The following is a 170,211-nucleotide window of genomic DNA, read 5'->3' as shown; positions in this document are numbered from 1 at the left end:
TCCCAACGGGACATTTTTTTTAATCTGAACTTGAATCAGATTCTTTATGAGTTTATTGCAGTAAACTCCTTCTGAAATCCTTCGCGTTAGTGGGTGAAGTGGCATCCTTTTTTTTGTTGTTGTCCTATTTTACCTATCTAAACACCAAACGCCTTCAACAAAATAAAAGATAGAACGTAACATACGACCTCGTTGTAAAATTAACGTGTGGTATAATGAATACTTCTCTAACGAGGAACGCTCAATTAAGTCTAGATGTTAAATAATTTTTTTACTTATAAATATTTTAATTCAGACACTATTTATGTTTTTGGATCTATTTTTATTGTTTTTTAGGAAATTAATTGGTGTTTTGAATTGTTTTTGTTAAGTAATTTTATTTCCTAAAATGAAAAAAGGTTATTTGAAATTGTTTTGATTTGTTTTGGGTGATTTGGTTTTGGTAATATTTAATTTGATTCTGAATTTATTTTTGTGTTTTTTTAAAGTTTTACAATTGTATAATTTTATTAGTTTTATTTTTTGAATTTTTAAATAAAGAAATTATGTTTTGAGTATTATTTTTTGATTTGAAAATTGTATATGAATTAAATGTATTTTGTAGAAAAGGATATGATTGGATCATTAAGTACTTAAAATACTGTGTAGAAATAAAAATTTGCGCGTATTAAATCTTAAAGATTAGATGAAGTAAGGAATTATTTTATTTTCAGAGTATAAAATAAGTTATTAAAGAATGAATTTCGCATCTGTTTTTAGTGATAAGAAAAATATATTTTTTAAAATAAAGAAAAAAAAGAGTCTCATTTGAGACTCTTAATGTATTAAATTCTTTTCAATTGCTGCTTCATCATTACGATTTGATCTTTCAACATATTGTGTTTATCTAATTTTTTTGCTTCACCTAATAATTTTTCAGCTTCAATTTTTCTTCTTTTTGAAGCGGCAATTCCTGCTAATTGTAATTTGGCTAGGGCTAAATCTTGATCCATGCTCAAACCTAATTCAATGGCTTTTCTGAAATACTTCTCAGCCTGATTTAAATTGGTTTGAGACACCATTAATCCGTTTAAGTAGTTAAAATAACCTTGTTGTTTTTTTACTAATGCTGATTCCGGATTAGTAATTTTGTCTAAATATTTTTTAGCTCCTTCAAAATTTTGCTTTCTTAATTGTAAAAAAGCTAAAATAATCAACTCATTTTTAAAGTAAAAAAAGATAAAAATAGCAGCTATTAATAGCAAGAATATACCATTTCCGATATTTCCTTCTGTAAATTGATAAATGGCAAATGCAACAATACTTGCAGCGACAATTAGTTTTATGTTTTTATTGAACATGATTAATAGTTTAGTTTGCAAAGGTAATAAAATCTATTAAAAATATTTTTAAAAAAGTATTTGTATTTGAAAAAAGTCTTTGTATATTTGCACTCGGTTTAAAGAAAGCCATTTTATTAAAGAATTATATAGAATTTAAAAATACTAGCAATGAGTAAGAGAACGTTTCAACCATCAAAGAGAAAAAGAAGAAATAAGCACGGTTTCATGGACAGAATGTCATCTCCTAACGGAAGAAAAGTGCTTGCTCGTCGTAGAGCTAAAGGAAGACATAAATTGACTGTATCTTGCGAACCAAGACATAAAAAATAATGTTTTTATTTAAACAAAATATCAGGGTGTTACTATTTATATAGTAGCACCTTTTTTTATATATTTGAAAAAACTACAACCCACAACAACTCAACAAGATGCCTAAAGACAACTCAATTAAATCGGTATTAATCATTGGTTCAGGACCAATTGTAATCGGACAAGCCTGTGAATTTGATTATGCTGGATCTCAATCCGCTCGATCTCTAAAAGAAGAAGGAATTGAAGTAATTCTTATCAATTCTAACCCTGCAACTATTATGACAGATCCAACTATGGCGGATCATGTATATTTGAAACCACTTACTACAAAATCTATTATAGAAATTCTTAAAGCTCATCCTCAAATTGACGCTGTTTTACCAACAATGGGTGGGCAAACAGCCTTAAACTTGTGTATTGAAGCTGATGAAAAAGGAATTTGGAAAGATTTTAATGTAAGATTAATTGGTGTAGATATTAATGCGATTAATATCACTGAAGATAGAGAACAATTTAAAAACTTACTAAATAAAATAGGAATTCCTCAAGCGCCCGCTAAAACGGCAAATTCTTTCTTAAAAGGAAAAGAAATTGAACAAGAATTTGGTTTTCCTCTAGTAATTCGACCTTCGTTTACTTTGGGTGGAACTGGAGCAGCAATTATTTATAAAAAAGAAGATTTTGATGCCGCTTTAACTTATGGTTTAGAAGCTTCTCCAATACATGAAGTTTTAATTGACAAAGCCTTAATGGGTTGGAAAGAATACGAATTAGAATTATTACGTGACAGTAATGATAACGTTGTAATTATTTGTACGATTGAAAATATGGATCCAATGGGAATTCATACTGGAGATTCGATAACAGTTGCCCCAGCAATGACTTTATCGGACACCACATTCCAAAAAATGCGTGATATGGCCATTTTAATGATGCGTTCTATCGGAAATTTTGCAGGAGGTTGTAACGTACAATTCGCAGTTTCACCTGATGAAAAAGAAGATATTGTAGCGATAGAAATCAACCCTCGTGTGTCTCGTTCATCGGCTTTAGCTTCGAAAGCAACTGGTTATCCGATTGCTAAAATCGCTTCGAAATTAGCTTTAGGGTATAACTTAGATGAATTACAAAATCAAATTACAAAATCGACTTCTGCTTTATTTGAGCCAACTTTAGATTATGTAATTGTAAAAATACCTCGTTGGAATTTCGATAAATTTGAAGGTGCAGACAGAACTTTGGGGCTTCAAATGAAATCTGTTGGTGAAGTTATGGGAATAGGACGTTCATTCCAAGAAGCTTTACACAAAGCCACTCAATCTTTAGAAATCAAAAGAAATGGGTTAGGAGCTGACGGAAAAGGTTATACCAATTATGAGCAAATTATTGATAAATTAACTCATGCAAGTTGGGATAGAGTTTTTGTTATTTATGACGCTATTGCAATGGGAATTCCATTAAGCAGAATTCATGAAATTACAAAAATCGACATGTGGTTTTTAAAACAATATGAAGAATTATTCCACTTAGAGAAAGAAATTTCGAAATATAAAATTGATTCTTTACCAAAAGAATTATTGTTAGAGGCCAAACAAAAAGGGTATGGAGACCGTCAAATTGCTCATATGATGGGTTGTTTAGAAAGTCAAGTTCATCAATTAAGAGATGAAATGAATATTCAACGTGTGTACAAGTTAGTAGATACTTGTGCGGCAGAATTTAAAGCACAAACGCCATATTATTATTCGACTTTTGAAGCCGAGATTGAAAAAGCAGATGGTACCAGATATGTTCATAATGAAAGTATTGTTACAGATAAGAAAAAAGTTGTAGTTTTAGGTTCTGGACCGAATAGAATTGGACAAGGAATTGAGTTTGATTATTCTTGTGTTCACGGTGTTTTAGCAGCAAAAGAATGTGGCTATGAAACCATTATGATTAACTGTAATCCAGAAACGGTTTCTACAGATTTCGATACAGCTGATAAATTGTATTTCGAACCTGTATTTTGGGAACATATTTATGACATCATTCAACATGAAAAACCAGAAGGTGTCATCGTGCAGTTGGGTGGACAAACGGCTTTAAAATTAGCGGAGAAATTATCTAAATATGGCATAAAAATCTTAGGAACTTCTTTTGATGCATTAGATTTAGCAGAAGATAGAGGTAGATTTTCAGAATTATTAACCGATTTAAATATCCCTTTTCCTAAATTTGGAATTGCAGAAAGTGCTGAAGAAGCATCACAATTAGCAGATTCATTAGATTTTCCATTATTAGTGCGTCCTTCTTATGTTTTGGGTGGACAAGGAATGAAAATCGTAATTAATAAACAAGAATTAGAAGAACATGTAATTGATTTGTTAAAATCGATTCCAGGAAATAAATTATTGCTAGATCATTATTTAGATGGTGCGATTGAAGCCGAAGCAGATGCAATTTGTGACGCCGACGGAAATGTTTACATTATCGGAATTATGGAGCATATTGAGCCTTGTGGGGTGCATTCTGGAGATAGTAATGCAACTTTACCACCGTTTAATTTAGGTGAATTTGTAATGCAACAAATTAAAGATCATACTCAAAAAATTGCTATTGCTTTAAAAACAGTTGGATTGATTAACATTCAATTTGCCATAAAAGACGATATTGTTTATATTATTGAGGCGAATCCGAGAGCTTCTCGTACAGTGCCATTTATTGCAAAAGCCTATGGTGAACCTTATGTAAACTATGCTACGAAAGTTATGTTAGGTCACAATAAAGTTACTGATTTTACTTTTGAACCAAAATTAAATGGGTATGCAATTAAACAACCTGTTTTCTCTTTTAGTAAATTTCCAAATGTGAATAAAGCATTAGGGCCAGAAATGAAGAGTACTGGAGAAAGTATTTTGTTTATAGACGATTTAAAAGACGATCAGTTTTATGATTTATATTCAAGAAGAAAGATGTATTTAACCAAGTAACCATTAAAAAGATAAAAAGATGAAAATATTGAAAAAAATTGTGCTGAGTATATTGTTTATTAGTGTTTTAGCTAGCTGTGAAAAGGATGATCCGATTGAAATTCCACCAATTAGAGACATACAAACACAATACAATTCTGAAATTGTTTTAATTGAAAATTATCTAAAAACACATGCTTTAGTAGTAGTCAATAATCCTGGCGGTGTTGATCATCAAAATGTTGACTATATAACGGTTCCAAGTTTAGATCCAACTTCTATTTGGGGAACAAATGAAACGACTCCGAATGCCAATGTATTGTCAAAAATTGTAAATGTTGGTGGTGTACCACATAAAATATACTACATTAAGTTGCAAGATGGAGTAGGAGTTTCGCCAACCTTAACAAGTCAAATAAAAGCATATTACAAATTATCACTTTTAAATACGCAATCTACTGCAGTAACTACAAGTGCTACATCAGGTGTGAATTTACCTATGAATAATTTAATTTTAGGTTGGCAAAACATTCTTCCAGAATTCAAAATGGGTACTATAACTGGTGTGGATCAGTATAATGATTTTGGAGCTGGTGTAATGTTTTTACCTTCTGCAGTGGCTTATTATGATAGAAGTTTAACTGGAATTCCTGCTTATTCACCGCTAATATACAATTTTAAACTTTTTAATGTTTTTTAAGCATACTCTTAGATAAAAGTAAAATGCCTCAATTGTAGTAATTACTTTTGAGGCATTTTTTAACTAACAAATTATCTTTTTACAACAATAGTGCGTTAATGATCCAGCAGAAAACTTTCAGGATTAAAATTGTCATGATATTAAAATTTACGCGCTAATGTATTTTTTCATATCAATAGCATAACAACCCGCAGTTTTTAATTCTTTTGCAAGTGAATAACACCATAAATCGGATTCATCTATTGCTATGTAAGAAATACCTGAAATATCTTTAGGCTTTTCTATTTCTTCTTTAACTAGAGCGCATACTTTATTTCTTCCAATTTTCCCAATTAAAAAACCATGTTCGAAAAAAATATTTTGTTGTGTAACAGTTGGATGTGATGTATGCAAAATAATAGCAAATCCTACATTTGAATTTTCTTCTATGATTTCAAATACAGTTTTATTTGAAGAGTTTTTTTCATGTAAAACAATTGCTTTTAGTCCTAAACTTTGCACAAAACTCAACGTTTTATTTAGTACGATTTCATCATTTCCAGGAACGATAAAAATTTCAGTTTTGTACGATTCAACTTCATTTTTTCTAAAAACAGCACTTTTTAATACGCCAGTTCTCATCTCATCAATTTTCGAACGTATTTTTTTTAAATTGTTTATTTTATTGTTTATTTTATCTTTAAAGTCTTTCTGGTCTTGAACAGGAGAGTTTCGAATCGTAAATGAACTAAAAAAAGATGAAATAGATTCGTCATAACATTTCTTATACTCATTATGCTCTCTGTTAAATGCTTTGCCTAAATAATCAGAATTAAAGGCATTCCATGTAAAAAATTCTTCTTTATTCTTTTTTAATCCAGCTAGTGTATGAATGGGTCTGTTATAAAGTTCTTCACCTAAAATTATTCTTTGGTTTAATACTTTATTAAATTCCGCTTTGAAATACAATAATTCAGTAGGAATATTTTCTGAAATAATAGTTGAAATTCTTCTTGCCATAATCTTTCAAATTTGAGTTCAAACAAAATTAAGAAAGAAATAGGATACGATTTTACGGTTTTTTGAACTAATACTTACGGTCGGAAAAAAAGTTTACTTTTTTTTTGTAATTTAATTTTAAAACACTGTAAAACAGTGATTTATGATATTAATAAAATTAATTTTTAAATGTAAAATGTATGTTTTGAAAAATTCAACTTAAAGTACTTTTTCTAATATCGAAAATTCTAATGGCTCGGAATGAAGGACTACATCGTTGTAAATACTTGGGAAAGGTTCACGTTTTCCCGTGTCTAAATAGCCATTACGTTGGTACCAAGCAATAAGTTCTTCACGAATAGAAATTACTGTCATTACAATTTTTGGTAATGGTATGGCATTCGCTAAATCTTCTGCAGCAATCAGTAATTTTTTTCCTAAACCTGAATTTTGTAATTCTGGAGAAACGGTTAACATTCCTAAATATAATTCTGTTTTTTTATTGGTTAATAAAACAGTTCCTATAATTTTATTGTTTTCGCGATAGATTAAAAAAGTGTTTTCAGTATTTAAAAGTATTTCGGTAAGTTCCGATTCTGAAATGCGTTCACCCTCTAAAATATTCGCTTCTGTGGTCCATCCTTTTTTTGAAGTTTCACCGCGATAAGCTGAATTTACTAGTTTAGTAATTTCTGTAACGTCTTTTAAAGTAGCTTTTGTAATCATTTATTTCCGTGTTTTTTCCAATATGATTTTCCGTAACTGCAAAAAATTTCTTCTCCAGATTTGATGTTTTTAAGTGCAATTAAACAGACATTGTTTGCTTCGTCTAATGCAATTTTTGCATTATTTTTGAATTCTGAATTGCTATATCCAGTAGCGTCATTGGCATATTTTGCAAAACAAGCCACTAAATTTGAATCTAAAATAGAACCATCCAATAACTTGATAAAGTATTGATCGTTTCCTGATTTGGCAATACTTTCTGCTTCTAAATTTGATACTATATTCCCTTTGAATGTCGAAATCACTTCGTCTTTGTATATTTTTATTGCCGTAAATAATCCTTTTCCCGAATTCGGAATTTGTGATTGATGGATGTATAAGTAATCTTCTTCTGAAGCGTTGATATGATTATCCAAAATAGTTTTTTTTAACAAATAGACACCTAGTTTTCTTTTGAAATAAAAGCGCATCACTTACAAAGTTCATAAATCAAAATTATGAAAGCGTTTTGCTACGAAGTTGTTAAGATGCATCATAGTTTTGTTGGGTTGGATAATTAGTAGTTTGCCACGAATTATGGAATTTTTTAACTTGTTGGAATTCGTAAAAATTCGAATTTTCATATTAGAAAAACTATTTTCACAAGTAACAAATTTTATAATTCGAGAATTCGCAGCAAAAAAATAAAAGGTGTTTTATAAAAACTTGTTTGACTGAACTATTTCTATTTAAACATATCCATTCCTGGAATACTTGGCATTCCAGATTGCGCTACTGCCGCCATTTCTGCTTCATTAACGTTAGTTGCTTTTGTAATGGCTTTGTTTAAAACAGTCACCAGATAATCTTCTAACATTTCTTTGTCTTGTAACAATTCATCAGCTATTTTAAAGTTTTTAATTTCTCTGTTCGCTGTTAAAGTTACTTGTAATAAACCGTCATTGCTTTGTTCGTCTACTAAAACGCTATTTAATCTGTTTTTAGTTTCTTCCATTTTTTGCTGGGTTTCTTTTAGTTTACCCATCATTCCCATTAAGTCCATTTTTTTTGTTTTAAGTTATAACCATTTTTTTTCACTTTCAGTTGCATCTAAAATATCAATATCTAAAGCTAATTTTAAATGTTCTGCAACTTCGAAAGCATCTTTTTTGTCAGTTGTTTTATAAACTGTAAAATATTTATTTCCCTTATAAAATAAATTTAGTAAAATAATATCACTTGTTATTGAAGTAGTTGCCGTAACAACATTTATTCTTTGACTTTCTTTGGTTTTGAATATAGAAACATATTCAAATTCAGGATAAACACTCCATTTTCCGAAATTTTTGCCAAATATTGATTTGACATTTCTGTATGTTTTACTCTCTAAATCTATTTCTATTCCTTCTGTTAAAATGAAATTTATTCCAAGCATAAAAAATATTGCCCCAAAAATTATTTGACCTGATAACAATGAAATAAATCCAAATATTCCTAAAGTAATTCCGAAAAATTTCTTAAAGAATGGTACTTCTTTTAAGTATATAATTGTTTTCATTTATTTCAACTTTTTAATAAAAGTACATCGTTTCTTGTGATATACAGGACCAAAATGTTTCCATAAATTATGAACGGCGTGGTTGTCTGCTAGTTCTGGTGTTCGCATACAATTTTCTACCCCAATTTTTTTAAAACTTATATAGTTTTCATTAAAAATAATTGAAGTGACACCTTTACTTTGGTATTCTGGTAAAACTCCAATTAAATAAAATACCGCAGTTTTACATTTGTTTTTTGCTTTTAATAAATGTAAAAATCCTGTTGGAAATAATTTTCCTTTGGCTTTTTGTAAGGCTTCAGCAAAATCAGGCATTACAATACTAAAAGCTACCATTCTTCCTTCTTTATCCATTACGAATTTTATAAATTCTGGATTGATAAATGAGATGTATTTCTTTTTAAAGTATTCAATTTGAATGTCGTTAATTGGTACAAATGACTGCAATGAGGCATAACTATTATTAAATAATGCAAACATTTTGTCTACATAAGGCATAATTTCTTTAGTTTTTGTAAAGTTCAAATGGGTTAATTCGTATCTTTTTTCAATCATATCAGCAATTCGCTGAAAGTTTGTGGGGTCAATGTTTGAAAATGGAAATTTACTTTCTAAATATATTTTTTCCTTAACAAAACCTAATTGTTCGAAATGTGTTGCATAATAAGGATAATTGTACCAAGTAATCATTAATCCTCGTTGATCAAAACCATCAATTAAACATCCCACTTTATCTAAATTTGAAAAGCCCATCGGACCTTCAATATTATCTAATTTATGTTCTTTTCCGAAAGCGATTACTTTATTTAAAAGCGCTTTAGTCACTTCAATATCGTCAATGACATCAAACCAGCCAAATCTGACCTTCTTTTTACCTAAAATATTCACCTCGTCCCAATTGATTATCGCTACAACACGACCTACAATTTTATTGTTTTTATAGGCTAAATAAAAATGCGTATCAGCGGTTTGAAAAACTGGATTTTTGTTTTTATCAAAGCTTTCTAATTCTTCCTGAATTAATGGTGGAACCCAATTTTTGTTATCTTTATATAATTCAAAAGGAAATTTTACAAAATCCTTTAGTTCTTTTTTCGAGAAAACTTCTTTTATTTCTATCATTACTCTACGCCGTCTTTTCTTTTATTTTTTTCTGCTTTTTTGTCCATTTTCTTATCCATTTTACTTTGAGTTCCTGGCTTAGCCATTTTAACTTCTTTGTAATTTTTTATAAAACGCCAAGTAAACCCAATTCCTGCCGAAAAAATACTAGGTGTGCTTTTTATGTTTGTACCAATAGAAGCATCAAATTGCATGTCTTTTCTGTGTAAAAAAGCTGCTCCTAATCTTATAATTCCATCGCTGTAGTATTTACCATTATATCCCTGATTTTCAATAAAAGCCGACCAGTTCTGGTTTATACCACGAGTTAATGTTAAAATATAGTCGATACTTGCAAATTCAGTACCTATTTTGTTGTAAATTAAGTTAGTAACTAAAACGGTTCTTGTTCCAAAATGATTTTGAGCAATGGCCATTACTTTTGGACTAAAATTTGGCTCAAGTATAGGAGCATTTGAAAATAAGTTATTTTCAGAAAAATTAAAATTTACTCCAGCATATCCAGAAAAAGCAGGAATAAATTGTTTCCATTTAAAGCGGTGATTGGCTTTCCAACTGTATAAATTGGGTTTTTCTGGTCCTTTTTTGAAAGGATCATAAAATAAAAATTTGGCTCCAAATACTGTTTGTCGAAGTGCACTTCTGTCGCTAGTTACTCCAAATCGATTATAACTGTCTTTTTGATATTGAATTTCAGCAATAACTTCTAATTCTTCTTTAAATACACCCCAACGCATTACAAAATCTGCATTATAGCCTTTTGCATTATATTTTAATCCTTCATGATCTTCAGTAATGTAATTCACACCAGATTCTGTTTGAAATACACTTTTCCCAACAGAAAAAGCCATCATAGATTTTCCTGGTCGGTTTGAATTTACTTCATCTGTAAATTGAGCGTGACTCAAAAAAGACAACAGTAGTGTAGCCAACAGAAATATATTAGTAGTTTGTTTCATACAACTTAGTTTTAAAAATCCAAATGTAAATATTTTATCATAATTTTAAGTATTAGATTTGATATATTCCTTATTTTTGAAGAAAAATTTATAATTATGGATACTGCAAGTGTGCCGAGTTTTATTAGAACGTTAGCCATTATCATTTTGTGTTATTATTTATTTAAGTTCGCAATGAGGTTGTTAGCACCTTATTTGATGCAAAAAGTTGCGAAAAAAGCAGAAGAACACATTAAAAGACAATTTGAACAACAGCAACAACAATATCAATCACCAACAGAAAACAAACAAGAAGTGCCCAAAAAGGAAAAGAAGATTGTAGGTGATTACATCGATTACGAAGAAGTTGAATAAAAATTTCCCCCTTACGGGGAATTTTTTATTTTTGTAAGATATTAATTCAAGAAGTATAATGAAGAAATTAGAAAAATTCGCGCCACATTTTTATGCCATTTTTGGTTTTATTGTAATCGCTATAATTTATTTTTATCCAGTTTTATCTGGAAAACAAATCTTACAGTCAGATATAGCTCAATATACTGGTATGTCTAAAGAACAGAAAGACTTTAGAAACGAGTTTCACGAAGAGCCTTATTGGACAAATAGTGCTTTTGGAGGTATGCCAACTTATCAATTAGGAGCAAAATATCCTCATAATTATATAAAAAGTTTAGATAGCACTTTACGATTTTTACCTCGTCCTGCAGATTACTTATTTTTATATTTCTTAGGTTTTTATCTCTTGTTGATGAGTTTGAAAATTAAACCTTTACAAGCCTTTTTTGGTGCGTTGGCTTTTGGTTTTTCAACTTATTTGATTGTTATATTGGGTGTAGGACATAATGCTAAAGCGCATGCTATTGCTTACATTCCTATGGTTTTAGCTGGAATTATTTTTATTTTTAACAAACGCTATATAGTAGGTGGAATTGTTACAATGCTTGCCGCTGGATTAGAAATTCAGGCGAATCACTTCCAAATGACGTATTATTTCTTGTTTTTATTTGCTTTCGTAATCGGATTTTACATTTACGAAATCATTAAAGAAAAAGATTTCCAACATTTGTATAAATCATTTGCGATTTTAAGCATAGGTGCAGTTTTAGCTATCGGTGCAAATGCTACTAACTTACTAGCCACTGCCGAATATGCTAAATATTCAACCAGAAGTAATAGTGAGTTAACTTTTGATGAAAACGGAAAAAAGAAAACCGATACCAACGCGATGAGTTATGACTATATCACTCAATATAGCTATGGAATTTCAGAAAGTTTAAATTTAATTGCGCCAAAATTATTTGGAGGTTCAAATAATGAAGATTTAGGAAGCGAATCCTCTATGTACCAGTTTATTGTTGGACAAAATGTACCAGAAAATGAAGCTAGAGATTTAGTGAAACACATGCCTACATATTGGGGTGAACAACCAATTGTTGCCGCTCCAGCTTATATCGGAATCATTGTGTTTTTCTTAGCAGTTTTAGCTATGTTTTTAGAAAAAAGAAAAATTAAATTTGCTTTAGCTGCAGCTGTAATATTTTCCTTACTAATGTCTTACGGAAAAAACTTGTCTTTTTTAACCGATTTTTTCATCAACTATGTACCAATGTATAACAAGTTTAGAGCGGTTTCTTCTATACAAGTTATACTGGAATTATGTTTACCCGTTTTAGCCATATTAGGATTATCAGCTTTTTTCAATGCAGATGAAGCTCCAAGAAAAAAAGCTTTACTCTATTCTGCTGCTATTGTTGGTGGACTTTTAGTTATATTAATTTTAGCCAATGGTGCTTTCGATTTTACAGGTGAAACGGATAAAATGTATGCACAGCAATATGGTCCAGAGTTTATGAAAGTTTTAAAAGAAGATCGTGAAAGCATGTATTTTTCTACTATTTCTCGTTCTTTAGGATTTTTAACTGTAGCTTTCGGAATCTTATTTTTATACACTAAAAAAACTTTTTCACAATTAACAACTGTGATTTTAGTTGGTTTGGTAATGGTTTTAGATTTATTTATTGTTGCTAAAAATTATATAAAAGCAGATGATTTTGTTTCTAAAAGTCAAATTGAAAGACCTTTTGGAGAACCAACAGAAGCGGATGCTCGTATTTTAGAAGATACTACCCATTTTAGAGTTTTTGATGTAGATGGACAAATGAATAGCGCTAGAGCTTCTTTTTATCACCAATCTATTGGAGGATATCACGCAGCAAAACCTAAGAAAATGCAAGAATTATTCGACTATCAAATTGCTAAAAACAATATTGAAATGCTGAATATGTTAAATGCCAAATATATCATTCAAACGAATCAAGAAGGTATTCAACAAGCTTTAGAAAATCCAAATGCTAACGGAAATTCTTGGTTTGTTTCAAAAATTAAGTTAGTTAAATCTGGCGATGAAGAAATGAAAGCTTTAGATAAATTAAAAACTAAAGATGAAGCTGTAATTAATTCAAAAGTGAATGCTATTAAGGAAAATACTTTTGAAAAAGATTCAACTGCAACAATTGAATTAACTTCTTACAAACCAAATCATTTAAAATATATTTCTAACAACTCAAAAAATGGTTTTGGAGTGTTTTCTGAAATGTATTATGAAAAAGGTTGGGTCGCTACAATTGATGGTAAAGAAGCCAAAATATTAAACGTAAATTATGTTTTAAGAGGTTTACAAATTCCAGCAGGAAAACATACTATTGAATTCAAATTTGAACCACAAGTAGTTAAAACAGGTAGTACAATAGCTTTGATTTCCACACTTTTAATGCTTATAACTATTGGTTTGGGTATTTTTTACTGGAGAAAACAGCAAAAGAATCTAGTAGAGATAAAATAATTTATTTTATAAGCTACGAATTTTCGAATTAAAATATTTTTAAAACTTATTTGAATCGACGAAGTAGAGTATTTTTCGAATTAACCACAATTCAATAATCGTCTAGATTGTCAAAATTCGAAAATTCGTGGCAAAAAAACAAAGAATAAATATAAAGGAAAATTAATTTTGAGTTCAAACAAAGTTTTAATCATTACCTATTATTGGCCGCCAGCTGGTGGACCAGGCGTGCAACGTTGGTTAAAGTTTGTAAAATATTTACCTGATTTTGGAATAGAACCTATTGTTTATATTCCAGAAAATCCGAGTTACCCTTTACTTGATGAGAAATTGCTTTCAGAAGTTAAGAATTCAACCGTAATTTTAAAAAATAAAATTTTTGAACCTTATGCTTTAGCTTCTTTCTTATCGAAAAATAAGACGAAAAAGTTAGGTGCAGGAATCATTACTCAAAAGAAAAAGCAATCGTTTATTGAAAAAACAATGCTTTGGATTCGTGGCAACGTTTTTATTCCAGATGCTAGAGTTTTTTGGGTGAAACCTTCTGTAAAATATCTTAAAAAATACATTCAAGAAAATCACATTGAAACCATTATTACAACTGGTCCGCCTCATAGTTTGCACTTAATTGGTTTAGATTTAAAAAAGCAACTCAATGTAAATTGGATTGCCGATTTTCGTGATCCTTGGACAACTATTGGCTATCATAAAGAACTTAAATTATCGAAGTGGGCGAGTGCGAAACATAAATCTTTGGAAAAAGAAGTGATGAATACTTGTGATACGATTTTAGTGACATCACCAACCACAAAAACTGAATTTGAGAGTATTACGAAACAACCAATAGAAGTCATTACAAATGGTTATGATGTAGAGAAAATCGAAAAGAAACCTTTAGATGAAAACTTTACTTTAGCACATATTGGTTCGTTTTTATCGGAAAGAAATCCGCAAATTTTATGGGCATCTTTAGCAGAATTAATTCAAGAAAATGAAGATTTTGCCAACTATTTCAAACTGAAATTAATTGGAGCCGTTAGTAAAGAAGTGTTGCAATCGATTTCTGATTTTCGCCTAGAAACTTTTGTGCAAAATTTAGGTTATGTTTCGCATGAAGAAGCTTTAGTACATCAAAGAAGTTCGCAAGTTTTGTTGTTAATTGAAATTGATTCTAAAGATACCAAATGCATCATACCCGGAAAATTATTTGAATACATGGTGTCCGAAAGACCAATAGTAGCCATCGGACCTAAAAACTCCGATTTTGAAAGTATTATCAAACAAACAAATACAGGTGTTTTTTATCAATATCACGAGAAAAATGAATTAAAAAATCAAATTTTGACTTATTTTAATCAATATTTAGATAAAAATCTAAAAGTTCATGCTGTCGGTTTACAACAATTTAGCAGAAAAAGTTTAACTGAAAAGTTGGCGAATATTTTAAGTAAAAAGTAAAAAGAGCCAAGTAAAAAGTTGTAAAAACAAATATGTCAACACAGATTTAAGAAATTATAAAAATTAATAAAATCTGTTGAATCTGTTTGAAATAATTCAATATCAAATACAAACAAATAATTCAATATCAAATAAAAACTGAACACTCAAAACTGAATACTGAACACTGAAAAATATGGGCATCGTAATCAAACAATCTATTAAAAACACCATTATCACTTTTATAGGTTTTTCTATTGGTGCGATTAATGTTTTGTATATGTATCCCGTTTTTTTAGGTAAAGACTATTTGGGATTAACCAATTATGTCTTATCAGCTGCTAATATTTTATATCCAATCTTATCTTTCGGAATTCAAAATACTTTAATTAAGTTTTTTAATGAGAATAATAAAACGGAAGAGGATTTAAGTAGCTATTTCAGTTATATGCTTTTGTTGCCTTTGCTTATTATTATTCCGTTTTTTGCTTTGTTTTATACGTTTTATGAAAATATTGCGGTATATGAATCTGCCAAAAATGCAATTGTTTACGATTTTGTATGGGAAATTCCTTTAATTGCTTTGTTTATTGGATATTTTGAAATTTTTTATGCTTGGTTACGAGCGCATATGAAATCAGTTTTTGGTTCGTTTGTTAAAGAAGTTTTTGTTAGAATTTTAGTTACAATTTCTCTTTTTGCCGTTTATTTTGAATTTATAACGTTACCTCAATTCATACATTCATTAGTTTTGGTTTATGGAATTAGTTTGTTAGTGATCATTTATTATGCTAATAAAACTAAGAACATTCAATTGAGTAAAAAGTTTCCAAAGAAAACGAAGTCTATTTTTGTCTTTACGATTTTTATTATTTTATCGGCAAGTGTGGCGAATATGTTGTTAGACATTGATAAATATATGATTAACCAATTCTTGAAAATTGAAAACATCGCGTTTTATTCCTTAGCAGTTTATTTGGCGATGGTCATATCGGTTCCACAACGAGCGATGCATCAAATTACGTATCCAATTACAGCCAAATTAATGAGTGAAAACAAGTGGCAAGAATTAAATGAATTGTATAAAAAATCGTCAGTTACACTTCAAGTCATTGGTGGTTTAATTTATATAGGAATTTTAGTCAACATTAAGCAATTGTATGAAATTCTTCCCGATGAAGGTTACGATCAGGGTTTATTCGTAGTTTTCACCATAGGTTTGTCTAAATATTTTGATGTGATTTTAGGAAATAATAATTCTATCATTTTTAATTCTAAATATTATAAAGCGGTTTTAGTTTTAGGGGTTTTGTTGGTATTTGTCATCGTTGGATTAAATTTGATTTTCATACCAAGATACGGAATCAATGGCGCAGCATTAGCCACTTTAATAGCTATTGGAATGTACAGTTTAGCCAAATTATTATTTGTAGTTTTCAAAATGAAATTATTTCCTTTTACAAAAAACACAATTGTTTCATTAGTCATTACTTTAGTTTTATTTTTAGCGTTTTACTTTTGGGAATTTCCTTTTCATCCGATTGTAAATATGGGTTTAAAATCGGCTTTAATTTCTGTTTTATATTTGTCTTTACATTATTATTTCAAGGTTTCTAGCGATATTAATTTCGTGATTAGAAATGTACTTGGAAAGGTTTTTAAATAGATTTTACTATAGATTCGCAAATTTTTTTATGAAATAAGAGTGATTTGTGATACTAAATTTAAGTAACCTTTTTTCAAACTTAGACTTAAGAATTTTTTATAATCTGCGAATCTGTGGTTAATAAAAAAATCCGCCTAATCTGACTACCTAACAAAAAAAATCCCGCTTCGCTTTCACGATACGGGATTCTTCAATCAATCAATCAACTATAAACTATTTTTTTCTTTCTACAGCATCTCTTTTAATGCCTTCAATGTCTTCTTTTTTCATTTTTTCTTTGCTACCATCTTTTTTGTAGTAGTAAAAATCATCATCGTTTCCGTATTCATCATCTTGATAACTTCCGCCGTTATAACCTGTTGGACAAGGATTGTATTGGTAGCCGTAGTGCATTCCGTTTATGTATCCCGTTACACCTACAATTTCTCCGTGATAGTTGTAAAACAATCTCATTCCACCAATTCTTGTTAAGGCGAAGCTGTTATACGTCATGTATACACTTCCAATTTTTCTAACTCTACCATAATAATCATAGTTGATAAACACATTTCCAACTCTTCTCACTCTACCATAGTAGTCGTGTTCAATTTTTATACCTCTAATTCCTCTTTCTTCTAAGTTAGTTGTAGGAACACCACCTCGTCTTGCTATAAAACTTCCATTTCCAGTGTTAAAATCAAAATCTCCACTTGGAAAAACATAAAACGTAATACCTCTTTCTCTAAAAACTATCGGTTCTGCATCTCTGTAATCAATAGCATAATAATTGTTATGTCCGTTGTGGTGTCCATGTCCGTTTGAATGTCCGTTTCCGTTTCCACGTCTATCTGTTCTTATTTCTTGTGCAAAAGTTGCGTTTAACATTACTAAAAAACTGGCAACTAAAAATGTAATTTTTCTCATGATTTCTAAATTTTAATTGTTAAACATTTTACGAATTGTTATCGTTATTTAGGAAGTTTCAATTGCTGTGCCAAAGCCAAGATTAGGGGTGATAACGAAATGATAATGACTTGTTAATGATTTCTAACGTATTGATTTTTAGGTTTTTATTTTAAGATATTGACAAATTAGGATTGAGTTTGCCATTTTATTTTTTCATCTAAGATTTTAATAACTTCTAAAACTTCTAAAATCTGCATTTCAAAAAAGCAACAAATGGGATTGAAATCGAAATTTATTTTTGTCATTGCATTTGAATTTAGTATTTTAGCACAATTCATAAACCATAAATTACAAATCAATAACCACAATGAAGAAGTTAAGCGCCATTTTATTTTTATTCGCCAGTCAATTAATTTTTGCACAGTATCCAAAGGATTATTTCCGATCACCCTTAGACATTCCAATTAACCTATCAGGAACTTTTGGCGAACTTCGTCCTAATCATTTTCACTCAGGTTTAGATATTCGAACCAATAATGTAGAAGGTTTACCCGTTTATGCAGCAGCAGATGGAATTATTATCAGAATAAAAGTTTCTGCTTTCGGATACGGAAAAGCTTTATATATAGCACATCCAAACGGTTATACTACGGTTTACGGACATCTTCAAAAGTTCAGTGATAAAATTGAAGCTTATGTGAAGGAACAGCAGTACAAACAAAAAAGTTTTGAAGTAGAATTATATCCAAGTACCTTAAAAGTTACAAAGTCTGAAATTATTGCTTTATCTGGAAATTCTGGTGGAAGTGGTGGTCCACATTTGCATTTCGAATTTAGAGATACTGCTACCGAAAAAATCATCAATCCAATGGCATTTGGAATGAATAAATTGATTAAAGATGAGATGAATCCTGTGATTTCTAGCTTAATGGTGTATCCAGCCAATGATTCAATTTCAGTAAATAAAAGTAAAAATCCAGTTAGTTTGTCCTTACAAAAGCAAGTAGACGGTACTTTTTTAGCCACAAAAGTGGTTGCTAGTGGAAAAATTGGTTTTGCCCTAAATTCTTATGACTTATCAACTAACAATTACAACAAAAACGGAATTTATAAAGTCGTTACATATTTAAATGGTTCGCCAATTTTTAAATATGAGTTTGATACTTTTGCTTTTGACGAATCGAAACACATCAATTATTTTATAGATTTCAACCGATATAAAAAGCTCAAACAACGCTTTCAAAAGTTATTTTTTAAAGAAAGTTATCCATTATCTTTAATAAGTGGCAATTTGAAAAATGGCTTTATCGATATAAAACCTAAAATAAATTATACATACAAAATTGAAGTTTCAGATTTTCATGGTAATAAAACGATTGTAAACGTGCCAATTACCTACGAAAAAGAAACAAATACAGTCGCTGTGTCTTCAAAAGGAAATTATTACATCAAAACAAAATCCGATTATAATTTTGAGTTTGAAAAAACATCGCTCTATATTCCTGCTAATGCTTTTTATGAAAACGCTTCTTTAAACATCATTGAAAAAGAAGGTGTTTTAGATATAGAAAATAATTACGAGGCAATACAAAATGGACTAACAGTTGCTTTAGATATGTCGCATTTATCTGAAGAAGAACAGAAAAAGGCTTTTGTTGGAACTGTTTTAGGATTAAAATTAGACTATAATTCGTCTTTTCGAAAAGGGAGTAAAGTATCCGCAAAAGTAAAAAGTTTTGGTAAATATAAAGTCGGATTTGATGCTGTAGCGCCACGAGTTTATAATCCAAACTTTATTGAAGGTAGCAATATTTCTAAATTATCTACGTTAAGTGTTTCTATCAGCGATGCCATTTCTGGAATTGATACTTATAATGCTTATTTAAATGGCGAATGGATTTTAATGGAATACGATTACAAAACGAAAAAACTAGTTCATGATCTTAAAGACGGAAAAGTGATTTCAGGAAAAAACGATATAAAAATTGTGGTTACAGATAAATTAGACAATTCAACCACTTTTACATCCAATTTTATATATTAATTTATGAGTTTGAACAGTAAGTCAATGCGATATCTTTTATTTTTTATTTTATTTTCTACATTTTCTATTGCACAAAAAGCAAGAATAAAAGGAATTGTATTAGATGAAAATAAACAACCTGTTCAAAAGGTAACAGTAAGTTCTCAAACCTCTAATACAGTTACTAATACCAACGGTTTTTACGAATTAGAAATTGAAGCCAATAAAGAAGTAACTATTATTTATTCACATGCTACATTAAAAAAATCGACGTACAAAGTAAAATTAAAACCTAATGAAGATTTTGAATGGAATCCGATTTTAAATGAAATAAATGAAGTAATTGAAACCGTTGTAATTTCTGGGAAAAACAGAAAAATTGATGGAGGAACAGCTATTTCTCCTGCTGTTATCAGAAGAATTCCTGGTGCAAATCCTGGAGTTGAAAATTTAGTTAAAACTTTAATCGGTGCATCTGGAAGTAACGAAATGAGTACTTCTTACACTGTACGTGGAGGAAATTTCGATGAAAATTTAGTTTATGTTAATGAAATTGAAGTCTATCGTCCGTTTTTAATTCGTTCTGGGCAACAAGAAGGTTTGAGTTTTACCAACACCGATTTAGTTCAGAACATCGATTTTTATGCAGGTGGATTTCAAGCTAAATATGGTGATAAATTAGCTTCTGTTTTAGATATCGCTTACAGAAATCCGAAAACGTTTCATGCTGGTTTAGAAGCTAGTTTATTAGGAGGAAGTATTTTTGCAGAAGGCGTTTCTAAAAACCAAAAGTGGAGTAATATTACCGGAGTTCGTTACAGAAACAACTCACTCTTAGTTAAAAGTCAGGAAACTGAAACTAATTTTAGACCATCCTTTTTAGACATACAATCGTTGTTAAATTTCAACTTAAACACTAAATGGAATTTTAGTTTTTTAGGTAACATCGCGCAAAATACTTACGATTATACGCCCATAACTCGTCAGACGAATTTTGGAACCATAAGTGATCCAATTGCTTTAGTAATTGATTATGAAGGACAAGAAAAAGATAAATACACAACTGTTTTTGGAGCATTTAAAGCAATATATGAACCAAACAAAAACAATAAATATAAATTGATTTCATCAGCCTATCACACAGTAGAGCAAGAGTATTATGATATTTTAGCACAATATAGATTAGGTGAAGTAGATGCCAATATTGGTTCGGAAACTTTTGGAGATGTAGTTTTCTCTCGTGGAATTGGTTCACAATTAAACCACGCCAGAAATAATTTAGACGCTTTAATCGTTACCAACGAAATCAAAGGAAATCATAAATTAAATGAGGACAATGCGATAGAGTGGAGTTTCAAACATAATTTTGAAAACATTAGAGATAGAGTGGTGGAATGGGAAGTTGTTGATTCTGCTGGATTTTCATTGCCTAATCCGTTGCTAGGATATGTAAACGACCAACCGTATAATCCCTATTACGGACCTTTAGCGCCTTACCAAAATGTTAGAGCTAAAAACAACACAACAATTAATCGTTTTAGTACCTATTTAAATTGGAACCATGAAGGAAAAATTGGGGTACACACTTATTATGTAAATGCTGGTGTGCGTGGACAAAGTTGGTTAGTTTCTAATAATGGATTTTCCGGAGACAATCAATTTACTTTTTCTCCAAGAGCGCAATTTATTTTAAAACCTTTGTGGGAAAAGGAAATGATTTTTCGTTTTTCTGTAGGAATTTACAATCAGCCACCATTTTATAGAGAATTACGTGGAAATGATGGAAGTGTAAATCCAAATGTAAAAGATCAAAAATCAATTCATTTTGTTTTAGGTCACGATTATAGTTTTAAAATGTGGCAAAGACCGTTTAAATTTGTAAGTGAAGCTTATTACAAAACAATTAGCGATGTAAATACGTATACTATTGATAATGTTCGTATTCGTTATCGAGCAAATAACGATGCAACTGCCTATGTTTATGGTGTTGACGGACGTTTGAATGGAGAATTTGTTCCGGGTGTAGAATCTTGGTTTACTTTCGGTTATTTAAAAACAGAAGAAAATCAAAATGGAAGAGGAAATATTGCGCGTCCAACCGATCAACGTTTAAAATTTGCTATCTTGTTTCAAGATTATATGCCTAACATTCCAAGTTTGAAAATGTATTTGAATTTAGTTTACAATACAGGTTTGCCAGGTGGTTCACCAGCTTATGCAGATGCCTACGAATATCAAATACGTTTGAATGATTATCGTAGAGCAGATGCCGGATTTTCGTATATTTTTAAAGATGCAAAATTAGGCGCTCACAGAAAATGGTTGGCTAATTTTACTGAAATGTCTTTAGGTTTTGAAATTTTTAATATGTTTAATAATCAAAATTCAATTACAAATACTTGGGTGCGTGATGTATATACTAAAACGCAATATGGTGTGCCAAACTATTTGACAACGAGAACGTTTAATTTAAAATTGAGCATGAGAATTTAATTTCTAATTGCTATATTTGAGACTTATTCTACTGTCTATGAAAAATTATATATATATTCTTCTTTTTTTAAGTGTGATGTTTTTTTCTTGTCAAGATGAAAAAGCCAAACCAAAAGTTAAATACACAGAAAAACAAGCTAAATCGCCACAAAAAGATACCACAAAATTAGAAGTTGCAGATTTGCCTATTCAATTTGATGGTTCAAGTGTTTTGGTGTATACGATTGGTAATTTAACACTAGGCGACATCAATAAAAAAGGAAGTTATGAAACAACATCATATGAAGGTGTGGCTGGGTTTAGCGTTTCCAATTCTATGGAAAATGAAATTACAGGTTATTTACAAAATCTAAAGTTTCAAGCAGTAGGCTCAGATTCTTTACACGTTTTAACTGAAAAAGTGATGCTCATTGAACGCGTTTCGTTCATAAAGAGTAATAAAATGTTAGTGTATATTTTGGCTGACTCCGATACCAATCAGGATGGCTTAATTGATTCTAATGATATTAAATCGTTATACATAAGTTCAGAATTAGGAAAAAATTTCACTAAAATTTCTACAGATTTGCAAGAATTAGTTGATTGGAAACATATGGAGTCTGCGAATAAAATTTATTTCAGAACTATTGAAGATGCTAATAAAAATGGTGAATTCGATAAAAAAGATAAAATTCATTATCATTTCTTAAACTTAAAAGATAGTAAGGTTTCGGAATACTTCCCTTTATAGAAGTGTTTTTGTCATTCTGAACTCGATTCAGAATCTATCTATTTTAGTTTGGTTGGTTGATAAAGGTTTAGCATGACAAACTTTGTGTGCTTTGTGCTTTGTGCTTAACTTTGCGGTAAATAAAACTAAATTAAAATATCACTTTCTAAATCCGATTTTTCAATTTCGATGGTATAATCTAATTTTGAAACCAGTTCAATCACTAACTTTTTATACCAGTTTTCTGATTTCGGATGAATGTATATTTTTTCAATTAATTGATTCACATCGATGTCAATTTTTAAACCATCGTTAATTTTAATGTTATTTTCAGATAAATCGGAAATAATTCTGACTTCTCTTTCATACTGAAAACTTTTTCTTTTAAACATAAAAGGGAAAAACATATTGTCAAATGGAATGTATTCCTTTTTGTAGTCAATATAATTGACTTCACCAATAAACTGACTATAATTGATTTCGGATTTCAGTGCCTTTTGTAGTCTTCCAATAGTAGATTGAATGGCTAATCCTTCATTGTTTTGGGTAAATATTTGCCACATTGCAAAGGATTCATATTCGTTAATGTGCCAACTACTCACTACCACTTTTTCGCGATGCGATTTGTAATAATCTAAAAATTCGGGCTTGTTTTGAGATAGTCTTTTGATTTCTTCGAAAGTAGGCTCAGAAAAGGTGCCTTCGTATTGGTCTTCAAATTTATCGGAACGCGACATAAATAGTTTTCGCGACATCAGTAAATCTAAAAATTTTGACAAGTCTAAGTACTTCCAAACAATAGTGTCTGGATCATCAGGTAACTTAATGTTGTCATTTTTTTTATACATTTTAAGTTAATTTCGAAAAAATATAAAAAATTACTCCAAAGATTGTAGTGCCACTAGTCTAGCATAAGTTCCATTTTTTGCAATCAATTCAGCGTGTTTACCTTGTTCTACAATTTCTCCTTTTTGCATTACAATAATGTTATCTGCTTTTTGAATGGTCGATAAACGGTGTGCAATTACGATTGAAGTTCTATTTTGCATCATTTTTTCTAACGCATCTTGAACCAATTTTTCACTTTCCGTATCTAAAGCTGAGGTTGCTTCATCTAAAATCATAATTGGTGGATTTTTCAATACGGCTCTAGCAATAGACAAACGTTGTTTTTGTCCACCCGATAATTTTCCACCTGCATCACCAATGTTGGTATTAATTCCCTCAGGAAGAGAAGATACAAATTCGTAGGCATTTGCAATTTTTAAAGCATCTATGATTTCTTCATCGGTTGCATCAGGTTTTCCAACTAATAAGTTGTTTTTAATTGATTCGTTAAATAAGATAGAATCTTGTGTCACCAAACCAATTAAATTTCTTAGAGCATGCATGTTCCAATCTCTAACTTCCACACCATCTACTTCAATAGAACCCTCGTTGATATCGTAAAAACGGGTTAGTAAATTTGCAATAGTACTTTTTCCTGAACCGGATTGCCCAACTAAGGCAACGGTTTTCCCTTTTTCTACTTCAAAAGAAAAATGCTTCAATACATTTTCCTCTTGATACGCAAAATTGATATTTTTAACAGAAATTGATTGATCAAAAGTGTTTTTCTCAAATGCATTAGGTTTATTCATCACAACATTTTCTTGTTCTAATAAGGTAAAAACACGTTCTGCTGCAGCTAAACCACTTTTAACTTGATAGGAAGCTTTCGAAATTGCTTTTGCAGGAGTTAAAATCGTATAAGCTAAGGCGATGTAACCAATAAAATTTTCAGCATCTAAACTTTTTTCTATTAAAGTTAAATAACCTCCAAAAATTAATAATGTAGCAATTGTTATGATTCCTAAAAATTCACTCATTGGTGAAGCTAAATTGTTTTTTCTGGCTATACTAGTCGACAATTTTAGCATTCTATAAATTGAATCATTGAATTTTTTTATGAAAATAGGTTCAGCATTGTAGCTTTTAACGACTTTTAAGCCTGTTAATGTTTCATCTAAAGTTGAAATAAAAAAACCTTGTTCAGCTTGTGCCTTTTCAGATTTAGCTTTTAAACTTTTTCCTATCCTAGAAATAATGAAGCCAGAAATTGGAATAAAACCAAAAACAAAAAGGGTTAGTTTTACACTTATAATTAACATAGAAATCAATGAAAACAATATGGTAACAGGATCTCTAACAATTAATTCAAAAATTTGAAAAAATGAATTTTGGACTTCACCTAAATCACCTAACATTTTGGTCATTACATCTCCTTTTCTTTGATCTGAATAGTACGAAACGGGTAAGTGTATAATTTTATGATAAAGTTTTTCTCTCAAATCAGTTAAAACACCATTTCTCAGTATAGTGGATTGATTGGCAGCTAAGTAATTGAAAAAATTCTTTAATAAGGCAGTAATAATTACGATACTAACCACAAAATATAACGTATATTGAATACCATAATCTATCGATAAACTAGTCAATTTAAAGTTAAAATAATCACTTAAATAACTTCCTAATTTAGTTATGTCTTCATATTTTGGTTCTACTGCTACTTGTTTTGTTTTATCAAATAATACTTTTAAAGTAGGAATTAATGTTACCATTAATAGGGTAGAAAATAGCGCATAAAAAATATTATATACGATATTTAAAATGGCGTTTCTTTTATACTTTTTTACAAAAGGAATTATTTTTTTTAAATTATCATCCATTAGTTTAATTTCATTTCAGTGATAATATTCTGTATTTTAGTATCTAAGAAGTTGTTGGCTTCTTCGAAATCGCTTGCTTGTTCTAAAATAGCATTCACACTAAAATAGAATTTAATTTTTGGTTCAGTTCCACTTGGTCGGGCACAAATTTTACTTCCATCTTCTAAATAATAAATTAATACATTTGATTTTGGAATGTCTAAATCAAACGTTTCATTATTAATTAAATCACGAGCTGTTGTGTTTTGGTAATCTTCAATACAAACCACACGTTGACCGTTAATAGATTCCATTGGATTTTCACGTAAGTCAATCATCATTTGATTGATTTCTGCTAAACCTTCTTTTCCTTTTTTAGTTAAAGATATTAAATGTTCTTTATAAAAAGAAAAATCTAAGTATAAGTTAATCAATTCTTTATATAAGCTACTTCCTGAAGCTTTTGCCTGAGCTGCTATTTCGCAAACTAATAAACAAGCTGCAACGGCATCTTTATCTCTAACCGCATCACCCACCATAAATCCGAAACTTTCTTCACCACCTCCAATAAATTTCTGATCTGGGAAGTCTTTAATAAATTTTGCAATCCATTTAAAACCTGTTAATCCCACTTTACATTCAATTCCATACGCTTCAGCTAAATCTAGCATCATTGGTGTAGACACGATTGTTGAACCAATAAATTCTGTACCTGTAATTTTATCTGCACGTTTCCATTGTTCTAATAAAAAGGCTGTCATGATTACCATGGTTTGGTTTCCATTTAGTAACATCATTTTTCCATCGTTATCTCTTACGGCCACACCTAATCTGTCAGAATCTGGATCAGTTCCAATTACAATATCTGCATTTACTTTATCTGCTAATGCTAAAGCCATTGTTAAAGCTTCTGGTTCTTCTGGATTTGGAGATTTTACTGTCGGAAAATTTCCATCTGGAGTTTCTTGTTCTTTTACGATATTCACATTCGAATAACCTGCTTTTGCTAAAACGGCAGGAATTGATTTTACTGAAGTTCCGTGTAATGGTGTAAAAACAATATTTAAATTTTCTTTAGCTTCTTTTGAAGTATTAAAACTAGCATTTTCAACAGTTGAATTGACAAAAGCCTCATCAATTGCTGCATCTATGTATTCAATTAAATCTTCGTTGGCTGAGAATTGAATATCACTATATTTTAATGCTTCAATTTCTGTAATAATTTCACCATCTTGAGGTGGCACAATTTGTCCGCCATCTTGCCAATATACTTTGTATCCGTTATATTCAGGAGGATTGTGTGAAGCGGTTAAAACAATTCCAGCATGACAATTTAAATGTTTTAAAGCGAAAGATAATTCTGGAGTAGGGCGCATTTCTGAAAATAAATACACTTTGATTCCATTTGCTGAGAAAATATCCGCTACAACTTTAGCTAAAGTATCGCTGTTTTTTCTGCAATCGTAGGCAATAGCGACTTTTAAATCTTCATTTGGAAAACATACTTTCAAATAATTAGACAAGCCTTGTGTGTTTTTTCCTAAAGTATATTTGTTGATACGATTGGTTCCTACACCCATAACTCCTCGCATTCCACCCGTACCAAACTCCAAGTTTTTGTAAAACGCATCTTCTAAACCTTTTGGGTCTGAAGTCATTAGTTTTTTTATTTCATCTTGTGTGTTTTGGTCGAAAATAGGCGTTAGCCATTCATTCACTTGGTCTAAAATATTTTGTTCTATGTGCATAATCTTATTTTTTATAACCAATTTTAGTTCGGTCTTCTTGTTCTGTTTTTATATCTTCCTTATTCATTAAATGGTTCAAAATCTTGTAAATCTCAGGAAACTGATTCTCAATTTCTTTTACTTTTGAAGTTATTTCTTCTAAATTTAGTAGCGAATTACGTAAAATTACGAAAGTTCGCATAATGGCAATATTTATTTTTATTGCTTTTTCTGATTTTAAAACACCGGAAAGCATTGCGACTCCTTGTTCTGTGAAAGCGAAAGGTTTTGCACCTCCTAAGAAACTTTTAGATGGTATCACAAATTGTGATACCACGATATTAATTTCATCTTCCGTCAATTCAAACATAAAATCTTCTGGAAATCTTTCGATGTTTCTTTTCACTGATTGTTTTAAAACTCTTGTTTATTTCATAAAGTGCTGCTAAATCATAATCTAACATCACTTTTTGATTACGAATAATGTGAATCTTATTCGTGATAATCTCTAAATTGTTCATTTTGGCGTGTAATTAAGTTATTCTTTAATCTTGAGGTAACAATTTGTGGCTACAAGATTTATTATTTACTAAGGTATCAATTTGTGATCTAATAATTATAACGTTTCCGCAATTTTGTAACGTTCTTCGTTGTTTTTCGTGCGTAAAATAATTTCGCCTAAAAATCCAGCTAAGAATAATTGCGTTCCAATTATCATAGTGGTTAAAGCGATATAAAATTCTGGTCTATTGGTAATTAAACGAGATGTTTTATGTATAAAAAGTTTATCAATTCCTAAGTAAATGGCTAAACAAAAACCTATAAAAAACATTAAGCTTCCTAATAATCCGAAAAAGTGCATCGGGCGTTTCCCAAATTTTGAAATGAACCAAATTGTGATTAAATCTAAAAATCCATTTACGAATCTGTCGATTCCAAATTTAGAACTTCCATATTTTCTAGCTTGGTGGATTACTACTTTTTCGCCAATTTTAGCAAAACCTGCATTCTTGGCTAAAACTGGAATGTATCTATGCATTTCACCAGACACTTCAATGTTTTTAATAACAATATTTTTGTAAGCTTTTAAACCACAATTGAAATCGTTCAATTTAACTCCAGAAATTCTTCTAGCGGCCCAGTTAAATAATTTGGAAGGAATATTTTTAAACACTACAGAATCGTAACGTTTTTTCTTCCAACCAGAAATTAAATCAAAACCTTGATTTTGAACTAAATCGTATAATTCTGGAATCTCGTCTGGACTATCTTGTAAGTCAGCGTCCATAGTAATTACAACATCTCCCGAAGCTTTTGCAAATCCAGCATGTAAAGCTTGACTTTTACCATAATTACGTAAAAATTTAATACCTTTGATATTGGAATTGTCTTTTTGCAAGTCTAAAATAGTTTGCCAAGAGCCATCAGTACTGCCATCATCTATAAACAATACTTCATAAGAAAAGTTATGACTAGTCATAACTTTCTCAATCCATTTAGATAATTCGGGTAACGATTCTTGTTCGTTTAACAAGGGAATTACTAGTGATATATTCATTTATTCGTTTAATACGTTTGTTTTTGATTTAAAAATTGCAGCAAGAATCAAATTCATGATTGATGATATTAAAAATGCCATAGCTGAACCTTGTAGTGTTTTAAGGATAGAAAAATTATCAGTTTCTGCGGCAGCCTTTAAGTCTTCACTTGATACATCAGTAATGCTTTTCATCGCATTTAAAGCTACAACTTGTTGTTCATTCATAAATTCGTTCATAGCTTTTCCGTACTCCACATCAATAAAATTATTTAATGTATAGTTGAAAAGTTGTGCAATTAAAATACCGATTGCGATACAGATCGTTAAAGTGGTAAATAATTCTTTAAATGTTACAACATTATTCAGTTGTTTTTTTGTAGTGCTACATTGTATTATTCTAGTGACTAAATATCCAACCCAAAAGATACAATTAATAACTGTGCCAGTTATTGCGTTTTCTTTAGTGATTCCACCCAATAAGTATATTGTTAAATGCATTAATATACCTAAACATCCTAGAATAACTCCGTATTTAATACCATTGTTTTTTAAAATTTCGTTCATTTTGTAAATTTTTAGTTAGTTTGAAATATTAGTATACGTTTTCTTAAAAACGTTACACTGATTTTTGAACCACTTCAAATACTTTTCCATCTTCAAATTTTAATGTTTTAGAAGGATATTTTAATAGTAATGCATAATCGTGAGTAGCCATGATTATAGTTTTACCATTTGCATTTATTTTCTTCAAAACTTCCATAATTTCTATGCTAGTTTGTGGGTCTAAATTTCCTGAAGGTTCGTCTGCTAAAATAATTTCTGGATCATTTAATAGAGCTCTGGCAATTGCAACACGTTGTTGTTCTCCACCAGAGAGTTGATGTGGCATTTTAGAGGCAAAATTTCCCATTCCAACTTTGTCTAAAACTTCTTGAATTTGTTTGTCCATTTCAACAGTATCTACCCAACCTGTTGCTTTTAAAACAAACACTAAATTTTCTTTAATATTTCGATCAGATAATAATTTGAAATCTTGAAAAACAATACCAATTTTTCTTCTCAAATAGGGAATGTCTTTTTCTTTAAGTGTAGTTAAATCATAATCTACTATTGTTCCTTCACCTTCATTTAAAGGTAAATCTGCATAAAGTAATTTCATAATACTACTTTTTCCAGAACCTGTTTTTCCAATAAAATATAAAAATTCTCCTTTTTGAACTTCTAAATTTATATCAGATAGTATTAGATTATTTTCTTGATATATAGAAACGTTTTTTAAAGCTAAAATCGTATGGCTCATAATTACTTAATTAATGTGTAAAAATATAAACATTTGAACGTTAAACAAAATTATTGAACTAAATAATTTCAATTACAATATTTAAGATTATTTTTACGTTTATAGTCATATCGTTTTGATATATTTGAAATCTAAATAGAATACTACTATGAACATTTTAACAAAGATAACCTTATTATTGCTTCTTGTTTCGCAAAGTATTATTGCTCAGCAGTCTGCAATTTACACGAATCAAAATCAAGATTACAACAAAGCAATTCAATTGTATAAAGAAAAACAATTTCAAGCTTCACAAATTTTATTTGACAAGGTAAAAAGTACGTCAACTTCTGAAGAAATAATAGCTGATTGTGAATATTATATTGCAAATTGTGCCATAAAAACCAATCAACAAGGTGCAGATGCTTTGATGGAAGCTTTCATAGAAAATCATCCCACAAGTACGAAAAGAAATGCGGCTTATTTAGAAGTGGCACAGTTTTATTTTTCAGAAGGAAATTATACTCAGTCGTTAAAATGGTACGAAAATATTCATGAACCAGATTTAAATGTTTCCGACTTAGAAAAAGCTAATTTTCAACGAGGTTACGCAAGTTTTTCAACTAAAAATAATAAAGATGCTTCAAAATATTTAAATAAAGTTGCCAATTCGAAAGAATATGGGAATCAAGCAAAGTATTATTTAGGGTATTTGGCCTATGAAGGTGACAATTACCAGGAAGCCAATGAGCTTTTTGGGCAAGTTTCCGATCAGGATAAGTACAAAGAGAAAATGGGTTACTTTCAAGCGGATATGAATTTTAAATTGGGAAATTTTCAAAAAGCTATCGATTTAGGAGAACCACAACTAAAAAAATCAAATGCTTTAGAAAAAAGTGAATTGTCAAAAATAATTGGCGAAAGTTATTTCAATTTAAAAAAATACGACAAAGCATTACCTTATTTACAAGCTTACAGAGGTAAAAATGGAAAATGGACCAATACCGATTATTATCAACTTGGTTATGCCTTTTATCAACAAAAAGAGTACGAAAAAGCGATAACGCAATTCAATAAAATTATTGAAGGAAACGATTTTGTAGCACAAAATGCTTATTATCATTTGGCAGAAAGTTATTTGAATACAGATAAAAAACAACAAGCTTTAAACGCCTTTAAAACAGCTTCTGAAATGACTTTCGATACCAAAATTCAGGAAGATGCGGCTTTGAATTACACGAAGTTGAGTTACGAAATTGGAAATCCCTATGTATCTACACCGGAAATTCTTAAAACATTTATGGATAAATATCCAACAAATCCAAACCATTCAGAATTAAAGGCTTTATTGATTAATTCATTTATTTCTTCAAAAAATTATGCAGAAGCATTGGTGTTGTTAGAAAAAAACAAAACACCAGAAAATAAAGCTGCCTATCAAAAAGTTGCTTTTTACAGAGGTTTAGAAGTGTACACAGATGGAAAATATCAAGAAGCTTATGTTTTATTCAAAAAATCATTAACCGAAAATAAAGATGCTAAAATTTTAGCGCGTGCTACTTTCTGGAAAGCAGAATGTGAATACAGTTTAGATCAATTTTCTGAAGCGGTTTTGACTTATAAACAGTTTTTAAATAGTGTCGCTGCAACACAAACACCTGAAAACAATACCGTGAATTATAATCTAGGTTATGCGTATTTTAAGATTAAAGAATATGAAAATGCGATTCCTTATTTCAATACCTACATTACAAATGCTAAAGATGACAAAAACCGATTAACAGATGCTTATTTAAGATTGGCTGATTGCAATTATATTTCATCAAAGTATTGGCCAGCAATGGATGCTTATAATAAAGCTATTGAATTGAAATGTGTAGATGCTGATTACGCTGCTTTTCAAAAAGGTATGAGTTACGGATTTGTAAATAAAAACGACAAGAAAATTGATGACTTAAACAAATTCGTAGTCACTTATAAATCGTCTCAATATTTAGATGATGCCTTATATGAGTTAGCAAATACGTATACGAATGAAGAAATTAATGATAAAGCGATTGCAACTTTTGACAACTTAATTAACAATTATAAAAATAGTGCATATGTTGCTAAATCAATCTTAAAACAAGGTTTAATTTATTATAACACAGATAGAGATGATGCTGCGTTAGCAAAGTTTAAAAAAGTAGTAGCAGAATTTCCAAATTCTCCAGAATCTTTAGAAGCTGTTGAAACGGCTAAAAGTATCTATAAAGCCAATGGAAATGTAGCAGAATATGCAGCTTGGGTAAAAACACTTTCTTTTGTAGAAGTAACGGATGCGGAATTAGATAACGACATGTACGAATCTGCTGAAAAACAATATTTAGCAAATAATCCGAAGAAAGCAATTGAAGGTTTTACTAGTTATTTAGGTCAATTTCCTAAAGGTTTACATGCCTTGAAAGTGCATTTTTATTTGGCACAATTATATTTTGCAGATAAATTAGAAAAAAATGCTATTCCGCATTACGATTATGTAATTGGTCAAGCCAGAAACGAGTTTACAGAGCAAGCTTTAGTTCGTTTGTCTGAAATTCATTTAAAAGACAAAAATTGTGATTTAGCAATTCCGGTTCTAAAACAATTGGAAACAATTGCAGAATATCCTCAAAATACTACTTTCGCTCAAGCTAATTTGATGAAGTGTTATTATGAAAAACAAGATTTTGTAAATTCTGAAAGCTATTCTGATAAAGTTTTGAAAAATCCGAAAATGGATGATAAAATTAAAAGTGATGCGCAAATTATAGTAGCACGTTCGGCAATTAAAACTAATAACGACGCCAAAGCCAAAGAAGCGTATGCAAAATTACAGAAAATTGCTAAAGGGGAATTAGCTGCAGAAGCATTATATTACGATGCTTATTTTAAAAATAAAGAAGGAAAATTTGAGGCTTCAAATAAAGTAGTTGAAAAATATTCTTCTTTATATTCAAGTTATAGTTATTTCGCATCAAAATCGTTACTTGTCATGGCGAAAAATTATTATGAATTGAAAGATAGTTTTCAAGCCACAGAAATTTTACAAAGTATTATAGATAATTTCGAGGAATTTCCAGATGTAGTTAAAGAATGTCAAACGGAATTAGATAGAATTAAAGCAGAAGAGGCGAAGACGAATTCTTCGGTAACGAAGTAAGAGCCAAGTAAAAAGTAAAAAGTAAAAAGTAAAAAGAGCCAAGTAATTATTCTAAATATATAGCGAACCTAGCGAAAACCTTAGTGTCCTTGCGGTTAATAAAACAAAATATGAAAAAGTTAATTTTTAGTATCATCGCCATTACCACTATTCAAGTTGGTTTTTCTCAAAAGAAAGACGAAAACATTGGTAGTGAAGTGGTTAATATTGTAAAGCCTTATACGCCAACCATTTCTGATGCTTTTAAAGTAAAGGAAACTCCAGCTGTAGAAGAGGAAGTAGTAGAACCCAAAATTCCAATCAAATATCAAATCTTTTCCTTTCCTGTAGCGTCAACTTTCGTACCTTCTAAAGGAAAAGCGGCTGATGTTGATAAAGAAACTCAAGAAAAAGGTTTTTCTAATTACGCTTCACTTGGAGCTGGAAATTACGGAACTGTTAACGCGGAAGTATTCTTAGCGCATCAATTGAGTAAAACGGATTATATCGGTGGTTTGTTGCGCCATCTGTCTTCTCAAGGTGGTATAAAAGGTTTGGTTTTAGATGACAAATTTTACACAACTGGTTTAGATTTTACCTACGGTAGTAGAACAAAAGACATGAATTGGAACGTCGATTTAGGTGTGAAAAATCAGGTTGTAAATTGGTATGGATTGCCAACAGAAAATATCAATTTTGATGAAGCAACAATAAGTTCAATTGCAGAAATGCAAAGTTATAATACCATTTCATTTGGTGGCAGAATGGAATTTAATGCCGGATTATTTAATGATGCTTCAATGCAATTCAAACGTTTTTCGGATAAATTTGGATCTGGAGAGAATAGATTTTTTATAAAACCATCATTTGATTTTGAAGTAATGGACAGTAAAATCAGTGCTTCATTCGTAGTAGATTATGTTGGTGGAAATTTCAAAAAAGACTATTATAACAGTAACGAAATGAAATATAGCAATGTGATTTTCGGAACAAAACCAAGCTTTTTATACCAACAAGATGATTTTTCTGTACATTTAGGTGCAGGATTATTTTATACAACAAATAGATTCAACGGAACTTCTGACGGCAAATTTTTTGTGTATCCAAATGTAAAAGCGTCTTATCGTTTAGTGGGCGATTTAATGATTGCCTATGCCGGTGCTGAAGGAAATTTACAACAAAATTCTTATGCTGATTTTGTAGATGGAAATCCTTTTGTATCGCCAACTTTGAATGTTTCACCAACTGATAATTCATTTGATTTATATGTTGGAATGAAAGGGAAATTAGCTAATGCCGTTTCTTTTAATATTCGTGGTGGAATCAATAATGAAAAAAACAAAGCGTTTTTTGTTTCTAATATTTATGATGCATCAATTACTAACAAACAAGGTTATCATTTCGGTAATTCGTTTAATGTTGTGTATGATAATTTGAATACTTTCAATATTTTCGGAGAAATTAAAGCTGATTTTTCAAAGAAAACGGCATTCACTCTTAGTGGTACATATAACAGCTTTAAAGTTTCTACCTTACAAGAAGCGTGGAATTTACCACAATTAAAAGTAGAAGCTAACTTAAATATTGATTTTACAGAAAAATGGTATGGTGGCATGCAATTGTTTTTTGTAGGGGAAAGAATGGATTTGGTTTCAAAACAAGAATTAATTTTCCCATTGCCTTCATTTGTGCAAGAAAAGGTAACTTTAGATAGTTATTTCGATTTGAATGCAAATGTGGGTTACAAATACAGTAAAAAAATGACATTCTTTCTAAAAGGAAATAACCTAGCCAACCAACAATATCAACGTTGGGCAAATTTTCCAGTACAAGGCATTCAAGTGTTAGGTGGTGCGAGTTATAAGTTTGATTTCTAAAACTTCCATCTTCTACATTATATTTGTTGTTCCAAGATTATAAAGGCTGAATATTCAATATGGAATGACAAATTTTAAAGTTAAATACGTTTGACAAATAATTTGTTAAGTTGTTAGCATTTCTGAAATTCAATAAAAAAATAAGTTATTGAAAAACAAATAATTAAGTGAATAAAATTATAATATTTTTAGTGTTTCCAATATTCGTTTTATCTCAAAGCATTAAAGGAAAAGTAACCAATGCTAATAACGAACCTATTGAAGGCGCTTCTGTGTATTTGGATGGAACCACAATTGGAACCACAACCGATGCCAATGGTAATTTTGAAATAGTAGAAAAAAACAAGTTCAACACCTTATTAATTGTCAGGTATTTAGGTTTTGAAGATATCATTATATCCAATCCATATGAAAAAGATTATTTTGTTTTCATTCTGGTACCAAAACAAAATGAAATAGAAACTGTTTTAATTATAAAGGATGGGTATACCAGAAAACAAAAATTAAAATTGTTTAAAGAACAATTTCTTGGTCTAACAAAATATGGAAAAGCTTGTAAAATTTTAAACGAAGATGCAATTGATTTCAATTACGATTTAAAAACTTTAACTTTTACAGCAACAAGTGTAGAACCAATTAAAATTAATAATCCTTATTTAGGGTATACAATTGATTTTGATTTGCATACTTTTTACGTACGATTTAAATATAAAAGTATTCATTCACGTGCGGTTGGCGAAAACATGTACTTAGGAACTGCAAAATATACAGATAACAATTCGGAAGCGAAAATCTTAAAAAACAGAAAAGATGTCTATTTAGGTTCTTCCATGCATTTTTTTAAAAATATTGTAACAAATGCTTGGTCGAATAATGGCTTTATTTTGTTTAAAGACAGATACAGTGTTCAAGCTAATGAGTATTTCATTGTTTCAAAATATAATGATGATTTAAACAAAGTAGAAGTAAAACAAACCATTAAACCTTTGGAAGGATTAGTTGCCAAAAATGAAATTCCTGTTCATGCAGATTTTAATCTTTTGTATAAAAAAAACAGGCAATCAAGAGTGATTTTTAAAACTGATGTTTTTTATGTAGATAATTTTGGAAATAATTCTCATAGGGATAGAATTGTTTTTGGAGGTGATATCGGTCAACAAAAAGTTGGTAATATTTTGCCGCTGAATTTTGAACTGGAAAATCTTGAAAAAGAAGTCGAAACGAACAATTAAAATTTGAACCTACTTTTAACTCAGAAAATTTAAAAATGCCAAACTTCAAACAAAAAATATTTTCTCAATACCAAACCTTACTTCAAGATAAAATAGATATTTATCAGGATTTAATTCATTCTTTAACAAATGATGCGCAAAATGACGCCAAATCCTCTGCAGGAGACAAACACGAAACCACTTTGTCTAAGTTGCACATTGAACAAGAAAAAATCGCTAATAAATTAAAAGAAGCTCTTGAACAGCAAGCTATTTTAACCAAATTAGATATCGACAAAGTTTCAGATCAGGTCATACTTGGAAGTTTAGTAAAAACCAATCATTTAACGGTTTTTGTTGGCACAGCTTTACCAAAAATTACTGTTGATAATCAGGTGGTTTTTGCAATTTCTCCTCAATCTCCTTTGGGGATGCAATTGATGCATAAAACTATAAATTCAGAATTTCCTGTAAACAATGTGACTTATAAAATTTTAGAGATATTATAAGATTTTATACAAAATAAGCTAAAACAAACAATTACGCAGCTACTTTTTATTCTTCGTGTCTTCGTGACAATTTTTTAAAATTGTAAGTAAACCTTCAATATTGTAATCTTTTATTTTATTATTTATTTAAAAAACATAAATTTAGTTTAAAAATTAAATCAAATAGACTTATTTGGTTTTATTCGTAAGCTTTATTTTTCAATTTTGCTTCAAGAAATAAATAATAAAATATAAAATTATGTGCGGAATATTAGCCATTATCGGAAAAGGAAAAGATGAAGAATTAGTAAAACAACTTTCAAAACGCATGAGTCATCGTGGCCCAGATGAAAGTGATATTCATATGACAGAAAATGGACATTTTTTAGCACATGAACGTTTGTCAATTGTCGATTTGCATACAGGAAAACAACCTATTCAGGGAACATCTTCTGCTTGGATGATTCATAATGGTGAAATATATAATCATCAGGAATTAAGAGATACGATTTTAAGAAATCATACTTTTAGAACCACTTCCGATTCTGAAGTTATTGTACATTTATATGAAGAATTTGGTTATGATTTTTGTAACTTTTTAGACGGAATGTTTGCTTTTGTTGTAATTGATGGAGACGATTATATTGCAGCTCGTGATCCACTTGGAATCAAACCTTTATATTACGGAATTGATGAGCGTGGTAGAAAATACTTTGCTTCAGAAATGAAAGCTATTGCCGATCAATGTACTACTTTTTCTACCTTTCCTCCTGGACATATTTATACTGAAAAAACAGGTTTTGTGAAATACTATCAACCAGAATGGGAAGATGCTTCGAAAGCTATTGAAGAAATTGACTACGAGTCAATTAGAAAAATATTAACTCAAGCAGTTCAAAAGCGCTTGATGGCAGATGTTCCTTTTGGGGTTTTACTTTCTGGAGGATTAGATTCATCCTTAACCTCTTCAATTGCTTGTCGTTTATTAGAGGGAACTGGACAAAAAATACATTCGTTTTCAATCGGTTTAGATGCCAATTCACCAGATACTAAAGCAGCAAGAAAAGTGGCCAAGTTTATTGGAACAGAACACCATGAAATTCATTTCACCATCGAACAAGGAATTGAAATTTTAGAAAAATTAATTTGGCATTTGGAAACGTATGATGTTACCTCAATTAGAGCAAGTACGCCTATGTATTTCTTATCTAAAGCTATTACAGAAAAAGGTATTAAAATGGTACTGTCAGGTGAAGGTGCTGATGAGGTTTTTGGCGGTTATTTGTACTTTAGAAATGCTCCAAGCGCTGCTGATTTTCAGCAAGAAACTATAGATAGAGTACAAAAATTATTTACAGCCGATTTATTACGCGCCGATAAATCGACCATGGCTCACGGATTAGAAGCCCGTGTACCATTTTTAGATAAAGCATTTTTAGAATTAGCTATCAAAATAAAACCAGAAGAAAAACAGCCAAAAACCTATGAAGGCATCGAAAAATATATTTTAAGAAAAGCATTTGATACACCAGAAAAACCATACTTGCCAGAAGAAGTGTTATGGCGACAAAAAGAACAATTTTCAGATGGTGTGGGATACAATTGGATCGATACGCTAATAGCATATTGCACCTCACAAGTTTCTGATGCTGACTTTGAAAGGGCGTCTAAGTTATTTCCATATAATACACCTACAACTAAAGAAGCGTTTTTTTACAGAAGAATTTTCCATAAGTTTTATCCACAAACTAGCGCAGCAGAAACCGTTAGAAAATGGATTCCGAAATGGCAAGAAAATCAAGATCCTAGCGGAAGAGCGAATGCTGCACATGTAAAAGCAGATGTTCTGATTGCTTCGGAAATTGAAAAAGTTTAAAATAGTTATATATTGTGTTTGTTTGAAAAGAGTATTAAAATTTATTTTTTAATGCTCTTTTTTTTGAGATAAACTGTTTTCGTAAAATTTTAGTATGGCATTTATGTTCGATTTAAGAAGTTATTTTATTTTCTTGATTTTTGGGTTGGATTATAATAGTGTAATTTTAATTTTAAGCTACTTTTTAGCCGTTTTAAGCGCTTATTTTAGAAATTAACAAATGTTGATAACTTAGGTAGTTTGAGGTGTTTTTTGCTTCTTGTTTTTTGTTGAATTTGTTATATTTGTTTTTATAAAATAGAATATTTAGAATAAGTATTATGAGCGAAGAAAATAAAAAAGCCAGTTATTCTGCCGATAGTATTCAGGCATTAGAAGGAATGGAGCATGTTAGAATGCGTCCTTCCATGTATATTGGAGATACTGGAGTTCGTGGATTACACCATTTAGTTTATGAAGTTGTAGATAACTCTATCGATGAGGCTTTAGCCGGACATTGTGATACGATTTACGTAGCCATAAACGAAGATAACTCGATTACTGTTGAAGATAATGGTCGTGGTATTCCTGTTGACATTCATAAAAAAGAAGGGATTTCTGCTTTAGAAGTTGTTATGACTAAAATTGGAGCAGGAGGAAAGTTTGATAAAGATTCTTATAAGGTTTCTGGAGGACTTCACGGAGTAGGGGTTTCGTGTGTAAATGCGCTTTCAGATCATTTAAGAGCAACCGTTCATAGAGATGGAAAAGTTTATGAACAAGAATATGAAAAAGGAAAAAGTTTATACCCTGTTAAACAAATTGGAACAACGGATAAAAGAGGAACAATAGTTACTTTTAAACCAGATGCAACAATTTTTACTCAAACTCTCGAATATTCTTACGATACATTAGCTGCTCGTTTGCGTGAATTGTCTTTCTTAAATAAAGGAATTACCATTACTTTAACAGATAAAAGACATTTAGCTGATGACGGAAGTCAACCTGTAGAAACGTTTCATTCTAAAGAAGGTTTAAAAGAATTCATTAAATTTTTAGATGGAAACAGAGAACCAATTATTTCTCATGTAATTAGCATGGAAAATGATAAAGGAGATATTCCAGTTGAGGTGGCTTTAATATACAACACTTCTTACACTGAAAATATTTTTTCTTATGTAAACAATATTAATACGCATGAAGGTGGTACGCATTTGCAAGGTTTCCGTATGGGACTTACACGTACCTTAAAAAAATATGCAGACGCCTCAGGTTTACTAGATAAGTTAAAATTCGAAATTGCTGGTGATGATTTTCGTGAAGGCTTAACTGCAATTATTTCGGTTAAAATTCAAGAACCACAATTCGAAGGTCAAACTAAAACAAAATTAGGAAATAGAGAAGTAGTTTCACCAGTTTCGCAAGCAGTTGCTGAAATGCTAGAAAATTATTTAGAAGAAAATCCAAATGATGCTAAAACGATCGTTCAAAAAGTAATTTTAGCGGCGCAGGCCCGTCATGCAGCCAAAAAAGCGCGTGAAATGGTACAACGTAAAACCGTTATGGGCGGTGGTGGTTTACCAGGAAAATTATCTGATTGTTCGGAACAAGATCCTGCTAAATGCGAAATTTTCCTTGTTGAGGGAGATTCTGCAGGTGGTACAGCAAAACAAGGTCGTGACCGATTTTTCCAAGCTATTTTACCATTAAGAGGTAAGATTTTAAATGTGGAAAAAGCGATGCAACATAAAGTTTTTGAAAACGAAGAGATTAGAAATATTTTTACAGCTTTAGGAGTTACCGTTGGTACTGAAGAAGATAGTAAAGCCTTAAACTTATCTAAGTTGCGTTACCATAAAGTAGTTATTATGTGTGATGCCGATGTAGATGGTTCTCACATTTCAACTTTAATTTTAACTTTCTTCTTCCGATTTATGAAGGAATTGATTGAAGGTGGACACGTGTATATCGCTCAACCGCCATTGTACCAAGTTAAAAAAGGAAATAAAAAACAATATGCTTGGAATGATGATCAACGTGATAGAATTTCTCTAGAACTTGGTGGTGGAACAAGTATTCAACGTTATAAAGGTTTAGGAGAAATGAATGCGGAACAATTATGGGAAACTACTTTAAATCCAGAATTCAGAACGTTCCGTCAAGTTACAATTGATAATTTAGGTGAAGCAGATAGAGTTTTCTCGATGTTAATGGGTGATGAGGTTCCGCCTCGTAGAGAGTTTATTGAAAAAAATGCAGCTTATGCAAATATAGATGTGTAAAAATGAAAAATAAAATTGTTCTTTTTACGGTTTTTATGTTGTTTATGTCGACACTAAAAGCGCAAACATCTACACAATTTGAACAAATAGGGTATCTTTTAGAAGATGCCCTTTTGTATTCCAAGCAATATTTAATTCCTGCAACTGATGGAGCTGTATATCAAGCTTCTTCTGCTTGGATAGATTCTGCAAAAAGAAAAAAAGATTGGCAAATTAGTGTTGGAATTCATGCCAATACTTTCAAAGTTCCTAATTCTGATAGAAGTTTTACGATATCGAATTCCGATTTTAAGTTTTTTGAAATTCAAGGCGCCAATTCACTTGAAGTTCCAACTGCTCTGGGAAATGACACTTCTGTAAGTTTAGTAGGCGATTTAGGAGGGCAACAAGTTCGATTGAAAACTCCAAAAGGTGTCAATCAAGAATTTATAATTTATCCTTATTTAGATTTTTCATTTGCTTTACCAAGTGGTTCAGAAATTATTGGACGTTTTTCAAACAAAACAGATTTAAAAAGAGGTGATTATCAAGTATACGGTTTTGGTGTTAAGCACAACCTGAGTCAGTATTTCCCTAAGTTAGAAAGCAAAAAAATCTATGTATCAGCCTTGTCATTTTATTCAAATGAAGATATAAGTTTCGATTTTTTAGATGTAAACACCAGTTTTGGAAATTTAGGGATTAATAATTTAAATGGTATTGTAGATACCTATCATTATCAATTGTCTGTTTCAAAAGAAATTAAAAAACTTGAAATATTAGGAAGTTTTATCGTAAATATAAGTGATTTTAATTACATAGTTAGTGGGGAAAAAGGCGACATTGAAAATCTTATTCCTGCGCAACAAATTATAAATGGTTTATTAGATACAATACAAAAACGAAAAACAAATTATATAGGCGAAATTGCTCTAAATTATAGTATTGAAAAATTAAATTTAATGAGTGCTTTTGCCTTTGGAAAGTTTATGAATTTTAATATGGGAATTTCCTATAAAGTAAATTAATAAATTTTATTAAAAAAAAACACCTCAAAAGTTATATTTTGAGGTGTTTTTTTTATTGTATTTGTAAGATTATCTTAAGACAGCTTCTAATTGTGCTTCAAAATTATTTTGCAACTTGCTCATGATTTTATCTATCTGAACGTCTGTTAAAGTTTTTGAAGTATCTTGAAGAATGAAACTTAGTGCATAAGATTTTTTTCCTTCTGGAAGATTTTTACCTTCATAAACATCAAACAAATTAATATCTTTTAATAAAGCTTTTTCAGTTTGTTTCGCAACTAAAAATAATTGCTCGAAAGTTACTGAGTCATTTACTAAAAGCGCTAAATCTCTTCTTACTTCAGGGAATTTCGGAATATCAACTAATTTGATTTTATTCGAAACATATTTCTGAATTGCATCCCAATTTAAATCGGCAAAAAACACATCTTGTTTTACATCAAAATGTTTTAATAATGATTTTTTGATGGTACCAAATTCGGCAATAATTTCATTTCCAATAGCCAAACCAATTCCTTCCGCAAACACATCATGAGTTACAGGAACAGTTTTAACTTTTGAATCGATATTTAATTTTGATAAAATAGCATTTACATATCCTTTAAATAAAAAGAAATCACTTGGTTTTTGAGCTACATTCCAGTTTTCAGAAGTAGCATTTCCAGTCATTGTTATAGTTAAATGCTTTTTTTCTGTATATTTTCCTTCGATTGTGTGGTATGTTTTCCCGAATTCAAATAATTTTAAATCAGAATTTCTTCTATTAACGTTATACGAAACCGCTTCTAATGCAGAAAATAACATAGATTGACGCATTACAGATAAATCACTACTTAATGGATTTAACATTGTAACCGTTTCTTCCGCTTTAACTTGTTCAGAATAAGCGACATAATTTGAAGTGGTTAACGAGTTGGCCATCATTTCATTAAATCCTAATGAACACAACTGATTAGCAATAATATTTTGTACTTTAAATTCCTCAGTTCTTGATGAATTCGATACAGAAGCATTAATTTTACTTGGAATTTTAATATTATTATATCCGTAAACTCTTAAAATTTCTTCAATAACATCAACTTCTCTTTGCACATCTACTCGGTAAGAAGGAATATTTAAACCTAAACCAGCATCGGAAATACTATTTATTTTAATATCTAAAGAAGCTAAAATATTTTTAATGGTTTCTTTTTTAAGTTCTTCACCAATTACTTTATTTACTTTTTCGAAGTTTAAAACCACTTTAAAATCTTCTATCTTTTTCGGATAAATGTCAATTAAATCTGAAGTAATTTCTCCACCGGCTACTTCTTGAATCAATAAAGCAGCACGTTTTAAAGCATAAGCAGTAATTTCAGGATCAATTCCTCTTTCAAATCGGAACGAAGCATCGGTTGATAACGAATGACGTTTAGCTGTTTTTCTGATGGAAACTGGATTAAAATAAGCACTTTCTAAGAAAATATTTGTTGTAGAATCTGTCACTCCAGAATTGGCTCCACCAAAAACTCCAGCAATACACATCGGACCATTTTCATCACAAATCATTAAATCTTCTTCGTGAAGGGTTCGTTCAACAGAATCTAAAGTTGTAAATTTTGTACCAGCTGGTACAGTTTTTACTATAATTTTATTTCCTTTAATTTTATTCGCATCAAAAGCATGTAGAGGTTGCCCCAATTCATGTAATACATAATTGGTTACGTCAACAACATTGTTTTTCGGAGTTAAACCAATAGCTTTTAAACGATTTTGTAACCAACTTGGAGAAGGTTTTACAGTAATTCCAGAAATAGTTAAACCTGCATAACGTGGTGCTAATTTAGAATCAACAACATTAACATCAATTTTTAAGGTTCTTTTATCGACTTTAAATTTACTTACAGACGGAGTAATAAATTCTGTGGTTACATTAGATTGTAACAATCCCGCTTTTAAATCACGAGCTACTCCCATATGACTCATAGCATCAGCACGATTTGGTGTTAAACCAATTTCGAAAACTTCATCTACTTCTATATTGAAGACTTTGCTTGCTGGAGTACCAGGAACTAAATCTTCAGCTAAAACCATAATTCCGTCATGACTTTCTCCTAAACCGATTTCGTCTTCAGCGCAAATCATACCATGACTTTCTTGTCCTCTGATTTTTCCTTTTTTTATTTCAAAAGCGTTTCCTTCTTTATCGTATAATTTAGTACCAATTGTTGCAACTGGAACTTTTTGGCCAGCAGCAACATTACTAGCACCACAAACAATTTGTACAGGCGCATTTCCATCACCTAAATCTACAGTTGTAATTTTTAATTTATCTGCATCAGGATGTTTTTCACACGTTAAAACATGTCCAACAACAATACCTTTTAGTCCGCCTGTAACACTTTCAAATGCTTCTACAACTTCTACTTCTAAACCTAAGTCTGTAAGTAAAGCAGCTGTTTCATCTGATTTCCAGTCTATTTTAATAAATTGTTTTAACCAATTGTAAGAAATACGCATTTTTATGAATTTTAATAAGGATACAAAGATAAGTAATTGATTAGAATTTGAAAGTATTATTGTAGGCTAGTTATTAAAATTTTGTTAAAATATTTTTATGTAAATTCAATTTAGAATGATATAGTTTTGTAATTTTGTAATTCGTTTATAAATTTCAAAATGGAAAAAGGTCATCATGGCTTGCATAAACTATCTGCAGCCGGTTTACTAGTAACACTAGGTATTATTTATGGAGATATCGGAACTTCTCCATTGTATGTTTTAAAAGCAATTATTGGATCAAAGCCAATTGATTCAGAAATAATAAAAGGAGCCATTTCCTGTATATTTTGGACCTTAACACTACAAACTACTATAAAGTATGTAGTTATTACCCTTCGAGCGGATAATAATGGAGAAGGAGGAATTTTTTCTTTGTATGCTTTAATTAGAAAAACTAAAATTAAGTGGCTTTTATTTCCTGCAATTATAGGAGGATGTACACTTTTAGCAGATGGAATTATTACACCACCAATTTCTGTAGCTTCTGCTATTGAAGGTTTGTTAGTGATTAATAAAGACATTCAAACGCTGCCTATTATTTTAATTATTCTAACTTTATTGTTTGCCATACAACAATTCGGAACCAAATTTATTGGTAAATTTTTTGGGCCTGTAATGTTGCTTTGGTTTGGAATGTTAGGTGGTTTAGGTTTGGTACAATTGTTTTCTAATTTAGATATTCTTTCGGCTTTAAATCCTTATTATGCATATAAATTACTTTCAGTTCATGGTGGTTATTTGTATTTAGGAGCTGTTTTTTTATGTACAACTGGAGCAGAAGCGTTGTATTCAGATTTAGGACATTGTGGTAAAGAAAACATCAGAATAAGTTGGATTTTTGTAAAAACAACTCTGATTTTGAATTACTTAGGTCAAGGTGCTTGGTTGATTCAACATAACGGACAAACATTAGCAGAAGCTGGTATTACTAACCCATTTTATGGTGTAATGCCGGAGTGGTTTTTACCAGTTGGTATTGCAATTGCTACTTTAGCAGCTATTGTAGCTTCTCAAGCTTTAATTAGTGGTTCATTTACTTTAATTAATGAGGCAATTCGTTTGAATTTTTGGCCTAAAGTTAAAATCAAATATCCTACCGAATTAAAAGGGCAATTATATATTCCTTCTTTAAACTGGATACTTTGGGCAGGTTGTATTTTTATAGTTTTACATTTTAAAGAATCAGCTGCCATGGAAGGTGCGTATGGTTTAGCAATTGTGCTAACGATGTTAATGACTACCACTTTATTGAATTTTTACATGATATTAAAACGATACAATAAGTACTTTATTTTTACTATTATATCTGTTTATATTATTATTGAATTGGCTTTCTTATATGCATGTATGCACAAGTTTTTTGAAGGAGGTTACATCACTTTAATCATTGCTTTTGTCTTATTTGCGGTAATGACTTGTTGGTATTTCGCTAGAAAAATTAGAAACAGATTTGTTGAATTTGTAAAATTAGATAAATATTTACCTGTTTTAGAAGATTTAAGTAGAGATGAATCTGTAGCGAAATATGCCACTAATTTAGTGTATTTAACTAGTGCTGATAACAGATATGAAATAGAGTCTAAAATTATTTATTCTATTATAAATAATAGCCCAAAACGTGCCGATATTTATTGGTTTGCCCACGTACATGTTGTAGATGAGCCGTATACGATGGAATACAGAGTTTGTGAATTTATTCATGATGATGTCATTCGAGTAGATTTTAGATTAGGATTTAGAGTAGCTCCAAAGTTCAATAAAATGTTTGCACAAGTTGTAAAAGACATGCAAAAAAGAGGAGAAGTAGATTTAACAAGTAGATATACTTCATTAAACAAACATAAAGTTATAAGTGATTTTAGATTTGTTTTGATTGAGAAATTCATGTCTTATGATAATGCATTACCGTTCTATGAAAAACTAATTTTAGACGGTTATAATATTTTGAAAAAAATGGGCTTATCTGAAGAAAAAGCATTTGGTTTAGATCCAGGATCTGTTACTATTGAGAAGTTTCCTTTAAAGATTTCTGAAACGAAAGCTATAAAGTTAACGAGAATAGATTGAGAATAAAACTAAAAAAGCCAGAATTCATATTCTGGCTTTTTTAGTTTTATATAATTCCGAGAAATGAATGCAATTTGTTTCGATTTAAATTTGAAATAACTTAAAATAGATTAACTTTATAAAAAGTCATCATGGAGAGTTTTCTACTACTGATTGTGGTTGTTGTGCTAGTGTTTTTATTAATTCTATATTTTATTAGAGTAAATAAAAAAGAGAAAAAGAAGTTGGAAAAAATGTTGAATAATGATTTTCAAAAAACAAGTATTTCTGATGAGAAATAAATTTCTTTGAATTAATAAAAAAAATAAAACATAAAAAAGCCAGAACTTCTTAGATATTCTGGCTTTTTAATTTTGATTTATATCACTTTTTTGATTACTCTCAATTTGTGTGTATGTCTTCCGGTATCAACATTATATATTCCCAAATGATCAATTCTATCAATTCTAACTTTTCCTGAAGCGTGAATGATATAATTGTTATCCATCATAATTCCTACATGAATGATATTTCCTTCGTCATTATCGAAAAACGCTAAATCGCCAGGTTCACTTTCTTCAATAAAACTTAACGCATCACCTTGAATCGCTTGTTGCGAAGCGTCTCTTAAAAGTTTATAACCGTTTAGTTTATAAACCATTTGTGTGAATCCAGAACAATCAATCCCAAACGGTGTTTTTCCACCCCACAAGTAAGGAGCATTTAAATATAAAAAAGCTGTCTTAAGAAGATTGTCTTTTGGTTTAATACCACATTCTTTTTTACCTTCAAACTGAAAATTTGTAATGTTAATTTCATTTACATCTAAGAAGTTTAACGAACTTCCTAAAGGAATAGGCATAAGTTGATTGGTTTCATAAGAAATAAAATCAATCAATTCTCCATTTAAAATATTTTCAGAGTTTTCTAAAAGTTGGTGTTGATTTTCAGTAATATTTTGAAATTGTTTGTTGTCAATCCAACCTTCATAAGTATCGAAAGTGGTTACTATTTTAGTCCATTTAGGAGTTGTTTCTATGATTTTAAAAGTATCTCCAAATAACAATTGAGAAACCATTTCGCTTTTATCGCTGGCTTCACTTCTTATGGGTACAATTCCTAAATTACAAATTCCAAACATTCAGTTATAATTGATAATTAACAATTGATAATTAAAAGTCAATTATCAATTGTTAATTTTAAAATTATTAATTAGTTATGCTCTTTCAATAACAATTGCAGAAGCACCACCGCCACCATTACAGATCGCTGCAGCACCTAATTTTGCATTGTTTTGTTGTAAAACATTAATTAAAGTTACTATAATTCTAGCTCCTGAACAACCCAGAGGATGTCCTAAAGAAACTGCACCACCATTTACGTTAACTTTATTATTATCCAATCCTAAGATTTTCGCATTAGCCAAACCAACAACTGAAAAGGCTTCGTTAAATTCGAAGAAGTCTACATCAGCAACTGAAAGACCAGCTTTATCTAATGCTTTTGGTAAAGCTTTTGCAGGAGCAGTTGTAAACCATTTTGGTTCTTGAGCAGCATCTGCGTAAGATTTGATATATGCCAATGGCGTTAAACCTAATTCATTTGCTTTTTCTTCGCTCATTAATACTAATGCAGCAGCACCATCATTAATTGTTGAAGCGTTTGCGGCAGTTACAGTACCTTCTTTTGTAAAAACTGCAGCTAGAGTAGGAATACGGTCTAATTTCACATTAGTGTATTCCTCGTCTTTAGAAACGATGATTGGGTCACCTTTTCTTTGAGGAACTTCTACAGGAACAACTTCTGCATCAAATTTTCCAGCATCCCAAGCAGCAGCTGAACGTGAATAAGATTGAATAGCAAAATTATCTTGTTCTTCACGAGAAATATTATGTTCTGTAGCACATAAGTCGGCAGAAACTCCCATGGCATTGCCATCATAAGCATCTGTAAGTCCGTCTTTTTGCATGCCGTCTACAAAAGTAGTTGGTCCGAATTTTACACCATTTCTTAAATGTGCGTAATGAGGAATTAAACTCATATTTTCCATTCCACCAGCAACCACAATTTCAGCGTCACCAGCCATGATAGCTTGTGCGCCTTGCATAACTGCTTTCATTCCAGAAGCACAAACTTTATTAACTGTAGTACAAACTACATCATTAGATAAACCTGCAAATAAAGCAGCCTGACGAGCTGGAGCCTGACCGTTTCCAGCCTGAACAACATTCCCCATTAACACTTCATCTACTAAAGAAGGATTTAAATTTATTTTATTTAAAGCGCCTTTTATAGCTGCTGCTCCTAACTTAGTGGCTGGTACACTTGATAATGCGCCCATAAAACTACCAATAGGAGTTCTAACAGCTGATACGATAACTACTTTTTTGCTCATTGTGATTTGTTTTATTTTTGGCGAAAGTAACGAATTTTTAGTAAATTTTAAAGGAATTCTTGCTTTTTTAAATGCAAGTTTATTGAAATTATATCCAAAATTTAATTATTGTTATATTTATTAATTAGTGTATTTGGTTGATATTTAGTAAGTTTGTTTTTTATTTAAAAATAATGCTAAATTTTTATTGGAAATAAAATAATGTTGTCATATATTTGCAACCGCAAAAAAGGATAGTTCTTTGCATAATGAATAGGAGAGGTGCCAGAGTGGTAATGGAGCAGATTGCTAATCTGTCGACGGGTAACTGTCGCCTGGGTTCGAATCCCTGTCTCTCCGCTTTTTTCGGGGTGTAGCGTAGCCCGGTTATCGCGCCTGCTTTGGGAGCAGGAGGCCGCAGGTTCGAATCCTGCCACCCCGACAGAAATTCTTTGTCATCCAGAATAAAAATTTAAGGTTGCGTAGCTCAGCTGGATAGAGCAACTCACTTCTAATGAGTAGGTCTCAGGTTCGAATCCTGACGCGATCACAAAAAGTCTCGATAGTTTTATCGGGACTTTTTTGTTTATACTAATTAGTCATCTTTTTGCAAAAAAAAAGCACTTATTTTTATCCACATGGATAAATATAAGTGCTTTTAGTTTTGTTTTATTTTTTATAATTCTTCTGCAAAAGTATTATGCTGTCTGAAATCTCCTGTTTGATAGCCTTTTGTAAACCACTTTTTTCGTTGTGCTGAAGTCCCATGTGTAAATTTTTCAGGTTGTACATGTCCTTGCATTTTAGATTGAATGGCATCATCACCAACAGCATGGGCAGCATCAATTGCTTCTTCTAAATCGCCTACTTCAATTCTTTCTTGGTTGTATTTAGCCCATAATCCTGCATAAAAGTCAGCTTGTAATTCTTGACAAACGGATAACTTATTAGCGTCTTCTTCGCTTAAACTTTGTTGCTTTTTTCTAACTTGAGCTGAAGTTCCTAAAACGGTTTGAACGTGATGGCCTACTTCATGTGCGATTACATAAGCAATGGCAAAATCACCACCTTTTGCTCCAAAACGGGTTTTTAATTCTTCAAAGAAGTCTAAATCCATATACACTTTATTATCTGCTGGACAATAAAAGGGGCCAGATGCAGAAGTAGCGCTTCCACAAGCGGTTTCTACACCACCAGTAAATAATACCATTTGTGGTTTTGGATACTCACCTAAATTTTCTTCTTGAAATATTTTTGTCCAAGTATCTTCTGTCATTGCAAAAACTGCGTTGGCAAAATCTCCAATTTCTTGTTGTTCAGGAGTAAGGTCTTTAGCGCCTTGAACTTGAGTTTCTTGTTGTACAGGTTGCATTTGTTGAATGGCACTACCAATTTTTTGAGCATCTTCGCCACCAAAAGTCATCAATAAGAAAGCTATAATTCCGATTAATCCACCTCCGCCAACAACTGCTTTCCCAGTTCCGCTCATGCCACGTCTGTCATCAACGTTGTCACTTTTTCTATAATCTCTCCATTTCATACCTTAAATTTTAAATTGTTAATTAATTGTCTTTCGCACAAGTTTTCGTGCTTTTAGACTCAAGAATAGGTGAAATATTTTTATTCTTTACCAATTTCGTCGAATGAACTACTATTTTCAACAGGAATAATTGCATTGTAAATGGAGTAATTCATGGTATAAATATATCCAACAGTAAAAAATATACCTAAGCACAAAGCAAATAATCCTAGTAAAGAAATTATTACAGCCAAAATGATGCATACAATTATAGTAAATGGATGTTTGATTGTTATTTTAGAACTGTTAGACATTGCTGTTAATGCATTCTGATTTTCAAAAATAATTAATGGAATAGCAAGCATAAATAAAAAAGAAACAAGTAATTGTATGTTGGTAGCAACAAATGTTAACTTTAAATAAATTAAACCTAATCCTAAGACATTACTATATAACCCTATAAGAAATGTACAACTTGCAATGTTGAAAAAATATTTACCATTATAATAATCAAATAAATTAGAAAAACTAAATTCTTTATTTTGTTTGGCTAAATGGTTTATTTTGTAGATACCAGCTGTTAAAGGCGCTACTAAGGCACTCAGAGGAATTGAAACAGCTGCATTGGTTAGAATATAATTAAAGTCTTCCGCTAATGTAGGACTCATTTTTGCAAATTCTTGTAAGGAGTCGATTTCAAAAACACTAGCTAGTATAAAAAACGAAATTGGTAAGATGAAAAGAACCATTAAAATGGTTCCTACTCCTGAAATCCATACTGTTTTCTTAAATGTATTAAAACTTTCGTCTAATAGTGTACCAATATCTGGTGTGTGGTTTTGATTAAATTTTGTTTGAAAATTTGACATATATTTTAAAAAAATGTTAAAGTCAAATTTAGTTTTTTAAAATTAAATTCCAAACCTAAATCCTAAATATATGTCAGCTTGTTTAGAATTGTTTAATGCTGCGGTAACTATTGAACTTGAACCTAAGTAAAAGCCATAAATTTTCATTCCGAAACCACTAGTAAATCCTGAAATTTCATTTGAAGTTTGAGGTGCAAACATTTCGAACTGACCAAAAATTAATCGTGGAATAATTGAATAGGTATTTTGAGTTGTAGTAACATCACTTTCAGAATCATCTGTAACTTTCTGATTTATTGACGCTGTAGCATAAAATTTAGAAGTTACTTTAAAGTCAGCATAAGCGTTAATTGTAGTTGGTAATTTTACTTTAAAAGCTTCATTAGTTTTTGTTTTTTGGAAGAACTGTGCATTTTGTGGTTGTGCTAAAATAGTTTCAATTTCAGTTAAACTATTTGCTGATTCAAATTGATTTAAATCTAAAGTAGGAGAGTTGCCAACACTTAAATTGTAGTCAATTGAAGTATTCGTATCGTCTTTGTATGACATTCCACCAATATTTTTAACCGCTAATCCGGCAGAGATTATGTATTTGTTTGAATTGGCTTCTTTAAATCGGTAAGTTCCTCCAATATCGAAAGCTACACCATTTATGCCTTGTTTAAAAAAGTTTGCATAATTTGAAGTGTCATTAAAATCGTTACCTAAAAAACCAGAATATGCTAAATTTACTTGTGCAGAAGCATTTGCTAACTGAATATCGCCTAAATTATTTTGAATAGTTCCTTGTAAATTAGAAGCAGAAAAATTGGCATATGCACTTGGAAATAATAATTTAACAGTTGCACCAGCGTTAACTTGATGACGTGCGATATCTATTAATTTTCTTGATAATGAAAAATCGATTTCTCCCCAAGTTGCTGCATTTAATCTTTGATTTTCTAGCGATGACAGTGTGGTTTGAGAAATTAAATTGCTTAAAGCTCCATTTTGAATGGCATCTCCTAATTTTGTATCAACATTTATTATATTAGCTTTTATATTAGCTAAAGTGCTAATGGCGTATGTCCAGTTTCCATTTTTGAATGCGATTCCTGGCCCGATTACTAATGCATCAACTCTAACATTGGCTGCTTCGGTTCCACTAAAAAATTTATCTTCTAAATTTGTACCATCAAGCAAATCATTAAAAGAAAGTTTATTATTTGAGAAATTCACACTTGTATTAAACAAATTCACGTCAAATTTCATGTTCATATTTGATAGCTCAGCAGGATTGTTAAACCCATTTAATAAACCGCCTCTGCTTGAAGTTGTAATTCCTAAAAGGTGTTCCTGTGAAAAAATTTCAGAGGTACTAAATAGGAAGATAAGACTTAATAAAATATACTTTTTCATGTTGAACAATTTAGAGTTGATGAATTGATTAACGCAAACAAGATGCGATTTATTTTGCAAAAATATTTATTATTTTCGAAGTTAGATATTTATTACACTAAAAATAAATATTATTTGTGAAAAATAAATTTATGAATTATCTTTGAACAGAATTCACAAATAAAATTCCGGAAAACATGTTTGAATTTCAACAGTATTTAGGCTTTTTACTTTTCTTAACCATTTTAACTATAGGTTTTTGGTTGATGTTTTTTCTTGTAGGTTTTGTTCAATATTGGATTGGCGGATCTTTAATAGAATTATACAAAGAAAAGAAAGCAAAAAAATTAGCCGAACAAGAAAAGTAATTTTCTTAGGTTAATAAAAAATCCCGATTCATTTGAATCGGGATTTTTTTATTTGTTTAGAATTCTCCGCCACCTTCTTGCTGGTCTTGCATTTTTGGTTTCTGATCTCTATCTGTTTTTAATTTGTTAAATCGGTAAGTGAATGAAACTGTAATGGCTCTAACACGCCATTGCATCTCGCTATATGAATTTACTGTTGGTAATTGTAAATCTTGAATTCTTTTTCTTGAGTTAAAAACATCATTTACGTTTACTGCAACTGTTCCTTTATCTTTTAGAACATCTTTGCTAAAAGCTAAATTCATAGCAGCAATTCCTTTAGTTTTTCCTTGTGCTGTTCTTTGACCTGCATTGTAATTCGCATTGGTTTGCCAATCAATTTTATAAGGTAAAGTAATTTTTGAAGTTAACCTTGCAGACCAAGTACTAGATTTGAAATCGAAGTTTTGATTTACTAGGTTGTTGTTAGAATCTGTAAACTGATAATCTCCTTTAGTTTCATTGTAGAAGTAATTAACATTTGAGTTTAATCGCCACCATTTTTTTAGTGTATAGTTTGCAGTAACTTCAACTCCATAACGATTATCTTCACCTAAGTTAAACGGTGTATTTATAATTACAGGAATACCGTTTATTAAATCACCACGTTCTTTTCTTACAATTTGGAAAGAGTCTGAAGTCAAGTTAAGATACGCTGATGTGCTTAATGTTAATTTATCCCATTTTTTTAAGTAACCAATGTCAAAAGCATCTGTAAAAGCAGGATTTAAAGTTGGATTTCCTTCAAATAAATTTATGTTACTTGTATACGATGAAAATGGATTTATAAAACGATCTCTAGGTCTTGTGATTCTTTTGCTGTAGTTTAATGAAAAACTTGTATCGTCGTTAAATTCATATGTTATAAACATACTAGGGAACAAGTTGTTGTAGTTTCTAGTATTAAAATCATTGGTTAATAATTGATTTATTTCCAGATTCGTATTTTCTAAACGTAAACCTGCTAATACAGATAGTTTTTCAAAAAATTTTGTTCCTAATTGCGTGTAAACAGCACTAACATTTTCAATATATTCAAAGTTGTTAGTAAACCCAGGAATATTGGTGTAAGGATCATTTTGGGTTATTTTTTCTAAAACTTCATAATCACTGGTAGAATTAGTATAACTTCCTCTGTAGCCAGCTTCAAATTGCATATTTTTTCCAAATGGTAAAACATAATCTAATTGGAATAAATTTCTATTTTGTCTGTCTATTTTAGTAGTTTTCTCATCAGATACAAACATTCCAGTTTCTAAAATACTTCCAAAGATATTAGAAAATTCATCATCTTTATTTAATGAAATCGAAGCATCAAAAGTTAGTTTGTGACCGTCTTTTTTAAATTTTTTAATAAAATTTGAAGTAAATTCTATGGCTTCACTATTGTTATCTGTTATGTTATCACGGAAACGAGTATTTATAAAATTACGGTTTAATGTAAAATTTCTAAACACTACATCTTCATCTGTATTTCCACCATTGTTTCTGTAATTGATACTATTGGTCCAAGTAGCCGATTTATCTTTGTTTAGGTAAATTTCCATTCCAAAGTTTGCATTTGTTCCTTTTCTGTAACGATCTACATTTCTTCTTTCTTCAATATATGTGTTTGCTAACAAATTTTCCTGATCAATTTTAGTGATTCCTGGATTATTTCGGTCGTTATAAGAAATGGTTGTGAATAAATTATAATTTTCAGTTTTAGAATTGATATTTGCGGAAATTCCGTTATTTCTTGGATCTCCAGCAGTTGCAATTATTGTTCCGTTTAAACCTTTGTTTTTTCCTTTTTTTAGAATGATGTTTATAATTCCACCACCACCTTCAGCATCATATCTTGCAGACGGATTGGTAATAACTTCCACTTTATCGATTGCATCGGCAGGTAACATTCTTAAGGCATCTGCAACATTAATGGCAGTTGATGGTTTTCCGTCAATTAAAATTCTAACACTTTCATTTCCTCGAAGACTAACGTTTCCTTCTACATCTACAGCGACACTCGGAATATTATCTAAAACATCACTAACTGTACCGCCTTTTACCATTAAATCTTGACCAACATTATAAACTTTTTTATCTAGTTTAATATCTACTGTAGTTTTTTCACCACGAATCACAACAGTTTCGATTTGATTAGACTCTGTTTCAAGTAGGATATTACCCAAATTAGTATCTTCTGCAATGGTTTGATTTAGTTTTTCTTGAGTTTTGTATCCTGGAAATTCAAATTTTATGTCATAATTTCCAGATGTTTTAAGCTCAATGGAAAAATTACCATCGGCATCGGCAGTTCCACCGTTAACAATTTGCTTGGTATCAGATTTAGTGATAGTTATAATAGAAAATTCTACAGGAACTGTAGTTTCTTTATCAATAATTTTACCAGTTAGAATCACTTTTTTTAATGAAGCTTGTGAAAAAGCTGATGTAGTAGCTACTAAAAATAGTAGTAAGAAAGTAGTTTTTTTGAATAACATAGTATTAACATTTTACAGTACAAATGTAGTGTTACACTTTTCAATTAAATATTAAAACTATGTTAAATGATTTTATAAAACTTTGTTAATTAATTCTGTGGGTCTTGCAATTATCGCCTTATTTCCATTGATAACTATAGGACGTTCTATTAATTTTGGAAATTGAATCATTGCTTCGATAATTTCTTTATCAGATAAATTTTTACCTTTAAAGTTTTGAATCCAATCTTTTTCTTTACTTCTAACCAATTCAATCGGTTTGATTTTTAGTTTATTTATAATTGATTCCAATTCCGCGAAAGTAGGAACGCTTTCTAAATAGTTTATAATTTCAAAAGGTATTTTTGTGTTTTCTAAAAAACAAACTCCTTCTCTTGATTTAGAACAACGATTATTATGATAAATGGTTAGCATAAATATTTTTTTTACAAAGGTAATAATTGTATTTTAGTGCTCACAAAAATAAATGGATATGTATATCGAACAATTACAAAAATTTAAAATTAATCTAGGATCATATTTGGTCATACCATTAGCTTTTTTGGGATTAATGGTTTATAATTATTTTTCTACTCAAGGCATAGATACAGCCGATATGATGAAAAAAATGACAAAAGTTATTGGTGTTAATGGTACTTTTACCATGTTAGTTGCGCCTTTAGCTTTTTTGTTTTTTGTAGTTTTATTTTATAATAAATTCATTCAAAACAATACTTTACGAATTTTAACTACCTCCAGAGAAAAAATTGATTGGAAAAGAATTTTTTTCTCATTTGGACTTTGGAGTTTCATTACAATTGCAACTACAGGAATTAGTTATTACATGGCTCCTGAGGATTTTGTTTTAAATTTTAAGCCTAAAGAGTTTGCTATATTTGTTGTCTTAGCCTTTCTTTTAATTCCTTTACAGACAAGTTTTGAAGAATATTTATTTCGTGGACACATGTTGCAAGGCTTAGGTTTAGCTACAAAAACAAGGTGGATTCCTTTAGTAGTAACTTCTTTTTTGTTCGGAATTATGCATATTGCCAATCCGGAAGTAGAAAAATTAGGATTGGTAATAATGTTTTATTACATAGGAACAGGTTTGTTTTTAGGTGTTTTAACATTAATGGATGAAGGTTTAGAATTAGCATTAGGTTTTCATGCTGCTAATAATCTAATCGGTGCTTTATTAGTTACATCTGATTGGTCGGCTTTTCAAACCCATTCTATATTGAAAGATGTTTCAGAACCGAGTGCAAACATTCAAATATTTATTCCAATTTTAATTATTTTCCCCGTTTTGCTATACATTTTTGCGGCTAAGTACAAATGGAGTAATTGGAAAGAAAAACTTTTCGGAACTATTAAACCTATTGATGTTGAAGAATTTGAAACTATTGGTAAATAGTAATGAACCAGTTTATTCATCCCGATTTTAAGTTAAATGGAAAACAATTTTCTTATTTAGAACTTTTGTCTGAAGCCATATATTTAAAAGAAAATGGTAAGTTTTTTGAAAAAGCAATTGGAAAATTTCTTTTAGAATGGTTAAATACTGACGAATATGTTTTTGTGCAAACTTCTGGCTCTACTGGAAAACCAAAAAAAATCCTTGTAGAAAAATCGGCAATGATGGCTTCTGCGCGAGCTACTGGATTGTTTTTTAAATTGCAACCTAAAACCACGGCTTTGTTGTGTTTGTCTGCAGATTATATTGCAGGAAAAATGATGTTAGTTCGTGCGCTAACTTTAGGATGGCATTTAGATACGACAGAACCAAATAGTAATCCTTTAACGAATCAAAGGTACGATTTTGTAGCAATGGTTCCGATGCAAGTTGCTAATTCTTTAGAGCAACTTTATTTAGTTGGAACGTTGTTAATTGGTGGCACAAAAGTAAATTATCAATTAGCGGAAAGCGTTTTGAAAACCAAGTGTAATGCTTTTGAATCGTATGGAATGACAGAAACAATTTCTCATATTGCTATAAAACGAATAGGAGAGAAGTGCTTTACTGTTTTACCAAATGTGTCAATTGCTTTGGATGAAAGAAATTGTTTAGTCATCGAAGCTTTAGAATTGTCTACTGATAAAATTGTCACAAATGATAGGGTTTCAATTTTAAACGAAACTCAATTTATACTAAACGGACGAATTGATAATGTAATTAATTCTGGTGGTGTAAAAATTTTCCCAGAAGAAGTTGAAGAACAATTATCAAAACATTTTTCTACTCGTTTTTTCATTGCAAGTTTAGCAGATGATAAATTCGGAGAAATTGTAATCTTAGTACTTGAAGGAAAACCTTTTGAAGTAGACACTAGCTCTTTTTCTGAATTACCCAAATATCAAATTCCAAAAAAAATAGTTTTTATTGAAAAGTTTGTAGAAACGGAAACCAATAAGGTAAATAGAAAGAAAACTCTTGAAAAATTGACATAAAAAAAGTGTCACACTAATAAAAAATCTGGTTTATAAAATAATTCTTCTTTTATAGATTTTTTTCCAGTATGACACTAATAAAATACTTTATAACTAATTAATAGTTGCAAGATGTTTCGAAAAGATTAGTAAATTTACTAATTAAATAATAAATAGACAACTTTTTTGTTAATTTTTTATTTTTCTACTTTAATAAAAAACTGATTGGTTTTCACTTCAATGTTTTCCAATTCGATTTTTTTATCAATTTTCATTTCTTGTTTTGAAGTTGAAGCATTTAAACGGATAACTTTTTCATCAATCACAATATCTACTGGCATTTTGAAATCGTTAGTTACATTTTCCCATTTGTAGCTTAATTTACTTCCTGATTTAGTTAAAACCAATTTAGGAATTTTGGTAGTAGTTAAATACTGATTAAAAACAGACGTTAAATTAATCCCACTTTCTTTGTTGAAGAAATCGATTACAGTTTGAGTATCAATTATTTGTTTTTTATAGGTTTCTGAATAATTGTATAAAATTTTCCACCATTTTGTATCATCGTTAATAATATGTCGAATGGTGTTTAGTAGAAGGGAACCTTTGTAATACATATCGCCACTTCCTTCTTTATTAACTCCAAATTGAGCTATAATTGGTCGATCATTTTGTACATTATTTGCTTGACCGTTAACATATTTCATAGCTTGTTCATACCCTTTCATACATTCAATAAAGACAGTTTCTGTATATGTTGTAAAGCCTTCGTGTATCCACATGTCGGCAATATCTTTACTTGTAATGCTATTCCCAAACCATTCATGACCTGTTTCATGAATCGTTATATAATCGAAAAACATACCTGCACCAGTTCCCGACAAGTCCATTCCTAAATAACCTTTTTTGTATTTATTACCATAAGCTACAGCACTTTGGTGTTCCATACCTAAATAAGGTGTTTCTACTAATTTATACCCATCTTCATAGAAAGGATATTTTCCAAATTTAGATTGAAAGCAATCCATCATAGGTTTTACGTCATGATCAAAATGTTTTCGTGCTTTTTCTTCGTTGTCACGTAATACATAATAATCTAAATCTAAACCTTCATGATTGTCGTGAATATGAACATAATCTGCAATATTTACAGTAATATCATAGTTATTAATCGGGTTTTTCACTTCCCAATCCCAACGCGTATAACCATCTTTTAAATCTGTTGCTCCTAAAAATCTTCCGTTAGAAACATTCATTAACCCGTTTGGAACTGCTACTTTTATACTGGCGCCATTATCGGGTTCATCCGTTTGAGAATCTTTACAAGGATACCATAAACTCGCTCCAGTTCCTTGAACCGCTACACCAATCCATGGATTTCCTTTTTTATCATTTGTAAATACGAAACCACCGTCCCAAGGTGCATTTTTTGCAATAATAGGATTACCAGAATAATTGAATGTTATGGATTGTGTGGTTCCTTTTTTTAAGGTTTCAGGAAAATCTATAAAGACAGCATGATATTCTCTTTTGTAATTCAACTTTTTATTGTTCCAAACTATAGATTCAATTTTCATGTTTTCAAACAGATCTACTTGAATTTTCGAAGTAGTGTCATCTACTTTAAAGATAATTTCATTGTATCCAATAATTGATTTTTCGGATGGATTAATTTTAATATTTAAATCGTATCTTAAAACGTCATAACAGGTTCGTTCTTCACGTAAACCGCCTTGTAGCGAATCTTTACGAGAAAAATTTTGTGCTTCAATTTGATTGAAACCTAAAAGAACAAGAGAAAATAATAGTGCTTTTTTCATTTTAAAAATTGTTAAAGTATGTCTCTCTTAAAAAAAAATTCCAAGTTAGAATTATGATTAAAAGAAAAAGCCCTCGGATGCGAAAGCCATTCATGTTTATTTCGTTGGTTTTCTGATTCCATAAAAAAATCTACTAATAAGTAGTAGATTTTTGTTTTTTGTTACGTTTGTTTATTTCTATCACAATAAGAAGATACTATAAATATTAGATAATAGTATTTCTAGATTATAAAGTTCTTGACCCGGAAATCCTTTATCTGAATTTACCTTTTGTGAAATGATATCTAATTCAAAATATTCTTCTGGAAAACCATTTTTATATTTTGTTGCAAAAGAATTTTTAAGACTATCAATTTTTTCAAAAATTTTGCTTTTGTTGGAGAATGTTTTATTAACCGATGAAATAATTAATTCTGAATACAAACTGTGTATCGTTGAAACTATTTTTTTGTCATTTTCATTTAATTTTTCAAAACATTTAGAAAGTGATAGTTTTATTTCGTCTGTAAAAATAAAATCTGATCTTTTATATTTTTCAAACATAATTTTTCTAACTTGACTTCTGTATAAATCATTTGATAAATCAAAATAGTTGTAATGTTTTTTTAATTTTTCAATAGGTTTTAGATCCAATTCTACTTTATCTAGGAATAATTTGAAATTAATAAGAATAGCATCTGCATTATTATCCATTTTCTTTAATGCTTTTTTAGAAAGAATGAGTGTTTCTGCTAAATAATTCATTAAATTAGTATCAATTTCTACAGAATTATTGGTTTTTAATAGTTCTGCAGAACAGTTTATATAATTATTTAAAAGCAAATAATACGTAGCATTTTCCTTGCCTAAAACTTGAGGTATATAATTAATTTCATTATTTTTTTTGTACAAAAATCGTTTTAACTCGTTTTTTAAAAACGCATCAGGAATAGTTTTATAAACCAATTGTTCTGGTGTTTGTTCTTTTTGGACAATCGGATTGGATGCACGTTGTAATAGACTATTTGCAATATCATCTTTGGAATCTAAAAGTAACAATTCATCAATATATGGTTTAGATTGATCTATTTTTTGCATGGCATGAAAACAATTTATGATGTTTTGTAGAATTGCAATTTTATACTTTACTATTTTTTTATCATCTGTACTTACAAGATTTTCTTTTTCTGTTTTTAAAATTGAAATGGCTTCAAATAAGTTATCATTATTTACAGGGTAAATGCTTTTTTGAATCAGGTTATACGCTTTGTTAAATGCTTCTCCTTTAAAATCGTCAGTTGATTTAATGTAATTAAAATAAATGCCAATTTTTTTTGAATACGGAAAAAACTTTTTTTCTATAATTTCGGTAGCTAATCCTGGAAGTTTTGATAGCTGCTGAATATTTACTTGTTTGGCATAATTTAAACTTGAATTTTTGTATTGATTTGCTTCATTTTCAGAAAGATTATCAAAAACCATTGTTGCTTTTGTCATTCTATCGTATGATAATGATTCTCCTTTAGTATTATCAATAGGATATTTAAGATTGATATCTTTAAAAACTAAATCTTCAATTTCAAAAACACCTTTTTCTATGTCAATTAAGTACAATTTTGCAGAAATATTTGAATGGATACTAGTTAAAAACATGCCATTATCTTTCTTTACAATATTTATTGTAGGTTCATTATATACGTAATCTATAACAGCAAGATACTTTGGAGTCCCGAAATTATTATTAAATTTTGGATTCGAAGTATAATAATCACTGTTTAAATCATATCCTAAATTATAATTACTTAAAAAATAAGGATCTGTAGTTGTTCTTTTAATAGCAATATCTAAAACAACACCTTCTGAGGCATATTTTGGTTGAATTACTCTTTCAACATTTGAAAAGTCTCCTTTAATTTTTTGAGCATATGTTTCAGTAGTAGTAATTGTCGCTAGAATAATAATAAATAATATTTTCTTCATCTTATTATACTTGAATCACTCCTAAATTAAATTTTTTCTCAATAGGCGAGTGGTTCGCAGCTTCAATTCCCATAGAAATCCAAGTTCTGGTATCTAACGGATCGATAATAGCATCTGTCCACAAACGAGAAGCAGCGTAATAAGGTGAAACTTGCGCATCATATTTGGCTTTAATCTTATCGAATAATTCTTTTTCTTTGGCTTCATCAACCACTTCGCCTTTTCCTTTTAATGAAGCGGCTTCAATTTGTGCTAAAACTTTTGCAGCTTGCGTTCCGCCCATTACAGCTAATTCTGCACTTGGCCAGGCAAAAATTAATCTTGGGTCGTACGCTTTTCCACACATGGCGTAATTTCCAGCACCATAAGAATTTCCAATAACAACAGTAAATTTCGGTACCACTGAATTCGAAACTGCATTTACCATTTTGGCACCGTCTTTAATGATGCCACCATGTTCGGACTTACTACCTACCATAAACCCAGTAACATCTTGTAAAAACACTAATGGAATTTTCTTTTGGTTACAATTGGCAATAAAACGAGTTGCTTTATCGGCACTTTCAGAATAAATTACTCCACCAAACTGAATTTCTCCTTTTTTAGTTTTAGAAACTAAACGTTGATTGGCGACAATTCCTACGGCCCAGCCATCAATTCTGGCATAACCTGTAATAATTGTTTGTCCGTAACCCGCTTTGTATTCATCAAATTCTGAATTATCAACCAAACGTTTGATAATTTCATTCATATCGTATTGGTCGGTACGTAATTTTGGTAAAATACCGTAAATATCTTTTGGTTCTAATGCTGGTTTTACTGGAGTTTCTCTATTGAAACCAGCTTTGTCGTAATCTCCAATTTTAGAAACGATACTTTTAATTCTGTCTAAAGCTGCAGCATCATCTTTTGCTTTAAAATCGGTAACTCCCGAAATTTCGCAGTGCGTTGTAGCGCCACCTAGTGTTTCATTGTCAATAGTTTCGCCAATTGCGGCTTTTACTAAATAACTACCAGCTAAGAAAATACTTCCAGTTTTATCTACGATTAACGCTTCGTCACTCATAATAGGTAAATACGCACCACCAGCTACACAACTTCCCATTACTGCAGCAATTTGGGTGATTCCCATACTACTCATGATGGCGTTGTTACGGAAAATTCGTCCGAAATGTTCTTTGTCAGGGAAAATTTCATCTTGCATAGGTAAATATACACCTGCAGAATCTACCAAATAAATAATTGGTAAGCGGTTTTCCATGGCAATTTCTTGTGCTCTTAAATTCTTTTTTCCAGTAATTGGAAACCAAGCACCAGCTTTTACAGTAGCATCATTCGCAACTACTATACATTGTTTTCCTTTGATGTAACCAATTTTTATGACTACACCACCAGAAGGACAACCGCCATGTTCTTCATACATTCCATCTCCAACGAAACCGCCAATTTCTATACTTTTGGCATTATCGTCTAGTAAATAATCAATTCGTTCACGAGCTGTCATTTTACCTTCTGCGTGTAACTTATCAATACGTTTTTGTCCGCCACCTAATTTTACTTTCGCAAATTTTTGTAGCATTTCAGAAACTAATAACTTGTTATGATCTTCGTTTTTGTTAAAATTAATGTCCATGTTTATTGTTGTTGTTATATATCTAATTCAAAGGTTTGTCTAAATAATTCTATAGCTGGATTCAACTCCTTAAAATGCTTGTATTTTTCTTCGTTGGTATAAATTACTTTTGGTTTGTATGTTTCAATAACCGTAATTTTTATTTTGATGTCGTAATTGCGTAAATTAGTTTTTAAGTAAACTAGTAATTCGGAATTACTGTTTTCAAAGTCTTCTTTAGAACCTTGGTTTGGAAATTCTAATAAGATATTTGTTCCCATTAAAACAGGTTTACTCAATCTCATGTAGCTACAAAACAGTTTTTTGCCTTTGGCTTCTAAAATATCGATGTAATCGTTCCAATGTTTTATGGCATCCTCTTGTGTAAATGGATCGGCTAAATGTTCACCAACTGCAACAGTTTCAATTTTTGCAAGATTGGAAAGGTCTGCTTTTTGCTTTAATCCTTTTATAGATAAAGAAGATACTTTTTTACTTGGGTCAATGGTAATTGTAGGAGTAATTTTTTGCTGAATGTGTTCGATTTTCTCCTCAACTTTTTCTTCTACTTTTTCTTCAATTTTTTGAACGCTTGCAACAGGAGTAGTTGGTACTTCTATTTTTGTAGCAGTTTCTACTGGAATTGAAGGTGTTACTGGTTGAATTTCTTTTCTATTTTGAAAGAAATTAGAAGGAATTATAAAGTATTTAGCTTTTTTTTTTCGGCATCATGTGTTAATGAAGCCAATTGCATTAGAGTTAATTCTACAAAAAGTCGTTGGTTTTGGCTGACTTTATATTTCAAGTCACATTCATTTGCAATGTTAATTCCGGTCAATAAAAAATCCTGAGATGCTTTTTGAGCTTGAATGGCAAATTGCTGCTGAGTTTGTTCGCTTACTTCTAATAATTTTAAAGTAACGGGATTTTTACAAACCAATAAATCTCTAAAATGTGAAGCCAAACCAGCAATAAAATGATGTCCGTCAAATCCTTTTGCTAAGATATCATTGTAAGTTAAAAGCAATTCTGGAATGTTATTTTCCAAAATTAAATCGGTAATCTTGATGTAATAGTCGTAATCTAAAACGTTTAAGTTTTCGGCTACAGCCTGACGAGTTAAGTTGTTACCACAATAAGAAACTACTCTGTCGAAAATAGACAAAGCATCACGCATCGCACCATCTGCTTTCTGAGAAATTATACGTAAAGCTTCTTCCTCAAACTGAACGTTTTGATTTTCAGCTATTCCTATTAAGTAGTCTTTGGTGTCGTTAATCGTAATTCGTTTAAAATCGAATATTTGACAACGTGACAAAATCGTAGGAAGAATTTTGTGTTTTTCCGTAGTAGCTAATATGAAAATAGCATGTTTTGGTGGCTCTTCTAAAGTTTTTAAAAACGCATTAAATGCAGAGGTTGAAAGCATGTGAACCTCGTCAATAATATATACTTTATATTTTCCAGTTTGCGGTGGGATTCGAACTTGATCGATAATACTTCTAATATCATCAACCCCGTTATTTGAAGCGGCATCTAATTCGAAAACATTGAAAGAAAAATCTTCATTTGGGTCGTCATAACCTTCTTGATTGATTTTTCGAGCTAAAATTCTAGCACAAGTGGTTTTTCCAACCCCACGTGGTCCTGTAAAAAGTAAAGCTTGCGCTAGGTGATTATTTTCTATGGCGTGTAGTAAAGTATTGGTAATAGCCTGTTGCCCAATAACATCTTTAAATGTTTGAGGTCTGTATTTTCGGGCTGATACTATAAATTGTTCCATAGGTAATTCTCGTTAGCAAATATAGATTTAAAAAGTGAAAAGTCAAAAGTGAAAAGTTAAAAGTTATTAATATTTTATAAAAAGCATTACCCACTACTTTTTCAATACAGATTTGAGAAATTAAAGAAATTTTGAAAATCTGTTCAAACTGTGTTCTTATAAAAAAAACTTCCAACTTCCAGCTTCCAACTCCCAACTTTAGTTATCTTTGCACCGCAGACCGCCTTATCGTTCCCGATTATATCGGGAGAGGAAAGTCCGGACACCATAGAGAAGCATAGCGGGTAACACCCGTCGGTAAATTTGGATTGAATTCTGAATTTGCAAGGACAAGTGCAACAGAAAGTATGTACAGGTTAAGCTGTAGTGAAACCAGGTAAACTCTATGCGGTGAAATTTCAAGTATATCAGCATTTAAGGGTTTCTCGTCCGTTGCTGAAGGGTAGAAAGATGGATTCTTAGAGTAATTTAAGAACTAGATAAATGATAAGGGTCCCGATCCTATCGGGATACAGAATCCGGCTTATAGGTCTGCATTTTTTTCTTCACATTTTGTTAATAATTCGTTAACAATTAATCTACTATTATTGATTACGTAACATTAACTTAACATTTGGAATTTACTTTTGCACCATAATTTTAACTAAATAAAAGATGAGCTTTACAAACATTTTAAATTTTTTCTCTCCAAAAGACAAAACTTTTTTTCCACTATTCGAAGAAGCTACTAACAAGTTAACTAAAATGTCTGATGCTTTGCATGAAGGAGTAAATGCTTCTAAAGCAGAAAGAGAAAGTTATTTTAAAAAAATTGATGAATTATTTGACAGCATTGAGAAAATTTCTCATAAAATGAATATCGAGTTAAGTAAAAATTTTATAACACCATTTGATAGAGAAGACATTCACGCTTTAATGACTACAATCGAGGATGTAGCTAGTAATTTACAAGAAGCATCTAATAGAATTAGAATGTATCAAGTGGAGAAAATCACTAAATCTATCAGAAAAATTACTGAAATCAATTTAGAGGCTTGTGGTTACATTGCTAAATCTGTAATGGAGTTAAAAGAAATGAAAAATTTCAAAAATATTTTTGATTCGGTTAAGAAAATTAACAAATTAGATAGAAAATCAGATTCAGTTTTTGAAAAAGCTGTAGCAGATATTTTCGAAAACGAAACAGATGCTAAAAATGTGATTAAATATAAAGAAGTTTTAGCATCTTTAGATAAAGCATCAGACAAATGTAAAGCTGTTGCTAGAGTTTTAGAAGCAGTAGCCGTTAAACATTCTTAATTAAGTACTATGTTTACATTATTAATAGTAATTATAGTCATTGCCTTGTTGTTTGATTTGGTTAATGGTTTTCATGACGCCGCCAATTCTATTGCAACTGTAGTTTCTACAAAAGTTTTATCTCCAACACAAGCTGTAATTTGGGCTGCATTTTTCAACTTTATAGCCTACTGGGTTTTCGATATGAGTGTGGGAAATACGGTAGCCAAAACGGTAGATGGTTCTGTAATTAATCTTTGGGTAATTTTATCCGGATTATTAGCAGCCACTATTTGGAATTTATTAACTTGGAAGTTAGGAATCCCATCTTCATCCTCACATACTCTTATTGGTGGTTTTGCAGGAGCAGCCGTTGCACACGCTGGTTTCGGTGTGTTAAATTTAGAATCTATTGGACTTACAGTTCTATTTATTTTCTTAGCACCATTTATTGGAGGAATCATTTCTTTCTTTATTGCCTTGGTAACAATTCAAAGAAATTTTTTCAAGAAAATAAGTTTATCTATAGCCGTTTCAGTACTAACTGTTTATGTAACTTATAGCTTAAAAGATAGTTTAGATATCAAACCAATTATGATATGGATCATCGGTATTCTGCTTGGTTTATTTATCGTAGTGTATTGTTGGTACGAATTGGTACATGGTAAAAATCCTTCACACACTAAAGAAGGAAATATGTACAAGAAATTACAGTTATTATCTTCTGCAGCTTTTTCATTAGGACACGGTGGTGCCGATTCTCAAAAAGTAATGGGAATTATTTGTGCCGCTTGTATTGTATATGCTAATGAATATAGAACAAGTCCCGACAAGAATATGCCTGAATTTGTAAAAGAATATAACTTGCTTAACACAACGGAAGTTCTTCAAGTAGTTTATAAAAATGAAGAAGGGAAAGTTAAAAAGTTTAAACCGTCAGTTGGTGTATTTGGAAAAGATACTTTATTTTTAGATGGAAAGAAAATTATTGATGTAACAACTGGTGAAAAAATTTACGATGATGAAAAATTAAATAAAGATGTTGCTAAAACAAATCCTTTCTTAGTCTCATTATCTAAAGACAAAATTAACTTAAATAACTTTGAAAAAGTTTCTAAAAAGCTAACAAAACTTGTAGTTTACTCTGATAAAAAAGACGTAAAAGACGTTGTAACTAATGAAATAATTTTTAAAGGAAAAGAAGTAAATCCAGAATATAGATATGCAAAAATATTTTCTAAATATTTAGATAAAGACGGTAAGTTGCTAGAAGGTCATAAATTAGAAACAAAAGTAACTAAAGATACTATGCCAACATGGATTGCTTTCGGGTGTTACTTAATGATTGGTTTAGGGACGTTAATGGGAGGTTGGAAAATCGTAAAAACTATGGGAACGAAAATCACCAAAGTTACACCTCTAGAAGGGGTTTGTTCTGAAACCGCTGGGGCTTTAACTTTATTTACAGTTTCTCAAATGGGTGTACCTGTTTCTACCACACATACCATTACAGGTTCTATAATTGGAGTAGGAGCAACTAAACGTTTAAGCGCAGTTCGTTGGGGTGTTACAATCAGCTTATTGTGGGCTTGGGTTTTAACCATTCCAGTTTCAGCAATTATTGCAGCTATAATTTATTTCATAACTACTTTGTTCGTGTAAATAAAATAAATCATAAACATAAGAATCCGTCTCAATACAATTGGGACGGATTTTTTTTGTCAAATTTATATTTGTTAAGAAATTGTAAATTAATTAACTAACTTCTTAAAGATAACTTAATATAAATAATGATAACTCTCTAGTTGTTAACATTAAATTTGCACAAACAAAACAAAACAACAACTAATTCTTAACACAACTACACAAACACTAATGAAAAAATTAATTTATCTTAACTTATTTGTTTTTTTCGGAATATTAAATTCCTTTTCTCAAAATGATACGATTAAAACAATGCTCATCTCTGAAACAAAAAAAGAGGAAGAAAAGCCAAAGAAAAAATGGTTCGAATTAATAAGTTTAAGAGGTTACGCTCAAGTTAGATATAATAAACTTTTAGAGACAAACCCGAATTTAGGCTGTGAACAATGTGATAGATCTTGGGGTGGTACAAGTAGCTTTTTTGTAAGACGTGGAAGGATTATATTTTCTGGTCAAGTACACGATAGAGTTTTTATTTATATTCAACCAGATTTTGCATCTGCGGCAGGAACTACAAATAGTTTATTTCAAATAAGAGATGCATATTTTGATTTATCATTAGATAAAGACAGAGAGTACCGTTTTAGAATTGGACAAAGTAAAGTTCCCTTCGGCTTTGAAAATATGCAATCTTCTCAAAATAGAATAACTTTAGATCGAAATGATGCACTAAATAGTGCCGTTTCTAATGAGCGTGATTTAGGTGTATTCTTTTATTGGGCTACAAAAGAAAAGAGAGAATTATTTAAAAAATTAATAGATGATGGGTATAAAGGTAGTGGAGATTATGGATTATTAGGATTAGGTTTGTATAATGGTCAAACTGCCAATCAAACAGAAAGAAATAATAATCAGCATGTTGTAGCTAGATTTACATACCCATTCGAATTTAAAAACGGTCAAGTTTTTGAAGCTGGTGTTCAAGCGTATAACGGAAAGTTTGTGGTTAATGCTCTAACAACAGGGGCAGCTAAGGCAAAATTAGAAAATAACAATCCAGAGTTTCTAGACCAACGTGCTGCAGCTTCACTTATTTTGTATCCAAAACCTTTTGGGGTTCAAGCAGAATATAACATTGGTAGAGGACCAAGATATAATCCGTCTAACAATACCATTGAAGAAAGTCATTTAGAAGGTGGATACATAATGTTAAATGCTAAAACTTCAATAAAAAATCACATAGTTTTTCCGTTTGTAAAGTATCAATATTATAATGGTGGAAAAAAACACGAATTAGATGCTAGGAGCTATAAAGTAAACGATTTAGAAATAGGTATTGAATGGCAACCTTTTAAAAGCTTTGAACTTGTTGCAGATTACACCATTTCAAAAAGAGAATACGAAGATGCGGTTTTATTTGATAATTATCAATCTGGAAGCCTATTAAGAATTCAGGCGCAGTTTAACTTTTAAAAACATCTAAAATATTTTAAAAAAAAGAAATTTTATGTAAAAATTGTGTGCGTTGGAGAGTGAAACTATTTTTAATTCCTATTTTTACCTTCAATATTTGAAAACTAAATTCATTTCATAATTGTATCGCATGAAATTTTTAAATTATTTCTTTCTTTTTATCTTTTTCATTTCTAATTTTTTGTTTTCGCAAGAAAAACCAACCAATGATATCAAATTGTCTTCCTTGCCTTATTTTAGTTCAGGGAAAGGAATTGGAATCACTTCTCCTGATAGTTTGTATCAATTGAATATTAGGTTTAGAATGCAAAATCGAGTAACTTATGTTGAAAATGATGGGGAAAGCGGTGGATATGATGCTCAAATTAGAAGGTTACGTTTGCGTTTTGACGGTTTTGTAGGAAATCCAAAATTCTTGTACGCCATTCAATTGTCTTTTGCACCCGGTGATGTCGGAGAAATAAAAGATGGCGAAAATTTAAATATTATTAGAGATGCTGTTTTTATGTATCGCCCCAATAATCATTGGAATGTGAGTTTCGGCCAAACAAAATTACCCGGAAACAGACAACGTGTCAATTCTTCTGGAGGTTTGCAATTAACAGACAGAACTATTAATAATGCCCGATTTACTATTGATAGGGATTTCGGATTCCAAGTCCACAACACTAATGAATATAAAAATAAGTTCTCATACAATTTCAAAGGTGCAGTTTCTACAGGTGAAGGAAGAAATTCTACCGATAAACCAGATGATGGTATAGCAATAACTGGAAAAATTGAAATATTACCTCTTGGCGCTTTTACTAGGGATGGAACAAATTTTGAAGGGGATATCATGCGTGAAAGCAAGCCGAAATTAATGTTCTCAGGAGCTTTTCAACAAAATAATCATGCCAGAAGAACGCAAGGTCAGTTGGGTAACGATTTATTTGAAACAAGAACCATGAAATCGGTACTTTTAGATGCCATGTTCAAATATAAGGGCTTTGCTGCGATGTCTAGTTTTATGTCGCGTACCACTACTGAAAATGCGGTAACTTTCGATCCAACTGATAGTACCGTTTCTAACTATGCTTTTGTTGGTAATGGTTTTGATTACCAATTGAGTTACAACACAAAATCGAATTACGAATTTATCACCAGATATTCCATTCAAAAAGTAGGAAAAGATATTCAACAATTCGCTCCCAATTCGAAACAATTGTCTTTTGGACTAACAAGATACATTTGGGAGCATACTTTTAAATTGCAAACAGAAGTCACTTTCGATACTTTAGAATTCCAAAACGGAACAACCCAAAACAATTGGTTTTTACGCTTTCAAGTCGAAATCGGAATTTAACGAGTTCAAATTACAAACGTCATTTTTAAGTTAATGACGTTTTTTTATTTCATCAATTGTTAAAGTATTCATAAAACTAACTTTTTAAAGTAACATAAAGTATTTTAGCAAGACAGATGTATATTCATTAACTAAACAAAATTTTATGTTGAAAAAATCACTACAAATTCTTTTGTGTGTTTTTCTTTTAACAAGTGCAGATAGTATCGCACAAAAGAAAGACAAAAAGAATAAAAAAGGACAAGCTCCTGTTGCAGCTGCTCCCGCAGATGTTAAAAAACCTGATGGTAAAAAAGAGCCTAAACCCTACAAAAAAGTTATCGATTCTACTGCGGTAACTCAAAAAGGTCTTATTGATGTTCACAAAGTGGCAGATAAGTACTTATTTGAAATTTCTGAATCTCTAATTGGTAAAGAAATTATGACCATCACAAGATATTCTAAAACACCTGCAGGTGGTGGAATTTTCGGTGGTGAAGAAATCAATCGTCAAGTGGTTCGTTTCGAAAAAGGTATGAATAATACGATTATCTTACGTTCTATAACTTACGTAATCACTACTCCAGATGAAGACAAACCAATCACAAAATCAGTAAAGAATTCAAGTGCCGATCCAATTATCGGAATTTACGATGTGTTGGCTTATAAAAAATCGGAATCAGGTAAAGAAAATGTTTCAAGTGTAATCGATATGACTTCAGCGTTCGATTCAGATACGCAAATTTTCTCTTTAAATCCGGTAAACAAACAATTGTTAAGCATTCAAGCGTTTCAAAAAGACAAATCGTTTATTCAATTTGTAAAAAGTTTCCCTATCAATACAGAAATCAGAACTACTAAAACGTTCTCAACTGTTGCACCTCAAGTTTCAAGATCTCCAGTACCAAAAATCGGAACTGATTTCCCAGCAGCTCTAGATGCAGGTGTAGTAACTATGGAAATCAATACGTCTTTCATTTTATTACCAGAAAATCCAATGCGTAAGCGTTCTTTCGATAAAAGAGTTGGATATTTTGCTAATGGATATGATGTTTTTAAAGAAGATTCTCAAAAAGCAGAAACTGATATCTTTGCTGTTAGATGGCGTTTAGAACCTAAAAATGCAGAAGATGCTGAAAAACAAAAAAGAGGGGAATTAATTGAGCCTAAAAAACCAATTGTTTATTATTTAGATCCTGCTACTCCAGACAAATGGAAACCTTTTATCAAACAAGGTATCGACGATTGGCAAGTGGCTTTCGAATTTGCAGGTTGGAAAAATGCAATTCGTGGAGAATATTGGCCAGAAAATGACCCAACAATGAGTTTAGAAGATGCACGTTTTTCGGTGTTAAGATATTTCGCTGCTGAAATTCAAAATGCATACGGACCAAACGTTCACGATCCAAGAACAGGTGAAATTATGGAATCTCACATCGGTTGGTACCATAATATTATGAGTTTATTACGCGATTGGTATTTAATTCAAACTGCCGCAGTAGATCCAAAAGCAAGAAATAAAAAGTTTGACGATAAGTTAATGGGCGAATTAATTCGTTTCGTAGCAGCTCACGAAGTAGGACACACACTTGGTTTACGTCACAACATGGGGGCTAGTAATGCAACTCCAGTTGAAATGTTAAGAAATCCAGAATTCCAAAAGAAAAACGGACACACTTCTTCTATCATGGATTACGCTCGTTTTAATTATGTAGCACAACCTGAAGATAATGTTAAAGATTTATTCCCAAAAATTGGAGATTACGACAAATGGGCTATCAAATGGGGGTACTCTTATTTTAATGACGCCAAATCTGAAGAAGCTGAAAAAGCAATTCTTAACGAAATGACTAAAGAAGCGTACAAAAACAAAAGATTACAATTTGGTACAGAAACTAGTCCATTCGATCCTCGTTTCCAAACAGAAGATTTAGGGGACAATGCCATGAAAGCGTCAGAATATGGTATCAAAAACTTAAAAAGAATTTTACCTAACTTAATTGAGTGGAGTAAAGAAAAAGGGGAAGATTATTCAGAATTAGAAGGTTTATATAATTCATTAGTTGGACAGTTCAGAAGATATATGGGTCACGTTACGAAAAACGTAGGTGGAATTTACGAAAACCCTAAAACGTATGACATGGAGGGTAATGAGTACGAAGTTGTACCTTCTACTATTCAAAATGAAGCGGTTGCTTTCTTAAATGAGCAATTGTTTAAAACTCCAACTTGGTTATTAGATCAGAATGTTTTAGCTAAAATTAATCCAGACAATGGAGTAGAGTTAATGAGAGGTATTCAAGACGGTACTTTATCAAGTTTATTAGCTCCAGATCGTTTAGCGCGTTTAATGGAAACTTCTTCTTTAAGCAAAGCAAATTATTCGGTAGATGAATTAATGATCGATTTAAAACGCGGAATTTTTACAGAATTAAGAACTAATGCAGCTATTGATGTATACAGAAGAAATTTACAAAAAGCTTTCGTATCTAAATTAATTGATGCAATCAGCCTAGAAAGAACCGTAACCGCTAACTTTAACGGAAGAAGAATTGTTATCGCTGATACCGATTTACCTTCAATTGCACGCGGACATTTAATTGAATTAAGAAGCCAATTAAAAGCGGCAAATGCTACGGCAACAGACCGTTTAAGTAAATTTCATATCGCAGATTTAGTAGCTAGAATTGACAAAGCTTTAAATCCGAATAGATAATATCGAAATTTTGTCATGCTGAACTTGTTTCAGAATCTTAAGAAGTAGATGTATATCAACTAAAAGCCTTCCAAATCTGGAAGGCTTTTTTTGTTTCTGTAATAATTCCTTGTCATGCTGAACTTGTTTCAGAATCTTTAGCATATACTGCATATCAACAAAAAACTTTCCATCAAAACTTTGTCATGCTGAACTTGTTTCAGAATCTTAAGTAGTAGATGTATAATTTAAAAAGTTTCCCCTCAAACTTTGTCATGCTGAACTTGTTTCAGAATCTTTAGCATATACTGCATACCAACAAAAACCTTCCATCAAGACTTTGTCATTCTGAACTTGTTTCAGAATCTTTAGCACATACTGCATACCAACAAAAACCTTTCCATCAAAACTTTGTCATGCTGAACTTGTTTCAGAATCTGAAGTAGTAGATTTATAATTTAAAAAGTTTCCTCTCAAACTTTGTCATGCTGAACTTGTTTCAGAATCTTTAGCATATACTGCATATCAACAAAAAACTTTCCATCAAAACTTTCCATCAAGACTTTGTCATTCTGAACTTGTTTCAGAATCTTTAGCACATACTGCATACCAACAAAAACCTTCCATCAAAACTTTGTCATGCTGAACATGTTTCAGAATCTGAAGTAGTAGATTTATAATTTAAAAAGTTTCCCCTCAAAGTTTGTCATGCTGAACTTGTTTCAGAATCTCTTTAAAATATTCCCAGCTGTGCTAGGTTCAATCCCTTAAAGTCTTACTTAAAAACCAACTACCTATTTTTAGTTTTTTATAAGTTACTTTGTATTTTTAACATACTTTTTTTTATTTATTAAATATCACTTTTAATATTTACAATACTATTTTTAATAAATACAATGCTATTTTTTATATCTACAATGTTATTTTTAATTAATAATATACTATTTTTAATTTTTAAAAGAATATTTTTATATTTTAGTAACCTATTTTTAATTTTTAATAAATTGATCATGTTATCGCTTCATTTACAACCCATATTCAAAGCTCGAGGTATCGAAAAACCGTATACATTTTTAGTAAAAAACGGTTTCACACCTCATGCTGCGCACAACTTGTTAAACGCTAAAACCAGAGTATTCAGATTAGACCACATCGAATTGTTATGTGAAATCTTAATTTGTGAACCAAACGATTTATTACTGTGGCAACCAATTAGCGGAAAACAAATTGCAGCAAACCATCCTTTAAAAAAGCTAAGTCATACTACAGATTCCGAAACCGACTTAAAAAAGGCGCTCTTCAATTTGCCTTATAACCAACTTAAGGATATTTCATCTAAGTTAACCAATGAAATTAACGATATAAATCCCTAAAAATACAAAAGCCGATTTTCAAACGAAAACCGGCTTTATTATTTTTCTAAGATAAAAGTTTTATTCTTCTTCTTTTTGTCCCATCATCATCAGATAAGCTTTCAAGAAACCATCAATTTCTCCGTTTAAAACGGCTTCAGAATCGGAAGTTTCAAATCCGGAACGCACGTCTTTAATTAATTTATAAGGATGCAATACGTAGTTTCTAATTTGCGAACCCCATTCAATTTTCATCTTACTTGCTTCAATATCTTCACGTTGTGCCAATTGTTTTTTTAGTTCAATTTCATACAATTGCGACTTCAACATTTGTAAGGCACGAGCTCTGTTATCATGCTGAGAACGCGTCTCCGAACATTGAATCTGAATCCCTGAAGGTTTGTGATATAATTGTACTTTAGTTTCTACTTTATTCACATTTTGTCCACCTGCACCACTCGAACGCGCGGTAGTAATTTCAATATCAGCCGGATTAATTTCAATTTCAATCGTATCATCCACCAACGGATACACATAAACCGAAGCAAATGAAGTATGTCGTTTCGCATTACTATCAAAAGGCGAAATTCGAACCAAACGGTGCACACCATTTTCTCCTTTCAAATATCCAAAGGCAAAATCGCCTTCAATTTCCAGAGTCACAGTTTTTATACCAGCCGCATCACCTTCCTGATAATTCAGTTCTTTGACTTTATATCCTTGCTTTTCGGCCCACATTAAATACATCCGCATCATTATGCTTGCCCAATCGCAGCTTTCTGTTCCACCGGCACCAGCAGTAATTTGAAGTACAGCACTTAAATTGTCACCTTCTTCCGAAAGCATGTTTCTAAACTCTAAATCTTCAATATTCGTGATTGTCTTATCAAAAATGGCGTCTAATTCTTCTTCAGATACGGCATCTTCTTTATAAAATTCGTAAGTCAATTGCAGTTCTTCCGCTAAATCTTCACAACGGGTATAATCGTCTACCCATTTTTTAATCGAACGTAAATTACGTACAATTATTTCTGCTTGCTTTGCATTGTTCCAAAAGTCTGGTGCAAAGGTCTTTTCTTCTTGATTGGTGATTTCGACAAGCTTGGCATCAACGTCAAAGATACCTCCTTAACGCACCAAGGCGATTAATAATGTCTTTAATTTGTTCGGTATTTACCATTTTATTCGTAGTTTTACAGCACAAAAATAGACTATTAAAACGATTTATGGAAATTAATTTATTCAGCGATACGGTTACCAAACCTACTCAAGAAATGTTGCAGTTTATGTTCAATGCTAGAGTGGGAGATGATGTGTTTAAACAAGATCCAACTGTAAATGAATTAGAAGAAACTTTAGCCGATTTATTTGGTAAAGAAGCGGCTTTGTTTTTTCCATCAGGTACAATGGCGAATCAAACCGCTATAAAATTACATACGAATCCTGGCGACGAATTAATTTGTGATAAATGGGGACATGTTTTTCTATATGAAGCAGGTGGAGTAGCCTTTAATAGTGGCGTTTCATGTAATTTGATTGACGGAAATCGTGGGATGATTACAGCTGAACAAGTAGAAAAAGCAATTAACGATCCAGAATTCTATCATGCACCAATGACAAAGTTGGTATGTGTAGAAAACACAACCAATAAAGGTGGTGGCGCTTGTTATGAAATTGAAGATTTAAGAAAAATAAAAGAAGTTTGTACCAAACATAATTTAAAATACCATCTAGACGGTGCCCGAATTTGGAATGCATTAGTAGCCAAAAAACAACATCCAAAAGTATATGGAGAATTGTTTGATACCATTTCAGTTTGTTTGTCTAAAGGGTTAGGCGCTCCTGTTGGTTCCGTTTTAATTGGTTCAAAAGAAGATATGAAACGCGCCCTTCGCATTCGAAAAATATTTGGTGGCGGCATGCGTCAAGCTGGATATTTAGCGGCAGCAGGAATGTACGCATTACAAAATAATATTTCTCGTTTAGAAGAAGATCATAAAAAAGCAAAAGAATTAGGAGTCATTTTAGCGACTTTACCTTTCATTTATAAAGTAGAACCCATAGAGACAAACATTGTGATTTTTACATTGAAATCTGATGTGAGTGAAACGCAGTTTATCGATAAATTGAAAGAGAAAAACATCAACATTAGCAACATGGGAAGCGGTAAACTTCGCATGGTTACTCACCTAGATTACAAGCAAGTCATGCACGATTATGTGATGGAAACTTTAAGTAAAATTAGTTTTTGATTAAATAAATATATAGGCACATAGTTTTTAACGATTTCTATGTGCTTATCTGTTTATTTTAAATCTCAATTTCCAAAGCAAAGCAACTTTTTCCTTCTTTAGTAATTAAGAATTGATTTTCAGTATGATGAATTTCAATGGCATCGTTAAAATTCAATTCTTGTAAGTAATTTAAATTTAGTGCTTTGATTGTGTTACTTAAGACTGTTTCTACATTTGTAACATCTAAACACCATTCTAAATATTTCACATTATTAGCGTGATTTACGATGTCAATATCAGATAAAAGAATGTTTCTTTCGTTTTTAAACGTAAATGCTTCCGGAATATTGATTTTCTGAATAGGATTTGAAATACTATCAGTATCAAATTTTTCGAAATGATTGTGTGGCAAAGCCAAAATATCAGGTCTTCTGGTTTTGGTATTAATCACAACCCAAAAAGTTTCACAACCTACAATTTTTTCGTCATTTAAGTACATTTCTAAACAACGGATAGAACGTGAGTTTTCTAAGGTTTTAATCCAAGTTTTAATGGTGATAACATCTTTCCATTTTGGCACTTTCGTGATTTCAATTCGCATTCTGCTTAACACCCAAGCTTGATGATGTTGTTGCATGTCTAAATAACTAATGCCACCTAAATCGGCGTGCATTCCGGCTACAATTTGAAATAAATTACAAATTTCCGTATGTTTTAAAAACCCTGTTGGATAGCAATGTTGAAAACCAATTTCGAAATTGTGTTGGAAAATAGAGGTGAAGTCTGAAGAAATGGGCATAGTTATAATTTAATTCCTAATGAAACATTAAAGGAGTTACTGTTATCAAAATAATTTTCAAATTCAGGAGTAGTTTTTACATTTAGGATAAATTTATTATAACTTAAATTCATAAAAAAAGTCAAACTGTTGTCTATTTTATAATTGAAATTTGTACCAAACCCATATAATTTCCCAAATTGAACACCTAAATTTTTTTCAAAACCACTTTGTCTAACTTCTACACCACCGTATTTAATTTCGGGTTCAATAGAAAAATGATTATTTAATTTCATGTTATAATTTAAATATACATTAGCAGTATTTAAATTTGAACTTCCAACATTACCACCAATTGCTGTATCTATGGCTTTCAGTCTTGTTTTATCAAATAAGCCTCCAATATTGAAATTAAAAACTTGCAACGCATTTAGTTTTAAAAAAAAACCATAATTGTCGTTTTTATGGCCTTTTGACAAATAGTTATCTCCAAAAAAATTGTTATAACTTGCTCCTAAACTAAAATGAGGATTGAATTTTACAATTTTCTCTTTTTTATCTTGCCCAAAAGAAACAAAAGTAATTAATAGAATTCCAAAAAATAGTGCCCTCATAGTTAGTAATTTATGGTGTAGTTTATTGAATCAGAATCATTAATAATAATATTTTCATCCGTAACAGTTGTAACGTTTGTAGAGTAGTTAATTTTGGTGTATCTGACTATAAGAGTTTGATTCTTTTTGACCAACTTATTAAGTTGAAAGTTTTCATAATATTCAGTTTCAGGAGTAGTATTTATTATAATATTTTCTTTAGCTACAATTCCAATATATTCTATTTTACTTATTTCAGTATTAGCGCTTTGTTGGTTTAATATAATATTTAGTTTGGTAAGATTTTGTTTTTCAAAAATCTTCATAGTTGGTGCATCAAACTGAAAGTTCAAAAAATTATCCATGTTAAATTGGGTAATTTTTTGAGAATTGTATGTCATATCGTTTTCATTAGTTGTTATTTCGATATAATCAAAATTTGTCGGTTTAGAAAATACAAAAGTATAATTGCCGTTGGAATCAGTATTTCCAAAAGCGATTAAATTATTTTCATAGTTACTTCCAAACAACCCAGAATCTCCGTTTTTTATAATATTTACAGCAATTTTATGATTTGGAATGGGTACATTATTTTCGGTATTTAATTTTCCCTTAATAACTACTTTTTCTGTACCTAAATATTGTATTTCATTTTCACATGAAATAAATATTAAAACGAATAACAAGTATATTTTTCTCATAAAGTTTTATTTTGAGATGTAAAAATAAGAGTTAGGTTGCGTGGTATTGTGTTAAATTTTCGATAACTTTTATAATTTCTTTTCTATCTCTTTGAAAATCAAACCAAGTAGCATTTTCGGTGCGTTTAAACCAAGTCATTTGTCGCTTCGCAAATCGACGTGTGTTTTGTTTGATTTGTGCGATGGCGAATTCTAAAGTGGTTTTTCCTTCTAAATAATCAAATAATTCTCTGTAGCCTACAGTTTGTAAGGCATTTAGCGCTTTGTGAGGAAATAAATTTTCGACTTCATTTAATAATCCTTGTTCCAACATGATGTCTACACGCTGGTTAATTCTGTCATACATGATTTCTCTTTCCGCTTCTAATCCGATGACTATTGGAATAAAATCGCGCTTGTTTTTTCGTTTACCAATAAAGGAAGAATAGGGAAGTCCGGATCCTAAACACACTTCTACAAAACGTTTCATGCGTTGCGGATTTTGTAATGTTTGCGGATTTTCAGTTGTTAGTTTTTGATAATAGTCACTATCAAATTCTAGTAATTTTTCTTGTAGGAATTCGATACCCAATTCGTCAAATTTAGAATTGATTTCAGTTCGAACATTTTCATCAATATCTGGAAATTCATCAAATCCTTTTAAAACAGCATCAACATATAAACCCGAACCACCAACCATTATTTGAATGTTGTTTTTTGGGAATAATTCATCCAATTTCGATAGGGCTTCCAGCTCAAAATCACCCACAGAATATTTATCAAAAATCGATTTATTTTGAATAAAATGATGTGGAGCTGCAGCTAATTCTTCATCTGAAGGAACTGCCGTACCAATTGTCATTTCTTTATAAAATTGCCGACTATCGCAAGAGATAATTTCACAACCAAAATGTTGCGCCAAAGTAATGCTTAAGGATGTTTTTCCTATGGCTGTTGGTCCGATGATGGTTATTAGGTAATTTGGTTTCAAGTTTAAGGTTTCAAGTTTAAAAATTCGTAATTCAACATTTAGTCATCTTTTTCTAGCTTCCGACTTTCAATTTCCATCTTCAAGCTTATTACTCAAACTAAAACTTCATAATTCGCATCACTTTGTTTTTTCGGATGTATCCTTTTATAATATTGGTAGTGTCTCGGTTATTTTGCATTGGAATTAAAATGTTTTTCAATACCTCAACATTGGTAACTTGATAATTCAAATCGAAAAAACAATAGCCTTTGTATACGCCATTTTCAATAATTACGGCGCTGCGTTCTTCTATCGTTCGGCCTTTATCTACAACAATCATATTGTCATTTTCAAATTGTGCTTCGCTGATAAATTTCATAACTCGTGCATTGTAGGTTTCAGGATCTTCTGCTCCGATACAAGCGCCATTACACTCTTTTATTTTATGCTGAAAACAAGCCGATTTTGTTTCGTACAATCCGTTAATTTTCTGACACAATTCATGTGTAGCAGTAATTTTAAAAAGTAAGTTTTTACCTTCTTGCAAACTCACAAATGAAGTAATTTCTTTTTTTCTTCCGTCTGATTTTTCAATTTTTAAAGCTAGATAGCCATTTTCATCAAGATGAGAATACATCGCAAAATTGAAAATACTTTTACGTTGTGCTCGATTGTAAATGGGTTTGTTGATTTTAATTTCTTCCGATTCTTTTAGCAAGGCAATTAATTCGCTACCCGTTTCTTCAAAACTTACATCAAAAACATCTCTTTGAATTTTTTTACTTTTCGAATTCACACCTGTAAAATGTTGGTTGACTCTTTTTTTGATGTTTTTGCTTTTTCCGATATAAATTAAATCACCTTTTTCATTATGAATGTAATACACACCAGTTTTAGAAGGTAGTTTTTCTATGATATCTAATAATTTCGGAAGCATTCCTGCTTTTATTTCCGTTTTGATGTAATTTTTTACAATTTCTTTAGTCACATCTTTAGCCAATAACATTTTGAACAACTTTACCGTTGCCATAGCATCACCACTTGCACGATGTCTGTCGGCCATTGGAATTCCTAAAGAACGCACCAGTTTCCCTAAACTATACGAAGGTAAATCTGGAATAATTTTTTTGGATAACTCTACAGTGCAAAGTGTTGGTTTTTTGAAATCGTATCCTAATCTTCTGAATTCGGTTTGTAAAATTCGGTAATCGAAACTGGCGTTATGAGCAACCATAATCGTACCTTCAGTGATTTCAATGATACGTTTCGCTACTTCATAAAACTTAGGAGCACTTCTTAACATGGCACTATTAATACCAGTCAATTTTACTACAAAAGGTTGTATCGGTTTTTCAGGATTCACCAAACTAATAAATTGGTCTACCACTTCATGGCCATCAAATTTATAAATGGCAATTTCGGTAATACCTTCTTCGTTGTATTGTCCGCCTGTGGTTTCTATGTCGATAATCGTGTACAAATCAGTGTTCGGTGTTCAGTTTTAAGTATTCAGTTTGAAATATTTGGGACAACTTGTCCCGAATTTCGGGATTGAAAACTGCATTATTGATAATTTCTATTGCCAAAGATACTACTTCCAATTCGAACCATAGTACTTCCGCAGGAAATTGCGAGTTGATAATCGCCAGACATTCCCATTGACAAAGTTTGAAGTTGGGAGTTAGAAGTTTGAAGTTTATCAAAAATAGCTTTCAAATGGTTGAATTCTTTTTCAATTTGTGATTGATTATCAGTAAATGTTGCCATTCCCATTAAACCAACAATACGAATATTGTCATACTGAACTTGTTTCAGTATCTCAAAAATCTCATTCAATTCCTCTTCATTCAATCCGAATTTGGTTTCTTCTTCCGCGATATGAATTTGTAACAAACAGTCAATAATTCTATTGTGTTTTTTGGCTTGTTTGTTAATTTCTTGTAACAATTTCAAACTATCCACTCCATGAATTAAACTCACGTATTCCGCCATAAATTTGACTTTATTGGTTTGAACGTGACCAATCATATGCCATTCGATATCTTTTGGCATTTGTTCCCATTTTTCGGTCATTTCTTGGATTTTGTTTTCTCCAAAAATACGTTGCCCAGCATTGTAAGCTTCCATTAAATCAGAGACAGGTTTGGTTTTAGAAACCGCAACCAAAGTGACATGAGCTGGAAGTTGGGATTTTATTTCAGTAAGGTTTTCTTTAATTTTCACAGGATTCTTTTAACATCAATTCTACAAATTTATTTTTTTCATTATTTGGAATATAAAAACTAATTTTAGTTTCATAAATTTTTAAGTTAGTTTTAAAATTTGGTCCTTTAGAAATATTTTCAAATAAAATATTCTTTTTTCCCATATCACTTTGAAACAAATTCCCTAAAAACATATCATAACAACTACTTGAAGAACAATTATATGCAACAATATTATTTTTTAAGTCAATTGATATTATTGAAAAATCAGTTGATGTATTTTCATTCTTTAAATAAAGAATAAAAGTATCTTTATTTTCATATAAAACATCTTTATATAATTTATCATCAATTGATACATAATATTTTGCTTTATCTAAAATAGTAGCATTACCTATTAAATATTTTATAACTATTGGTTTGTAATAATACAAAGCAAATAATATTGCAATGCTTAATCCAAGTGATATTAATAATTTTTTCATGGTTAAATATTATGTTATGCTTTCAGCACGACAATATTGTTGTTAAGCTTACTGATTCTTACTTCGTAAATCCAAAATCCAAAATCGTAAATTATAATTCGTACACCACCAAACCACTTCTAAACTTAGGTTCAATATACGTTGATTTTGGAGGCATGATTAAATTGTTATCGGCAATGGTTTTAATTTCTGAAATGTTGGTAGGGTAGAGCATGAAACCTACTTCATATTCGCCTTCGTCAATTAAATCTTTAATTACAGAAATACTTTGTTTTCCTGGAATATAATCGATGCGTTCGTCGTTACGTAAATCTTCAATTCCTAGTAGTGGATTCAAAACGGTATCGTATAAAATTTGTGCATCTAAATTTTCTAAAACTGACGTTTCTTTCTGATTTTGCTTGTAGAATAACGCGTAAAAACTGCCATCTAAATACATACCAAATTCGAATTTATTTTGGGGTTTCCACAACTCTTGATCTTTGGTTTTGATGATGAAATTATCGGCTAATTTTTTTATAAAATCGTCTTTAGATAATCCATTCAAATCGCGGATAATTCTATTAAATTCATAAATTTTAACGTTACTTTCAGCAATTAAAAAACTCATGAAATAGTTTAAATTTTTGTTTCCTAAATGTTTATCTTGTTCAAATAATAATTCTGCAGAAGCAGATCTGTGATGTCCGTCTGCAATGTATAAATTCGGAATGTTTTCAAAATGTTCCTGTAACCAATCTATTTCCGATTGAGTGTCGATTTTCCATAGGGTGTGTTTTTCTTTATTTGGAGTTGCGAAAGCATAAATCGGCTCACTCTTTTTTCGTAAAGAAATAAACGTGTTAATCTCAACAGAATCTGGATAAGTTATTAGAACGGGTTCGGTATTAAAGCCGGTTTGATGTAAATAATCTTTGAACAATTCCACTCGATATTGTAAGGTATCTTCGTGTTTTTTAATGATATTTTGCTGATAATCTTCAACTGAAGTTCCTGCGATAATTCCAGTAAACGTCTGACTTTTTGCCTGAATTTCATATAAATAAAACACAGGTTGTTCTTCCGAAGTTAAAATGTTTTCGTTTTTAAAATCCTGATATTTGTGTAAAACTCCTTTAAAACGTTTGTCGATTGTGATTTTTTGGGCATTTGCATACGCCGGATGAATCACATGTAAAAACGAATACGGATTAAAATTCAACCAAGCTGCAAGCTCCGCTGAACTGTAATCGTCATACGTTCTACAAGTTACCAATGCGACTTTATCCGCTGTAGGGCGAACCGCTTTAAAAGGGATTATTTTGCTCATGTTTTGAGTTTACAGTTTACAGTCACAGTATTCAGTCACATTTTTAACTGAATACTGCGACTGCGACTAATTACTTAGAAAATTGCTTTGCAATTTTTTCTGCTTTTTTGCTTTCTGAATAGTCGTAGAACCCTTCACCAGATTTTACGCCTAATTTTCCTGCCATCACCATATTCACTAACAACGGACATGGAGCATATTTTGGATTTTTGAACCCATCGTACATTACGTTTAAGATAGATAAACAAACGTCAAGTCCGATAAAATCTGCTAATTGTAGTGGCCCCATTGGATGCGCCATTCCTAATTTCATAACTGTATCAATTTCAGAAACTCCAGCTACACCATTATATAATGTTTCGATAGATTCATTAATCATAGGCATTAAAATTCTGTTTGCTACGAAACCTGGATAATCGTTAACTTCAGTTGGCGTTTTTCCTAATTTTACAGATAAATCCATGATGATTTTCGTCACTTTATCAGATGTAGAATAGCCTCGGATGATTTCAACCAATTTCATAATCGGCACCGGATTCATAAAGTGCATTCCAATAACTCTTTCTGGATGAACCACTTGAGCGGCGATTTGAGTAATTGAGATAGAAGAAGTATTACTAGCTAAAATTACATTATGGTCGCAAATATCACTTAATTGCTTGAAGATATTCATTTTTAAACCTACGTTTTCAGTTGCTGCTTCTACCACTAAATCGCAACCCACTACACCATCTTTTACCTCTGTGTAAGTAATAATATTTGAAATAGTTTTGTGTTTGTCTTCTTCTGTAATACTTCCTTTTGCAACCATTCTGTCTAAGTTAGCGGCAATTGTTGCCATTCCTTTTTCTAATGATTTTTCAGAAATATCAATTAATTTTACTGTGAATCCTGCTTGTGCAAATGTATGAGCAATTCCATTACCCATTGTTCCTGATCCTATTACGGCAATTTGTTTCATTTAGTAAGCCCCTAAATCCCCGAAGGGGACTTTCCTACTAGGGGTAAGTAGGGTTTTAATTATTTATTATAAAATTTAGTTTCTTTTATCATTCCCCTTTGGGGATTAGGGGGCTTTTACTTCCCAATACAATCGATAATCTGATACGCAACTCTTAACGCTTCTGTTCCATCTTCTAAACTTACAATAGGAGTCGTATTGTTATTGATTGCATCTGCAAACGCTTCTAATTCATCTAAAATAGCGTTGTTTGGATTTACATTTGGATTATCGAAATAAATTTGTTTTTTCACACCTTCTGCATTTTGTAGAATCATATCGAAGTCACCCGGAGTTTCTGGGGCATCTTGCATACGAACCACTTCGCAAATTTTATCTAAATAATCTACAGAAATGTAAGCGTCTTTTTGGAAGAAACGGCTTTTACGCATGTTTTTCATGGAAATTCTACTTGCAGTAATATTTGCCACACAACCGTTTTCGAATTCTAATCGCGCATTCGTAATATCTGGTGAATCGGAAATAACTGCGACACTACTGGCATTAACCGATTTTACTTTCGATTTTACCACGCTTAAAATCGCATCAATATCGTGAATCATTAAATCTAAAACCACAGGAACATCTGTACCACGAGGATTGAATTCTGCCAATCGATGTGTTTCAATAAACATAGGTTTGTTGATTTTATCTTTCACAGCTGTAAAAGCTGGATTGAAACGTTCTACATGTCCAACTTGACCTTTTACGTTATATTTTTTAGCTAGCGCCACAATCTCTTCTGCTTCTTCAACCGTTGTTGCGATTGGTTTTTCGATGAAAATATGTTTGCCAGCTTCGATAACCATTTTGGCACATTCGAAATGTTGAATCGTAGGTGTAACTATATCTATTACATCAACTTCTGCAATCAGACTTGCTATAGAATCAAATTTTTTATAACCGAATTCGGCTGCGACTTTAGTAGCATTTTCTTCAAAAGGATCAAAAAAACCTACTAGTTCATATTTTTCAGATTGATTAAGTAATCGTAAATGTATTTTTCCTAGGTGACCCGCACCTAAAACTCCGACTTTTAACATAAAAATAAATTTCATCAAAAATAGTAATTAAATAATAAAAATTTCGATTTGCTTTTTGAAATTTTAAATCTAATTTTACATCAATAATTTACTACTACAATTGAAAGATACTAATAAACATCAAGGGCTTAGAAATCAGCTTGCAAAGCAATTACAGGAAAAAGGAATTACAGATAAAAACGTGTTAGAAGCTATTAAAAAAATCCCTCGACACTTATTTTTGAATTCTAGTTTCGAAGATTTTGCTTACCAAGACAAAGCCTTTCCAATTGGTGCAGGACAAACTATTTCACAACCTTATACAGTGGCTTTTCAAAGTGAATTATTACAAATTGAAAAAGATCATAAAGTTTTAGAAATAGGAACGGGAAGTGGCTATCAAACTGCGGTTTTAGTTACATTAGGTGCCAAAGTATTTACGATTGAAAGACAAAACGAATTGTTTAAAAAAACATCACGTTTGTTACCAACTTTAGGTTTCAGACCAAAATTATTTGTTTTTGGTGATGGATATATCGGTTTAGAAAAAGAAGCACCTTTTGACAGTATAATTGTAACAGCCGGTGCACCAATTATTCCGCAAGCTCTGTTATCACAATTGAAAATAGGAGGAAGGTTAGTAATTCCTGTTGGTGATGCTACACAAATAATGACTTTATTAGTTAGAAAAAATGAAACACAATTTGAAAAAACCGAATTTGGTGATTTTAGATTTGTACCGCTTTTAGAAAATAAAAATTAATCAATAAATTTAAATTTATGAAAAAACTGATTTTAGGATTCTTAGTTTTCAGTTCCTTATTAAATGCTCAAGAAAAACCAAAATTAGTGGTGGGTATAGTGGTAGATCAAATGAAAATGGAATATTTGTATCGTTTTGCTAATGATTTTTCTGACAATGGCTTTAAAAAATTAATGAACAAAGGGTTTACGTTTCATAACATGCATTATAATTATATGCCTACTTACACGGCTCCAGGTCATGCCGCAATTTTTACAGGTGCACTACCAAATGTAAATGGAATTATAGGAAATGAATGGTTTAATAAAGCCATTGGTAAAGAAATGTATTGTACAGATGATAATAATGTAACCACTTTGGTAGAAGGGACTGAATCTGAAGGTAAGATGTCGCCTAAAAATTTATTTAGTACTACCATTACAGATGAATTAAAGTTAGCAACTAATTTCAAAAGCAAAGTAATTGGAATTAGTATTAAAGATAGAGGTGCAATTTTACCCGCGGGGCATTTTGCTGATTGGGCATTTTGGTTCACCAAAACAGGAAATTTTATTTCAAGTTCATTTTACGGTCAGAAATTACCAGATTGGGCAACACAATTTAACGATGAAAAAAATTATTTAAAATACATTGAAAAAGGTTGGGATTTATTAAAACCTAAAGAAACATATAATGAAAGTTTAAACGATAATAATCCTTATGAAGGAAAGTTGTTTAAGAAAACACCTTTCTTTCCTTACGATATGAAGGAAATGTTTAATAATAATGATGCAGGAGTTTTAAGAACAACACCTTACGGTAACAATTTAGTGGCAGATTTTGCAAAAAAAGCTATTGAGAATGAACAAATGGGTGCAGATGAAATTACTGATTTTTTAACATTAAGTTTTTCTTCAACTGATTATGTAGGACATGTTTTAGGGCCACGTTCAATAGAATTACAAGATACTTATTTAAGATTAGACGAAACAATTGCTGATTTTTTAGCGTATTTAGATGCTAAAGTTGGTAAAGGAAATTATTTAGTTTTTTTAACTGCTGATCATGCAGGTGCGGAAAATGCTACTTATTTAAAAGATAATAAATATGAAGTAGAAAGTTTAAACTCTAAAAACTTACAACAAAGTATGATTGAGTTTTCTCAAAAAACTTTTGGTGAAAATGTTTTATTAGAATATTCTAACTACAATATTTTTATTGATAAGGAAAAAGTAAAACTAAAAGGCTTGGAATTGAATCAAGTAAAAAAACAATTTAAAACGTTTTTAATGACTCAAAATTTCATTAGTAATGTCTTTACAGAAGAAGAAGTTCAGTTTTCGAGTTCTAATAATCCATTACTTCAGATTATAGCAAATGGTTATGATCCGAAACAAAATGGGGAGTTAGTATTGCTATTCAAACCAGGATTTATGGAATATTCTTCAACAGGAACTACTCATGGTTCACCTTATTCTTATGATACTCATGTGCCTTGTTTGTTTTATGGTTGGAAAATCAAAAAAGGGGAATCTTTTAGTAAAAAAACCATCACACAAATTGCACCAACTTTGGCTCAGAAATTAAAAATTACCATGCCAAACGGAACAGATTCTGAAGTATTAGAAGAAATTTTAATCAAATAAAACCAAAAAAAAAGCACTGAATTTTCAGTGCTTTTTTTTAATCTATCTAAACGTATAGAATTAAAAAGTGTATGTAATTTACTATAGTTTAGAATTTTAAGTAGTAGGGTTTTGGTTTAAATTTCTATTTCAATTTGATTTTTTAGAATGTCTTCAAATGTTTCTCTTTCTCTTATTAAATGAGCGGCTCCATTTCTCCATAAAACTTCTGCAGGTTTCACTCTAGAATTATAATTAGAAGCCATTGAAAAACAATAGGCACCTGCGTTTTTAAATCTTAAAATGTCGCCTTCATGAATTTCAGATATTCTTCTATTTGAAGCAAATGTATCGGTTTCGCAAATGTATCCTACAACAGAGTAATATCGTTCCTTACCTTTTGGATTAGAAATGTTTTCGATATAATGTTCTGCACCATAAAGCATTGGTCGGATTAAATGATTAAAACCAGTGTCGACACCAGCAAAAACTGTTGAAGTAGTTTGTTTTACAACATTTACTTTAGCTAAAAACGAACCAGCTTCACTCACTAAAAATTTTCCTGGTTCAAATACTAAAGTTAAGTTTCTTCCGTATTCTTTTTCAAAAGCTAAAAATCTTTTACTTAATTTTTTTCCAAATTCCTCAATATCAGTTTCAATATCTCCTTTTTTGTAGGGTACTTTGAAACCACTTCCAAAATCTATAAAATCAAGTGTTTTAAATTGTTTTGCCGATTCAAATAAAATTTCTGCTGCATACAAAAACACTTCTATATCTAAAATATCAGAACCGGTATGCATGTGAATACCGTTTATATGCATTTTAGTATTTTCAACAATTCTTAATATATGAGGCAATTGATGAATAGAAATTCCGAATTTACTATCAATGTGTCCCACAGAAATATTGGCATTTCCGCCAGCCATAACATGCGGATTTACACGAATACAAACAGGAACTTTTGGATATTTTGTTCCAAATTGTTCTAAAACTGATAAATTGTCAATGTTAATTTGAACACCAAGTTCTGTAACTTTTTCAATTTCTTCAAAAGAAACGCCGTTAGGAGTATACATAATTTCATTTGGTTCAAATCCAGCATGTAAACCCAGTAATACTTCTTCAATTGAAACCGTGTCTAATCCGCTTCCTTCGTTTTTTAATAATTTCAATATGTTAACATTTGAAAGCGCTTTTACTGCGTAGTGAATTTTAAAGTTTTCTACCTTGCTAAACGCTTTTGTTAAACGTTGGTATTGTGCAATGATTTTGTCTGCATCATAAACATATAATGGACAACCGTAATTTTGTGCAACTTGTAGTAAGTCTGAATTTTGCATTTTGATTTTATTTTTTGCAAATGTATTTTGTAATTTGGTTAATTAGAAATAAAAACACAAATAAAAAATAAAAACAACATATTGTTATGATTATAACATTTTAAAGATAATATTCAGAAATATAAAAGTAAAAAGAAGTGTAAAAATTAGTCATTTAAGAATTACTTTATTATTTTTGTCCCACTTTTAAACAAGATTAACTCATACTAAATTATGAACGTACACGAATATCAAGGTAAAGAAATATTAGCAAGCTATGGCGTGCGCATACAACGTGGTCATGTAGCAAACAATGCTGAAGAAGCTGTTGAAAAAGCAAAACAATTAACTGCTGAAACTGGTACAGGTTGGCATGTAATAAAAGCTCAAATTCACGCAGGTGGACGTGGAAAAGGTGGTGGAGTTAAATTAGCAAAAAATTTAGATCAGGTTAAAGAATTAGCGGGTCAAATTATTGGTATGGATTTAATTACGCCTCAAACGCCTCCAACTGGAAAAAGAGTTCATAAAGTTTTGGTTGCTGAAGATGTATATTACCCAGGTGAATCTGAAACAAAAGAATTTTATATGTCTGTTTTATTAAACAGAGGTAAAGGACGTAACATGATAATGTATTCTACTGAAGGTGGAATGGATATTGAAGAAGTTGCGGAACACACGCCACATTTAATTTTTACTGAAGAAATTGATCCTTCTGTTGGTTTACAAGGTTTTCAAGCAAGACAAATTGCTTTTAATTTAGGTTTATCAGGTGAAGCTTTCAAAGAAATGGTAAAGTTTGTAGATGCTTTATATAAAGCTTACATTGGTTCAGACGCTACTATGTTTGAAATTAACCCAGTTTTAAAAACGTCAGATAATAAAATTATTGCAGTTGATGCTAAAGTTGATTTAGACGATAATGCTTTATTCCGCCATAAAGATTTAGCTGAAATGCGTGATGTTCGTGAAGAAAATCCGATTGAAGTTGAAGCTAAAGAAGTAGGATTGAACTACGTAGATTTAGATGGAACAGTTGGATGTATGGTTAACGGTGCTGGTTTAGCAATGGCTACTATGGATTTAATTAAATACGCAGGTTTTGAACCAGCTAACTTCCTAGATGTTGGAGGAACTGCAGATGCTAAACGTGTAGAAACAGCTTTCCGTATTATCTTAAAAGATGAAAATGTAAAAGCGATCTTAATTAACATTTTTGGTGGAATTGTACGTTGCGATAGAGTTGCACAAGGTGTTGTAGACGCATACAAAAATATGGGTGATGCAATTAAAGTGCCAATCATTGTTCGTTTACAAGGAACAAATGCTGAGATTGCAAAAGAATTAATTGATAATTCTGGAATGCCAATTTTATCTGCTGTTCAGTTTCAAGAAGCGGCTGATCAAGTTAAAGCGGCTTTATCTTAATAAAAAAACAAAATATTTTTTATTTATTCAAATCCCGATGAAAGTCGGGATTTTTTTATTTTAAAAATAATGTAGATTTTCTACTTTTTTAGTTATATTTGACATTTCGGGGGATTAGCTCATTTGGCTAGAGCGCTACGCTGGCAGCGTAGAGGCGACCGGTTCGAATCCGGTATTCTCCACAATAATAGGTGTTTTAAAACCCTTCAAAAACACCTAAACCAAATAAGGCAAAATCGTATTTTACAGGATCATTTGCATCTAAAAGTCGTAAGTTGGTGTCTAATTCAAACAATGCTTTTGCGTCGTTTTGTTTTCGTGTTAAGAGATTTAACTTTCGCGCCACATTTCCAGAATGTACATCTAACGGACAAGATAAAGCTGAAGTTGGTATTGATTTCCAAATTCCTAAATCGACTCCATTTTTATCATCTCGAACCATCCATCTTAAAAACATGTTGATTCTCTTAGCCGCTGAACCATTTAAAGGATCGGAAATATGTTTTTGACTTCTTGGTTCATGTGGAATTTCAAAGAATGTTTTTTTAAATTCAGAAATACTTTTTTGTGTAGAATTTTTTTCAATATGTGTAGCAAAAACGCTTTCTAAATCAGTATGATTTTGATAGATATGTTGCAAACCTTTTATGAATGTTACTGCATCAGTAGCATTAAAAGTTCGATGTACAAAATTAGATAATTTTTCTAAATGAATTTCTTTATGATGCATTACGAAATCGAAAGGCGAATTTCCCATAATTTGCATGAGTTTATGCGAATTATTAATAATCATTTTTCTATTTCCCCATGCTATTGTTGCGGCTAAAAATCCAGCAATTTCAATATCTTCTTTCTGAGAATACAAATGTGGAATTTGAACAGGATCTGAATCAATAAAATTCTTATTGTTATATAAAATAACCTTTTCGTCTAAAAATTCTTTTAATTCTGATGGGTTCATTTGAAAATAAGTTGGTGAATTTTAGCCCCGATTACAGTGGCATCTCCCGATTTTTCTTCGGGAATATAACGGAAAGCGGGACGATAAGTGTACTGAAAAACGATTCGTCTGCTATTAATTTTGCAAAACACCATCAATCATTACTAACTTTCTATCTGCCATATTTGCCAATTCTTCGTTATGAGTAACAATAACGAAAGTTTGTCCAAATTCGTCTCGCAATTTAAAAAACAATTGGTGTAAATTTTCTGCAGTGGCATGATCTAAATTTCCAGAAGGTTCATCAGCAAAAATTACAGCAGGTTTATTAATTAAAGCTCTTGCGACTGCTACACGTTGTTGTTCACCACCAGAAAGTTCACTTGGTTTGTGATGAATTCTGTGTGATAATCCTAAATAATCTAACAATTTTTTGGCTTCAATTTCTACTTCTTTTTTAGGTTTGTTGGCAATAAAAGCAGGAATACAAACATTCTCTAACGCTGTAAATTCAGGTAATAATTGATGAAATTGAAAGATAAAACCTAAATTTAAATTTCTAAATTTAGACAAATCAGTATCTTTTAAATCAATTATAGAAGTGTCATTTATAACTAAAGAACTTGATAAATTATCTTTTTTATCTAATAAATCTAAAGTCCCTAAAATTTGTAATAAGGTGGTTTTTCCAGCACCAGAAGCTCCAACTATGGAAACAATTTCACCTTTATTGATTTGCAGACTTACATTTTTTAATACTTGTAAATCGCCATAATGTTTATTTATGTTTGTCGCTCGAATCATAACATCAATTTGTACAAAGAAACAAAGAAATAGTGAATATTAAAACCTTTGCTTTGCAAATGAAAGATAAATATTATAATTTTTTGTATCGAAATTGAAGATTTAATACAACTATTTATAAAATAAAAATGGATACTATATTTTATTCAATTTTATCAGCAAAAGTGGAATCGAATTCGTTACTATTAGTTAGAAAATCAATTAAATAAGAATTCGTGAATTCTTTGAAAGCTTATTGAGAATACACAAATCTAAAAGTAAAGTTAAATCGTATGTAAGTGAAAGAATATTAACTAAATTTGATAAAAAGTAATTATGAATTATATTGTTGTATTAAGTTCGTTTTTAAGTTTGTTTTCTTGCACTAACAAGGCGCAAACAACAGAAAAAAAATCGAATGTTAAATTAGAAAATCAAAAGGTAATTATGAATGATAGTGTACAAGTGGCAACGTTTGCCGGAGGTTGTTTTTGGTGTACAGAAGCGGTGTTTTTAGAAGTAAAAGGTGTAGAAAAAGTAGTTTCAGGATTTACGGGAGGATTTATTAAAAATCCAGCTTATCGTGAAGTATGTAACGGCACTACTGGTCATGCTGAAGGAATTCAAATTACTTTTAATCCAAAAGAAGTGGCTTATGAAGATTTATTAGAAATATTTTTTGCTACTCACGATCCAACTACTTTAAACAGACAAGGTGCAGATGTGGGTACACAATACAGAAGTGCGATTTTTTATCATTCGCCTGAGCAAAAGGAAAAAGCAGAAAAATATATTCAATTAATTGAACAAGAAAAATTATACGCAAATCCGATTGTGACACAAATTGAAGAAGCAAGTGTTTTTTATAATGCAGAAGATTATCATCAAAATTATTACAATCAGAATAAAGAGCAAGGGTATTGTCAGTATGTAATTGCTCCGAAATTGGATAAATTGAGAAAATATTATAAGAGTAAGTTGAAATAGATTCTCTTTTTTTGTTGTAAAATGTATGTTGTATGTTGAAGTTCAGTTTACAACATACATTTTTCATTTTACAGAAATACTGGCATTTAATTTGTATATTAGTATTTCAAATATTAAAATACAAATAAATGAATCAAGAGCCGCAACCAACTGTTGTTAAGAAAAGTGATAAAAAAACCAAACTGATTTTAAGTCTTATTTTCGATGGAATTGGAATGCTTTCTTACGTTGCTCCAATTTTTGGTGAAATTACAGATACATTTTGGGCACCAATTTCAGGATTACTTTTAGTTTTGATGTATAAAGGAACAGCTGGAAAAATAGCAGGTTTATTCGGAACTATAGAAGAATTATTTCCATTAACAGATATCATCCCAACTTTTACAATAACTTGGTTTTATACTTATGTTATTAAAAGAGAAGAATAAATAGAAAATCCCGTCAGTTAGTCAACTATACGGGATTTTTATTTTAGTTTAAACTTCAAAAATTTAGTTTTGGTAAACTTTTAAAGCTTCTTTTAATATTTCTACCGATTTAATTAAATCTGCTTTTTTTAGTACATAAGCAATTCTGATTTCATCTAAACCAATACCTGGAGTAGAGTAGAAGCCAGCTGCTGGAGCAACCATAACTGTTTCTCCATTAAAATCGAATTTCTCTAACAACCACTGTGCAAAATCATCTGCGTTTTTTACGGGTAATTTGGCAATACAATAAAAAGCACCTTTTGGTTTGGCGATAGTAACTCCTTCAATTCTTTCCATTTCTTCCACTAATGTGTTTCTACGGTCAACATATTCAGTAATTACTTCATCAAAATAACTTTGTGGTGTATCTAAAGCGGCTTCACTGGCTACTTGCGCATAAGTTGGTGGACTTAATCGAGCTTGAGCGAATTTCATAGCAGTTGCCATAAATTCAGCATTTTTAGAAACTACACATCCAATTCTTGCACCACACATGCTGAATCTTTTCGAAACTGAATCAATCATAATAGCATGTTGTTCTAAACCAGGCACATTTAAAACCGAATAATGTTTTAATCCGTCGTATGCAAATTCTCTGTATACTTCATCAGCAATTAAAAACAAATCGTGTTTTTTTACAATTTCAGCTAATTTATTGATTTCAGCTTCAGAATATAAATATCCAGTTGGATTACCTGGATTGCATATCATGATAGCTTTGGTTTTTGGTGTAATTAATTTTTCAAAAGCTTCGATTGGAGGCAATGCAAAACCAGTTTCAATTCCGGAAATTACTGGAACCACTTTAACTCCACTTGCTGTTGCAAAACCATTATAATTTGCGTAAAATGGTTCAGGAATAATAACTTCATCCCCATTATCTAAAGTTGAACCTAATGCGAATAATAATGCTTCAGAACCACCGGTAGTAATAATAATATCTTTAGTGTCAACCGGTAAGCCTTGATTTTTGTAATAAGTGGAAAGTTTGTTTCTATAACTTTCAAATCCAGCACTATGACTGTATTCTAAAACCTTAATATCGAAATCTTTTACTGCTTGTAAAGCCACTTCAGGCGTTTTAATATCAGGTTGTCCAATGTTTAAGTGATAGACTTTTGTACCACGTTTTTTTGCTCCTTCAGCATAAGGAACTAATTTTCTAATTGGCGACTCGGGCATTTGAATCCCTTTATTTGAAATTTTTGGCATGACTTAAAATTTAGCATTGCAAAAGTGCAAAAAAAAATAGGATTTTTTCAAATTAACGTGTTAAAAAATAAAAGTAGATAATAAAATTCGTACATTTATATAAAACTTTATTAGTTATGAATCACTTTTTAAGATATTTACTTCTTTTGTTTATATGTTCTAATGCATTTTCACAGAATATCTGGGAATTTCCATCAAGAAAAAATAAAATTATTATCCCTTTTCAATTGCTAAATAACAGCATTATTTTACAACCAAAAGTCAATAATGTGCCATTAAATTTGATATTAGATACAGGATCTGCATACAACATACTTTTTGCTTTTCCACAAAAAGACAGTATTGCATTCTACAATACTTCAAAAATTAAAATTACAGGTCCAGGAATGGAAGAACCTATAGATGCTTATATTTCCAAAGAAAATAAAATAGAATTTAAAAACATAGCTTCTAAAAAATTGGATGTAATTTTATTGTTAGAAGACGAGTATAATTTTACAAAATCTATTGAAATACCAGTACATGGAATTTTAGGTGCCGATTTTTTTATGGACAATAAAGTGGAAATACAATATGATGCGAAACGGATTATTGTATATAAAAAAGAGACCAATAGATACAATAAAAGGTTGCGAAATTTTAAGAGGTTACCATTTGTGATTAAAGAAAAAAAACCATACATACCTGTAACAATTACAATTGATGAACAAAAAACCAAAGATTTAGAACTTTTAGTAGATACAGGATTATCTGATGGATTATGGGTTTTTGAAAAAGAATTAGATATTAAAAATAAAAAAAGTATTACAGATTATTTTGGTGCCGGTATTGGAGGTAATGTGTATGGTAAAAGAGTTAGATTTAAAACGATAAGTTTTTCAGATTTTCAATTTAAAGACCCAATTGTTTCTGTTCCTGATACCATTTCTTTTTTGAAAAAAAACATCTTAAATGAACGGGGTGGTTCTATTGGTGGTGAGGTATTAAAACGATTTAATATTCTTTTAGATTATAAAAATCAAACTATGTATTTAAATGAAAATAATAACTATAATGATAAATTTTACTACAATATTGCTGGCTTTGATGTCAAACATAGCGGTATCGATATTATTGATGAAAAAATTAGCGACAGAAATACATCTTCCCCGAAGAAAACCATTAATTTAGCTGATATTCCATCAAATAATATCAGTTTCAAATATATTGTTAAACCCGGAATTGAAATATCATACATAAGAAAAAATTCTCTAGCTGATAAAGCAGGACTAAAAGAAAAAGATAAAATAGTTTCAATTAATGGGAAAAAAGCATATGAATTCAAATTAAAAGAAATTATTGAAATTCTCCATAAAAATACAGATGAGGATATAATTGTTGAAGTAGAACGCAATGGAAAAAAAATAATTTTCACGTTATTTTTAAAACAAGAAATATAAATTAATTTTTGAAAATAGTAATATAGTTTGTAGTTGTAGTAAAAAGATTTCTTTTCAATAAAAATCAAACCAAATGGAATATATTTTTAATATAACTTTATAGATTTCATCAATAAATAAAACTGAAATTAACTGAAATAATGTTTATTTTTGTTTAAACTATTTGCTATGATTAAAAACTATAAATACCTGAGTCCTTTTAAAATTTTAATATCTTTTCATAAATTGATTGAAGGCTTACAGCAAATAGCTTTATCAGATATTGATTACAGATCTAATTATGCTAAAGGTTTATTAAGTCAAATTGAAGATAAACCAGAATTTGTGAATGGTATTGAGAACCTAAAATTTATAGATGATAATCAAGAATTGATTCAATATCTCTTGGCAGATTTATTTCCTACAGCATTAACTGATAATGAAATTAAAGCAGTTACACTTCCTTTTTACGATATTACATTTAATTATTCTGAACGTTTTAAAAAAATATTAAAAAATGTAGATATTTCCATAGATATGAACATCAGAGATATGGATGAACATCAGTTTTATGTGATGAGTTGCACCCTTATTTTAAATGCTTATTATCATCAAAATTTAGATTTTGGTAAACCCTTATTTTACGATATTCCTGATAGTAACGGTATTCATAAACATTACAGAATTTTATATAATGCCGATTTTCTAGAAATACTACCAACCGAAAATACAAAGTTTTTAAATCAGTCAGAAATAAATGAATTAATTGATAATTACGATAATCTGGATTTATGGAAGAAAGCTTTTCCCGAGAATTCATGGATTTTAAAAGGTTTTGCTATTGTTTCTTTAGTGGATGTTACGACTGAAAGTGCAGTTTCTAACTTAAAATCTAATTTACTAAAATCAGACATTGATAAATCTAAATTGAATGAAAGTTTCGAATCTATTTTTAGATCAGTGTTTAAAATTCCCGATTTAAAAATAGGTTTTACTTTTTATGAAGAAGAAGAAGATTTGTTTATGAAACCGCCTTTTAGCGATGAAAATTTAAAGAGCTTTATCCTTTTAAATGAAAAAGAAGCGGATTGTAAGAATGCGCTTTGCGGTTGTTCTTATGAGAGTTTAATTGAAAATAATCAATCATATATTATTCCAAATGTGGCCGAGTTTGCCAAAAATGAAAAGAAAAATCGATTTGCGAATCATTTATTAAATCAAGGTATTCAAAGTTTTTTATTAGCTCCTGTTATAAAAGATGAGAAGTTGTTAGGATTACTAGAATTGGCTTCACCAACACCTAGAGCTTTAAATTCCGTTAATGCAAATAAATTAGAATTAATTCTTCCATATTTAACAGATACAATTGAAAAGAATAATAATGATATGATCAACCAATTGGAAGCTATTATTCAGAAAGAGTATACTTCCATTCATCCAAGTGTGTATTGGAAATTTAAAAAAGAAGCTAAAAATTTCTTTTATTCAAATACTACTGCTGAAGAATATCATTTTAAAGAGATTGTATTTAAAGAGGTGTATCCATTATATGGTCAAATTGACATTAAAGGTTCTTCAGAAAATAGAAATTCAGCCGTAGTGAATGATTTAAGAGCACAAATCAATGAAATTATAGAAATTTTAGATCTTCTAAATACAGATAAAAAAATTAGTGTGATTGCTCAAAAAAAGTTTGAATTGGAAAGTTTTTTAAGCGATTTGAAAGAGCCATTTCAAAATAACTTGGAACAAAGTATTCACCATTATATAGACTCTGAAATTCATTCTTTTCTAAAAAATACGACATCAAATAAAAATACAGAAAAGCTAATAAGTAGCTATTTTGATAAAATTGATCCGAAAACTGGAATGTTTTACCAAACTCGAAAAGATTTTGATGAAACCATCATGAGTATCAATAAAAAAATGGCTAATATTTTAGATTTAAAACAACAACAAGCGCAAGAAATATTTCCCCACTATTATGAACGTTTTAAAACGGATGGGGTAGAACACAACTTGTATATTGGTGCATCAATAGAACCTAATAAAAACTTCAACGAAATGTATCTACAAAATCTTCGTTTGTGGCAATTAGAAACGCTTTGTGAAATGGAACAAGAACACCATAAGTTGAAAGCAACTTTACCTTATGCTCTTGATGTGACTTCGTTAATTTTAGCGTTTAGTTCACCCATTTCAATTCGATTCAGAATGGATGAAAAACGATTTGATGTTGATGGTTCCTATAATGCACGTTATGAAGTAGTTAAAAAAAGAATTGATAAAGCTTTTGTGAAAAATTCAAACGAAAGAATTACTCAAAAAGAAAAGATTACGATTGTATATTCGAGTTCAGTTGAAGAAAAAGAATACACCAAATATATCAAATATTTACAGCATAAAGGTTTACTTGAAAAGGAAATTGAAAAATTAGAAGTTGAAGATTTACAAGCGGTTTCCGGATTAAAAGCCTTACGTGTAAAAGTAAAACATAATGATAATTCAATTCTCATAGAGGCGGAAGAATTTATTTCTAAATTATTTGAAGAAAAATTAGAAGCTATATTTTCGTATCATAATTTTGAACATACAAAAAATGTGGTTTCCGGAATCATAACATTATGTCAAGCAGAAAAAATAGATATTGAAACTACAAACACTTTAGTTTTAGCTGGTTGGTTTCATGATGCAGGTTATATAAAGGGTTGCCTTAATCACGAAGTTCTAAGTGTTGAAATTGCTCTAGATTTTCTTAAAAGTAAACAAATTAGTGTCGACATTCAAGAACAAGTTGCCGATTTAATTCTAGCAACTACTTTTAATCATGATCCAAAAAATAAGCTTGAAAAAATCATAAAAGATGCTGATAATGTACATTTAGCTAACGAAAATTATCTCAATACTCTAGAAAATTTAAGAGAAGAATGGGAACTTTCTGTAGATAAAAAGTATTGCAATACTGATTGGTTTGTTTTAAATATCGATTTTTTAAAAAATCATAAATATCATACACAATATGCACAAAAAGAATGGCAAAAACTAAAAGAAGAAAATTTAAAAAGAATTGAAGAAAAACTACAAAACCAACTATAACATGAAAGAAATTAGTTCAAATGAAAATGAGAAATTATCTTCTGCTCTAAAAGAAAAAGTTAAAAAGCAAAAAAAACCAAAACCAGAAAGAGGTATTGATACGATGTTCAGAACAACTTTGAACAACCATAACAATTTGAGTGGTTTAGTGGATAATAAAGCCAATATTTTGTTGTCTGTAAATGCCATAATTATTTCTGTTTCTTTAACCACGATCATCCCAAAATTAGATAATCCTTCAAATGCACATTTAATTACACCAACTTTAATTTTAGTGCTATCGAGCGTAATTGCGATAACTTTTGCCATTTTAGCGACAAGACCAACTGTTACAAAGGGGAGTTTTACTAGAAATGAAGTAAATGACAAAAATGTAAATCTTTTATTTTTCGGAAATTTTTATAAAATGTCTTATGACGATTACAATTGGGCCATGAATGAATTAATGAAAGATAAGGAATATTTGTATAATTCTATGATAAAGGATTTATACCATTTGGGAATTGTCTTAGAAAAAAAATACAGCTTACTCCGAATTGCATACACCATTTTTATGTTCGGAATTATACTTTCAGTTATAGCTTTTGTAATAGCTTTTAAATTTAGATAGATATATGAAAAGAAGGCTGTTTTTTTTCTTGCCGATATTCATTTTAGTTCAATCATGTGCAACATATCACGCGCAGTATAATTCTAAAATAAAAAGTGATTTTTTTCCTAATGAAACAAAAGTTACTCACACTTTTATTTTGGTTGGTGATGCAGGTAATGGTGTGTTTAAGGATACAATCGATTACTCAAATTCATTAATTAATAATCTTAAAAACGCAAGTAAAAACAGTACGCTACTTTTCTTAGGAGATAATATTTATCCAGCCGGAATGCCTAAAGAAAAAGATAATGGACATGATGATGCTGTAAAAAAACTGCAAGAACAAATTGATATTGCAAAGGGATTCAAAGGGAAAACTATTTTTATTCCAGGTAATCACGACTGGTATCACGAGGGTAACGAAGGTTTAAAAAGACAAGAAGAAATCGTTGTAAACCAACTTGGGAAAAAATCATTCTTACCTCAAGAGGGTTGCCCAATTGAAAGCATAGATATTTCAGAAGATATTACATTAATTATTGTCGATTCGCAATGGTACATTACCAATTGGGACAATCATCCAACCATAAATGAAAATTGCGACATCAAAACTAGAAGTCAATTTTTAGATGAATTTCGAAGTGAAATCAAAAAAGCTCGTGGTAAAACTACAATAGTTGCCATTCATCATCCGATGTTTTCCAATGGACCACATGGTGGAAAATATTCGTTTAAAAGTCACTTAAGTCCAATTCCAATCTTAGGAACTTTGAAAAATTGGCTTCGTAAAACAAGTGGAGTAAGTAATGCAGATTTACAAAATGTTCATTATAACGAATTAAAAAAGAATCTTACTGCTGCCGCCCAACAAAATGAGAATGTGATTTTTGTTTCTGGTCACGATCATAGTTTGCAGTACCTAGTAAAAAATGATATTCCTCAAATCATTAGTGGTTCGGGTTCAAAAATAGAACCTGTGAAAAATTCTGATGGAGGAATTTATGCACACGCCACTAATGGATATGCTATATTAGAAGTTTTTGAAAATGGCGGAGCAAATGTAAAATTCATTAACGCAAGAAATGATAAGGTTGAATTTCAAACAACTGTAATTCAACCTAAGGAATCAATTAATCAAAAAGTATTCTTAGAAAAATTTCCAGATTCTATCAAAGCACGTATTTACTCTGAAGCAGAAACCTCAAAAAGTAAAACCTATAATTTCTTTTGGGGTAAAAGATATAGAGAAGAATATAGCAAGGAAATAACAGCTAAAGTCGTTTCATTAGATACTCTTTTTGGTGGATTAAAACCACTACGAAAAGGCGGTGGAACTCAATCAAGAACGTTGCGATTAAAAGCTAAAGATGGAAAACAATATGTAATGCGAGCTATGAAAAAAAGTGCGTCGCAATACATTCAAGCTTCTATGTTTAAAAGTCAGTATGTTCAAAAACAATTTGAGAATACAGCTTCTGAAGATTTAGTGAAAGATGTTTTCACTGGTGCATATCCTTACGCACCTTTTATTGTTGGAAAATTAGCAAACGCTATTCAAATCAATTCTTTAAATTCGAAATTGTATTATATTCCAAAACAAAATGCGTTGGGTGAATTTAATTCTGAATTTGGTAACGAGTTATATCTTTTCGAAGAACATCCAGCAGATGGAAATTTAATTCTTGAAGATAAAAATTTCACAGGAAATATTTATAGTACTTATGACGTTTTTGAAAAAATTCAAGCAGATCAAAATCAGATTGTAGATGAAAAAGAATATATAAAAGCCAGATTATTCGATATGTTAATTGGCGATTGGGACAGGCATCAAGACCAATGGAGATGGTTAGAATTTAAAGAAAATGACAAAACAGTTTTCAAACCTCTGCCAAGAGATCGAGATCAGTCTTTTTCCATTATGTCTGACGGTTTTGTTCTTGGAGCAGCGGTTAAATTAATTCCAATGGCCAAAATCTTAAGAAAGTACAGCGAAGATTTAGAAGATGTAAAAGGCTTTAATTTAGAACCTTTCCCATTAGATAAAGCTTTTATCAGGCATTTAAATGAAGCAGATTGGAAAGCTCAAGTCGCTTACATTCAGAAAAATATTACCGATGCAGTTATTGATGAAGCATTTGCAACTCTTCCTTCAGAATTAAATAGCCAAACGATTAATGAAATTAAGTCTACTTTAAAAAAACGAAAAAATAATTTACAAAAAATCGCAAGTCGTTATTTTGATTTAGTAAGCAAATATGCGGTAATAACAGGTACAAACAAGAAAGATTACTTTACAATTACTGCTTTAGATAATGATAGACTTGAAGTTACGATTCAACGAAAGAAAAAAGAGTCGACTTCCGAACCGTATTTTAAAGCCATTTATAAAGCTGATACCACTAAAGAAATTTGGATTTATGGTTTAGATGACGACGATACATTTGATGTTAATGGTGAAAATAATACCATAAAAATTAGAATTATTGGCGGACAAAACAATGATAATTATATTGTTTCAAATGGAAAAAAAGTTATTATTTACGATCATAAATCTAAAAAAAATGATGTGTCAAAAGCTAAAAATGCAAGAGTAAAACTTGATGATAGTTATGAGGTTAATACATATGATTTCAAAAAAGTTAAAAAATATCAAAATCAATTTATTCCTGTTTTAGGCGCCAATCCAGATGACGGATTTAAATTTGGATTCAATAATACTTTTACGTCTTATGGTTTTGAAAGAAATCCATTCACTAGTCAGCATCAATTAAAAACGGCCTATTATTTTGCAACAAGTGGTTATGAAGTCAATTATAGATTTGAAATTGCAAATCTGACTAAAAATGTAAATTTAGAATTGAATGCGGCTATGCAAAGTCCAAATTTCACGATTAACTTTTTTGGTTATGGTAACGAAACCTTAAACTTTGATGCCAATTTTGAACTAAATTATAACCGAGTAAAAGTGCGTAGTTTTAATTTTAATCCCAAATTAAAATGGGCGAACAAATCTGGTGCCAGTTTAAGTTTGGGAGCTAGTTATGAAAATATTGAAGTGCATAAATCTCCAAATAGATTTGTTGAAAATAATCTAGAATTACCCAATTATGTTTTTGATGAGGTACAATTTTTAGGAACTCACTTATCTTTCAATTTTGAAAATTATGACAACAAAGCCTATCCAACAATGGGAATGAAAACCGAGATTTCTGTTGGACAAAAAACGAATTTAGACACCAATAAAAGAAGTTTCAGTTACATTATTCCAGAAGTAAGCTTCAATCATAAAATTGATGGTGAAGGAAGATGGGTTTTTGCTACAAAATTTAAAAGTCACATCAATTTTGGAAGTGAATTTGAGTTTTATCAAGCCGCTTCAATCGGGGGAACAGATGGTTTGAGAGGATTTAGAAACCAACGATTTACTGGAAATCAATCATTTTATCAAAATTCTGATATCAGGTATAGTTTCAGTTCCATGAAAACAAAATTAATCCCAATTAGAATCGGAATTTATTCAGGATTTGATTATGGTAGAATTTGGTTGGATAACGAAGAATCAAAAAAATGGCATAACTCTTATGGTGGTGGATTTTTTATTAATGGTGCAGAATTATTATCAGCAAATTTAGGATGGTTCAACTCTTCTGACGGAATCAGAGTAGCATTTTCATTAGGATTTCAATTTTAAAATTATGAAAAATACAATAAAAACACTTTTAGCAGTTGCATGCATTTCTTTACTTTCATGTGAAAATAAAAGCGAAACTTCAGAGTTAAAACAAATTACTGATTTACCAAAAACACTTAAAGAAATTTCAGGAGTAGCTTTTTCAAACAATCTAATTTATTCCATTGAAGATAGTGGCAATGAAAACGAAGTAACTGTACTAGATACTTTAGGAACAATTACTAAAACAATTGTAGTCAATGCTGTTGAAAATATCGATTGGGAAGACTTAACATTTGATAAAAAAGACAACTTATATATTGGTGATTTTGGAAACAATGATAATGATAGAAAAGATTTGGCCATTTATAAAATCAACCAATCTGATTTAAAAAAAGAGAGTGTTGATGTAGCTTATAAAGTTACATTTGATTATCCAGAACAAACCGATTTTCCTCCAAAAAAGAAAGATTTATTATTTGATGTAGAAGGTTTTTTTGAATATGAAAATCATTTCTATTTGTTTACCAAAAATAGGAGTAAAGGATTTGACGGAACAAGTTACATTTATAAGGTTCCAAACCAAGCAGGACATCATAAAGCGCAATTAATAAAAAAAATTATAACTTGTAGTGATTATCATAATTGTGCTATTACAAGTGCTGCTATAAGTCCTGATGGATTAAAATTTGTATTGCTTTCTCATTCTAAGTTGTGGCTTTTTGAAAACTATTCAAAAGATGATATTACAAATGGTAAAATGACCGAATTAAATTTAAATCATTATTCTCAAAAAGAGGCGGTTTGTTTTAAAAATAATGAAGAATTATTCATTGCGGATGAAAAAGTAAAAAAAACAGGTGGAAATTTATTTCAAGTTAGTCTCGAATCTTTAAAATAGGTAAAGGAAAATCAGACTATTATATATTAATTTCTTGGTTACACTTTAATAATTGTTTTTTAAATGAAACTTGTTGAGTCGAAATCTAAATAAAAGAATTGAGGTTACTTTTCTAATATTCGATGAGAATCAGAAATCAATACTATCATTTAAATACAATTAGAAGATAAATAGTTATGTTCAGTTAAATGTTTGATTGTTTTATTTTTTTTTTTTAAAATATAGTTTTCTTATCATCTATGAATCAATTAAATTAGATAAAAAATTAATTTAAGTCTTATCTGACCATGTTCTAAAAAGATAAAATTCTATATTTTAAGCAATAAAAAACCCTAACATTCTGATTGTAAGAAGTTAGGGTTTATTTGTAGCGAAAACGGGAGTTGAACCCGTGACCTCAGGGTTATGAATCCTGCGCTCTAACCAACTGAGCTATCTCGCCATTAATTAGTTTTGCATCTCTCAATGCGGGTGCAAATATATAAATAAATACTTTTATTCCAAAAATTATTTACAAATTTTATTATTAAAATTTCATTATAAAAAAATCCAATAAAATATAGTTGTGGTATCGTTTTTTTTTATATTTTGCTAAAAATTTACAAAAACAACTATGAAGCCAAAAGTTAAGTATGAACTAGAGTTTCCCATTCACTCTTCGCCACAATTATTGTATCAATATATAATTACTCCATCTGGATTATCAGAATGGTTTGCAGATAATGTAAATTCTCGTGGAGAGTTTTACACATTTATTTGGGACGATTCTGAAGAAAATGCTAAGTTAGCATCAAAAAAATCAGGTGAAAAAGTTAAATTCAAATGGTTAGATGAAAATAATAAAGAAACAGAATATTTCTTTGAACTAAAAATTCAAGTTGATGAAATTACCAATGACGTTTCTTTGATTGTAGTTGATTTTTCTGAGGAAGAAGAACTACTAGAAAATAAATTATTGTGGGAAAGTTTAGTTTCCGATTTAAAACACGTAATTGGTTCGGTTTAATTTCAATAAATAAGTATATTTGCTCCCGCAACAAAAGGCAGGAGCATTTTTTATGATTAATTTCAACGGAAACATACAAGAAACTAGCAACTCGGCTATAGAAAACAACAGAGGATTTCTTTTTGGTGATGCCATTTTTGAAACTATCAAAGTAAATGGAACTAAAATTTTATTTTTAGAAGAACATTATTTACGATTAATGGCTTCCATGAGAATTTGTAGAATGGAAATTCCTATGAATTTCACCATGGAATTTATGGAAGAAGAAATTCTTAAGTTAATTGATGTGCAAACTCATAAACTGAGTAATAGAATTCGTTTTTCTGTGTTTAGAAATGCTGATGGGTTTTATAATCCAACTTCTAATGATGTACAGTTTGTAATTACTTGTTCTGAATTAGCTTCCGAAAATTATGTGCTATTACCTTTAAACTATGAAGTGGAATTGTTTAAAGATTTCCATGTTTCAAAACATTTATTATCGACATTAAAAACCAATAACAAGATGTTAAATGTTGTTGCAAGTGTTTTTGCAAAAGAAAATGGCTTTGACAATTGTCTTATAATTAATGAAGAAAAAAATGTAGTGGAAGCCATTAATGGCAATATTTTCATGAAAATGGGTAATCAATTAATTACACCACCAATTTCTGATGGTTGTTTGAACGGAATAATGCGCAAGCAAATTATTGCTCTTGCCACCAAAATAGAAAACATAGAAATGATTGAAAAAAGCATTTCACCATTCGATTTACAAAAAGCAGATGAATTGTTTCTTTCAAATGTAATTACAGGGATTCAGTCGATTACAAAATATAGAAAAAAAGAATTTACTTCAGATTTAACTAAAGAAATAATAGAATTATTAAACAACACAATTAATTGAGCGTAGGATTTTCTGGTGAATTAGAAAAATAAATGTATTCACCACCAATTTCGTTCAGTTTTTCTTTCCAAAAATTTTGGCTGTTTTTGGCTATGATTTTGTTTTTTAATTCATTTTCAACAATTATCCATGAATTATCTTCTAATTCTTCCTCTAACTGATTGGTATCCCAACCACTATATCCAAGGAAAAAACGAATGTTTTCTTTAGAAATTTTTCCTTCGTTGATTAAATTTTTAGTACTTTCAAAATCACCACCCCAGTATAAACCATAAGATATTTCTACACTTTCCGGTATTAATTCTGGAACGTTATGTAAAAAATACAAGTTATCTTGTTCAACTGGTCCGCCATTATATACCATAAAGTTGGCATCAATTTCTGGGATTAAGTCATTGATAGAATAGGATAGTGGTTTGTTTAATATAAACCCTACACTTCCGTCTTTTGTATGTTCTGTTAACAAGATTACAGATCTGTTAAAAGACATGTCATTTAGTATGGTTGGTTCTGCAACGAGTAAACAACCTTTTTTAGGTAACATTGAAATCATAGGCCAACTAATTTTTTAATGAATATAAAAAAAATAATTTTATTGAACAAATAAAATCGTTAAAAAGATTGTGTTTTGTTAAATTGAACTATATAATCCCAAAAAAAAAGCCCCTTACTTGAAGAGGCTTTTATAATAAATCAAATATATATTATTTGTTTACAGCTCCGTCTAATTCAGCACCAGCTTTAAATTTTACTACATTTTTAGCAGCAATTTTGATTGTTTTTCCAGTTTGAGGGTTTCTTCCATCTCTAGCCGCTCTTTTTGAAATTGACCATGATCCGAAACCTACTAAAGAAACTCTTCCACCTTTTTGTAATGTACCTTCAACACTTCCTAAAAATGATTCTAAAGCTAATTTTGCTGCTGCTTTTGTAATTCCAGCAGAAGCTGCCATTGCATCGATTAATTCTGATTTGTTCATAATTGTTAGTTATTTAATTGATTAAACATAATTTTCATCTACAAATTTATACGTATGACTGAACTGTGCAAGTTTTTCCTAGTATTTTCGTTAAAAATGTTAATAAATAGGTTTAAATGTTAATAAAGTATCCTTAAAGCCTTGTTTTTTGCACAAAAATCCTAGGCTACAACGGCTTCACTACTAATTGTAGTTCCATTTAAAAGTTCGTGAATTTGCATTTTCTTTTTTCCAGGAAACTGTAAACTCTCAATTTGTATGTATCCATTAGCAACTGCAATTCTCATTTCTTTTTTACTAGAAATAATAGTACCTAAAGGATGTGTATGCGAGTCTTCAATGTATTTTGAATCGTAAATTTTTACGTTCCATTCGTTGGCTCCATCTTTAATAAATGTCCAAGCAGCTGGATAAGGACATAATCCTCTAATTTGATTGTAAATTTCAAGTCCAGGTTTTGTCCAATCTATTTTACAATTATCTTTATTGAGTTTATGTGCCGTTTTTAAGTCAGCATTTTCAGATTGTATTGTGGTAGTCACATTTCCTTTTTCAATCAATTCTAAGGTTTCAATCACACATTCACTGCCTAAATGCATTAACTTATCGTGAAGTTGGCCTACATTTTCATCTGGTCCGATATTTATTTTCTTATTTAAAATCATCGCACCAGTATCAATTTTATCGTCTATAAAGAAAGTTGTGACACCAGTTTCTGTTTCACCATTAATAATTGCCCAGTTTATGGGTGCAGCTCCTCTGTAATTCGGTAATAAAGAAGCATGTAAATTAAAAGTTCCTAATTTTGGCATTTTCCAAACAACTTCTGGTAACATTCTAAACGCCACAACAATTTGTAAATTTGCATTATAACTGGCTAACTCTTTTAAAAATTCTTCGTTTTTTAAATTAGTAGGTTGTAAAAGTGGTAAGTTTTTTTCTAATGCATATGTCTTTACAGCACTAACTGCAACTTTTTGTCCGCGACCTGCTGGTTTATCTGGTGCTGTAATGACAGCAACTATTTCAAATTGACTACTGTATATGGTGTCGAGAATTCCAACGGCAAAGTCAGGCGTTCCCATAAATACGATTCTTAATTTTTCCATTTTTTGATAGTTTCTAAGCATTTTTAGCCAAGAAGGCACTAAGATACTAAGACTTTTAATGTTTTATTATTTCTTTATTTTTTTCCATAGATTCTCAGATTTCACTTAAATTTTATTTTAATAATCTGCGAATCTGCGGTTAACTTTTATTTAATTTGATACTTATTATTGGAATTTAAAAAGATACTATCGTTTTCTAATAAGTTTTGTAAGGCAAAGATAATTTCTTCTGTTGAAAATGTAAGCGTGTTTTCTATTTCTTTTGAAGATAAAGCAGTATTTTTTAATAGGTTTTGAATACTTGTTGAAACAGATTTGGGTTCCGATTTATTTTTTAAACTGCAGTACGAACAAATTCCGCATGGTTTAGCGTTTTCTTCTCCAAAATATTTCGATATTAAAACCGATTTACATTTCGAGGTGTCTGAAACAAAATCTAGCATGGCATTATATTGTTCTACTTTAATCTGGTTCTGATTTTCTAATATTTTAACCACCCTATTTATAGTATAACTATCTTCTCGTGGTTCATTATATAAAATTGAAATGTCATTGCTTTGCAGTTTCAGGTCAATCATTTCTTGCGCTTGAAGTTTATTCAAAATCGTGATGACTTTTTCTTCCGAAGTACCAGATTTTGTTGCAATTAATGCAGTGTTTATTATTGTAACTTGTTCAAAAACACCTGTATAATTTCGCAAAATAGTTTCAATAACAGGAGCATCTTTACTATTTAAACTAGTGTATCTAATTACTTCTCTACTTTCAATTAAAAATTGTAAACTCGCTTTATTGCTAATTAAATTGTTTAATGTTAGGATTCCTTGTCTGTCTAAAAATTGCAAACAGGCGAAAGTTTTTGTTACAGAAATATTGTATTTAGCACAAAATTGATTTAAATTTAGATAAAAAAGTTCTTCAAATCCTTCACCATAAGCAATTTGAAAATGATTGTTTAAGTTTTTATATACCAAATGTAAAAACTCTTTATTTGGCAAATTCGATATAAAATAATTCTTTAATTGTTCTGTATTTATTTCTGGTGTCAATAACAAAGCAAATGATTTATTTCCGTTTCTTCCCGCTCTACCTGCTTCTTGGTAATAGTTTTCAATGTTATCTGGAATTTGTAAATGCACCACTGTTTTTACATTCGGTTTGTCAATTCCCATACCGAAAGCGTTGGTGGCCACAATTATTTTTGTTTTTTCTTCCAACCACAACTTCATGTTATTTTCTTTTTCTTTAGTTGATAATCCACCGTGATAAAAAGTTGAAGTAAATCCTAAATCGTTTAAAGTTTGACTATATTCGATACAAGATTTTCTATTTTTAACATAAATGATTGAGGGTTCTGGATTTTTAATGAAAATTTGTTTCAATTTGCCCAGCTTATCTTCGGTTTTAATAATGTGATAACCCAAATTTTCTCTAGCAAACGAATTTTTAAAAATAACTGGATTCTCAAGTTGTAACAAAGTACAAATATCGGTTTCAACTCTTGGAGTAGCCGTTGCTGTTAATGCAATAAAAGGAACTTTAAAATAGTCTTTTAACGCAGCTATTTTTAAGTATGCTGGACGAAAATCGTGGCCCCATTGACTAATACAATGCGCTTCGTCAATAGCTACTAGATTTACATTTAAGCTTTTAATTCGCTCTAAAACCCAATCTTGTTGTAAACGTTCTGGAGAAACATATAAAAATTTATATCCACCAAACGCACAATTATCTAGTAAATTATTGGTTTCTTCAAAGGATATTCCACCAGCTAATGTTATTGCTTTGATGTTTTTTGCTTTTAGATTTTCAACTTGGTCTTTCATTAAAGCCACTAGAGGAGAAATTACTAAGCAAATTCCGGGTAGGAGTAAAGCTGGAATTTGAAAACAAATGGATTTACCTCCACCAGTTGGTAATAAAGCAAAAGTATCTTTTCCGGATAAAACGGTAGTGATAATTTCCTCTTGTGTGGGTCTAAAAGCCTCATGTTTCCAATAGGTTTTTAGTACATCTAGTGGTTGATTCATTAAAGCGAATTAGTCTTGTAAATGATTGATTATAAACGCATATCTTTCTTCAACAGTCGTTTTCGGGACTTCATGTAAATCATATCCATACTTTTTGTATGTAGCAACTAAGAAATGGTGTATTTTGCTTGCTTCTTCGTATGTTTCATATCTGGTTTCGTCGCTTGTATAAATTTCTTCCCAAGGTGGTAATAAGAAAATTTTGTCGTATTTGTATTTTTCGCAAGCTGCTGTAAATTTTTCAGGATACGAATCTCCAATAAAATCCATGTATGCGACTACATCGGGAATTCCTCTGTCTATAAAAACAGGTTTTTCTTCTTTTTTGGCATTTTCATATTGTTTAATTCTTCCTTCTAAAAGTTTTTCACTAAACAACATGGGGTTTTCTAAAAATAAAAATTCGGCACCATCAGCACGAGCCTCTAAAATTACTTCTCTTGAAATTTCAGGATAACAAATGTGACCTTCATTTTCTAAATGGTTAATTAAAGTCGTTTTTCCAGAACTAGGTCCGCCAATTAGCAGTATAATTTTTTTATTCATTTTGAGTCTTAAAAGTTCAAATGTACTATCATTTTTTTTATTTTGAAAATCTTAATTATTTATATTTTTAAATGAAACATTATAAATGTATATTTGTTCTTTTATTAGCTTAAATTTACATGGATAAAAAAACAGAAGATTTTTACATTAGGTTAAAATCAGAATTAGAAGAATCTACAACTTGGCCTGCCGTATATTTGTATAAGTTTATTGTTCCAACTGATGCTACTAGCATAAATTTAGTTGAAAACACGTTCAATAACATGGGTGCAGTTATAAAAACAAACGCTTCAAAAACAGGAAAATACACTAGTATTTCTGTGAATGTTACGATGCAAAATCCAGATAAGGTTATAGAGAAATACCAGGAATTATCAACTATTGAAGGAATTATTTCATTATAAATATGTCATACATAAACGAAGAAGCGATTAATTATTTAGAATATAACTCGCAACGTGAACACTTGATTATTCCTGAATACGGAAGATATGTTCAAAAATTAATTAATGAAATTACCGCAATTGAAGATCGTGAAAAGCGAAATAAAGGTGCTAGATATGTAATTTCTGTTTTAGGAAATTTAAATCCGCACTTGCGCGATGTGCCTGATTTTCAGCATAAACTTTGGGATCAATTATTCATCATGTCTGATTTTAAATTAGATATTGATTCTCCATACCCAATTCCAACAAGAGAAGTGGTGCAATTGAAACCTCAAAGATTAGCGTATCCTCAAAATTTTCCAAAATATAGATTTTACGGTAACAACATTAAATATATGATTGATGTTGCTCGTAAATGGGAAGACGGCGAGTTGAAAAACGCATTAATCATTGTGATTGCTAATCACATGAAAAAGTGTTTTTTAAGTTGGAATAAGGATACGGTTACCGATGAAGTTATTTTTAATCATTTATTAGAATTATCTAACGGAGAATTGAACTTAACAGCAATGAAAGAAGAGCTTTCTACTTCTCAAAATTTATTAAAGGTAAATAAAAAGCAGTCGAATAAAACACAGTTTTTTCCCAAAGGAGAAGCTTCCAATACGAATAGAAACCAAAGCAGACCATCTTCTAATCAGAACAGAGCGCAAACGAATACCAACAGAAATTCAAATGCTACAAGTGCAAAACCGAACTCGCCAGATAATAATAAAGCCAATTTAAACAATCCAAATTATAAAGGCGGCAAGAATTTTAAACCAAAAAATAATCCAAATACAAATACAATATAAATGGGAACATTCAAAATTGAAGGCGGAAAGCCCTTAAAAGGAAATGTGCAACCACAAGGTGCCAAAAATGAAGCGTTACAGGTTTTATGTCCTGTTTTATTAACTTCAGAAAAAGTTAGAGTTACGAATATTCCTGACATTATCGATGTAAATAAGTTGATTACTTTATTAGGTAATTTAGGTGTAAAAATACAGAAAAATGGTCCTGGAGATTATACATTTCAGGCAGATGAAGTAAATGTAGGGTATTTAGAAACAGAAGCTTTTAAAAAAGAAGGTGGAAGTTTGCGTGGTTCTATCATGATTGTTGGTCCGTTATTAGCTCGTTTTGGAAAAGGATTTATTCCCAAACCAGGTGGAGACAAAATTGGAAGACGTCGATTAGATACGCATTTTGAAGGTTTCATTAATTTAGGTGCAAAATTTCGATACAATAGAGAAGACCATTTTTATGGCGTAGAAAATGAAGGCCGTTTAAAAGGTGCTTACATGTTATTAGATGAAGCTTCTGTTACAGGAACCGCTAATATTGTTATGGCGGCTGTTTTGGCTGAAGGAATTACTACAATTTATAACGCTGCTTGTGAACCGTACTTACAACAATTATGTAAGATGTTAAATTCGATGGGTGCGAAAATTACTGGTATTGGTTCTAACTTATTAACTATCGAAGGAGTGGAATCATTAGGTGGTTGTGAGCACAGAATTTTACCTGATATGATTGAAATTGGTTCATGGATTGGTTTAGCAGCAATGACAAAAAGTGAAATTACAATCAAGAATGTGAGTTGGGATAATTTAGGTCAAATTCCGAATGTATTTAGAAAACTAGGAATTACTTTAGAACAAAAAGGAGACGATATCTACATTCCTGCTCATAAAGACGGATATGAAATTAAAACAGATATTGACGGTTCTATTTTAACTGTTTCGGATGCGCCATGGCCGGGATTTACACCCGATTTATTGAGTATCATTTTAGTAGTCGCTACACAAGCGAAAGGGGATGTTTTAATTCACCAAAAAATGTTTGAAAGCCGTTTATTCTTTGTGGATAAACTAATTGATATGGGTGCGAAAATTATGTTATGTGATCCGCACAGAGCAGTAGTAATGGGTCACGATTTCCAATCGCAATTAAAAGCTACAACGATGAGTTCGCCAGATATTAGAGCGGGTATTTCTTTATTAATTGCAGCACTTTCAGCAAAAGGAACTAGTACGATTCAAAATATAGAACAAATCGACAGAGGTTACGAGAGAATAGACGAACGATTAAGAGCCTTAGGAGCAAATATCGTAAGAGTATAAATAAAAAAAGCGACAATATTGTCGCTTTTTTTAATATCAAAAATGTATATAAAATAGTTATTTGTCAAACAATTTAGCATCTAAACTATATTTGCCAACGCCTGTAAAAAGTAAACCAACATAAAGTACAAAATAAGTAAAAGCTGAATTAAATTCGTAACCATTATCTCCTTTTGAAAGTATTTGCATAGGAAAAACTATTAAGAAAATATAGGCCATACAAAACGCTAGTACAAGTAGACTAAAGCGAGAAAATAATCCTACAAGTAATAGAAGACTGCAGAAAAATTCTGCAAAAACGGTTAAAGCTAAAGGTACAGCGCCACTCATTCCTAAAAAGCTGATGTTTTTTGTCCAAAAGTCAGAGGCTGCCATTTCATTAAAATGGATTAATTTTTCATAGCCATAAAAAGCCATCAGAATACCTAATATAATTCTAATCACTAATAGGCCTAAATCAAAATTCAATCCAGTTCCATTGTTTAAAAATAATTTTTTCATAATTTGTTTAAAGTTTTAGTTGTAAATCAAATATATGAAAATGTGATGTAATGGCTAGTAAATTTTTCTTATTTCTGAAACCATTCTCCAAAAGAGGCTGTATTACTTTGGCTAGTAATTAGTGGCGTTTTATAATTTATAATTTTTATGGATAAAGCATTTTTAGAATAACGTTCAATTTTTTCTATGTATTGTTTTGCTACGAGTTGACCTCGATTAATTTTAAAGAATTCGTTTGGATCAATTTGACTTTCTATTGATACTAGTGTATTTTCAGTTAGTAAATACTTTTTTCCTGTGGTTTCATGTGCGAAAATAACACCTTCTTCTGCTGAAAAAAAAGCAATTTTGTCAATATCTAAAGCAAAAGATGAATTATTTGAGTTAATTATGAATCTTTTTTTATAGGCAATACCAACAGCTGTATTATGAATTAAATTAGATAATTTTGAAACTAAATCTGATGCTCCTGTTTTTTTTAATCTTAGAAATTTTGACCAAGCTTTTTGAAATCTAGTGAAAGAATAGGGTTTGAGTAGATATTCAATTCCATTTGTTTCAAAAGCATCCATCCAAAATTTATCGTATGCTGTTGTGAAAATAATAGGACAATTTACTTCAACATTATTATAAATTTCAAATGCCTTGCCGTCTAACAATTCAATATCAGAAAAAATTATATCTACTTGATTTGTTTTTAAAAACGTAATTGCCGCTTCAACGGTATCGATTTCAGCTATTATTTCAACTGATTCTTCCACATCATTAAGAAAACGAATTAATTTTTTTCTGGCGGGGATTTCATCTTCAATGAGTACTGTCTTAATCATCATAATAAATTTTTAATTATAGGAATATTTACCAAAAAAGTAGCTTCATCTTGCACAATATGAATCTTCTGATTGCTTAATATTTCATATTGAACATTTAAGTTTTTTAGAGCTTTTCCAGATGAAAATTGTGAAGGTGATTTTGGCCTAAATGAATTTGTTACAGTTATTTTGTCATCAATGTTTATATCAATTTTTATCGGATTTTGTTCTGTTGCTTTGTTGTGTTTAATTACATTTTCTATCAGTAATTGTAGTGTCATTGGTACAATATAACCAACATTATTTTTAATATTAAATTCAAGAACAAAGGCATTTCCAAATTTTTGTTTGATCAATTGAAAGTATAAATTTGCAAATTCTATTTCTTCTTCTAATTTGATTAGTTTTTTATCTGATACTTCTAAAACAATACGATATAACTCAGCAAAATTGTTTAAAAAATCTGATGCTACCACTTTATCTTCTTCGATAAGTTGATCTAAAATATTTAAATTATTAAATAAAAAATGAGGGTTTATTTGACTTTTTAATTGCATAATTTTACTCTCAGATAACGCTTGGTTGTATCTTGAAATTTCTTTTTGATGCCATTTATTTCTATTATAATAAAAATAAGTCATATAAAAACTACCATAAATTAATGCATCAAGCACATTTTTAAATGAAGAAAGAATTAAAGTTGTTGTGTTGAAATTTCTTTCTAAAGTATTAAAAATTAGTGCAACAAATAGGCCTAAAAGTAACATTACAATAAAATATATTAAAACTGAAGTTATTAATATAAATACAATAGATTTGATTTTAATTATTCCAGATATTTGCCATTTTACAATTAAAAAACGTATAATTAAAAATAAAATACAAGCACTCAAAAGTTGTACAATTGCGGCTTCTGGCGTAAATAGATAGACTGTAAATGACCGTTCATAAGAAAGCCTTCCTTGTATACTTTCAAAATAAGAAAATAATAAAATAAATAACAAAAAGTAGCGGTGACCTTTTATTTTAAAGATTATTTTTTGCATGAATATTATTTATAGTGTTTTACAAAAATAGCCCTATATTTTGATATAAGGCTATGAGTAAGATTAGAAACTATTATTTTTCATTAGGAAAAGATGCAATCACTTTCCCGCTATCATCATAAAAATCTAATTTAGCAACATTGTTTTTGTCTACATAAAACATTGCTTTTGGTAATCCTTTGTCATCAAAAAGAAATAAACCATTATTTTGACTTCTAGATTTTCCTAACATAACTCTTGGAACTCCACCAATCAAGCCTTGTTCTTCATATTGTTTGATTTTTTCTTGCATCGCTTTTGGGTCTTTTTTTTCAAGTTCCTCTAACTCCTTCATAATTTCAGCAGTTTTGAGTTGGTTTTCTTTTGTTGGACGATCGTTAAAGGCAAGGCTACTAGAAACAAAACGTTTGTCTCCTTTTTGATAATCCTGTGTAAGGAGTTGCATAACTTGATCTCCATCATATTGGTCGTATGTCAGAGATAACCCAGAACTATGTCCGTTTTTATCTTTTTGTCCATCATAAATGAATCCGCCACATTCAATTCCGTCCTCATTAAAAAATAACATTCCTGATCGTTTTTTTCTATTTTCATTTGTTGGTCTGTTATTTATTTTGTCATTTCCGTTAGGAAAACGGCTAACGTTTGTTAAAATCATTTTAACAGTTCCGTCTTTTTCAACTATGTTAATTCGTTCTACATCAATTTCCTTAAATTTTTTATTCCCATTTTCTTTAAATGCTGATGTAGAAATAAATAGCATTCCTAAAACTGTTGTAACTGCAAATGCTCTTAAAAAAACTAATTCTCTATTCATAATTTTTGATTTTATTGTTAAACTTTTATAGAGCAAATCTATTTTAATGTTTCTCTTTGAACAACAACAAAAAAAGGAATTAAGGAAAAATATAAATTAGCTAAGGAATTTTACAATTAAACAGAAAAGAAAATAAATGTCATAATTGATCTAGTCGTTTTTGTGATAATATTAAAATAAGTACTTTTATAATTCTTAGGGTTTTAAATAAATGAATAAACTCCTATTGATAATTATCTAAGAGTGTTGGAGTACAGGATTGAATTTAGAGCTATTGATTTTTGAAACTTATTCAATTACCAATTCTTTCAATTGTTCTCTGTATTTTTCTAAAATATCAGATTTAGATATAAAACCAATGAAAATTTTATTTTGAGTAACAGGCAAGATATTTTGCTGTGTTTTTTCAAATTTATTCATGATGGATTCTATACCTTCATTATAATCTACAGTATCTTTTTCTTTAACTGGTTGTAAAATTTCTGTAATTGAGGTATATTTTACTTTAAATGCAGAAAATATAATCGGACGAATATCATCTAAATAAATCAATCCAATTAGTTTTTTTTCATCATTTAAAACTGGGAAAATTACATCATCTGAAGTGGCAATTTTCTCAATTAATTCTTCTAAAGTTTTAGATTCAGTTACTGGACTAAAGTTATTGCAAATCAATTTTTTAACATCAATTGATTGTAAGATGTTTTTATCTTTATCATCTGTGAAAACTTCTCCTTTATCAGCTAGGTTTTTAATGTCAAACGAATAAGGTTCAAAGTGTTTTGAAATTGCAAAACTTATAGAGGAAACCAACATCAAAGGCACCATTAAACTATAGCCACCTGTAATCTCTGCAATAAGGAAAATAGCTGTTAAAGGTGAATGAAACAAACCACTTAAAACGCCCGACATGCCAACTAAAGTGAAATTACTGATAGGTAAATTAGTAATTTTTAGCATGTTGAAAAAATAAGCTGTAGAAAATCCCAGATAAGAACCAACGAATAGAGAAGGAGCGAAGTTCCCTCCATTTCCTCCTGCTCCTAAGGTAATACCAGTGGCAAATACTTTGAATAAAAGTGTTAAGGTTATGAAACCAAAAATAACCCATTTGTTGTCTTCAAAACGTTCGATTAGTGTGTTATCTAGTAATTTTTCAGGCTGATTGGCCGCTAACAATTTGATACCTTCATAACCTTCACCAAATAAACTTGGAAAAATAAAAATTAATACACCTAAGATTGTGGCTCCAAATAAGGCTTTTCGGTAAGAATTTCGACTCCTATTGGCAAAAAAATGTTCTACTTTTCTGAAGTTTCTGGCATAATGAATGGATACGAATCCTGACAGAATTCCTAAAATTATGTAGAATGGAATGTTTTTCGAATTAAATTCCTGAATCGATTTAAAACTGAATAAAGCATCTTCATTTAACAATAACATCGAAACAATGGAACCTGTAGCAGCACTAATTATCAAAGGCGTAAAAGCAGTGATACTAATTTCTGCTAATACCACTTCAATGGCAAATAAAACGCCTGCAATAGGAGCGTTAAAGGCTGCTGCAATTCCTGCTGCCACTCCACAAGCTAAAAGTAAGGTTCTGTCTTTATAACTTAATCGGTATTTTAATGCATAATTACTTCCAAAAGCAGCTCCTGTTATAGTAATTGGCGACTCTAAACCCGCACTTCCACCCATACCAACGGTTAACGAGCTGGTAATAATTTGTGCATACATTTGCTTGTCTGGAATAACGCTTCGCTTTTTAGCTACCGCATACATAATTTGGGAAGTTCCTTTTTGTATGTTTCCGTTTAAGAAATTTTTTATTACAAATACAGTAAGTAAAATACCTATAATTGGCAAAGTACTTTTACTATAGGGTAAATGAAATTCTTTGTTTAAATATTGTGAAAACAAAAATACATTATGAGCAAAAGTTTTCAACACAATTACGGCCAAAGCAGCTGACAATCCGACCAAAACACTAGAAACATACAAAAACTGTCTAGGCTCTAAAACACTTTTAAGTTTAGAGAAGGTATGTTCGAAAAATTGGGCTGTTTTTTGAATGGCTTTTAACACAAGATGTTTGATTTAGAAATGCTAAAATACGGTAATTTTAATTGAGATGCAAAATAATTGGCACATTGACAAATTGTAAATTGACGAGTTAGATGATTTTTCTAATCGCTTCTTTTTTACTTAAAGGTTTTAAATTAGTGCGATTTACATACTCTAACACAGCACTTGGATTTACAGACGAATATTCTCTTAATGCCCAGCCAATGGCTTTTTGAATGAAAAATTCATTTGAATGTTTGTGCTTTTCACATTCTGAAACTAATAAATCGAAATCTGTTTTTTGTTTATAACCTAATTGAAAAATAATAGCAGTTCGGTTTAACCATAAGTTGTCTGAATTAGAGAACTCTTCTATAATTGGATACTTTTTTTCAGGAAATGTCTCTAAATAGCCACCTACTGCGTATTTTGCTAAAGTATCCACACTGTCCCACCAAGAATTTGTAGTAATGAGTTTTTCAATGAATGCTATATCTTCAACTTGATAGTTTTTTTTAATTTCTTTAATGAAAATATCGATAGCCACTTGATGCATTTCACGATGCGGCAATTGATACAACTCCCAACAAATATTTCTGAAGTTTGTATTGATTGCTTCTTTATAATTTGATGAGCATTCTTTTAAAATCTCACGTCTAACTTGAGTTGGAATTCCATAACAAGGAAAATTATTTTTTAAATAAGCACTTTGTTTTTGTCCGTAAACCAGATCTTCTTGTGCTTCAAATGCTTTTTTAATGGTAATAACAAAACTCATTTCTTAATTTTTGTAATTCTATTTTACATTGTTGTTCTAATTCGGCAAAAAAAGTAAAAAATTCTAGTTCAATTTCAGTGTAAAATTGGTTTACGTTTTCCAAGGCTGCAGGCATGTTGACACGATTTTTGGTGCGATGGTCCATTTGAAATAAAATCAATTCTAAACCAGCCAAACTTTTGTAACACACTAACCAATTGGTTTCCATCATATAAGGTAGGGAATTTTGAGTTTTATCCGTTAAAATTTCATAATTATTTTGTAATAATTTATAAAAAGTATCTGCATAATCTTCCAATTTAATTTCAGAAAATTGCTTCCAATTCTTAGCAAGAAAATGATCGTAAACAATATCCATTATCACACCAGAATAATGTCCGAATTTTTCATGTAACCGATGTTTGCTTTGTCTGTAAACAGGATGTGAATCTGTAAAACTATCAATAAAACGGTGTAATCTAATACCAATTTGTATGCCAATTGGATACTGCTCAAACTGATTTCCTTTTACTGCATCAGCCATGAAATTACCAATTTTGATAAAATCATCTTCATCAGAAAGATATATGTGAGCGAGGTAGTTCAATTTGAAAAAGATTTAAAAGTTTAAGAGTTTATGAGTTTAAAAGGTATTGAACTTAATTTTGTCCATTTAATCGCTTCGTAAATATATAAAAAAAACTTTGAATGTTTTATTGAAATCCAATGCTTAACTTTTTATATTTGTATTTTATATGCGTTTGCTTCTTAACTTTTAAACCCTTAATCTTTTAAACATTAAAAAATGACATTAATAAAATCTATATCAGGAATTCGTGGTACAATTGGCGGAAAAGTTGGTGATAACTTGACTCCAGTTGACGCTGTAAAATTCGCATCAGCTTACGGAACGTTCTTGAAAAACAATAGTACTGTAACGGATAGAAAATTAAAAGTGGTTATTGGTCGTGATGCCCGTATTTCTGGTCCAATGATTCATAATTTAGTGCAAAATACACTTTTAGGTTTAGGAATTGATGTAATCGATTTAGGTTTATCAACTACACCAACAGTTGAAGTGTCTGTACCAATGGAACAAGCTGATGGTGGAATAATTTTAACTGCTTCTCACAATCCGAAACAATGGAATGCTTTAAAATTATTAAATGCAAAAGGTGAATTTTTAAGTGGAGCTGATGGTGCCAAAATATTAGAAATTGCTGAAGCTGAAGCGTTTGATTTTGTTGATGTGGATAGTTTAGGGGAAGTTACAATTAACGATTCTTACATGGATATTCATATAGATGAAGTGTTAGAATTACCTTTGGTTGATGCCGATTTAGTAAAAACTAAGAAATTTAAAGTAGTGGTTGATGGTGTCAATTCATCAGGTGGAATTATCATCCCAAATTTACTTGAACAAATGGGTGTAGAAGTAGTAAAACTTTACTGCGAACCTAACGGACATTTTCCTCATAATCCAGAACCTTTGAAAGAACATTTAGGCGATATTTGTAAATTGGTTGTAGATGAAAAAGCCGATTTCGGAATTGTAGTTGATCCAGATGTAGACCGTTTAGCCTTTATTTCTAATGATGGAGAAATGTTCGGTGAAGAATACACTTTGGTAGCTGTAGCCGATTATGTATTGAGTAAAACTCCAGGAAATACGGTTTCTAATATGAGTTCTTCTCGTGCTTTACGCGATATTACTGAAAAACATAACGGAAGTTACCAAGCGAGTGCAGTAGGTGAGGTGAATGTGGTAGAATTAATGAAAAAAACCAACGCTATTATTGGTGGTGAAGGAAATGGTGGAATCATTTATCCAGAATTACATTATGGAAGAGATAGTTTGGTAGGAGTGGCTTTATTTTTAACCTATTTAGCAGGACAAGATAAAACGGTTGCCGAATTACGTGCGAGTTATCCGCAATATTATATGAGTAAAAATAAAATTGAATTGACACCTCAAATTGATGTTGATGCGATTTTAGAAGCCTTAACAGCAACTTATAAAAATGAGCAAATTTCTACCATTGATGGAGTGAAAATAGATTTCCCAACGGAATGGGTACATTTAAGAAAATCGAATACTGAACCGATTATTAGAATTTATACCGAAGCGCCTACTCAAAATGAAGCCGATGTTTTAGCGGAACGTTTTGTAAAAGAGTTAAAAGTGATTGCTGGGATTTAATCTGTCCCGATACTTCGGGATTATTTCAGATGCTATTATACAAACCTGACAGATTTTAAACCTGTCAGGTTTTATGTTTTATTGAGGAACTTCATCAAAATTGATCATCCAATTGATTCCGAATTTATCGGTAAACATTCCGAAGTAAGCACCCCAAAAAGTACTTTCCATTGGCATTGTTATTTTTCCATCAGCTGAAAGTCCGTTAAATAATTTATCCGCTTCTTCTTTACTTTCTGCATTAATAGAAATGGAAAAATTGTTTCCAATAACAACATCGCCATGCGTACTCAAAGTATCGCTACCAAATAAAGTTGCCGTTCCAATAGGAAAACTAACATGCATGATTCGATTTCCTTCTTCTTCACTTAATGCTGGCATTCCATCTTGTGGAGGCATCGAATTAAACTTATGCAATTCAGTGAACTCGCCACCAAAAACCGATTTATAAAAGTTAAAAGCAGCTTCTGTAGTTCCGTTAAATGTTAGGTAGGTGCTTATTGTAGCCATGATATATTGTTTTAGATTTTTTAAAAGTAATAATAAAAAAAGTCTGTTACAATTTTGTATCAGACTTTTTTATTTTGTCATTAAATGTATGATCATTTATCGTTACCATGTCCACGTCCATTACCTTTTTTTTTAGCATGTTTGCGGTTTGATCCGTGATGCGCATTAGTTTTTCTTTCTTTACTTACAATAACTCTTGTTCTTGTTGGATTAACTTTTACTTTTCTATATTTTGCACAATGGTTTGTATTGTAATAATATGGAGTTGCTCCGTAATAATCTAGTTGAATTTGAGCTACACTACCCAAGTTTATATTTATAAATGGTGATGGAATTGAAACACTTACTGTCCAATTACCATTTTTCAAATAAAAATAATTACTCGTTTGAATATCATAATAAAAATTTTGCTGTGGGAAATAAATGTGTCTTGTTTTGGCACGATATCCTTTAGCAGGAGCCCATTTAGGAGGTTTTCCATGAGCAAATGTTGTTTCTGTAGTGATAAATAAACTTAATAGCACAAGTACTAGAAAGATTTTTAAGCTCTTGTTTGTAGACTGAAAAGTTTTCATTTATATGAGATTTAGGTTACTATTCATTTGGTTATAACAAACTCCGTACCAAAAATATTTATTTGATGTAAATAAAAAAGAAAACGCCCCAATTTCTTGAGACGTTAACAAGGTATTATATGTTTTTTTCTTCATTTTTGGTATCCATCATTTCCATTAGTTTCATACCTAATAAACCACTGATGCCACCTTCTGAACCATTTGATCCAGAGATTAAAACATCTGGAATTACTTTAATTTTACCTTTTGCAATTTCTTCGGTAATTTTATATTTCGTAAAGTTATCGCCACCCATCGCAGAAACTTGTAATTGATACGATTCTGCTGTAGATTTACCAATTGCCATAATTTTTTCTGCTTCTGCTAAACCAGTTTTAGAGATTTTTTCAGCTTCTGCACTAGCATTTAATTTCGTAGCTTCTGCTTGTGCACCAGCTCTTGCTTTTGTTGCTTCAGCTTCTGCATTTGCTCTCATTTTGGTAGCTTCTGCTTCTGCATTTACATTTAATTTTAAACTTGTTGCATCTCCTTCTGCTTTTTTAACGGTTGCATCAGCTGTACGTTGCGCAATTTCTACACTTTGAGAAGCACGAACAATTTCTTTTTGCATGTCAGCAATAGCCGTTTCTTTTTCCATACCCTGACGTTGTTCTTGCGCCATTTTTTGGGTTTGATACGTTTTTTGTTCTTCTTCTGCTAATTTTCTATCGGTTAACGTTTTCATTAATGAATCTGGTGGAACAATATCACCAATTAAAGTATCTACTGCATTTACATTATATTCATCTAAAACTGTTTTGATATGATTTTTAGCTGACTCTTGTCGTTCTTTACGTGTGCTTAAGAAAGATATTACATCGCTATCTTGTGCCGAGTTTCTAAAATAGTTACCAATTGTAGGTTCTAATACTTGTGAAACTAAATTCGTCATGCTTCCAAAACGGGCAATTACTTTTGGTGCTTCGTTAGCTGGGACATGAATAATTTGTGCTACATCTAAATTGAATGGGAAACCATCTTTAGAACGAACGGTAATTGTAGATAAATTTTTATCTAAATCATGCGATTCACTTCTGGCGTTAGCCCAATTTAATACTAAGTTAGTGGTTGGAACCGGTTCTAATTTCGTTGTATATTTATTTAAAGCATATTTTCCTGGTCCAAGTGGTTCCATCCAAACCCCGCGTTGTCCTTTCGATACGATATTTCCATGTTTGAAAGTATCGCCTGTTACATCTTGACCGTCTTCTCCAATATAAGAAATCACAACACCTACGTAACCAATTGGCACGTCTGTCATCGGATTTTGTTCAATTTGATATGCCCAAGTATTGATATAATACGAACCAGCCAACATAACTTGAGGTTGCAATCCACGATTTCCGCCACTTTCTAAAAAGAAATCACAATCTTGAAAGTTATTATGTCCTTCAACGTTTTTACCAGCAATTTGACCTTGTTGAATCGGTTCACCATCTAAAGCGGTAACAATTCCAATCATATTTTCATAGATTTTCACTTGATCTATAATTACGATTTCAAACAAATAGGTATTGATACGATAGGAACCACTGGTAATAAAAGCGGTTTGACGTCCTTTTTGTCCGCCATTGTCTAAGAACGCTTTAGCATCTTGAAAGTTATCTGATTCAACTTTTCGAGCTAAAATTCTACCTGTTGGAATTTCTTTTCCATCTTTACTTAAAACCAAACCGATTTTTCCTTCTGGAATGATGGTAAATGGAGTCATGTCTACAGAAAATTGCCAAATCCACATGCCCCAATACAAACCTGGAGCTAAAGATTGAGCTTGAAAACCAGCTTCTCCTTTTGTGGCAATAATTCTGCTATCTGGTAAGGATTTATCAGCACCGAAAAGCACGAATTTTTTGGTTACTAAACCAATTTTATCTTCGGGTACGATAACCATTCCGAAGAATACACGTAATACAAATTTGTAGAAAACTACTGTTAGTACTAGTAAAAGTACCCACCAAAAATCGAAAATTGATGTCATATTAAATTATTTAGTTGATAATTGTATTTTGATTTTTATTTTGAAAAGAGATTAAAATGTGGTTAATCTGAGATTGTGCAGTTTCAAATTCTGTTGTAAGAATTATTTTTTGAAAAGTGAGTATTAACACTTATGTGCCATTTGAAGGTCGTTTAAAATAAAAATCTATTATTATACGTAGGTGTAAATAATAAGTTACAAATTTTTAAATATTTATTTTTATGAAATAGGTAAATGGTTGTGAATTAGGCAATTGTGAATTTTTTAAAATAAAAAAACCGTCAAGTTTTAACAAGACGGTTTTGAGTACTTAGATGCTGAAACAAGTTCAGCATGACAATAATTTATTGTAGAATTTTGAAGATTAGGTAAAAAACTAAAAATAAAATTGTTAAATAAATTAAAGCTGTGTTTATTAGATATTTAGTTTTATAAAATCCTACTTTTTTTACTGCTGTGTTTTTATTGTGTTTTATGTAGTAATATACTGCAATTCCTACCATTATGAATAATGCCCAACCAATAATCACAAATACTTTTAAATTGGTTTTAACCTTGAATGTATCTTTAAATAAGGTGATTGTTGTTTCTAATAAATCAAATTTTCCAATTAATGACATTAAACATAAAGCTGACATTGAAATTCCAAAAAGATAACCTTTTAAATCGGTACTAAATGTAGACGGCTCTTTGTAGGTAAAATAAAATGTTCTTATTGAATATGAAAGTAGTAATAAAGATAAAAAAATATTTAAAATTTTATATTCCATTTTGGTTTTAGTAATTATATGAGTAAATGTAATGATTTTTCACAAAAAAAACCGTCAAGTTTTAACAAGACGGTTTTGAGTATTTAGATGCTGAAACAAGTTCAGCATGACAAATCGTATATCTAAATTCGTAAATCTAAATTCGTAAATCTTAAATATGAATCACTTCATCATAAGCAGCAGCTACAGCTTCCATAACGGCTTCACTCATAGTTGGGTGCGGGTGAACTGCTTTTAAGATTTCATGACCAGTAGTTTCTAATTTTCTAGCTACAACTGCTTCTGCAATCATATCTGTTACTCCGGCACCAATCATATGGCAACCTAACCATTCGCCGTATTTGGCATCGAAAATTACTTTTACAAATCCGTCAGTATTTCCACCAGCAGTTGCTTTTCCTGATGCTGAGAAAGGGAATTTACCTACTTTAATTTCGTAACCTTTTTCTTTAGCTGCTTTTTCAGTTAAACCAACAGAAGCAATTTCTGGAGTAGCATAAGTACAACCTGGAATATTTCCGTAATCTAATGGTTCCACATGTAAACCAGCGATTTTTTCAACACATAAAATTCCTTCAGCAGAAGCTACGTGAGCTAAAGCTTGACCAGGAGTAATGTCTCCAATGGCATAATAGCCTGGAACATTAGTTTGGTAGTAGTCATTTACTAAGATTTTATCTCTATCCGTAGCGATACCTACTTCTTCTAAACCAATATTTTCAATGTTTGTTTTGATTCCAACTGCAGAAAGTAAAATTTCAGCTTCAATTACTTCTTCGCCTTTAGCTGTTTTAACTGTAGCTTTTACGCCATTTCCTGTAGTATCGATTTTCTCTACTGAAGAATTAGTCATGATGTTTACACCCGCTTTTTTCATAGAACGTTCCATTTGTTTTGAAATGTCTTCGTCTTCAACAGGAACAATATTTGGCATAAATTCAACAATAGTTACTTCAGTTCCCATTGAATTATAGAAATGCGCAAATTCTACTCCAATCGCACCAGAACCCACAATAATCATAGATTTTGGTTGAGTTGGTAAAGTCATCGCTTGTCTGTAACCAATTACTTTTACACCATCTTGTGGTAAGTTTGGTAATTCACGTGAACGAGCACCTGTAGCAATAATGATGTGATCTGCTGAATATTCCGTAACTTTTCCATCTGCAGCAGTTACGTCAATTTTTTTACCTGGTTTTACTTTTCCAAAACCATCGATTACATCAATTTTATTTTTTTTCATTAAAAATTGTACACCTTTACTCATTCCACCAGCTACACTACGAGAACGGGCAACCACTGCGTTAAAATCTTTATCTACATTATCTACTTTTAATCCGTAATCTGCAGCATGTTTTAAATAATCGAAAACTTGAGCTGATTTAAGTAAGGCTTTTGTTGGAATACAACCCCAATTTAAACAAACGCCACCTAAACTTTCTTTTTCAATAACGGCAACTTTAAATCCTAATTGTGAGGCTCTAATTGCTGTAACATATCCACCAGGACCACTTCCTAAAACTATAATATCGTATTTCATATTTTTTGTGTTTATTTTATTATTGTAAATATGCAGTCGCTACCGCTCTTGTCATTTTTTTGTGTTTATTTAATTATTGTAAAAATGCAGTCGCTTACGCTCTTGACTTATGATGTGTTTTTCTTATTTTTTTTCTGATTGCGAAATTAGTAAATATTTATTTATTTCTATCTATTTACAATAATAAAGTTAAATAGAATTTAGATGTTTTGAAGGGAATTGAATTCAAATTTCTATTTTGATTAAGTTAAATTTTAACCATAATATCGATTTTAATGTGCTTAATTGAAGTGTTAATAACTTAATCATTCTTTAAAGTTAGTTCCCTTTTGCCATTTGGTAAGCTTTTAATTACAATTGAAGCATGATCTAGTGGTAATAAATGTGGTACTTTTTCTGGCCATTCGATAAAACACCAATTTCCAGAATAAAAATATTCGTCAATTCCCATATCGTATGCTTCTAATTCGCTATTTATACGATATAAATCGAAATGATAAATGGTTGCTCCAGTTTCAGATTCGTATTCATTTACTAATGAAAATGTAGGACTACTGGAATTTTCTGTAACTCCTAATTCTTTAACCAATTCTTTAATAAGCGTAGTTTTTCCTACACCCATTGAAGCATGAAAGGTGATAACTTTTTTTAAATTTGGAGTGGCTAATAGGTCTTTGGCTACTTTGTTTATTTCTTCTAAGGTAAAGGTGGTTGTCATTAGTTTGGCAAGTTGTGAGTGGCTAGTTTTGAGTTGTGTGTTAACTAAGTAGCACAGAACTCAAAACCCACTTCATATTACTATTTCGGATTTAAAACGATGCATGGAATTATCATTTCTTCTAACGAAATTCCACCGTGTTGATAGGTATTTCTGTAATAACTTACATAATGATTGAAATTATTTACATACGCTAAAAAGTAATCGCTTTTTGCAAAAATATAAGAACTTGTCATATTTATAGCAGGTAAACCGATTTTTTTGGGATCTTTTACGGCATAAACGTCTTTGTCTTCGTATGTTAAGCTTCTTCCAGTTTTGTAACGTAAGTTTAAACTTGTGTTTTTATCTCCAATTACTTTCGATGGGTTTTTACAATTTATGGTTCCGTGATCGGTGGTGATAATTAGTTTGAAACCCATTTGTTGGGCTTGTTGAATCATTTCTAATAAAGGCGAATTTTTAAACCAGCTCAACGTTAAAGAACGATACGCTTTATCATTTGATGCTAATTCTTTCACTACATCCATTTCGGTTTTCGCATGTGATAACATATCCACGAAATTATACACAATAGTAGTTAAATCGTTGTTTTTACATGCCTTGAAGTTGTCTACTAATTTTTTCCCATCGCGTAAATTGGTGATTTTATGATATTCACTTTTAATATTTAAACCCAAACGTTTCAGTTGCTCATTTAAAAAATCGGCTTCATGTAAGTTTTTTCCACCATCATCGGTATCATTTTTCCAATATTGAGGGAATTTTTTTTCCATTTCTAAAGGTAATAATCCAGAGAAAATCGCATTTCTAGCATATTGAGTTGCTGTTGGTAAAATAGAGTAGTAGTTCACTTCCTTTTCAGGTTTGTAGTGATTGTATACAATATTTTCAAAAATTTTCCATTGATCCAAACGCAAGTTATCAATTACGATGAAAAGAACTGGTTTGTCTTTTTTACGAATTTCTGGTGCTACAAATTCTCCAAATAATTTATGAGATAATACAGGTTTGTCTGCTTTTTCATCGAACCAATCTTCGTAATTACGTTCAATAAATTTCCCGAATTGCAAATTGGCTTCCGCTTTCTGACTTTCTAAAATCTGAATTAAGTTTTGGTCTTCAATAGTTTCTAATTCAATTTCCCAATACACTAGTTTTCTGTAGAATTCCGCCCATTCGTCAAAAGAATTTACCATCGACATTTCCATGGCAATTTTTCGGAATTCCTTCTGGTAATCTAAAGTCGTTTTTTCAGAAATTAAACGCGAATGGTCTAAGTTTTTCTTCAAACTCAATAAAATCTGATTTGGATTTACAGGTTTTATCAAATAATCGGCAATTTTACTTCCTATAGCTTCTTCCATAATGTATTCTTCTTCACTTTTTGTAATCATAATTACCGGTGTAGAAGATTTAAATTCTTTCATTTCTGAAAGCGTTTCTAATCCTGAAAGTCCTGGCATATTTTCATCTAAAAAAACCACATCAAAAGCCGTTTCTTTATATAAATCAATCGCATCTTGTCCGTTATTACAAGTGGTTACATCGTAGTTTTTCTTTTCTAAGAATAAAATATGTGGCTTTAATAAGTCGATTTCATCATCAACCCAAAGTATTTTTATGTTGTTCATCGTGTTTTAGTTTTAAAAGTGCAAGTTACTATTTGTTTAACGTACTTTTTCTTAAAAATTGTGTAAAAAATAAAAAATTTACTTCTAAGTGCAACAATAGTTTTTATTTGCCACTGTATTTTGTGTTTTTTTGATGGCTAAAAGATATTATTTCATACTCTCATATTTTGTTTGATTTTCAATTGCTATTTTATCCCATTAAAGTGGCATTATAGTGGGCTTTGATATGCCTTTGATAGGAAGTTGTTTTGTTTGAAATGATCCGTTTGAAAAATTGAGCTAAAATTTTAATTTACATTAGATTGATGTTTTTATTTTAATTTGAAACTTTTTTTAATTGTTATGCATTACAATAAATTATATATTTGAAAAAAGAATATTGCAGATGTGTTTTCATTATAAACAAACTAAAGAGGGTTTAGTATTAGAAAAACAGTTTAATGCTAAAAAGAAATCAGGAATACACATAACACCTGTTACCTATGTGAATGGTTTTGAACATCCTAAATCTTTAATAATTACAGATAAAAATCCAAATGTGCTGGAGCATGGAATTTGGGGTTTATTACCCAATTGGGCCAAAGACGAAAAGCATCAAGATTTTACATTAAATGCTAGAGTTGAAGACATTACAACTACAAATTCTTATAAAGATAGCATACAAAACAGGTGTTTAATTATTGCGGACGGATTTTATGAATGGCAATGGTTAAATAAATCAGGATCCAAAAAAGAAAAATATCTGATTGAAATCGAAAATGAAAATGCATTTGCTTTCGCTGGAATTTATTGTTTTAACACCAAATTAAATGCGCTAACTTTTTCTATGCTAACCACAAAAGCCAACGCATTAATGAGTGACATTCATAATGTTAAAAAAAGAATGCCTATCATTTTAAAACCAAATGATGAAAAAGCTTGGTTAGCTGGAGCAAATTACAACGATTTTGCATTTCCGTATGAAGTGAATCTTAAAGCTACTTCTTTAGATGCTCAATTTAGTTTGTTTTAGATTTTTGCAATAAATTAAAGTTGTTACAGCCCTTTATTTGTTGTGAAAGGAGCTATTCCAATTGAATTCACTAGGATAATTACCTGTTTTAAAGGTATAATAGATAAAAATAAACAAGAAAGTTTTCCAAGAAAATAGAAATATCGATAAAGCTCGACTTGTTACCCATAAATTTGGATTAATAAGTCCGCAAATCACTAAAACAAGTAAAGACAATAGTAAAGTAGTAGTAACCAAAGTGAATATATTTCTAAAAGGCCAATATTTAATTTTTCTAAAAACGGATAAATCATTTCCCCATTTGGCTAATAAATAATAATAGCCATTACCTAATGACATAAATAACAGTGGGTCATCATAATTTTCAAGCGCAAAATTTTCTTTTGGAGCTAAAATTTTGAAGTTTTTGATTTGGGTTTGATGTTCGTTTTCAAATACCAAAACGGAGTGAATGGCTTCTTTAGGAATTTCATTCTTATAATATGAAGTAGAAAGAAATCGCAAACGATACGTTATAGCAAGTTCCTTTATAGCAGCCTCTGAAAATATTAAATCGGACTGTAACTTATCAAAATGAAAGGTATTAATTGAATTTTCGTTGCTAGAATTCAATCGTTCAACAACACTAATTAAAGTTGGCGAAACATCAATGCGATCTGTAAAAGTAATTGATGAAAAATCAAATTGAAACTTTTTTTGAATTTGCTTTAATTCTTGATGTAAACGACTCATGATAAAATATTTATGTCAAATTTACTGCAAAATTAAAAACACAAAAAGTAACAATTGTTAAAATTTATTTAATTGAATCTTGAACGTTCCTATCTTTTTTAATATAATAGAAATCGAAAATGAAAAAGCTTTTGCAGGTATTTATTCTTTTTTAATTCCAAATTTTTTGCGCTTACTTTTTCCATGTTACCTACACAAGCCAATGCATTAATAGTGACATTCATAAAATTAAAAAAAGAATGCCCATCATTTTAAAACCAAAAGATGAAAAAGCTTGGTTGGCTGTAGCAAATTACAACGATTTTGCATTTTTGTATGAAGTGAATCTCAAAGCGACTTCTTTAGATATTCAATTTAGTTTGTTTTAGATTTTTTCTATTGTTTAAGAATCTTAAATGTTGCTTGTTTAACTAAAAAAAACAGGTGATTTTGGAAAAAGCCAAACTCTAACTTGAATTGTTGTCGGCTTTGAGTCGCAATATGGTCAGCTTAGCAAAATTGAAATAATTAAGTTTTTATACAATTATTGCAATAAAAAAATATTATGAAACTGGAATATTGCTTTTTTTAGTAGCGTTTTCTTAAAAATTGTGTAAAAGTTTTATATTTGATTAAAATAGTGGAATTAATGAATTCTACAAGTCTAAAAAACTATGAGAAAACTTTTTACATATATCACTTTCTTCATTGCTTTCACTACTTTTTCCCAATCTTTTCAATGGATGAAACGAGGAGGTAGTAATGAAAATTTAGGTATTGATTATGAATCTGTATACAGTATTGCTACAGATAGTGAAAAAAATTATTACACATTATCTTATGTAGGAATGAGTGGTTTAGATGTGGATGGTAACCCTAAAAGTAATTATGATAATCCTGGTTTTGGTCCACAAGATGTAGTGTTAGCCAGTTTTGCTTGTGATGGTACCTATCGTTGGAGTAAGGTTTTTGGTGGTAATGGTGATGAAACTATTAATTCTGTAGTGGTAGATAGTCAAGACAATGTATATGTTGGTGGGAAAATGCAAAGTTGTCATCCTTATCCTGGGACTCCATCTGAACCATATCCTTCTCAGATTGATACTGAGTACTTTTTTTCTAATTCTAGTTCGGCTTGTACTCGAATATTTTATGCTAAATTTAATAAAAATGGAGTACTACAGTATGTAAAAAGGCCACAATTACCTACTTCAACATTAAATGCAACTACATATACTGCTTCAATGAATTTTCAAATTCAAAATGATGTTATTTATTGGTATTTATGGTTGCCACCAGGTACTTATGCGGATGGTGCATTTACCAATAGCAATTCAGATTCTTATACACCATATGTTTTAAAATATAATTTGGATGGAACCTTAATTAGTGCCACAATTAGGTACAATTCAAACAAATTCCTCTTATGATATTACATATTATAGAAACCCTCATAATGGGTATTATTATACTACAATAGTTAAAAGGAGTTCAGATACAACTATTTCTATTAATGGGCAACCTATTGTAAATTCTGCAGCTTTGGTATGTTATGATAATAGATGGTACATTATTATGGAAAAGAGAGGATACCACAACAAACACAGGCAGAATAAGATTTTATGGTTTAGACTTTGATGCGCAAAATAGCATATATATAGCAGGTAATATAACAGGTTTAAATAATAATTCATTTTTAGGGTTTAGTTACGCAACTATACCAGGTACTATTTTCATAATGAAAACTATACCTGATGCTTCCAGTACTACATGGGTATCAAATCCTTCAATTTCTAACGGAGGAGGTACTTTTGGTAATGTGTTGTACAATGGAACAGAACTAGCGTTTATAGGTAGCAGTAGTAAAACTAATTTTACTTGGGGCACTCAAACAATTGCGATGCCAGGTACTAATGAAGGAACAGATGTTTTGTTGGCTCGTTTTAATACTACTTCAGGCGCTTGTTTGAGTTTAAATAAAATTACAAGTAATACACCTTCCATAGATTATGGTGCTGCTATTGCAAAAGACGCTTCAGGAGATTATATAATTGGTGGTGGTTTTGGTGGAATTTTATATGATGTAAATAACAATACGGTGGTCAATGAAGGTGGAGATTCTGACTTTTTTATCACTAAATTTTCTACTCAACCTTGTTTACCATTAAGTAGTGAAAGCTTTGAAGAAGTAAAAACAAATATCTATCCTAACCCAGTAAAAGATCTATTTATTATACCAGTAAAAGAAAAAACTAGTTATCAATTATTTACAATAACAGGTGTTTTAGTTAAAGAAGGTTGTATAAACACAACTGAAAATACAATAACAATTTCTGAATTTGCAAGTGGTTACTATTTATTACACTTACAATCTGAGAGCGGTAAAAAAGAAAGTGTGAAAGTGATTAAAGAGTAGATAGTAAGTTTGTCATTTCGACGTAAGGAGAAATCACATAAAGTTAATGTTTAGTTTTTTTTGAGTTTTTCTCAAATAGAAATGTAACAGTTTTGGGACATTAGAGTGGGAGATTCAAAGATTATGGGATTTCACCTTACGTCGAAATGACAGAGTTTGTGTTTGATGTTTAATAAAAAATTGAGAGTAAGTTTGTCATTTCGACGTAAGGAGAAATCACATAAAGTTAAACTTTAGTTTTTTTTGAGTTTTTTCTCGCATGAAAAGTAATAGTTTTGAGATATTGGAGTGGAGATTCAAAGATTATGTGATTTCTCCTAAGGTCGAAATGACAGAGTTTGTGTTGGATGTTTAATAAAAAATTGAGAGTAAGTTTGTCATTTCGACGTAAGGAGAAATCACATAAAGTTAAAAACAAAAAACATGAATGAGTTTAATCCACAAGTAGGTTTTCATTCCTATTATGTCTATATAATTACTAATAAATATCGTTCTACTTTTTATATTGGTATGACAAATAATTTGAAACTAAGATTGCAACAACATAAAGAAAATTTAGAACAAGGAAATTCAACTTTTGCTTCAAAATATAATTTAGAGTTTTTGGTTTATTATGAAAAATTTGTTTGGGTTGAAGAAGCTATCGCTAGAGAAAAAGAACTAAAAAAGTGGAGAAGAGAAAAGAAAATGAATTTGATTAGGAGTTTTAATCCTGAATTTACTTTTTTAAATGACCATTTTAAATTGATATTGTAAAAAAGATTATGGGATTTCTCCTAAGGTCGAAATGACAGAGTTTGTGTTGGATGTTTATTAAAAAATTGAAAGTATACTTGTCATTTCGACGTAAGGAGAAATCACATAAAGTTAAACTTTAGTTTTTTTTGAGTTTTTTCTCGCATGAAATTGTAATAGTTTTGGGATATTGGTGTGGAGATTCAAAGATTATGAGATTTCTCTTAAGGTCGAAATGACAGAGTTTGTGTTGGATGTTTAATAAAAAATTGAGTGTAAGTTTGTCATTTCGACGTAATGAGAAATCACATAAAGTTAAACTTTTTTTTTTTGAGTTTTTTCTCAAATAGAAATGTAATAGTTTTGGGATATTGGAGTGGAGATTCAAAGATTATGAGATTTCTCTTAAGGTCGAAATGACAGATTAATAGATTGAAATGACAAAGTGTTAAAATAGTAATAATTATTTTTTAACTTTTTCTTACATTTGTTACACAAAAACATATTCTGTGAGCCAAATCAACAAATTAAAAATACTCAACGATCCTATTTATGGTTTCATAACCATTCCCAATACCTTAATTTACGATTTAATTCAGCATCCGTATTTTCAGCGTTTGCGACGCATTTCTCAAATGGGTCTTTCGTATTTGGTGTATCCAGGTGCGCATCATACGCGTTTTCATCACGCATTAGGTTGTATGTATATCATGCAAAAAGCGGTGCAAACGCTTAAATTTAAAGGTGTTGATATTTCTGAAGAAGAAGAAAATGCCTTATATGTAGCCATTTTATTACACGATATTGGTCATGGTCCTTTTAGTCACGCTCTTGAAAATAGTGTGGTGGAAGAAGTGCATCACGAAGAATTATCGTTGTTGTTTATGGAACAATTGAATGCCGAATTTGATGGAAAATTGTCACTGGCTATTCAAGTTTTTAAAGGAGAATATCATAGAAAATTCATGTTGCAATTGATTTCTAGTCAGTTAGATATGGATAGAATGGATTATCTAAAACGCGATAGTTTTTACACAGGTGTGAACGAAGGAAATGTAAATAGCGAACGTTTGATTCAGATGCTAAATGTACAAGATGACGTTTTAGTCATGGAAGAAAAAGGAATTTATTCTATTGAAAAATTCTTAATGGCACGCCGATTAATGTATTGGCAAGCGTATTTACATAAAACTAGTGTTGTTGCCGAATTGACTTTAACAAAAATCTTAAAACGTGCGAAAGAATTGGCTACAAAAGGCGAAGTGCTTTTTGGAAGTCCGTTTTTATTGTTTTTCTTGAATAACAAAATCGAATTAAATCAGATTGATAAAACTATTTTAGATAAATTTTCTAATTTAGACGACTATGATGTGTTGGGTGCGATTAAACAATGGCAATATCATGACGATTTTGTACTGAGTTCATTAAGTAAAATGATCATCAATCGCAATTTACTAAAGATTGAATTAAATGAAGATAAGATTGATAAAATCAAATACTTAGAGTTAAAAGAAAAGTATGTAAAACAGTATAATCTTTCTGATAAAGAAGTAGAGTATTTTGTTTTTAAAGGCAAGATAAAAAACGAAGCTTACAGCAAATCATCGGAACCCATTCGCATCTTAAAAAAGGATAAAACGATTGAAACGGTTGTAGAAGCATCAGACCAAATGCATTTGAAAGCTTTATCGAAAACAGTAACCAAATATTTTATTTGTTATCCGAAAGTTATAGATTAAGGTTAATTTTTATATTTTTGCATACTATGAAACGAGCTAAGGTTAGTTTTTTATAATTAAAGCAGATACAATAATAGCGAGTTCCATCTTATACTGATGGAAATTAAAGCGTATAAGATGAAATTTACAGCAGCACAAATAGCCAGCATTTTAGAAGGAGAAGTAATAGGAAATCCGAATGCAGAAGTATATAAATTAGCAAAAATTGAAGAAGGAACTGAAGGTTCTTTAACCTTTTTAGCCAATCCGAAATATGCCAATTATATTTACACGACAAATGCTTCAATTGCAATTGTCAATAAAACTTTTGAACCAGAACAAGAGATAAAAGCGACTTTAATTAAAGTAGAGGATGCATATAAATCGTTTTCTAAATTGTTAGAATATTACAATCAAGTCAAATTGATGAAATCTGGCATCGAACAACCTTCTGTAATTTCTGAAGGCGTTCAATATGGTGACAATTTGTATTTAGGAAGCTTTTGTTATTTAGGTCAAAATGTAAAAATAGGTAATAATGTAAAAATATATCCAAATAGTTTTATTGGCGACAATGTAATTATTGGAGATAATTGTATTTTCTTTGCAGGTGTTCGAATTTATTCTGAATCTGAAATTGGAAATAATGTAACCATTCATTCAGGAACTATTATTGGTTCTGATGGGTTTGGTTTCGCACCACAAGAAGACGGAACTTATGTGAAAGTGCCTCAAATTGGAAATGTAATCATTGAAGATAATGTAGAAGTGGGTTCGTGTTCTACTGTTGATAGGGCTACACTAGGTGCTACAATTATTAGAAAAGGAGCCAAATTAGACAATCAAATTCAAGTGGCTCACAATGTAGAAATTGGTGAAAACACTGTAATTGCTGCTCAAACCGGAATTGCAGGTTCTACTAAAATTGGTAAAAACTGTATGATTGGTGGCCAAGTTGGCATAGCTGGACATTTAACCATTAGTGATAATGTTAAAATTCAAGCACAATCTGGAATTGGAAAAAGTTTAAAAGAAGGTGAAGTAGTTCAAGGTAGTCCAGCCTTTAATTACGGCGATTTTGCAAAATCATTCGTGCACTTTAAAAACTTTCCCAAAATTGTAAAAGATTTAGAAGATTTAAAAAAGGATAATAAATAAAATCATGTTAAAACAAACTACTTTAAAAAGTGAAATTTCATTAACCGGTGTAGGATTACATACTGGTCAGGAAGTAACAATGACTTTTAAACCAGCACCAGTAAACAACGGATTTACATTTGTACGTATCGATTTAGAAGGCGCTCCAATTATTGAAGCCGATGCCAATTATGTTGTAAATACGCAACGTGGTACTAATTTAGAGAAGTTAGGTGTAATGATACAAACTCCTGAGCATGTTCTGGCAGCTTTAGTTGGATGTGATTTAGATAACGTAATTATCGAATTAAATTCATCGGAACTACCTATTATGGATGGTTCTTCCAAATATTTTGTTGAAGCATTAGAAAAAGTTGGGACAGTTGAACAAGAAGCAGAAAGAAAAGTTTATGTTGTAAAAGATGTGATATCTTACTTAGATGAAGCAACAGGAAGCGAAATTACCATCATTCCAAGTGATACTTATTGTGTAACAGCAATGGTAGATTTCGGAACTAAAGTACTAGGCACACAAAATGCTAATATGAAAAGTATTTCTGATTTCAAATCTGAAATTTCTGCTTGTAGAACATTTAGTTTTTTACATGAATTAGAAGCACTTTTAAACAACGGATTAATAAAAGGTGGCGATTTAAACAACGCAATTGTGTATGTAGATAAAGAAATTTCTGCTGAAACTATGGCAAGTTTAAAGAAAGCATTTAATAAAGAATCAATTTCAGTTACTGAAAACGGTATTTTAGATAATTTAACGTTGCATTTTCCAAACGAAGCTGCTCGTCATAAATTATTAGATATTGTTGGTGATTTATCTTTAATTGGAACAAGAATTCAAGGAAAAGTAATTGCTAACAAACCTGGGCATTTTGTAAATACACAGTTTGCCAAAAAACTATCAAAAATTATCAAACTAGAAGAAAAAAATAATATTCCAGTTTACGATTTACATAAAGAACCTGTTTTAGATATTCATGGAATAATGGATTTGTTACCACACAGACCACCTTTTTTATTAGTAGATAAAATATTAGAGTTGTCTGATAATCATGTGGTTGGTTTAAAAAATGTGACTATGAATGAACCTTTCTTTGTAGGGCATTTTCCAGGTGCACCAGTTATGCCAGGTGTTTTGCAAGTAGAAGCTATGGCACAAACAGGAGGAATTTTGATTTTAAGTACCGTTCCAGATCCAGAAAATTATCTTACATTTTTTATGAAAATAGATAATGTGAAATTCAAACAAAAAGTCTTACCAGGTGACACTTTAGTATTTAAATGTGAATTAATTACTCCAATTAGAAGAGGAATTTGTCACATGCAAGCCTATGCCTATGCGAATGGAAAATTAGTTTCAGAAGCTGAATTAATGGCACAAATTGTAAAAGTTAAAAACGATTAATTATGAACCAACCTTTAGCATACGTACATCCAGGAGCAAAAATTGCAAGAAATGTAGTTATCGATCCTTTTACAACCATTCATAATAATGTAGAAATTGGCGAAGGCACTTGGATTGGTTCTAACGTAACCATTATGGAAGGAGCTCGAATTGGTAAAAATTGTAATATTTTTCCAGGAGCTGTAATTTCTGCTGTACCACAAGATTTAAAATTTGGTGGTGAAGATTCGTTAGCTGTAATTGGCGACAACACTACCATTAGAGAATGTGTAACCATAAATAGAGGTACAGTTGCTGCTGGAAAAACGGTAATTGGTAAAAATTGCTTAATTATGGCCACTGCACATATTGCTCACGATTGTATGATTGGCGATAATGCCATCATTGTAAATGGAGTAGCATTAGCTGGACATGTTACTGTTGGACAATATGCCGTAATTGGTGGATTGGCTGCAGTACATCAGTTTATTTCAATTGGAGATCATGCTATGGTTTCTGGTGGAAGTTTGGTGCGTAAAGATGTACCCCCTTTTTCTAAAGCAGCAAAAGAACCTCTATCTTATGTAGGAATCAACTCCGTTGGTTTAAGAAGAAGAGGTTTTTCAACAGAAAAAATAAGACAAATTCAAGATATTTACCGAATTCTATACCAAAAAAACTACAATACTTCTCAAGCAATGAGTATTATTGAAGCTGAAATGGAAGCCACTCCAGAAAGAGATGAGATTTTAGATTTTATCCGAAATTCTTCTCGTGGTATTATGAAAGGGTATACTGGAAGCGTATAAAAAATTAAAAACATAAAATAAATAAACAAAATGGCAAGTACATCAGATATTAGAAATGGTTTATGTATAAAATTTAACCACGATATTTATAAAATTATTGAATTCTTACACGTTAAACCAGGAAAAGGTCCAGCTTTCGTAAGAACCAAATTAAAATCATTAACTAACGGAAAAGTATTAGACAATACCTTTTCAGCAGGTCATAAAATTGATGTGGTTCGTGTAGAAACACAAACGTATCAATTTTTATATCCTGAAGGCAATGATTTTCACTTTATGAATATCGAATCTTTTGAACAAATTACTTTAAATAGAAATGTTTTAGATGCACCAGATTTATTGAAAGAAGGTGAAAATGTAATGATTCAAATCAATACAGAAACGGATTTACCTTTATCAGTTGATATGGCTGCTTCTGTTGTTTTAGAAGTTACTTATACTGAGCCTGGTTTAAAAGGAAATACAGCAACAAATGCTACAAAACCGGCAACTGTTGAAACTGGAGCATCAATTAATGTACCTTTATTTATCAATGAAGGTGATAAAATTAAAATTGATACTGCTTCTGGAAAATATATGGAAAGAGTATAATTTGAGTATTCAGTATTCAGTTTTTAGTAAATAGTCTATAAAAGCTGAATTTCAAACTAAATAAATGAAATTTAACAAAACTTACACCTTAAAACAAATTGCTGAAATCATCAATTCAAAATATATTGGAATTGATGATTTTCCTGTTCATGGTATGAATGAAATTCATGTTGTAGAGCCAGGTGATATTGTTTTTGTAGATCATCCAAAATATTACGATAAAGCCTTGCAGTCTGCTGCTACAATTGTACTTATTAACAAAGAAGTAGCTTGTCCAGAAGGAAAAGCTTTATTAATATCCGATGATCCTTTCAGAGATTTTAATCTGTTAACCAAACATTTTAGACCTTTTCAATTTTCGAATGTTTCCATTTCAGATTCTGCAATAATTGGAGATGGCACCGTAATTCAGCCCAATTGTTTCGTTGGACATAACGTTAAAATAGGGAAAAACTGTTTAATTCATTCTAATGTATCCATTTACGACAATACTGTAATTGGCGACAATGTAATTATTCATGCTGGAACTGTTTTAGGTGCGGATGCTTTTTACTATAAGAAACGCCCAGAAGGTTTTGATCAATTGCTTTCCGGTGGGCGAGTAGTGATTGAAAATAATGTTGGAATTGGAGCGCTTTGTACTATAGATAAAGGGGTAACCGGTGATACAACTATCGGTGAAGGAACCAAAATTGACAACCAAGTTCATGTGGGTCATGATACAGTAATCGGAAAAAAATGTTTAATAGCTTCACAAACAGGAATAGCTGGATGTGTAGTGATTGAAGATGAAGTTACACTTTGGGGACAAGTTGGAACTACAAGTGGAATCACAATCGGTGCAAAAGCAGTCATTATGGGGCAAACGGGTGTAACAAAGTCTGTAGAAGGTGGGAAATCTTATTTCGGTACTCCAATTGAAGAATCCAGAGAAAAATTAAAACAATTAGCAAATATCAAACGTATTCCTGAAATTATAGAAAAATTAAAATAATGACTCCAAAAGAAATTATCCAAGAATTGTATCTAAATGATGGTATAAGAAATAGAGAATTTTTAAATGAAATTCTTCATGACAACATGCTTGTTGAATGGCATAGTTCTGAAGGTTTGTTGGTTAGAGATAAAAACTCTTTTTTAGATTTAGCCAATGAATTAAAGCAAAATTTTTCAATTTTTAATTCTGATATTTTGCATTTAGTTGCTGAAGACCATAAAGTTTCCATTGCTTACAACCATTTTGGAGCTAGTATTGAAAACCAAAAAGACTTAATTTTAATTGGAAGATTTATGGCAATTTGGGAATTCGAAAATGGTAAAATCATAAAAGGATATCAAATTAGTCGTCCCGCTTAAAAAAATATTTAAAAAAATTAAATTATTAGTTGCAAAAAACTTACTTTTGCTCAACTTTTAAACAAACAAATAACATCATGAGTGTTTTAGTAAATAAAAATTCAAAAATAATTGTTCAAGGATTTACAGGAAGTGAAGGAACTTTTCACGCTTCTCAAATGATTGAATATGGTACAAACGTAGTTGGTGGAGTAACTCCAGGTAAAGGAGGAACATTACATTTAGATCGTCCAGTTTTTAATACAGTAAAAGACGCTGTTAAAGAAGCAGGAGCAGATACTTCAATTATTTTTGTTCCACCAGCATTTGCTGCAGATGCTATTATGGAAGCTGCTGATGCAGGTATTAAAGTAATTATTTGTATTACTGAAGGAATTCCAGTTGCAGATATGATTAGAGCTTACGACTTTATTCAAGGTAAAGATTGTCGTTTAGTGGGTCCTAACTGTCCAGGTGTTATTACTCCAGGTGAAGCTAAGGTTGGAATTATGCCAGGTTTTGTTTTCAAAAAAGGTAGTGTAGGTATCGTTTCTAAATCAGGAACTTTAACTTATGAAGCTGCTGACCAAGTTGTGAAACAAGGTTTAGGGATTACAACAGCAATCGGTATTGGTGGAGATCCTATTATTGGAACTACTACAAAACAAGCTGTTGAATTACTAATGAACGATCCTGAAACAGAATGCATCATTATGATTGGTGAAATTGGTGGACAACTAGAGGCAGATGCTGCTAAATGGGTGAAAGCTGATGGAAACCGTAAGCCAGTTGTTGGATTTATCGCAGGTGAGACGGCTCCAAAAGGAAGAACAATGGGTCATGCAGGTGCAATTGTTGGTGGTGCTGATGATACAGCTGAAGCTAAAAAACGCATCATGAGAGAATGTGGAATTCACGTAGTAGATTCTCCTGCAGAAATTGGTAAAAAAGTAAAAGAAATTATGGGATAATTTCCTGTAAATAAAATACATACTAATAAAAGCTCCTTTTTATGGAGCTTTTATTACTTATAACAATCATGTTCACAAAACGATTTATGTTATTGTGAAATCTCAAACAATATCACTTAGCTTCTAAGAGTCTTCGTGACAAATCATATAAAAATGGAAAAAGAATTAAATAAATACAAGTCAACAAATAGTTTCTTATTTACAACAGATTTAAATTTAGAAGAAGTTTGTAATGCACCCGATGGCGCAAGTGGCGTTTTCTTAGTATATAATGTAAGTGATGCTGCCAAACAATTAATTATGGTAGGATCAACAGGTACAGTACAAAATGACGGAACGCTAAAAGTAAAAAGTGGTGGGTTATATGATAAAATCGTAAACGGACATCAATTTGCTAAAACAGGTAGAAAATATTCTTGGCCTGCACAAATGAAAAAAGAAGAAATTGAAACTTTAGAAGTGGTATGGTATGAAACATTTACTGATAAAGTAAAAGGTATTCCAACATTTGTTGAAGCTACAGTTTTACAAAGTTATTTAGCTGAAAATGGTACTCTTCCAAAATGGAATGTAGCTTTCTAAGAAACTAACAGTTATAAAAAATCCCGTTTTGAAAAATTCAAAACGGGATTTTTTTGGTATTAATTAAAAGGATTGGACCATTTAGCATTGGTGTAAACATCTGTTCCAGAAAGCGTTCTTAAAAAGGCAATCACAGCATTCACTTCGGCGGCAGTTAAATTTAATTGTTGACCATTTCCACCAGGTCTTAATCTTGGATCTAAATTTGTATTTCCTGGCGCAATATTTATTGTGCCATAATGTCCAATAGCAGCTTGAAGAGTAGTGATGACTCCCGTGTGCATCATTTGACCGTTTGTTGTGCCATCAACACGAACTAAATCTCTTAAAGATGGAGCTCTGGTATTAGTAATGTCAATTCCATTACCAGAAATAGTTCCAATTATTCCATTATTTCTTGAGTTTGGATCTATGTCAAATTCTGGCGCTCTATGACAACCTGCACAACCTAAACCGCCTGCTGTTCTTGAGCCAGTTGCGTTAAATTGAGGTGGAGTTAAAAATAAGTTTTTACCTTGATTTTCTTGTGCAGTAAAATTTGAAAACGGAGCACCATCATTAGGCGCGCTAGCTCTTCCAACATCATATTTTGAATCAAAGGATTGAATGCTTCTAATGAATTGCGCCAAAGCAATTTGTATTTTAGTTTCTGTAATTTCTTCTGAATCAAAAGCAAATTGAAATAATTCTTTGTAATAATCCACAGCAGATAATTTTACAATTAAATCGTTAAAAGATAAATCGCCATTTAAACCGCTAAAGCCCATTTCACCATGATCTTTAATTGGCATTGTAGTTTGAATTTCTAAATTAGCTGCTCTTTCATCCCAAAAGAATTTAGATTCTGAAGCAAATCGAGTATTAATTAATCGCATTGAATGTCTTCCTGTAGTGCCATTAACACCAGAACTAGCAACAGTGTTGTCTCCAAAAGCTACTTCTTGTTTGTGACAAGTAGAACAGGAAACGGTGTTGTTGGCAGATAATTTTTTATCATAAAACAAAACTCTTCCTAAAGTGGCTATTTTATTGGAAATTAAATTCAAAGCACTGTTGTCTTTTGTAATATAACTTGGAATAGTTTGATTGGCATAATTTGCTAAATTATTTAAGTCAACCGAATTACCAAATTCTGCTTCAACTGCTGGGTAGGAAGCCGTACTTGGTAAAGGTGTATACGCATCTTCTTCTGTATCATTACAAGAGGAAAACAAGAGTACGATTGCACACAATTGGAGGATTTTGGATAGTTTCATTATTTAGTCAGTTTAGTTTGTTAAACATTAGACTCATAAAAAACAAAAAGGTTTAATGTTAAAGATGTTTTTTATTACTTTAAATTATTATTATATTTGGCTTCAATAAAAAGAGCATGATTTAAATAAATTTATAATATAAAATCGCCATTAACAAACTGGTTTGCATGCAAGCAAAAAAATAAAGCGATACCATATAACCTTAAAAAAATAAATATTTACACATGAAATTATTAGAAGGAAAAGTTGCCATTATTACAGGCGCAAGTAGAGGAATAGGAAGTGGAATTGCAAAAGTATTTGCACAAAATGGAGCAAATGTTGCCTTTACCTATAGTTCATCTGCAGAATCTGCTTTAGCTTTAGAAAATGAATTAAATGCTTTAGGTATAAAATCTAAAGGATATAAATCAAATGCTGCTGATTTCAACGAAGCACAAAAATTAGTAGATGATGTAATGGCTGATTTTGGAAATATAGATATTTTAATCAATAATGCTGGAATTACAAAAGATAATTTATTAATGCGTATGTCTGAAGAAGATTTTGATGCGGTAATGAACATCAATTTAAAATCGGTATTTAATATGACAAAAGCAGTACAGAAAATTATGTTGAAAAATCGTAAGGGTTCGATAGTAAATATGAGTTCTGTAGTTGGTGTAAAAGGAAATGCGGGTCAAGCTAATTATGCTGCTTCTAAGGCTGGTATGATTGGATTTACTAAATCTATCGCATTAGAATTAGGTTCTCGTAACATTCGTTGTAATGCTATTGCTCCTGGTTTTATCGAAACTGAAATGACAGCCAAATTGAATGAAGACGTTGTAAAAGGTTGGAGAGAATCTATTCCATTAAAACGTGGTGGAACTCCAGAAGATGTAGCTAATGTTTGTGTGTTCTTAAGTTCTGATATGAGTGCTTATGTAACAGGACAAGTTATTAACGTAGATGGAGGAATGTTAACTTAGTATTGTAAAAAAGGGTTAAAAGTTTAAAAGGTTTTGGGTTTAAGTTAACTTGAAATTTATAACTTTATAAAATTACAATGAGAATATTTAGTTTTGAAAAGTTGATTGCATGGCAAAAAGGTAGGGAATTAGCTATTTTAATATATAAAACAACTAAAAATTTCCCAAAAGATGAAGTATTTGGTTTGACTAGTCAAATGAGACGTTGCTCAATTTCAATAGCTTCAAATTTAGCCGAAGGCTCAGGTAGAAGTTCTATGAAGGAGAAAGCCAGATTTTCTGAAATTGCTTACAGTTCATCGCTTGAGTTGTTAAATCAAGTTATTTTAAGTTTCGATTTTGAATATTTAGATGAAAATCAATACATTCAAATTAGAGAAACAATTACAGAAGTAAATATGCTAATTGATGGCTTACATAAGACACAAATTTCAAACATAAAATAATTCTTTACTATATTCCATGATACCTTTTAAACACATAAACATTTAAACATTTAAACATAAAAAATGACAACAAGCACCATTCTATTAATTTTACTTTCAGTTATTATTTCTGGAGCTGTTGCCTTTTATCACTACTTATTTAAAGCCGATACCCAAAATAAAATAAATTGGGTATTGGCTTTTTTACGTTTCATTTCGGTATTTTCATTGCTTTTATTACTAATTAATCCAGTAATTTCAAGAAAAACGATTGAAACTAATAAAATTCCTTTAGCGATAGTTGCGGATAATTCTCGTTCCATAAGCGAATTAAAAGCAAATGATTTAGAAAAGGAATTATTTGAAAAATTAACTACTAATGCTGATTTAAAAGAGAAATTTGAAATTCAGACTTCTACTTTTGATCAAGAGTTTTTTGTTGGAAAACCATTGGATTTTAATGGAAATCAATCCAATATCGACAATGTTGCCACAAGTTTGAAGCAATTAAACAAAAACACTTTTTATCCGATTGTTTTATTAACCGATGGAAATCAAACAATAGGTAACGATTATGTGTATAGTTTTCAAGAGACAGCGACAGTTTTTCCGGTTGTTTTAGGTGATACTACTTCAACATTTGATTTAAAAATTAATCAACTTAACGCTAATAAATACGCCTTTTTAAAAAATAAATTTCCAGTTGAAGTATTCTTGCAGTATAATGGTAATAAAGCTGTTTCTGCGAATTTCTCAATTGAAAAAAATGGTAAAAAAATATCAAGTCAAGCTCTTAACTTCGATAAAAAAAATAAGGTACAATCTGTGCAGATTTTATTAGAAGCTGATAGAGTAGGTTTGCAAAAATATAAAGCTGTAATTTCTTCTACTGCAAAAGAAAAAAACACCTATAATAATATTAAAAATTTTGCTGTTGAAGTGATTGATCAAAGGAAAGAAATTGCGATTATTTCAGATATTGCACATCCTGATTTAGGTGCTTTAAAGCGCGCGATTGAATCTAATGCTCAGCGTAAAGTAACTTTTTTTAAAACCAACTTAATCAGTGATTTAAAAAAATATAACTTATTGGTTTTGTATCAGCCAACAGCTTCTTTTAGAAAGGTTTTTGAAGCGAATAACAAACTAAAAATTAATACGTTTATCATTACCGGAATGGCAACAGATTTTAATTTATTAAATCAAATGCAATCCGATTTGTCATTTAAATTAACCAATAAAAAAGAAGATTTTACTTCTTCATTTGTTTCTGGTTTTAATCTTTTTGCACAAAATGATATTCAATTTGACCAGCTACCACCCTTAGAAAATCCTTTTGGAAAAATTACGGAAAAAGGGAGTTTAAATACCTTATTGACTGCAAAAGTAAACGGAATAGAAGTCGGAAATCCGCTCTTAACCTTTTCGGAAAAAGGTACTAGCAGAAGTGCTTATTTACTAGGAGAAAATTCTTGGAAATGGCGAATGGAAACACATGTTATCCATCAATCTTATGAAAAATACGATCAGTTTATAGATAAAATCATTCAATATTTATCTACAAATTCGGCTAAAAAATCACTTTTAGTAGAACATGAAAGTTTTTATAATTCTGGTGAAACCATTGAAATTTTTGCGCAATATTTTAACAAAAGTTATGAATTGGAAGAAAATGCCAATCTATCTATCAACTTGACGAATAAAAATACAAAATCAACCAAAAATTATAATTTCTCTAAAGCAAATAACGGTTATCAAGCTATTTTTGACGGTTTAGAACCAGGAAATTATGTGTTTCAGGTCAAAGAATCAAGTAATAATGCTAGTTATAACGGTTCGTTTGAAGTGTTAGATTTTGATGTAGAAAAACAATTTGTAAATCCTGATGTTTCAAAATTACAGCAATTAGCCAATCAGAATAAAGGCGAAGTCATTCATCCGAATCAAATTGATAAACTGATTCAAAAATTACTTGAAAAAGACACCTATTTACCTGTAGAAAAATCTTTAATTAAAAATTCGCCACTTATAGACTGGATACTTTTATTAATCCTATTAGCCGTTTCTTTAGCTACTGAATGGTTTACAAGAAAATATAACGGATTATTGTAATTGTTAAGTCAATTTTCATTAAATTTGTGTAAATGAAAAAGTCTATAACTATATTTTTGTTGTTGTGTTATATGTTTTCAATGACTGAATTGCATCAGATATTGAAAGCACCTTTGCTTGTGGAACATTATTACGAACACAATGATAAAGAAGAATTATCGGTACTTACTTTTTTAGAAATGCATTATTTAAACGGAAATGTGAAAGATGCAGACTATGAAAAAGACATGGAATTACCTTTCAAAAATTTCCAAGACAATCATCCAAATGTGGTTTTAAGTTTACCAGAAACGAACCATTTTTTTAATTTTATTGTTTATCCTGTTTCTGAACAAAAACCTTTTTGTTTCGACAATCAAGTGAATACGTCTAGTTTTCTTACTTCTATTTGGCAACCGCCAAAAACTATTTTATCATAATAAATTTAAAATCAACTCTTTTTAGTTGATAAATTGATTATTAATAAAATAAAAACAATCACATGTTAAATAAAATAATAGAGTTTTCTGTAAAGAATAAACTCATCATTGCGTTATTTACCTTTGCTTTAATTGCATTTGGTATATACAACGTACAGAAATTGCCTATTGATGCCGTTCCTGATATTACTAATAATCAAGTTCAAGTGATCACAATTGCACCTTCTTTTGGCGCAACAGATATTGAACGTTTAGTAACTTTTCCTATTGAACAAGTCAATAACAACATACCTGGATTAAAAGAAATAAGAAGTTTCTCTAGATTCGGCTTGTCATTAGTTACGATAGTTTTTGATGACGATACAGATATTTATTGGGCTCGCCAACAAGTTTCCGAAAGGTTACAGCAAGTTCAAAGCCAACTCCCAAAAGGAATGGGAACACCAGAATTAGGTCCAGTTTCTACTGGTTTAGGAGAAATTTATCAATATGTAGTTCGTCCAGAAAAAGGCTACGAAAAAAAATATGATGCTACCGAATTAAGAACCATACAAGATTGGATTATTAAAAGACAATTATCTGGCGTAAAAGGTGTGGCTGAAGTCAGTAGTTTTGGTGGAAAACTAAAACAATTAGAAATCAGTATTCAACCTAACAAGTTAAAAGCTCATGGCATTACGATAAATGATGTTTTCGATGCTTTAGAGAGCAATAATCAGAATACAGGTGGAAGTTATATAGAAAAGAATGAAACGGCCTTATTCATTAGAACAGAAGGTTTACTGCAATCTAAAGAAGATATTGAAAACATCGCGCTAACTTCAAATACAGGAACGTCTTTGTTTTTAAAAGATATTGCCGAAATCAAAAACGGATATGCGACTCGCTACGGCGCCATGTGCTATAACGATCAAGGTGAAGTTTCTGGTGCCATTGTAATGATGCTAAAAGGCGCAAACAGTAGCGAAGTTATCAAAAATGTAAAAGAACGAATTGCTCAAATTCAGAAAACCCTACCAAAAGGTGTCATCATCGAACCGTTTTTAGATCGTACCAAAATGGTAAACAACGCCATCGGAACGGTAGAAAAAAACTTAATTGAAGGAGCATTAATCGTAATTTTTGTTTTAGTACTTTTCTTAGGAAATTTCAGAGCTGGACTTTTAGTAGCTTCCGTAATTCCCTTAGCCATGCTTTTTGCGATTATTATGATGAATCTATTCGGCGTAAGCGGAAATTTAATGAGTTTAGGTGCATTAGATTTTGGTTTAATTGTCGATGGTGCCGTAATTATTGTCGAAGCCGTCATTCATCAAATTTATTCGCATCATAAAAAAGAAAATGCCATTGCCTTAACGCAAGAAAATGTAAATCATGAAGTGGAATCCTCTTCTAAAAAAATGATGAATAGTGCCGTTTTCGGACAAATTATCATTTTAATTGTGTATTTACCTATCTTTTCTCTCGACGGAATTGAAGGTAAAATGTTCAAACCAATGGCGCAAACAGTTGCTTTTGCTTTAATTGGTGCGTTTATTTTGTCGTTAACATACATTCCAATGATGAGTTCCATTGTGTTGAAAAACTTAAAACACAATCCGACTAATTTCTCGGAACGCATGATGGCATATTTGGAAAATATCTACCAAAAACGATTAGTTCAAGCGATTGATAATAAAAGAAAAATTATCATTTCAACAGTAGTAGTATTTTTTGCTTCGATTGTAGTACTATCTTTTTTAGGTGGGGAATTCATTCCAGCTTTGGAAGAAGGCGATTTTGCAGTTGATACTCGAGTTTTAACGGGAAGTAATTTAAATACCACAATCGCTTCCACACAAAAAGCCGCTAAAATCTTAAAAGACAGTTTTCCAGAAGTAGAAAAAGTAGTGACTAAAATCGGTAGTGGTGAAGTACCAACAGATCCTATGCCAATGGAAGCCAGCGATATGATGGTAATTTTAAAAGATAAAAGCGAATGGACATCCGCATCCACTTTCAATGAATTATCCGAGAAAATGAGTGAAGCTTTAAACAATGTTCCCGGAATTACAGCTGGATTTCAATATCCAGTGCAAATGCGTTTTAATGAATTGATGACAGGAGCGCGACAAGATGTAGTGTGTAAAATATTCGGAGAGAATTTAGATACGCTTTCTATTTATGCTAGTAAAGTCGGAAAAATTGTAAAAACCATTCAAGGCACAAAAGATTTATACGAAGAGCCAATTGGAGGCATGCCACAAGTAGTAATTAACTACAAACGCCCACTAATGGCGCAATATGGTTTAAGTGTAAATGAAATTAATAGAGTAGTAAATACCGCATTTGCCGGTCAAAGTGCAGGTTTGCTTTTTGAAGGTGAAAAACGATTCGATTTGGTTGTGAAATTAAGCAATACAGAGAAAAAAGACTTAATTGACATCGAAAATCTATTGATTCCAACCCAAACGGGTGCAACTGTTCCGCTTTATGTATTGGCAGATGTGAAAATTGTTAGCGGTCCTAATCAAATTCAACGTGAAGATGCGAAAAGAAGAATTGTAGTTGGTTTTAATGCTGAAAGAGATGTACAAAGTTTAGTGGGTGAATTAGAAAAAGAAATCAACGCTAAAATTAAATTTCCACCAGGCTATTATATCACATACGGTGGCAGTTTCGAAAACCTAAACGCTGCAAAAGACAGATTGATGATTGCAGTTCCAATTTCTTTACTTTTGATTTTTTTGATGTTGTATTTTGCTTTCAAATCGGTTAAACAAGCCTTATTGATTTATACCGCAATTCCTTTATCTACGATTGGTGGAATTTTATTTTTAGCGGCTCGAGGCATGCCATTTAGTATTAGTGCTGGAATCGGATTTATAGCGCTTTTTGGTGTCGCCGTATTAAACGGAATTGTGCTTATTGCCGAATTTAATTCGCAAAAAGCAAGTGGAAATTTAGATACTATTAAAGTGATTATGAACGGAACTAAAAAACGATTAAGACCCATTTTAATGACAGCATTCGTAGCTTCATTAGGATTCTTACCAATGGCCATCAGTAACGGTTCTGGTGCAGAAGTACAACGTCCGTTAGCTACTGTAGTAATTGGAGGTTTACTAATAGCGACTTTTTTAACCTTATTTATTTTACCGATTTTATATTTGGTATTTGAACAAAAATCTGAAATTAAAATGAATAAAAATGCCATTGTAACGGTTTTACTTTTATTAGGAACAACGACATCATTTTCACAAAATAAAATGTCGTTGGAACAAGCTTTAAATATCGGAATTTCAAATAATATCCAACTGAAAACCGAAAAACAAAAAGTGGAAGCTGCTAAAGTTTTAATTCGTTCCGCCAATGAAGTGCCGAGTTTAAATTTAGTGGGTGAAATCGGACAATTGAACAGTGCGTTTACAGATAACAGATTTGGAATTTCTCAAAATATCAGTTTTCCATTTGTAAACGCTAAGAAAAAGGAATGGTTTCAAAAACAAGCTGAAATGGCTCAAATGAACTATAAATTTTCTGAAAATGCCATTAAAAAGGAAATCACACAAGCTTTTTACGATTTGGTCATCGTTACCGAAAAAGAAAAAGTAATGAAACAAACGGATTCTATTTTCGCAGCCTTTATCCAGAAAGCCAATTTGCGATTGAAATATGGCGAAAGTAATGCTTTAGAAAAAAGTTCCGCCGAATTGTATTTGGTTAAGATTAAAAATCAAGTCAAATTAATTCAGGAAGAAAAATTCAGAGCGGTAGCTCTATTGCAATATTTACTTCAAGTTTCTGAGCCAATCGAGCCCATTTATAAATCTGCTAAAATTGAAAATTTACCTTCACAAGATTTTGTTTCGAAAAATGTTGCCTTACAAATGTTAGCGCTTGAAAAACAAGCTAATACTTCGTTTTTAAAAATGGAAAAATCGGCTTTACTTCCAGAGGTTGCCGTTGGATATTTTAGCACAACGATGCAAGGAACAGGAGCAGACAATAATTTTTATGGAAAGAACGACCGATTTCAAGCGTTTCAATTGAGTTTAGGCATTCCAATTTTTAATTCGGCCAACAAAGCCCGACAAAAAGCAATTCAAATGAACGAAACCATTTTGACCGATAAAACCACGATGCAACAACAAGAATTGCAAAAAATTTGGAATATCTATGCTGTGAAACAAGCTAATAATCAAGAAGTTTTGTCGTATTACGAAACGGTTGTTTTACCCAATACCAATTCCATTATCGCCAATGCGAACAAACAAATTTTAAACGGAGATATTAATTTCATGGAATGGTCGTGGACCATGAACCAAGCACTTGAAGCGAAGTCAGATTATTTCGATAAAATTCAATCGTATAATAACAATATCATCCAAATCTTGTATTTCAATTAAAATTTAAATCGAAACCAATGAAAAATATATATTTAGTACTGATTTTAGCTTTAACAATAGCGTGTCAGTCGAAAAAAGAAGAAGCTACAACAGCAAGAGTAGTTAAAGAAAACGTGGTGGAATTGACTAAAAATCAATTAGATAATTCGAAAATTAAAATTGGAACTTTAACCAATACTTCGCTTTCAAGTACGATAAAAGTGAACGGTAAAATTACTTTAGCGCCAAATGCGATGGCCAGTGTGAGTATGCCACTTGGTGGTTATATCAAAAATATCAAGGTCATGCCCGGAATGGTAATTGGTAAAGGACAAGTTTTGGCGGTTATTGAAGATCAATCTTATGTGCAAATTCAGCAAGATTATTTAACTACGAAACAACAATTGGCTTATGCTTCAAAAGATTTTGCGCGTCAAAAAGAGTTGAATTCTTCGCAAGCCGTTAGTGAAAAGAATTTTCAATTGGCTGAAAGTGAATTCGCCAAACAAAGAATTACGTTAAAATCGTTAGAAGAAAAATTGAAGTTGATTCATATCAATCCAGCAACATTATCAGCAAACACGATTTCAAAATCGGTAAATATTTATGCACCCATTTCTGGAATGATTACAAAAATTGATGTCAATATTGGAAAATACGTGAGCGCAACAGATATGTTGTTCCAAATTATGGATAACCAAAGTATGTATGCTAAGTTAAATGTGTTTGAAAAAGACGCCGCAAATTTGGCTATTGGACAAAAAATTAAAGTCTATACTAACTCACAACCAGAAGTTTTTTACGAAACTAAAATTGAGTTTGTAAACAAAAGTTATTCCGATGAAAATGCGATTGAAGTGTATGCGAAAATTTCGAATTCAACAAAAAAATTGATTCCAGGAAATTACATCAATGCTAGTATTCAAATAGATAATAATAATGCGTTTGTTTTAAATAACGAGGCTATTGTAGATTTTGAAGATAAGAAATACGTATTTGTACAAGATGCTAATAAAAATACTTTTTCTATGCAAGAAGTACAAATCGGAATTGTAACCGATAAAGTTTCTGAAATTAGAAATTACGAAACGTTGCAAAATAAAAACTTAGTAATTAGTGATGCGTATACCTTATTAATGGTTTTAAAGAATAAAGAAGAATAATAAATAAATTGATTAATTGGTAGTATTTAATATATTTACAACATAACTTAAAAAACACAATCATGAACGACGCCCATTTACACTTGCTAGTAAACCATTTTCCAATCATAGGTTTATTTTTCGGTTTCCTAATTCTTTTATTTGGTATCATTAAGGATAATGCTACTTTAAAAGCAACGGCATACATTATTTTTATTTTCTGTATGGTTATGGGAAAAGTATCTATGATGACTGGCGATAAAGCCGAACATGCTGTAGAGGATCTTACAGGATTTTCACATGATTACATCCACGAACATGAAGAAGCAGCAGAACTTTTCATGAAACCGCTTTACATTTTAGGTTTAGTTTCAATTTTCGGACTATTTTCTGTTGTGAAGAAACGTGGCAATCAAAAGTTTGTATCCATTTGTGTGCTTTTAATTGCTGCAATTTGTTTGTTTTTGTCTAAAAGTGTAGGAACAACCGGTGGGGAAATTCGTCATATTGAAATTAGAGAAAATGCCAACAGTAGTAACACTTCAGAGGTTAATGAAGGTGTTAAGAATGGTGATGAAAATCATTAAACAAGTAATAAAATTTAATAATTATTTGTTTATTTAAAATAATTCAACTTATATTTGCACCATAATAAAAGAAAAAATGTTTACAAATACTTTACATCATATTCATCATCTTTTCCACGCTCAAGCGAGGTAATTTTGGTATGTGTGTAAAACAAATATAAATTACAAACCCGTTTGAGTCCATTCAAGCGGGTTTTTTTATTCCTTCTTTTTTGGCTCAGACTCAATTTAAAATCAAAATGAGTAAATTAAAAATCGCCATTCAAAAATCAGGTAGATTAAACGAAGAAAGCATTCAAATGCTTAAAGATTGTGGAATTTCAATTTATAACGGAAACGACCAACTTCGTGTTACAGCGTCTAATTTTCCTTTAGAAGTTTATTTTCTTAGAAATTCAGATATTCCTCAATATTTAATTGATGGAGTAGTCGATATTGCTATAGTTGGCGATAATTTATTAGTTGAAAAAGGAAGAAATATTCAAATTGCCGAAAAATTAGGTTTTTCAAAATGTAAAGTCTCTGTTGCGGTTCCTAAAAACTTCACTTACAATTCTATACAAGATTTAAATGGATTACGTGTTGCCACTTCTTATCCTAACACTGTAAATAATTTTTGTGCTAAAAATGGTATTGAAGTAGACATTCACCAAATTTCAGGATCAGTAGAAATTGCACCAAATATTGGACTTTCTGATGCTATTGTAGATATTGTTTCTAGTGGAAGTACTTTGTTTAAAAACGGTTTGAAAGAAGTAGAAGTAATTTGTACAAGTGAAGCTGTTTTAGCAGTTTCTCCATTAATTTCAGATGCATCTAAACAAATTTTAAACAAACTACAATTCAGAATGCAAGCCGTTTTGCGTTCCAAAAAATCAAAATACATTTTAATGAATGTGCCTAATGGTAAGATTGATGAAGTTTCTAAAATTTTACCCGTTTTGAAAAGTCCAACTGTCGTTCCTCTTGGTGAAAGTGGTTGGAGTAGTGTACAATCTGTAATTGATGAAGAACAATTTTGGGATGTAATCGATAAATTAAAAGAAGCTGGAGCTGAAGGTATTTTAATTTGTCCAATCGAAAAAATGGTATTATAAACTTTAGTATTTTAAACAATCAAATCAATAAAACTTTGTGTTTTCGTGTCTTAGTGACGAAACTTTGAATCTTATACAAATGAAAAAAATAAACAACCCAACAAAAAATAACTGGTCTGAAATTTTAAAACGACCAACACAAACCTTTACCGATATTGAAGAAACCGTAAAAGGAATATTTAAAGAAATTCAACAAAAAGGTGATGTAGCTGTACAAAAATATACTTCTTTATTTGACGGAAGTAGTTCTGAAAACTGCTTAGTATCTGAAGCGGAAATTAATGAAGCCATCTCGTTAGTTTCAGAAGAATTAAAAAATGCAATCGAAGTAGCTAAAACGAATATTTTTAAGTTTCACGAAGCGCAACAAACCCAAAAAATAGAAATAGAAACTACTGAAGGTGTATTTTGTTGGCAAGAAAAAAGACCAATCCAGAAAGTAGGTTTATATATACCAGGTGGTTCAGCGCCTTTGTTTTCTACTGTTTTGATGCTAGCTATACCGGCAAAAATTGCAGGTTGTACAGAAATTATTTTATGCTCACCACCTAATAAACAAGGGAAAATTAATCCAGCTATTTTATATGCAGCAAATTTATGTGGAGTAACTAAAATATTTAAAGTTGGAGGCATTCAGGCAATTGGAGCCATGACATTCGGAACAGCAACTATTCCGCAAGTTTATAAAATTTTCGGACCAGGCAATCAATTTGTAACTGTTGCGAAACAAGTGGCAACTCAATATGGCGTTGGAATAGACATGCCAGCTGGGCCAAGTGAATTATTAGTGTATGCAGACGAATCTAGTATTCCAAGTTTTGTAGCCTCTGATTTATTGAGTCAAGCCGAACACGGAACGGATAGTCAAGTTGTTTTAGTGACTACAAGTGAAGACGTTGTTGCAGCGGTTGAAAGAGAAGTATATTTACAATTAGAACAATTGCCAAGAAAAGAAATTGCCATTCAAGCAATTGAAAAATCGAAATTAATTTCAGTAGAAAATGAGCAAATTGCTTTGGATTTAATTAATGAATATGGCCCAGAACACTTTATTATCTGCTCTAAAAATGAACGTTTCTTTGTTGATGGCATTCAAAATGCAGGTTCTGTATTTATAGGGAATTTTACTCCAGAAAGTGCTGGAGATTATGCTTCGGGAACTAATCATACATTACCTACAAACGGCTATGCAAAAACCTATAGTGGTGTGAATTTAGATAGTTTTATGAAGGCCATGACGTTTCAAAAAATTACAGAAAAAGGAATCCAAAATATTGGGAAAAGCATTGAATTAATGGCTGAAGCAGAAGGATTGCAAGCCCACAAAAATGCCGTAACTTTAAGATTAAATTTAAATAAATAAAATAGTGAATTTTGCAAAAAGCCTTTAGCAATTTGCGGTTAAAATCCAAAAAGATGAACTTTAACATACAAAATCTCATAAGAGAAAACATTAAAAATATGCAGCCTTATTCATCAGCTCGAGATGAATTTCAGGATTATGAAGAAAAAATGATTTATTTGGATGCGAATGAAAATCCGAATGAAAACGGCATCAATCGCTATCCAGATACGCAACAAAAGGCAGTGAAAAAGATACTCTCTGAAATTAAGAAAGTAGCCAAAAATCAGATTTTATTAGGAAATGGAAGTGATGAAGTATTAGATTTATTATTTCGTGCTTTTTGTGAACCCAATAAAGACAACGTAATTACTTTGCCGCCAACTTACGGAATGTATGGTGTTTTAGCAAATTTGAATGCTGTTGAAAATAAAGAAGTCCTTTTGAATGATGAATTTGAACCTAATATAGAGCAAATACTATCGCAAGTAACTGCTCAAACAAAAATTATTTTCTTATGTTCGCCAAATAATCCAACAGGGAATTCTTTTTCAGATGAAAGTATTGTAACTTTACTGAAGAATTTCAATGGTTTGGTAGTTTTAGATGAAGCCTATATCGATTTTTCTTCTAAAGAAAGTTGGTTGTCTGAAATTAATGATTATCCTAATTTAATCATATCTCAAACTTTATCAAAAGCATATGGAATGGCGGGCATTCGATTAGGAATTTTATATGCTTCTGCATCTATTATTGAGGTCTTAAATAAAATTAAGCCACCTTATAATGTGAATATTTTAACGCAAAATAAAGCTTTGGATAAATTAGCGAATACCAAAAAAATAATCAAACAAGTATCTGATATACAATTAGAAAAAGAATTTTTATTTAAACATTTTCTTCAAATTAAATTTATAGAAAAAGCTTTTGATTCTGATGCCAATTTTATCTTGATTAAAGTTGATAACGCCAACAAAAGATACCAACAATTACTAGAAAATGGTATTGTGGTTCGAAACAGAAGTTCGCAGCCTTTGTGCGATAATTGTTTGCGAATTACCATTGGAACTTCAGCAGAAAATTTAAAACTAATCAACACCTTAAAAACGTTATAATGGCAAAAAAAGTATTATTCATAGACCGCGACGGTACGATGATTAAAGAAGTTTCAGATTATCAAATAGATGCTTTTGATAAAATGATTTTCTATCCGAAATGTTTAACTTTTTTAGGTAAAATTGCTAAAGAATTAGATTATGAATTGGTTTTAGTTACCAATCAGGACGGATTAGGAACCGATATTTTTCCAGAAAGTACGTTTTGGCCTGTTCATAATTTTATCATGAAAACCTTTGAGGGTGAAGGTGTTTTCTTTGCAGAAGAATGTATCGATAGAAGTTTTCCAGCAGACAATGCTCCAACTCGTAAACCAAGAACTGGAATGTTAACTAATTACTTTTCAGAAGCATATGATCTTACTAATTCTTTCGTAATTGGAGACAGGTTAACAGATGTAGAATTGGCTAAAAATTTAGGCGCAAAAGCAATTTTCATCAATGACAACACGAATTTAGGAACGGCTGAAATTTCTCTTAATGCAACAGAAATTAATGAGATTGTGGCTCTAGAAACTAACGATTGGGAAAAAATTTACGAATTCTTAAAATTAGAAAATCGTTCAGCTTCACTAGTTAGAAAAACTAACGAAACAGATATTGCTATTACGGTAAATTTAGATGGAACTGGAAAAAGCAACATCCATACAGGATTACACTTTTTTGATCATATGTTAGATCAAATTGCCAGACACGGACAAATGGATTTAGACATTCAAGTAAAAGGCGATTTAGAAGTCGATGAACACCACACGATAGAAGACACGGCTATTGCTTTAGGAGAAGTTTTTGCAAAAGCTCTAGGCAATAAATTAGGTATTGAACGTTATGGGTTTTGTTTGCCTATGGATGATTGTTTAGCCCAAGTAGCCATCGATTTTGGTGGAAGAAATTGGTTGGTTTGGGATACGGAATTCAAACGTGAAATGATTGGTCAAATGCCAACCGAAATGTTTTTTCACTTTTTTAAATCGTTTACAGATGGTGCCAAAGCTAATTTAAACATCAAAGCAGAAGGAACTAACGAACATCATAAAATTGAAGCCATTTTTAAAGCTTTCGCGAAAGCCATAAAAGTAGCTGTAAAACGAGATGTAGAAAAAATGATTTTGCCAAGTACAAAAGGAATGCTTTAAAAGAGTCATTAGTTTTCAGTTACAGTATGCAGCAACTGAGATTGAAAACAAAGACTGAAAATTATATAAAATGAAAATAGTCATAATAGATTACGGGGCGGGAAACATTCAAAGCATTCAATTCGCCATAAAAAGATTGGGATTTGACGCGATTTTAAGTAAAGATCCAAATGAAATTTTACAAGCAGACAAAGTAATTTTTCCTGGTGTAGGTGAGGCGAGTTCTGCGATGAAAATGTTAATAGAAAGTGGTTTAAATGAGCTTATTCCTACATTAACACAACCTGTTTTGGGAATATGTTTGGGCATGCAATTAATGTGCAATTATTCGGAAGAAGGCCAAACAAAAGGCTTAGGAATTTTTGATGTAGATGTAATTAAATTTTCAAATGCAGTGAAAGTTCCACAAATGGGATGGAACACAATATTTAATTTGAATTCCAAACTTTTTGAAACTATCAACGAAAAGGAATACATGTATTTGGTGCACAGTTTTTATGTTCCAAACACTAATTTAGCCATTGCAACCACTAATTATGAAGTAAATTATGCTTCAGCTTTACAAAGAAACAATTTTTACGGTGTCCAATTTCATCCTGAAAAAAGCGGAAAATGGGGTGAAAAAATATTAAATAACTTTTTGAATTTATAGCATGAAAAATAACAAAATTAGAATTATTCCGGCAATTGATATTATTGATGGAAAATGTGTGCGTCTTTCGATGGGAAATTTTAAAACGAAAATTATTTATAATGATAGTCCTGTTGATGTGGCTAAATCGTTTGAAGATCATGGAATTGAATATTTACACTTAATAGACTTAGATGGTGCCAAAACCGGAAAAATTGTAAATCATAAAGTTTTAGAAGATATTGCTACTCAAACCAATCTAAAAATTGATTTTGGCGGTGGAATTAAAACTAGTGGTGATGTGAAAACCGCTTTTGAATGTGGTGCCAATCAAATTACTGGTGGAAGTATCGCTGTGAATGATGCCGAAAAGTTTTTAAAATGGATTGATCGTTTTGGTCCAGAACGAATGATTTTAGGAGCCGATTTTAATCCACACCAAACAGGAGCAAAAATTGCTATTTCGGGTTGGAAGAAAGAATCTCAAGAAGATTTATTACCGTTTATTTATAATTATTTGCAAAATAAAATTAGCTATGTGGTTTGTACGGATATCAGTAAAGATGGAATGTTAGCAGGACCAAGCTTCGAAGTTTATGAACAAATTTTAGCACATTGTAATACAGAAGAAAATACCAATCACATTAAATTAATTGCATCTGGAGGAATTTCAGAATTCGACGAAATCCCAAAATTAGCTGAATTAGGTTGTGAAGGTGTAATTATTGGTAAAGCCATTTATGAAGATCGAATTTCTTTAAAACAACTCGAAAATTATATCGTAAAGTAAGAAAACAGAAACTAGAAACTTGAAATTTAAAAATTCAGATTTAAATTCTGATTTCAAGTTTCTAACTTTTAATTTAAAAAATATGTTAACTAAAAGAATCATTCCATGTTTAGATATTAAAAATGGAAGAACTGTTAAAGGAGTCAATTTTGTCGATTTAATTGATGCTGGAAATCCGGTAGAGTTGGCTAAAAAATATTCAGAAACAGGTGCAGATGAATTGGTGTTTTTGGACATTTCTGCCACAGAAGAGCAACGAAGCACGTTGTTGAATTTGGTTCGAGATGTGGCTGCAACAATTAATATCCCGTTTACCGTTGGTGGTGGCATTAATTCAGTTGATGATGTGGCGTTATTGTTAAAAAATGGTGCCGATAAAGTTTCTATTAATTCATCTGCCGTTAAAAATCCGGATTTAATTAATCAATTGGCTCAGAAATTTGGTAGTCAGTGTGTGGTAGTTGCTGTAGATGCCAAACGAATTGATGGCATTTGGAAAGTACATTTAGTGGGTGGAAAAGTGCCTACTGCTATCAATTTATACGATTGGGTAGTAGAAGCCGCTAATCGTGGTGCTGGTGAAATTTTATTTACTTCAATGGAAAATGATGGCACCAAAGATGGTTTTGCCAATGACGCACTAGAAACCATTTCAAAATTGATAAATATTCCAGTTATTGCTTCTGGTGGAGCAGGAACTATGCAAGATTTTGCCGATGCGTTTCATATAGGTAAAGCAGACGCCGCATTAGCTGCAAGTGTGTTTCACTTCGGTGAAATAGAAATTCCAGAGTTAAAGCAGTTTTTGAAACAACAGAACATAGAAGTAAGAATATAATTAACCACACAGATTGGAGAAATTAATATAATTTTTAAAATTTCTACAATCTGTGTTTAAAATCAGCATAAAACAAACAAAATTAGCGACTTAACGCCTTCGTGGCAAATTATTATGAAAATAGACTTTACAAAAAACAACGGATTAATTCCTGCAATCATACAAGATAACGAAACTAAAACGGTTTTAATGTTAGGTTACATGAATCAGGAGGCTTTAGATACAACATTATCGACACAAAAAGTGACATTCTTCAGTCGTTCTAAAAACAGATTATGGACCAAAGGAGAAGAAAGTGGTAACTTTTTGAATTTAGTTTCAATAAAAAACGATTGTGATAATGATACGCTTTTAATTCAAGTTAATCCTGTCGGACCAACTTGTCATACAGGTTCCGATACGTGTTGGCAAGAAGAAAACAGTACTGATTTTGGTTTTCTTTCGAAATTAGAAACCACCATCCAACAACGAAAAGAAAATGCGACTTCAGAAAAAAGTTATGTAGCTTCATTATTCGAAAAAGGCATCAATAAAATTGCTCAAAAAGTAGGAGAAGAAGCTGTAGAAGTAGTTATTGAAGCCAAAGATACTAATGACGATTTATTCTTATCTGAAAGCGCCGATTTGCTATTTCATTACCTAATTTTACTACAAGCCAAAGGTTATAAATTAAATGATGTAGTGAACGTTTTGAAAAGTCGTGAAAAATAAATAAAAGGCAGTTTTCGGTTTTTAGTGTTCCGTTTTTTTTATATTTACTTTACAATTTAAATCCTTTTAAACTCTTAACCTTTAAACTCTTAAACTAATCATGAGATTTCACACACGAAAATGGGTAAAACCCGAAGATTTAAACGCCAATGGAACCTTATTTGGAGGTCAATTATTAGCTTGGATTGATGAAGAAGCTGCGTTGTACTCTATCGTACAATTAGAAAATCCGAAAGTGGTTACGAAATTCATGAGTGAAATCAACTTCATGAGTGCCGCCAAACAAGGCGATATTATTGAAATTGGAATTGATGTTGTGAAATTCGGAACGTCTTCATTAATCTTAAAATGTGTGGTTCGAAATATGATGACACGCGAAAAAATCATCACTATTGATAATATTACGATGGTGAATTTAGACGAAGAAGGCAAACCCAAGCCTCACGGAAAAACGCAAATTGAGTTTGTTGGTGATCGATTAGGGAAATAGTTCAGACTCAGTTTTCAGTCGCAGTCGCAGTTTTCAGTCGCAGTTTTGAGTTGCAGTGTCTGTTTTTAGTTGCTGTCGTTTGAGTATTTAAGTTTAAGAATTTTGTTAGAAAATATAAATGTTCACAAAGAAATTTTTTAAAATATTTTTTTTATTTCTATTACTTTCTGTAAGTGGAATGTATATTTATATTTATAATTTGTACAAAAGTAAGATTTCTGAAACAGAGTTAAATGAAATGGTTTTGTTAATAAATAATTCAGAAGAACTACCAAATAAGTTCGTTGATTATTATTTACAAATTGAGAATTATGATATAGAAAAGTCAACTGATAACTATTTATTTACGCATTTTTTTGATAAAATCTTAAGTCTAAATTTAAAAAAATGTCCTTGCTATGAAACTAATTATGGTTATTCGGTTTGGGATACTTTTGAACGAATATCTCTTGGTATTCAACTGGATAAGCGAATAGATAAAAGAAAATGTATTGAATATTATTTGCAAAATAAATTAATTTTTCCAGCACATTTAAAAGGTGTTAATTTAGCATCTTTGAAATACTTTAAAAAAGAAATTAAAGATTTAAATTCTGATCAGATGCTCCGTTTAGCTGTTATGTCATCAAACCCATATTACTATCAAAAACATCATCTACAAGCAAAATTTATATATTGGAAAAATAAAATAAAAAAGTAAATCTAACAATCTTTTTTCCATAAACATGCAAGTAAAACTTCATCATTACGATTTAAAATTAAAGCATAATTTTAAAATTTCACGTTTATCATTTGATATAAAACCTACTTTAATTGTAGAATTAAGTAGCGATGGTATTTCTGGATTTGGTGAAGCTACTGAAAATGCATATTACGAATTAGATACGCATAAAATTGCAGCTGATATTAGTCGACTTATTCCTATTATTGAAAAATGTGAATTTCTTTCTCCAGAAGAATTTTGGACTACTTTAAATCCGCTTTTACAACACAACCGATTTGCCTTATGTGCTTTAGATATTGCTTTTCATGATTTGTTTGCTAGAAAAAAAGGGAAGAAATTGTACGAGGTTTGGAATTTAGATATTTCAAATACGCCACTTACAAATTATACCATTGGAATTTCTACTATTGATGAAATGGTTTTAAAAATGAAGGACATGCCTTGGCCGATTTACAAAATCAAATTAGGTACTCCAAATGATATTGAAATTGTAAAAGCCTTGCGTACAGAGACTAATGCGATTTTTCGTGTGGATGCAAATTGTGGTTGGACCGTAGAAGAAACCATTCAAAATGCTATTGTTTTAAAAGATTTAGGAGTAGAATTTATCGAACAACCTTTAAAAGCGGATGATTATTTAGGTCATGCCGAAGTGTTTAAGCATTCCGTTTTACCCATAATTGCGGATGAAAGTTGTATTGAAGAAGAAGATGTTTTAAAATGTCATACTTATTTTCACGGTGTCAATATCAAATTGATGAAATGTGGTGGCATTACGCCCGCTTTACGAATGATCCAACAAGCAAAATCATTAGGATTAAAAACAATGGTGGGTTGTATGACCGAATCTACAATTGGAATTTCAGCCATTGCACATTTATTGCCTCTTATAGATTATGTAGATATGGATGGCGCTTTATTATTAGAAAAAGACATTGCAACTGGCGTTTCAATCGATTTTGGAAAAACAATTTTTAGTCAGGAAAACGGAACAGGAGCGAGGTTGATTAGTCAATGAGACAAAGGGTCAATGAGTCAATTAGTCAATGAGACAATGGGGCAATGAGTCAATGAGACAATGAGACAATGGGTCAATGAGACAATGGGTCAATGGGTCAATGAGACAATGAGTCAATTAGTCAATAAACTAATTAAAAAATTAGCTAATTGAATTAATGCACTGAATAATCTGTGAAATCTGTGTCCAAAAATTTCTAATGACATTTTATTTAGGATATGACCATAAATAAAATGAAATAATTCCAAGTATAAAACAGGAATGAATGAGTAACGCTCCTTTATTATATTCAATGTTTCTATTGCCAAATATTTTTCCTAAATGAAAAAGAATACATAGTATACTTACTATGATTAGAAAAAATAAGAAAAAGAAATTTAAACCAAAAAAATGTGCGGGTTGATAGGTGAATTTTGTCAATAAAATAAAAATAATGAAGCAAATTCCATAGAAAATAAGCGTGTTAATTAATCCTTTTTTCATGCTGTTAAATTATTTAAATTTTACTATTTTTATATTTCAAATATACATAATAACATGCTAACAAAATCTACTTTTGACTATTTAGAATTACTTACGAAAAACAACAACCGTGATTGGTTTACTGATAATAAAAAACGTTTTGAAACTGAAAATAACTTTGTAAAAGCATTTTTTACAGAAGTTTATTCAGAGTTAGAAAAAATAGATAGTTTAGAAAAAATGCAAGTATTTCGAATTTATAGAGATGTGCGTTTTTCTAAAAATAAATTACCTTATAAAAATCATTTTTCTGTTGGTTTTTCTAGAACTAAACCAATGCTTCGAGGTGGTATGTATTTACATATTGAAAACAATGCCAGTTTTGTAGGTGGTGGATTTTGGGAACCAAATAATGAAGATTTATTACGAATCCGTAAAGAAATAGAATTAGATGCCTCAGAATTACGAGAAATTATTGCTGACAATACGTTTAAGAAATTTTTCGACACTTTAGAAGGTGAAGAATTAAAAACTGCACCCAAAAATTTCGACAAAACACATCCTGATATCGATTTAATTAGAAAAAAGCAATATCTGTTGACCAGAAAATTTACCAATAAAGAAGTGTTGTCTCCAAATTTTAAGGAAGAAGTAATCGCTACTTTTGCAGCTATGCGACCTTTTTTCAATTACATGAGCGATGTATTAACCACAGATTTAAACGGAGAAAGCATTTATTAATAAGTCAATTTTCAATTAGTCGATATGCCGATGAACAGACAGATTCACTTATTGGCTCATTGACTAATTGACTCATTGACTCATTGGCTAATTGTCAAATTGACACATTAACTGGGTTGCACGTATTCTAAATCTTCCAAATTGGCTTTTGACATGAATACGCCGTAATTTATCGAAACTTTATTTTTCTCAATTTTTTCAATAGTTCCGATAGCTTTTCCATCTTTCATTCGCACTCTGTCGCCCACTTTTAAAACTACAACAGGTTTTTCCGGAACTAATTTGGCCTTGATTTTCTTTTCCTTTTTCTCTATTCGAATTTCTTCAACTTTTACTTTAACTTCTTCAATGACTTTTTTCACCACAACTTCCTTGATTTTCTTTTCTTTAGCGGAAAGTTTTTTACGTTTCGAGTTTTCAATTTCTACTACTTTTAAGAAATCGCCAATTAAAGTCTTTTTGTCTTTGTTGTTGAAATACCTTTCTGCAATATCATCAATTTTCTGACCCATATAAATCAAACGCTGATTGGCATCATATAATTCTTGATATTTTTCTAATTTATCTTGAATTTTACTATTAATGGTTTCCATTTTCTTACTTTCTTCGCGCGCCTTAGTCTCTTCTTCTTTTAAGGAAACAGAAGTTTTTTCTAATTTAGAGCGTTCTTTTTGAAGCGTGGCAATGGTTTTATCAAATCTAATTTTGGTGTTCTCAACCTTCTTTTTGGCACGATTGATTAATCCGTAAGGAATACCATTTTTTTGTGCGACTTCAAACGTAAACGAACTTCCAGGCTGACCCAAATGTAATTTATACATCGGCTCCAACGATTTTTCATCGAATAACATGTTGGCATTACTCGCAAATGGTAATTCGTTGGCTAAAATTTTTAAATTCGTATAGTGTGTGGTAATGATTCCGTACGCTTCTCTGTCATAAAATTCTTCAAGGAAAATTTCTGCTAAAGCTCCACCTAATTCTGGATCTGAACCTGTACCGAATTCATCAATTAAAAATAAGGTTTTATCGTTACATTTTTTCAAGAAATAATTCATATTCTTCAAACGGTAACTGTACGTACTTAAATGATTTTCAATAGATTGGTTGTCTCCAATATCAGTTAAAATTCTATCGAATAAAAAAGTTTCACTGCGTTCGTGTACCGGAATTAACATTCCACATTGCAGCATCAATTGTAACAAACCAATAGTTTTTAAAGAAATGGTTTTTCCACCAGCATTCGGTCCGGAAATTACAATAATTCGATTGTTACTTTCTAATTCGATGGTTTGTGGGAAAGTCGGTTTATTTTCCGCCTTGTTATTTAACAATAAAATAGGGTGGAAGGCTTCTCTGAAAAACAAACGTTTGTCCTCATTAATTTTAGGAAGAATTCCGTTGATTTTATATGCATATTTCGCTTTTGCAGCAATCACATCCATATCCGAAAGGAAATCTTGATATTGTGCAATCAGATTGGTATATGGTCGAATGGTAGCAGAAAGGACACGCAAAATACGCATGATTTCTTCACGTTCTTCAAACTCTAAATTATTTAATTCTCTTGAATATTTTAAGGTAGTTTCTGGTTCGATGTAAGCAATACTTCCCGTTTTAGAATTTCCTAAAATAGAACCTTTTACTTTTTTTCGATACATGGCTTGTACCGCTAAAACTCTACGATTATCAACCACAGTTTCTTTAATGTCATCTAAATAACCTAAAGCATTAAAGTGTGACAGCGCCATTCCGAAACTTTGGTTAATTTTTCCACGAACCACATTAATACTTCTTCGAATGTTAACTAAATCTGGCGAAGCATCATCCTTAATTTCACCGTATTTATTAACCACTTCTTCAATGGCTTTTGCTATAATAGGAGTGAACTCAATTTCTGCTGATTTCTTGTATAATTCTGGATAGTAGTCGTTGAATTTCTTTAAATATTTTAAATATTCGTTTGTAGATTTACTGATATCTAAAATCTTTTTTATGGCTGGTAATTCTAAAAAACTATCTTCAATGGCTAGTAATTTCAAATCAGGCGTTACCGTTTCAAAGCCATGATTAGGCAAAGCGTTATTGTTTGAAAAGGAGGAAACATATTCATTGGTATAAGCCAATTCTGAAAATAAAATATCTTTATTTTTAAAAGGTTGGATTTGAAGTGCTTTTTCCATTCCAATTTCTGTGTTGCATCGCTCAGAAATGGTTTGTAAAATGGTATGAAACTCTAAGTCTTTTAACGTTTTTTCGGTAATTGAAATCATAGTAATATTAAAGTTCAAATTTACAACATAAGAAATCAATTTTATATATTTGTGTATGAAAAGTGTAGAAATTATTAAAATTTTAATTCCTGTTTAACTTCTAACTTTATAAATGAGTTAATTTTAGCGTTAAGTTAATAAGAAAAGTTTAGTCTTGTTAAACGAAATTTCTTAACCCTATAATTTGACTGAAATTAATTTGAAAACCAAGATGAACCTATTGCCTAAATCCAATTCCTGGACCCCCTTTTTTGATGCAGAAATTCAGAAAGATTATTTTTTGAAATTGATGCAAGATATTGAAAACGAATACCATACTTCCATTTGTTTTCCTCCAAAAGAATTGATATTTCATGCTTTTTCAAGATGTAAATTAGACGATTTAAAAGTGGTGATCATTGGGCAAGATCCGTATCATGGGGCAGGTGAGGCGAACGGTTTGTGTTTTTCGGTAAATGATGGCGTTAAAATTCCGCCTTCTTTAAAGAATATTTTTGCTGAAATTAATTCCGATTTCGATACTATTTTCTTGCCAACAAATGGAAATTTAGAACGCTGGGCGGAACAAGGCATTTTACTTTTGAATGCAGGATTAACTGTAAGAAAAGATGCAGCCAATAGTCATAAACACTTAAAGTGGAATGTTTTTACAGATAATGTAATTAGTTATATATCAAATAATTGTGAGCATATAGTTTTTTTACTTTGGGGAAGTTTTGCCCAAAAAAAAGGATTGAAAATCGACAGAAACAAACATTTGGTTTTGGAAGCTGGCCATCCTTCACCTTTAAGCGCCAATCGAGGGTTTTGGTTTGGAAATAAACATTTTAGTCAAACCAACACTTATTTAAAAACTTTTGGGAAAAAAGAAATTGATTGGTAATTAATTCACATTAAACTCATAAACCACATCAGTTAAATTTTCTATAGTAGTAAACATTTCTACATTTACAGTACTGTTTCCTCCATAAAAATTTGAAATTATGGGTTGAATAGTTAATCTGTATTGTCCGGCTTCTTGAAGAATAATTCCTTTATAAAATTCATATTGCGTATTGTTTGGATTTAATTCGCAAATAGCAGTATTATAAGCAACAGCGCCCAAACCACCTGCTTCAAAATCTGAGGGATTTAAATTTATGCTGGTCCAATTTCCGTTGAAAACTCTTTTTTCTAAATTAAAATAGAAATTAAATTGTCTGGAATTAGTGGTTTTAAAAATATCCAATTTATTGGAAAATCCTGGTTCATCTTGTAATTTACTGAATAAAGACTCAATGTATAATTTATCACCAACCATGAAATTATTCTGTGTGTATACTTTAATGTAATCAATTACATTTAATTGTATGGTTTTTTGTGTATAACTGTCCTCATCGGTTGTTGTACAAGCATTAAGTCCGCAGAATAAAAATAAAAATCCAAGTATTTTTTTCATTTTCAAAGTATTAAAATCTATAACTAAATAAAATATTTCCTTTTGGAATCACATCGATACTATCTTCATTAAAAAAGTTTCTACTTAAGCCCAAATTAAAATCGATTCCGATGGTTTTTTTAATGTAAAATTTATAGCCTGTTCCAAAACCCAAGCCAAGATCAGCATAATTTTTTAAAGTTTTGGTGTAATATCCATTTCCAAACTCATCATTTAATCTTTCATAAGTTCGAATTTCACCGCTGTTAAAATTTAAATAACTTTCTAAATAAAAAAATGAGTTTTGTTTTTTTGAAAGAGAATATCGTATAAATGGACTTACTTCAGTAATAATTGACTTATCATCATAAATAATATATTCAAATGAGTTTTTATTTAAGTTGAAGCGAGTTTGCAAACCTACAGAGAAATCTTTGTTTAAAAAATGTTCATAACCTAAA

145 protein-coding genes, 5 tRNA genes, 1 other RNA gene and 1 pseudogene (1 of these 152 running past the window's edge) are annotated in these 170,211 nt (G+C 30.8%); 83 read left to right on the top strand and 69 right to left on the bottom strand.

Annotated elements, in window-relative coordinates; all coding sequences use genetic code 11:
- Positions 1-824: 824 nt before the first annotated feature.
- Positions 825-1,340: a DUF2892 domain-containing protein gene (locus G4D72_RS08900; protein WP_166077319.1), complete on the bottom strand. Its 516-nt coding sequence runs from the start codon at positions 1,338-1,340 to the stop codon at positions 825-827.
- A gap of 150 nt (positions 1,341-1,490) precedes the next feature.
- Between G4D72_RS08900 and rpmH the strand changes: the two genes are divergently transcribed.
- The 3 genes from rpmH to G4D72_RS08885 all read left to right on the top strand — a co-directional run bounded on the left by rpmH (position 1,491) and on the right by G4D72_RS08885 (position 5,285).
- A complete protein-coding gene (rpmH, locus tag G4D72_RS08895) occupies positions 1,491-1,652 on the top strand; it encodes a 50S ribosomal protein L34 (protein WP_091315350.1) in 162 nt (53 codons plus the stop codon).
- Positions 1,653-1,750: 98 nt separating this feature from the next.
- A complete protein-coding gene (gene carB, locus G4D72_RS08890) occupies positions 1,751-4,606 on the top strand; it encodes a carbamoyl-phosphate synthase large subunit (RefSeq protein ID WP_166077318.1) in 2,856 nt (951 codons plus the stop codon).
- Between the two features lie 19 nt (positions 4,607-4,625).
- Positions 4,626-5,285 (top strand): FKBP-type peptidyl-prolyl cis-trans isomerase, encoded by a 660-nt coding sequence (locus G4D72_RS08885; protein ID WP_166077317.1) that lies wholly within the window; start codon positions 4,626-4,628, stop codon positions 5,283-5,285.
- Positions 5,286-5,432: 147 nt separating this feature from the next.
- Here the strand turns inward: G4D72_RS08885 and G4D72_RS08880 are convergent, their stop codons facing one another.
- From G4D72_RS08880 to G4D72_RS08850, 7 genes are all read right to left on the bottom strand, one after another.
- A complete protein-coding gene (locus G4D72_RS08880; protein ID WP_166077316.1) occupies positions 5,433-6,284 on the bottom strand; it encodes a TIR domain-containing protein in 852 nt (283 codons plus the stop codon).
- A 198-nt stretch (positions 6,285-6,482) separates the two neighbouring features.
- Entirely contained in the window at positions 6,483-6,989 is a 507-nt protein-coding gene (locus G4D72_RS08875; RefSeq protein WP_166077315.1) for a GNAT family N-acetyltransferase, read from the bottom strand.
- A complete protein-coding gene (locus G4D72_RS08870; RefSeq protein WP_235922480.1) occupies positions 6,986-7,405 on the bottom strand; it encodes an SET domain-containing protein in 420 nt (139 codons plus the stop codon). The genes G4D72_RS08875 and G4D72_RS08870 overlap by 4 nt, the downstream gene beginning before the upstream one ends.
- 308 nt (positions 7,406-7,713) lie before the next feature.
- The gene (locus G4D72_RS08865; RefSeq protein WP_091315387.1) at positions 7,714-8,031 is read right to left on the bottom strand and encodes a YbaB/EbfC family nucleoid-associated protein; all 318 of its coding nucleotides are present in this window, start codon (positions 8,029-8,031) and stop codon (positions 7,714-7,716) included.
- Between the two features lie 15 nt (positions 8,032-8,046).
- Complete coding sequence (locus G4D72_RS08860; protein ID WP_166077313.1) at positions 8,047-8,526, bottom strand: hypothetical protein; 480 nt, start codon at positions 8,524-8,526, stop codon at positions 8,047-8,049.
- The gene (locus tag G4D72_RS08855; RefSeq protein WP_166077312.1) at positions 8,527-9,648 is read right to left on the bottom strand and encodes a GTP cyclohydrolase; all 1,122 of its coding nucleotides are present in this window, start codon (positions 9,646-9,648) and stop codon (positions 8,527-8,529) included.
- On the bottom strand, positions 9,648-10,607 hold the full coding sequence (locus G4D72_RS08850) for a transporter (RefSeq protein WP_166077311.1): 960 nt from the start codon (positions 10,605-10,607) through the stop codon (positions 9,648-9,650). The genes G4D72_RS08855 and G4D72_RS08850 overlap by 1 nt, the downstream gene beginning before the upstream one ends.
- Before the next feature lie 96 nt (positions 10,608-10,703).
- On the opposite strand from G4D72_RS08850, the gene G4D72_RS08845 reads away from it, so the two are divergent.
- The 4 genes from G4D72_RS08845 (at position 10,704) to G4D72_RS08830 (ending at position 16,552) form a co-directional block, all read left to right on the top strand.
- Positions 10,704-10,961, top strand: a complete 258-nt coding sequence (locus tag G4D72_RS08845) for a DUF4834 family protein (RefSeq protein WP_166077310.1) — start codon at positions 10,704-10,706, stop codon at positions 10,959-10,961.
- Positions 10,962-11,019: 58 nt separating this feature from the next.
- Positions 11,020-13,449 carry a YfhO family protein gene (locus tag G4D72_RS08840; RefSeq protein WP_166077309.1) on the top strand — a complete coding sequence of 810 codons (2,430 nt, stop codon included), beginning with the start codon at positions 11,020-11,022 and terminating at the stop codon, positions 13,447-13,449.
- A gap of 168 nt (positions 13,450-13,617) precedes the next feature.
- Complete coding sequence (locus G4D72_RS08835) at positions 13,618-14,907, top strand: glycosyltransferase family 4 protein (protein ID WP_166077308.1); 1,290 nt, start codon at positions 13,618-13,620, stop codon at positions 14,905-14,907.
- A 175-nt stretch (positions 14,908-15,082) separates the two neighbouring features.
- Entirely contained in the window at positions 15,083-16,552 is a 1,470-nt protein-coding gene (locus G4D72_RS08830; RefSeq protein WP_166077307.1) for an oligosaccharide flippase family protein, read from the top strand.
- Between the two features lie 213 nt (positions 16,553-16,765).
- Here G4D72_RS08830 and G4D72_RS08825 read toward each other — a convergent pair whose 3' ends face one another.
- Positions 16,766-17,455 (bottom strand): hypothetical protein, encoded by a 690-nt coding sequence (locus tag G4D72_RS08825; RefSeq protein ID WP_166077306.1) that lies wholly within the window; start codon positions 17,453-17,455, stop codon positions 16,766-16,768.
- A 349-nt stretch (positions 17,456-17,804) separates the two neighbouring features.
- Here G4D72_RS08825 and G4D72_RS08820 point away from each other — a divergent pair, with 349 nt between their 5' ends.
- From G4D72_RS08820 to G4D72_RS08810, 3 genes are read left to right on the top strand one after another with little or no spacing between them, the layout of a single operon-like run.
- Positions 17,805-19,481 (top strand): M23 family metallopeptidase, encoded by a 1,677-nt coding sequence (locus tag G4D72_RS08820; protein WP_166077305.1) that lies wholly within the window; start codon positions 17,805-17,807, stop codon positions 19,479-19,481.
- A 24-nt stretch (positions 19,482-19,505) separates the two neighbouring features.
- Complete coding sequence (locus G4D72_RS08815; protein ID WP_235922479.1) at positions 19,506-21,953, top strand: TonB-dependent receptor; 2,448 nt, start codon at positions 19,506-19,508, stop codon at positions 21,951-21,953.
- 37 nt (positions 21,954-21,990) lie between these two features.
- Complete coding sequence (locus G4D72_RS08810) at positions 21,991-22,683, top strand: hypothetical protein (RefSeq protein ID WP_166077303.1); 693 nt, start codon at positions 21,991-21,993, stop codon at positions 22,681-22,683.
- A gap of 125 nt (positions 22,684-22,808) precedes the next feature.
- Here the strand turns inward: G4D72_RS08810 and G4D72_RS08805 are convergent, their stop codons facing one another.
- The 7 genes and pseudogenes from G4D72_RS08805 to G4D72_RS08775 all read right to left on the bottom strand — a co-directional run bounded on the left by G4D72_RS08805 (position 22,809) and on the right by G4D72_RS08775 (position 29,916).
- Positions 22,809-23,510: a hypothetical protein gene (locus tag G4D72_RS08805; protein ID WP_166077302.1), complete on the bottom strand. Its 702-nt coding sequence runs from the start codon at positions 23,508-23,510 to the stop codon at positions 22,809-22,811.
- A gap of 30 nt (positions 23,511-23,540) precedes the next feature.
- Positions 23,541-25,370, bottom strand: coding sequence for an ABC transporter ATP-binding protein (locus G4D72_RS08800; protein WP_166077301.1), 1,830 nt, complete (start codon positions 25,368-25,370; stop codon positions 23,541-23,543).
- Positions 25,370-27,097 carry a phospho-sugar mutase gene (locus G4D72_RS08795; protein ID WP_166077300.1) on the bottom strand — a complete coding sequence of 576 codons (1,728 nt, stop codon included), beginning with the start codon at positions 27,095-27,097 and terminating at the stop codon, positions 25,370-25,372. The genes G4D72_RS08800 and G4D72_RS08795 overlap by 1 nt, the downstream gene beginning before the upstream one ends.
- A 4-nt stretch (positions 27,098-27,101) precedes the next feature.
- A pseudogene (locus G4D72_RS08790) lies at positions 27,102-27,540 on the bottom strand (ORF6N domain-containing protein).
- 152 nt (positions 27,541-27,692) lie between these two features.
- Positions 27,693-28,634, bottom strand: a complete 942-nt coding sequence (locus tag G4D72_RS08785; protein ID WP_166077299.1) for a glycosyltransferase family 2 protein — start codon at positions 28,632-28,634, stop codon at positions 27,693-27,695.
- Positions 28,635-29,180: a DUF4199 domain-containing protein gene (locus G4D72_RS08780; protein ID WP_166077298.1), complete on the bottom strand. Its 546-nt coding sequence runs from the start codon at positions 29,178-29,180 to the stop codon at positions 28,635-28,637.
- Positions 29,181-29,232: 52 nt separating this feature from the next.
- Positions 29,233-29,916, bottom strand: coding sequence for a cell division ATP-binding protein FtsE (locus G4D72_RS08775; protein ID WP_166077297.1), 684 nt, complete (start codon positions 29,914-29,916; stop codon positions 29,233-29,235).
- A gap of 148 nt (positions 29,917-30,064) precedes the next feature.
- Between G4D72_RS08775 and G4D72_RS08770 the strand changes: the two genes are divergently transcribed.
- From G4D72_RS08770 to G4D72_RS08740, 7 genes are all read left to right on the top strand, one after another.
- Positions 30,065-33,076 (top strand): tetratricopeptide repeat protein, encoded by a 3,012-nt coding sequence (locus G4D72_RS08770; protein ID WP_166077296.1) that lies wholly within the window; start codon positions 30,065-30,067, stop codon positions 33,074-33,076.
- Positions 33,077-33,186: 110 nt separating this feature from the next.
- Complete coding sequence (locus G4D72_RS08765) at positions 33,187-34,932, top strand: TonB-dependent receptor (RefSeq protein ID WP_166077295.1); 1,746 nt, start codon at positions 33,187-33,189, stop codon at positions 34,930-34,932.
- Between the two features lie 167 nt (positions 34,933-35,099).
- The gene (locus G4D72_RS08760; RefSeq protein ID WP_166077294.1) at positions 35,100-36,164 is read left to right on the top strand and encodes a carboxypeptidase-like regulatory domain-containing protein; all 1,065 of its coding nucleotides are present in this window, start codon (positions 35,100-35,102) and stop codon (positions 36,162-36,164) included.
- Positions 36,165-36,199: 35 nt separating this feature from the next.
- Positions 36,200-36,652, top strand: coding sequence for a GreA/GreB family elongation factor (locus G4D72_RS08755; protein ID WP_166077293.1), 453 nt, complete (start codon positions 36,200-36,202; stop codon positions 36,650-36,652).
- A 238-nt stretch (positions 36,653-36,890) separates the two neighbouring features.
- Complete coding sequence (gene asnB, locus G4D72_RS08750) at positions 36,891-38,507, top strand: asparagine synthase B (protein ID WP_166077292.1); 1,617 nt, start codon at positions 36,891-36,893, stop codon at positions 38,505-38,507.
- A 320-nt stretch (positions 38,508-38,827) separates the two neighbouring features.
- Positions 38,828-40,768 carry a DNA topoisomerase (ATP-hydrolyzing) subunit B gene (gene gyrB / locus G4D72_RS08745; protein ID WP_166077291.1) on the top strand — a complete coding sequence of 647 codons (1,941 nt, stop codon included), beginning with the start codon at positions 38,828-38,830 and terminating at the stop codon, positions 40,766-40,768.
- Between the two features lie 2 nt (positions 40,769-40,770).
- A complete protein-coding gene (locus tag G4D72_RS08740; protein ID WP_166077290.1) occupies positions 40,771-41,775 on the top strand; it encodes a DUF6588 family protein in 1,005 nt (334 codons plus the stop codon).
- A 69-nt stretch (positions 41,776-41,844) separates the two neighbouring features.
- Here the strand turns inward: G4D72_RS08740 and pheT are convergent, their stop codons facing one another.
- Positions 41,845-44,274 (bottom strand): phenylalanine--tRNA ligase subunit beta, encoded by a 2,430-nt coding sequence (gene pheT, locus G4D72_RS08735; RefSeq protein ID WP_166077289.1) that lies wholly within the window; start codon positions 44,272-44,274, stop codon positions 41,845-41,847.
- A gap of 159 nt (positions 44,275-44,433) precedes the next feature.
- On the opposite strand from pheT, the gene G4D72_RS08730 reads away from it, so the two are divergent.
- Positions 44,434-46,383, top strand: coding sequence for a KUP/HAK/KT family potassium transporter (locus G4D72_RS08730; protein WP_166077288.1), 1,950 nt, complete (start codon positions 44,434-44,436; stop codon positions 46,381-46,383).
- A gap of 358 nt (positions 46,384-46,741) precedes the next feature.
- Here G4D72_RS08730 and G4D72_RS08725 read toward each other — a convergent pair whose 3' ends face one another.
- Together G4D72_RS08725 and G4D72_RS08720 are read right to left on the bottom strand one after the other, a co-directional pair.
- Positions 46,742-47,503, bottom strand: coding sequence for a C40 family peptidase (locus G4D72_RS08725; protein ID WP_166077287.1), 762 nt, complete (start codon positions 47,501-47,503; stop codon positions 46,742-46,744).
- Positions 47,504-47,578: 75 nt separating this feature from the next.
- Positions 47,579-48,757 (bottom strand): acetyl-CoA C-acyltransferase, encoded by a 1,179-nt coding sequence (locus tag G4D72_RS08720; RefSeq protein ID WP_166077286.1) that lies wholly within the window; start codon positions 48,755-48,757, stop codon positions 47,579-47,581.
- A 255-nt stretch (positions 48,758-49,012) separates the two neighbouring features.
- On the opposite strand from G4D72_RS08720, the gene G4D72_RS08715 reads away from it, so the two are divergent.
- From G4D72_RS08715 to G4D72_RS08705, 3 genes are all read left to right on the top strand, one after another.
- Positions 49,013-49,096, top strand: a tRNA-Ser gene (locus G4D72_RS08715).
- A gap of 7 nt (positions 49,097-49,103) precedes the next feature.
- Positions 49,104-49,178, top strand: a tRNA-Pro gene (locus G4D72_RS08710).
- A gap of 34 nt (positions 49,179-49,212) precedes the next feature.
- Positions 49,213-49,286 (top strand) — tRNA-Arg (locus G4D72_RS08705).
- A 126-nt stretch (positions 49,287-49,412) separates the two neighbouring features.
- Here the strand turns inward: G4D72_RS08705 and ypfJ are convergent.
- From ypfJ to G4D72_RS08690, 3 genes are all read right to left on the bottom strand, one after another.
- Positions 49,413-50,276 carry a KPN_02809 family neutral zinc metallopeptidase gene (gene ypfJ / locus G4D72_RS08700; protein ID WP_166077285.1) on the bottom strand — a complete coding sequence of 288 codons (864 nt, stop codon included), beginning with the start codon at positions 50,274-50,276 and terminating at the stop codon, positions 49,413-49,415.
- A gap of 80 nt (positions 50,277-50,356) precedes the next feature.
- Entirely contained in the window at positions 50,357-51,124 is a 768-nt protein-coding gene (locus G4D72_RS08695) for a hypothetical protein (protein WP_166077283.1), read from the bottom strand.
- A gap of 42 nt (positions 51,125-51,166) precedes the next feature.
- The gene (locus tag G4D72_RS08690) at positions 51,167-52,522 is read right to left on the bottom strand and encodes a hypothetical protein (protein ID WP_166077282.1); all 1,356 of its coding nucleotides are present in this window, start codon (positions 52,520-52,522) and stop codon (positions 51,167-51,169) included.
- A 176-nt stretch (positions 52,523-52,698) separates the two neighbouring features.
- Between G4D72_RS08690 and G4D72_RS08685 the strand changes: the two genes are divergently transcribed.
- Positions 52,699-52,869, top strand: a complete 171-nt coding sequence (locus G4D72_RS08685) for a hypothetical protein (RefSeq protein ID WP_166077281.1) — start codon at positions 52,699-52,701, stop codon at positions 52,867-52,869.
- 56 nt (positions 52,870-52,925) lie between these two features.
- Here G4D72_RS08685 and G4D72_RS08680 read toward each other — a convergent pair whose 3' ends face one another.
- Together G4D72_RS08680 and arsC are read right to left on the bottom strand one after the other, a co-directional pair.
- Complete coding sequence (locus tag G4D72_RS08680) at positions 52,926-55,391, bottom strand: TonB-dependent receptor domain-containing protein (RefSeq protein ID WP_166077279.1); 2,466 nt, start codon at positions 55,389-55,391, stop codon at positions 52,926-52,928.
- Positions 55,392-55,463: 72 nt separating this feature from the next.
- A complete protein-coding gene (arsC, locus tag G4D72_RS08675) occupies positions 55,464-55,805 on the bottom strand; it encodes an arsenate reductase (glutaredoxin) (protein WP_166077278.1) in 342 nt (113 codons plus the stop codon).
- A 52-nt stretch (positions 55,806-55,857) separates the two neighbouring features.
- Between arsC and G4D72_RS08670 the strand changes: the two genes are divergently transcribed.
- Entirely contained in the window at positions 55,858-56,784 is a 927-nt protein-coding gene (locus tag G4D72_RS08670) for a CPBP family intramembrane glutamic endopeptidase (RefSeq protein WP_317165235.1), read from the top strand.
- 2 nt (positions 56,785-56,786) lie between these two features.
- Positions 56,787-57,818 (top strand): AMP-binding protein, encoded by a 1,032-nt coding sequence (locus G4D72_RS08665; RefSeq protein ID WP_166077277.1) that lies wholly within the window; start codon positions 56,787-56,789, stop codon positions 57,816-57,818.
- A gap of 176 nt (positions 57,819-57,994) precedes the next feature.
- Here the strand turns inward: G4D72_RS08665 and G4D72_RS08660 are convergent, their stop codons facing one another.
- The 5 genes from G4D72_RS08660 to dnaX all read right to left on the bottom strand — a co-directional run bounded on the left by G4D72_RS08660 (position 57,995) and on the right by dnaX (position 64,971).
- Positions 57,995-59,617: a M1 family metallopeptidase gene (locus tag G4D72_RS08660; RefSeq protein ID WP_166077276.1), complete on the bottom strand. Its 1,623-nt coding sequence runs from the start codon at positions 59,615-59,617 to the stop codon at positions 57,995-57,997.
- A gap of 180 nt (positions 59,618-59,797) precedes the next feature.
- On the bottom strand, positions 59,798-61,576 hold the full coding sequence (locus tag G4D72_RS08655) for a hypothetical protein (protein ID WP_166077275.1): 1,779 nt from the start codon (positions 61,574-61,576) through the stop codon (positions 59,798-59,800).
- Between the two features lie 4 nt (positions 61,577-61,580).
- Positions 61,581-63,209: an acyl-CoA carboxylase subunit beta gene (locus G4D72_RS08650; protein WP_166077274.1), complete on the bottom strand. Its 1,629-nt coding sequence runs from the start codon at positions 63,207-63,209 to the stop codon at positions 61,581-61,583.
- 14 nt (positions 63,210-63,223) lie between these two features.
- On the bottom strand, positions 63,224-63,493 hold the full coding sequence (locus G4D72_RS08645; RefSeq protein ID WP_166077273.1) for a DNA polymerase III: 270 nt from the start codon (positions 63,491-63,493) through the stop codon (positions 63,224-63,226).
- Positions 63,494-63,885: 392 nt separating this feature from the next.
- Complete coding sequence (gene dnaX, locus G4D72_RS08640) at positions 63,886-64,971, bottom strand: DNA polymerase III subunit gamma/tau (RefSeq protein WP_166077271.1); 1,086 nt, start codon at positions 64,969-64,971, stop codon at positions 63,886-63,888.
- Between the two features lie 212 nt (positions 64,972-65,183).
- Between dnaX and rnpB the strand changes: the two genes are divergently transcribed.
- From rnpB to G4D72_RS08605, 7 genes are all read left to right on the top strand, one after another.
- An RNA gene (gene rnpB / locus G4D72_RS08635) (RNase P RNA component class A) lies at positions 65,184-65,513 on the top strand.
- Between the two features lie 112 nt (positions 65,514-65,625).
- On the top strand, positions 65,626-66,270 hold the full coding sequence (locus G4D72_RS08630; protein ID WP_166077270.1) for a DUF47 domain-containing protein: 645 nt from the start codon (positions 65,626-65,628) through the stop codon (positions 66,268-66,270).
- 9 nt (positions 66,271-66,279) lie between these two features.
- Positions 66,280-67,911 carry an inorganic phosphate transporter gene (locus tag G4D72_RS08625; protein WP_166077269.1) on the top strand — a complete coding sequence of 544 codons (1,632 nt, stop codon included), beginning with the start codon at positions 66,280-66,282 and terminating at the stop codon, positions 67,909-67,911.
- Positions 67,912-68,124: 213 nt separating this feature from the next.
- On the top strand, positions 68,125-69,366 hold the full coding sequence (locus G4D72_RS08620; RefSeq protein WP_207784889.1) for a porin: 1,242 nt from the start codon (positions 68,125-68,127) through the stop codon (positions 69,364-69,366).
- Between the two features lie 130 nt (positions 69,367-69,496).
- Positions 69,497-70,711 (top strand): porin, encoded by a 1,215-nt coding sequence (locus tag G4D72_RS08615; protein WP_166077268.1) that lies wholly within the window; start codon positions 69,497-69,499, stop codon positions 70,709-70,711.
- A 145-nt stretch (positions 70,712-70,856) separates the two neighbouring features.
- On the top strand, positions 70,857-73,406 hold the full coding sequence (locus G4D72_RS08610; RefSeq protein WP_166077267.1) for a zinc-dependent metalloprotease: 2,550 nt from the start codon (positions 70,857-70,859) through the stop codon (positions 73,404-73,406).
- A gap of 989 nt (positions 73,407-74,395) precedes the next feature.
- A complete protein-coding gene (locus G4D72_RS08605; RefSeq protein WP_166077266.1) occupies positions 74,396-74,758 on the top strand; it encodes a helix-turn-helix domain-containing protein in 363 nt (120 codons plus the stop codon).
- Positions 74,759-74,818: 60 nt separating this feature from the next.
- Here G4D72_RS08605 and prfB read toward each other — a convergent pair.
- Positions 74,819-75,917 (bottom strand): peptide chain release factor 2 gene (gene prfB / locus G4D72_RS08600; protein WP_166077265.1). Its coding sequence is split into 2 segments (ribosomal slippage): positions 74,819-75,853 and positions 75,855-75,917, totalling 1,098 coding nucleotides; the frame shifts between segments, so codons are not numbered across the junction.
- A 46-nt stretch (positions 75,918-75,963) separates the two neighbouring features.
- Between prfB and G4D72_RS08595 the strand changes: the two genes are divergently transcribed.
- Positions 75,964-76,989, top strand: a complete 1,026-nt coding sequence (locus tag G4D72_RS08595; protein ID WP_166077263.1) for a threonine aldolase family protein — start codon at positions 75,964-75,966, stop codon at positions 76,987-76,989.
- A 58-nt stretch (positions 76,990-77,047) separates the two neighbouring features.
- Here the strand turns inward: G4D72_RS08595 and G4D72_RS08590 are convergent, their stop codons facing one another.
- The 10 genes from G4D72_RS08590 to G4D72_RS08545 form a co-directional block, all read right to left on the bottom strand.
- Positions 77,048-77,770 carry an acyl-[acyl-carrier-protein] thioesterase gene (locus G4D72_RS08590; RefSeq protein ID WP_166077261.1) on the bottom strand — a complete coding sequence of 241 codons (723 nt, stop codon included), beginning with the start codon at positions 77,768-77,770 and terminating at the stop codon, positions 77,048-77,050.
- Positions 77,771-77,772: 2 nt separating this feature from the next.
- Positions 77,773-78,363, bottom strand: coding sequence for a hypothetical protein (locus tag G4D72_RS08585; RefSeq protein WP_166077260.1), 591 nt, complete (start codon positions 78,361-78,363; stop codon positions 77,773-77,775).
- A 2-nt stretch (positions 78,364-78,365) separates the two neighbouring features.
- Positions 78,366-79,043 carry a peptidase associated/transthyretin-like domain-containing protein gene (locus G4D72_RS08580; protein WP_166077259.1) on the bottom strand — a complete coding sequence of 226 codons (678 nt, stop codon included), beginning with the start codon at positions 79,041-79,043 and terminating at the stop codon, positions 78,366-78,368.
- Between the two features lie 31 nt (positions 79,044-79,074).
- Entirely contained in the window at positions 79,075-80,013 is a 939-nt protein-coding gene (miaA, locus tag G4D72_RS08575; RefSeq protein ID WP_166077258.1) for a tRNA (adenosine(37)-N6)-dimethylallyltransferase MiaA, read from the bottom strand.
- A gap of 97 nt (positions 80,014-80,110) precedes the next feature.
- A complete protein-coding gene (locus G4D72_RS08570) occupies positions 80,111-81,472 on the bottom strand; it encodes an exonuclease domain-containing protein (RefSeq protein WP_166077257.1) in 1,362 nt (453 codons plus the stop codon).
- A gap of 83 nt (positions 81,473-81,555) precedes the next feature.
- On the bottom strand, positions 81,556-82,215 hold the full coding sequence (locus G4D72_RS08565) for a YggS family pyridoxal phosphate-dependent enzyme (RefSeq protein WP_166077256.1): 660 nt from the start codon (positions 82,213-82,215) through the stop codon (positions 81,556-81,558).
- Positions 82,205-82,681 carry a hypothetical protein gene (locus tag G4D72_RS08560; RefSeq protein WP_166077255.1) on the bottom strand — a complete coding sequence of 159 codons (477 nt, stop codon included), beginning with the start codon at positions 82,679-82,681 and terminating at the stop codon, positions 82,205-82,207. Before G4D72_RS08560 ends, G4D72_RS08565 begins: the two co-directional genes overlap by 11 nt.
- A gap of 91 nt (positions 82,682-82,772) precedes the next feature.
- Positions 82,773-83,990, bottom strand: coding sequence for a DUF1015 domain-containing protein (locus G4D72_RS08555; protein ID WP_166077254.1), 1,218 nt, complete (start codon positions 83,988-83,990; stop codon positions 82,773-82,775).
- A 70-nt stretch (positions 83,991-84,060) separates the two neighbouring features.
- On the bottom strand, positions 84,061-84,951 hold the full coding sequence (locus G4D72_RS08550; protein ID WP_166077253.1) for a 3-hydroxyacyl-CoA dehydrogenase family protein: 891 nt from the start codon (positions 84,949-84,951) through the stop codon (positions 84,061-84,063).
- 116 nt (positions 84,952-85,067) lie between these two features.
- Entirely contained in the window at positions 85,068-86,033 is a 966-nt protein-coding gene (locus tag G4D72_RS08545) for a Gfo/Idh/MocA family protein (RefSeq protein WP_166077252.1), read from the bottom strand.
- Positions 86,034-86,133: 100 nt separating this feature from the next.
- On the opposite strand from G4D72_RS08545, the gene G4D72_RS08540 reads away from it, so the two are divergent.
- Positions 86,134-86,775 (top strand): protein-L-isoaspartate(D-aspartate) O-methyltransferase, encoded by a 642-nt coding sequence (locus G4D72_RS08540; RefSeq protein ID WP_166077251.1) that lies wholly within the window; start codon positions 86,134-86,136, stop codon positions 86,773-86,775.
- A gap of 17 nt (positions 86,776-86,792) precedes the next feature.
- The gene (gene pafA, locus G4D72_RS08535) at positions 86,793-88,400 is read left to right on the top strand and encodes an alkaline phosphatase PafA (RefSeq protein WP_166077250.1); all 1,608 of its coding nucleotides are present in this window, start codon (positions 86,793-86,795) and stop codon (positions 88,398-88,400) included.
- 116 nt (positions 88,401-88,516) lie between these two features.
- Here the strand turns inward: pafA and lysA are convergent, their stop codons facing one another.
- Positions 88,517-89,728, bottom strand: coding sequence for a diaminopimelate decarboxylase (gene lysA / locus G4D72_RS08530; protein ID WP_317165237.1), 1,212 nt, complete (start codon positions 89,726-89,728; stop codon positions 88,517-88,519).
- Positions 89,729-89,935: 207 nt separating this feature from the next.
- Between lysA and sucC the strand changes: the two genes are divergently transcribed.
- Positions 89,936-91,129, top strand: coding sequence for an ADP-forming succinate--CoA ligase subunit beta (gene sucC / locus G4D72_RS08525; protein WP_166077248.1), 1,194 nt, complete (start codon positions 89,936-89,938; stop codon positions 91,127-91,129).
- Between the two features lie 108 nt (positions 91,130-91,237).
- Positions 91,238-91,311 (top strand) — tRNA-Ala (locus G4D72_RS08520).
- Between the two features lie 14 nt (positions 91,312-91,325).
- Here G4D72_RS08520 and G4D72_RS08515 read toward each other — a convergent pair.
- Together G4D72_RS08515 and G4D72_RS08510 are read right to left on the bottom strand one after the other, a co-directional pair.
- Entirely contained in the window at positions 91,326-92,090 is a 765-nt protein-coding gene (locus G4D72_RS08515) for a TIGR02757 family protein (protein WP_166077247.1), read from the bottom strand.
- A gap of 114 nt (positions 92,091-92,204) precedes the next feature.
- Positions 92,205-92,873, bottom strand: coding sequence for an ABC transporter ATP-binding protein (locus G4D72_RS08510; protein WP_166077246.1), 669 nt, complete (start codon positions 92,871-92,873; stop codon positions 92,205-92,207).
- A 315-nt stretch (positions 92,874-93,188) separates the two neighbouring features.
- Here G4D72_RS08510 and msrA point away from each other — a divergent pair, with 315 nt between their 5' ends.
- Complete coding sequence (msrA, locus tag G4D72_RS08505; RefSeq protein WP_166077244.1) at positions 93,189-93,839, top strand: peptide-methionine (S)-S-oxide reductase MsrA; 651 nt, start codon at positions 93,189-93,191, stop codon at positions 93,837-93,839.
- Positions 93,840-93,967: 128 nt separating this feature from the next.
- Positions 93,968-94,267, top strand: a complete 300-nt coding sequence (locus G4D72_RS08500; RefSeq protein ID WP_166077243.1) for a hypothetical protein — start codon at positions 93,968-93,970, stop codon at positions 94,265-94,267.
- Between the two features lie 63 nt (positions 94,268-94,330).
- Here G4D72_RS08500 and G4D72_RS08495 read toward each other — a convergent pair whose 3' ends face one another.
- On the bottom strand, positions 94,331-95,521 hold the full coding sequence (locus G4D72_RS08495) for a pyridoxal phosphate-dependent aminotransferase (protein WP_166077242.1): 1,191 nt from the start codon (positions 95,519-95,521) through the stop codon (positions 94,331-94,333).
- A gap of 116 nt (positions 95,522-95,637) precedes the next feature.
- On the opposite strand from G4D72_RS08495, the gene G4D72_RS08490 reads away from it, so the two are divergent.
- From G4D72_RS08490 to G4D72_RS08470, 5 genes are all read left to right on the top strand, one after another.
- Positions 95,638-96,960 carry a PDZ domain-containing protein gene (locus G4D72_RS08490; protein ID WP_166077241.1) on the top strand — a complete coding sequence of 441 codons (1,323 nt, stop codon included), beginning with the start codon at positions 95,638-95,640 and terminating at the stop codon, positions 96,958-96,960.
- A 168-nt stretch (positions 96,961-97,128) separates the two neighbouring features.
- Positions 97,129-100,035: an HD domain-containing protein gene (locus G4D72_RS08485; RefSeq protein ID WP_166077240.1), complete on the top strand. Its 2,907-nt coding sequence runs from the start codon at positions 97,129-97,131 to the stop codon at positions 100,033-100,035.
- Between the two features lies 1 nt (position 100,036).
- A complete protein-coding gene (locus tag G4D72_RS08480) occupies positions 100,037-100,645 on the top strand; it encodes a Pycsar system effector family protein (RefSeq protein ID WP_166077239.1) in 609 nt (202 codons plus the stop codon).
- Positions 100,646-100,649: 4 nt separating this feature from the next.
- Positions 100,650-104,318: a metallophosphoesterase gene (locus tag G4D72_RS08475; RefSeq protein WP_166077238.1), complete on the top strand. Its 3,669-nt coding sequence runs from the start codon at positions 100,650-100,652 to the stop codon at positions 104,316-104,318.
- 4 nt (positions 104,319-104,322) lie between these two features.
- On the top strand, positions 104,323-105,198 hold the full coding sequence (locus G4D72_RS08470) for an NHL repeat-containing protein (protein WP_207784888.1): 876 nt from the start codon (positions 104,323-104,325) through the stop codon (positions 105,196-105,198).
- A 368-nt stretch (positions 105,199-105,566) separates the two neighbouring features.
- Here G4D72_RS08470 and G4D72_RS08465 read toward each other — a convergent pair.
- Positions 105,567-105,640, bottom strand: a tRNA-Met gene (locus tag G4D72_RS08465).
- 171 nt (positions 105,641-105,811) lie between these two features.
- On the opposite strand from G4D72_RS08465, the gene G4D72_RS08460 reads away from it, so the two are divergent.
- On the top strand, positions 105,812-106,204 hold the full coding sequence (locus G4D72_RS08460) for an START-like domain-containing protein (protein WP_166077237.1): 393 nt from the start codon (positions 105,812-105,814) through the stop codon (positions 106,202-106,204).
- Positions 106,205-106,256: 52 nt separating this feature from the next.
- Entirely contained in the window at positions 106,257-107,090 is an 834-nt protein-coding gene (locus G4D72_RS08455) for an aminotransferase class IV (RefSeq protein WP_166077236.1), read from the top strand.
- Here the strand turns inward: G4D72_RS08455 and G4D72_RS08450 are convergent.
- The 5 genes from G4D72_RS08450 to G4D72_RS08430 all read right to left on the bottom strand — a co-directional run bounded on the left by G4D72_RS08450 (position 107,083) and on the right by G4D72_RS08430 (position 111,755).
- Positions 107,083-107,643 (bottom strand): YqgE/AlgH family protein, encoded by a 561-nt coding sequence (locus tag G4D72_RS08450; RefSeq protein WP_166077235.1) that lies wholly within the window; start codon positions 107,641-107,643, stop codon positions 107,083-107,085. The genes G4D72_RS08455 and G4D72_RS08450 overlap by 8 nt on opposite strands.
- 151 nt (positions 107,644-107,794) lie before the next feature.
- The gene (locus G4D72_RS08445) at positions 107,795-108,070 is read right to left on the bottom strand and encodes an HU family DNA-binding protein (RefSeq protein WP_166077234.1); all 276 of its coding nucleotides are present in this window, start codon (positions 108,068-108,070) and stop codon (positions 107,795-107,797) included.
- A 161-nt stretch (positions 108,071-108,231) separates the two neighbouring features.
- On the bottom strand, positions 108,232-109,179 hold the full coding sequence (gene fmt, locus G4D72_RS08440; protein WP_166077233.1) for a methionyl-tRNA formyltransferase: 948 nt from the start codon (positions 109,177-109,179) through the stop codon (positions 108,232-108,234).
- A gap of 146 nt (positions 109,180-109,325) precedes the next feature.
- Positions 109,326-111,209: a RecQ family ATP-dependent DNA helicase gene (locus tag G4D72_RS08435; protein WP_166077231.1), complete on the bottom strand. Its 1,884-nt coding sequence runs from the start codon at positions 111,207-111,209 to the stop codon at positions 109,326-109,328.
- 9 nt (positions 111,210-111,218) lie between these two features.
- On the bottom strand, positions 111,219-111,755 hold the full coding sequence (locus G4D72_RS08430) for an AAA family ATPase (protein WP_166077230.1): 537 nt from the start codon (positions 111,753-111,755) through the stop codon (positions 111,219-111,221).
- A gap of 119 nt (positions 111,756-111,874) precedes the next feature.
- Between G4D72_RS08430 and G4D72_RS08425 the strand changes: the two genes are divergently transcribed.
- The 3 genes from G4D72_RS08425 to murA are packed head-to-tail and all read left to right on the top strand — an operon-like array spanning position 111,875 to position 114,306.
- Complete coding sequence (locus G4D72_RS08425; RefSeq protein ID WP_166077229.1) at positions 111,875-112,159, top strand: DUF493 family protein; 285 nt, start codon at positions 111,875-111,877, stop codon at positions 112,157-112,159.
- Positions 112,160-112,161: 2 nt separating this feature from the next.
- Positions 112,162-112,995: a DUF4290 domain-containing protein gene (locus G4D72_RS08420; RefSeq protein ID WP_166077228.1), complete on the top strand. Its 834-nt coding sequence runs from the start codon at positions 112,162-112,164 to the stop codon at positions 112,993-112,995.
- On the top strand, positions 112,996-114,306 hold the full coding sequence (gene murA / locus G4D72_RS08415; protein ID WP_166077227.1) for a UDP-N-acetylglucosamine 1-carboxyvinyltransferase: 1,311 nt from the start codon (positions 112,996-112,998) through the stop codon (positions 114,304-114,306). It begins immediately after the preceding gene.
- Between the two features lie 57 nt (positions 114,307-114,363).
- Here the strand turns inward: murA and G4D72_RS08410 are convergent, their stop codons facing one another.
- From G4D72_RS08410 to G4D72_RS08380, 7 genes are all read right to left on the bottom strand, one after another.
- A complete protein-coding gene (locus G4D72_RS08410) occupies positions 114,364-114,807 on the bottom strand; it encodes a DoxX family protein (RefSeq protein ID WP_166077226.1) in 444 nt (147 codons plus the stop codon).
- Positions 114,808-114,875: 68 nt separating this feature from the next.
- Positions 114,876-115,637: a LytR/AlgR family response regulator transcription factor gene (locus G4D72_RS08405; RefSeq protein WP_166077225.1), complete on the bottom strand. Its 762-nt coding sequence runs from the start codon at positions 115,635-115,637 to the stop codon at positions 114,876-114,878.
- Positions 115,637-116,665 (bottom strand): sensor histidine kinase, encoded by a 1,029-nt coding sequence (locus tag G4D72_RS08400; RefSeq protein WP_166077224.1) that lies wholly within the window; start codon positions 116,663-116,665, stop codon positions 115,637-115,639. The genes G4D72_RS08405 and G4D72_RS08400 overlap by 1 nt, the downstream gene beginning before the upstream one ends.
- 73 nt (positions 116,666-116,738) lie before the next feature.
- Positions 116,739-117,482: a hypothetical protein gene (locus G4D72_RS08395; protein ID WP_166077223.1), complete on the bottom strand. Its 744-nt coding sequence runs from the start codon at positions 117,480-117,482 to the stop codon at positions 116,739-116,741.
- Positions 117,483-117,770: 288 nt separating this feature from the next.
- On the bottom strand, positions 117,771-119,570 hold the full coding sequence (locus G4D72_RS08390) for a chloride channel protein (RefSeq protein ID WP_317165234.1): 1,800 nt from the start codon (positions 119,568-119,570) through the stop codon (positions 117,771-117,773).
- An 88-nt stretch (positions 119,571-119,658) separates the two neighbouring features.
- On the bottom strand, positions 119,659-120,327 hold the full coding sequence (locus G4D72_RS08385) for a DNA alkylation repair protein (protein WP_166077221.1): 669 nt from the start codon (positions 120,325-120,327) through the stop codon (positions 119,659-119,661).
- Positions 120,305-120,913 (bottom strand): acyl carrier protein phosphodiesterase, encoded by a 609-nt coding sequence (locus G4D72_RS08380; RefSeq protein WP_166077220.1) that lies wholly within the window; start codon positions 120,911-120,913, stop codon positions 120,305-120,307. The genes G4D72_RS08385 and G4D72_RS08380 overlap by 23 nt, the downstream gene beginning before the upstream one ends.
- A gap of 198 nt (positions 120,914-121,111) precedes the next feature.
- Between G4D72_RS08380 and glmM the strand changes: the two genes are divergently transcribed.
- Positions 121,112-122,506 carry a phosphoglucosamine mutase gene (gene glmM, locus G4D72_RS08375; protein ID WP_166077219.1) on the top strand — a complete coding sequence of 465 codons (1,395 nt, stop codon included), beginning with the start codon at positions 121,112-121,114 and terminating at the stop codon, positions 122,504-122,506.
- Between the two features lie 78 nt (positions 122,507-122,584).
- On the opposite strand, the gene G4D72_RS08370 is transcribed toward glmM, so the two are convergent.
- The 7 genes from G4D72_RS08370 to porX all read right to left on the bottom strand — a co-directional run bounded on the left by G4D72_RS08370 (position 122,585) and on the right by porX (position 130,270).
- Positions 122,585-123,016, bottom strand: coding sequence for a VOC family protein (locus G4D72_RS08370; protein WP_166077218.1), 432 nt, complete (start codon positions 123,014-123,016; stop codon positions 122,585-122,587).
- A gap of 92 nt (positions 123,017-123,108) precedes the next feature.
- Positions 123,109-123,591, bottom strand: a complete 483-nt coding sequence (locus G4D72_RS08365) for a hypothetical protein (RefSeq protein WP_166077217.1) — start codon at positions 123,589-123,591, stop codon at positions 123,109-123,111.
- A 115-nt stretch (positions 123,592-123,706) separates the two neighbouring features.
- Complete coding sequence (locus tag G4D72_RS08360) at positions 123,707-125,608, bottom strand: SPFH domain-containing protein (protein ID WP_166077216.1); 1,902 nt, start codon at positions 125,606-125,608, stop codon at positions 123,707-123,709.
- A gap of 344 nt (positions 125,609-125,952) precedes the next feature.
- A complete protein-coding gene (locus G4D72_RS08355; protein WP_166077215.1) occupies positions 125,953-126,378 on the bottom strand; it encodes a hypothetical protein in 426 nt (141 codons plus the stop codon).
- A 151-nt stretch (positions 126,379-126,529) separates the two neighbouring features.
- Positions 126,530-127,918, bottom strand: coding sequence for a dihydrolipoyl dehydrogenase (lpdA, locus tag G4D72_RS08350; RefSeq protein ID WP_166077214.1), 1,389 nt, complete (start codon positions 127,916-127,918; stop codon positions 126,530-126,532).
- 301 nt (positions 127,919-128,219) lie between these two features.
- The gene (gene tsaE / locus G4D72_RS08345) at positions 128,220-128,636 is read right to left on the bottom strand and encodes a tRNA (adenosine(37)-N6)-threonylcarbamoyltransferase complex ATPase subunit type 1 TsaE (protein ID WP_166077213.1); all 417 of its coding nucleotides are present in this window, start codon (positions 128,634-128,636) and stop codon (positions 128,220-128,222) included.
- An 80-nt stretch (positions 128,637-128,716) separates the two neighbouring features.
- The gene (gene porX, locus G4D72_RS08340; protein WP_166077212.1) at positions 128,717-130,270 is read right to left on the bottom strand and encodes a T9SS response regulator signal transducer PorX; all 1,554 of its coding nucleotides are present in this window, start codon (positions 130,268-130,270) and stop codon (positions 128,717-128,719) included.
- 385 nt (positions 130,271-130,655) lie between these two features.
- Here porX and G4D72_RS08335 point away from each other — a divergent pair, with 385 nt between their 5' ends.
- On the top strand, positions 130,656-131,282 hold the full coding sequence (locus tag G4D72_RS08335) for an SOS response-associated peptidase (protein ID WP_166077211.1): 627 nt from the start codon (positions 130,656-130,658) through the stop codon (positions 131,280-131,282).
- A gap of 33 nt (positions 131,283-131,315) precedes the next feature.
- Here the strand turns inward: G4D72_RS08335 and G4D72_RS08330 are convergent, their stop codons facing one another.
- Positions 131,316-132,014 carry a hypothetical protein gene (locus G4D72_RS08330; RefSeq protein WP_166077210.1) on the bottom strand — a complete coding sequence of 233 codons (699 nt, stop codon included), beginning with the start codon at positions 132,012-132,014 and terminating at the stop codon, positions 131,316-131,318.
- A 239-nt stretch (positions 132,015-132,253) separates the two neighbouring features.
- On the opposite strand from G4D72_RS08330, the gene G4D72_RS13485 reads away from it, so the two are divergent.
- From G4D72_RS13485 to G4D72_RS08270, 13 genes are all read left to right on the top strand, one after another.
- Complete coding sequence (locus G4D72_RS13485; protein WP_262887224.1) at positions 132,254-132,382, top strand: hypothetical protein; 129 nt, start codon at positions 132,254-132,256, stop codon at positions 132,380-132,382.
- A 285-nt stretch (positions 132,383-132,667) separates the two neighbouring features.
- Positions 132,668-133,423, top strand: coding sequence for an SBBP repeat-containing protein (locus tag G4D72_RS08325; protein WP_166077209.1), 756 nt, complete (start codon positions 132,668-132,670; stop codon positions 133,421-133,423).
- Positions 133,424-133,545: 122 nt separating this feature from the next.
- Entirely contained in the window at positions 133,546-134,409 is an 864-nt protein-coding gene (locus tag G4D72_RS08320; protein WP_166077208.1) for a T9SS type A sorting domain-containing protein, read from the top strand.
- A gap of 423 nt (positions 134,410-134,832) precedes the next feature.
- Positions 134,833-135,165, top strand: a complete 333-nt coding sequence (locus G4D72_RS08315; RefSeq protein WP_166077207.1) for a GIY-YIG nuclease family protein — start codon at positions 134,833-134,835, stop codon at positions 135,163-135,165.
- A gap of 488 nt (positions 135,166-135,653) precedes the next feature.
- On the top strand, positions 135,654-136,883 hold the full coding sequence (locus G4D72_RS08310; RefSeq protein WP_166077206.1) for an HD domain-containing protein: 1,230 nt from the start codon (positions 135,654-135,656) through the stop codon (positions 136,881-136,883).
- Between the two features lie 117 nt (positions 136,884-137,000).
- Positions 137,001-138,020: a UDP-3-O-(3-hydroxymyristoyl)glucosamine N-acyltransferase gene (gene lpxD, locus G4D72_RS08305; protein ID WP_166077205.1), complete on the top strand. Its 1,020-nt coding sequence runs from the start codon at positions 137,001-137,003 to the stop codon at positions 138,018-138,020.
- 4 nt (positions 138,021-138,024) lie between these two features.
- Positions 138,025-139,419: a bifunctional UDP-3-O-[3-hydroxymyristoyl] N-acetylglucosamine deacetylase/3-hydroxyacyl-ACP dehydratase gene (locus G4D72_RS08300; protein WP_166077204.1), complete on the top strand. Its 1,395-nt coding sequence runs from the start codon at positions 138,025-138,027 to the stop codon at positions 139,417-139,419.
- A 2-nt stretch (positions 139,420-139,421) separates the two neighbouring features.
- Positions 139,422-140,207 carry an acyl-ACP--UDP-N-acetylglucosamine O-acyltransferase gene (lpxA, locus tag G4D72_RS08295; protein ID WP_166077203.1) on the top strand — a complete coding sequence of 262 codons (786 nt, stop codon included), beginning with the start codon at positions 139,422-139,424 and terminating at the stop codon, positions 140,205-140,207.
- 30 nt (positions 140,208-140,237) lie between these two features.
- A complete protein-coding gene (efp, locus tag G4D72_RS08290) occupies positions 140,238-140,798 on the top strand; it encodes an elongation factor P (RefSeq protein WP_166077202.1) in 561 nt (186 codons plus the stop codon).
- A gap of 64 nt (positions 140,799-140,862) precedes the next feature.
- Entirely contained in the window at positions 140,863-141,792 is a 930-nt protein-coding gene (locus G4D72_RS08285; RefSeq protein WP_166077201.1) for a UDP-3-O-(3-hydroxymyristoyl)glucosamine N-acyltransferase, read from the top strand.
- Positions 141,792-142,154 carry a nuclear transport factor 2 family protein gene (locus tag G4D72_RS08280; protein WP_166077200.1) on the top strand — a complete coding sequence of 121 codons (363 nt, stop codon included), beginning with the start codon at positions 141,792-141,794 and terminating at the stop codon, positions 142,152-142,154. The genes G4D72_RS08285 and G4D72_RS08280 overlap by 1 nt, the downstream gene beginning before the upstream one ends.
- A gap of 77 nt (positions 142,155-142,231) precedes the next feature.
- Positions 142,232-143,104 carry a succinate--CoA ligase subunit alpha gene (gene sucD, locus G4D72_RS08275; protein WP_166077199.1) on the top strand — a complete coding sequence of 291 codons (873 nt, stop codon included), beginning with the start codon at positions 142,232-142,234 and terminating at the stop codon, positions 143,102-143,104.
- 153 nt (positions 143,105-143,257) lie between these two features.
- Positions 143,258-143,686, top strand: coding sequence for a hypothetical protein (locus G4D72_RS08270; RefSeq protein WP_166077198.1), 429 nt, complete (start codon positions 143,258-143,260; stop codon positions 143,684-143,686).
- A gap of 59 nt (positions 143,687-143,745) precedes the next feature.
- Here G4D72_RS08270 and G4D72_RS08265 read toward each other — a convergent pair whose 3' ends face one another.
- Positions 143,746-144,942 carry a cytochrome-c peroxidase gene (locus tag G4D72_RS08265; RefSeq protein ID WP_166077197.1) on the bottom strand — a complete coding sequence of 399 codons (1,197 nt, stop codon included), beginning with the start codon at positions 144,940-144,942 and terminating at the stop codon, positions 143,746-143,748.
- 224 nt (positions 144,943-145,166) lie between these two features.
- On the opposite strand from G4D72_RS08265, the gene fabG reads away from it, so the two are divergent.
- From fabG to G4D72_RS08170, 19 genes are all read left to right on the top strand, one after another.
- The gene (gene fabG / locus G4D72_RS08260) at positions 145,167-145,913 is read left to right on the top strand and encodes a 3-oxoacyl-[acyl-carrier-protein] reductase (protein ID WP_166077196.1); all 747 of its coding nucleotides are present in this window, start codon (positions 145,167-145,169) and stop codon (positions 145,911-145,913) included.
- A 77-nt stretch (positions 145,914-145,990) separates the two neighbouring features.
- Positions 145,991-146,359, top strand: coding sequence for a four helix bundle protein (locus G4D72_RS08255; RefSeq protein ID WP_166077195.1), 369 nt, complete (start codon positions 145,991-145,993; stop codon positions 146,357-146,359).
- Between the two features lie 63 nt (positions 146,360-146,422).
- On the top strand, positions 146,423-148,450 hold the full coding sequence (locus G4D72_RS08250) for a hypothetical protein (RefSeq protein WP_166077194.1): 2,028 nt from the start codon (positions 146,423-146,425) through the stop codon (positions 148,448-148,450).
- A 32-nt stretch (positions 148,451-148,482) separates the two neighbouring features.
- A complete protein-coding gene (locus G4D72_RS08245; RefSeq protein ID WP_166077193.1) occupies positions 148,483-148,869 on the top strand; it encodes a hypothetical protein in 387 nt (128 codons plus the stop codon).
- Between the two features lie 62 nt (positions 148,870-148,931).
- Positions 148,932-153,257, top strand: coding sequence for a CusA/CzcA family heavy metal efflux RND transporter (locus G4D72_RS08240; protein WP_166077192.1), 4,326 nt, complete (start codon positions 148,932-148,934; stop codon positions 153,255-153,257).
- A 17-nt stretch (positions 153,258-153,274) separates the two neighbouring features.
- A complete protein-coding gene (locus tag G4D72_RS08235) occupies positions 153,275-154,399 on the top strand; it encodes an efflux RND transporter periplasmic adaptor subunit (protein WP_166077191.1) in 1,125 nt (374 codons plus the stop codon).
- A gap of 62 nt (positions 154,400-154,461) precedes the next feature.
- Positions 154,462-154,965, top strand: a complete 504-nt coding sequence (locus tag G4D72_RS08230) for a hypothetical protein (protein WP_207784887.1) — start codon at positions 154,462-154,464, stop codon at positions 154,963-154,965.
- 239 nt (positions 154,966-155,204) lie between these two features.
- Positions 155,205-156,062 (top strand): ATP phosphoribosyltransferase, encoded by an 858-nt coding sequence (gene hisG, locus G4D72_RS08225; RefSeq protein ID WP_166077190.1) that lies wholly within the window; start codon positions 155,205-155,207, stop codon positions 156,060-156,062.
- A 79-nt stretch (positions 156,063-156,141) separates the two neighbouring features.
- Entirely contained in the window at positions 156,142-157,425 is a 1,284-nt protein-coding gene (gene hisD, locus G4D72_RS08220; protein ID WP_166077189.1) for a histidinol dehydrogenase, read from the top strand.
- 53 nt (positions 157,426-157,478) lie between these two features.
- Positions 157,479-158,519 carry a histidinol-phosphate transaminase gene (hisC, locus tag G4D72_RS08215; RefSeq protein ID WP_166077188.1) on the top strand — a complete coding sequence of 347 codons (1,041 nt, stop codon included), beginning with the start codon at positions 157,479-157,481 and terminating at the stop codon, positions 158,517-158,519.
- Entirely contained in the window at positions 158,519-159,655 is a 1,137-nt protein-coding gene (gene hisB, locus G4D72_RS08210) for a bifunctional histidinol-phosphatase/imidazoleglycerol-phosphate dehydratase HisB (protein WP_166077187.1), read from the top strand. Before hisC ends, hisB begins: the two co-directional genes overlap by 1 nt.
- Positions 159,656-159,725: 70 nt before the next feature.
- On the top strand, positions 159,726-160,307 hold the full coding sequence (gene hisH, locus G4D72_RS08205) for an imidazole glycerol phosphate synthase subunit HisH (protein ID WP_166077186.1): 582 nt from the start codon (positions 159,726-159,728) through the stop codon (positions 160,305-160,307).
- 16 nt (positions 160,308-160,323) lie between these two features.
- Entirely contained in the window at positions 160,324-161,076 is a 753-nt protein-coding gene (locus G4D72_RS08200; protein ID WP_166077327.1) for a 1-(5-phosphoribosyl)-5-[(5-phosphoribosylamino)methylideneamino]imidazole-4-carboxamide isomerase, read from the top strand.
- Positions 161,077-161,158: 82 nt separating this feature from the next.
- Positions 161,159-161,914 carry an imidazole glycerol phosphate synthase subunit HisF gene (hisF, locus tag G4D72_RS08195; protein ID WP_166077185.1) on the top strand — a complete coding sequence of 252 codons (756 nt, stop codon included), beginning with the start codon at positions 161,159-161,161 and terminating at the stop codon, positions 161,912-161,914.
- Positions 161,915-162,028: 114 nt separating this feature from the next.
- Positions 162,029-162,625, top strand: a complete 597-nt coding sequence (hisIE, locus tag G4D72_RS08190; RefSeq protein ID WP_166077184.1) for a bifunctional phosphoribosyl-AMP cyclohydrolase/phosphoribosyl-ATP diphosphatase HisIE — start codon at positions 162,029-162,031, stop codon at positions 162,623-162,625.
- 100 nt (positions 162,626-162,725) lie between these two features.
- A complete protein-coding gene (locus G4D72_RS08185; protein WP_166077182.1) occupies positions 162,726-163,115 on the top strand; it encodes an acyl-CoA thioesterase in 390 nt (129 codons plus the stop codon).
- A 118-nt stretch (positions 163,116-163,233) separates the two neighbouring features.
- Positions 163,234-163,815 carry a transglycosylase domain-containing protein gene (locus tag G4D72_RS08180; RefSeq protein WP_166077181.1) on the top strand — a complete coding sequence of 194 codons (582 nt, stop codon included), beginning with the start codon at positions 163,234-163,236 and terminating at the stop codon, positions 163,813-163,815.
- A 25-nt stretch (positions 163,816-163,840) separates the two neighbouring features.
- Positions 163,841-164,857, top strand: a complete 1,017-nt coding sequence (locus G4D72_RS08175) for a dipeptide epimerase (protein WP_166077179.1) — start codon at positions 163,841-163,843, stop codon at positions 164,855-164,857.
- A gap of 537 nt (positions 164,858-165,394) precedes the next feature.
- Positions 165,395-166,060 (top strand): DUF2461 domain-containing protein, encoded by a 666-nt coding sequence (locus G4D72_RS08170; RefSeq protein WP_166077178.1) that lies wholly within the window; start codon positions 165,395-165,397, stop codon positions 166,058-166,060.
- Positions 166,061-166,167: 107 nt separating this feature from the next.
- Here G4D72_RS08170 and G4D72_RS08165 read toward each other — a convergent pair whose 3' ends face one another.
- Complete coding sequence (locus tag G4D72_RS08165; RefSeq protein ID WP_166077177.1) at positions 166,168-168,333, bottom strand: endonuclease MutS2; 2,166 nt, start codon at positions 168,331-168,333, stop codon at positions 166,168-166,170.
- A gap of 211 nt (positions 168,334-168,544) precedes the next feature.
- Here G4D72_RS08165 and ung point away from each other — a divergent pair, with 211 nt between their 5' ends.
- On the top strand, positions 168,545-169,216 hold the full coding sequence (ung, locus tag G4D72_RS08160) for a uracil-DNA glycosylase (protein ID WP_166077176.1): 672 nt from the start codon (positions 168,545-168,547) through the stop codon (positions 169,214-169,216).
- Here ung and G4D72_RS08155 read toward each other — a convergent pair whose 3' ends face one another.
- Positions 169,217-169,771: a hypothetical protein gene (locus G4D72_RS08155; RefSeq protein ID WP_166077175.1), complete on the bottom strand. Its 555-nt coding sequence runs from the start codon at positions 169,769-169,771 to the stop codon at positions 169,217-169,219.
- A 10-nt stretch (positions 169,772-169,781) separates the two neighbouring features.
- Positions 169,782-170,211: the 3' portion of a DUF3575 domain-containing protein gene (locus G4D72_RS08150; RefSeq protein WP_166077174.1), read on the bottom strand. Its footprint extends 140 nt past the window's final position; only the last 430 of its 570 coding nucleotides appear in the window; its start codon lies beyond the right edge, outside the window — the gene reads right to left on this strand; the stop codon is at positions 169,782-169,784.

The organism is Flavobacterium difficile, from assembly GCF_011392115.1.
GTDB classification, from domain to species: domain Bacteria; phylum Bacteroidota; class Bacteroidia; order Flavobacteriales; family Flavobacteriaceae; genus Flavobacterium; species Flavobacterium difficile.
Note: the sequence above shows the minus strand (reverse complement) of the source record. Positions and strands in the feature narration are given on the sequence as shown.

Excerpts from the sequence above, each read along its gene's own strand:
- G4D72_RS08900 (WP_166077319.1), bottom strand. The coding sequence starts at position 1,340 with ATGTTCAATAAAAACATAAAACTAATTGTCGCTGCAAGTATTGTTGCA.
- rpmH (WP_091315350.1), top strand. The coding sequence starts at position 1,491 with ATGAGTAAGAGAACGTTTCAACCATCAAAGAGAAAAAGAAGAAATAAG.
- carB (WP_166077318.1), top strand. The coding sequence starts at position 1,751 with ATGCCTAAAGACAACTCAATTAAATCGGTATTAATCATTGGTTCAGGA.
- G4D72_RS08885 (WP_166077317.1), top strand. The coding sequence starts at position 4,626 with ATGAAAATATTGAAAAAAATTGTGCTGAGTATATTGTTTATTAGTGTT.
- G4D72_RS08880 (WP_166077316.1), bottom strand. The coding sequence starts at position 6,284 with ATGGCAAGAAGAATTTCAACTATTATTTCAGAAAATATTCCTACTGAA.
- G4D72_RS08875 (WP_166077315.1), bottom strand. The coding sequence starts at position 6,989 with ATGATTACAAAAGCTACTTTAAAAGACGTTACAGAAATTACTAAACTA.
- G4D72_RS08865 (WP_091315387.1), bottom strand. The coding sequence starts at position 8,031 with ATGGACTTAATGGGAATGATGGGTAAACTAAAAGAAACCCAGCAAAAA.
- G4D72_RS08860 (WP_166077313.1), bottom strand. The coding sequence starts at position 8,526 with ATGAAAACAATTATATACTTAAAAGAAGTACCATTCTTTAAGAAATTT.
- G4D72_RS08855 (WP_166077312.1), bottom strand. The coding sequence starts at position 9,648 with ATGATAGAAATAAAAGAAGTTTTCTCGAAAAAAGAACTAAAGGATTTT.
- G4D72_RS08850 (WP_166077311.1), bottom strand. The coding sequence starts at position 10,607 with ATGAAACAAACTACTAATATATTTCTGTTGGCTACACTACTGTTGTCT.
- G4D72_RS08845 (WP_166077310.1), top strand. The coding sequence starts at position 10,704 with ATGGATACTGCAAGTGTGCCGAGTTTTATTAGAACGTTAGCCATTATC.
- G4D72_RS08840 (WP_166077309.1), top strand. The coding sequence starts at position 11,020 with ATGAAGAAATTAGAAAAATTCGCGCCACATTTTTATGCCATTTTTGGT.
- G4D72_RS08830 (WP_166077307.1), top strand. The coding sequence starts at position 15,083 with ATGGGCATCGTAATCAAACAATCTATTAAAAACACCATTATCACTTTT.
- G4D72_RS08825 (WP_166077306.1), bottom strand. The coding sequence starts at position 17,455 with ATGAGAAAAATTACATTTTTAGTTGCCAGTTTTTTAGTAATGTTAAAC.
- G4D72_RS08820 (WP_166077305.1), top strand. The coding sequence starts at position 17,805 with ATGAAGAAGTTAAGCGCCATTTTATTTTTATTCGCCAGTCAATTAATT.
- G4D72_RS08815 (WP_235922479.1), top strand. The coding sequence starts at position 19,506 with ATGCGATATCTTTTATTTTTTATTTTATTTTCTACATTTTCTATTGCA.
- G4D72_RS08810 (WP_166077303.1), top strand. The coding sequence starts at position 21,991 with ATGAAAAATTATATATATATTCTTCTTTTTTTAAGTGTGATGTTTTTT.
- G4D72_RS08805 (WP_166077302.1), bottom strand. The coding sequence starts at position 23,510 with ATGTATAAAAAAAATGACAACATTAAGTTACCTGATGATCCAGACACT.
- G4D72_RS08800 (WP_166077301.1), bottom strand. The coding sequence starts at position 25,370 with ATGGATGATAATTTAAAAAAAATAATTCCTTTTGTAAAAAAGTATAAA.
- G4D72_RS08795 (WP_166077300.1), bottom strand. The coding sequence starts at position 27,097 with ATGCACATAGAACAAAATATTTTAGACCAAGTGAATGAATGGCTAACG.
- G4D72_RS08785 (WP_166077299.1), bottom strand. The coding sequence starts at position 28,634 with ATGAATATATCACTAGTAATTCCCTTGTTAAACGAACAAGAATCGTTA.
- G4D72_RS08780 (WP_166077298.1), bottom strand. The coding sequence starts at position 29,180 with ATGAACGAAATTTTAAAAAACAATGGTATTAAATACGGAGTTATTCTA.
- G4D72_RS08775 (WP_166077297.1), bottom strand. The coding sequence starts at position 29,916 with ATGAGCCATACGATTTTAGCTTTAAAAAACGTTTCTATATATCAAGAA.
- G4D72_RS08770 (WP_166077296.1), top strand. The coding sequence starts at position 30,065 with ATGAACATTTTAACAAAGATAACCTTATTATTGCTTCTTGTTTCGCAA.
- G4D72_RS08765 (WP_166077295.1), top strand. The coding sequence starts at position 33,187 with ATGAAAAAGTTAATTTTTAGTATCATCGCCATTACCACTATTCAAGTT.
- G4D72_RS08755 (WP_166077293.1), top strand. The coding sequence starts at position 36,200 with ATGCCAAACTTCAAACAAAAAATATTTTCTCAATACCAAACCTTACTT.
- asnB (WP_166077292.1), top strand. The coding sequence starts at position 36,891 with ATGTGCGGAATATTAGCCATTATCGGAAAAGGAAAAGATGAAGAATTA.
- gyrB (WP_166077291.1), top strand. The coding sequence starts at position 38,828 with ATGAGCGAAGAAAATAAAAAAGCCAGTTATTCTGCCGATAGTATTCAG.
- G4D72_RS08740 (WP_166077290.1), top strand. The coding sequence starts at position 40,771 with ATGAAAAATAAAATTGTTCTTTTTACGGTTTTTATGTTGTTTATGTCG.
- pheT (WP_166077289.1), bottom strand. The coding sequence starts at position 44,274 with ATGCGTATTTCTTACAATTGGTTAAAACAATTTATTAAAATAGACTGG.
- G4D72_RS08730 (WP_166077288.1), top strand. The coding sequence starts at position 44,434 with ATGGAAAAAGGTCATCATGGCTTGCATAAACTATCTGCAGCCGGTTTA.
- G4D72_RS08725 (WP_166077287.1), bottom strand. The coding sequence starts at position 47,503 with ATGTTTGGAATTTGTAATTTAGGAATTGTACCCATAAGAAGTGAAGCC.
- G4D72_RS08720 (WP_166077286.1), bottom strand. The coding sequence starts at position 48,757 with ATGAGCAAAAAAGTAGTTATCGTATCAGCTGTTAGAACTCCTATTGGT.
- ypfJ (WP_166077285.1), bottom strand. The coding sequence starts at position 50,276 with ATGAAATGGAGAGATTATAGAAAAAGTGACAACGTTGATGACAGACGT.
- G4D72_RS08695 (WP_166077283.1), bottom strand. The coding sequence starts at position 51,124 with ATGTCAAATTTTCAAACAAAATTTAATCAAAACCACACACCAGATATT.
- G4D72_RS08690 (WP_166077282.1), bottom strand. The coding sequence starts at position 52,522 with ATGAAAAAGTATATTTTATTAAGTCTTATCTTCCTATTTAGTACCTCT.
- G4D72_RS08685 (WP_166077281.1), top strand. The coding sequence starts at position 52,699 with ATGTTTGAATTTCAACAGTATTTAGGCTTTTTACTTTTCTTAACCATT.
- G4D72_RS08680 (WP_166077279.1), bottom strand. The coding sequence starts at position 55,391 with ATGTTATTCAAAAAAACTACTTTCTTACTACTATTTTTAGTAGCTACT.
- arsC (WP_166077278.1), bottom strand. The coding sequence starts at position 55,805 with ATGCTAACCATTTATCATAATAATCGTTGTTCTAAATCAAGAGAAGGA.
- G4D72_RS08670 (WP_317165235.1), top strand. The coding sequence starts at position 55,858 with ATGGATATGTATATCGAACAATTACAAAAATTTAAAATTAATCTAGGA.
- G4D72_RS08665 (WP_166077277.1), top strand. The coding sequence starts at position 56,787 with ATGAACCAGTTTATTCATCCCGATTTTAAGTTAAATGGAAAACAATTT.
- G4D72_RS08660 (WP_166077276.1), bottom strand. The coding sequence starts at position 59,617 with ATGAAAAAAGCACTATTATTTTCTCTTGTTCTTTTAGGTTTCAATCAA.
- G4D72_RS08655 (WP_166077275.1), bottom strand. The coding sequence starts at position 61,576 with ATGAAGAAAATATTATTTATTATTATTCTAGCGACAATTACTACTACT.
- G4D72_RS08650 (WP_166077274.1), bottom strand. The coding sequence starts at position 63,209 with ATGGACATTAATTTTAACAAAAACGAAGATCATAACAAGTTATTAGTT.
- G4D72_RS08645 (WP_166077273.1), bottom strand. The coding sequence starts at position 63,493 with ATGAGATTGAGTAAACCTGTTTTAATGGGAACAAATATCTTATTAGAA.
- dnaX (WP_166077271.1), bottom strand. The coding sequence starts at position 64,971 with ATGGAACAATTTATAGTATCAGCCCGAAAATACAGACCTCAAACATTT.
- G4D72_RS08630 (WP_166077270.1), top strand. The coding sequence starts at position 65,626 with ATGAGCTTTACAAACATTTTAAATTTTTTCTCTCCAAAAGACAAAACT.
- G4D72_RS08625 (WP_166077269.1), top strand. The coding sequence starts at position 66,280 with ATGTTTACATTATTAATAGTAATTATAGTCATTGCCTTGTTGTTTGAT.
- G4D72_RS08620 (WP_207784889.1), top strand. The coding sequence starts at position 68,125 with ATGAAAAAATTAATTTATCTTAACTTATTTGTTTTTTTCGGAATATTA.
- G4D72_RS08615 (WP_166077268.1), top strand. The coding sequence starts at position 69,497 with ATGAAATTTTTAAATTATTTCTTTCTTTTTATCTTTTTCATTTCTAAT.
- G4D72_RS08610 (WP_166077267.1), top strand. The coding sequence starts at position 70,857 with ATGTTGAAAAAATCACTACAAATTCTTTTGTGTGTTTTTCTTTTAACA.
- G4D72_RS08605 (WP_166077266.1), top strand. The coding sequence starts at position 74,396 with ATGTTATCGCTTCATTTACAACCCATATTCAAAGCTCGAGGTATCGAA.
- G4D72_RS08595 (WP_166077263.1), top strand. The coding sequence starts at position 75,964 with ATGGAAATTAATTTATTCAGCGATACGGTTACCAAACCTACTCAAGAA.
- G4D72_RS08590 (WP_166077261.1), bottom strand. The coding sequence starts at position 77,770 with ATGCCCATTTCTTCAGACTTCACCTCTATTTTCCAACACAATTTCGAA.
- G4D72_RS08585 (WP_166077260.1), bottom strand. The coding sequence starts at position 78,363 with ATGAGGGCACTATTTTTTGGAATTCTATTAATTACTTTTGTTTCTTTT.
- G4D72_RS08580 (WP_166077259.1), bottom strand. The coding sequence starts at position 79,043 with ATGAGAAAAATATACTTGTTATTCGTTTTAATATTTATTTCATGTGAA.
- G4D72_RS08560 (WP_166077255.1), bottom strand. The coding sequence starts at position 82,681 with ATGAAAAAATTATTAATATCACTTGGATTAAGCATTGCAATATTATTT.
- G4D72_RS08555 (WP_166077254.1), bottom strand. The coding sequence starts at position 83,990 with ATGAGCAAAATAATCCCTTTTAAAGCGGTTCGCCCTACAGCGGATAAA.
- G4D72_RS08550 (WP_166077253.1), bottom strand. The coding sequence starts at position 84,951 with ATGAAACAAATTGCCGTAATAGGATCAGGAACAATGGGTAATGGAATT.
- G4D72_RS08545 (WP_166077252.1), bottom strand. The coding sequence starts at position 86,033 with ATGTTAAAAGTCGGAGTTTTAGGTGCGGGTCACCTAGGAAAAATACAT.
- pafA (WP_166077250.1), top strand. The coding sequence starts at position 86,793 with ATGAAAAAACTGATTTTAGGATTCTTAGTTTTCAGTTCCTTATTAAAT.
- sucC (WP_166077248.1), top strand. The coding sequence starts at position 89,936 with ATGAACGTACACGAATATCAAGGTAAAGAAATATTAGCAAGCTATGGC.
- G4D72_RS08515 (WP_166077247.1), bottom strand. The coding sequence starts at position 92,090 with ATGAACCCATCAGAATTAAAAGAATTTTTAGACGAAAAGGTTATTTTA.
- G4D72_RS08510 (WP_166077246.1), bottom strand. The coding sequence starts at position 92,873 with ATGATTCGAGCGACAAACATAAATAAACATTATGGCGATTTACAAGTA.
- msrA (WP_166077244.1), top strand. The coding sequence starts at position 93,189 with ATGAATTATATTGTTGTATTAAGTTCGTTTTTAAGTTTGTTTTCTTGC.
- G4D72_RS08500 (WP_166077243.1), top strand. The coding sequence starts at position 93,968 with ATGAATCAAGAGCCGCAACCAACTGTTGTTAAGAAAAGTGATAAAAAA.
- G4D72_RS08495 (WP_166077242.1), bottom strand. The coding sequence starts at position 95,521 with ATGCCAAAAATTTCAAATAAAGGGATTCAAATGCCCGAGTCGCCAATT.
- G4D72_RS08490 (WP_166077241.1), top strand. The coding sequence starts at position 95,638 with ATGAATCACTTTTTAAGATATTTACTTCTTTTGTTTATATGTTCTAAT.
- G4D72_RS08485 (WP_166077240.1), top strand. The coding sequence starts at position 97,129 with ATGATTAAAAACTATAAATACCTGAGTCCTTTTAAAATTTTAATATCT.
- G4D72_RS08480 (WP_166077239.1), top strand. The coding sequence starts at position 100,037 with ATGAAAGAAATTAGTTCAAATGAAAATGAGAAATTATCTTCTGCTCTA.
- G4D72_RS08475 (WP_166077238.1), top strand. The coding sequence starts at position 100,650 with ATGAAAAGAAGGCTGTTTTTTTTCTTGCCGATATTCATTTTAGTTCAA.
- G4D72_RS08470 (WP_207784888.1), top strand. The coding sequence starts at position 104,323 with ATGAAAAATACAATAAAAACACTTTTAGCAGTTGCATGCATTTCTTTA.
- G4D72_RS08460 (WP_166077237.1), top strand. The coding sequence starts at position 105,812 with ATGAAGCCAAAAGTTAAGTATGAACTAGAGTTTCCCATTCACTCTTCG.
- G4D72_RS08455 (WP_166077236.1), top strand. The coding sequence starts at position 106,257 with ATGATTAATTTCAACGGAAACATACAAGAAACTAGCAACTCGGCTATA.
- G4D72_RS08450 (WP_166077235.1), bottom strand. The coding sequence starts at position 107,643 with ATGATTTCAATGTTACCTAAAAAAGGTTGTTTACTCGTTGCAGAACCA.
- G4D72_RS08445 (WP_166077234.1), bottom strand. The coding sequence starts at position 108,070 with ATGAACAAATCAGAATTAATCGATGCAATGGCAGCTTCTGCTGGAATT.
- fmt (WP_166077233.1), bottom strand. The coding sequence starts at position 109,179 with ATGGAAAAATTAAGAATCGTATTTATGGGAACGCCTGACTTTGCCGTT.
- G4D72_RS08435 (WP_166077231.1), bottom strand. The coding sequence starts at position 111,209 with ATGAATCAACCACTAGATGTACTAAAAACCTATTGGAAACATGAGGCT.
- G4D72_RS08430 (WP_166077230.1), bottom strand. The coding sequence starts at position 111,755 with ATGAATAAAAAAATTATACTGCTAATTGGCGGACCTAGTTCTGGAAAA.
- G4D72_RS08425 (WP_166077229.1), top strand. The coding sequence starts at position 111,875 with ATGGATAAAAAAACAGAAGATTTTTACATTAGGTTAAAATCAGAATTA.
- G4D72_RS08420 (WP_166077228.1), top strand. The coding sequence starts at position 112,162 with ATGTCATACATAAACGAAGAAGCGATTAATTATTTAGAATATAACTCG.
- murA (WP_166077227.1), top strand. The coding sequence starts at position 112,996 with ATGGGAACATTCAAAATTGAAGGCGGAAAGCCCTTAAAAGGAAATGTG.
- G4D72_RS08410 (WP_166077226.1), bottom strand. The coding sequence starts at position 114,807 with ATGAAAAAATTATTTTTAAACAATGGAACTGGATTGAATTTTGATTTA.
- G4D72_RS08405 (WP_166077225.1), bottom strand. The coding sequence starts at position 115,637 with ATGATTAAGACAGTACTCATTGAAGATGAAATCCCCGCCAGAAAAAAA.
- G4D72_RS08400 (WP_166077224.1), bottom strand. The coding sequence starts at position 116,665 with ATGCAAAAAATAATCTTTAAAATAAAAGGTCACCGCTACTTTTTGTTA.
- G4D72_RS08395 (WP_166077223.1), bottom strand. The coding sequence starts at position 117,482 with ATGAATAGAGAATTAGTTTTTTTAAGAGCATTTGCAGTTACAACAGTT.
- G4D72_RS08385 (WP_166077221.1), bottom strand. The coding sequence starts at position 120,327 with ATGAGTTTTGTTATTACCATTAAAAAAGCATTTGAAGCACAAGAAGAT.
- glmM (WP_166077219.1), top strand. The coding sequence starts at position 121,112 with ATGACATTAATAAAATCTATATCAGGAATTCGTGGTACAATTGGCGGA.
- G4D72_RS08370 (WP_166077218.1), bottom strand. The coding sequence starts at position 123,016 with ATGGCTACAATAAGCACCTACCTAACATTTAACGGAACTACAGAAGCT.
- G4D72_RS08365 (WP_166077217.1), bottom strand. The coding sequence starts at position 123,591 with ATGAAAACTTTTCAGTCTACAAACAAGAGCTTAAAAATCTTTCTAGTA.
- G4D72_RS08360 (WP_166077216.1), bottom strand. The coding sequence starts at position 125,608 with ATGACATCAATTTTCGATTTTTGGTGGGTACTTTTACTAGTACTAACA.
- G4D72_RS08355 (WP_166077215.1), bottom strand. The coding sequence starts at position 126,378 with ATGGAATATAAAATTTTAAATATTTTTTTATCTTTATTACTACTTTCA.
- lpdA (WP_166077214.1), bottom strand. The coding sequence starts at position 127,918 with ATGAAATACGATATTATAGTTTTAGGAAGTGGTCCTGGTGGATATGTT.
- tsaE (WP_166077213.1), bottom strand. The coding sequence starts at position 128,636 with ATGACAACCACCTTTACCTTAGAAGAAATAAACAAAGTAGCCAAAGAC.
- porX (WP_166077212.1), bottom strand. The coding sequence starts at position 130,270 with ATGAACAACATAAAAATACTTTGGGTTGATGATGAAATCGACTTATTA.
- G4D72_RS08335 (WP_166077211.1), top strand. The coding sequence starts at position 130,656 with ATGTGTTTTCATTATAAACAAACTAAAGAGGGTTTAGTATTAGAAAAA.
- G4D72_RS08330 (WP_166077210.1), bottom strand. The coding sequence starts at position 132,014 with ATGAGTCGTTTACATCAAGAATTAAAGCAAATTCAAAAAAAGTTTCAA.
- G4D72_RS13485 (WP_262887224.1), top strand. The coding sequence starts at position 132,254 with ATGCCCATCATTTTAAAACCAAAAGATGAAAAAGCTTGGTTGGCTGTA.
- G4D72_RS08325 (WP_166077209.1), top strand. The coding sequence starts at position 132,668 with ATGAGAAAACTTTTTACATATATCACTTTCTTCATTGCTTTCACTACT.
- G4D72_RS08320 (WP_166077208.1), top strand. The coding sequence starts at position 133,546 with ATGATAATAGATGGTACATTATTATGGAAAAGAGAGGATACCACAACA.
- G4D72_RS08315 (WP_166077207.1), top strand. The coding sequence starts at position 134,833 with ATGAATGAGTTTAATCCACAAGTAGGTTTTCATTCCTATTATGTCTAT.
- lpxD (WP_166077205.1), top strand. The coding sequence starts at position 137,001 with ATGAAATTTACAGCAGCACAAATAGCCAGCATTTTAGAAGGAGAAGTA.
- G4D72_RS08300 (WP_166077204.1), top strand. The coding sequence starts at position 138,025 with ATGTTAAAACAAACTACTTTAAAAAGTGAAATTTCATTAACCGGTGTA.
- lpxA (WP_166077203.1), top strand. The coding sequence starts at position 139,422 with ATGAACCAACCTTTAGCATACGTACATCCAGGAGCAAAAATTGCAAGA.
- efp (WP_166077202.1), top strand. The coding sequence starts at position 140,238 with ATGGCAAGTACATCAGATATTAGAAATGGTTTATGTATAAAATTTAAC.
- G4D72_RS08285 (WP_166077201.1), top strand. The coding sequence starts at position 140,863 with ATGAAATTTAACAAAACTTACACCTTAAAACAAATTGCTGAAATCATC.
- G4D72_RS08280 (WP_166077200.1), top strand. The coding sequence starts at position 141,792 with ATGACTCCAAAAGAAATTATCCAAGAATTGTATCTAAATGATGGTATA.
- sucD (WP_166077199.1), top strand. The coding sequence starts at position 142,232 with ATGAGTGTTTTAGTAAATAAAAATTCAAAAATAATTGTTCAAGGATTT.
- G4D72_RS08270 (WP_166077198.1), top strand. The coding sequence starts at position 143,258 with ATGGAAAAAGAATTAAATAAATACAAGTCAACAAATAGTTTCTTATTT.
- G4D72_RS08265 (WP_166077197.1), bottom strand. The coding sequence starts at position 144,942 with ATGAAACTATCCAAAATCCTCCAATTGTGTGCAATCGTACTCTTGTTT.
- fabG (WP_166077196.1), top strand. The coding sequence starts at position 145,167 with ATGAAATTATTAGAAGGAAAAGTTGCCATTATTACAGGCGCAAGTAGA.
- G4D72_RS08255 (WP_166077195.1), top strand. The coding sequence starts at position 145,991 with ATGAGAATATTTAGTTTTGAAAAGTTGATTGCATGGCAAAAAGGTAGG.
- G4D72_RS08250 (WP_166077194.1), top strand. The coding sequence starts at position 146,423 with ATGACAACAAGCACCATTCTATTAATTTTACTTTCAGTTATTATTTCT.
- G4D72_RS08245 (WP_166077193.1), top strand. The coding sequence starts at position 148,483 with ATGAAAAAGTCTATAACTATATTTTTGTTGTTGTGTTATATGTTTTCA.
- G4D72_RS08240 (WP_166077192.1), top strand. The coding sequence starts at position 148,932 with ATGTTAAATAAAATAATAGAGTTTTCTGTAAAGAATAAACTCATCATT.
- G4D72_RS08235 (WP_166077191.1), top strand. The coding sequence starts at position 153,275 with ATGAAAAATATATATTTAGTACTGATTTTAGCTTTAACAATAGCGTGT.
- G4D72_RS08230 (WP_207784887.1), top strand. The coding sequence starts at position 154,462 with ATGAACGACGCCCATTTACACTTGCTAGTAAACCATTTTCCAATCATA.
- hisG (WP_166077190.1), top strand. The coding sequence starts at position 155,205 with ATGAGTAAATTAAAAATCGCCATTCAAAAATCAGGTAGATTAAACGAA.
- hisD (WP_166077189.1), top strand. The coding sequence starts at position 156,142 with ATGAAAAAAATAAACAACCCAACAAAAAATAACTGGTCTGAAATTTTA.
- hisC (WP_166077188.1), top strand. The coding sequence starts at position 157,479 with ATGAACTTTAACATACAAAATCTCATAAGAGAAAACATTAAAAATATG.
- hisB (WP_166077187.1), top strand. The coding sequence starts at position 158,519 with ATGGCAAAAAAAGTATTATTCATAGACCGCGACGGTACGATGATTAAA.
- hisH (WP_166077186.1), top strand. The coding sequence starts at position 159,726 with ATGAAAATAGTCATAATAGATTACGGGGCGGGAAACATTCAAAGCATT.
- hisF (WP_166077185.1), top strand. The coding sequence starts at position 161,159 with ATGTTAACTAAAAGAATCATTCCATGTTTAGATATTAAAAATGGAAGA.
- hisIE (WP_166077184.1), top strand. The coding sequence starts at position 162,029 with ATGAAAATAGACTTTACAAAAAACAACGGATTAATTCCTGCAATCATA.
- G4D72_RS08185 (WP_166077182.1), top strand. The coding sequence starts at position 162,726 with ATGAGATTTCACACACGAAAATGGGTAAAACCCGAAGATTTAAACGCC.
- G4D72_RS08180 (WP_166077181.1), top strand. The coding sequence starts at position 163,234 with ATGTTCACAAAGAAATTTTTTAAAATATTTTTTTTATTTCTATTACTT.
- G4D72_RS08175 (WP_166077179.1), top strand. The coding sequence starts at position 163,841 with ATGCAAGTAAAACTTCATCATTACGATTTAAAATTAAAGCATAATTTT.
- G4D72_RS08170 (WP_166077178.1), top strand. The coding sequence starts at position 165,395 with ATGCTAACAAAATCTACTTTTGACTATTTAGAATTACTTACGAAAAAC.
- G4D72_RS08165 (WP_166077177.1), bottom strand. The coding sequence starts at position 168,333 with ATGATTTCAATTACCGAAAAAACGTTAAAAGACTTAGAGTTTCATACC.
- ung (WP_166077176.1), top strand. The coding sequence starts at position 168,545 with ATGAACCTATTGCCTAAATCCAATTCCTGGACCCCCTTTTTTGATGCA.
- G4D72_RS08155 (WP_166077175.1), bottom strand. The coding sequence starts at position 169,771 with ATGAAAAAAATACTTGGATTTTTATTTTTATTCTGCGGACTTAATGCT.